Below are 224,274 nucleotides of genomic sequence, written 5' to 3'. Positions count from 1 at the left end.
TCCGTCGCCGGCCTCGGGGACGCGCGCGATGATCGTCTTGACGGCCTCGGCCGCGGTGTCGGTCATAGTAAGCATTGAGTGCTCCTTTCCTTCCTGCGGTCAACGAGGTGGCCACGATTCCGAGAATCCGCGCCGCCCGCAACCCGTACCGCCGTATGGGCGTCGACTCACACCGGATACGGAGGTTCGTCCTCCACAAGCGGATTGCGCCGACGCGGAGAGCGGATGCCGAGCAGCGGCCACGTCAACATCGCTACCGTGCCGACCACGACGAACCCGCCGAATTGTCGCTCATACGGACCCCTCGATGACGGATATCGGGGGAGTGCGCATGCCCTCCACCCTCCTACGTGCCCGCGGTTGTGTTGGGTCGTCGCGACCGCGATCCCGTCCCGGAACGCTCGGCTAAACTTGCCGGGCCAGCCTCTGTAGCTCAATGGAAGAGCAGTTGCGTCCTAAGCAAACGGTTGGGGGTTCGAGTCCCTCCAGGGGCACGATCTTTTTCGCGGTTCGGCGAGCGCACTCCTGTGGTGGTGGCGGCTAAGGGGGGCAAGAACGTGGATCGGTCCAATCGCGAGCGGGCGCTTATCGCCGTCTTCGCCAACCCGGACACCCGTCGCGTCGCCGCGCGCATGATGTTGGGGGAGAGCCTGCAGCTGTGTCTCGCGGATGTCGCGCCGTCAAAGAGTCGGCGAATCACGTCGGCGCTCAGCAATAGCGGCCTCATCGACCGAAGCGACCACGCCTTCCGTCCCGAGGTGTTCCGCGAGGTTCTCGAAGCGACACCGGTCACCAAACGCGTCGGACTCGAGCGTTTCCTCGACGGCACCCGGATCCGGCAGTACCCGGCGAGCCTTGCCGAGCGCGGCGAGCTCTTGAAATGGGTCGCCCGCCGCGCCTTGAATCCAGGCGAGGTGGTGCCCGAGCGCGAAGTCAACGATCGACTGCGCGAGTATTCGGACGACGTCGCCGTGCTGCGGCGATACCTCGTGGACTTCGCGTTCATCGAGCGGCGGACCGACGGTAGTGAGTACGCGCTGAGTTCCAGGCTCGCCCGTGACCCGATCGATTGACCGGCTCGCCGCAATCGGAGTCGACAGCCTCTGCTACTCATCTGCCTTCAAGTTAAGAGGGCGAACGCCCGCCAGCGTCAGTGCGAGCGCCCAAGGTCCGGGTCCGAGCTTGATGATCTCCCGGCGCAACCGCTCCTCATGGCAGAGGAAGAGCTGCATCTGATCTTGGGGCCGTAGGTCCTGTTTCGCACCGATCCAGACCGAGCGGACACCCGCTTCGCGGTATGCGCTGAGTTCGGCTGGGCGAGTGCGAATGCGGCGGTCTCTCGTCAGCACGATGAGGCCTTGTGCGCCTACGACCGGCATCCACTCGAGGTCGGGAGTCCCGAGCGGTACTTGAAGAAGGTGTGGGTGACCGGGGTAAAGGATGTCGTCCCGGCCGCTCCGTTGGAGGAGCTTTCCCAGTCCGAGCGCGTTCTCGTCGGTGAAGTACACCGGCGTGAACCCGGGGGACATCAGGCCACGCGCTCGCTGCTGGCGATCAATTCGAAGCGGATGGCATCGTCGACTTGCTGGGCGCTCAGATTGTAGAGGTCAGCGAGCTCTTCCCTCGAGGTCCCAGCCCGGAACGCTTCAGCCAGCGCTTCGGTGCGAACACTCCGAACCGCCGGCTGGCCGAAAGCGCGCGTGGGGTCCATGAGCACGTTCGGCGCTGCGAGGCCGCTAGGGTTCAAAGTCGCGACGACTCCGCCTTCGTATTGAACCGAGTCGTTGAACCGCTGCGTTGCCTGCGCAAGCATCGTCTGACCGTTTCGGACAACAACGAGTTGAAGTGAGCGATCCACGCCCACTTCGTCTTGAACAGCCCGGACGAGCTCGCGACCTTCGACGTCGAGGAAGGGGCGCGCGTGCGCCAGCGGATAGGCGCCGAACTCTTCGCGCAAGCGCACGATGGCGGGCCGGAGTTTCTGAACGGTGACCTGTTTGCTGCGGAACTCCGCCAGCAATCGAGCCTCAACCATCTCGCCCCAGGTCACGACATCATGCCCGGTCGGCTCTTCACGGAGCACCGGATCATAGAACCGGCCGGATCGGGTGTATCCATCGAGCCACCGCCGGGCCGTGCCGGTGTGAAGGCCGACGAGTCGGTCGACGTCGGCATACGAGTAGATCGCACGATCGAGCAGTGAGGCCGGCACATCGACCATGATCGCACTCCACCTTTCGCTCGACGATCGGACGCGACGACGGATGGAGAACTCGTCACGCGGCTGGTTGGAATCACATCGCGGCGACCCTGGTCCCGCGATGTCACACGAGGGTACGGCGCGGCAGCGACACCGACCAGGCGCGGATCTCAACAGAATCGGCTCTGTCAGGCCGGGAATGTTCTGCATTTATATGCGGTTGAATGGAAACAGTGCGTGAATGACCACTACGACGCCTCGCACCCCACATGACCATCGACGGGAGAACCCCATGAATGTCGCACCCTCGGGACTGCACCACGTCACCGCGCTCGCCGGTGACCCGCAGAAGAACATCGACTTCTACGTCCGCGGGCTCGGCCTGCGGCTGGTGAAGAAGACGGTCAACTTCGACGACCCCGGCACGTATCACCTCTACTACGGCGATGAGTCCGGACGGCCCGGTAGCCTCATGACCTTCTTCCCGTGGCGGAACATCGCCCCGGGACGCATCGGCGCCGGGCAGTCGACCTCGACCGCGTTCAGCGTGCCCGCCGGATCGCTCGGCTGGTGGCACGAGCACTTCACCTCCCTCGGCGCCGAACCGCATATCACCTCGTCCTCCAGCAGCGAGGAGCGCCTCATGGTCGCCGACCCCGACGGGCTCCGCATCGAGCTCGTCGCCACCAACACCGACGACCCGCGCGACCCATGGGACTCCGCGAGCGTTCCTGCCGAGTACGCCGTGCGCGGGCAGCACTCCAGCGTCCTCACGGTGCGTGACCCCGAGGGCACCGTCGGGCTCCTCGTCAACGACCTCGGTATGCGCGTCCTCGAGCAGGCCGGCAACCGCACCCGCCTCGCCGCGGGCGACGGTCTCCCGGGCGCCATCGTCGACGTCGTCAGCTCCGGTCTCACCCCGACGGGTCTCACCGCGGGCGGAACGGTCCATCACATCGCCTTCCGCGTGCCCGACCAGGAGACGCAGCAGCAGTGGCGCGACGAGCTCGTCTCGCGCGGACACCAGGTGACCGAGATCCTCGACCGCCAGTACTTCACGAGCATCTACTTCCGTGAGCCGGGCGGCGTGCTCTTCGAGATCGCCACCGACACCCCCGGCTTCGACATCGACGAGCCGCTCCTCGAACTCGGCCGCGCCCTCAAGCTGCCGCCGTGGCTCGAGCCCTCCCGCGAGGCGATCGAGGCCGCCGTCGTTCCCGTGCATCTTCCGGCCGAGAACAACCCGGGAGCGGCGGCATGAGCGCGGTCTCGATCGAGGCGTGGCCGCACCTCGTCACGCCGGGGGAGGCGGATGCCCCAGTGCTCCTCACGCTGCACGGCACCGGCGGAAACGAACAGGAGATCACCGGCATCGTCTCCCACCTCTGGCCCGGGGCCGGAGTGCTCTCGCCGCGCGGACGCGTGACCGAGAGTGGAATGAACCGCTGGTTCCGGCGGCTCCGGGAGGGTGTGTTCGACGTCGACGACGTGATCCAGCGTGCTGGCGAGCTGGCCGAATTCGTCACCGCCGCGCGCGAGCACTACGACCTCGCGGACCGCCGCGTCATCGCCGTCGGCTTCTCCAACGGAGCGAACATCGGTCTGGCGACGGCGCTCCTGCACCCCGAGGTGCTCGACCGCGTGGTGGCGTTCAGCGGGATGTTCCCGTTCGCCGACCGCGACCCGATCGGCGACGTCTCCGCCGTCGAGGTGGTGCTGCTGAACGGCGTCGCCGACCCCATGGCTCCCTCGGCCTCGGTCGACCGGCTCGAGGAGGTCGCCGCATCCCACGGCGCGAAGGTGACGCGTCACACCCGCCCCGGCGGCCACGGTCTCGCGCAGAGCGACATCGACGCCGCGCGGGAGTGGCTCGCGGGACGCTGAGATCGGCATCCGTGGGGCTGGTCAGTCGCCGGCCTCACGGCCCATCTCACAGCTGGGCGCGAAACAATAGACGGATGCACCCGAACCCGAAGCGTCGATTCGAACCGATCTACTCGATGGCGGTCGGCGCGGGCCGCGTGTTCTTCGGGGGAGTGCTGCAGCTGCGGCCGAAGATCACCGGCGCCGAGGCGATCCCGAAGTCCGGGCCCGCTGTGCTCGCGATCACCCACTTCGGATACATGGACTTCGCCCTCGTCGAGTGGGTCGCGTGGCTGCGGACCCGCCGTCGGGTTCGGTACATGGTGACCAAGCGCGCCGCTGACAAGCCCGTGGTCGGCTGGCTCCTGGGCCAGATGCGACACATTCCAGTCGACATGTCCGCCGGGCGGGACGCCTACACGAACGCGGTCGCGGCGCTGAAGCGCGGCGAGGTGCTCGGTGTCTTCCCGGAGGCGGGCGTGAGCGCGTCGTTCACGGTGCGCGAGCTGAAGACGGGTGCCGTCCGGATGGCGGCTGCCGCCGACGTTCCCGTCATCCCGGTGGTTGTGTGGGGCGGACAGCTCCTTAGGACGAAGAACCATCGTGCGAGCTTCCGCGAGGCGTTCCGGGCTCCGATCCGGGTCTCGATCGGGGAGCCGATGCACGTGAGCGAGTCCGACGATCCGGTTGAGGCCACGGCCGCGTTGCGCACGGAGCTCGAGACTCTGCTCGCAGATGCGCAGGCGACCTACCCGCGGTCCGGCGAGGGGCAGTGGTGGCAGCCGGCGCATCTCGGCGGATCGGCGCCGACCCCCGAGGTTGCGGCCGAGATGGAAGCAGAGCGTCAGCGAAAGAGGGCTGCCGAGAAGCGCTGAATGGGGGAGGATGCTCAGCATGGCCGAGGTGCTGATCTTCCACCACATCCAAGGGCTCACTGACGGGGTGCGGGCGTTCGCCGATGACCTCCGACGCGCGGGGCACGTCGTGCGCACTCCCGACCTGTTCGACGGGCGCACCTTCGCCACCATCGATGACGGGTTCGCGTTCGCGCAGGAGGCCGGATTCGATGCCCTGCGCGAGAGAGGAGTGACGCTCGCCGACGAGTACGGCACCGACCTCGTGTACGCCGGGTTCTCGTTCGGCGTGATGATCGCGCAGCAGCTGGCGCAGACGAGGCCCGGTGCGCGCGGAGCGCTCCTCATGTACTCCTGCATCCCGGTCTCGGAGTTCGGTGAGGCGTGGCCCGCCGGACTCCCCGCGCAGATCCACGGCAAGGAGAACGATGAGTTCTTCCAGGAGGACCTGCCCGCGGCCCGCGCGCTCGCCGACTCGTCGCCGTCGGTCGAGCTGTTCCTCTACCCCGGCGCGCAGCACCTGTTCGCCGACCCGTCTCTCGACGCCTTCGACCCTGAGGCGGCCGCGTTGCTGCTGGAGCGCGTGAAGGGGTTCCTCGCGACGGTCTGAACCGATGCCGGGGGAGCGGCACCGATTCGCGGTGGGGCGGATTGTGAACGTACCCGCTACTCTGCATCCCGCCCGTGGACTGGGGTGGGGCCTCTAGTTGAATTGCGGCAGACGTCCTAGCGGCCGGCACCTTCATCGAAAGGCGGTTAGCGTAGAGCGGTTGCGTGTGCGTCGGGAGGCAATGTGGTCACGGGTGAACTAAAACGTCAGGTCGACAAGGTGTGGGACGCCTTCTGGTCGGGCGGAATCGCGAACCCGGTCGAGGTGATCGAGCAGATCACCTACCTGCTGTTCATCAAGCGCCTCGACGATCTGCAGCTGCTCGCCGAGAAGAAGGCCGCGCGATTCGGCGAAGAGGTCGAGAACCCGGTCTACCCCAACGGCTACGACAGCGACGCGCCCGGACGCCGTCCGTACGCCGACCTGCGCTGGAGTCGGTTCACGAACTTCGCGCCGGCCGAGATGTTCGAGGTCGTCTCCGATCACGTCTTCCCTTGGTTGCGCCGCCTCGGCGCCGAGGGCTCGAGCTACGCCCGCAACATGCGCGACGCCCGGTTCACGATTCCGACCCCGGCGCTGCTGACCAAGGTCGTCGACCTGCTCGCCGAGATTCCGATGGGAGACCGCGACACCAAGGGCGACATCTACGAGTACATGCTCATGAAGCTGTCGACGAGCGGCACGAACGGGCAGTTCCGCACCGCGCGGCACATCATCCAGCTCATGGTCGACCTCACCGAGCCCCGACCCGACGATCGCATCATCGACCCCGCGGTCGGCACGGCCGGCTTCCTCGTGACCGCCGAGGAATATCTTCGCGAGCACCACCCCGAGATCTGGTCGGATGCCGCCACCCGCGCCCATTTCAACGGCCCGATGTTCACGGGCTACGACTCCGATGCGGCGATGGCCCGCATCGCGAGCATGAACATGCTGCTGCACGGCGTCGAGAACCCCACGATCGAGCGGGCCGATTCGCTGACCGAGGGCCACCCCGGCGACGACAGCTACACGCTCGTGCTCGCCAATCCCCCGTTCGCGGGGTCGCTCGACGACGAGACGGTCGCGAAGGATCTGCAGAAGGTCGTCAAGACCCGCAAGACCGAACTGCTCTTCCTCGTTCTCATGATCCGGATGCTGCGCAACGGCGGCCGGGCCGCCGCCATCGTGCCCGAGGGCGTGCTGTTCGGGTCGAGCAACGCCCACAAGGCGGTGCGCAAACTGCTCGTCGAGGATCACAAGCTGGATGCCGTCATCAAGCTGCCGAGTGGAACATTCAAGCCCTACACCGGGGTCTCGACCGCGATTCTGCTGTTCACGAAGACCTCGTCGGGCGGCACCGATCAGGTCTGGTTCTACGACGTGCGCGCCGACGGCATGACCCTCGACGACAAGCGCACCCCGATGGAGGCGAACGACCTCCCAGATGTGCTCTCCCGCTGGCGGAATAGGGACGCCGAGGCAGAGCGTGCCCGCACCGACCAGAGCTTCCTCGTGTCGAAGCAGGAGATCGTCGATAACGGCTACGACCTCAGTTTGAACCGGTACAAGGAGATCGAGATCGAGGAGGTCGAGCACCGCTCGCCGACGGAGATCCTCGACGAGCTCGATGCTCTGGAGGTCGAGATCCAGGACGGCCTGAACCGCCTGCGGGAGATGCTCGCGTGACGTGGGAGACCGTTCCGCTCGGTGAGGTCTCATGGCTAAATCCGCGAGGCGACTCGAGCATCGAACCGGGAACATTCTTGGGGATGGCAGACGTGTCCGAAAACGGCACGACCACGACGGGCACAGGCGTCGAGCCTGGCGATCTCAAGGCGGGTTACACGCCGTTTCGAGACCGCGATCTCCTGGTTGCAAAGATCACCCCCTGCTTCGAGAACGGAAAGATCGCACAGGCCTCTCTGCCTACGAAACTCGGCTGGGGTTCGACTGAGTTCCATGTTGTTCGGCCGAACGCTGAGTTACTCCACGATCGCTACGCCTTGCACTACCTCCGAACCCCGTCGGTCCGAGCCAACGGCACGATCCGCATGACGGGTAGTGCTGGGCAACGGCGCGTGCCCTTGTCCTATCTGCAGTCGCTGGAGATTCCGCTTCCACCCCTCCCCGAGCAGCGCCGGATCGCCGCGATCCTCGACGAGGCCGACGCGCTCCGCGTAAAGCGCGCAGTCTCGCTTGAGAAGCTCGCTGACGCGGCGGACGCTCTATTCGCTATGCAAGCGAGCGAGGAGTGGGCGCTAACAACGGTGGACACGGTCGCTGATCTGCAGGGCGGGTTGACAATCAACGGCCGCCGCCAGCAGCTTGAGCAGCAAGTCGGTTACCTGCGCGTCGCGAACGTGATGCGAGGTCGGGTCGATTTTGACGAAGTGAAGACTCTCGGCGTCACCGCGGCGGAGGTCAACCGCACTGCCCTTAAACCTGACGATGTCGTAGTGGTCGAGGGCCATGGAAATCTCGATGAGGTGGGCAGAGCCGCGCGCATTCCCGACATCGGCACCACCGTGCTCACACACCAAAACCACCTGTTCCGACTGAGGCCCCGGGCAAGCGTCATCACCGGCACATTTCTGGAACGGGCGATGAACTCCGCCACCAGCCGGGAGCACCTTCGCCGAGTAGCGAATACTACTTCAGGGCTAAACACGCTCAACGCCACAAGTGTGCGAAGCACACCAATCCGCGTGCCACCGATCTCCGTTCAAGAGTCGCTTGACCGCGATCTCGGCCGCGTGGACGAGCAATTGGCCCGTGCACAACGCTCACATTCCGGGCTCGAATCGCTTTTCGCATCCCTCCAGCACCGCGCCTTCCGAGGAGAACTATGACCGACTCCGGCCCCCAGGCCCGCGTCTCGACCATGCCGCGCTGGTTCGAGTTCTTCCGCCCCCTCCTCGAGGTTCTCGACGACGGTCGCACGTGGCAGAAGCGCGACATGGAGCGCGCAATCATCAAACGCGTGGGTCTGTCGCAGGCCGAGATCGAGGAGACGCTGGGGTCCGGGCAACCGCGTGCGCTGAATCGGATCGGCTGGGCCACATCCGCCCTTCGCCGCGCCAAGGCGATCGAGTCGCCGGCGAGGGCGCACTTCCGGATCACCGACACGGGCCGGCAGCTGCTCGCTCTGCATCCGGGTCCCATTCCTGAACCGGCGGTCTACGCCATTCCCGCCTACAGCGAATACGTGCCCATCAAGGGTCGTCGGGCCGCGCACGCCGACGTCACGACGCCTGACCTCGACGATGCGGATCCCGATGAGCTGATCAGCTCAGGAGTGCAGCTGGTCGCCCAGGAGACGAGCGCGACCCTCCTCCAGAGACTCAAGGAGAGCGACCCGTACGACTTCGAGCGCGTGGTGCGCACGCTGCTCGTGCGCATGGGCTACGGCAAAGACGGCAAGATGACGCCGCTGACCGGCTCGGGCGACGGCGGCCTCGACGGTGTGATTGATCGCGACGAGCTCGGTCTCAGCAAGATCTACGTGCAGGCCAAGCGCTACGCCGAGGCGACCATCGGGCGCCCGAAGATCCAGGAGTTTGTCGGAGCCCTGGCTACTCGCGGCGCGAACGTCGGCGTGTTTTTCACGACGAGCAGCTTCACCGCCGAGGCCGTCGACGCGGCCACGCGCGTGCCCCAGGAGATCGCGCTCGTCGACGGCGCGCGACTGACCGCCCTCATGATGCGGCACAAAGTCGGCGTGCAGGTCGCGCGCACGATAGAACTCCTCAAGGTCGACGAGGACTTCTTCGCGGGCGAGTGACTGCTACTTGGTTTGGTTTGGGTGGCGGGTATGCACCTGCTCGAGGTGCACGACGCGGTCCTCGACGTAGAACCAAATGCGAGCATTGCCGTGGAGTGTGGGCTTGTGCTGCCATCTCTCGTGCGTCGCTCCATCACGTGTGACGAACTGCAGCTGGCCTCTCAGCGGGTAGTTCGTGGGCGTTTTTTCCAGTGGAGACCGCGTCAGGAAATCCCACGTGTCGGCGAGCGGACCACGAATGGTGGCGACGAGATCGACCCATCCGCGGCGCGCTGAGCCCGAGGCGAAGCGGATCTCGTATTCGCTCTTCTTCGTCGGCCGCTCGACCTTCGAGCCCTTCGCCACGATTACGGCCGCTCGACCTTCTCGTCTTCGTCAAGCCATTCGACGGGCGCCGCGTGTAGGCCCGCGGCGATTGCGGTCGCGGTTTCCTGCCACGCGATCATCTCGGCGACCGCCAGGTGAGCTTCGCCGGTCGCGAAGGAGGCGCGCGCCGATTCGAGCAGATCGCGGGCGCAGGTCTGTCGATCATCCGCGCTGAGCGCAAGCATCCAGGGGAATCGGTCCGCCATACGATCGGCCAATGACCCCCTGTCGTCGGTGGCGACAGCGATCAGCTGGGCTGCGAACTGCATGAGCTGGTCGCGGGATTCTGCCTCGCGCTTCGACATAAGCACCAGGTCTTCTCCGTCGCGCCGAGTCACGTCCACCGGGTGCTCCTCAGCAGCCGCGAAAACTTTAGGCGCGTTGCGGCTGAGCTCAGAGGACCGGAAGCTACGCGCGGGAAGGAGGGAAGCAGACATACACCCCATCGTACTTCAGAATGAGTTCAGAACGGGCGTCGATTGCTCAGCCGCGCGGCGGCCGCCACACGATGTGACGACCGCCCTCCCCGCTCAGTAACCGATTGCAGCGAGGTCGAACTGGATCTCAGCGTCGGTGAAGCCCTCGAACTCGAGCTGCTCGATCGGACCCGTGCGGGAGAACCCGGCGAACAAGAGGTAGGACTTGGCCTTCGCGATCGCGTTCTCCTGTACGAGGGTGTACGCCGGCTTGGGCGCTTCGGCGGTGACGAGCACCTCGGTGCCGGCATCCGCCTGGCGCCCCTCGCTGAGCGTCTGCGTGGCCACGACCCAGTCATCGCCGGTGCCATCAGGCGTCGCGATCACGAACCCGGCCTCCTCGAGGGCCGCCCGCGCCTCGGCGACGGTGAGCCCGACGAGAGCCGGAACCTCTTCGCGGTCATCGATCGGCTCGGGCTCTTCGGCCGGCACCTCCTCCGCGACCTCGGCGACCGTCGCCGGGTCATCCCCTTCGGCATCGTCGGCCGAGCCTCCGCTGATGGCGCTCGCGATCATGCTGATGAGCACGAGCGCGGCCAGCGCGATGAGCGCCCACTGCCACCACTTCAGCTTCCGCAACCCGCGGCGCGGCGCCACGGCGACCGATCCGCCGGCAGCGGACACGGTCGCGGCGGGGGTCGCCGTCGCGGGGGTCGTCGCCGCGGTTGCCGCATCTGCGGATGTCGGCGCAGTGTGCGAGGTCCACTGCGCGCCGTCCCAGTAGCGCTGCGCGCCGGAGTCGTGCGGATCGGGATACCATGCGGCGGGCGGGAGCTGCGGCTCACCGCTCCCGTCGGCGCTCTGGTCGGTGTTGTTGTTGCTGTTGTCGGACATGACGAACCTTCTGGTCGTTCGAGGCGCACACCCCCAGGCGTGCACCACCGGCCGACGGCCAGTCGTTCAGGACACACCAGACCTCCGACATCGCGGTCCGGCGGGCCAACCGGGGACGCGTCGGCGCTTGTGGATAGCATGGCGAAAGGCGGGGGCCGAGCCTGCCGCAGGGAGCCGCGCGTTGGGGAACTTCGACTTCATCCGGGATGGCTGGCCGAAAGTCTGGGAGGCCGCATCCCGCGCTGAGTCGTACCTGCGCAGCGACCCGCGCGCGTCAGCGACGTACGCCCGCCGGGCCGGCGAGATGTTCACGGAGTGGATCTACGCCGCCGAGGCGCTCGCTCGCCCTTATGACGATTCGTTGGCGAACCTCACCGCCCAGAGCGATTTCCGGGCGACCGTTGGGCCCAACGTCGCGGGCAGCCTCCGCATCGTGCGGACGATCGGCAACGACGCCGTCCACAAGGAAGAGGCGATGCCTCTCGGTCGTGCCCGGGGATCGCTCGAACAGCTGCACACGATCTGCCGATGGCTCGACCACGGCTACGGCGATCCGGATGCCCCCGGGCCGCCGCCTTTCGACTTCGCCGAGGTTCCGCCGGCGCCAGCCGCCGTGATCCAGCGCACCCGCGCCGAACTCGAACGCGCCCAGGAAGACTTCGATCAGGCACGCCGCGCTCTCGCCGAAGAGCGCGAGCGCAACGCGGCCCTGCAGCAGGAGCTCGAGCGGCTGCAGGCCGAAGCCGCCGCGGCGAAGGCAGCGAACGAGGCCGTGAACGCCGCCCGCGGCATCCCCGATCCGACGCTCGCCAGCGAAGCCGAAACGCGCCGCGACCTGATCGATCTGCAGCTTCGCGAAGCGGGCTGGCCGCTCGCCGACGCGCGCGATCGTGAGTGGCCGGTCACCGGCATCCCGAGCCCGTCGGGCGCAGGCAACGTCGACTACGTACTGTGGGGCGACGACGGCAAGCCGCTCGCCGTCGTCGAGGCCAAGCGGACGACGAAGAGCGCCAAGGAGGGCAGGCTCCAGGCCGAAATCTACGCCGACGCCCTCCAGCGCGACTTCGGCCAGCGGCCGCTGATCTACTACACGAACGGCTTCGAGACGTGGCTGTGGGACGACCAGCGCTACCCGCCCCGCACCGTCGCCGGCTATATGACGAAGGACCAGCTCGCCCTCGCGATCCAGCGCCGCGCCTCGCTGAAACCGCTCGCCACGACATCCGCCGATCGATCGATTGTCGAGCGCCCGTATCAGCTGCGCGCGATCCGCGCGGTGACAGAAGCGTTCGAGCACCAGCGGCGCCGCGCCCTGCTCGTCATGGCCACCGGCACGGGCAAGACGCGGACGGTGATCGCGCTGGTCGACGTGCTGCAGAAGGCGAACTGGGTCAAGCGGGTGCTGTTCCTGGCCGATCGCACGGCGCTCGTCACCCAGGCCGTCGGCGCGTTCAAGACCCACCTGCCCGACATTGCGCCGGTCAACCTCGTGACCGACCGCGACAGCGACGGGCGCGTGTTCGTCTCGACGTATCAGACCGTGATGGGCCTGATCGATACGGGCGGCGACGAGCTGCGCCCCTTCGGCCCCGGGTACTTCGACCTCATCGTCGTCGACGAAGCACACCGCTCGATCTACAACCGCTACGGCGAGATCTTCTCGTACTTCGACGCTCTCGTCGTCGGTCTCACCGCAACCCCGCGGGCCGACGTCGACCACAACACCTACCGCCTGTTCGAGCTCGACGACGGGGTGCCGACCGATGCGTTCGAGCTCGACGATGCGATCGCGGGCGGCTACCTCGTACCTCCGGTGGCGCGGCCGATCGATCTCGGCTTCATGACGCGCGGCATCCGCTATGCCGACCTGAGCGAGGCCGAACGCGAGCGGTGGGACGAGCTGGAGTGGCAGGACGGCGAGATTCCCGACGCGATCGACGCCGCCGCGATGAACCGCTGGCTCTTCAACGCCGACACCGTCGACAAGGTGCTCGACGTGCTCGTGACCGAAGGACGTCGCGTGAGCGGCGGCGATGTGCTCGGCAAGACGATCGTGTTCGCGAAGAATCAGCGGCACGCGGAGTTCATCGAGTCGCGGTGGGACGCGAACTTCCCCGAGCTTCGGGGCGAGTTCGCGCGTGTGATCACCTACGCGGCGGGACCGTACGCGCAGACGCTCATCGACGCGTTCTCGACCCCGGCGAAGCTTCCGCAGATCGCGGTCTCGGTCGACATGCTCGACACCGGCATCGACGTGCCCGACGTCGTGAATCTCGTCTTCTTCAAGCCGGTAAACTCGCACACCAAGTTCTGGCAGATGGTCGGACGCGGCACGCGCCTGCGCCCCGACCTCTACGGTCCAGGCGACGACAAGCGGGACTTCGTGATCTTCGACGTCTGCGGCAACATCGACTTCTTCAACCAGGAGCTGTCCGAAGCGCCGACGACACGCTCGCTGTCGCTCTCCGAGCGCACGTTCCTCCAGCGCACACGCCTGCTCGCGGCCCTGCGCGATGTCGACGAGACGGATGCCGCCGCCCTCCGCGCGGCGATCGCCGGGCGCCTGCACACCGCGGTCGCCGGCATGAACCGCGATAACTTCCTGGTGCGGCGCCACTTGCGCGCGATGGAGCGGTTCGGGGACCCGCGCGCGTGGGAGACGTTCGACGCCGATGACGTCGAGGCCGCCGCGGAACTCGCGGGCCTGCCCTCGGCGGCCGAGCACGACACCGACGAAGCCGCCAAACGGTTCGACGCGCTCGTGCTCGACGCTCAGGTCGCGGTGGCGAGCGGCGAGCCCGTGCCCGCGGGGGTCGTCTCGCGCATCGTCGGGATCGCTCAGGCGCTCGGCGATCAGCGCAGCATCCCGGCGGTCGCCGCGCAGGCGCAGTTCATCGACGCTCTCGTCGACCCGACCTGGTGGGACAACCTCGACGTCGTGAGGCTCGAGCGGGTGCGGGTCAAGCTCCGCGAGCTCATGCGCCTCATCGGACGCGAGAATCAGGCGATCGTCTACTCGGACTTCGAGGACACCCTCGATCCTGCGCGCGAGGCCGTGCTCACGCGCGTCGTTCCGGGCCTGAATCGCCGCGCGTTCCGCGAGAAGCTCTTCGGCTTCCTCTCGGGCCGGTCGGACGTGGCCCTGCACAAGCTGCGCACCGGGCGACCCCTCACCGCCGTCGACCTCGCTCAGCTCGAGGAGGCGCTCACCTCCGCCGGTGTCGTCGACGGGGCGCAGCTGCACGACGAGGCAACGGGCGCGGGTGGTCTCGGCCGGCTCATCCGCTCGATCGTCGGCATGGAACGCTCCGCGGTCGAGGAGGCACTCGCCGACTTCGTCTCGGCGCCGGGCTTCACTCACCGCCAGCACGCGTTCGTCGACCTCGTCGTGCAGCAGCTCACGATCGCCGGCTATATCGATCCTCGCCGGTTGTACGAGGATCCCTTTGATGGCGTCGCGCCGGGCGGCCCGGACGAACTCTTCAGCGATGCTCAGGTGACGGATTTGATTGCACGGCTGCGGCAGCTTGACGAGTCGGCTGAGCCGAGGGAATCGGCTAGTGCGTAGAAGAGTGAAGGCGTTCCCCGCCACGGTCTGGCGATCGGGTCGGCGGGGACGGTTACGCCCGGGTGCTCTAGAGCCTCGATAAACGCCGCCCGGCGAACGTCGCCGGGTCAGCCGTCCTTCGCGCAGTTCACGCGTCCCCGACGGCGGCCGCGCCGGACGTGCGGCGGCTCATCGCTCGCCCTCGATCACCGCGGCGAGGCGCCGGAAGAGCTGGTCTGCGGGGTGTGCCTTCGGCGTGTAGTCGGACAGGTTGAAGAACACCGCGATGGTCGCCCCGGTCTCGTTGTCGTGGAAGGTCGCGGCGGTGTAGCCGAGCCCCTCGCCGTTGTGCCCCCACCATCCGTCGGTCTCACCCATGCCGAGCGCGTAGATGTCGTAGGGCGGGCCGGCGTCGAGCGGGGCGCCCTGCTGACGCTCGGCCTGGGTCGCGGCATCCAGCAGCGTCCCTTCGGCGAGGATCTCTCCCCACACGCGCGCGTCGTCGAGGGTGGTGACCATCGACCCGGCAGGACCGAGCACCGAGAAGTTCTTGATCTGCTCCTCCCACCCGGTGCCGTCCTCGGCGCGGGAGTAGCCGACCGCGTGCGGCTCGGACCACGTGGAGACATCGAGGAGGTAGCGGGTGCCGGTCTGCCCGAGCGGTTCGAGGATGCGCTCGTTCAACGCCTCGGCGAAGTCCTGCCCGGTGGCGACCTCGACGACCTTGCCGAGGAGGTTGGTGTTCGCGTTCGTGTAGACCCGCTCGGTGCCCGGGGCGAACTGCGCCGGCTGGTCGACGACGTAGCCGTTCAGCTCGTCGAGGGTGAACAGCCGCTCGGGGTCGTCGATGAAGAAGTCCTGGATGAACGCGTCGGTGAGGTAGTCAGAGTTGCCGCTGGACATATCGGCGAGCTGACGCAGGGTGATCTCGTCGCCGTCGGTGATGCCGTCGACGTACTGGTCGATCGTGTCGTCGAGACCGATGACACCCTCGTCGACGAGCTGCAGGATGAGCGTCACCGTGTACGACTTGGTGATGCTGCGGATGGGCCACTGCATGTCGGCCGTCACCGGCTCGTCGGTCTCGACATCCGCGACGCCGGCGACGGCGGTCCACGAGCCTTCGCCCGGAATCCACACGCCCACCGCCCCGCCGGGCACGTCGTACTCGGCCATCGTGTCGTCGAGCGTCTGCTGCAGCGCTGACACCAGCTCGGGGGAGAGCTCGCCCTCGGGTGCAGCGGGTCGCGAGATCGCAGGAGTCGTCTCGGTCGGGGTGATCACGGGCGCGGCGGCCGGTGCGGCGCATGCCGTGAGGACGACGGATGCCGCGGCCGTGAGTGCAAGGGCGAGCGTCGCCCGGTGGGGGCGTGGGGTGCGGGAGGTGCTGTGGGCCGGGTGGGTGCTGTGGGTGCGGCGGGTCATGGTCTGCCTCTCGCGGTGATCGGGCACGGGCGACCCCAGCCTCACGATCGGGTACGTGGGCGGACGGGGGCGAAACGAGCTCGGGTCGCGGTCAGGTCCCCAGGGGTGTCGTCTTGAGGCTATCGGGGTCAAGACGACGCCGTCCGGGAGATGACGGGGGAACCGGGGTGGTCGCCGATGGTGTCGCGGCGGGCGTGGTTCACGCGGGCGGGGATTCGGAGCCGAGTGTTACCGTTCGTGACTGCGTTTCGGGCGGTTTCGCCCTGACCCGGCATCCGCTCCGAATAATCGGAAACACCCGACTCCGCCACGTCTCACCGCCGGCGGACTTCCGAGACAGGAGCCCTCATGACCACCTCGAACACCATCGCCGCTGAGGTTGCCGGCTTCGTCCCCGGCTTCTCGAACGCCGTCGGCCCGACGCTCACCGCCGTCTTCGACGAGGAGCAGAGCGACCTGCGTGCCGGCGGAGTGCCGGACGGGGCTGTGTCGGTGGGTGACACGCTGCCCGCGGCGACCGTCGTCGACGTGCGTGGCGAGTCGCACGACCTCGAGTCGCTCCTCGGTGAGGGCCCGGCGGTGCTGGTGTTCTACCGCGGCGCGTGGTGTCCGTTCTGCAACATCACCCTCGCGCACTACCAGCGCACCCTCGCACCCGAGCTCGACGAGCGCGGTGTGCGCCTGATCGCGATCAGCCCGCAGTCGCCGGACGGCACGGCATCCGCTGTCGAGAAGGGCGAGCTCGGCTACACCGTCGTCTCCGACCCCGGTAACGCGCTCGCCGGCGCGCTCGGGATCGTCACCGCTCCGAGCGGCGCCGCGCAGGACGCGCACACGCAGCTCGGCTTCGCGGTGAAGGACAGCAACGCCGACGACACCCCCGCGATCCCGTTCCCGTCGGTGATCGTCGTCGATGCCGCGCGGACGGTGGCGTTCGCGGACATCAAGGTCGACTACACCCAGCGCACGGAGACGGTGGAGATCCTCGCGGCGGTGGATGCGCTGTAGAGCGGGGCGCAGCTATTCGGCTCAGGAGGCCGAACCCCAGTCAAGGCAGATGCCGATCAGGCGTCTGCCTTGACTGCGTGACCGTTGCTGCGCTTCCGAACCTCCCGGAGCACCATCTGCTCAGGGCAAACAGCGGACAGGAAGTCGCCGACGGACAGGGCCAGGCGTTCACCGACGAGTGAGTACAGGATGCGGTTCGCATCTCGTCGCTCGGTGACGAGACCCGCTTGCCGCAACACCGAGAGGTGCCTGGAGATCGTCGGGCCGGTGGCATTGAAGCGCGCCGCGATTTCCCCGGCTGCGAGCTCGCCGTCCTTGAGGTCTTGGAGGATCTGCCGCCGCGTGGGATGCGCAAGTGCCGCGAAGATGTCTGACACCGAATCTGTCACTGTTGCAATATAGCACTGATGCTAACTAGCATTTAGCTCCATTGCTAATAAGCGAAGGAGCATCGTTATGCGAGTAGCCATCACCGGGGGCACGGGCTTTGTCGGCCGTCACCTCGCGGAGAAGCTCGACCCGACCGACACCGTCGTCATCTCCCGCCGAACCGGCGTCCACGTCGACGATATCGACGCCCTGGCGACAGCGTTCGAGGGGTGCGAGGCGGTCGCGCACTGCGCCGGGATCAACCGTGAACTGGGGGATCAGACCTTCGATCGGGTCCACGTGGAGGGCACCCGTTCCGTGGTCGAAGCCGCTCGTCGGGCTGGTGTGAAGCGCATCGTGATGGTGAGCTTCTTACGGGCTCGACCCAATTGCGGTTCGGGCTACCACGAGACCAAATGGGCGGCCGAGGAGCTAATCCGTGCATCGGGCATCGAGTACACGATCCTCAAGTTCGGAATGATCTACGGCCCCGGAGACCACATGGTCGACCACGTCGCCAAGGCGGTGCGGACGTTGCCCGTCTTCGGCACGGTCGGGTATCGCGAGAAAAGGGTGCGCCCGGTGCCCGTCGAAGACGCGGTGGATGTGTTGGTCGCGGCAGTTGGCGGGCGCGTGCCCAACCAGACGTACGCCGTAATGGGGGTTGAGGAGCTGGAGCTCGGTCAGGCAGTCCGACGGATCGCGGGCGTTGCGGCTCGCCAGCCTGTGTACGTGCGACTTCCGGTGTGGGTGATTCGCGCGATCGCGCAGCTGACCGAGTGGTCGATGGTGACCCCGCTTGTCGCGAAAGCCCAGGCCAGGATGCTTGCCGAAGGGGTCAGTGAAGCCGCTCCGCCGGCACCGGAACTTCCGGCGGATCTTCGTCCTCGCCTGCCGTTCGATGAGGCTCGTATCCGCGCCGCGCTACCGCGCGGGCGGTTCACCTCCGACGATCTACGGGTGGTGCGGTGGATCCGGCGTCGCCGCTCGGGTGCATGACCGGGGCGCTGAAGAATCAGACAGGACTGCTGAGAATGGGAAGCAACCGGCGGTGTCCTACCAGGGGGTTCCACGCAGATCGACGTCGCCTTCCGGCCAGTCTCCGAGCTTGGCGTGTACCGGCCGAATCAATATCGGAGTGTTCGCCGAGATCTCGACAGTCGTCTGATCTTCCCTGGAGATGCAGCGCTCCACGACCTCCACACGGGACCAGCCGACGCTTTCGTAGAAGGGGACCACTTCCTCGCGGCAACCGAGGTAACCGAACCGTGCATCGGTCCCCCCGAGCATGCTTTCATGGCAGGCCCACATGAGCTGGCGGCCGAGACCGCATGAACGGTGCTCGGGGTGCACGAGTACGCCGCCCACTCCGGCGATGAGTATGTTCCCCCGACCGATCCTGATCCAGCGAGTCTGGAACCCGACGTGGCCGATGACGCGCCCTGCGTCGGTCGCGATGACGTGCACGTCGGCGGGTGAGTAACCGTAGGGGCGGTCAGGGTCCCACTCCCCGTGACTCGAGCGGTACTCGCGGTCGAAAAGGTCTCTGAGGGAAGTGAGTTGGGCGCGGGTCAGATCCCGGTGTCGTACGCTCGCGATGCCCTCGGCCACAAGACGACCGTACCCCTGCCGACGGATGAGCTCCTCAGGTCGATCCGACCCTCGGCCAGCCTGCGACGCTAGTGATCCCGCGAGCAACGCTGCGCGTCAGGGACGTGTGATGCTGGGGCGGTGAACCTGGTTCTCCCCGACTCCCTCGTCCCAGTCCTGCTGCGGCTGATGCGTGCGAACCGCACGTTCGTCACCGCGGAGGGGGCGCGCCGGCGGATTCGGGAGCGGGAGTTGCGGCCGGTGCCGTACGGACCTCCGGGACGGCTGCGCAGCGGCATCCGCGTGGACGTGGAACAGGTCGACGGGTGGCCGGTGTACACGATCCTGCCGCCGGAGGTGCGCGGAGCCGTCGTCTACGTTCACGGTGGGGGATGGGTCAACGAGATCGCCGCCCAGCACTGGCATCTCGCCGCCCGAATCGCGGCGGAGGCGTCGGTGGCGGTCGTGGTTCCGATCTATCCGCTGGTGCCGTTCGGCACGGCGCGGGAGGTGCGGGACGGCGTCGTCGCTCTCGTGCGGGGGAGCTTCGAGACGTACGGGGCGACGTGCCTCGCGGGGGACTCTGCGGGCGGTCAGATCGCCCTGTCGGCCGCGCTCGCCCTGCGCGACGGGGGTGTGGTGCTGGCGCGAACGATCCTCATCTCGCCTGCGCTCGACCTGTCGTGGAGCAACCCACGCATCCCGATCGTGCAGCCGACCGACCCGTGGCTCGGCACTCCGGGAGGGCGGGTGCTCGCCGAGCACTGGCGGGGCGAGCTGGACTTGCTCGATCCGGTAGTGAGTCCTCTGTTCGGAGACCTCGCCGGGCTCGGCCCGATCACCGTCTTCACCGGGACGCGGGACGTTCTCAATCCCGACGCGCACGTGCTCGCCCAGAAGGCGCGCGCGGCGGGGGTGTCGTTCGAGCTCCGCGAGGAGGTCGGGCAGGTGCACGTGTATCCGCTGGTGCCGACGCGGGCCGGGCGTGAGGCGCTGGAGCAGATCGTCGAGGCGGTGCGGGTGGGCGTCGCGGGGTAGGCGAGGCTTCGGGTACCGGTGGGTGCGCTTCGAAGTTGAATGAAATGGGCCGGCCGTGCTGACGTCAGGCCGCCCGGCGGGACAGGGTGAGGGATGTGGCGCCCAGGGCGATGCTGGCAACTCCGCCGAGCACACTCATTGTCGGCCATAGCGGAACGATGGAAAGAGCGGTTTCGCCGGTCGACCGGGCTAGGTACGAGCACTGCGCCCCGAAGGGGAACAGGGAGATCATCTCGCCGGTCGCCGTGATGTCCTCTTGGTACCTCGCCGTGAAGTCCGCCGGAGGTTGGATGTTGTAGACGCACGCCGACGCGTCTCGCGTCATCAATGGCGCCAGAGCTCCGATGACGCCGGCCAGGATCAGGATTCCGCCGATGACGAGGCTGGCGATAGCGGCGCGAGACCGCCGTGACGCGACAAGGCGCTTCGCGTCTCGCTCCATCTCAGCAGTATGACGCTGACTTCGGCGCCCCTTGTGGAGCGTCAGCGGGAGGTCGTGCACGGGCGGATCTGAGGCGGATGCCTCAGCGGACGGGGTCCTGCTTGCCGGCGTCGGGGCCGTGCGCGGTCTCGAACGCGATGCGATTGCGTCGGGCGGTGAGGAAAGACGCGGCGCCCGTCGCGATGATCGCCACGGCGCAGAACACGCCGAGTGCCGCGAACCAACTGGCGTGGGTGATCAGCAGGGTGGCGGTGGACACCGTGGACGCACATCCCCAGATCAGCATCCACCGGGCCTGAGTGCGCTGGCGGTCGAGCGCCATGCGTTGTTGGATCAGGGACGGCATCCGGCGCTCTCCTCTTTCCGCGTCGTGGTCTCGTCGACGCTCTCAGCGTTCATGGCAGGTGTCAACGCGCCGCGCCTGACCGGTCGCACCGCCGCGCGTCCGATACGACCAAAACACGACGTGGCCGCGGCATCCCGTCCAGGATCGTGCACACGGCAACCGCCGGTGTAGACGACGAAGCACACCTGGAGGCGACGATGACTCCCGCGACGCAGACCAAACCGCCCGCAGCACTCACCGGGCAGGTGAGTACCAAGAAAGCCAGACCGCCGGCGAAGATCTGGTTCTTCCGCCTCCTCGGGGTGGCGCTCGGCCTCCTGACCTGGCTCCTCCTCGGCACCACGACCGTCAGCGACGACGCGCGGATCGTCGGCGGCCTGGCGATCCTCATGGCGGTGTGGTGGACGACCGAGGCGGTGCCGCTTCCGGTCACGTCGCTGCTCCCGATCGTCATCCTGCCGCTCTTGACGGCACGGACGGTCCCCGAAGCCACCACCCCGTACGCGAACCCGATCGTGTTCCTCTTCGTCGGCGGGTTCCTCATCGCCATCGCAATGCAGAAATGGAACCTCCACCGCCGCATCGCCCTCCTCACCCTCCGCCGCGTCGGAACGCACCCGCGACGCATCGTGCTCGGCATGATGATCGCGACGGCGTTCCTGTCGATGTGGGTGTCGAACACCGCCACGACGCTGATGATGCTGCCCATCGGCCTCAGCGTCCTCGCCCTGGTCGTGGAGAACAGCGACCGCATTGGCGGACGCGAGAGCGCCGGATCGATGACCGAGCAGATCCGCAACGGCACCCCCATCAGTGAGGTCATCCGCGTTCCCGACGTACGCAAGTTCGGCGTCGGCCTCGTTCTCGCCATTGCCTGGTCGGCGACCATCGGCGGCCTCGGCACGCTCCTCGGCAGCCCGCCGAACGCCATCGTCGCCGGCTACATCAGCGACGAACTCGGCCGCAAGATCGGCTTCCTCGAGTGGATGATGCTCGGCGTCCCGATCGTCATCGTCTTCACCTTCCTCGCGTGGGTGCTGATCGTGCGGGTGCTGTTCCGCTTCCAGCTCGACGAGGTTCCGGGCGGCAAGCAGCTGATCAACGACGAGATCGCCAAGCTCGGCCCCACCAGCCAGGGCGAGAAGACCGTGCTCGCGGTGTTCCTCCTCGCTGCGTTCTTCTGGATCGTGCCGGGGCTCCTCTCGGGCATCGGAGACCTCGGAGAGCGGATGCCGTGGCTCGGCATCTTCGACGACACCGTCGTCGCCATCGGCGCCGGCATCCTGCTCTTCCTCCTTCCGGGCGACAAGAAGGGCACCATGACGCTGGAGTGGAAGGACGCCGAAAAGGGCCTCCCGTGGGGTGTGCTCCTCCTCTTCGGCGGTGGTCTCTCGCTCGCCGGCGCGGTCGCCGCCACCGGTCTCGACGCCTGGTTCGGCGAGCAGGTCAGCGGACTCGGAGCGCTGCCGATCGTCCTGCTGATCGGTGTGGTCGTGGTGCTGGTGCTGTTCCTCACCGAGATCACGAGCAACACCGCCACCGCGGCGACGTTCATCCCGATTCTGGGCGGAGTCGCGATCGGGGTCGGCGTCGACCCGATGACGCTGCTGATCCCCGCGGCTCTGGCTGCGACGTGCGCGTTCATGCTCCCCGTCGGCACCCCGCCCAACGCGATCGTCTTCGCGTCGGGACAGGTGAAGATCATCGAGATGGTCCGCGGCGGACTGGTGCTGAACATCGTCGGCGCGATCCTCATCACCATCTTCACGGTGCTCATCGGGCCGTGGGCTCTGGGGTTGGTGATCTAGGGGCGGCGTTACGTGGAGCGGTGCCCGGCGCGGGGAGGTTCGCGCCGGGCACTGCCGCGTGTGCGGGGCGGGTCTTGGTCGGGCGGGTGGCATCCGTCCCGGGGGAGTGCGTGAGCTCTGGGATGCCAGAGGGCGTGGCGAGTAGTCTGCGACGGTGCATGCTCCGCTCGAGCCGTTCGCGACCGGCAGGCTCCGGCGCCCGGGCGGCGTCGAGCTGTACTGGGAGACCTCGGGCAACCGGCAGGGCAAGCCCGCGATCTACCTGCACGGTGGGCCCGGCAGCGGGCTGGGGCAGGGCGGATACCGGCGTCGCTTCGACCCCGCCGCGCACCTCATCGTCGGTCTCGATCAGCGGGGGTGCGGGCGGAGTACCCCGTGGGCGATCGATGATCTCGACGGCCTCGATGAGAACACGACGCAGACGCTGCTGGAGGACCTCGAGGCCCTGCGGGAACACCTCGGCATCGACGCGTGGCTGCTGCACGGGGTGTCGTGGGGGTCGACGCTCGCGCTGGCCTACGCGCTCGCGCACCCCTCGCGGGTGACGGAGATCGTGCTGACCGCCGTGGCCACCGGCGCCCGGTCCGAGATCGACTGGATCACGGAGGGCGTCGGAGCGATCTTCCCCGAGGCGTGGGAGGAGTTCGCGGGCGACGTTCCTCCCGGCATCCGTGTCGTGGAGCACTACGCGCAGCTGATGCGCCGCGCGGATGCCGCCCCCCGCGCCGCCGCGGCGGATCGCTGGGATCGATGGGAGTCCACACACGTTTCGCTCGACCCCGCGTGGCAGCCCGGCCCGCTGCACGAGGATGCCCGCACCCGCGAGAACTTCGCGACCCTCGTCACGCACTACTGGGCGAACGACTGCTTCCTGCGTGGAGCGGATGCCGTGCTCGATCGGGCCGGGGAGCTTACCGGCATCCCGGGGGTGCTCATCCACGGACGTCGCGACGTGAGCGGACCGGCCATCACCCCGTGGCGCCTGCACCGTGCGTGGCCCGGGAGCCGGATCGAGATCGTCGAGAGCGAGGGGCACGGCGGCCCGCTCGAGATGGAGCTCACGCGAGAGGCGATCGACGGGTTCCTGTAGCGCGGCGGTTGTCGGGTTGCGGGTCGGCGCATGAGGGCGCGCTTGCGGGGCGGGTCGGCGGATGGGGGTGCGCTGGTGGCGCGTGCGAGCATGAAGGCATGGCTCTTCATGTAGTGACCGGCGCCGGCTCGGGAATCGGCGCAGCCCTCGCGACGCGGCTGCGCGATCGGGGCGATGACCTCGTTCTCATCGCGCGGAGTGCCGAGCGTGCCCGCGAGCTCGAGGATCAGCATCCGGGATCCGTCGCGGTCGTGGCCGACCTCGCTGACCCGGGTGCGCTCGCCGACGCCGTATCGGGGGTGGTGGCAGACGGACGGATGCCGGAACGCACCGACTCGCTCATCCATGCCGCGGGGGTCGTCGACCTCGGGTCGGTGGGGGAGCTGCCGGTGTCGTCGTGGGAGTGGCAGCTGAACGTCAACCTCGTCGGGCCCGCCGAGCTCACGCGCCTGCTGCTGCCGGCGCTGCGTGCGGCGAAGGGACAGGTGCTGTTCGTGAACTCCGGCGCCGGGCTGCGGGCGTCTCCGGAATGGTCGGCGTACGCGGCATCCAAGCACGGACTCAAGGCGCTCGCCGACGCGCTGCGTCAGGAGGAGGCGGCGCACGGTGTGCGGGTGTCGTCGGTGTTCCCCGGCCGGACCGCGACGCCGATGCAGGAGCGCGTGCACGAGCAGGAGGGTGCGGCGTACGAACCGGAGGCGTTCATCGATCCGGAGTCGGTCGTCACCGCGATGCTGACGGTGCTCGACGTGCCGCGCGATGCGCAGATCCCTGAGCTGATGATCCGCCCGGGGGTGTGAGGTCGAGGGCGCGCGGACGATCGGTGTTTCATGGGGGTCTGACAGACTCGGCGTGTGCTCGACTCTGACGCCGCGGTGCCGGTCGGCCAGCGCGTCGCGATGCGGCGGCAGCGTCGCCAGCTACGCGTCGGACCCGGCATCCGCTGGTCCTTCCTCCGGTATGCCGCGATGTGGGGCGCTCGCCGTTCGGCCTGGGCATTTCCCGGATACGTGGGACTTGGTGCAGCGGGGCTGCTCATGGTGGGCGAGACCGCTTCGTCGTCAGGGCGCCCGGGGCACATCGGGATCGCGGGGCTGTTCGCTGCGCTGTTCGCAGCGAGCATCGTCGCGTTCTGGGTGGTCGCGCTCCTGGTGTCGGTGCGCACGCACCGCATGTGGAGGGCGCTCGCGGCTTCTGCTGCGCAGCTGGGTGCGGATTTCCATCCTTTCGCACGCGGCTGGCAGCCGGGCGAGGTGCTGGCCTCCCGAGGGTCGCGCGGGCGCGCTCGGTCGATGCTCGTGCTCCCCGACGGGTCGCGCATCGGCGAGTGGGAGTACATCCGGCCGTACGCGCCGCTGCGCGCGAACACCGCGCACGTGTGGAGCTTCGTGTCGCTCCCGGCGGCGGTGGAGTTTCCGCACATTGTCCTCGACGCGACGGCCAACCGACGCTGGCATTCGCTCGACGCGGGCGCTTCTCTGAGTCGGGCGCAGCGTGTGCGCCTCGAGGGCGACTTCGATTCGCACTTCCACGCCTATGCGCCCGCCGGGTACGGCACCGATGCCCTCTACTTCCTGACCCCCGATGTCATGGCCGATCTGATCGATTCGGCTGCGGACTGGGATCTGGAGCTCATCGGCACGGATGCCGTCTTCTTCCGCCCCGGACCCATGATGGCGGCGGGGGAGCACGCACTCGAAGAACGCATGGGGTTCCTGCGTCGGTGGCGCACACGGTTCGCGCGCTGGACCCACTGGCGCGATGACCGACTTGGCGTCAGCCCGCGCTTCAGTCCCGACGGGAGCCTGCGGGTGCCGCCGGTCGGCGTGCACCGCGACGGGCAGCGGCTGGACGACACGCGAGGCAGCCGCGCGTTGCTCGCCTACGTCGTTGCCCTCATCGCGCTTCCGTACCTGGTTGTTGTGTGGCACATGCTGCTGGACTGATCGGTCGGGGCGGGCGGAGGATCCGCGGTCGCTCGTTCGCGCGTGATCTGCACGCTCCGGAGGAGGTCTGCCAGACTCGGGCTGTGCAGGACACGGATGCCGTCGGACCGTTGCCGGCCCCGATCGCAACCCGACGCGGTGATCGCCCGCCGAGGTTCGGTCCCGGCATCCGTGGATCGGTCGTCCGTTACGCGTGGGAGTGGGGCATGCGACGAACGGCATGGGTGATCCCGGCCGTGATTCCCGCAGTGCTGCTGGGCCTGCTCCTCGTCTCGATCAACGTGCCTGAGGGGGAGCGGGCGATGATGGGGGCTGCTTTGACGCTCCTCCTCGCCTGGCTGATCGGGTTCTGGCTCGCCGCGGTGGCGGCTTCTCTCGCGCTCCATCGGCGATGGCGCCGACTGCTGCCCCTTGCAGACACCGTCGGGGCAGAGCTGCGCCCCGTCTCCTGGGAGTGGTTCCCGATGGGCGTGCTGGGCTCGCGGGGAACCCGAGGGTGGGCGCCGACGGTGCTGGCGTTCCCGGATGGGACCCGTATCGGCGAGTGGGAGTACGTGCGCACCTTTTCCGGAGCGAGGGCGCATACGGCGCACGTGTGGGGGTTCATCTCCCTGCCCGCTGCAGTGATCTTTCCGCATCTCGTGCTCGATGCGACGGCCAACGTGGGTCTGCATAGTCTGCGCGCCGGCGCGGCACTCGATCAGTCTCAGCGGCTGCGGCTCGAGGGAGACTTCGGCGAGCACTTCCACGCCTACGCGCCCCTCGGGTACGAGACCGCGGCGCTGTACTTCTTGACCCCCGACGTGATGGTCGATCTGCTCGATGGCGCAGCGGGCTGGGACGTTGAGTTCATCGGTTCGCGGGTGCTCTTCTTCCGGCCCGGGCACCTGCTCTCGCTCCGCCCCGGCGTGATCGAGGGGCTCATCTCGTTTCAGCAAGGCTGGGCGTCGAAGATTGCGAGGTGGACGCGGTGGACGTGGTGGCGCGACGATCGGTTGACGACGGGCGTGGTCGTGCATCCGGACGGACGGATCACCGTGCCCCCGGTCGGTGTGGACGTCGGCGGGAGGCGCGTGACGGACGAACGCGGAGGGCGCATCGGTCTCGCGGTGTACGTCGTATGTCTCCTCGCGCCGCCGGTCGCGCTTGTCGTGGTGGCAGGGGTGCTGACGTCGTTCGGGTAGCGAGTCGCCGTTGGGGTGCTGCGCGAGCTGCGGGGCTGTTGGGTCGCGCCGGCCGGCGTGATGCAGTGCAGGAATCGGAGTACCGCGATGTCCCGACCGGATCTTTTTCCACACTGTTGAAAGCTTCGTCTTGAATGTCGGAGGTCGCCGATAGTATTCGAACATGAATACGAGCCGGTTGGTCGAGTTCAGCGAGGAAGAGCTCGCTGAACTGGATGAGGTCGCGTGCGCCGCTGAGCGGATCACCCCGGCGCTCGGTGCGATGGAGGTTGAGAACGTCCGGAACCAGGCTCGGGCGGGTGCGATCGCGGAGCGGGTGGCGCGGCGGCAGTTGGCGTCGGTGCGGTCGCAGGAGATGGTCTACCGCTCGGTCGCAGCGGAGCTTGCCGGGGTGACCTTCACCACCGACCGGTCGATGCAGGTCCAGATCAACCAGGCGGTGGAGTGGGTCGAGTGCTACCCCGCCACGCTTTCGGCGTGGGAGGCGGGGCGGATCACCCGCGGCCACGCCACCGCGGTGTTGCGGTGCGGGACGGTGCTGCCGCGGGATGCGCGGGCGGAGTTCGATGCCCAGGCCGCGGAGATGTGTGTCGGGCAGAGCGTGGGGCGGGTGAAGGATCGCCTCGACCATCTCGCGCAGGAGCTGCACCCGCGGACCCTGGCCGAGCGTCACATCGAGGCCCGGAAGGAGCGTCGGGTCGGGCGACAGTCCATCGGGGACGGGATGTCTGCTCTCATCGCCTGCGTCCCCGAGATCCTCGCCGCGGCGATCGATGACCGGTTGAACGAGCAAGCGTCGACGATCATCGACGCCGACCCCGACGGCAGAACCCGCGACCAGATCCGCGCGGACATCCTCTGCGACATGCTCCTCACCGGCTCACCCCTCGCCGACCCCACCATCGACGGGGACGGCAACGGCACCCTCGGGATGATCCGCGCGAAGGTACAGGTCGTCGTCCCCGCCCTCACATTGCTCGGGAAAGATGACGACCCGGCGAACGACACCACCACCGCCGACCTCGTCGGGTCCGCGCCGATCGACCCGGCCACCGCGCGGGCTTTGGCGGGCGCTGTCGCGTCGTGGGAGCGTCTGGTGGTGCACCCGGTGTCGGGGCAGGTGCTGTGCACCGACTCCTACCGGCGGACGGCGTCGATGGCCAGGTTCTTGAAGGCCCGGGACCGGCACTGCCGGTTCCCCGGCTGCCGCCGGCCCGCGATCCGCTGCGAGCTGGACCACACCTTCGATTTCGCCCTCGGTGGGCGGACGGACATCCGGAATCTCTGCCACCTGTGTCAGAGACACCACTCGATGAAGCAATTCACCTCCTGGGGTGTCCGACAACTCGGCGGCGGGGTCCTCGAATGGACATCCCCCACCGGGCGGATCTACATCGACCACCCACCGGCGCCCCTGGTGACATTCATGCCCTCGGGAGGTGGGGCACCACCCCGGGACGGGAGCGGCGGCGCACCGCCGCCCGACCCCGCACCGTTCTAGGCCGGAATCGGCTTCGAATCTCTTCTTATTCGTACGGCAGGCGTGTTCAGTTCGCGCTCAACCGCGCGGCCGAAACGGACGCGGCATCCGTCGCCACCAACTCGACCTTGAAGCGCTCAGCGTCTTCTATGAACGCGGCGTAGTGACCCTCCCCACCGGCGAAAGGATGCCGGTCCGCATAGAGGTGCGTCCAGCCATGCGACGGAGCCAGCCGCCAGAGCCTCTCGACCGACGCCGTCGAACCCGCGTGGAAGGCCAGATGGCTGAGCCCCGGCATCCGCCGATCATGGGAACCCTCGCGAGGCGCCCGCGCCACCACAATGTACGTGGCGCCCAGTCTCCAGCTGCGCCCGCCCTCCCACCGCCGGAACGGCTCATACCCGAGCTCGCCGAGCAGCCACTCCCACCCGGGGATCGCGCGCTCAAGGTCCGCCACCTGCACCTCGACGTGATGGAGAGCCCCGAACGAGGTCACGTCCGCATCCGGCGGACGTCCACGACCGTCGCCGCTCACGTGTTCTCGGCGAAGTCCGCCTCGGTCCAGATTCGCGCGATACGCATCCCTCCGGGGACGACCGCCTCGGGGAACCGCGCCGCGATCTCCGCCGCCCGCGCCTCATCGACCACGTCCACGAGGTAGTAGCCCGACACGACTTCCGCCACCTCCGGCCGCGGCGCATCCGTCATCACTGCACCGTCCGCGCCGCGCATCACCGCCTTCTGCGCGTCGGTGTCGAGCGCCGACGAATCGACGAGCTCGCCGCTCGCCTGCAGATCGGCCTCGACATCCCAGTAAACCCGAAACGCCGCCGACCGCTCCTCGTCGCTCATCCCGGCGAACAGCTCGATCACCGCGGGACTGTTGTGGATCAGAATCAGATACTTCATCGGAGCTCTCCTCTGCCCGCGCGCTCGACGTGCGCGACCTCACCAGCGTGTCGGAGCAGCCCACGCATTTCGAGATCTCCGTCGCGCGGGGGAGGCGCCGCGCGCCGCGGCATCCGTAACGTGGCCCCTTCAGGAGGTACCGACATGAACGACACGCCCGCACCCCCGCCGCCACCGCACCAGCCGGGTCCGCCGCAGCCGCAGCCGCCCGCAGAACCGCCCCAGCAGCTCGCGGTCTGGTACTTCATCGCCGCGACCTTCATCTTCGCCCTGCCCGGACTCATGTTCCCGGATGCCGCAGCCTGGGTTCGCATCCTGCTCTTCGTGGCCGGCCTTCTCGTGATCGCCGCGGGCGGTATCCAGCTGGGCAAGGAGATCCGCGAACGACGCAACCCGCCCCCGCCGCCGACTTCGCCGCCCTCGCCGCCGACGGCATAGCAGGCGCAAGCCAACGAAAGCAACCCCCAGACGGGTTTCGTTCGAGCGGGGTCATGATGCGACCGTGCCCCTCTCCGCCGCCCGCACGCGGGCAACTTCACGCCTTCCCGCCGCGCTCTTCCCGGGCGACGACGCCGAGCCCTCGGTCGTCGACGCCATCGACGCCGCCCGCCAGACCCCAGGATTCGGCACGGACGTCGTCGCGACCCTCACGTGGGCGCGTGACGCGACGCGCGAGACCGGGGCGGCCACGGCATCCGTCGACGCCGTGTGGCAGCTCCTCGCCTCCACCGCCGCCCTCGACGTGGCGGCCGGACGCATCCTCGAACCGCACCTCGACGCGCAGCGTATTCTCGCCGAGGCATGGGACGACGGCATCGCCCCCGACCTCCGCCCCCTCGCCGCCGACGCCTCCGCGACCTGGGGCGTGTTCGCCGCCGAAGGCCCGGGTGCGCGCCTCACCGCCAGCCGCACCGCCACCCAGACCGCGACGGGCTGGACGCTCACCGGCACCAAACCCTGGTGCTCCCTCGCCGCCCACCTCACCCACGCCCTCGTCACCGCGTGGACCGACGATGAGAGCCGTGGCCTCTTCGCCATCGCCCTTCGCAGCCCCGAGGTGCACGTGCACGACGGACCCTGGCACGCCCGCGGTCTCCCGCACATCGTCAGCGCACCGATCGACCTCGACACCGCCCCGGCGGTTGCCGTCGGCGACCCCGGCTGGTACCTCTCCCGCCCCGGCTTCGCCACCGGCGGTATGGGCGTCGCCGCCACCTGGTGGGGCGGAGCCACCGGCATCCTCGACGCCCTCGCCGACGCCGCCTCCACCGACCGCGCCGACCAACTCGCCCGCGTCCACCTCGGACGAGCGGATGCCGCCCTCTGGGCCGCCCGCGCCACCCTCGCCGACGCCGCCGCCCGCGCGGCCGACGGCGACCCGATCGACCGCGTGATCCTCGCCGCCCGGGTCCGCGCCATCGTCGCCGACGCCGCGGAAGCGGTCCTGCGCACCGCGGATCACGCGCTCGGTCCCGCACCGCTCGTCACCGACGACGCCCACGCCCGCCGCGTCGCCGACCTGCACCTGTACCTCCGCCAGCACCACGCCGAGCGGGACCTCGCTCGCCTCGGCCGCGACCTCGTCAGCCACCGAGCCCAGATCCTCGCGGCATCCGCAGGGGAGTCCGGGTGGTGACCTTCGATCACCGTGACCCCGGAACCCCCGAATCCGCGTGGCGCACCGCCCTCGCCGTGCGCGCCCTGCCGGAGGTCTCCCTCGACATCGACGCGCTCCTCGTCGTCGCCGCCCACCCCGACGATGAGTCCCTCGGTGTGGCCGGTCTCGTGCACACCCTCGCCCAGCGCGGCATCCCGATCCGCGTCATCATCGCCACCGACGGCGAGAACTCCCACCCCGAGTCACTCACCCACACACCGGCAGACCTCGCTGCGCGACGCCAAGCCGAAGTGCGCGATGCCCTGGGTGTCGTCGCGCCCGACGCGACCCTCCGACTGCTCCACCTCCCCGACGGCGCGATCGGCGACCACGAGAACGCACTCGCCGCCGCCGTCCGCGACGAGATCGACTCCCTGATCCGGCAAACGGATGCCGCACCCGACCGCATCCTGCTCGTCGCGCCCTGGACCGGCGACGGCCATCGCGACCACCGGATCGTCGGTGCGCGCGCCGAGCGCGTCGCGACGGAAGCCGGCGTGACCGTGCGCGGCTACCCGATCTGGCTCTGGCACTGGGGCACCCCCGCGGACGTCCCGTGGGAGCGCGCGGAATCCGTCGCGCTCGACGGCGCCGCGCACGACGCGAAACTCCGGGCGCTGGCCGTGCACGACAGCCAGCTGCGGCCCCTCTCGAACGCGCCCGGCGACGCCGCGATCGTCCACGAGCGGATGCAGGAGCACTTCACCCGCGCCCAGGAGATCCTGCTCCGCCCCGAGGTATCCGAACCCGGCAGCGCCGCGTCGACCTCCACCGCCTCCGCGTCCACTCCCACGGCGTCGACGCCGCGCGCGCACTTCGAGCAGTTCTTCGCCACGCACGACGACCCGTGGGGCTTCCGCTCGAGCTGGTACGAGCGGCGCAAGCGCGACCTTCTGCTCGCCACCCTTCCGCGAGCGACCTACGAGGCAGGCCTCGAGCTCGGCTGCGCCACCGGCATCCTCACCGCCCGTCTCGCCGAACGGTGCGCGCATCTCGTCGCGGTCGACTTCGCGGCTGAGGCCCTCGCGGCCGCCGCACGAGAACTCGCCGGTCACGACAACGTGACCCTGCAGACCGCCGCGCTCCCGCAGCGATGGCCGGAGGGGCGGTACGACCTCATCGTGCTCTCCGAGATCGGCTACTTCTGGAACACCGCCGACCTCGACACGGCCGTCGACCGCATCACGCAGAGCCTCACGCCGGCGGGGCACCTGATCGCATGCCACTGGCGGCATCCGATGCCCGAGAATCCGACCGGAGGCGACGACGTCCATGGGCGTCTGCGCGCGAACAGCCGGTGGCAGAGCATCGCGGTGCATTTCGAGAAGGACTTCGTGCTCGAGGTCTTCGGTCCGTATCCCGCCCCGTCGGTGGCGCAAGAGACCGGAATGCTCCCGTGATCGCGACCTCCGTCCACGTCGTCGTCCCCGTCCACAACGAGGAAGACCTCCTGCAGTCGTGCCTGGACGCGATCCAGTGCGCGACCGCCACTGCGCGCGACATCGGCATCGACGTCCGCACCGTCGTCGTCCTCGACGCGTGCACCGATCGCTCGGCGCTCATCGCGCAGCGCTACCCCGTCGAGATCGTCGAGATCGACGCCGGTCGCGTGGGTGTCGCGCGGCGGGTCGGAACGGATGCCGCCCTTCGCCGCCTCGACGACGAGTCGCGCGCGTGGGTCGCCCACACCGATGCCGACTCGATCGTCCCCGGCAACTGGATCACTCACCAGGTGGCCCTCTCGGCCGGGGGATCCGACGTCATGATCGGCACCGTCCGTCCGGACTTCGCCGACCTGACCCTCCGACACGTCCAGCACTGGCATGCGACGCACACGCCGGGACGCCCCAACGGTCACGTCCACGGCGCGAACCTCGGCTTCCGCGCCGGCGTCTACCGCCGCGTCGGCGGCTTCGCCGAGGTGCCCGAGCACGAAGACGTGGCCTTCGCCGCCGCCGCGCAAGCCGCGGGGTTCGTCCTGACCGCCTCCGACGTCGCCGAGGTCATGACATCCGGTCGCTTCATCGGGCGCACGCCCGGCGGCTACGCCGGCTACCTCGCCGCCCAGGAGGCGATGCTCGAGTCCGGCGTCGCCTGACGCGAATCACGACCGGCCCTAGGCTGTGCTCGTGAACGACGCGATCCCCGTCATCGTCTCCTACGCGAGCGACACTCCGCGGCACGACGCCGCGTTCGCCGACGAGCTGCGCGCCCTCGCGGAGGGGGCCGCCACCGTCATCGCCGCAACGGGCCTCGATGCGCGCTGGGTCAATGCGGCCGCGCCTCACGCGGCTGCCCGCGACCTCGTCGCCACCGCGCGGGGCGTGATCGTGCTCGGCGGCGCCGACGTCGATCCGGCCCTGTACGGCGCCACCCCGAACGGCACGTGGATGGAGTCCGCCGATGCCGCGGCGGACGCGTTCGAGGCCGCCCTCATGCGCGCGGCGATCGAGCGGGACCTGCCGCTGTTCACCATCTGCCGCGGCACCCAGCTGCTGAATGTGGTGCGCGGCGGGACCCTCGTCCAAGACCTCGGCGCGGGCATTCACCGCGAGCCGAACCAGGACATGGTGACCCACCCCGTCGAGGTCCATCCCGGCACTCGTCTGGCCGCCGTGCTCGGGCCCGGCATCCGCGACGTGCGCTCGGGTCACCATCAGGCCGTCGACGCACTCGGCGCGGGCCTCGTCGTCAGTGCGACCGCCCCCGACGGCGTCATCGAGGCGATCGAGAGCGAGGATGACCGGTGGATCCTCGGCGTGCAGTGGCATCCCGAGGACGCGGGGAGCGATCCGGCCCAGCTGCAGCGGCTGATCGCCGACTTCGCGACCGCCGCACGCGCCACCCTCCCCGTCGGAGACGACCCGATCACCGCGCCGGCGGCGTAGCGCCCGGACGCGAGCCGAAACCCATCCGGGGACCCGCGCGCTCCGAAGAACTTCCGAAGCCACAAGCCGAAGGAGACCCTCATGGGTGCACGCAGAACCCGACCCCGCTTCCTGCTCTGGGCGGCGCTGGCCGGGCTCGTCTCGGGAGCGGTGTTCCTCGCCGCCGCCGAGCTGGTCGCGCTCCTCGCGGCGCGCTCGGCGAGCCCGATCCTCGCCGTCGGATCCTTCGTCATCGACATCGTGCCGCAGCCCGTGAAGGAGTTCGCGATCGCCGCCTTCGGTGCGGCCGACAAGATCGTGCTCCTCGGCAGCCTCGGGCTCGCCGTCGCCATCGCGTCGGCCATCGCGGGCATCCTGCAGTACGTGCGGCCGCACCTCGGCGTGGCCGCACTCGTGCTCGCCGGCGTGCTGTCCGGCGCCGCCATCGTCACGCGGGCGTCGGCGCAGGCGCTGTCGTTCCTGCCGCCGCTCGCCGGCACCATCGCGGGGTCGGTCATCCTGATCCTGCTCGTCCGCCGACTTCGCGCGTGGCGCGACGAGGTCGCCGGAACGGATGCCGCCGCCTCGGCATCCGGCGGCGAGCCGGCCGAGAAGAAGGGGCTCGACCGTCGCGCCTTCTTCCTCACCAGCGCCATCGCCGGTGCCTCCGCCGTCATCGCCGGCGTCGCCGCCCGTGCGGTCAGCGCCGCGACCTCGTCCGTGGACGCGATCCGCGGCGCCCTTCGCATCCCCGAACCGCGCTCGCGCGTGACGATCCCCGAGGGGGCTGAGCTCGACGTCGACGGCATCTCGTCGCTGTACACGCCGAACGACCAGTTCTACCGCGTCGACACCGCCCTCACCGTCCCGACGATCGATCCCGCGACCTGGCGCCTCGTCGTCGACGGCATGGTCGACCGGCGCATCGAGCTGAGCTTCGACGACCTCATCGCCCGCGGGCTCGACGAGTACTCCATCACCCTCACGTGCGTGTCGAACGAGGTGGGCGGCAACCTCGTCGGCAGCGCCCGCTGGCTCGGGGTGCCGGTGCGCGACATCCTCGCGCTCGCCGGCGTCCAGTCCGGCGCCGACATGGTGCTCTCCCGCAGCGTCGACGGGTACACCGCCAGCACGCCGCTCGCCTCGCTGACCGACGAGGGCACCGACGCGATCCTCGCCGTCGCCATGAACGGCGAGCCCCTGCCCCTCGAGCACGGCTTCCCCGTCCGCATGGTCGTCCCGGGCCTCTACGGCTACGTGTCGGCGACGAAGTGGCTCACCGAGCTGAAGGTCACGACCTTCGCGCAGGACGAGGCCTACTGGACCCCGCGCGGCTACGACGCCGAGGCGCCGATCAAGTTCTCCTCGCGCGTGGACACCCCGAAGGCCGGCGCGCCGGTTGCCGCGGGGACGGTCGCCATCGGCGGCGTCGCGTGGGCCCAGACCGTCGGCATCGACCGCGTCGAGGTGCAGATCGACGACGGTGACTGGCAGGAGGCGACGCTGTCGACCGCCGTCAACGTCGACACCTGGGTGCAGTGGTTCCTCGAGTGGGAGGCCGAGCCCGGCACCCACTACGTCACCGTGCGTGCCGTCAACCGCGACGGCGAGGTGCAGGAGCAGGAGCGCGCCCCGATCGCCCCGAACGGCTCATCGGGCTGGCAGCGCACCCTCGTCACCGTGACGGGCTGATCGCAGCCGCCGCACCCCCAGCCGGAAGGCGGGCTCCCCGGAATTGGTCCTCCTGGAGCCCGCCTTCTCTTCTCGCCGGGTGCCTCTAGCGGGCGCGCCGGTCGTCGGTCTCGAACCCCGGTCGCGTGCGCCGCTGCTCGAGCGACTCGGTCTCCTGGAAGAACGTCACCTGCCACCCCGCGGGGCCCTGCACGCGGGCGTTCACCGTCCGGAACGGGGTCTCCGTCGAGTCGGCGATGATCTCCACGCCGGCCTCACGGCTCGCCGTCACAGCCGCCGGGGTGTCGGCGACTTCGAGCGCCAGCCGCAGGGCCGGGCCCTCGGATGCCGGGACGTTCTCGATGATGTCGATGTTCCGCGCATGGGTGGGCGTGGCGATCTCGATCGTCGCGTCGCCGACTTCGAGGATCGCGACCCGATCGTCACCCTCGGTGGCGAACGCGGGACGCTCGGTCAGGCCGAGGACGTCGCGATAGAACGCCACCGTCCGATCGAAGTCGTCGGTCTCGATGATGAGGCGGAGCTGCGTCGGCGGTGTCGCGAGTGTCATGCGGGCGTCAACCTCCGCGGGGGCCGCCCTGTTCCGGATCAGCGCTGTTCCGGATCAGCGCTCGTGTCGATCAGTGCTGTTCCGCGAGAGCCTCGGCGACCAGGCGCATCGCCTCGTCGTAACGCTCGGGGGAGGGACCGGCGTAGTTGACGCGCACGTAGGGGCCGGGCGTCTCCGCCGGAAACCACTCGCGCCCGTCGGCGATCAGCACATCGCGCGCCGCGGCCGCGCGGACGAGGGCCGCGACATCCGTTCCATCCGGCAGGCGGACCCACAGGTTGAGGCCCCCGGCGGGCACGAGCGCCACGGTGCACTCCGGCAGATGCTCGCGGATGCCGCCGAGCAGCGCATCGCGCCGCGCCCGGAGCGTCGGCCGCTGCGCGCGGAGGTGACGCCGCCATGCGGGCTGGGTGACGACATCCAGCGCCGCCGCCTGCAGGACGCCGCTGACGTACATCGCATCCGCGGTGCGATCCGCCGCGATCCGCTCCCGCGCCGGCCCCCGCGCGACGACGGCCGCGACCCGGAGGGCGGGGGAGACGCTCTTGGTGAGCGACCGGACGTAGATGACATTCCCGTCCTGGTCGAGCCGCGCCACGGGTGCGGGGTCGGTGTCGATCGCGAGATCGTGCGCCCAGTCGTCCTCGATGAGGAACGCGCCGCGCCGGCGCACGACCCCGAGCACCGCGCGCACCCGCTCCTCGCTCCACTGTGCGCCGTGCGGATTGGCGTAGGTGGGCTGAGCGTAGAACGCCCGCGCCCCCGATGCGACCAGGGCTCGATCGACGTCATCGGGATCCGGGCCCTCCGGCCCGGACGCCACCGGAACGAGCGTGACCCCGGCCTGGGCAGCGGCGACCATCGCGCCCCAGTACGTGGGCGACTCCACCACGAGCGGACGGCCCTCGCCGACCACCGCGCGGAAGATCGACGCGAGTCCGCTCTGACTCCCCGGCACGATCACGACGTCCCGCGCCGCCATGGGCGACACCTCCGGAGCGGTCACGGCGGCGAGCTCCGCCGCGAACCACTCCCGGAGCTCCGCGAGGCCGTCCGCGGGAGCGCGCCGGACCGCGGCATCCGATCGCGCCGCCCGGGCGAGGGCCGCGCGCACGAGGCCACCCGGCAGGAGATCCGGCGCCGGGTACCCCGAGTGCAGCGCGATCGCATCCGGCGCACCCGGTCGCTGGGTGACGGACAGATCCGGATGCCGACCCTGCGGTGCGCCGAGCGCCGCCGTCTGCCAGCCGAAGTCCGCGGGCGGACGCGGGCGAGAGCCGCGCACGAACGTCCCGACCCCGGGCTTGGCGTCGATGAGTCCCTGCGCAGTGAGCCGGTGCAGCGCCTTCTGCACCGTCACCGGGCTCGCGCCGTGCTCAGCGCTCAGCCGGCGACTCGACGGCAGCTGCGTCCCCGGGGGTGCGGTCGCGATCCACGCGCGCAGCGCGGCGACGATCCGCTCGGTGCTATCGTGTGCCATGTCAGGGAACAATAGCGCTACTCTCGTCGCGCCGACAGTGCTATCACCGCTCGCGGGCGCGTGGTGGGGACTTCTGGGCGTCGTCGCCTTCTCGTTCACGGTGCCGTTCACCCGCGTGGCCGTCGAGGCGCTCCACCCCGTGTTCATCGGCGCCGGGCGGGCCGTGGTCGCCGCCGCGCTCGCTGCAGCAGCCCTCGCCGTGACCCGACAGCGCCTGCCGCGCGGCACGCAGTGGGGGCGCCTCGTCATCGTCGCGGGCGGCGTCGTCCTCGGGTTCCCGCTGCTCACCTCCTTCGCGATGGCCACCGTCCCCGCCAGTCACGGCGCGGTCGTCATCGGCCTCCTCCCCGCGGCGACGGCGGTCGCGGTCGTGCTGCGCACCCACGAGCGGCCCGCGCGGTCGTTCTGGGTCTTCGCCGCGCTCGGCGCGGTCGCCGCCGTGATCTTCGCCGCGCTGTCCTCCGGCGGGTTCGGGCGCCTGACGTGGGCGGACCTCCTCCTCTTCGGCGCCGTCATCGCCGCCGCGATCGGCTACGCCGAGGGAGGGCTGCTCGCCCGTGAACTCGGCGCGTGGCAGACGGTCTCGTGGGCGCTCGTGGTGGCCGCGCCCGTCACCATCGTGGTCAGCGCGCTCTCGTTCGCGGCGGCGCCGCCCGCGGCATCCGTCGTCCACTGGCTCGCCTTCGCCTATCTCGCCGTCGTCAGCATGTACCTCGGCTTCTTCGCCTGGTACCGCGGGCTCGCGATCGGGCCCATGGCGCAGGTCAGTCAGATCCAGCTCGTCCAGCCGGTCCTGACGATCGCATGGGCGACGCTGCTCCTCGGTGAATCGCTCGGATGGGCCACGATTCTCGGCGCTGTCGCGGTCATCGGCTTCGCCGCGCTTTCCGTGCGCACGCGCCTTCGGGGAACGTTATAGACAGGGAGTCCCATTGCCGCGGGAAAAGAAAAGCGGATTCCCTCGAGGACGAGGGAATCCGCTTTTCGGCGAGGGTCAGTGGGCGGCTTCGTACGCCTCCAGAACGGATGCCGGAACCCGGCCGCGCTCGGAGACCTGGTGGCCGTTCTGCTTGGCCCATTCCCGCACGGCGCTGTAATCCTGCTGTCCGCCGCGGCGGCGCTTGCGCGAGGAGGAACCGCCCGTGGCAGCCGAACGCGATGCGGAGATCGAGCGGGCGGCGGAGACATACGGGTCGAGCGCCGCCCGGAATGCGGCGGCATTGTCGTCGGTCAGGTCGATTTCGTACGCGATGCCGTCGAGGGAGAAAAGAACGGTCTCTCCGGAGCCGACTTCGAGGACGGTGCCGTCGAGGTCATCGACGAGCTGGTGCACAATTCTGCGGGTCATGCGGAAGAGAATACGCGTCTTTCCATTCCCGCGAGACTTTCAGGGCAGAATTCCCGCGCGGCGCGCTTTTGTCACGGCCGCATGACGCGTCGAGGCGTCGAGTTTGCCCATCGCCGTCTGCAAATAGGATTTCACCGTTCCCTCCCGCAATCCGAGGGACGCGGCGATCTCGGCGTTCGTCGAACCGAGCGCCGCGCACGCGAGCACATCGAGTTCGCGGGGCGACAGGTGGATGTCCAGCGGCTCGATAGGCTCCGCGCCGCCGCCGGTGAGTCCCGCCAGCCGCTCTTCGATCGCCGAGAGCCGGGCCCGGAGGCTCGCGTCGTCGACGCTCGCGACGATGCTGCGCAGCTCCGCGTAGCTGGCGCGCAGCTCCTCGCGCTGCACGGCATCCGTCGTCGTCTCGGGGGGCGCGATCGGGATCGGTCCCGTCGCTGGCCGGAGAGCCGCCACGCGCCGCTCGACCTCGTCGCGGATCCGGAGCTCCGTCGCGACCTCCTGCGCGACGCGGAACGCCGGAGCGGCCACGACGTCGCCGACGCTCGACTCGGCCCACGCGCCGCCGTAGAGCACGCCGCGCACGGTGGATCCGACGACGACCGGGACGGCGAGGAGCGTCGACAGGCCCTCGCCGAGCACGTGTCCGTCGTAGTCGTGGGTGATCTGCCGCGACGAGCGGTAGTCGGGCGTCATGCGCGGACGGAGCTCGGTGATCGCCCGTCCGCCGAGGCCGCGCTCGGGCTTGACGACGAGGCCGTCGAGACTGCGGGTGCGGTTGCCGAGCACGGTGTTCACCCGGACGCTGCCGTCCTGGACGTACCCGCCGAACACCACGGGGAAGTGCGTGTGCGCGGCGAGGTCCTTCAGGGCCCGCGTCATCAGCTGCCCGTCTTGTGCGCCCCGCGGCGACTGCTCGTCCCGGGCGCGTCGCTGCATCCGTCCACCTGGGGAGGTCCACTGCGTCGTGGTCACGAAACACTCGCTCTCGCCGCCGAATCGTATCGACGACGGTAACACTACGCCGCGAAGACGTGCAGCCCCAGATCTCGACTGAGCATCTCGCTCGCGAGGTGTCCGCGCACGCTCGTGCCCTGCTCATCCAGCGGCGGGCTGATCACCGCCGCCCCGAGCTTCCCCGGCGCCGAGAGCACGATCGCCCCCGAGACGCTCGACTTCGCCGGGACGCCGACCGCCCGCATCCAGCGCCCTGATCCGTCGTAGACGCCGCAGGTCGCCATGACCGCGACGACATCGCGGGCGACGGATGCCGGCACCACCCGCTGGCCCGTCACCGGGTTCACGCCTCCGAGCGCGAGCGTCGCGCCCATCACCGCGAGCGTCTTCGCGTCGACGAGCACGGCGCACGCCCGCACGTACGCCTCGACGGCGTCGTCGGCGCCGACCGCGAGGGTGCCCTCCGCGCGCATGAGGTGGGCGAGGGCATGGTTGCGGTCACCGAGGAGGTGTTCGTTTCGCGCGACCGATTCGTCGACGTCCAGCTCGCGTCCGGCGAACGCCGACAGGCCGCGGTGCGCGCGTGCGACCCGGGCTGCGACGTCGTCCCCGTCGACGAGGGAGGCCGTGAGGAGCGCGCCGGCGTTCACCATCGGGTTCGGCGGACGCCCCGTGCCGGACTCGAGCTTGATCGCGTCAAATGCCTCGCCCGTGGGCTCGATGCCGATCCGGTCCAGCGCCTCGCCATCGGTGTCGACGAGCGCGAGGGCGAAGAGGAACGGCTTCACCGCCGACTGGATGCTGAAGGAGGCGTCGCTGCCGACACTGCCGCGCACCTCGCCGTCGGGAAGGGCGAGGGCGATGCCGCACAGGCCGGGATCGGCGTCGGCGAGCTCGGGGATGCTGTCGTCGACCTCGCCTTCGGTGTGCGGGAGCACCCGCTCCCGGAGCGCGTCGAGGTCGTACGAGCGGGCGTCGGGGGAGGGAGGCATCCTCCCACCCTGCCAGGGGTACCCACTTTCGGGGGTGACGGGAGACGGATCCGTTTTCGTACCGTCATCCGTACTCGGATCAGGCAAGGAGGCCTCATGACCGAACCACGACCGGATGCCGCATCGGCGCGTGTCATCGACTACATCGCCGTGGAGGACTCTCCTCGGTTCCGTCAGCTCAAGAAGACGCAGCGGAGCTTCGTCTTCCCGCTGTCGCTGGCGTTCCTCGCCTGGTACTTCGCCTACGTGCTGCTGAGCTCGTTCGCCCCGGAGTTCATGGCCCAGCGCGTGTGGGGGGCCATCACCGTCGGGCTCCTCCTCGGGCTCGGACAGTTCGTGACGACCTTCGCGATCACGATGGGCTACGTCGCCTTCGCCAACCGCCGGCTCGACCCCATCTCGGCCGAGATCCGCGAGGACCTCGAGAAGATCGAGCGGGGTGACGCGTGAACCTCTCTGTTCTGGCCTCAGCCTCGACCGCGGAGAACAACCCGGTCCTGAACATCTCGATCTTCGGCGCGTTCGTTGCCGTGACGCTCTTCATCGTCATCCGCGCGAGCCGCAACAACCGCACCGCCGCGGACTACTACGCCGCGGGCCGGTCGTTCACGGGCCCGCAGAACGGCTTCGCGATCGCCGGCGACTACCTCTCGGCGGCATCCTTCCTCGGCATCGTCGGGGCGATCGCGATCAACGGCTACGACGGGTTCCTCTACTCCATCGGCTTCCTCGTCGCGTGGCTCGTGGCCCTCCTCCTCGTCGCCGAGCTCATGCGCAACACCGGCAAGTTCACGATGGCCGACGTGCTGTCCTTCCGGCTGCGGCAGCGGCCGGTCCGGATGGCCGCCGCGATCTCGACCCTCGCGGTCTGCCTGTTCTACCTGCTTGCGCAGATGGCGGGCGCCGGCGGCCTCGTCTCGCTCCTCCTCGGCATCAACGAGCGCATCGGCCAGTCGATCGTCGTCGCCGTCGTCGGCATCCTGATGATCGTGTACGTCCTCATCGGCGGCATGAAGGGAACCACGTGGGTGCAGATCGTCAAGGCGTTCCTCCTCATCGGCGGTGCGGTCCTCATGACGATCTGGGTACTCGCGATCAACGGCTTCAGCCTCGATCGGCTGCTGGAGTCCGCGGTCGCCGCCTCCACCACCACTCCCGCCGACGCGATCCTCGGGCCGGGCCTGCAGTACGGCGCGAACCCGTGGGACTTCATCTCGCTCGCCGTCGCGCTGGTCCTCGGCACCGCGGGGCTCCCGCACGTGCTGATGCGCTTCTACACCGTGCCGACGGCGAAGGAGGCCCGTCGGTCGGTGGTGTGGGCGATCTGGCTGATCGGCCTGTTCTACCTGCTCACCCTCGTGCTCGGCTATGGCGCCGGCGCCCTGGTCGGACCGGAGACGATCCGCAACGCACCGGGCGGCGTGAACTCCGCAGCCCCCCTCCTCGCCCTCGAGCTCGGCGGACCGCTCCTCCTCGGCTTCATCTCCGCGGTCGCGTTCGCGACGATCCTCGCGGTCGTGGCGGGACTCACGATCACCGCCGCGGCCTCCTTCGCCCACGACATCTACGCGAACGTCGTGAAGAAGGGCGAGGTCCCGCCGGACGGCGAGGTCAAGGTCGCCCGCCGCACCGTCGTGGTCATCGGTATCCTCGCCATCGTCGGTGGCATCGGCGTCCAGGGGCAGAACATCGCGTTCCTCGTCGCCCTCGCCTTCGCCGTGGCGGCATCGGCCAACCTCCCGACGATCATCTACTCGCTGTTCTGGCGGCGCTTCACCACCCGCGGCGCGGTATGGAGCATGTACGGCGGGCTCATCGCGGCGGTCGGGCTGATCCTCCTCTCCCCGGTGTTCTGGGGGACCGAGACGAGCGTCTTCCCGAACGTCGGCGTGGCCCTGTGGCCGCTGAACAACCCGGGCATCGTCTCGATCCCCGTCGGGTTCTTCCTCGGCTGGCTGGGCTCCGTCGTCTCCCGCCGGAGCGAGGATCCCGAGAAGGCCGCCGAGATGGAGGTGCGCTCGCTCACCGGGTTCGGCGCCGAGAAGGCCGTCGACCACTGACGACGGCGACGGCTTCGCGACGCGCAGCCGGAACGCCCAGGCGGGCGCGGGGTGGCCTACACACCCCGCGCCCGCCGCGGTGTCACGCTCGGGTCCGCGACACCTCGAGGTCGAGCAGCGCCCGCTTGACCTCGGGTCTTCCCCCGTACTCGCCGATGGATCCGTCGGCGCGCACCACCCGGTGCACCGGGACGAGGATCGAGAACGGCGTCCGCGCGCACGCCGTCCCCACCGCCCGCGCCGCACCCGGGCTCCCGGCGAGCACGGCCACCTCGCCGTAGCTCGCCGTCTCGCCGTAGGGGATCGTGCAGACCGCTTCGAGGGCCGCGCGGGTGAAGCCGTGGACGCCCGTCCAGTCCCACGGCAGGTCGAGCGGATGCCGCGCGCCGGCGCCGCCGTCGTGCTCCGCGTCGTCGAAGTACTCCTCCAGGGCGTCCGCCGCCCGCTCGGCGATCGCCGACGGGGATCCCTCCGGGTGCGGGGCGGACCCGTTCACCGGCGTCGGGATCATCCCGGTCCGCAGCGCCACCCGCTCGAGCGCGATCGAGAGGGGCACCTCGATCGGATGCAGCTCCACGATCCCGCTCACCGCCGCGACGATCAGCACGTCGCCAACGGGGGAGGGCTGGACGAGGAAGCGGGGCGGCTCGTGCGAGGTCATGGCCCGATCCTGCCGCGTCCTGCCCGCACCCGATGCGTCCGAAACGAAACCGGGGACAACCCTCGGCGACGCCAGGCGGCATCCGTCCTGGGGAGGAGGGGACGCGCCGGGCCAATACCGCGAAACCGGGCGTGGATGCAAGCTCTCCGGCGCGCCGCCGCTTAGGGTGTCACTCGTGTGGCGAGCAGAAGGCAACGCCGTGGTCGGCGACAGGGAGAGCATGTCCGGACCCTCGGTGACCCCCGGTGATCTCGGGCTCGCCGAACCCGGGGTGACGGTGGTGCACGTGGCCGAACCCGAACGCGAGCGCATCCGCCGTCAGTCCGCGCGGCTCGGCGGCCGTTCGACGCTGCTGCACTACTCCGACGCGACCGACGCCGCGATCGAGATCACCAAGGCCCACCCGGGAAGCCTGCCGCAGTTCATCACCGGCCGCTCCACCCTGCTGTCGAACCTCTTCCGCGACGAGGTCGCGGTGCGCAACGCCCGCCTCGCCGCCCAGCGGATCACGACGAAGAACGTCGAGCTGCGCACCGCCCGGGGCATCGACGCCGTGCACCTCGCCGTGGGTCTCGCCTCCTGGCGACTCGGCGGTCTGAACTGCACCGCCCCGGTTCTCCTCCGACCGCTCGCGATCCGCCGCCATCACGGCGACTTCGAGCTCAAGCTCCACGGCGCCTTCCAGGTCAACCCCGAGCTCCTGCGGGCCCTGCGCACCCACTTCGGCATCGAGGTCGATGGCCGGGCGCTCTCGGCCCTCGCCTACGACCAGGGCATCTTCAAGCCGCAGCCGGTCATCGACCACCTGCGCGCCCTCGCCCACCGCTTCGACTCGTTCACCGTCACCCCGCGCCTCATCGTCTCGACCTTCGCCGACGTCGGCAGCGCCATGTCGCGCGACGGGGGCGACCTCGACCACCCCGTGCTGAACGCGCTGGCCGGCCACCCCGACGACCGCGCGCGGCTCGTCGCGCGCCGCGAGGGGGGAGCGGCCACCAACCCCGACGAGCGGTCGCCCGCCGCCGACACGCTCCTCCTCGACGCCGACTCCGAGCAGGAGCGCGTCCTGGCCCGCATCCAGGCGGGGCAGTCGATGGTGGTCCACACCCTGCCCGGCACCGGCGGGACGCAGACGATCATCAACGCCCTCGGCGGACTCGTCCGCGACGGCAAGCGCGTCCTCGTCGTCAGCGCCCGCCGCTCCACCCTCGACGGCATCCGTCATCGCCTCGCCGGCATCGCCCTGCCGGGCCTGGCGATCTCGCCCCGCCACCTGCAGCGCGACCTCATCCGCGCGATCGGGCGGAACGAGAAGGCCGAGCAGCCGAAGGTCGCCGACGTCGACGAGGCCCTCGTGCGCCTGCGCCGCGTGCTCCGCGACTACCGCGGCGCCGTCACGACCACCCACGTCGACCTCCGTGTGTCGGTGCTCGAGGTGCTCCGCGAACTCGCGCGCCTGGCGTCCCTCGATCCCGCCCCTTCGACGACCGCGCGCCTCGGCGTCGCCGCGCTCCAGCGCCTCGCCGTCGGCCGCGACGAGGCCGCGCGCGACCTCGCCGCGGCGGCGCGACTGGGCGAATTCCGCTTCGGTCCGTCCGACTCGCCCTGGTACGGCGTGAGCTTCGCCTCACCCGAGGCGGCGGCCTCCGCCCACGCCCTGGCCGGGAAGCTGCACCGGCAGGACGTCCCGGCGCTCCTCGAGCGGGGCTACTCCCTCATCTCGCAGACCGGCATGCGGCCCTTCCAGACCATCGCCGACCTCGGCGAGTACCTCACGCTCATGCGCGGCATCCGCGACTCGCTCGACCGCTTCAGCCTCACCGTCTTCGAGCGCCCGCTCGGCGAGCTCATCGAGGCACACAGCGGGCGCCGGGACTCGACGATGAGCTCGGCCAACCGCCGTCGACTCAAGCGCCTGTCGAAGGAGTACGTCCGTCCGGGCGTCCACGTCCCCGACATGCACGAGGCGCTCGTCCGCGTCCAGCAGCAGCGCACCGAATGGCAGCGCCACGTCGACGCCGGCGTCGCCCCGCAGGTGCCGCTCGGGCTCGGCGACGTCCACGTCGCGTGGCAGCGGGTCGACGCGGAGCTCGCCGAACTGGATGCCGTGCTCGGCCGCTCCGGCGCCGACCGCCTCGCCGCGCTCCCGGTCAAGACGCTCGTCCGCACCCTCGCGCAGCTCGCGGCGGAGTCCGACGTCTTCGACAACCTGCGCGAGCGCGCGGAGCTGCGCGGGAAGCTCGCCTCGTTCGGTCTCGAGCCCCTCCTCGCCGACCTGTCGGTCCGGCACGTTCCCGAGGGCGAGGTCGCCGCCGAGCTCGAGTACGCGTGGTGGCAGTCCGCCCTCGAGCACCTCCTGCGGGTCGACCGCGGGCTCCTCGGCGCCAACACCGCCGTCGTCGATCGGCTCGAGCGCGACTTCCGCCTCGTCGACGAGGCCCACGCCGCGGCATCCGGACCCCTCCTCGCCGCCCACCTGGCCACGCAGTGGCGCATCGGCATCGTCGACCGCGCGGGCGAGGCGCAGCAGCTGCGGCGCGCCTTGAAGGACGGCGGGGCCACCGCCGCGCAGCTGGACGCCGTCGCCCCGCACCTGATGGCGCAGCTCGCGCCGGTGTGGCTCGCGACCCCCTACGACGTCCCCGAGATCCCCGAGTCCACCGCGTTCGACGTCGTGATCATCGCCGACGCGGGCGCGCTGTGCCTCGCCGAGGCGACGCCGGCGCTCCGGCGCGGGGGACAGGTCGTCGCCTTCGGCGACCCCGTCACGCAGAAGCCGACGCCCTTCGAGGTCGTCTCGCGCGTCTCGCCCGAGCGGGAGGAGGACGACGAGGTCGAGCAGGTCCCCTTCGACGGCGTCAGCATCTTCGAGCGCCTCGCCGAGCTCCTCCCCATCGAGACCCTCACCCGCAGCTACCGCGCCGGCGGGGAGGACCTCGCCGAACTCGTCAACGACGCCTTCTACGGCGGCGAGATCGTCTCCCTGCCGTGGGCGGGCTCCTACCTCGGCCGCGGCAGCCTCAGCGTCGACTACGTCGAGGGCGGCACCGGGGCGCCGGATCCGATCTCGGGAGCCGTGGAGAGCCCAGACGCCGAGGTGCGGCGCGTGGTGACCCTCGTCGTCGAGCACGCGGTGAACCGCGGCTCGGAGTCGCTCATGGTCGTCACCGCGAGCGCGAAGCACGCCGAGCGCGTGCGCGCCGCCGTGGAGGCCGCGTTCGCCGGCCGCGCCGACGTCGCCGACTTCCTCTCGCGCGACACCTCCGAGCCCTTCGCGGTGCTCACCCTGGAGGAGTCCGTCGCCGAGAGCCGCGACCGGGTCGTCTTCTCGCTCGGCTTCGGCCTCACCCGGCACGGCCGCGTCCTCAGCGACTTCGGCGACCTGTCGACGCCCGACGGCGAGCGACTGCTGACCGTCGGCATGACCCGCGCGCGCCGCTCGATGGTGATCGTGTCGTCGATCCGCCCGTCGGCCTTCGATGAGGGACGCCTCGAGCACGGCGCCGCCACCATCATGTCGATCCTCGGCAGCGTCGCCGACCGCGCCCGCCAGGCGCGGCTGGAAGACCTCGCCGACCCGCTGACGCTCCGTCTCGCGCGGGAGCTGCGGCGCCTGGGCCTCTCCGTCGACGTGCACTACCGCGGACTCCTGCCGCTCGTCGCGCAGTACGGCGGCAAGGCCGTCGTCGTCGAAAGCGACCCCGAGACGATCGGGGAGTCGCTCCGCGAGTCGTTGCGTCTGCGGCCCCAGATCCTCCGGCGCCTGGGCTGGCACTACGTGCGCGTGCACTCCTTCGACGTCTACAGCGACGCCCCCGCCGTCGCCCAGCGGATCGCGGCGCTCCTCGGGGTGCCGCCCGAGACCCCGCGCGTCGACAACGACACCGAGCCGTTCGACCCCGAGCCGTTCCATGGCGGACGCTGAGCGCCAGCGCGTCGAGCGGGTCCCCGGTGCGCGGCGCGCGCGCCTGACGCCCGCCCCCGACACGACGGCCGAGCCCGTGCCGGGCGACGAGACGACGGATGCCGCCTCCCGGGGGGAAGCGGCATCCGTGGGTGGATCGGGTCCCAACGACGAGCGCCTGCGGCGCGACGTCCCGCCGCACTACTGACGCGCGGACGCGACGTCCGCGACGGGCGGCAGGGCTCAGATCTTCGGCGTCTGCTTCTGCTGCTCGAGCAGGTCGCGGATCTGCATCAGCAGCTCCTGCTCGGTGGGGAGCTTCTCCTCGGCGTTCTCGACGACGCCGAGCTTGGCTGCCTGGCGCTCCTTCCAGCGGTTCATCGGCATCACGAAGATGAAGTAGACGACGATCGCCACGGCGAAGAAGCTGACGATCGCCGTGATGAGGTCGCCGACGGGGAAGGTGACGGTGCCGCCGTAGAGGTCAGGGACCTGGATGCCGGGGACGCCCTCGGCATCGGCCTTCCAGAAGATGGCGATGAGCGGTGTGATGATCGAGGCGACGATCGCGTTGACCACCGCGGTGAACGCGGCGCCGATGACGACGGCGACGGCGAGGTCGATGACGTTGCCGCGCATGATGAATTCTTTGAAGCCTTGGATCACGGCGTCACTTCCTCTGGTCTCGTCGGCTCGCGCCGGTCAGGATCCCGCGGGTGCGGGAGAGCTCTTCTTCGTCTCGGAGGACGATGATGCCGAACTCCCGCCCCCGTCGCCACCGGACGCGCCCGAACCCGACGAACCGGAGCCCGAGCCCGAACCCTTGTTCGCGCCGGCGCGGGAGTCGGTGCGGTAGAAGCCGGAGCCGTTGAAGGTGACGCCGATCGACCCGTACTCCTTGCGGAGTACCCCGCCGCACTCGGGGCACTCGGTCAGCGCGGGGTCGGCGAAGGACTGCACCTGTTCGAAGCGGTGCGCGCACTGCTTGCAGGCATAGGCGTATTTGGGCATGGTGTCTCCGGCGGGTCAGCGCCCGGTGGGCGCGAGGGTGAGGGTCTGCGTGGGCGTGACGATGCCCGTCACGGGCTGGTCGTGGACGTCACGGGGGATGTCGTCGATGATCTCGGAATCGAAGACCACCGCGTACACCGGTGGGCACTTCTCCATCGAGCCGATCGTCTTGTCGTAATGGCCGCGGCCCCAGCCGAGGCGCATCCCGTCGGGATTCACGGCCGCGGCGGGGATCACCAGCACGTCGACGTCGTTCACCGCGATCGGGCCGAGGAGCTCGCCCACCGGCTCGGGCAGACCGAACAGGCCCTCCGCGATCTCTCCGTCCGGGGTGGCCACCGCCCAGTCGAGCAGACCGTCGGCACGGGTGACGGGGAGGAGCACCCGGATGCCGCGGGCTGCGGCATCCGCCACGAAGGCGTGGGTGTCGGGCTCGGTCGTGGTGGAGAGGAAGCAGGCCATCGTCCGGACGCCGTGCGCGGCGACGAGGGCGTTCAGCTGCGCGTGCAGGCCCTCGGCCGCGGCGGCGCGGGCGGCGGGGGACATCGCGTGGCGGCGCTCGCGCAACTCCGCGCGCAGTGCGCGCTTCGCATCGGCGATGGCGTCGGACATGCTCCCGATTGTAGGCGGCGCCTTGAGGTACGACGCGCTCGCCGGTGACGGGCATGACATGCGCCGTTCACATGCCTGGGTAGAGTTGCCGCATGACCCAGAAGCCCTTCAAGGCCGTGATCCCCGCGGCCGGACTCGGCACGCGCTTTCTCCCCGCGACCAAGGCCATGCCCAAAGAGATGCTCCCCGTCGTCGACAAGCCGGCGATCCAGTACGTCGTCGAGGAGGCCACCGCGGCCGGCATCGAGGACGTGCTCATCATCATCGGGCGCAACAAGAACAACCTCTCCAACCACTTCGACTCCGTCCCCGAGCTCGAGAGCAACCTGCTGAAGAAGGGCGACCAGGACAAGCTCGCCAAGGTGCAGCGCTCCAGCGACCTCGCCGACATCCACTTCGTCCGTCAGGGCGAGCCCCGCGGACTCGGGCACGCGGTGCTGCGCGCCCGCGCGCACGTGGGCGACCACCCCTTCGCCGTCCTCCTCGGCGACGACCTCATCGACGAGCGCGATCCGCTGCTGACCACGATGCTCGAGGAGCACCGCCGGACCGGTGCCGCGATCGTCGCCCTCATGGAGGTCGACCCCGACAGCATCCACATGTACGGCGCGGCGGCCGTGGAGGCCACCGGCACCGACGGCGTGGTGAAGGTCACCGGCCTCGTCGAGAAGCCGAAGAAGGAGGACGCCCCCTCCAACCTCGCCATCATCGGCCGCTACGTCCTGAGCCCCGACGTGTTCGAGATCCTCGAGCGCACCGAGCCCGGAAAGGGCGGCGAGATCCAGCTCACCGACGCGCTGCAGGAGATGGCGGCCGACACCGACGGCCCCGGCGTGTTGGGTGTCGTCTTCGGCGGCCGCCGCTACGACACCGGCGATAGGGTGGACTACATCAAGGCCATCGTGCAGCTGGCCGCGGATCGTGACGATCTCGGACCCGAGCTGCGTCCCTGGTTCAAGGACTTCGCGGCGACACTCTGACGCCGCTCGACGGAGGGGGTCCGGGTGGATCTGGGAGCTCCCCGCGGTCACGGTCCGGTGTCGATCCGGCTCGTCAAGCAGCGCGACGCGCGCATCCTGCAGCACGAGCTCGCCGAGAACCGCGAGTGGCTTCAGCCATGGGAGGCGACGAGCCCCGACGGTCCGGTGTCGTTCGACATGCGCCTCGGTGTGCGGCGACTGCTGCAGCAGTACCGCGACGGCGCCGGCGTCCCCTACGTCATGGAGTACGCCGGCGAGGTCGCCGGTCAGCTGAACGTGTGGGGGATCGCGCGCGGCTCGCTCGCCTCGGCGACGATCGGCTACTGGGTCAGCCGGCGTTTCGCGGGGAGGGGGATCACGCCCACTGCGGTGGCGCTGGCGACCGACGCGTGCTTCACCGAATTGCGTCTGCACCGCATGGAGATCTGCATCCGTCCCGAGAACGCCGCGAGCCTGCGGATCGTGCAGAAGCTCGGCTTCCGGTACGAGGGGCTCCGGCGGCGCTACATCCACATCGACGGCGACTGGCGGGATCACTACGCCTTCGCGCTCGTGCGTGAAGAGGTCCCCGAGGGCGTCCTCGCGCGGTGGATCGCGGGCCGCGCGCCGCAGGACGCCGCGGCGATCCCGCCGGCCGACCGCCTGCACGCCTGAGTCTTCGGCCGGGTCTTCGCCGGATCCCCCCCCACGACACGCCACCGGATGCCGCGGTTCGCGGCATCCGGTCCCTAAAGTTGGTGACCATGGGCGGACAGGTGTGGGGCGGCGGGGTGATCGTCCTCGTATCGGTGCTTCTGTGGCTGGTGTACCTGCTGCCGTCGTGGCACAGCCGCCGGCAGTTCGACGCCGCCGAGCGCAACGCCGTCCGCCTGAACCAGGCTCTGCGGGTGCTCGCCGAGACGAGCGAGACGCCTGACGAGGTGCGGGTCGAGCTGAACACCCGTACCGCCCTCGCGCAGCAGAAGCTCGCCCGTCGCGCCCTCGCCGAGCGCGAGTCCGCGGCGCTCGAGCAGGCCCGCATCGACCTCGAGCGCGCGCGGGACGCCCGCGCCGCCGCGCGGCGCTCGCCCGAGGCGCGGCAGGCCCGTGCCCGACGCCGCACCCGTCTCGTCGCCACCGTCCTCACCCTCGCCGGTGCGGGCGTGGCCGTGTGGGGCGGTGTCACCGTCGTGCTGACCGGAGCGCAGCCGCTGCTGTGGACCGGCGTCGGCGTGGCCGTGGCCGGACTCCTGGTGCTGCAGCGGATGTCGCGGGTCGGCGCCCGTGCCGCCGCACGTGCGCAGCGCATCGGTGCGGCCGAGGCTGCCGCGGTCGTCCGCGAGGCCGCGGGCGCCGAGGTGCAGGACGTCGAGCTCGTCACCGCTGAGCGCCGCTGGCAGCCGCGCGATCTGCCGCGTCCGCTCACGGCATCCGCCGGATCCCGCGCCGCGGCGATGCTGGATGCCGAAGCCGCCCGCGAGGAGCTCCGTCGGGCCGCGCGGGAAGAGGCACTGCGTGAGCGCGTCGAGGCCGACGCGCCGCCGTCGATCGGTGCGGCCCGCGCCGCCCGCGAGAGCGAGTTCGCCCGGATGGGGCACGTCGACGACGCCGAGATCGAGGCGCACGTGCGGCGCCTCCTCGAGCGACGCGCATCGGGTCAGTGACGCCCGCGCGGTTCGGTCGGCTCCGGCGGGCGTGATAGTCTTTCGGAGGTTCTTGGGCCTGTGGCGCAGTTGGTAGCGCGCTTCGTTCGCAATGAAGAGGTCAGGGGTTCGAATCCCCTCAGGTCCACCAGAAAAGCCCGGCTCACGCCGGGCTTTTCCCGTTCCCGGGGTGGTTCCGGGGTGGGGTCGCTCGGTGGCGCCGTCGCGCGGGTCGCGGGGCGCGACACCCGCGGGAAGGCGCCACTGAGCGGATGCCGCGGGTGCGGCGGGGGTGCCGCCGGTGGGGCGCGGGACTCAGGGGCGCAGAGGGGAGCCGGCGGAGGTGAAGCGGAACCCGCCGAACTCGCCGGAGAGCATCGGGCGGGCCGTGGCGATCGCCGCCTGCACCTCTGGCAGCTCCAGCGACGCGCGGTGAGCTGCGGCGTCGTCCCACACCTCGACGACGTACACCGTGCCCGGGTCGTCATCGACGACACCGACCTCGTAAACACGGCATCCGATCTCCGCCAGCGCGTCGTTACGGGCGACGAGGATCTCGACCAGTTCATCACGTCGGCCCGGCTCGACCCCGAGGGTCCCTGCGTTCACGAACACCATGGCCCGACCGTACCGTGACGCGCTCGGTTCGGTGGCGCCGTCACGCGGGTCCTGCGGCGCGACACCCGCACGAAGGCGCCACCGAGTCCCGTTCACTTGTCTCCAGATGCGGGTGTGATGCCGCGACACCCGCACGTGGCGACAAGTGAACAGGGGAAGGGCGGGACGAGCCCGGGGGTGCCCCGCGGGTCTACCATCGGGTCATGACGACGACGTCAGGGGCGGACTGGGACGCCTACGCGCGGGATCTCGCCGCGCGGCTGGTCGAAGCGCGCGAACGGGCGGGCCTCACGCAGGATGCCGTGGCCCGTCGCGCCGGCATCGCCACCTTCACGTACCAGAAGCTCGAGAAGGGCGAATCGAACCCCGGCACGCCCGCCAACCCGCGCCTGCAGACCATCGTCGCGCTCGCGCGCGCCCTCGAGGTCGACGTGTGCGCCCTCGTCCCGCGTCAGAGCTGAGTCGTCACGGATTCGCGCGCCGCCGCAGCGGCGGATCGTCGGATGCCGCGGGCACGAAGACCTGGAGGTACTGGCAGAGCGACACCTGACGCGAACCGCGCCACCCGTCGCGCACCCGCGCCATGCTGAAGCCGCGCTCCATGAGGTCGCTGGCGCTCTCGGGAGTGAGCCTCACCCCGCGCTCAGCGGGCACCCACCCGCCGGCTCCGGTGTACAGCGACAGGATGCGCTTGTGGTGGGCGGCGCGGGACGGGTGGCGTGAGGCGGCCATGCAGACTCCGGGTGTGACTGGGATGGACGATGCCCCAGGTATACCACGCAGACATGGCGAACGTGTGTCGCGTGTCGAGACGTCAGGCGGCGGGATCCACTGCCGCGGCCGCCGCGCGCGCGGCGTGCGGGAGAGCCTCCAGGATCTGCGACACCGCGCCGTCGTCGTGGCTCGCCGAGACGAACCACGCCTCGAACACCGACGGCGGCAGCGAGACGCCGTGCTCGAGCATCGCGCGGAAGAACGGCGGGTAGCGGAACCCCTCCTGCGCCTTCACCGTGTCGTAGTCGTACGGTGCCTCCGCGGCGAACTGGAAGGAGAACAGCGACCCCGACCGCTGCAGGACGTGCGTGACGCCCTCGGCGCGGAGCGCGGCCGACGCGGCATCCGCGATCGCCGTCGAGGCCCGCTCGATCCGGGCGTACGCGGCGGCGTCGAGGTTCTCCAGCGTCGCCCGACCCGCAGCGACCGCGACCGGGTTCCCGCTGAGGGTGCCGGCCTGGTAGACCGGCCCGAGCGGCGCGAGGAGGTTCATGATGTCGGTGGACCCGCCGAGGGCCGCGAGCGGCAGGCCGCCGCCGATCACCTTCCCGAACGTCAGGAGGTCGGCCGCGAACGGGACCGGGTCCTCGCCGTACCAGCCGGCGGGACCCACCCGGAAGCCGGTGAGCACCTCGTCGACGATGAGGAGCGCGCCGTGGGAGTGGGCAATGTCGGCGAGGGCGGCGTTGAAGCCGTGCCGGGGCGGGACGATGCCCATGTTGGCGGGGGCGGCCTCGACGATCACCGCGGCGATATCGGCGCCGTGGACGGCGAAGACCTCGCGGACGGCGTCCAGGTCGTTGTAGGCGATGACGAGCGTCTGCGCGGCGATCGGCGCGGGGACGCCGGCCGAGCCGGGCATCGCGAGCGTCGCGACGCCGGATCCCGCCTCGGCGAGCAGCCCGTCGGAGTGCCCGTGGTAGTGCCCGGCGAACTTCACGATCAGGTCGCGCCCGGTCGCGCCGCGCGCGAGACGGATCGCGGTCATGGTCGCCTCGGTGCCGGTGGACACGAGGCGGAGCTTCTCGACCGGCCGCACGCCGTCGCGCACGATGCGCGCCTCGACGTGTTCCGCCAGCGCCGTCTCGCCGGGGGTGGACGCGCCGAACCCGAGCCCGTGCGTGGCGGCCTCCCGGACCGCTTCGACGACGGCGGGGTGGGCGTGCCCGAGGATCGCCGGGCCCCAGGACCCGACGAGGTCGACGTACTCGCGCCCCTCGACGTCGGTGACCCGCGGGCCCTTCGCCGAGACGTAGAACCGCGGGGTGGTGCCCACCGATCCGAAGGCGCGGACGGGGGAGTTCACCCCGCCGGGCATCGCGTGGCGTGCACGCTCGAACTCGCGCGCGTTGGTGGTCGGGGTCATCGTCATCGAATCCATCCTGCGAGCTCGGTCGCCCAATACGTCAGTACCGCGTCGGCGCCGGCTCGGCGGATGCCGAGCACCGACTCCTCGATCGCGCGGCGTCGATCGATCCAGCCGTGGGCGGCGGCGGCCTCGATCATCGCGTACTCGCCCGACACCTGGTACGCCCACACCGGCACGGGGCTGGCCGCGGCGGTGTCGGCGAGGACGTCGAGGTAGCTCATCGCGGGCTTCACCATGACGACGTCGGCGCCCTCGGCGACATCCAGCATCGCCTCGCGGACGCCCTCGCGGCGGTTGGCCGCATCGAGCTGATAGGTGCGGCGATCGCCCTGAAGCGAGGACTGGACGGCCTCGCGGAACGGACCGTAGAACGCCGAGGCGTACTTGCCCGAGTAGGCGAGCAGCGCGACATCCGAGCGTCCCGCGGTGTCGAGCGCGTCGCGGATCGCCGCGACCTGGCCGTCCATCATCCCGGACAGTCCCAGCAGGTGCGATCCGGCATCCGCCTGGGCGAGGGCCATGTCGCGGTAGCGGACGAGCGTCGCGTCGTTGTCGACGGCGCCGGCGGCGTCGAGCACGCCGCAGTGGCCGTGATCGGTGAACTCGTCCAGGCACAGGTCGGTCTGCACCACGAGCGCATCGCCCGCCTCGGCGACCGCGACCCGCGTGGCGAGGTTCAGGATGCCGTCCGGGTCGGTCGCGCCGGATCCTTCGGCGTCCTTGTGCTCGGGAACGCCGAAGAGCATGATCCCGCCGATGCCGGCGGCGGCGGCGTCGGCGACGGCGCCCTTGAGGGTCTCGGTGGTGTGCTGGACGACGCCCGGCATCGACGAGATGGGAACGGGAGCGCCGGCGCCCTCGCGGACGAACACCGGAAGGACGAGCTCGGCGGGGTGCAGCCGCGTCTCGGCGACGAGGCGGCGCAGCGCCGGGGTCGAGCGGAGGCGCCGCGGACGGACGGTGGGGAAACCGCTCACGGGCGTGCTCCCGTCAGGTCGGCGGCGCCGGCGTCGAGGAGCTCGCGGGCGACGCCCTCCGCGACGCGGAGGACGGCATCCTCGTCCGGCCAGTCGATCGCGTGGGCGGAGGAGAGCACGGTCTGGCCGTCGAGGCTGTAGACGCGCGCGGACAGCAGGAGCAGGCCCGCGTCGACGACGGCGTGGGCGCCCACGGGGGCCGAGCAGCCCGCCTCGAGCAGCGCCAGGACGTGGCGCTCGGCCTCGACCGCGGCGCGGGTCTCGGGGTGGTCCAGGCGGGCGACGAGCTCCTCGTCGCCCCGGCGCACCTCGATGGCGAGCGCACCCTGCCCGGGGGCGGTGGGCCACGGACCGAGCTCGAGGTGCTCGGTGATGACGTTCGCGCGCCCGAGGCGGTTCAGGCCCGCGGCGGCGAGGACGACGGCGTCCAGGTCGCCCTCGCGGACGCGCCCCAGGCGGGTGTCGACGTTTCCGCGGATGTCGACCACGTCGAGGTCCGGACGCTTCCGGCGCAACTGCGCCATGCGGCGGGGCGACCCGGTGCCCACCCGCGCCCCCTGCGGGAGCTCGGCGAGGGTCAAGCCGTCCCTGGCGCACAGGGCGTCGCGCGGATCCTCCCGGGCGGGGATCGCGGCGACGACGAGGTCGTCGTGCAGTGCGGTGGGGAGGTCCTTCAGCGAGTGGACGACGACGTCGCAGCGGTCGTCCTGCAGCGCGTCGCGCAGGGCGCCGGTGAACAGTCCCGTCCCGCCCGCGCGCGAGAGCGGCTCGCGCGAACGGTCGCCGTCGGTGGTGATCGTGACGATCTCGGTGGTGACTCCGGTCGCGTCGACGAGGTCGGACTCGACCGTCCCGGTCTGGGTGAGGGCGAGCGCGCTCCCGCGCGTGCCGATGCGGACGTGCGCGGTCACGCCAGGACCTCGTCGATCTCGTCGAGGCCGATGCGGCGCCCGGTGTAGAACGGCACCTCCTCGCGCACGTGGCGACGGGCCTCGGTCTGGCGCAGGTACCGCATGAGGTCGACGAGGTCGACGAGTTCGGGGGCCTCGAGGGCGAGGATCCATTCGTAGTCGCCGAGCGCGAAGGAGGCGACGGTGTTGCTCAGCACCTGCCGGTACTCCGAGCCCTTCCGGCCGTGCTCGGCGAGCATCTGGCGGCGCTCCTCGTCGGGGAGGATGTACCACTCGTACGAGCGGACGAACGGATAGACCGTGAGCCAGGTCTCGGGCGCCTTGCCGCGCATGAAGGCGGGCATGTGGCTGCGCGTGAACTCCGCGTCGCGATGCACGCCCATCGCGTTCCACTCCGGCAGGAGCGAGCGCAGGGGCTCGGCGCGGCGGAGGGTGCGCAGGGCCGCCTGGAGCGCCTCGGGGTCCTCCCCGTGCAGCCACAGCATGAGGTCGGCGTCGGCGCGGAGCCCCGAGACGTCGTAGACGCCGCGGAGGGTCACCCCGGCATCCTCGACCTCCGCCACCGCGGCGGCGAGGGCATCGGTTCCGGCGGGGGCAGGTCGGGCCGGATCACGGCGCAGCACCGCCCAGAGGGTGTAGCCGAGAACCTCGTTCTGGTCGGGGGTGGGGACCTGGTCGGGGGTGGGGACCGAGGAATCGCTCATGGATTCCATCCTTTCACCCCGGGCGGGGGTGGGGTTCACTTCGCCGCGAGAGCGGATGCCGCGGCCTCGGCGTGCGCGATGATGCCGGCGAGGCCCGACCCCGCCGCGGTCTCGCCGACGACGGTGACCCCCGGTGGCGCGACCGCGGCCGCGGGGCGGAACCACGTGACGTGCGCGGCGCCCTCGGGGTCGGGGAGCGCCACCCCGAGGAGGGCGGCGGCGTCCGCGCGGGCGGCGGCGACCGGGTCCGCCGGGAGGTCGTCGAACGACAGCCGGAGGACGTGGCGTCCGGCGGCGGCGTCGGCGAGCCACGCCCACTTCGCCGTGGCGTGGGTGAGGGCGCGGGCGGTCACCGGCGCTCCCGCGGCGACGAGGAGACCGCTTCCCCGCGGCGCGGCATCCAGCTCCGGCTGATCCACGACGAGGGTCACGAGGTCGATGCGGCGCGGCGGCGCGGCGGCGGGGAGGACGTCGGGCGCGGCGACCACCACAATGCCGCCGAGCCGCTCCAGCGCGGTGACGTCCACCGACGAGCGCAGACGGATGTCGCCCCCGTGCGCCGCGAGATCGTCGGCGAGGGCGGACACGAGGCGGTGGACGCCGCCCCGGAGCCCCGCGACGACCGATCCCGGGGGCGCGGCCGCGCGGAGGGCGCTCATCGCCCCCGACAGCGACCCGGTCTCGGCGAGGGCGGCGCGCAGCCGCGGGTGTACGCGCTCGAGGATGACGCCGTCGGGGTGGAGCGAGTGCACGCCGTGCACGACCGGTGCGACGAGGAGGTCGAGGACGGCATCGCCGTGGCGGGCGCGCACGAGCGGGCCGAGCCGGGCGCCGGCGGCGAGGAGCGGATCGTCGGCGGTCATCGGCGACGCATCGCGCGCGACCGCCTCCTCCGCGCCGGCGCGACCCACGATCGCGACGACATCGTCGGCGAGCGGGTCGCCCGGGATGCCGAGGAGCGCCGTCGCCGGGAGAGGGGCGGCCTCTCCGCGCGCCGGCTGCAGCCAGGCCGACACCGGCTCGGGGCGCACGAGGTCGCCCGCGAGTCCGAGCTCCTCGATCAGTGCGGTGACGGTCCCTCCGCGCGTGGCGAAGCTCTCCGCCCCGGCATCCATCACGATGCCCGCGATCTCGTGCGCGGCGACGGTGCCCCCGAGGCGATCGGATGCCTCGTGCACCACCACGTCCGCGCCGCCGCGCGCCAGACGCCGCGCGACGACGAGGCCGGCGACTCCGCCGCCGACGACGTGGACGTCAGGCATGGGTGTGGACGAACTCCACCAGGCGGGTCAGGACGTCGGGGTCGGTGGTCGGAGGCACGCCGTGCCCGAGGTTCAGCACGTGGGCGGGGGCGGCCTTGCCGCGGGCGAGGACGTCGCGCACGTGCGCCTCCAGCACCGGCCACGGGGCGGCGAGGAGCGCCGGGTCGACGTTGCCCTGGAGGGGCACGGCGTCGCCGAGTCGCCGCGACGCCTCATCGAGCGGCAGGCGCCAGTCGACGCCCATGACGTCGACGCCGATGCCGTGCATGGCGGCGAGGAGCTCGCCCGTGCCCACCCCGAAGTGCACGAGCGGCACCCCGAGCGCCCGGGCGGGCGCGATCGCGCGCTCGGAGAACGGCGCCACGTGCGCGGTGTAGTCGGCGAGACTCAGCGATCCCGCCCACGAGTCGAACAGCTGCCCGGCCGAGGCGCCCGCCTCGATCTGCGCGGCGACGAAGGCCCCGGTGATCTCGGCGCACCACGACAGCAGAGCCGCCCACGCGTCGGGATCGGAGTGCATCATCGCCCGCGTGAGCATCTGCTCCTTCGACGGCCCGCCCTCGACGAGGTACGACGCGAGGGTGTACGGGGCGCCGGCGAACCCGATGAGCGGGGTCGCGCCGAGCGCGTCCACGGTGAGCCCCACAGCCTCACGGATCGGGGCGAGGGCGTCGGGGTCGAGCGGGGGGAGGGCGGCGACATCCGCCGCCGAGCGCACGGGGTTCTCCAGCACCGGGCCGCGACCCGGGACGATGCGGACGTCCACGCCCGCCAGGCGCACCGGGATCACGATGTCGCTGAAGAAGATCGCGGCATCCACCCCGTGCCGGCGCACCGGCTGCAGCGTGATCTCGCTCGCCATCCCGGGGTTCAGGCACGCGTCGAGCATGTCGGTGCCCACGCGCAGCTCCCGGTACTCCGGAAGAGATCGCCCGGCCTGCCGCATGAACCACACGGGCGTGTTCTCACCGCGCTCGCCGCGGTAGGCGCGGACGAGCGCCGACGACGCGTTCCGGTCGATGAACGGCGGACGGGCTGAAGAGGTGCTCACACGGTTAACATTAGATACGTGCTCCTGTGCTTCACCGCGAATCATCGAAACGCCGACCTCGACCTCCTCGAGAAGCTCTCCGTCGGCGCACCCGCGGCCACCCGCACCCTCGTGGACGACGAGCTGTTCGTCGCCGGAGCCGTCGTCCTCGCCACCTGCAACCGGTTCGAGGCCTACCTCGACATCGATGAGCCGCTCACGGGCGGCGAGGTCGTCGCGGTCGAGTCCGTCGTCGAGACGATGGCCGAAGCCAGCGGCATCCCGGTCGATCGTCTTCGCGAGAGCGTCGCGGTGCACCGCGGGGAGGACGCCGCGGCCCACCTGTTCGCCGTGACGAGCGGCCTGGAGTCGATCGTCGTCGGCGAGGACGAGATCTCCGGCCAGGTCCGCCGAGCCCTCGACACCGCCCGCGTGGAGGGGACGACGAGCCGTGAGCTCGAGCGCCTCTTCCAGAAGGCCGCGCACACCAGTCGCGGCATCCGCAGCCGCACCTCCCTCGGCGGCAGCCACCGCTCGCTGGTCCGCTTCGCCCTCGAACTCGCCTCCAGTCGCATCGCGGACTGGTCGGATGTCGAGGTCCTCGTCGTCGGCACCGGCCGCTACGCGGCCACCACCGTCACGGCCCTGCGTGCCCGCGGCGCCGTCGACCTCCGCGTGTTCTCGCCCTCGGGCCGCGCCGCCGCCTTCGCCGCGCGCCACGGTCTCGAGGCCGAGCCGTCGTTCGCCGCGGCCGCCGCGCGCGCGGACGTGGTCATCACCTGCACCGCGGATGCCGTCGTGCACGAGGACGCCTTCACCCCCGGCCACCGGGTGATCGTGATCGACCTGGGTCTTCCCCGGAACGTCGACCCCGCCGTGGGAGCGGTCGACGGCGTCGAGCTGCTGGACCTGGAGACCATCCGCCTGCACGCGCCGCTGGAGGAGTTCAGCGCCCACGCCGACGCGCGCGCCCTCGTCGGCGACGCCGCGGCGGAGTTCGCGGCCGACCGTGCGGCCGGGCCTGCGATCACGAAGCTCCGCGGCGAGGTGCTCGGCCTCGTGGAGGCCGAGGTCGCGCGGGCGCGGGCGCGCGGCGCGGGCCCCGAGGTCGAGGAGGCCCTCCGCCACCTCGCCGGCGTGCTGCTGCACAAGCCGTCCGTCCGCATCCGCGAGCTCGCCGTGGAAGGACGTCTCGACGAGGCGCACCAGGCGCTGGAGACCCTGCACGGACTCGCGGTCGAGCCGTCGCTCCCCGCGATCGCTCGAGATGCGATCGTCGGCGGCCCGGTCCTCGGCGACACCACCGCGGGCTGCCCCCGGGGCGCGGCGAGCGCCTGACGCCCGCGCGCACCCCGGAGCACCGCGCGCGGGTCAGCTCGCCAGCGCGTGCTGCCGACCGCCGGCGAGACGTTCGGCGGCGAGCCCCTCGGCGGCGGCGAGCGGGGTGACCCCGCGCGTCTCGGCCTCGTCGTAGATGCGCCGCAGCGTGTCGCCGATGGCGCTCACCCGGGACATGATCTCGGGCCGGGTGCCGATCTTCTTCGCCTCCAGGTCGAGGTAGATGACCCCGCCCGCGTTGACGACGAAATCCGGAGCGTAGAGGATGCCGCGCTCGGCGAGGCGCTCGGCTCCGGCCCGCGCCGCGAGGGGGTTGTTGGCCGGTCCGCACACCGCACGGGCGTCGAGGGCGTCGATCACCTCGTCGGTGAGCACCCCGCCGATCCCCGCCGGGACGAAGACGTCGGCGGCGGTCAGGTGCTCTTCACCCGGCGGGCACCAGCGTGCGCCGAGCTCGGCGGCGAGGTGCTGCTTCGCCGGGTTCACGTCGGTGACGGTGAGCTCGGCGCCCTCGGCCGCGAGGCGCACGGCGAGGCGCGAGCCGACCTGGCCGAGCCCCGAGATCGTGATGCGCCGGTGGGCGATCTCGTCGGACCCGGTGACGCGCTCCAGCGTCGCCCGCAGGGACTCGTACACCCCGAGGCTCGTCGGCCCCGCGGGTTCGCCCGATCCGCCGACGGCATCGGGGAGGCCCACCACGTGATCGGTGCGCTCGCTCACGACGAGCATGTCCTCGGTGGTGGAGCCGACGTCTTCCGCCGTCCGGTACAGGCCGTGGAGCGACTCGACGGCGTCGCCGAGGTCGAGGAACGCCGCGCGCCGGCGCTCGGCATCCAGCACGGCGCCCTCCGGCAGCGCGATGACGGACTTGCCGCCGCCGGCGTCGAGGCCCGCGGCGGCGTTCTTCAGCGTCATCGCCGCCGACAGCCGCAGGGCGTCGCCGAGGGCGTCGCTCCAGTGCGGGTACGACCAGAGACGGGCGCCGCCCAGGGCGGAGCCGAGCACGGAGGAGTGCAGGGCGACCGCGAGGAACAGGCCGCTCCGCCGCCCCGTGATCACCTCCACACGTTCGTGGGTGAAATCGGGAAGGGGCAGGGTGTGCGTCATCGCGTTCCTCTTTCGGCCGGCCTTGTGGGCTCTGCGCTGCGGATGCTGCGGCTGTGCGGCATCCGCTCTCCATTGTGCCCGACCGGCTCGTCGGCGTCACGGGATCGACGCGCGGCGCCGGGCAGGGCGGCGGCGAGATCCCGCTGCGGGTCGCGACCGGTGAGAGCGCGAAGGGCGTACAGGATCGTGGCGAGGTCGACGAGCTCCTGCACGAGCGCCCCCGCCACGGCCGGGATGAGGCCGGTCGTCGCCACGAGCATGAGCCCGATGCTGAGCGCGATGCCGATGCCGATCGCGGAGAGCGCGACGCGCAGCGTGTCGCGGCCGATCGCGACGGCATCCACCACTCCGGCGAGGGAGTCCTTCAGGATCACCACGGATGCCGCCTCGCCCGCCGCCGTCGCCCCCTTCGCCCCCATCGCGATCCCGACGTCCGCGGCGGCGAGGACCGGGGCGTCGTTGACTCCGTCCCCGACCATGAGCACCGGCCGGGGCTGCAGCCCGGCCGCCAGCGCGACCTTGTCGGCGGGGAGGAGCTCGGCCCGCACCTCGTCGATCCCGATCGCCGCGGCGACGGCTCGGGCGGTCGGTTCGGCATCGCCGGTGAGCATGACCGCGCGCTCGACGCCGTGCGCGCGGAGCCACGCGACGACGGCCGCCGATTCCGCGCGCGGATCGTCGGCGAGGATCAGCGCGCCGGCGAAGGAGCCGTCGACCGCGACGTAGGCGGCGGCCTGTCCGGAGGCGATGTCCGCCGTCCGGGTGTCGGGAGCGAGCGAACGGACGTACCGGGGCTTGCCGACCACCACCGTCCGCCCGCCGATATCGGCGCGGACGCCGTTGGTCGCCGTCTCCCCGGCCGCCGTCGCCGTCGCGAGGGGGAGGCCCCGCTCCTCCGCCGCGCGGCGGATGCCGTCCGCCAGGACGTGGGTCGAGTACTGCTCCGCGGAGGCGGCCAGACGCAGGACCTCGTCGGCAGCCCACCCGTCCGCGGCGCGCACCTCGACGACGGTGGGCCGGCCGCGCGTCAGCGTGCCGGTCTTGTCGAACGCGGCCGTCCGCACGCGCGCAAGCTGCTCGATGACGGCGCCGCCCTTGATGATGACGCCCGCCCGTGCCGCCCGGGAGAGCCCGCCGAGGAACGCCACGGGGGCGGCGATGAGGAGCGGACAGGGCGTGGCGAGCACGAGGACCTCGGCGAAGCGCGTGGGATCTCCGGAGATCCCCCAGGCGGCGCCGGCGATCACGAGCGACACCGCGGTGAAGGGGATCGCGAAGCGGTCGGCGAGACGCACCACGGGCGCCCGCGACTCCTGCGCCTCCCGCACCAGCGCGACGATCTGCTGGTACTGGCTGTCGGCGCTGCGGCGCGCGGCGCGAAGCCGGATCGCCGCCGAGCCGTTCACCGACCCCGACAGCACCTCGTCGCCCTCGGCGCGCGGGACCGGCATGCTCTCCCCGGTGAGGGAGGACTCGTCGATGCTCGCGGCGGGGGAGAGGAGGATCCCGTCGACGGGCACGATCTCGGCGGGGCGGATGAGCAGCACGTCGCCGATCTCGATCTCGTCGGCGGGGACGTCGGTCACGGCATCCGTTCCGTCCGGCGCGGAGCGCACGCGGTGCGCGGTGCGGGGCGCGCGCTCCAGGAGCGCCGTGAGCTCGCGGTTCGCGCGGCGTCCGGCGACGTCCTCCAGCGCCTGACCGCCCGAGAGCATCAGCACGATGATCAGAGAGGCGGCGTATTCGCCGATGGCGAGGGTCGCCACCATCGCCACGACCGCGAGGATGTCCAGACCCACGTGCCCGCGGACGACGTCGCGGATCATCCCGATCAGGGTGAACGCGATGAACCCCGAGACGGAGAGGATGCTGACCCACTGCGCGGCATGCGGTCGCCCGATGAGGGCGAGGACGAGTGCGAGCGTGCCGACGACGACGGTCGCCGTGATGATCGGGTAGCGGGTGAGGGGACGCAGGTACCGGGGCACGGGGCCAGTCTCCGCCGCCGCGGCGGGGTGCGCCAGGGTCGTTGGGCCCGCGGGACTCTCCGTCGTCACACGGACCGCGGGCGCCGAGCGGGGAGGTTACGGTTTTCTCCATGAGCGTCGTCGACCCCTACACCCACGGGCATCACGGCAGCGTGCTGCGCGTGCACGAATGGCGTACCGCGGAGAACTCCGCCGCCTACCTCCTGCCGGAGCTCCGCCCCGGCATGTCTGTGCTGGACATCGGCTCGGGACCGGGGACGATCACCGCCGACCTCGCCGAGATCGTGGCACCGGGCCCCGTCCGCGGCCTCGACGTCTCCGCCGAGGTCGTCTCCCGCGCGGAGGAGCTCGCCGCCGCGCGGGGGCTGTCGAACCTCACCTTCGCGGTCGGAAACGCCTACGAGATCGATGCGCCGGACGGGAGCGCCGACGTCGTCCACGCCCACCAGGTGCTGCAGCACCTGTCTCGCCCGGTCGAGGCGCTCCGCGAGTTCGGGCGTGTTGCGGGTCCCGACGGCCTCGTCGCCGCGCGCGACGTCGACTACGAGGGTGCGTCGTGGTTCCCGCGGCTGCCGGCGCTGGACGAGTGGTTCACCGTGTACCTCGCCGTCCACCGAGCGGTCAGCGGAGCTCCCGACGCCGGGCGGCGCCTGAAGGCCTGGGCGCGGGAGGCCGGGTTCGCCGACATCCGCTCCTCGGCGGAGCTGTGGCTCTTCGAGTCCCCCGAAGACCGCGCGTGGTGGGGCGGTGCGTGGGCCGAGCGGGCGGTGCACTCCGACTTCGCCGATCACGCACGCCGGGTCGGGGCCGCCGACGACGCCGCGCTCCAGCGCATCGCCGACGGGTGGCACGAGTGGAGCACGCACCCCGACGGATGGCTGCTCATGCCGCACGGGACGCTCCTCGCGCGCGGCGCGGGGCCGGCCGGGATCGTAGGCTGAGCGCCGTGACCGAGACCCTCCACCCGCGCAGTCAGATCGTCGCCGACCGCCTCGCCGAGGCCGGCATCCCCGGGAGGATCGTCGTCCTTCCCGATGCCGCCTCCACCGCCGCGCTCGCGGCCGCCGCCCTCGGAATCGAGGTCGGCGCCATCGCCAACAGTCTGGTGTTCCTCGCCGACGGAAAGCCCCTCCTCGTCATGACGAGCGGCGCGCATCGCGTGGACACCGCCGCCCTCGCCGCCCGGATCGGGCGCGAGCGGATCGCCCGCGCGAGCGCCGACGACGTCCGCGCGGCGACCGGTCAGGCGATCGGCGGAGTCGCGCCCACCGGCCACCCCGCGCCGCTGGAGACCCTCGTGGACCGGGATCTGGCGGACTACGACGAGATCTGGGCCGCCGGCGGCACGCCGCACACCGTGTTCCCGCTGACCTTCGATCAGCTCGTCGCCCTCACCGGCGGAACGGTCGTCCAGGTCGACTGACGTCCGCGGGCAGGACTCCCGGGGCTGTCGCGTCAAGAACGCGTGAGATCGGCGGCTGTCGCCCCCGGGAGGGCGTCACGGCGCCGAGATCCCACGCGTTCTCGACGTGTTCGGATGCTGTCGCGGCTCAGGCGCCGAGGGGGAAGCGGAACGTCGCCGCCACCGGAGAATCGCCCACGAGGTCCTCGCGGCGGACGGCGCGCACACGCCCGCCGGTGCGGAGCACCCGGGCCGCGATCTCGTCGACCAGCGCGTACGTCGCGGCCCCGGCATCCGGTGCCGGCGTGATCGTGCCGAACTCGTCGATGTGGCCCTCGGCGGTGTCGTCCATGTCGAAGATCAGCTCGGCCACCGCCGCCGACGTGGCGGCACGGGCGACCTCGGCGAGGTCGGAGGAGCCGAGGCCCTCGGCCCGCTGGGTGCCGAGGTGCTCCCGCCACTCGGCGAGTTCGCGCGCGTGCTGCGCGTCGAGGATCCCGCGGACGGCCGCGGACAGCGTCTCGTCGTCGAGCGACTCGGGGTGGGCCGAGACGCCGTCCTCGAGGAGCAGGGGGTGGGTGTTCACCGCGCGGTAGGCGGGGACGAGGTCGGTGGCCGCCGCGAGGATCACGGGGACGTCATCCGGGACGATCGGGCGCACGAGCACCTCGACGGCCCGGGCGTAGCGCTCGCGCTCGATGCGATCGCCGGTGGCGCCGTCGGCGCGCGGCATGTCGGCTTGCCCGTCGGTCGCGGTCTTCTCGAGCATCGTCGCGTGGTCGTCGGGGAGGGCGAGCGCGTGCTCGCGCGGACGATGGTCGGGACCGATCTCGACCAGACGCGCCGATCCCTGAGAGAGCAGGACGACGAAGGCGCGGTTCGGGAACGCGACCGAGCGCAGGAGCGCGCCGGTGTCGAACCGATCGCCGACGGCGACATGATCGGTGACCGTGTTGGCGAGGCGATGCGCCCGCAGCCGTCCGGGGGACGCGAGGACCACGAGGGAGCGCGACTGCTGCTCCCAGAACTCCGGGTCGTCCAGCAGGCCGCGGAGATCCTCGACGACCCGCGCGGCCTCGATCGCCTCGGAGCGGGACAGCTCCAGGGTGGCGATCTGACGCTCGGCCTCGTCGATCGCATTGCGCAGGCCCAGGACGACGCGTTCGTGATCGCTCGGCAGCGGCGAGGACTCGAGCGTCAGGGTCACACTCACGGGGTGACGGTGGTCGATCAGCTCGAGGAGGTCGGCAGGGGTCGGGATGTCGGCGGTGAGCATGCCCCCACGGTAGGCACGCCACCGGGGGCTCTGCAGGGGGTTGCCGACCGCCGCCGGATCGTCTATCCGCGCGCGGCGCGTCGAGAGGTGGGCGCCGCGCGCGGCCGACGCGCGTGAAACCGTGGGGAGTTTCCGGCGGTTCGGGGGTCTTGCGGGGGTCAACCCGTCGAAATCTCCCCAGGGTTTCACGCGACGGACGACGACGAAGGCGGCGTCCGTCGCGTGCGCGGTGCCGTGGCCGTCACGCCGTCGCGCGCAGCACCTCGATCGTCGTGACGGCGGCCGCGGCCGACCAGGCCTGCGGGCGGCACGCGGCGGGATACGGCACCGGGATCTCCCCGGCGGCACCGGCGAAGCCCGCGTGCAGCTCGGGCACCCGATAGCCGAAGCCCTCGGCCGCGGCGAGCAGGTCGGAGGCGACGAGCGCCGCCTCCTCGGTCAGGCCCGCGCGCAGCATCCCGCGGGCGATGATGGCGGTGTCGTGGATCCAGACGCTGCCGCCGTGGTAGCTCAGCGGCCAGTATCCGCCGGCGTCGGAGGACATCGTGCGGATGCCGAATCCCGAGCGCATCGTCGGGCCCACGAGCAGGCGCGCGACGTCGCGCTCCTCGTCCGGATCGAGGATGCCGGTTCCCAGCAGGTGGCCGATGTTGCTGGTCAGCGTGTCGACCGCGCGGCCGTGCGTGTCCAGGGCGATCGCGGGATAGCGCCCCTCCGGGGTGGTCACCCAGAAGTGCGCGCGGAACCGGGTGCGGAGCGCATCGCCCCACGCGCGGAGATCGGCCGCGCCGGGTTCGCCGAACGCGTCCAGCAGGCGCGCGCCGGCGTGTGCGGCCTCGTACGCGTAGCCCTGCACCTCGGAGAGCGCGATCGGCCCCTCCGCGAGCGAGCCGTCCCGCCACTGGATCGAGTCTCCCGAGTCCTTCCAGCCCTGGTTGGCCAGGCCGTGCCCGGACCGGTCCAGGTACGACAGGAACGACTCGCCGTGACGGGTCAGCCACCCGAGCGCCTCCCGGAGGGACGGCAGCAGATCGCGGAGCTCCTCGACCGCGATGCCGTCCTCGAGCAGATCGCCGAACAGACACACCCACAGGGCGGTCGCGTCCACGGTGCCGAAGTATGCCGGGGGAAGCGAGACCTGTTCGCCGGGCACGTGGAAGGTGTCGGCGCGGAGTTCGTGGAGGATCTTCCCCGGCTCCTCGGCGGAGTCCACGTCGTCGGTGCGTCCCTGGAGGCGCGCGAGCACGCGCAGCGTGCTGACGGCGATCGCGGGATCGGCCGCCCGCGCGAGCCGCGCCGCCCACAGCGAGTCGCGACCGAACAGGGTGAAGAACCACGGTGCGCCGGCGGCGTAGAACTCGTCTTCCGAGCCGGGCAGGCGCAGCCGAAGCCGGTCGAGGTCGTCGAGCGCGACGCGCGCCCAGCGCTTTGCACGCGGGTCGAGGCCGGCGGTGTCGGGGGAGCGCAGACGCCGCGGACCGGTCGCCGGTCCGACGACCATGGCCTCGTCCGTGAGCGCCGCCGTCCACCGCGCCTCGACGATCCCGCGGGCGGGGACCTCGAGGTCCCACGCGAGCCGCACGCCCCCGGCATCCGTCGTCAGGGTGCCGTCGCCGGAGAGGAGAGCGGATGCCGCGCCCGCGCGCACCACCAGGCCGTCGGGCGCCTCCGCCGCCTCCCACGCCGCGGCGTCCGGGGCGCCGGCCTTGACCGTGTGCATCGTGGCGAACTCCGGCTCGAGGTCCACGTGCACGCGCACCCGCTGGGGGGCGTCGAGGTGCGCGCGCAGCCGGATGACCTCGGTCATCCCCGTTCCCGACACCTCCCGCTCCCGCTCGAGGACGAGCTTCGGGTCGGCCGCGTCGTCGTCGAGGTCGCGGACGAGCGCCGTGAAGCGCACGTGCGCCGCCGAGTCGGCGGACGTCGCGATCGGCTCGGTCCGCGCGCTGTCGACGGAGAGTCCGACGCGACGGAAGAACCGCGTGTCGCCGAGGTACACGCCGTCGATCGCGCCGCCGCCGACGTCGCCGTCGGGGCGCCCCCAGACCTGGGTCGGGGCGTGGATCACCACCGCGGCGTCGTGCAGCAGGGGCTGGCGGGCGGGGGAGGGGGAGGTGTCGTTCACTCTTTGACGGCTCCTTCGCTGGCGTTCATGATGCGCCGCTGGAAGATGAAGAACATCACGGCGACGGGGATCGTCATGATCGCCGCCGCGGCGAGCTTCAGCGGATACTGGGTGCCCTGACTGAGCTGACCGGAGGCGAGGGAGGCCACGCCCTTGGTCAGGGTGGTCAGTTCGGGGGATTGGGTGGCCACGATGAAGTGGGACAGCTCGTTCCACGACCCCTGGAAGGACAGGATCACGATCGTGATGAGCGCCGGCCGGGCCATCGGGAGGACGACCGACCAGAAGATGCGGAACGTACCCGCGCCGTCGATGCGCGCCTGCTCCTCCACCGAGGCGGGGATGGACTCGAAGAAGTTCTTCATGATGAAGACCCCGGCCGCGTCCACGAGGAGCGGCAGGATCATGCCGGCGTACGAGTCGTACAGGCCGAGCTGGTTCAGCACGAGGAACTTCGGGATGAGCAGCACGACGCTCGGGACGGCCATCACCGCGATCAGCGCAGCGAAGACCACGGTGCGCCCGCGGAACTGCAGTCGCGCCAGGGCGTAGCCGGCGAGCGAGACGAAGAAGACCCGGCCAAGGGTCACCATCACCGTCACAATGGCGGAGTTGGTGAACCACAGTGGGAAGTCGCTGCGCAGGAACAGACGCTCGTACGCCGCGAACGACCACACCTGCGGCACGAGCGACATCGGATCGGTCGCCGCTTCGGCATCCGTCTTGAACGAGGTCGACACCTGCACGAGGAACGGGAAGATGTAGATCGTCGCGAGCGCGATCAGCAGGGCGTACAGCGCGATCTTGCCGAGTCCGCGGCGCCCGATGCGGGGCGTCGAGCGCGGGCGCGAGTCACGGCCGACGGATGCCGGGGCGCCGACGACGGGGGTGGTCGTGGTCATCGTGAGCTCCTCTCCGCGGTCGCGGACGATCCGGTTGAAGACGTTCCCGTCGCCGACGACGGAGCCGCGGACGGCTGGTACGCGCGCGCCCGCCGCTTCGACACGGGGCGCTCACGGAGCACCCAGCGCTGGAGGAGCGTGAAGGCGACGATGATGACGAACAGCACGAAGGCGATGGCGGCGCCCTCGCCCCACCGCTGCCCGAGGAAGGCGGCGTCGTAGGAGAGGTAGGCCGGGGTGAGCGTCGTCTTCCCGGGACCGCCCTGGGTGCCGGTGTAAATCTGGTCGAAGACCTGCCAGCATCCGATGAGTCCGAGGGTGAGGACGGTGAAGAGGGCCGTGCGCAGCTGGGGGAGGGTCACCCGCCAGAAGCGCTGCCACGCGTTCGTTCCGTCCATCAGCGCAGCCTCATAGGTCTCGCCGCCGATGTTCTGCAGGGCGGCGAGGAAGATGAGCATGAACGTGCCGCTGGTGGTGAACACCGCCATCAGGACGAACGCGCTCATCGCCACCGAGGGTCCGCCGAGCCATTCCCACCAGGTGACGCCGAGCATCGATCCGTCGGCGAGGGCCGGAGGTGGCTGGGTGATCCCCACCGCCGCGAGGGCGTTGTGGACGACGCCGCTCGGATCGTTGAACCAGTTCGGTCCCGACAGGCCCACCCAGGACAGGACCGTGTTGACCACGCCGGTGGAGGAGAAGAGGAACAGCCACAGGATCGTGATCGCCACGGAGCTGGTGACGGAGGGGAAGTAGAAGGCGGTGCGGAAGAATCCGCGCCCGCGCAGCACCGCGCGGTTGACGAGGACGGCGAGGAAGAGCGACAGCGCCGTCTGCAGCGGGACGACCAGCAGCACGTACCAGGCGTTGTTGCGCAGGGCCAGGCCGAAGTCGCGGCGCGGGAGACCCTGCTCGGCGGTGATGGAGGCGTAGTTCTCCAGCCCGACGAAGTTCACGTCGGCGCCGAAGGGGCTGCCGCGTCCGCGCCAGTCCGAGAAGCTCACCCACAGCGCCATCAGCACCGGGACGAAGAGGAACAGCCCGAGGATGATGAGCATCGGCAGGGTGAAGGTCCACCCGGCCGCCGTCTCGTTCCGACGCAGACCCCGGCCCCGCCGGGCCCCGCCACGCGGCGGGGCTCCGGTCGGGGTCGTCGTCCCGTCGACCACGGAGGTTCCGACAGGGGACGCGGTCATGTCAGCCGACGATCGCTTGCAGGTTCGTCTGGACCGACGACAGGATGCCGGCGGGGTCGCCGGTCTCGAGCGACTCGAGCTGGGCGTTGAAGTCGCTGATCACCTGCGAGATCCCGGCATTGGTGGGGATGCCCACCGCGTAGGCCGACCCGTCGAGGAACGCGGCGAGGTCGGGGTTGGCGGCGGTCCAGTCCGCGGCGGCGGACTCGATGGACGGCATCGGGCCGAAGGCCTCCGAGAAGGCCAGCTGTGCGTCGGTGCTGGTCAGCGACTCGACGAGCTGGAGGGCGGCCTCCTGGTTCGGGCTGTCCGCGGCAATGCCCCAGCAGTTCGTGAACTGCATGGTCCCCTGCCCTGCGGGACCCGCGGGAAGCTCCGCCACGAGGTACTCCACGTCGGGGTAGTCGGCGTTCATCGCGCCGGTGATCCAGTTGCCTTCGATGGTCATCGCGGCCAGCTCCCGACCGAACGCCTCGCCGCCCCACCCGGCGCCGATGTCGGCGACATAGGCGAAGGACCCGGCCTGCAGCTGCTCCTGCGCGTAGGTGAGGCCGTCGACGTTCTCGGGGCTGTCGGCGACGGCCTCGGTGCCGTCGTCGGTGACGAGCGCTCCACCGGCCTGGGCCATGAAGACGCCGAGACGCTGGTACTCCGCACCGAACGCGAGCCCCACCCGGCCGTCCTGGGTCAGGGTGGCGGCGACGTCGGCGAGCTCCTCCCACGACGTGGGGACGTCGGCCTCGGTGAGTCCGGCATCCGCCCACAGTCCCTCGTTGATGATGAGGGCGAGCGTGGAGAAATCCTTGGGGGCGCAGTAGAACTCGTCCTCGTAGGTGAAGTTCTGCACGAGGCTCGGGTAGAAGTCGTCGGCGTTGCTGAGCTGCTCGCCGTAGGGGAGGAGCGCACCGCTGTCGGCGTAGCCGGCGAGGGCGTCGGTGGAGAGGTAGAAGACGTCCGGCGGGCTGCCGGCGGCGAACCCCTGAGCGAGCTGCTGGTTGAGGTCATTGGCCACCTGGACCGAGGCGTCGATGCCGGACTCGTCCGACCAAGCGGCGACGGCCTCCTCGACGGCGGCGGTCTCGGCCTCGCCGCTCGAGCCGATGAGGATCGTCAGGCCGTCGTCGGACGAGGTGAGTCCGCCGTCGCCGCCGTCCGCGGTGTCGTCGAATCCCGAGCCGCACCCGGCCAGGGCCAGGGCGGCGACGGCGATGAGTGCCGGCGCTGCGGTGCGGCGGATGAGGGGGCGCTGTGTCATGGGTCTCTCTCCTTCGATGAGTCCGTCGAGAACGCGGGTTCTAGATCGTTCAAACGTGCTGACGCGGAAACTTGATCGTTCAAAATCCCGTGTTCTCACACGTTAGGGATGACGAGCGGGTCGTGTCAAGATCGGCGAGGGCGCCCTAGGATAACGATTTGAACGTTCCGACCAGGGAGGGGATCGCCATGGCGAAAGCACCGACCGTCGAGGACGTCGCACGGGTGGCAGGGGTGTCCCGTCAGACGGTGTCCAACGTCCTGAACACCCCCGCGATCGTGCGGGACGGCACGCGCGAGCGCGTGGAACAGGCGATCCGCGACCTCGGCTATCGACCGCACACCGCCGCGCGGGCGCTGCGCACCCGGCGGAGCTCCACCATCGGCATCCATCTCGATCCCTACGCCGGAGGCATCTCGGGGGTCGTGCTGGACCGCTTCGTGCACGCCCTCACCGAGCGGGCGACCGACCGCGGCATGCGCGTGCTGCTGTACGCCGCGCGCACCGCCGACCAGGAGATCGCGCGCATGGGCGATCTCGTCGACGGCGGCGAGATCGACGCGGTCGTCATCACCGGCACCTTCCACGGAGACCCCCGCACCCGCTGGCTCACGTCGCGATCGGTGCCGTTCGTGGCGTTCGGCCGGCCGTGGGGCGTCGACGACGTCGAAGACCCCGCCCACCTCTGGGTGGATGTCGACGGGGCGGCGGGGACGGCGGCCGCCACGCGATTCGCGCTCGACGCCGGCGACCGTGTCGCCTTCCTCGGCTGGCCGACCGGTTCGGGCACCGGAGACGAGCGCGAGCGCGGCTGGCGCGAGACGATGCAGGCCGCGGGGCGCACGGGCCTCCGGCTCACCGTCCGCGACGACGTCGCCCTGGCCCGCGCGGCCGTGGCCGGGGCGCTCGAGCGCGGGGAGCCCATCGACGCCCTCGTCTGCGCGAGCGACTCCCTCGCGATCGGCGCGCACCTCGCGGCGGCGGATGCCGGGATGCCGCGTCTGCCGGTGATCGGCTTCGACAACACCCCGTCCGCCGAGGCTCTCGGGCTGTCGAGCATCGAGCAGCTTCCCGAGAAGGTCGCCGCCGGCGCCCTCGACCTCCTCATGGGGCCGTCGGGGAACGTCGTCGCGCCCCGCCCGACCACCGCGGGGGCCGCGCACGTCCTCGTCGAGCCGGAGCTCGTCGTCCGCACGCCCGCCGGCTGAGCGGTCGGCATCCGCTGCCCGCGTGAAACGCCGGGGAGATTCCGGCTGTCCGGACCCCCGGAGAGGGCCGAAGTGCCGAAATCGCCCCAGGCTTTGACGGTGGCGTTGACGGTGGTGTCGGTCGGGGCAGGGGCGTGACGGGGCGCGGGGGTCAGGGTGCGCCGTAGAGGCGCCGGGAGAGCTCCCGGGCGGCGCCTTCGACCTCGATCGCGAGGGCGGCGGGATCGCGGGGAAGGTCCTCGGGCCACGTCACCGCCACGGCCGCCGCGGGCCAGCCCGCGTGGTCGAGGACGGCGACGCCGACGGATCGGAGGCCGAGCGTCACTTCGCCGTCCTCGGTCGCGTATCCGCGGGTGCGGACCTCGCGCAGCACCTCGCGGAGCTCCGCGGGTCGCGCCGGGCCCCGCCCGGTCCGGTCCGCGAACGCCGCCGCATCCGGGAACTGCGCCCGCACCTGCGCGCGGGGGAGCGCGGCGAGCATCGCGCGCCCGCTCGCGGTGAGGTGCGCGGGAAGGCGGACGCCGACCTCGGTGACGAGCGCCGGCCGACGTGGCGCGCGCTCCTCCACCAGGTACAGCACGTCGCGTCCGGTCATGACGGCCAGGTGCGCGCTCTCGCCCGTCCGGTCGGCGAGGGCGGCGACCAGGGGGCGCCCGAGGTGGGCGAGGGGCTCCTGCCGGGCGAAGCCGCCGGCGAGCTCGAACGCGGCGGTGCCGAGCCCCCATCGACGCTCGGCGACCAGGTGCACCACGAACCCGTGTCCTTCGAGCGCCTTGAGCAGGTGGTAGACGCTCGACCGGGGGATGCCGAGGTGCGCGGCGATCGTCTGCGCCGCGATCGGTCCGCGCTGGCGCGCGAGCAGCGACAGGATCCGCAGCGTCTGATCGGCGGCCGGGACCTGCGGACGCCGCGTCGCGGGGCCGGGTGGGTCGGAGGACGTCATGGCGACACAGCTTGCCAGAAACTTCGCTGAGACCGTTGCGTGTCTATATAAAGCGCTATAAAGTATGTGCAGCCCACCCGAAGGGCGACGCGCCACCCGAAGGCGCCATCTCAGAAGGAGATCGTCATGCACCTCACCGTCAGCAGGGAACCGGACCTCATCGCCGTCACCGTCAGCGGACGATTCGACGCCCACCGCGTCGACGAGTTCGACCGACGGGTCGTCGGCCTCGTCGACGCGGACCGCCCTCACGTCTACCTCGACCTGTCCGAGGTCGAGTTCATGGACTCCAGCGCTCTGGCGGCGCTGGTCCGCACGCTCAAGGCGACCCTCGCCCACGCGGGGTCCATGACGATCGTGGAGGTGTCCGACGCCGTGCGGATCATCCTCGAACTCACGAGGCTGGACGAGGTGTTCCGCGTCGCCGGCGCGTCGCAGGCGGCACGCGGACGCGTCGCGGCACGAGTCTGACCATGTCCCTGGTCGTCGATCAGCGCCCCGCCCCGTCGGGTCGCGACGCGTTGTCGCACGCCGAGCGCGTGCAGCGCGCGCTCTCCACATCGTTCGGACTCGCGGTGGGCGGCGTGTCGGCGGCATGCGATGTCCGTGAGGCGCTCGGGATCGGTGGCGACATCGTCGATCTGCTGGAGATCGACGGGCACCTCCTCGCGGTCCTCGCCGACGTGTCCGGCAAAGGCAGCGCCGCATCGCTCGTGGCCGCCATGCTGCTGGCGAGTGTGCAGCACCACGCGCCGCAGGTCGGTGCTCGACCCGGTGCGCTCCTTCGTGCCGTGGACACCTCGATGCGCGGAGTGCTCGATCGCACCGGCACCCTCGTGACCCTCGCGATCGCCGCGGTCGACCCGCGTGCGCGCGTCGTCCGTCTCGCCTCCGCGGGCCACCACCCGGTGGTCCTGCACGCCGCGGGCCGAGCCACCTGCCTGATCCCGACGTGCCCGCCGATGGGCTCCGTCGCGGTGAGCTCGTCCGAGCGCGAGGTGGCCTTCCCGCCCGGTGCGGCGCTGACCCTCGCGAGCGACGGTGTGACCGATCAGCAGGACTGGCGCGGCCGCGAGTTCGGCATCGCGGGCCTGCAGCGCATCGTCGCGTCGGGCCCTCGGGAGCCGCGTCCGGCCGTCGACGCGATCCTGTCCGCGGTCGACCGTCACGCCGGCCTCGGCCCCGTCCTCGACGACCGCGCCGTCGTCGTCATCCGATCCGGAGATCCGCTGTGAGGACCCACGACTTCCTGGTCGGCGACGGCGTCGACTTCTCCCGCGTCGACGAGCGCATGAGCGGACTGCTCGACCGATCGGCCCGATGGCTCGGACACGAGGACGCCCATCGGGCCAGGCTGGGTCTTCACGAGCTCCTGGTCAACATCCGTCGCCACTCCTACCGGGGCGGAACCGGTCCCATCAGCGTGGCCATGACCGCCTCGCCCGCGGCGGTGACCGTGCTCGTCACCGATTGGGGGGGGAACGCTGCCCGACGGCGCGCTGCCCGACACCTCCGAGGCCGCGACACCACGCCTGGCGAGCGACGGCGGGTACGGTCTCGGGATCATCGACCAGGTGTTCAGCGACGTCGAGTATCGGCGGGCGTGCGGACGGAACGAGTGGGTGCTCTCCGTCGACGCCGCCGACGTCCCGGAACGGTGACGCTCCACGCACTCGCGCCCGATGCCCGGCGTGAGGATCAGCTGCGCGCCGCGCGTCGCATCACGTGGATCGTCTCCCTCGTCTACGTCGCGATCTCCTTCGTCGTGTTCCGCGACGTCCTCCTCGGCATCCCCGACGTCCTGGCGGGGCGGTCGGTGATCGTGGGCGATGAGCTGGTCCCCTTCTTCAACGTCGACAGCCAGCTGCTGGAACAGGCGGCCGGACAGTTCAACGAGCTGACGCACGGCTACGAGTTCCGCGTGCGATACGCCTTCCTCACCACCTGGGTGCGTCACTTCCAGGTGCTGCCGTTCGCCATCCTGCTCGTCATCCCGGGCATCGTCATCGTCGCCTACCGGGCGGTGGTCTGGTTCCTCACCGACGTCTTCCGCACGCTGTCGCCGGTCACCATCGCCCTGTCCGCCGCCCTTCCCGTGGCCCTCGTGTACGCGATCATGATCTACGCGAAGGTGACGCACTTCTACACGCTCGCTCTCGGGCTCGCGATGGTCACCGTCTCGATCCTGCTGATGCTGCACGCGCTGCTCTTCGCTCAGCGCCGCTGGATGCTGCGCGCCACGCTCGCCTCGGTCGTCGTCCTGCTGAACCCCGCGGTGCACTACCTCGTGCTCTTCGTCGTCTTCGTGGCCGTCGCCGGGACGACGCTTCTCCTCGGCGAGCTCGCGCGATGGATCCGCACCGGTGGTGTCCGACGGCTCCCCGGCCTGCCGGCGCGGATCGTCGCGGCCTTGCGGCCGCGCGGCGGGCCACGCCGCATCCGTCTCGCCGTGCGCCGATGGAGCCGGACGACGATCGGGCGCGGGGTGATCGTGGTGGCGATCTTCATCGTGGTGACGCTCATCCCCTACATGCTGTTCGTGAAGTTCGTCGCCCTGCGGGGAGTGGAGAACCTGTCCGAGACGGTGCCGGGCGACTACTACTTCATCCGCGACGCCTCCGTCTCGTGGCTGCACGTGCTCAGCTGGGATCTCGCGGGGATCATGGACAAGATCCTCTACGGCGACTACCTCGCGAAGGTGCCGCGCGTGAGCAACCTCGTGTACTCGGTGGTCTTCCTCGTGCCGTTCCTGGTCCCGCAGGTGCGTCGCGCCCTGCTCACGACCCGCGCGCACCGGCAGCTGTTCGGAGTTCTGGCCGTCGTCTCCGCGTTCGCGTTCTGGGCGACGATCGGGTACGCCGAGCCGCAGTGGTTCCCGAGCTTCCACCGCACGCTCTCCGCCGTCACGCGCACGCTCGCGGGCAACGACGGGCCGGTCGGCTCGATCAGCCTCTCGATCTCGTCCACGATCGTGCAGGTCCTGCGCTTCCCCCATCGATTCCAGCTCCTGCTGTTCGTCGTCGCGCCGCTGGTGATGTCCCTTGCGATCGCCTGGGCCGTCGATGCGGTCGTCCGTCGCTCGATGCGGCGAGCCCGGGCGGGGGATGCGTCCCTCCTCCGTGCCGCGGCTCTCGTGGCCATCGGCGCCGTGTTCTTCGCGCCGCTGTTCTCCAACGCCAACTACCGGTCGGTGTTCGGATCGGGGAACTTCGGCACCTTCCTCTCGCCCTACCCGGTGCACGACCTGAAGGAGCTGAAGGCCGAACTCCTCGATCTGGACGAGGGGAAGACCGTCGTCCTCCCACCGACCGAGACGGCCAAACTCGTCACCGACGACAACGGGATCGACCACAAGTTCATCGACAAGTTCTTCATCTACTACCTCGACCTGCCGAGCTACTACTACGGGCTGACCGGCGACAGCGAGAACAAGTTCGAGTTCTTCCTCCTCCTGCGCGGCCTCTACTACCAGCAGGACTGGTGGATCAACATCGCCCGCGACATCGATCTGCGCTACATGATCGTCAACAAGAAGCTGCGCGACAACCGCGGCGTCGGTGCGGAGTACCTCCCCGACGTGGAGACGTACATCGGTCCCGCCCTGCAGCGCCAGGAGGCGATGGGGTTCGTCGAGAACCGCTTCGAGAACGACACATTCATCCTCTACGAGCTCGTCGATCCTCCCGCGGACGACCGGCCGACGCTTCTGGTCGACACGAGCTGGAGCGAGTACCTCGCACTGCTGTGGAACCGGCTCGATCTCACCCGGTGCTACGACCTGGAGTACCTCCCGTACGCCGAGGAGACCGCGGATGCGCTCGTCTACACCGGTGCGTCCTCGGGCACGACCGCGGTCGATCTGTGGGTGCAGCGGCATCCGGAGGCGTTCGCCTCACCGTCCCCGAAGATCTTCCCGTTCAACTCCGACATCGTCGCGTCGAGCTACTACCTCTCGCCGATGTTCCGGGCGTTCCTTATGTTCTCGACGACGAAGTGGAACCGCACAGAGATGATCACCCCCGGCGTGTTCGGCACCCTCCGGGGCTCGTTCATCGCGGTACCCCGCGCCACCGGCTTCACCATCACCGCGACGGTGGACGCCCCCGGTCGCTATCGCATCCTTCTGCGGGGCGCCGCGACCGCCAACGCACTGACCGTCGATTCCGGAACCGTCGACCTCGACCGCGCGCTGGAGCTGCGCCCCGCCCCCGGCGCGGTGGACTTCTACACAGCAGAGACGGTGTACTCGTCCGATCGCTCACCGGTCGACACCGACGGCATCGCGGTCGGCGAGATGCAGGCGCGCCTGGACGACGGACTCGTCGCGGTCAATTCGCGATACGAGTACCACGACCTCGGGACGGCGGAGATGGATGCCGGGGCGCACACGCTGCGGATCGACAAGCTCGACGGCAACCCGCTCCTCGTCGAGGGCGTCGTCCTCGTCCCCGAGACGACCTATCGCGGGCTCACCCTCGCGGAGCCCGCGGGTCTGGTCACCTCTCCGGCCCAGCTGGACTGCACCGACACCTACGACGTCTTCGGCCCGGACAGCGAGGGCTACGTCGACGCCGCCGCCAACGACGCACACGCCGACCTCACGGAACAGGAGCTGCTCGACCTCGCGGCCGCGGGGGTCTCCTCGCTCGAGCCCGAAGACTCGGGCGGACTCGGCGCCGACGGTCTGGTTCTGCTCCTGGCCTCGCTCCTCGTCCTCGGAGCGGTTCTCACGATCCGCGCCCGCACGCGCCCCCGACCCGATGAGGCGACCACCCCCGACGATCACGGAGACCTCCATGACTGACACGCCGTTGCGCATCCTCCTGCTGGGCACCCACGGACAGCACAACATCGGAGACGAGCTCCTTCTCGAAACCTTCCTGAGTCAGCTCGGCGGCGAGCACTCCTATGCGATCAACACCTACGACCTCGCCGACACCACCGCCCGACTGGGCGCGCGGTACACGTACGAGCTCATCGACACGGCTCGGGACCGCGTGGCGCTGCTCGGCCACCTGCGGCGCGCCGACGTGCTCGTCTTCGCGGGCGGCAGCATCCTGAAAGAGCTGTCCCGCGCCACCGGGCGGGGCCGCTATGCGACGCTCCTGATGATCCTGGCGCTGGTGGTCGCGGCGCGGTGGTTCGGTGCGAAGCCGGTGGCGATGCTCAACATCGGAGTGGGGCCGATCCGGACTGCTCGGGGCCGGCGCCTCGCACGCCGCATCCTCGACCGAGCCGACCTCGTCACGGTGCGCGACGCGGCGTCCCGGCGTCTGTGCGATGACATCGGCACCTCGACGAGGGTGATCGCCTCGACCGACGCGGTCTTCGCGACGACTCCCGCCTGGCTCCGCGGCGACGAGGCCGCTGCGCCGCGTGACACGTCCGGCCCGCTGCGTATCGCGCTCAGCCTGAATCACGACATCGCCGTACCCGAGAACTGGAGCCACGTCCTCGAGACCGTCGGTGCGGCCCTGCGGACGGTGGGACGCGCGCGGGCGCTGGAGATCCACGCCCTGCCGATGCAGTCCCGCGGCAAGGATCACCATGACGCGGCCGTGCTCGATGAGTTCGCGGCTGGGAACCCCGGTCTGACCGTCATCGCGCATCGTCCGACGACCCACCGGGACGTCGCGCGGATCGTCGAGTCGTGCGACCTCGTCCTCGGCGAGCGCCTGCACGCCCTCATCACCGCGGCGAAGCTCGGGACCCCGGTCATCCCCCTCGTCTACGACGTCAAGGTCGCTGAGCTCGCCGAGGCCCTCGGGGTGTCGCACCTCGCCGTGGACCTCGGAGCGCCCTTCACCCGGGAGGACGTCGTCGGCGCGATCACCGAGGTCGCGGATGAGCCCGTCGCGACCCGGCGGGCTCTCGGCCGACACGTGGCCGATCTCACCGATCGCGCGCGCGTCGGATTCGACGGCGCCCGCTCGTGGATCCGGGAGCAGACGCGATGAGCGCCCCCGCTCCCGGCGCGCGCCGGATCCGCGTCTTCCTGACGGGAGCCGCCGTGCTGTCGCTCACCATGCTGCTGGTGAGCGGCGCGAACTACCTCCTGAACTTCGCGCTCGCGCGGATGCTCGATCCCGCCGGGTTCGGCGACGCCACCCTGGCGATCACCCTCGTGCTCTCGGCGGCGATCATCGCCGCCACCCTGCAGATGGTCGCGGCGCGGTCGGCGGCGGCGCAACCCGAGATCGGACCGGCACTGCGACGATCGCTCGTCCGAGCGGCGATCGTCATCGGGTTGGTCTCTGCCGTTCTTCTCGGCGGAGGAGCGTGGACCCTCGCCGCGGCGCTGCACACGACCACCCCCTGGATGTTCGTCATCATCGGGGTCGGCCTCCCCGTCTACTTCGCCCAGGCCGTGCACCGCGGACTCCTCCAGGGCGCGCTGCGTTTCCCTCGGCTCGCGGCGACGTACCTCGCCGAGGCGATCGTGCGGGTCGGCGTCGTCCTGGTGCTGGTGGCCGCGGGATGGGGCGTCATCGGGGCCTCGCTCGGCATCCTCCTGTCCTTCCTCGCCGCCGGCGCCGTCGCCTGGACACGCCCTGTTCGTCAGCGTCCGCGCGCGAAGATCCCCCGGCGGACCCTTCGCGCGACGATGGCGGGTGCGGTGGTCATGCTGATGGCGCAGACACTGCTGAACAACGCCGACCTCGTGCTCGCGAAGGCCGCCTTCGAGCCCGCCGCCGCCGGGGTCTACGCGGCGGCGGCGGTCCTGTGCCGATCCCTGTACTTCGTGTCCTGGTCGATCGTGCAAGCGGTCGTCCCCGTGCTCGCCGGAGAATCGACGACAGCGACGGAGCGCCGTCGGGCAGGGGTCCTCGCCTTCTCCCTGATCAGCGCCCTCGGAGCGGTCGCGATCCTGCTCGCGGCGACCGTCGGCGGCGCGGCGGTGGATCTCCTCTTCGGCCGCGAGTACGCCGCCGCCGTCCCCCTCCTCGTGCCGTACACCGCGGCGACGGCGCTGCTGTCGCTGTCGACGCTCCTCGCGGCGACGGACGTGGCCCGCGGACGACGGGTCGGTCCGCTCATCCTGATGGGCGGCGCGCTAGTCCAGGTCCTCGTCCTGCTCGCCGCCGGCCACACGCCCCCGTCGATGGCGTGGCTCCAGGTCGCCGCGACGGCCCTGACCCTCGCGGCGCTCGTGATCGTGTTCCTCGTCCGCGCGCCGCGTCTGCGTCCGACCCCCGTCCTCGTCCGCGCGCACCCCGAAACGACCCCCATCCCGACGGCCGTACCCGCCAGAGCAGAGCAGAGGAGCTCATGAACACCACCGCAGACACCTACGAGGCCTACGCCTCCTGGCGCGACATCCGCAACACCCGCCCCGTCGACCTCAGCGTCGTCGTGCCCGCGTACAACGAACAGGCCCGGATCGTCCCGACCATCGGAGCGTTCGCCGCACACCTCGCGCGCACGAACCTGACCTGGGAGCTGATCGTCTCCGACGACGGTTCGCGGGACGCCACACGGACGCTCATCGATCTGATCGACCACGCGAACGTCCGCGTCGTGCACGCACCGCGCAACGCCGGGAAGGGCGCAGCGGTGCGCCGGGGGTTCCAGCACGCCGAGGGGCGGATGGTCCTCTTCTCCGACGCCGACAACGCGACCCCCGCCCAAGAGGTGGCACGTCTCATCGCGGAGCTCGAGGCGGGTGCGGACGTCGCGATCGGATCGCGCGCCGCCGTGGGCGCGGACGTCGTGAACAGATCGCTGCTGCGTCGCGTGATGACGGCCGGACTCCGCGGCGTCGTGCGGGTGGGGCTCGGCATCGGCGTGGCGGACACCCAGTGCGGCTTCAAGCTGTTCACCGCGGAGGCGGCGGCGCGCATCGCCGCCGCGCAGACGGTGGACGGGTTCTCCTTCGACCTGGAGATGCTGCACCTGGCGCAGCGCTTCGGCTACCGGATCGCAGAGGTTCCGGTGCGCTGGTTCGATGCGCCCGGCTCGACCGTGCGCCCGGGGCGGGAGGCGCTGCGCTTCGTCTGGTCGATCGCGCGAATCCGGCGGAACGGCCTCACGGGGGTGTACCGGAATGCGTGAGACGACGATCGCCGTGGTCACGGCGCTCAGCCCCAGCCCCACCACGCTCGCCGAGTACGGCCTGCACTTCCTCTCCGCGCTCGGCCGGAAGAGCGGCATCCGGGTCGTCGCTCTGGTCGAGGACATCGCGGTCGAGTATCCGGTGATCGAGGGCGTCGCCATCCGCCGGACGTGGCGGTTCGGCTCGATCGGGAATCCGTGGCGGATCGCGCGCGCGGTCCGCGCAGAAGGGGCGGATGCCGTCATCATCAACGCCCACTTCACCAGCTTCGGCTCGTCGAAGGCCTCCGCCGCGCTGGGTCTGCTCACGCCGCTCGTTCTGCGCATGCTCGGGGTTCCGGTCATCACCCTGATGCACAACATCGTCGAAACGGTCGACCTGAGCACGGCCGGATTCCGCGCCGGCCGGGTCGCGGAGATCCTGCTGCGCGCGATCGGCACCGCCGTCACGTGGCTGGTGCTGCGCTCGCACATCGTCACCACCACGATGCCGAGGTACGTCGACGTCCTGCGCCGGAAGTACCGCGCGGGAAACGTCGCGCTGACTCCGCACGGTTCGTTCGGCAGCGTCCCCGCCGCGTCCCCGTCCGCTGCGGCACGGGGCGGAGCGACGGTGCTGACCTTCGGCAAGTTCGGCACCTACAAGCGGCTCGAAGTGCTCATCGACGCGGTTCGCTCGCTCGGCCGGCCCGACGTGCACGTGGTCATCGCGGGGACCGACAGTCCCAACTCGCCCGGATACCTGGCGAGCATGGAGGAACGCTACGGCGGCGCCGACCTGCACTTCCGGGGGTACGTCCCCGAGGACGAGGTGGAGGCGCTCTTCCGGTCGGCCACGGTGACGGTGTTCCCGTACGCGGGGACGACCGGCAGCTCCGGGGTCCTCCACCAGGCCGGGGCGTTCGGCTGCCCGCCGATCATGCCCCGCATCGGCGACCTCCAGGACCTGGTCGCCGAGGAGGGGTTCGCCGGTGCGTATTTCGAACCCGACGACGCCTCCGACCTCGCCCGTGCCATCGCGGAGCTCCTCGACGACGCCGACGCCCGCGCGCACATCGCCCGCGTGAACCACGCCGCCGCGACGGGGCTCTCCCTCGACGAGATCGCCGACTGGTACCTCGTCCACGTCGGGGCGCTGGTCCACCGCGATCCGGTCGCTCTGCTCTCGCGTCAGACACTCAAGACTTCATGAAGTTTTGTAAGATCAGCTCATGATCACCAGCGCGGACCTCGTCGCCCGCATCCGACAGGCCAACGGCGACACCCAGGAGGGCCTGGCGCGCCGTCTGGCCGTGTCGTATCCGACGATCAACGCGTGGGAGCGCGGGCGGAGCGAACCCACGCCGAAGCACCGCGCGACCCTGGAGGCCCTGGCGGCGGAGCTCGACATCGTCCACGAGTTCGTCGTGATGGTCATCGACGACGATCCCGTCACCGCCGCCCTCGTCGAGGCGGCGGCCACCGAGTTCGGCGGCGTGGTGTCGGTCCACTCGGCGCTCAACGGCTGGGAGGGGCTCGTGACCTGCGGGGCGGTCAGGCCGCGCCTGCTGTTCCTCGACATCATGATGCCGGGGATCGACGGTCTCGAAGTCGCTCGTCGCCTGCCCGCGATCCCCGGTCTCGACGACATGCGGGTGGTCTTCGTCACGGCCTCCCAGAGCCCGGAGATCCTCGACCGAGCGGCGGCGCTGGGCAACGCGGTCCTCGGGAAGCCGGTCGAACTCGACGCCCTGACCGACGTGATCCGCACGACGATGGAAGACGCGTCGCCGCGATGACGGGACAGCGGCCCGACGTCCTCGGCGACATCGTCTCCCGCCTGCCGGTGGCGATGTACCGGACGACGATCGAGGGCCGCTTCGTCGCCGGCAACGACGCCCTCGTGCGTCTTCTCGGGGCCGAGTCCTTCGCGGCGTTGACGTCGGTCCACGCGCGGGAGATCTACGCCGACCCGGATCGACGCGAGTGGCTCATCCGTCGTGCGCAGGCGGGGGAGCCGATCCCCGTGGAGGACCTCCAGATCCGAAGATTCGACGGAGGTCTTCGCTGGGTGCGCGTGAGCTCGCATCCGGTGCGAGGCGAGGACGGCGCGATTGCCTACTTCGAGGGGATGATCGAGGACGTCACCACCCTCCACGCCGTCGACGCGCAGCTGCAGCGGTCGAACGAGCTCCTCGACGCCCTCACCCGCATGCAGGGGCAGTACATGGCCGGCGGCGACGTGGGGGAGCTCTTCGACGGACTGCTCGAGGACCTGCTGGCGGTCACGGGCAGCGCGTACGGCTTCATCGCCCAGGTCCTGCACGACGCCGAGGGCCCCTTCCTGCGCAGCTGGGCGATGACGGACATCTCCTGGAACGACACCACGCGGGAGATGTACGCCCGATTCGGGCCTCGCGGCATGGAGTTCCACAACCTCGACACCCTCTTCGGCCGTGTGGTCACCGACGACGGGCCGGTGATCTCCAACGCCCCGCTCAGCGATCCGCGGGCATCGGGGCGGCCCGACGGGCACCCGCCGCTCGACTCGTTCCTCGGTGTGCCCATCCGACGGGGGGATGCCGTGGTCGGCGTCGTCGCGCTGGCCAACCGAGAGGGGGGCTTCGACGAGGAGTTCGTCCACTTCCTCGCCCCGCTCGCGGCCACGGTCGGCAGCCTCATGGAAGCCGCGACCGTCGACCGCGAGCGCATGGAGGCCGAGCGTCGACAGGCGCATCACAAGGAGCTGCATCGGCTGATCGTCGAGGAGGCCGCAGACGCCATCGTGACGTTCCGGACCGACGGGCGGATCGTGCTGGCCAACCGCGCCGCGCGCGAACTCGTCGGGGCTGGCGGCGGGGACCTCATCGGCACGCGCGCCTGGACGTACCTTCCCCCCGCGCAGGTCCGCTCCTACATCCGCCGCGCCGCCGATGCCCTGCAGACGGGATCGAGCATGGAGATGGAGGTCCGCGGACTCGACGGGGTCCTCCGGCCCGCGGAGGGCACGTTCGTACGCGGCCGGTACGACGGCGAGCCCGTGACGACGGTCATCGTCCGCGACATCGCCGCGCACAAGCAGACCGAAGAAGCCCTGCGACAGGCTCGGGACACGGCCGAGAGCGCCGCTCGCGCGAAGGACGAACTCCTCGCGGGTGTCAGCCACGAGCTGCGCTCCCCGCTGAACGCCGTCATCGGACTCAGCACCGTGCTGCAGCGCGAGATCTACGGACCGCTCACCGACCGGCAGCGGGCGTTCGTCGATCAGATCGGCGACAGCGGTCGCCACCTGCTCGAGGTCATCACCACCATCCTCGACTTCGCCAAGGCCGACGCGGGCAAGGTCGAGCCGGTGCTGTCGGACTGCGATGTCGCCGCCGTCATCGCGGAGGCGCGCGGGGTGATTAAGGATCTCGCGGTCCGTCAGGGCCTGGACATCCTCATCGACGCGCCCGCCGACCTTCCCCGCATCCCGCTGGATGCCGTGCGCTTCCGGGCCGCCCTGATCAACCTGCTCGCCAACGCGGTGAAGTTCACGCCCGCCGGGGGGTCCATCGGCGTGCGGGTCGATGACACCGGCGGGGCCGTGCGGATCGTGGTGTGGGACACCGGTGTGGGGATCGCCGCGAAGGACCTCGAGCGCATCTTCGAGCCGTTCGAGCAGGGGGACTCCTCCCTCTCCCGGCAGTACGAGGGCACGGGGCTCGGCCTCACCCTCAGCAGGCGACTGATCGAGGCGATGGGCGGCAGCCTCACTGCCACCAGCGAGGTGGGGCGCGGCTCCGAATTCACCATCGCCTTCGCACGCTAGTTCAGCGACGGGTGCCCGTGTCTGTCATCTCAGACACCGGCTGACCCGCAACGTCCCCGGAGGCGGGTCGCGTGCGGTGGGATCGACCCATGAGCACCGCCCTCGCCTCCCCGTCCGCGCGCACCGTCGAGGTCGGCGACGCGCCGCTCCGCCCCGCGGACGTCGTCGACGTCGCGCGCCACGGAGCCCCGGCCGCCCTCAGCGAGGCGGCGCGGTCGCGGATGACCGCCTCGCGCGCGGTCGTCGACGCGCTCGCCGAGGACACCCGCGCGCACTACGGCATCTCGACGGGATTCGGGGCTCTCGCGACGACCTTCATCCCCGCCGAGCGTCGCGTGGCCCTGCAGGCGAGCCTCATCCGCTCTCACGCCGCGGGCACGGGCCCCGAGGTCGAGCGCGAGGTCGTCCGTGCCCTGCAGCTCCTGCGCCTCCAGACCCTTGCGACCGGTCACACCGGTGTCCGCCCGGTCGTCGCGGAGACCTACGCGGCGATGCTCAACGCCGGCATCACCCCGATCGTCCGCGAGTACGGCTCGCTCGGCTGCTCGGGCGACCTCGCTCCGCTCTCGCACGTCGCGCTCGCCGCGACCGGAGAGGGCGAGGTCCGCGACGCCTCCGGCGCGCGGACGGATGCCGCGTCCGCCCTGGCCGCGGCCGGCATCCGTCCGCTGATCCTGGCGGAGAAGGAGGGGCTCGCGCTCATCAACGGCACCGACGGAATGCTCGGGATGCTGCTCCTCGCCCTCGCCGACCTCGAGGTGCTCCTGGACACGGCGGACATCGCCGCGGCGATGTCGGTGGAGAGTCAGCTCGGCACCGACGCGGTCTTCGCCGCCGACCTCATGGCCCTGCGGCCTCAGGACGGTCAGGCCCGATCGGCGGCGAACCTCCGCCTGCTCCTCGCGGAGTCCGCGATCGTCCGCTCGCATCGCGACCCGGCCGCGTGCACGCGCGTGCAGGACGCCTACTCCCTCCGCTGCGCGCCCCAGGTGCACGGGGCCGCGCGCGACACCGTCGACCACGCGCGCCGTGTCGCCGAGCGTGAGCTCGCCTCAGCCGTCGACAACCCGGTCCTCACCGATGACGGCCAGGTCCGCTCGAACGGCAACTTCCACGGCGCACCCGTCGCGTACGTGCTGGACTTCCTCGCCATCGCCGTCGCCGATCTCGCCTCGATCTCCGAGCGACGGACCGACCGCGCTCTCGACCCCGCCCGCAGCCACGGGCTCCCGCCGTTCCTCGCCCACGAGGCGGGCGTGGATTCGGGCCTCATGATCGCCCAGTACGCCGCGGCCGGGATCGTCTCCGAGCTGAAGCGTCTCGCGGTGCCGGCATCCGTGGACTCCATCCCCTCCTCGGCGATGCAGGAGGACCACGTGTCGATGGGGTGGGCGGCCGCCCGGAAGCTCCGCCGGGGGATCGACGGGCTCGCCCGGGTGCTGGGCATCGAGGTGCTCACCGCGGCCCGTGCGCTCGACCTGCGTTCTCCGCTCGCCCCCGCGCCGCGCACGGGGAGCGTCCGGGATCTGCTGCGGGATGCCGGCATCGACGGCCCGGGCACGGACCGGTTCCTCTCGCCCGACCTCGAACGGGTCGCCGCGCTCGCCGCCGACGGGGCGATCGCCCGCGCCGGTCTCCCCGAACCCACGAAGGAGTGAGATGACCATCGCATCCGAGACCGCTTCCCCCGAGGCGACCGCCCGCGTGATCCGCGCCCCGCGCGGGCCGGAGCGCACCGCGAAGAGCTGGGGCGCCGAGGCCGCCAAGCGCATGCTCATGAACAACCTCGACCCCGAGGTCGCCGAGCATCCCGAAGACCTGGTCGTCTACGGCGGGACGGGGCGTGCCGCGCGGTCCTGGGCCGCGTACGACGCGATCGTCCGGACCCTCGACGACCTCGAGCCCGACGAGACGCTGCTCGTGCAGTCCGGGAAGCCGGTGGGGGTCTTCCGCACCCACACGTGGGCGCCGCGGGTGCTGATCGCGAACGCGAACCTCGTCGGCGACTGGGCGACATGGCCGGAGTTCCGCCGCCTGGAGCAGCTGGGACTGACGATGTACGGGCAGATGACGGCCGGGTCCTGGATCTACATCGGCACGCAGGGGATCCTCCAGGGCACCTACGAGACCTTCGCCGCCGTCGCGCGCAGCCTCGGGCGGGAGGACCTCTCGGGCACCCTCACCCTCACCGGCGGATGCGGCGGCATGGGCGGCGCGCAGCCGCTCGCGGTCACGCTGAACGGCGGCGCCGTCCTCATCGTCGACGTCGACGAGTCCCGCCTCGCGCGCCGCGTGGAGCACGGCTACCTCCACGAGTACACCACCGACCTCGACGCCGCCGTCGCCCGCGTGCTCGCCGCGAAGGCCGCCGGCAACGCGCTGTCGGTGGGCGTCGTGGGGAACGCCGCGGAGGTCTTCCCGGCCCTGCTCGAGCGCGGCGTGGCGGTCGACGTCGTCACCGATCAGACGAGCGCCCACGACCCGCTCGCGTACCTCCCGGTGGGTGTGCCCGTCGCCGACTGGCGCGCGGAGGCCACCGCCGACCCGGACGGCTTCACCGCCCGCGCGCGCCGGTCCATGGCGGCGCAGGTGGCGGCCATGGTCGGATTCCAGGATGCCGGCGCCGCCGTGTTCGACTACGGCAACTCCCTCCGCGCCGAGGCCGAGCTCGGCGGGTGCGACCGCGCATTCGCCTTCCCCGGTTTCGTGCCCGCGTACATCCGTCCGCAGTTCGCCGAGGGCCGCGGGCCGTTCCGGTGGGTGGCGCTGTCGGGCGATCCCGACGACATCCGGAGGACCGACGCGGCCGTGAAGGCGCTGTTCCCCGAGAACGCCGCCCTCGTGCGCTGGTTGGAGAAGGCGGGTGAGACCGTGCACTTCGAGGGCCTTCCCGCGCGGATCTGCTGGCTCGGCTACCAGGAGCGGCACCTGGCGGGGCTGAGGTTCAACGAGATGGTGGCCTCGGGCGAGCTGTCCGCGCCGATCGTCATCGGACGCGACCACCTCGATGCGGGGTCGGTGGCGTCGCCGTATCGCGAGACGGAGGCGATGGCCGACGGCTCCGACGCCATCGCCGACTGGCCGCTGCTGAACGCGCTGCTGAACACCGCCTCCGGCGCCTCATGGGTGTCGATCCACCACGGCGGCGGCGTCGGCATCGGCCGCAGCATCCACGCGGGGCAGGTCGTCGTCGCCGATGGGACACCGGAGGCGGCCGAGAAGCTCGCGCGGGTGCTCGTGAACGATCCCGGTACGGGCGTCATGCGTCACGTGGATGCCGGCTATCCGCGCGCGGCGGAGGTGGCGCGTGAGCGCGGCCTCCGGGTGCCGATGTGGTGAGCGCCGATGTGGTGAGTGCCGATATGGTGCGTGCTGCGCCGGAGGCCGCCGACCTCCTCGTGACCGGTATCGGCGAGCTGACGACGAACGTCCCGGCGTCCGATGACCTCTGCGGCACGGTCCGCGACGCGGCCGTCCTCCTCCGTGCGGGCCGGATCGTCTGGACCGGACCCGCCGCCGAGATCCCCGATGCCGCCTCCGCGGTGCCGCGCCACGACGTCCGCGGCGCCGCCGTCATCCCGGGGTTCGTGGACAGCCATACCCACCTCGTCTTCGGCGGTGATCGGAGCGCGGAGTTCACCGCGCGGATGGCGGGGCGACCGTATGCGGCCGGCGGCATACGGTCCACGGTCGCGGCGACCCGCGCCGCCACCGACGACGCGTTGCGCGCGCGCCTCAGCGCGCTCGTCGCCGAACTCCACGCACAGGGGACCACGACGGTCGAGGTCAAGACCGGCTACGGGCTCACGGTCGCCGACGAGGAGCGCCTCGCCCGCCTCGCGCGGGAGGTGACGGAGGAGGTCACGTTCCTCGGCGCGCACGTCGTCCCCGCGGAGTTCCAGGACGACCCCGACGCGTACGTCGACCTCGTCGCCGGGCCCATGCTCGCGGCGGCCGCCCCGCACTGCCGGTGGGTCGACGTGTTCTGCGAGCGCGGCGCCTTCACCCCCGCGCAGGCGGAACGGGTGCTCGCGGCGGGAGCGGCCCGCGGGCTCGGGGTGCGCGTGCACGGCAACCAGCTCGGCCCCGGTGGGGGCGTGGGCCTCGCCGTCGCGCTCGGCGCGGCATCCGTCGACCACGGCACATACCTCGACGACCGCGACATCGCCGCCCTGGCTGCCGGTGACACCGTGCTGACGCTCCTACCGGGCGTGGAGTTCTCGACGCGCCAGCCCTACCCGGATGCCCGCGCGCTGTGGGATGCGGGCGTGCGCATCGCCCTGGCGAGCGACTGCAACCCCGGCTCGAGCTTCACGAGTTCGATGCCGCTGATGATCGCGCTCGCGGTCCGGGAGATGGGTCTCACGCCCGACGAGGCGGTCTGGGCCGCGACCGCGGGCGGCGCGGCGGCGCTGCGGCGCGAGGACGTGGGCGTCCTCCGGCCCGGGGCCCGGGCCGACCTCGTGGTGCTGCGCGCGCCGACGCGCGCGTACCTCGCCTACCGCCCCGGTGTCCCGCTCATCGAGAGCGTCCTCATCGGCGGGCGCGGCGTCGCCGGGAGCGCGCTCAGCGCGGCGCGTCGAAGCTGAACGACACCGGGTCCACGGCGTCCACGACATCCCAGGAGGTCTCCGCCCACGTGAAGACCGCGACGGCGCACGTCGGCATCCGGTCGATCCGATCGCGGGACAGGCGCGCGGCGAGCACCGTCAGGCCCGGGTCGTGGGCGACGAGGGCGACGCGCTGCAGCCCGCTCGCGGCCGCGACCGCGAGCAGTGTGGATGCCGATGCCGCATACAGCCGTTCCTCGAGGCGGAGCGGTGCGTCCAGCGCGTACGAGAACGCCTCGGCGGTCGTGCGGGCCCGCAGCGCCGTGCTGGAGATGACCGCCTCGGGCCAGAACCCGGTCTCGGCCAGCCGACGTGCCATGCGCGGGGCGTCGCGCTCACCGCGGTCGTTCAGCGGCCGGTCGTGATCGTCGAGGTCCGGATCCCCCCAGTCCGACTTCGCGTGTCGGACGAGGGCGAGCTGGATGCCGGGTGCAGGGGTCATGCGGATCCTCTCGGTCGCCGGGCGAGGCCCGCGAGCAGGTCGAGCACGCAGAGCGCGGCCAGCCGCACCGTCCGCGCATCGGGGGTGTCGGCTGCCGCGTCGACCTCGACGACGTCGGCGGAGCGGAGGCGCGGGTCGCGCGCGAAAGCGCGCACGAGCCGACGGAGGGCGTCGGCGGAGAGCCCCCCGGGGAGGGAGGCCGGGCACCCCGGGGCCACCGAGCGGTCGCAGACGTCGACGTCGATGTCGAGGTGGATGCGCCCGAGGTCGGCGTCCGCATCCGTGCCGCCGCCGGCGATCGACAGGGCTTCGGCGACGACGTCCGTCTCGGGTCGGGAGCGCAGCTCGTCCAGAGTGATGACGGTGATGCCGAGATCGGCGGCGCGCCGGGCGTAGGCCGCGGAGTTGGCGAAGTCGGCGATGCCGACCTGCACCACGCGGGTGGGGTCGAGCCCGCCCTCGATGAGGCGACGGACGGGGGAGCCGTTGGAGACGCCGTCGCGGAGGTCGAAGTGGGCGTCCAGCGTGATGAGGCCTCGCGCCCCGGCGCCTCGGGCGACCGGGACGGTCGCGGCGTTGTCGCCGCCGAGGGCGATGACGAGGTCGGCCGCGGAGGCGAGGTCGCCCACGCGCGCCGTGGCCGCCTCTTCGCCGACGGGGCCGTCGGGATCCGCGACGTCCCCGGCGTCGAGGATCCGCAGCGCCGCCGTGAGGTCCACCGGCGGCGGTCCGAGGAGCGTCGGACTGTAGCGTCGGAGCGCCTCGCGCACGGCGGCGGGGGTCGTGTGCGCTGACGTCGGCGAGAGCGAGGTGCGCCACGTGGGGACGCCGATGATCACCGCGGTCGCGGCATCCGTTCGCTCGTCCGCGCGCTCGGACCACGCCGGCCAGTCGCCGGCGCGCGGCCACAGCGGGTCGACGGCGAGCGCGCTCATCCCGCCACGATAGCCCCCCGGGGTACCCCGGCGTCAGTGGGCCACGTACGCCCAGGCGTGTCGGCCGCTGCGGAGCGTCACCCGGACGCGGCGGTAGAGCGGCGCCTGGTACTCGTCGCAGGCGTCGAGCTCGTCGGCGTCGACGGCGAGGACGGTGCCGGTGACGTTGTCCAGGTGCTGCCCCGTCTCGCGCAGCGCCGGCTGCACGGTGCGCGCGGACGCGGCCTCCGCGCGCGGATCGACGATCTCGACGTAGTCGACGGTGAACCCGCCCAGGACGTCGTCGCTGCCGGTGAGGCGCCGGCCGACCACGTCGAGCTGCACCTGCGGATCCTGCAGCGACCCGTACGTGAAGAGGAGGTGATCGGCGCCCACGAGGTCACCGTAGCCTGCGGAGCGGCCGTTGTCAGCGGGACGATCGCTGCGCCGTCACACGGCGCCGCGGAGGCGTCCGCGTGCGCTCAGCCGCCGAAGAGGGCGTGGGCGATCGTGTAGATGGTGAGGCCCGCGAGCGAGCCGATGATCGTGCCGTTCAGGCGGATGTACTGCAGGTCGCGTCCGACCATCAGCTCGATCTTGCGCGTGGTCTCCTTCGCGTCCCACTTCTCCACCGTGTCGGTGATGATCGAGGCGATGTCGTGGCGATAGCGGTCGACGAGGAAGACCGCGGCGTCGGTCACCCACGTGTCGACGCGGCGCTGCAGTGCGGCATCCGTCGTCAGTCGTGCACCGATCTCGGTGACCGCCGACAGCGCGCGCCGGCGCAGGCCGCTGTCGGGGGCGGCGAGCGCGGCGACCAGGCCCGTCTTCGCCGTCTCCCACGCCTGGGCGGCCAGCTCGCGGACGCGGGGGCTGTCGAACACCGTGACCTTCGCGTCCTCGAGGCGGCCGATCGTGGCGGGGTCGTGCTGCAGGTTGTCGGCCAGGCGCGCGAGGTAGCCGTCGATGGCCAGACGCGCCGGATGCTGCGGGTCGGCCTGGACGGCCGCAACGAACTTCAGCGCCTCGTTGTACACGGTGTCGTCCACGAGGCGCTGGGCGATGCTGGGAACCCAGGAGGGCAGGCGGCGCGAGACCAGGCCGGTGAAGGCGGCATGGTTCTCGGACAGCCACGTGCCGATGTTGTCCACGCCGAGGTCGACTACGCCGTGGTGCGCGCCCGCGTCGAGCACGCGGGACAGCCACGCGCCGACGCCCGGGCCCCACTCCGGAGAGATCAGGTGCTCCCGAGCCAGGGATTCGATGACGTCGCCCACCTCGTCGTCGCTCAGCGCCTGGAGGATTCCGGAGGCCATCGTGGAGGCCTCCGCGACCACCCGCTCGGCGTTCGCGGGGGCGGCCAGCCACTCGCCGAGGCGCGCGGCGATGGCCGTCGACTCCAGCTTCTGCCGCACCACGTCGCCACGGAGGAACTCGGTCTCGACGAACTCGCCGAGGGTGCGTCCGATCTCGTCCTTCCGTCTCGGGATGATCGCGGTGTGCGGAATGGGGATGCCCATCGGATGCCGGAACAGCGCCGTCACGGCGAACCAGTCCGCCAGCGCCCCCACCATGCCGCCCTCGGCCGCAGCGCGCACGTAGGCGAGCGCGGGGACGTCCTGCTGGAGGGGGAAGGAGACGAGGAAGACGACCGCCATGAACAGCAGGGCCCCGAGGGCCACGGCCTTCATGCGCCGGAGGCCCCGGCGGCGCTCCTCGTCGGCGGGGCTGAGGGCGACGACGCCGGTCGTCGCGGTGCCGGCGGTCGCGGAGCCGGTCGCTCCGGCCCGCGTCATCTCTCCACCGGACCGAGCCAGGCCGTCGCCGAGGTCGCGTGGGCGGACTCGGGGTCGGAGGGGTGGAACATCCCGGCCAGCACGTCGCGGTAGAGGCGTCCGAGCTCGCTCTGAGAGAAGTAGGACGAGCCTCCGGCGACGAGGATCGCCTCGTCGACGATCTGCTTCGCGGCGGTGACGGCGCGGTGCTTGAGCCCCGACAGTAGCGCGAACCAGCGCGCGCCATGGTCGGTCTGCGCGTCGATGTCGTGCGCGATCGCGGCCAGCTGCGGGGGCAGCGCGTCGTAGGCGATCCCCATTCCCGCCACCCGCCAGCGGATGTCGGGATCCTGGCTGTAGGTCGTACCGGTCTTCTTCGAGGTCCGGCGGTGGGCGGTCGCCACGGCGACCTCGATCGCGCGGCGGGCGATGCCGGTGTAGACGGAGGCGATCAGGAGCTCGAACACCGCGAAGATCCCGAACACCAGCGGGTCCGGCTGAGGGCCGGGCTCCAGGCGGCGGACGACCCGGTCGGCGGCGGCCCGAGCGGCGTGCAGCTCGGTGGTGCGCGACTGGGTGCCGCGCATCCCCACGGTGTCCCAGTCGTCGCGGATGCGGACCCGACCGGCATCCGCTTCGTCCCGCGCGAGGAAGGCGAAGACCATGCGCGGCGCATCCGGCGAGGTGGTGTCCAGGCCGTGCAGCCCGAGGTGCGTCCACACCGGGGAGAGGGTGGTGAAGATCTTCGTGCCGGTGAAGGTGTACCCGCCGTCGCCGGTGGGGACGGCATCGGTGTCGCTGCCGAAGAGCACGAGGTCGTTGCCGGCCTCGCTGATCCCGAAGGCGAACACCTCGCCCGCGGCGGCTCCGGTCTGCACGAACCGCAGGTCGTCGATCCCGCGGTCGGCGAGGAGCTTGGCGACCCCCGTCCAGATCAGGTGCATGTTGATCGCGAGCGCCGTGGCGGGCGCGGCGGTGGCCAGGCGCTGCTGCAGGACGGATGCCGCGGCCAGGTCGAGCCCCCCTCCGCCGAGGTCGGTCGGCACGAGGATCGCGAGGTATCCCCGCTCGCGGAGCTCGGCGAGGTCCGCCTCGGGGAAGGTGTTGTCGCGATCGTGGACGGCGGCCCGCGCGCGGAAGCGCTCCAGCAGGTCGTCGGGGAGGATCGCCGCGGGCTCGAAGGGCGCGGCGGTCGTGGCCGCTGTCGTGGGGGCGGTGGTCGGCGCGGTCATGAGAGGACCTCCAGAAGGGCCCGCACGCTGTCCTCGGGCCTGTCGCGGTGGGGGGAGTGGCCGGCGCCCGCGACGATCGTCATCGTCAGGCGCGGGTTCGCGCCGACGACGGCCTCGGCGGGCTTCCCGGCGAAGATCGAGTAGACCTCCGGGTCGGACGCGATGACGTGGGTGGGCACGGTGAGCGCGGTCGCGGCATCCGTCACGTCCCAATCCGGGTTCTGCGCGCTGGTCTGCTCGACGGCCCACCGGCTCGCCTGCTGGGCCGACAGGGCCTTCAGCTCGATGTCGTGCGGGTGCCAGGTCGGGTGGGCGGCGCGGACGGCGGCCGCGGACGGATCGGCGAAGGACTCCTCCTGGCTCGCGCGGACGATGCCGCGATCCCGCGGGGTGAGCGAGATCGCCGGATCGATGAGGACGAGGCGTCGCGCCCAGGTCGCGTCGGCGGCGGCGGTGAGGGTGGCGGCGGCACCGCCCAGGGAGTGGGCGACGACGAGGTCCCACGGGCCGCCCTCCTCGGGGCGGGTGTGCGCGAGATCGGCGGCGTAGGCGCCGAGGGTGTAGTCCAGCGCGCGGGGCGCGGTGCCGTGGCCGCGGAGGTCGACGGCATCGGCTCGCCACCCGGCATCGGCGAGGGCGACGCCGTACCGCCACATCAGCGCGCCGTTCGAGCCGAGGCCGTGGACGAGGAGTGCGCGGTGGGCGAGGCCCGGCGCGCCCCAGGAGCGGCGGGGGAGGACCACGGGGGAAACCATGCGATCAGCCTACGAGCGGCCCCGGCCGCCGGCATCCACGGGAAGATGGTTCGCATGATCTCGACAGAACGGGCGATCGACCTCCGCCAGGCGGGCCTGGTGTGGCATCCGCGCTCGGGCGACCGCTTCCAGCTGGACGAGCCGGAGTTCGAGGCGGACGTCTTCACGGTCAGCGAGATGACGGTCGAGCCGCGGGACTACCCGACGGGGAGCATCCTCGCCTTCAACGGCACGACGGAGTGGGCGCTGGATTCGGTCGCGCTCGAGGATGCGCTTTGGCTGCCGCACGAGCATCAGCTGCGCGAGATGCTGCGCGGGACCTTCCGGTCGCTCCGGCGCCTGGCCGACACGCACGAGGTCGAGATCGTCGTCGGCGAGGAGCGGCTGGTGTTCGAGCACCCCGAGCCCGCGGACGCCTACGCGCTCGCCGTGCGCGAGATGCTCCGCCGCATCGGCTGAGCGCCGCCTCCGCGGGGCCGATCGCGCCGACGTCAGGGGAGCTCGGCCGGACGCGGAGCGATGATGCGCGCGGCGGTGAGCGAGGCGAACGCGTCCAGGTAAAGCTCCGGTGCGCGCGGTGGAGGTTCGGCCAGCCACGCCTCGAGCAGGCCCACCGCGCCGCCCGCGATGAATCGGGCGGTGGCCTCCAGGCCGAAGGTGCCGTCGTGGCCGGTCGCGGTGACGGGGGAGGCGACGCGACCGGCGTCCTCGAGCATGCGGAGGCTGTCGCGGAAGTGGGTCGACAGCAGGGCGCGCACACTCCCCTCCGGCGAGCGGAGACCGCGCTGGTAGATCGGCTCGAACCGCTCGATGTGCGCGAGGACTGCGCGCGTGGTGGCGACGACGGCGTCGTCCAGGTCGACGGTGGGATCGTCGAGGTACCGGCGACGGATGCCGTCCAGGTCGGCGCGGAGCGCATCGACGAGCAGACCCGCGGGGGTCTCTGCGTGCTCGTAGAACGTCGATCGATGCACCCCCGCATGGCGCGCGATCTCGGTGGCGGTGAGCTGCTCGGGCGGGCGTTCGCGGGCCAGATCGAGGATCGCCGTGTGCAGGCGGGCGGGGGACCGCAGGGGAGCGGGCATGCGTCCACCTTCCTCGATCCGGAGCGTGCGGGGAAGAGTATCGTAACGAAAGCCGACAGATGTCGGATTATTCGGAAGGAGACCATCATGGCCACGTACGACGTTCAGGGGCGCTCGGCGCTCATCACGGGAGCCGGTTCCGGCATCGGCCGCGCGACCGCCCTCACCCTCGCCGCGAGCGGCGCGGCGATCCTGGTGTCCGACATCTCCGCCGACGCCGCCCATGCCGTCGTCAACGAGATCACCGCCGCCGGCGGGAGCGCGGCGGCGTTCGTCGCGGACGTCGCGGATCCGGATGCCGCGGTCGAGGCCGTCGCCAAGGCCGGCGAGCTCGCCCCGCTGCGCATCGCCGTGAACAACGCCGGCATCGGCGGCGCGGCCGCCCCCATCGCGGAGTACCCGATCGACAGCTGGCAGAAGGTCATCGAGGTCGACCTCAACGCCGTGTTCTACGGTCTGCGCGCGCAGATCCCCGCGATGGTCGCAGCCGGCGGTGGATCGATCATCAACATGGCCTCGGTGCTCGGCTCGGTCGGCATCCCGATGTCGTCCGCGTACGTGACGGCCAAGCACGGGCTCATCGGCCTGACCCGCAACGCCGCCCTCGAGTACGGCGCGGACAAGGTGCGCGTCAACGCTGTCGGACCGGGCTTCATCCGTACGCCGCTCGTGGACGCCAACCTCGACGCCGACGCCCAGGCGGGCCTCGCCGCGCAGCACGCACTCGGCCGGCTCGGCACCTCCGAGGAGGTCGCGGGTCTCGTCGCCTTCCTCGCGTCGGACGCGGCATCCTTCGTCACGGGCAGCTACCACCTGGTCGACGGCGGATACGCCGCCCGCTGATCGCGTCGTCCCCGGTGCGGGGTCGGCGGGCGCGACGCGTCCGCTCAGGTGATCGTCGCCACGGGCGCGGTGTCGGGCATGGGGCTCGCGTCGCGCCCGCGGAGGTCCGGGAAGCCGCGGACGAACACGACCGAGACGACCAGGCCCGCGGCCGCGAAGATCGTCGCCGCGAGGTACGCGCCGGTGGGCCCGACGCCGTCGATGAGGAAGCCGGCGACGGCGGACCCCGCGGCCGCGCCGATGAGCTGGCCGGTGCCGACCCAGCCGAAGGCCTCCGCGGTGTCGCTGAACTTGACGCTCGCGGACGTCATGGCGAACAGCACCGCCAGCGCCGGCGCGACGCCGAGGCCCGCGAGGACGAGCGTGCCGCCGAGCCACCAGACGTTCAGCGACACCATGGTGAGGGCGAGCCCCGCCGTGACGATGCCGAGGCGTCGGGCCATCGCCCAGCGCCCGATCGGGATGTGCCCGAATCCGAGACCGCCGGCGAGGCTGCCGACGGCGAAGACGGCCAGCACCAGGCCCGCCTCCAGCCCGTCGTGCCCGAACGTGGCGACGACTCCGGCTTCGACGGCCGCGCACGCGCCGATCAGGAGGAAGCCGACGACGGTGGCGAGGATGATCGGCGGCTTCGTCATGACCTTGCCGATGCTGCGCCGGCTCCGGGGGATCCGCACGCGTCCGACCTCGGGGGAGAGGATGAACCACGCCCCGCCCAGGATCAGGATCGCCACGATGAGCAGGAGGGCGGGAACGGTGCCGACCTGGGTGGCCACGACCGTGATGACCACGGGCGCGAGGATCCAGATGATCTCCTGCAACGAGGCGTCGAGCGAGAACAGCGGCGTCAGCTGTCGGCCGGTGACCATCTTCGGATAGATCGTGCGGACGGCCGGCTGCACCGGCGGCGTCGACAGGCCCGCGATGAGGCCGAGCGCCATGTAGGCGGGCAGGACCATGTCGACCAGCGCGATCGTGGTGATCGCCGTCGCGCAGATGATCAGGGTCAGGGTGAGGACCTTGCGCATGCCCCAGATGCCCATCCACCGGCTGGTGACGGGGCCGGCGATCGCCTGGCCGATCGACGTGGCGGCCAGGACGAGGCCGGCCGCGCCGTACGATCCCGTCTCCCGCTCGATGTAGAGCAGCAGTGCCAGGCTCGTCATCCCGTTGGGGAAGCGTGCGGTCAGCTGCGCCGCCATGATGCGCCCCACGCCCGGAGTGCGCAGAAGATCCCGATAGCCCGCCACCAGGACACGCTAGCGCGACACGCCCCGACACGCCGTCGGCGTCCATCCACAGGGAATCGGATGTCGGTGGCCCGGCGTAGCGTCCGATCTGTGGACAACGTCGGAGGCGTCGAAGGAAACCCGCGTCATCCGGCCGTTTTCCTCGTGTCCGACGGAGCGGTCGGTTGTGGATGAAACGGTGGACAACCTGTGTTGTACATGGGGATGACGGTGGAAAATCACACGGATGTAACTACTACCCCTTGTGGTGCTACCTGATGTCCGTACCCATATGTAGTATTGGACTCCCGGCGGGGGGCCAGCCCGAGAACTGACCGGAATCACCCGGACGACAACGACAGAAATGGATCGACATGGCGATCACGGTGTACACGAAGCCTTCCTGCGTGCAGTGCACGGCGACCTACCGCGCTCTGGACTCGAAGGGCATCGACTACGAGATCCTCGACCTCTCCGAGGACCCCTCGGCCCTCGAGCAGGTGAAGGCGCTCGGTTACATGCAGGCCCCCGTCGTCATCACCGACGAGGACCACTGGTCGGGCTTCCGTCCCGACAAGATCGACGAGCTCGCCTCGCGTCTGGCCTGATCCCATGGCAACCGCGATCGCGCAGCGACCCGCGGTTGCCGACTCGGCGACCGCGGGGCCGCTGCTGGTGTTCTTCTCCAGCATCTCGGGCAACACCGCCCGCTTCGTCGAGAAGGTCGTCGCCACCGGAGGCGTCCGGTCCCTCCGGATCCCTCTGCACGCGAACGAACCGCCCCTCGTCGTGGACGAGCCCTACATCTTGGTCACCCCGACGTACGGAGGCGGTCAGGGACGGGGCGTCGAGAAGGGCGCGGTTCCCAAGCAGGTCATCCGCTTCCTCAACGACGAGCGGAATCGGAACCTCATCCGCGGGGTCATCTCCGCGGGCAACACCAACTTCGGCGAGCACTTCTGCTTCGCCGGGGAGGTCATCAGCCGCAAGTGCCGTGTGCCGCACTTGTATCGGCTCGAAGTTTTCGGCACGCCGGAAGACGTGGATCGCGTGAGCGACGGATTGGAACGATGGTGGAAGCAGCAGTGAAGGATCAGGCGCCGTTCAAGATGGACGCGCGGTTCGAGGGTCTCGATTACCACGCGCTGAACGCGATGCTGAACCTGTACGACGCGGACGGGAAGATCCAGTTCGACGCCGACAAGCGTGCGGCGCGGGAGTACTTCCTGCAGCACGTGAACCAGAACACCGTCTTCTTCCACTCCCTCAAGGAGCGCCTGGACTACCTGGTCGAGAAGGAGTACTACGAGGGGTCCGTCCTCGAGAAGTACCCGTTCGAGTTCATCCAGGAGCTCAACGACCTCGCCTACTCGAAGAAGTTCCGCTTCGAGACCTTCCTCGGCGCGTTCAAGTACTACACCAGCTACACGCTGAAGACCTTCGACGGCAAGCGCTACCTCGAGCGCTTCGAGGACCGCGTGGTCATGACCGCCCTCGGCCTCGCCGACGGCGACCAGAAGCTCGCGACCGCTCTGGTCGAGGAGATCATCTCCGGCCGCTTCCAGCCGGCGACCCCGACGTTCCTCAACTCCGGCAAGGCCCAGCGCGGCGAGCTCGTCTCATGCTTCCTCCTGCGCATCGAAGACAACATGGAGTCGATCTCGCGCGGGATCAACTCCTCGCTCCAGCTGTCCAAGCGCGGCGGCGGCGTGGCGCTCCTGCTGTCGAACATCCGCGAGTCGGGTGCGCCGATCAAGCAGATCGAGAACCAGTCCTCCGGGATCATCCCGGTGATGAAGCTCCTCGAAGACAGCTTCAGCTACGCCAACCAGCTCGGGGCCCGTCAGGGTGCCGGCGCCGTGTACCTCAGCGCCCACCACCCCGACATCATGCGGTTCCTCGACACCAAGCGTGAGAACGCCGACGAGAAGATCCGCATCAAGACCCTCTCGCTCGGTGTCGTGGTGCCCGACATCACCTTCGAGCTCGCGAAGAACGGCGAGGACATGTACCTGTTCTCCCCGTACGACGTCGAGCGCGTGTACGGCGTGCCCTTCGGCGACATCTCCGTCACCGAGAAGTACCGCGAGATGGTCGACGACGCCCGCATCAAGAAGACCAAGATCAACGCGCGCGAGTTCTTCCAGACGATCGCCGAGATCCAGTTCGAGTCGGGCTACCCGTACATCATGTTCGAGGACACGGTGAACCGGGCCAACCCCATCAAGGGCCGGATCAACATGTCGAACCTCTGCAGCGAGATCCTGCAGGTGAACACCCCGACGACCTACAGCGAGGACCTCTCCTACGCCGAGATCGGCAAGGACATCTCCTGCAACCTCGGCTCGATGAACATCGCGCTGTCGATGGATGCCGACGACCTCGGTCAGACCGTCGAGACCGCCATCCGGGCCCTCACCGCGGTGAGCGACCAGAGCCACATCGCCTCGGTCCGCTCGATCGAGGACGGCAACGACCGCTCCCACGCGATCGGCCTCGGCCAGATGAACCTGCACGGCTACCTCGCCCGCGAGCACGTGCACTACGGCTCGGTCGAGGGTCTCGACTTCACGAACATCTACTTCTACACGGTGCTGTTCCACGCGCTGCGCGCGTCGAACAACCTCGCCATCGAGCGCGGGCGTGCGTTCGACGGCTTCGAGGACTCCACCTACGCCACCGGCGAGTTCTTCGACAAGTACATCGAGCGGGCGTGGGTTCCCGAGACCGACAAGGTCAAGGAGCTCTTCGCGGGCAAGCACATCCCCACGCAGGACGACTGGATCCAGCTGAAGGCGTCGATCCAGAAGCACGGCATCTACAACCAGAACCTGCAGGCGGTGCCCCCGACCGGATCGATCTCGTACATCAACAACTCCACCAGCTCGATCCACCCGATCGCGTCGAAGATCGAGATCCGCAAGGAAGGCAAGCTCGGTCGCGTCTACTACCCGGCGCCGTTCATGACGAACGACAACCTGGAGTACTACCAGGACGCGTACGAGATCGGCTACGAGAAGGTCATCGACACGTACGCCGCGGCGACGCAGCACGTGGACCAGGGCCTGTCGCTGACGCTGTTCTTCAAGGACACCGCCACCACGCGCGACATCAACAAGGCCCAGATCTACGCCTGGCGCAAGGGCATCAAGACGATCTACTACATCCGCCTGCGGCAGCTGGCGCTGGAGGGCACCGACATGACCGAGTGCGTCTCCTGCATGCTGTGACCCGCTGAGATCCGCTGAGCACCGAGAGAGAACCCCATGGCTGAGAAGCTGCAACTGCTGAACCACGTGCAGGCCATCAACTGGAACCGCATCGAGGACGACAAGGACCTCGAGGTCTGGAACCGCCTCGTCAACAACTTCTGGCTGCCCGAGAAGGTGCCGCTGTCCAACGACATCCAGTCGTGGAACACGCTCACGCCCGAAGAGCAGCTGGTGACGATGCGGGTCTTCACGGGCCTGACGCTGCTGGACACCATCCAGGGCACCGTCGGCGCCGTGTCGCTGATCCCCGATGCGATCACCCCGCACGAAGAGGCGGTGTACACCAACATCGCCTTCATGGAGTCGGTGCACGCCAAGAGCTACTCGTCGATCTTCTCGACGCTGTGCTCGACGAAGGAGATCGACGAGGCGTTCCGCTGGTCGGTGGAGAACCCGAATCTGCAGAAGAAGGCGCAGATCGTCATGGAGTACTACCGTGGCGACTCGCCGCTCAAGCGCAAGGTCGCCTCGACCCTGCTGGAGAGCTTCCTGTTCTACTCGGGCTTCTACCTGCCGATGCACTGGTCGTCGCGCGCGAAGCTCACCAACACCGCCGACCTCATCCGCCTCATCATCCGCGACGAGGCCGTACACGGCTACTACGTCGGGTACAAGTTCCAGAAGGGGCTCGAGAAGGTCGACGAGGCCACGCGTCAGGACATCAAGGACTACACCTTCTCGCTCCTGTACGAGCTCTACGACAACGAGGTGCAGTACGCGCAGGACCTCTACGACAGCATCGGTCTGACCGAGGACGTCAAGAAGTTCCTGCACTACAACGCCAACAAGGCGCTGATGAACCTCGGCTACGAGGCGATGTTCCCGGCGACCACGACCAACGTGAACCCGGCGATCCTCTCGGCCCTCTCGCCGAACGCGGACGAGAACCACGACTTCTTCAGCGGGTCGGGTTCGTCCTACGTCATCGGCAAGGCCGAGGCCACCGAGGACGAGGACTGGGACTTCTGACTCCCGCGTAACTCCGCGGATCTTGCGTGACGGAGGCCCTCGGCCGACTTCTCCTTACGAAGTCGCGCCGAGGGCCTTCCGGCGTCCTGCCCCTTGATGTGTCCACACGCTCGCCGCGCCGCAGACCGTCGGGACCGCCCGCGACCGTGTGTGATTGCGGGTTGCGCGCCTTCCGGTCCCGCGCGAATGTTGAGAGGTGTCCGAGAACAACCTGCCGGCGGAAGAGCGGGATCGTCTGAGCTCGGAGCTCGCGCAGATACAAGAGCAACTGCATGACTCGATCGGGAGCGCGTTGCGCGTCCCGGGGGGAGCGCTGGCCCAGCACGAGCACCAGGCCGGTCTTCTCGCGCGCGCCAACGAGATTCGCGACAGGCTCGGTATCCCCTCGGTCGCAGAGGGGGATGCTTCGCCCCGGACGCGTGCCTGGCATGGCTGGCTGCTGTGGGCGTCCGCGGGGACGCTTCTCGCCGTGGTTCTCTTCGCGCTGCTCGGACGGTGAGCCCGGCGTCCCCGGGCTCGGGTCCGTGCGCGACGCCTCGACGTGACTCAGCGGAGGGCGCGGAGGTAGCGGCGTCTGGCGACGACCTGGGCGACCCGCAGCAGCGGGAAGGCCCACCTCCACCCTCCGCTCGGTGCGGGCGCCGTGAGCGACCGCACCGAGAAGAAGACCTCGTCGCCGTCGCGGTGCACGACGAACGCCTCCTCACCGCGCACCGGGTGGCCGGGAAGGGTGCGATAGGCGAATCCGACGCGGGTCGCCGCGTCGATCACCGCCACGACGCGGACCGGTTCGTGGATGCGGATGCCGAGCACCCGCGCAGTGACCGTCCGGCGCATCCCCGCCCGGACGGGGGAGTCGTCATCGACGGCGAAGCCGCTCCGCGTCTTCACGGTCCAGCGCAGCACATCCCGCGATGTCCGGCGCCACACGTCGTCGCCGGCTCCGATCCACGCGGTGGCTTCGGCGCGGCGGAAGCCCGGGAGCGGCTCGGCCGGCCAGCGCGCAGTGTCGGGGCGCGTGGCCGCGTCGGCGCCGAGTTCGCCGGCGCGGATCATTCCTCGTCCTCGTCCCGCTGTGACGCCGGGTTCACGTCGGGGTGCGTCACGACGACGAGGGAGTATGGGTCACCGTCGGCATCCGGTCCGCGTTCCGCGAACTCCGTGAGGAGGTCGTAGACGCGCTGGTCGAGTTCGGCCTTGTTCGCGGCGTTGAGTTTCAGCCCGAGCCAGGAGAACTGGATGTCGTCGGGGTCGAGGCCCTCGATCTGCTGCAGGAAGGTCTCGACGAGCACGAGGCTTCCCCCGGGGACCGGGGTCCGCCACGACAGCCCCGTCGCGCGATAGGGGATCTCCCGCGCGCCGCGTGTGCCGGACCGGGGCTCCTCCGCGGCGAGGAAGCCCGTCTGGGTGAGCGTCCGCACGTGGTGGAGCATCGTGCCGGGATTCACGTCGAGCAGCGCGGCGAGCTCCTTGTTCGTCCGGCTCTCGAAGCGGCAGAGGCGGAGGATCCGCATGCGGAGCGGGGAGCTCAGCGCGCGCGAGCGGGCGAGGGCCTCGGCATCCGCGTCGTCGAAGGCGTCGTCGGTCACGCCGCCAGACTACCCGGCAGCGATTGACAAAACTCAATCACTCGCGCACACTGGCCACCGTGACCGAGACCTCCCGCGCCGACGAGCCCGACGCGACCACCATCCAGCCCCGGCGGGGCGGGCTCTGGCGCGACCGCAACTTCCTCACGTTCTGGAGCGGGCAGTCCCTCGCCCAATTCGGCTCGCAGATCACCGAGCTCGCACTCCCCGTGCTCGCGGTGCTGGTGCTCGGCGCGACGGAGTGGGAGGTGGGCGTGCTCAACGCCGCGGGCGTCGCGGCGTTCCTCGTCATCGGTCTGCCCGCCGGCGCGTGGATCGATCGCATGCGCAAGCGTCACGTCATGATCTGGGCGGATGCCGTCCGGGTCGGTGCGCTCGCGACCATTCCGGTCCTGTGGGCGATGGGGGTCCTTCAGATGTGGCACCTCGTGATCGTCGCGCTCGTGATCGGCATCGCCACCGTGTTCTTCGATGTGTCGTACCAGTCGATCGTGCCGTCCCTCGTGCGTCCGACGGCGATCCCCGAGGCCAACGGCAAGCTCGAGGCCACTCACCAGCTCGCCGGGATCGCCGGCCCCGCGCTCGGCGGCTGGCTCGTGGGTGTGCTGACCGCGCCGTTCGCCGTCCTCGCCACGGCCGGCACCTACGTGGCTTCCCTCGTCGCCCTGCTGTTCACGAGGGATGACGAGGTCGTCGCGCCCCGCCACGAGCACGAACCGATCCTCCGCGCGATCGGCGTCGGCGTGCGCTGGGTGTTCGCCAACCCCTACCTCCGCCGGATCGTCGGGACCACCGCGGTGTCGAACTTCTTCAGCGTCATCACCTACACGATGCTGCCGATCTTCCTCCTCCGAGAACTCGGGCTCAGCCCGGCGAGCATGGGCGTCGTCTTCTCGTTCGGCGCGGTGGGCGGGCTTCTCGGTGCGATGGCGACACCACACCTCGTCCGGTGGCTCGGCGAAGCCCGCGCCATTCCGATCAGCTCGATCGGATTCTCCGTGGCCGGGCTGTTCCTCCCGGCCGCGGCCCTCGTCCCCCAGATCGCCTTCGGCGTGCTCGTGGTCCAGTCCGCGGTCGGGATGTTCACCGTCCTCGTCTACAACATCGTCCAGGTGTCATTCCGTCAGAGGATCACGCCGAAGCCGCTCCTCGGTCGGATGAATGCTTCGATCCGCTTCTTCGTGTGGGGCGTGATGCCCATCGGCGCGCTGCTCGCCGGCATTCTCGGCACCGCGTACGGCGCGGTGACGACGATGTGGATCGGGGCGATCGGCGGGCTGCTCTCGGTGCTGTTCGTCGTGATCGGGCCCTTCTGGGCTCTGCGCGAGCTCCCCGATGTGACCGCCGCGGATGAAGCGAAAGCCGCGTCCTTGATCAAAGACTGAGGGAACTCTCATGCGGAGGAATGGACCCTGCCGGGTTCGCCGACTACCGTGGCCGATAGATCCGCATCACGACAGCGCAGCCAGGCCTGCGCACCCGTCGAGGCGGCCTACCCGACTCCGGGCCGAGATGACGGGTCGAGGTGCCCTCCGGGATTCCGCCGGTCCAGCCCCCCAGGACCGTCGAGACCCGGAGGGCACCGCTTCGTGCGAGCGGTGTGGCGCGGGTCTTCGCGGATGCGGCCGCGTCGTCGCGGCATCCGCTCAGCGAAGCGACTCGAACACCGCGCGTTCCTCGGCGGCGGTGAGTCCCGAACGGCGTTCGCGGTCGACTCCGCGGCGGCGTTCGTCGGCCAGGGTGCGTTCGATCGTCTCGGTGAGCGGGCGGACGCGCCCGCCCGTCTCGAGGAACCGGCGTCCGGCCCGCTGTGCCAAGGCGGTGTCTGCGCGGGGGAGCCACAGGGGGAGGGACCGGGGCCCCGCCCAGTACCGCACGTCCTGGGCGAGAAGAGTGTCGTCGTCCACTTCGACGCGGTCGCCGGCGAAACGTGCGGCGTCCGCCATGCTCTCGAGTGCATCCTTCATCGGGTGGATGCCGCCGACCGCGTTCACGGTGCCCGTGACGCCGACGGTCGCGGCGCGGGCGAGCCAGGCGGCCAGGTCGGCCACGTCGACGACCTGCACGAACCGCCCGGCGGACGACGGGAGGAGAGCGGGCCCGGGCCGGGTGAATCGTGCCGGCCAGTACCCGAAGCGGTCGCTCGGGTCGCCCGGGCCGACGATCAGTCCGGGGCGGGCGATGAGCAGACGCCCCTCCAGGCGTCGGTGGCTCGCGAGCTCGGCGGCGACCTTCGCGTCCGGGTACTCCTCCAGGTGAGCGGGGGAGACGAGGGCGGCGGACTCGTCGGCGCCGGGTTCGTCGTTGTGCGCGTAGACCGAGATCGTGGAGACGAGCGTCCAGTGGGCCGCCCGATCGGCGAGCGCGCCGAGGGCAGGTCCGACCAGGTCGGGGGAGTAGGAGAACTCGATGACCTCGTCCCACTCGCCATGGAGGTCGTCGTAGGCGCCGGCGACGGTGCGGTCGGCCCGGACGAAGCGGGCGCCGTGGGGGACGTCGCCGGAGGTGCCGCGGGCGAGGCAGGTCACATCGGCCCCGTCGTCGAGTAGGTGACGGACGGTCTCCCGGCCCACCCACCCCGTGCCGCCGAGGACGAGAACGCGCTGCATGGACTCAGTGTCGGCGCTGTCGCGCCGCTGCTCCAGCATTTACGCTCTCAGCATGACCACCCATCGCGTGCCTGCGCCGCCTGCACCCGCCGCCGGCGAGACCGTCAAGGGCCCCGCGTCCTACTTCCCGAGCATCGAGAAGACCTATGGTCGTCCCGTCCAGGAGTGGCTGGACATCGCCGCCGACGGACTCGACACGCAGTCGCACATGGCGGTGGTTCAGACGCTCAAGACCGAGCACGGCCTCGGCCACGGGCACGCGAACGCGATCGTCGCCTACGTCAAGGCGAAGCTCGCATGATCCGCACCGCCGCCCGGTGGGCGCTCGCCTCCGCGCTCGTCTTCGCGGGCATCAGTCACCTCACCTGGGCCCGGAAGGAGTTCCGCGCGCAGGTGCCCGAGTTCGCGAGCGAGCTGATGGACGAAGACGGCGTCGTCGTGGCGTCGGGAGTGGTCGAGGTGATGCTCGGAGCCTCGCTCGTCGTGCTGCCGGGTTCACGCAGACGGGTGGGTGCGATCCTCGCTGCATTCTTCGTCGCGATCTTTCCCGGCAACATCGAGCAATGGCTGCGCCGCCGCAACGGATTCGGTCTCGACACCGACCGCAAGCGCTTCTTCCGCCTGTTCTTCCAGCCCGTGCTCGTCGCATGGGCGCTCTGGTCGACGCGGCGCTGACGCGGTCAGCGACGGATTCGACTACCTTCGCGACGACGCCGGTTGGGCGCCGCGCAATGTCGTAGATACGTTCTAGTCTGTGATCACCTGGAACTGATCGAGACGGGAAGCCATGGACGAGACTGCGGAGCCGGTGGACGAGACTGCGGAGCCTGTGGACGAGTGCGATGGTCGTGATGCGGTGGCGCGGAAGACGGCGGCGTTCGTGGACGAGATTCTCGAGTCGCGGCGGTTGGTGGCAGAGGGGCAGGCGCGTGAGGCCGCGGCGATGGCGGAGGCATACGCGTTCACGCAGGAGCAGACCGCCCTGCTGGGGTCTGCGACGGTGAAGGCGCGGGAGATGCCGCTGCGGGCGATGGCGGCCGAGATCGGTGCGGCCACGCGGGTGAACGACAGCACGGTGCAGAACCGATTGTTCGAGTGCCACCGACTTGTGACGGAGTACGCCCCGACGTTCGAGGCGTGGCGGGCGGGGAAGGTGTCGCAGGCGCACACGAAGGTGATCGTGGAGTTCGGGGCGGATCTGCCGGACCCGGACGCGCGCGCGGCGTATGAGAAGGACGTGCTGGATTATGCGGTGAAGACCGCGACGGGCCGGTTGCGTCCGTACGCGCAGCAGGTCGCCGACAAACTGAACCCGCGGACGGTGCAGGAGCGGCATGATGTCGCGGCGTGCACGCGTCGGGTCTGGATGGAGGATCATCGGGATGGGATGTCGACTCTCGGGGTCGAGGGTCCCGCGGCGGAGATCCACGGGATCTACGACCGGCTCACCCAGCAGGGCCGGGAGATCAAAGCCACCGAACTGCGGGCGCGGAGAGAGGCCGCCGAGCAAGGGACATGCGGTGTCGGTTCAGGCGGCAGTGTGGGTGGCGACGATGTGGGTGCCGACGAGCGCGAGTGGTTCGACGACCGGACGCTGAATGAGATCCGCGCCGACGTCCTCATGGACATGCTCCTCACCGCTGCACCGACGATCGACTCCACCGGCGGTGGACTCGCAGCCATTCGCGCGAGCGTGCAGGTCAGCATCCCGGCGACCACCCTGGCGGGGACGACGTCGGGTGGGGCGGAGCTGAACGGGAAGTGCGCCATCGACCCGGCCACGGTGCGGATCCTGACGGGGAACGCTCCGGGGTTCGACCGGGTGTTCCTTCACCCCGTCACCGCCGAAGTGTTGACCACGGATCGGTACACCCCGACCGCCGGGTTGAAGCGGTTTCTGCAGGCCCGGTACGTCAGGTGCGCGTTCCCGGGATGCCGGCGACCGGCGATGCGATCCGAGATCGACCACCACCACGAGTATGCGAACGGCGGGAAGACCGACGGAGACAACCTCGGACCCTGCTGCACCCGACATCACGTCACGAGGCACGCGGCGGGGTGGACGGTTGAGCAACTCCCGGGCGGACGGCTCAGATTCACCGCCCCCTCCGGAAAGGTCTACATCGAGGACCCGCCACCCCGAGTGATGTTCATCGCCGATCCCGAACCCGAACCCGAACCCGCTGCCGAGCGAGCGGTCGGGTACCCGCCGTTCTGAGAGTGCACGGCGCCCTCGGTGATGTCCTCAGCGCGCGACCGAGACCGTCACCGTGAACTTCGCGTTGCGCGCGACCTGACGGGTGGGGCCGACCGTGCGCTCGAGCGCGCCACGATACTGCAGCGGCGAGTTCCACACCGTCCATAGTTCGCCGCCGGGGCGCAGCACCCGCCGCGCCTCGCGGAAGAAGCGCGGCGCGAGCGCCGACGTCACCGCGGCGTCGCTGTGGAACGGGGGATTGAGGGCGATCATCCCGGCGCTCCCGTCCGGCTGGGCCGAGAGCAGATCGTCCCGCACCACGTGGACGCGGGCGCTCACGCCGTTCGCCTCCACCGTCGCGCGGGCGGACGCCACCGCCACCGCGGACTGGTCGGTGGCGATCACCGAGAGCTCCGGATGCCTGCGCGCGAGCTCGGCGGCGACGACACCCGTGCCGCACGCGAAGTCGATGACGGCGCCGTCGGTCGGCATCCGTCCGGGAAGATGCGCGAGCAGCAGCCGCGTCCCGATGTCGATGGACGCGCCGGCGAACGCGCCCCCGAACGCACAGACCACGAGATCGTCGATCTCCGCCCGCGCGGGTACGGGATCGGCGCCCGCGCGCGGCTCGGATGCCCGCAGCACCCGCGATTTCTGCCGCGCGAGCGACGCCTCGACCACGCCGAACCGCCGTCCAAGCACCTCGTTCATCGATCTCGACATGTGCTTCAGACGTCCACCGGCGAACACCCGCACCCCCGGCGTCGCGTAGCGGGCGATGAGTCCCGCCTGATCGGCGAGGGCGTCCAGCGACCGGGGGAGTCGCAACAGGACGACCTCGGCGTCGCGCACCAGCTCCGGCGACAGAGGCAGGCTCGTGAACGACCCCGTGAGGCCCGACCTCCCCGCATTCCGCGCGAGCGCCCGCTCACCGCTCAGAGCATCCTGATGGACGCGGATGCCGTCGGCCCCGGCATCGGCCGCGCCGAGCGTGAGCGCGCCGTACGCGTCACCGATGACCACGACGGCCCCCGGCTGCGCCGAGCCTCGCGCGCCGGCGGATTCGTCGAGGATCAGCCGGTCCGCGGCATCCGCCGCGACGAGCCCTGGACCCTCGACATCGGGCGCGCGACGCAGGGCGTCGAAGGAGAAGGTCACCGCTCCACGCTAATGCGCCCGGCCTGACGGCGTGCACGGCCGACATAGGCTGGACGGGCACCCGAGTGGAGGAGACCCGTGTTCCGCGCGCCCCTGAACCTGTTCCGCGTCCTCGCCATCGCCGAGGCGATCTCCTGGACCCTGCTGATCGCCGGCCTCATCCTCCGGGCCACCGCCGACCTCGCGATCGCCGTGACGATCGGCGGCGGCATCCACGGCTTCGTGTTCCTCTCCTACGGCGCCACGGCGATCCTCGTCGCGAAGAACCAGCGGTGGGGTGCGGGGCCGACGATCGTCGCCGTCGCCAGCGCCGTGATCCCCTACGCCACGATCCCCACCGAGATCTGGCTGCACCGCAGTGGCCGCCTGAACGGTCCCTGGCGGCTGGAGCGCACCGACGACCCGCGCGACGGCGCGTGGCACGACCGGCTGATGCGCTGGTTCCTCGCGCGCCCGTGGGTGCTCGCCCTGCTCATCGCCGCGGCGGTCATCGGCCTCTACGTGACGCTTCTCATCGTCGGTCCCCCCGGCGGGCGCGACTGACCACTCGTGCCCGGACGCATCGACGAAGAGAAACACGGCGACACGGAATTTCCGAGCGTCGCGCGGCATTTGATTACCTGTGATGGTGAGTGACACGACGACCCAGGCGGCCCACGAGAAGTGGACCCGCGACCGCCGACGGACGGTGACCGGGCCCACGGGCGCGCTCTCGCTGGTGCTCACCCACTGGTCTCCCGCCGGTGAACCGCCGGTCGAGGAGCGCATCGCGCGCGCCGGACACCCCGTCGATGCCGTCTTCACGCGGCTGCGCCGCACCGACCTCGACACCGGCGCCCCGCAGGAGGGGTACCGCATCTGGCGGCAGGACTCTCCGGCACAGCAGGCGTTCGAGGAGATCGTGACCGCCCCCTACGACCCGGCCTGGGTCCTGGAGGGTCGCTTCGAGCTCGTCGACGAGGACCGCGTCGTCCCGTTCGAGCACATCAAGGACGCCGGGGCCACCCGCACCCTCCCCGTCTCCGGCGATCTGATCTTCACCGTGGACGGTACCGAGTATCGGCTCGCCGCCTTCGACACCACGCACGACGGCCATGCGACGCTCCAACTCGTCTTCGGCGACACCACGAACGGCGCCGAGTCCTACGGGGCGGGACGTTTCCTGTTCCTGGACCACCCCGGCGCGGATGCGCCGCTGCGCCCCGGAGACAGCATCCCGATCACGGTCGACTTCAACCGCACCACCGTGCCCCCGTGCGGATTCTCCAATCAGATGAACTGTCCGCTCCCGCCGCTGCAGAACCGCCTTCCGTTCGCGGTGCGCGCCGGAGAGCTGCGCGTCCGCTACGCCGACGGCTTCACCCTCTGACTTCTCCCTTTCCCCTCCACCCCCCACAGAAGGACCCTGACGTGACCGCACGCCATCGTCGCATCCCGCTGCTCGCCTCCGCCGCCACGCTCGCCGTCGGCGCCCTCGTCCTCGCCGGCTGCGCCGGTGGCGCCCCCGCGCCGTCCTCGGCGGCCGGGGAGGCCGACCCGCAGGCCGAAGTGATCGTCGGCTCGCAGAACGAGCCCACGAACCTCGACCAGATCTTCGGCGGCAGCTCCGGCGTCACCGAGGTCTTCACCGGCAACGTCTACGAGGGTCTGTTCAGGATCACCGACGACGCCACCGTCGAGCCGCTCCTGGCCACGGAGACCGAGGTGTCCGAGGACGGCCTGGTGTACACCTTCACCCTGCAGCCCGACGCGACCTTCCACTCCGGCGACCCGGTGGACGCCGAAGCGGTCAAGTACAGCCTCGAGCGCTTCGTCAGCGAAGAGTCGATCGCGGCGCGCAAACGTCAGCTCAGCGTCATCGACAGCGTCGAGGTGGTCGACGAGCGCACCGTCGCCGTCACCCTCAGCCAGCCCTCCATCAGCTTCACCTACAACCTCGGATACGTCTGGATCGTGAACCCGGCTGCCGGAGACCTCACCTCCAGCGCCGACGGCAGCGGCCCCTACGCGCTCGCCGACTACCGCAAGGGCGACTCGATCGCCCTCGAGGTGAACGAGGACTACTGGGGCGACGCGCCCGCCAACGGCGGCGTGGTCTATCAGTACTACGCCGACCCCACGGCTCTGAACAACGCGCTGCTGACCAACGCGGTCGATCTGGTGACCAGCCAGTCGAACCCCGACAGCCTCGCGGAGTTCGAGGCGGCGGGCTTCGAGATCATCGAAGGCACCTCCACGACCAAGGAGCTCCTCGCGTTCAACGACCGGATCGCCCCGTTCGACGACGTCCAGGTCCGGAAGGCGATCTACTCCGCGATCAACCGCGAGCAGCTCCTCGACGCGATCTGGGACGGCCGCGGTCAGCTCATCGGCTCGATGGTGCCGCCGTCGGAGCCGTGGTACCTCGACCTCGCCGACAACAACCCCTACGACCCGGCCCTGAGCGAAGAGCTGCTGGCGGATGCCGGCTACGCCGACGGCTTCTCCTTCACGATCGACACGCCCGACTCCGGCGTCCACTCCACCGTGGCGGAGTTCGTCAAGACGGAGCTGGCGAAGGTCGGCATCACGGTCGACATCAACATCATCACCGATGACGAGTGGTACCAGAAGGTGTACACCGACACCGATTTCGAAGCGACGCTCCAGGGGCACGTCAACGACCGCGACATCAACTTCTACGGCAACCCCGACTTCTACTGGGGCTACGACAACGCCGACGTGCAGACCTGGCTCGCCGACTCGGAGGCGGCCTCCACGGTCGAGGAGCAGACGGAGCTCGTGAAGCTGGCGAACCAGCAGATCTCCGACGATGCTGCGAGCATCTGGCTCTACCTCAACCCGCAGCTGCGCGTCGCGGCCCCGGGCATCAGCGGGGTGCCCGAGAACGGCCTCAACTCCCTGTTCTACGTCTACGACATCGAGAAGGCGGCGTCATAGGCGCGTATCTGATCCGACGGACAGGATTGTTGCTGCTGGCCTTCGCGCTGGCGGCGACGATCCTGTTCGTCGTGCTGCGCGTGCTCGGCAATCCCGTGTTCGCGCTGATCTCCGTCGGCGCCACCGAGGCCGACATCGCCGCGGCGGCGGCCCGCCTGGGAGTGGATCGCCCGCTCTACGTGCAGTTCGCCGACTACCTCGCGCAGCTGGCGACGCTCGACCTCGGCCAGTCGTTCACCAACCGTCTCGACGTCGGTGACGAGATCGCCCGCCGGCTGAACGTCACCCTGCCGCTGACACTCATCTCGTTCGCCCTCGCGGTCGTCATCGCCGTCCCCGTGGGCTTCTTCGCCGCGTGGAAGTCGCGCACCTGGTACGGGGCGACCTTCTCCGCGCTGTCGCAGCTGGGCGGTGCGATCCCGGCCTTCTGGGTCGGCATCCTGCTGGTCTCCGTCCTCTCGCTCGGATGGCGGGTCTTCCCGGCGGGTGGATTCCCTCGGACGGACTGGGAGGATCCGGGGGCGGCTCTGTACTCGCTCACCCTCCCGGTGCTGGCCATTGCCATCGTGGCCGGCAGCGACCTCGCACGGTACGTCCGCAGCGCGACGCTCGACATCCTCGGCCAGCAGTACATGCGCGCGGCCCGCGCGAGCGGCCAGAGCTTCGCCACCGCGCTCTGGCGGCACGGGGTGCGCAACGCGGTGGTCCCGGTGATCTCGATCCTCGCGATCATGCTCTCGACGACATTCGTCGGTGCCGTCGTCATCGAGCGGGTCTTCGCGCTCCCCGGCCTCGGCGACATGCTGCTGGTGGCGATCCGCGAGCAGGACTTCCCGAGCATCCAGGGCATCCTCCTCTTCTCCACCGCGCTCGTGCTGCTGTTCGGCTTCGCCGCCGACATCCTCCAGCGCATCATCGACCCGCGCCTGCGCGACACCCTCTCCGGCAACCGGCGCGCGAGGGCCGCCGCATGAGCGCGACCGAGCTGACCGCCGCCCCCGTCACGCCGCGCGGGCGCCGTTCGTCGCGCCGTCGGTCCGTGAACCTCCTCGTGGGCGCGGTCCTGTTCGGCGCGATCCTCGTGATCGCGCTGGTGTCCCTGGTGTGGACGCCGTTCCCGCTGGAGGACACCACCGGCGGGCGTCTGTCGCCGCCGTCGCTGCAGAACTGGGCCGGAACCGACCGGCTCGGACGCGACCTCTTCTCCCAGCTGATGGTGGGGGCGCGCCTGGCGATGCTCGTCGGATTCGGGTCGGTGCTCATCGCCGCGCTCCTCGGAATCACGCTGGGCCTCGCCGCCGCGACCGCGGGCCGGTGGGTCGACGATGCCCTGTCGAGCCTCCTCGACATCGCGATCGCCTTTCCCACTCTGCTGCTGGCGATGCTCATCGTCGCGTGGCGGGGGGCGTCGCTCGAATCCGCGACCCTGGCGATCGGTCTGGCGGGATCGGCGGTGATCGCCCGGCTCACCCGGGTCACGGCCACGCGCGTCCTCGCGCAGGACTTCATCACCGCATCACGCACCTCGGGAACCGGGAGTGTGCGCATCCTCTTCCTCCACGTGCTCCCCAACGTCTGGCCCACGCTCGTCGTCCCGCTCGCGCTGCAGTTCGGCGGAGCCGTCGTCGCGGAGGCGTCGCTGTCCTACCTCGGGCTCGGGTCTCCACCGCCCAACGCCTCGTGGGGGCGCATGCTGCAGGAGGCGCAGAGCACCGTCCTCGTCGCCCCCACCGCGGCGATCCTCCCCGGCATCCTGCTCGTGGCCACGATCATCGGCATGAACCTCCTGGCCGACGGCCTGCGGGACATCGCGGATCCGACGACGCGGAGCATCCGATGACCGCGCTGCTGCAGGTCCGACATCTCGGGATCGCGCTCACCGAACCGGAGCCGCGCGATCTCGTGACGGACGTGTCCTTCGACGTCGCCGCCGGGGAGCGCCTCGGCATCATCGGGGAATCGGGGTCCGGCAAGTCGCTGACAGCGCTGGCGATCCTCGGTCTGCTCGCGCACCCCCTGACGGCGCGGGGAGAGATCGTCCTGGCGACGCCCGAGGGACCCGTGGGTGCCGTGACCGCCCGCTCCCGGCGGATGGACGCCGTCCGGGGCAGTGTCGTCAGTGCGGTGTTCCAGGAGCCGCTGGCGGCCCTCGACCCGCTCATGCGAGTGGGCGCCCAGATCGCGTGGCCGCTCCGCCGCCATCGGGGGCTCCGCGGAGAGCGCCTGCGCACGGCGGTGCTCGATGCCCTCGCCGACGTCGCCCTGCCGAACCCGGAGCGGATCGCGCGGTCGTACATCCACGAGATCTCCGGCGGGCAGCGCCAGCGCGTCGCGATCGCCCTCGCCCTCGCCGGCGACCCCGACCTCCTCATCGCCGACGAGCCGACCACCGCGCTGGACGTGACGGTGCAGGCCGGGGTGCTCGACCTCCTCCAGCGCGAGGTCACCGAGCGGGGGATGTCGCTCATCTTCATCAGTCACGACCTTCCGGTCGTCTCCGAGATCTCCGACCGCGTCCTCGTGCTCCGGCACGGCCGGCAGGTCGAGCTGGCGCCGACGCGGCAGCTGCTGACGGCCCCGGCGGCGGAGTACACCCGCAGTCTCGTGGCGGCCTCGCGGGATCTGGACGCGTTCCTCCCCGGGGAGACCGGGCGCCACCGATCCCGAGGAGACCAGTCGTGAGCGCGCTGCTGCAGGCCCGGGACGTGTCGTTCTCGTATCGCCGGGGATCGCCGGTTCTGGAGGGGGTCGACCTCGCCCTCGCGCCGGGGGAGACCGTCGGTCTCGTCGGAGAGTCCGGCGCCGGCAAGACCACCCTGCTGCGGCTGCTCCTCGGACTCGACGCGCCCAGCCGGGGCGACGTGCTGTTCGATGGCGCCCCGCTCGTGCGGCGGGACCGCGCCACGATGCGCCGGTTCCGACGCGCCGTCCAGCCGGTCTACCAGGATCCGTTCTCCTCCCTGGATCCGCGGATGACCGTCGGCGCGTCGCTCGCCGAACCTCTGCGCTCCCTCGGCGTCCCCGGCGGTGCGTCGGCGCGTGCGGCTCGGATCGCCGAGCTCCTGGCGGCGGTGGATCTTCCCGCGGACGCCGCGTCGCGGCATCCGGAGGCCTTCTCCGGCGGGCAGCGGCAGCGCATCGCGATCGCCCGGGCTCTCGCACCCGAGCCGCGCCTGCTTCTCGCCGACGAGCCGGTCAGCGCCCTCGACACGTCGGTGCGGATGCGTGTCATCGAGCTGCTGCGCGGCCTCGTCGCCGAGCGGGGGATCGGACTGCTCATCGTCTCGCACGACCTCACGATCATCGCGGCGCTGTGCCGGCGGATGATCGTGCTCGAGGGCGGCCGCATCGTGGAGGCGGGCGAGACCGCGTCGGTGCTCACCTCCCCGCAGCATCCGTACACGCGGAGGCTGCTCTCGGCCGTGCCGCGCCTGCCGGTCTGAGCAGGGTCCGTCCCGCGCGCCCGGGCGTCCCCGGCCGATGCGACAATGCGGGGATGCTGTTCCACGAGGTCCGCGAGAGCGTCGACGAAGCCACCGCCACCGCATCGCGCACGGCGAAGATCGACGCCGTCGCTCGCCTCCTCGCCCGCGCGGATCCCGACGAGCTCGCGGTCGTCGTCGGCTTCCTCCTCGCCCGTCCGCGGCAGGGGCGCATCGGCGTCGGATGGCGGACGCTGTCGGACGTCGCCGTCGTTCCCGCGCCGGCGCCCACGGCGACGGTCGCCGACGTCGACGCGGCGTTGGATTCCCTCGCTCGCGCCGGCGGTGACGGCGTGAGCGCCCGGCGGTCGGAGATCCTGGGCGCTCTCGCCGCCCGCACGACGGCCGAGGAGTGGGACCTCATCCAGCGCATCATCATCGGCGAGCTCCGCTCGGGCGCGCTGGAGGGTGTCGTCCTGGACGCGATCGCCCGCGCGAGCGGGCACCCGACGGCGTCGGTCCGTCGCGCCGCGATGCTGAGCGGCGACCTGGGCGCGACCGCGCGCCTGGCGATGACGGGAACGACCGATGACCTCGGCGCGGTCGGGCTCGTCGTGGGGCGAGGCGTCCTGCCGATGCTCGCCTCGACCGCTCCGTCGGTCACCGACGCCCTCGCGGGGTTCGACGGGCCGGCGGCGGTGGAGTACAAGCTCGACGGCGCGCGCGTGCAGGTGCACCGCGACGGGGAGGACGTCCGCGTCTTCACCCGGTCGCTCGCCGACATCACCGACCGGGTTCCGGAGATCGTGGCGGCCGCCCGCGCGCTTCCCGCCGAGCGCGTGATCCTCGACGGCGAGACGCTCGCGCTCGACGAGGACGGCGGACCCCGTCCGTTCCAGGACACGATGGCGCGATTCGGCTCGGCCGCGAACGCGGAGACGCTGCTGCGGCCGTGGTTCTTCGACCTCCTCCACCTCGACGGCGCGGATCTGCTCGACGCGCCCCTGGCCGACCGCCGCGCCGCCCTCGCCGCGCTCGTGGGTGACCAGATCATCCCGGCCCTCCACACCGCCGACGCGGAGGCGGGGGAGCGGTTCGCCCGCGAGGCCCTCGCCGCCGGTCACGAGGGGGTCATGGTGAAGGCGCTCGACGCCCCCTACGCGGCCGGGCGTCGGGGGAAGGCGTGGCTGAAGGTCAAGCCGGTCCTCACATTCGACCTCGTCGTCCTCGCCGCCGAGTGGGGGTCGGGCCGGCGGACCGGCCTCCTGTCGAATCTGCATCTGGCCGCCCGCGACCCGGACGGGGAGTACGGGGAGCCGGGCGGGTTCGTCATGGTCGGGAAGACCTTCAAGGGGCTCACCGACGAGACCCTCCGGTGGCAGAGCGCGCACTTCCCGACGATCGAGACGCGGCGGACGGCCGGCGCAGTGCACGTGCGCCCCGAGACGGTGGTGGAGATCGCGATCGACGGCGTGCAGCGCTCGAGCCGGTACCCGGGCGGCGTCGCGCTCCGCTTCGCTCGGGTGAAGGGCTACCGGCCGGACAAGGACGCCGGCGGCGCCGACACGATCGGCGCCCTCCGCGCCCTTCTCCGCCCCTGACCCGCCGGTTCACTTGTCGCTTCGTGCGGGTGGAACCGCGCGGAACCCGCAAGACGCGACAAGTGAACACAGCGGGCCCCGGCGTCGGAAAGACGCCGGGGCCCGCTTCGTGATACCGGGGCTACAGCCTCATCGCGCCGCCCGACCGCAGACGCGAGAGGGCGTCGACGGTGGCGGCCAGGATCAGCACGCCACCGGTGACCAGGAGGTTCACGCCGGCGGGGAGGCCGAGAAGGCCCAGACCGTTGGTGATCACCGCGATCACGAGGGCGCCGATCGCGGCGTGGACCAGGCGTCCGCGACCGCCGAAGAGGCTCACCCCGCCGACGACGGCGGCGGCGACGCCCGACAGGACGATGTCGCGTCCGACCGCGGCATCCACGGATCCGACCCGGGTGACGCTGAACAGCGCCGAGACGACGGCGAGGCTCGAGCAGATGACGAACGCCCACCACTTCACCCAGCGGACCTTCACACCGGAGCGGCGCGCGGCCTCGGCGTTCCCGCCGACGGCGTAGATGTAGCGGCCGAACTTCGTGCGGTCCAGCACGAACGTGCCCGCCCAGAGGATCACCAGCACCACGGGGACGATGTTCGGCACCCCCTGCACCGCCACGGCCCCTTGGCCGCGGTCGACGTTGAGGACGTACACCACGACACCGCCGATGACGGCGATCGTGGCGAGCTTGATCCACACGAGGGAGATCGCCCGGTTCGGGACGCCCGCGCGGGTGCGCCGGGCGCGGTCCCAGAAGGCGGTGCCGCCCGAGACGGCGATCATGATCGCGAGCATGAGCCAGCCGCCCCAGACGGGCAGATTGCCGTTCTGCAGCGCGATGAGCTCGGGAACCTCGACGCGGTACAGGCCACCGGGTCCGATGATGACCAGCGCGAGTCCCTGGAGGCCCAGGAACAGGCCCAGTGTCACCACGAACGACGGTATGCCCACCCTCGCGACGAAGAACCCTATGAACGCCCCGGCGAGGAGCCCGAACCCGAACCCGACCAGCAGGGCCAGTGGCCAGGCGATGCCGAACTGGGCGTTGAGGACGACGAACAGCGCCATCGCGACACCGCCGGTGACACCGGCGGACAGGTCGATCTCGCCGAGGAGCAGGACGAACACCAGCGCCATCCCGAGCATGACCAGGGTCGCGGCCTGGTTGAGCAGGTTGGCGAAGTTCCGCTCCGTGAGGAAGAACGGACTCAGGGTGGTGAACAGGATGCCGAGGACGACGAGGCCGCCGACGGCGGGCAGCGCCCCCATGTCGCCGCCGCGGACCCGCTGCCACCAGGCGCGCACCTGGTCGGCGAGTCCGCCTTCGACGCCGCTGCCGATGAGGTCTCCCGCGATGGGGTCCACGGAGGCTTCCGTGCGGGCGGTGCTGCTGCTCATCACGAGTCTCCTTCGGTGCGGATGGTCGCGGTGTCCTGCACGACGAATCCGGTGGGTGTCTTGGTGCCGGTGATGTACCCGACGACGTCGTCGCGGGTGGTCTCGGCGGTGGGGATCTGGGCGACCATCTGCCCGAGGTACAGCACGGCGATGTCGTCGGCGACGGCGAAGACGTCGGCGAGGTTGTGGCTGATGAGGACCACCGCCACACCCTGGTCCGACAGGCGCCGGACGAGGTTCAGCACCTGCTCGGTCTGGGCGACGCCGAGAGCCGCGGTCGGCTCGTCGAGGATCACCACGCGCGCCTTCTTCAGCACCGCGCGGGCGATCGCGACGGTCTGACGCTGACCGCCGGAGAGGCTGGAGACCTTCTGTCGCACCGACTTGACGGTGCGGACCGAGAGGGAGCGCAGCGTGTCGGAGGCCTCCTTCTCCATGCGCCCCTCGTCGAAGGTGCCGCCCGCGGTCTCCTCGCGACCGAGGAACATGTTCTGGACGATGTCGAGGTTGTCGCACAGCGCGAGGTCCTGGTAGACGACCTCGATGCCCAGGCCCGAGGCGTCGCGGGGGGCGTGGAGATCGCGGTGGACGCCGTCGATGAGCACGTCGCCTTCGTCGTAGGGCTGCACTCCCGCGAGCCCCTTGATGAGGGTGGATTTGCCGGCGCCGTTGTCGCCCACGAGGGCGGTGACGCGTCCCGGGTGGACGCTCAGATCGACGCCCTTGAGGACGCTGACGGGGCCGAAGGACTTCTTCACGCCGACCAGCTTGATGATCGGGTCCGTGGCGGTGGAGGGGTGGGAAATCGTGTCTGTCATGATCGCTTCCTTGCCAGCGGGATGCCGGACATCCCGCGTGCGGATAGGGAAGGGGCGCCGCGCCCCGGAGGACGCGGCGCCCCGTGCGGCGGGGTTACGGCGTGACGCCGAACTCCTCGCACGCGGCCATGACCTCGGGGGTGCAGACGTCGTCGTAGGCGGCGTCGCCGGCGGCGATGACGTCCTTGACCTCGTCGGGGCCGACCAGGACCGGGGTCACCTGGATGTAGGGCGTCCCGTCCTCGAGCTCGGCATCGGTGGAGACCGACTCGCCGTTGAGGAGCGCGATGGCGACCTCCACGGCCGCGGCGGCCTCGTCGGCGACCGGCTTGTAGACCGTGGCGGTCTGCCAGCCGAGGAGGATGTTCTGCAGGCCCGCGATGTTGGCGTCCTGGCCGGAGACCGCGACGCCCTCGAGGTTGTTGGTCTGCAGCACCTGGATGACACCGGCGGCGTTGGTGTCGTTCGCGGCCCAGACGCCGTCGACCTGCCCGCCGAGCGAGGTCAGCGCCTGCTCGAAGTTGGTCTGCGAGACGGCCTGGTCCCACGCTCCCGGGGGCTCGGCGGCCGGGGTGATGCCCGCCTCGGAGAGCACCTCGTCGGCACCGTCGTGGAACATCGCCGCGTTGCCGTCGGTGGGGTCACCGCCGATGTAGACCACGGTGGCCTCTGCGGGGTCGACGCCCGCGGCCTCGAGGCCGTTGAGCACCGTCTGGCCCTGGAGGCGTCCGACCTCCATGTTGTCGAACGAGACGTAGTAGTCCGCGCCGGCGAAGGGGCGGTCGTAGGCGATGACCGGGATCCCCTGCGCGGTCGCCTTCTCGGCGACGGCTTCGGCCGCGCCCTGGTAGTCGACGAGGAGCATCACGCCGCAGCCCTGCGTGAGCTGCTGGTCGGCGATGGTGGAGTACTGGTTGACGTCGCCCTGGGCGTTCTGGATGTCGACCTGGAAGCCGGCGCCCTCGAGGCCCTCCTGCAGGTACTTGCGGTCGAAGTTCTCCCAGCGGGGCGAGGACGCCGCGTCCGGGAGGATGACGCACGCGCGCCCGGCGTCACCGGCGGCGTCGCCGCCGTCGGTCGCGCCGCCGCCGTCGGTGCTGCCACCGGCACAGCCGGTCAGTGCGACAGCCACGGCGCCGGAGAAGGCCGCGAGCGTCAGGAGTGAAGACTTCTTCATCTTTCGCCTTTCGTCTTTGAAGGTGCGAGGCCCGAGCCCGAGCCACATCGCTTGCACTGATCTTGACGAGTGAACGCATTGGCGTCAAGACTTGAAGATAACGCCTCGATAACGCGACGGACGTCTTCGCCCCCTGAAGTCAAGGGGTGGTCGTCGTGCGCGCTCAGGCGCGACCGGTGGCGGCGCGGGTGCGGCGGGAGATCGAGTCCACGATGACCGCGAGAACGAGCACGGCGCCGGTGATCATGAACTGAACGGATGAATCGAGGTTCAGCAGTGTCAGCCCGGAGGCGATCGAGCCGATCACCAGGATGCCGAGGAGAGCGGAGAAGGCGCTCCCTCGACCGCCGAACAGGCTCGCCCCGCCGATGACGGCCGCGGCGATGGCCGTGAGGTTGGTGTCGCCCGCGCCGGAACTCTGGTTGGCGGCGGCCAGGCGTGCCGCAGCGAGCAGCCCGCCGACCGCGGCGAGGGTCGAGCACATCGCGAACACCGAGAGGTAGATCCGATCGACGCGGATGCCGGCGCGACGGGCACCCTCCACCGACCCGCCCACGGCGTACACGGCGCGACCCCAGCGTGTGCGGGTGAGGGCGATGTGCATCGCGACGACGAGGGCGAGGAAGAACACGAACATGACCCCGACGCCGCGCGAGAGGTTCAGGTACCACGCCGAGGCGGCCAGCACGACGGCGAGCACCGTGGTGCGCGCGGCGATCTCCATCGGACGCTGGTGGACGAGGTCTGCGGCGGCGCGGCGCCGCGCTCGGCGGACCAGGCTCGCCGCGTACAGCCCGACGGCGACGGCGACGGCGACGTAGGACGCCCACGCGGGGAGGAACATCTGCTGTGCGAACTGCACGATCCACGAGTCGAACGGCAGGTTGATCGAGCCGGACGGCCCGAGCACCCACAGCTGCACGCCCAGGAAGGCCAGGAGTCCGGCGAGGGTCACCACGAAGCTCGGCAGCCCGAAACGGGTCACCAGGAACCCGTACACGAGGCCGATGAGGGCACCCACCCCCGCTGCGGCGAGCAGCGCGACCGCGAGGGGCCACTCCAGCTGGACGAAGCCGACGGCCAGCACCGCGGCCGCGAGCCCCGATACCGAGCCCACCGAGAGGTCGATCTCGCCGATGAGCAGCACCAGGACGATTCCCAGCGCGATGGTGCCGATCGCCGCGCTCTGCATCGTCAGGTTCACGAGGTTCGTGCTGGAGAGGAAGACCGGGTTCAGCGTCTGGAAGACGATCCAGATGACGATGAGGCCGGCAATGACGGGGGCGGCGCCCAGATCGCCGCCGCGGATCCGCGCGACGAACAGGTCGAGACTCTGCCGGATGCCCCCCGTCGGCGGGAGTGCGCCCACGGCCGCTCGGTCGTCGGCGGCGGTCACGCGTCGTCTCCGTGCCGCGGGCGGGGGGCGCGGGCGCTCCGAGGACGGAGCGGGATCACGGGGACGGCCGCCTGCGCGGGCTCGGTCTGTTCGGCCGGGGGCGCGGGCTCCGGTGGTGCCGGACGGGGGCGGGGCGCACCGAAGTCGCCGGCGCCGGTGATCGCCGCGATGAGGGTCTCGCTCGTGACGTCGGCCACGCGGTACTCGCCGTTGTTGCGTCCGAGGCGCAGCACGACCACGCGGTCGGCGACGGCGAGGACGTCGGCCATGTTGTGGCTGATGAGGATCACCCCGTGCCCGCGCTCGCGCAGCCGCTCGATGAGGTTCAGCACCTCCGCGGTCTGGGCGACGCCGAGGGCCGCCGTCGGCTCGTCGAGGATCACCACGCGGGGTTCGCCGACGAGGGAGCGCGCGATGGCGACGGTCTGGCGCTGGCCGCCCGACAGCGAGGCCACGGGCACGCGGACGGAGGGGATCTTCGCCGACAGCTCGCGCAGGAGGCTCCATGTCCGCTGCTCCATGTCGACCTCGTCCAGGAGCATGCCGTCGCGGCGCTCCCGTCCGAGCCACAGATTCGCCACGACGTCGAGGTTGTCGCACAGGGCGAGGTCCTGGAAGACGGTCGCGATCCCCAGATCCTGCGCGTCGGCGGGGCTGGCGATCTGCACGCTCCGCCCGTCGAAGACGATCTCCCCGGCATCCGGCGGGTGGACTCCCGCGAGCACCTTCACCAGGGTGGACTTGCCCGCGCCGTTGTCGCCGACGAGCGCGACGACCTCGCCCTCGTTGACCCAGAAATCCACATCCGACAGCGCCTTGACCGCGCCGAACCGCTTGCGGATGCCGGTCATCGTCAGCACCCGCTCCCGGGTGCGCCGAGATCGGGGATGCGCCGTCGCCATGTCCGCTGCCACCTGGCTACCGTAGACCGGCGGCGGCGCAGGCGGCCGCATAGGCCGGCGTGCAGATGTCCTCCACGCTCCAGAATCCATCGGCGATCACCGTCTCGGCGATGGTGTCCGCCGTCACCGCGATCGGGTCGAGGAGCGTCGTGGGGACCCCGTCGATCTCCGCAGGCGCGGTGACCTCGTCTCCGCGGACGAGGGCGACGGCGACCTCCGCGGCGAGGCGCGCCTGCGGCTTGATGGCCTTGTACACGGTCATGTACTGGTCTCCCGTGAGGATCCGCTGGAGCGCGGTGAGCTCGGCGTCCTGACCGGTGACCAGCGGATACGGCGCGACGTTCGCGGCCTTCAGCGCCGACACCGCCCCCGAGGCGGTGCCGTCGTTGGCGGCGTACACCGCGGCGATGCGGTCGCCGAACTGGGAGATCTGCGCCGCGGTCCACTCCTGCGCCTTGTCGGGGCTCCAGTCGGGCGTGCTGTACTCGGCCAGCACCCGCACCCCCGCGGCATCCAAGACCTCCCGCGCCCCCGCGCGGAAGAGTGCGGCGTTGCTGTCGGTCGGCGAGCCGTTGATCATCAGGATGCCGGCGTCCGACCGATCGGCCGCATCGAGCCCCGCCACGAGCGTCTCGGCCTGCAGCTGTCCGACCTTCTCGTTGTCGAACGAGACGTGATAGGCCAGCTCCCCGCCGGAGATCATCCGGTCGTAGGCGATCACGGGCACGCCCTGCGCGTTGGCGGCGGTGACGATCGTGACCGCCGCGTTGCCGTCGACGGGGTCGAGGACGAGGACGTCCGTGCCGGCGGCGAGGGCCGATTCCGCCTGCTGCTGCTGCTTGGCGGCATCCTGGTCGGCGTTCGAGTACAGCACCCGGAAGTCGCCGAGTTCGGCGACGCGCTCCTCGAACACCGGGCGGTCGAACGTCTCGTACCGCGCCGTCTTGGCGTCGGGGAGGAGGAGGGCGATGGTCCCCTCGTCGTCAGGGGCGGCGGGGGAACAGGCGGCGAGCAGGCCCGCCGTCAGCACGGTCGCGACGAGCGCGGCCGCCGATCGGAGGCGGGAGGGGCGCACGGGTCAGGCCGTGATCGGGAGGGTCTGGGCGTCGACGGCGACCTGGTCGAGCGCCGTCGCGATCGCACCGCGGGTCTCGGCCCATTCGCCGAAGGAGGCTTCGACGATCTCGGGGAGACCGTCCGCGGAGGTGAGTGCCGTCCGCTCGAGGGAGTGGCGCATCGGAGCCATGAGGAGTTCGCCCGCGAGTCCCAGTTCGCCGCCGACGATGATGAGCTCGGGATCGAACAGGTTGCACAGGCTCGCCGCGGCCACACCGATGTGTCGGCCGGCGTCGGCGATGACACGTCGGGAGCTGCCGTCGCCGGATTCGGCCGCCTGGAGGAGGTCGCCCAGGCGCTGCATGCCCTCCCCGGGAGGGAAGAGGGAGAGGAGGGCGGGCCCTGCCGCGTACGTCTCGAGACACCCGCGGTTGCTGCATCGGCAGATCGGGCCGTTCTCGTCGAGCGTGACGTGGCCGATCTGCCCGGCCTTGCCGTTCACGCCGCGGAAGAGATCTCCGTCGACGATGATGCCGGCGCTGATGGTGTGGCCGATGCGGATGAACACCGACGAGCGGGACGCGCGACCGGATCCCTCCCGCGCCTCGGCGAGACCGCCCAGGTTCGCCTCGCTGTCCACGTGGACGGGACGGCCGATGCGGGAGGTCAGGCTTTCGGCGACGTCGATGCCCTCCCAGCCGCGGAGGAGACCGGGCGTGGAGACCATGCCCGTGCGCGGATCGATCGGCGCGGGGAGGGCGAGGCCCACGGCGAGGAGATCCGACACGGAGCCGCCGAGGGACTCCATCATGTCTCCGAGCAGGAGACTCAGCCGGTCGAGCTCCGCGTCATGGCGGTGATCCAGCGGAAGCGGGAGCGTCGTCTGGGTCACCGTGGTGCGGGTGGCGTCCGCGATCGCGATCCGCAGGTGGCGGGAGCTGAAGTGGACCCCGGCGACGAGACCCACCTGACGCGCCAGCGAGACCAGCGTCGCGCGCCGCCCGCTGCGCGATGTGAACGAGGTGTGCAGCAGCCCCGACGCCGTGAGCTCCTTGACGATGTTCGACACCGTGGCGGGTGACAGGCCCGTGATCCCCGCCAGCTCCACCTGAGTGAGACGCCCGTGACGTTTGAGCGATTCGATCACGCGGGCACGGTTCGCCTCTCGCAGGGAGGTCTGCGAGCCCGGCGGTGGGGTACGGCGTGCCACGGGACACACTGTACCGGTAGCCGGCGCGGGCGTCAGCGGCGGTCCGCCGCGAGCCGCACCAGCACGATGTTCTCGGCCTCGTCGGTCTCGGCGACGGCGGGGTGGGCCTTGAGGAACTCCGAGAAGCTCTTGTGGCCGAGCGCCTTCTCGCTGAAGGAGGGGTCGAGCCGCTTGATGAGGCTCTTCACCGCCGAGGCGTGCTGCCACTCCGCATCCTCTTTGTCGCTCTCCAGCCGCAGGGCGCGCTCCAGCAGGTCGGCGGTGGGATCGGATGCCGGCTTCCGTCCGCGTCGGCGGGTGGGGGTGGAATCCTTCTCGGCGCTCGGGGGCGCGGCGACACCGGGGAGGGCGTCGTAGGAGTCGAACTGGTCGCACGCGGCGGCGAGCGACTTCGCGGTGGAACCGGCCACCCCGACGCCGACGACGAAGCGTCCGAGGCGCTTGCACCGCTGCGCGAGCGGGACGTAGTCCGAGTCTCCCGCGACGATCACGACGTGCGTGAGGTCCGGAAGGCGGAACATGTCCTCCACGGCATCCACCGCGAGACGGATGTCCGCGCCGTTCTTGGCGTAGGCGGCGGCCGGGAAGAGCTGGACGAGGTCGACCGCGCGCGCCACGAGCTGCGAGCGGTACTCCGCGTTCACAGGAGCGGACCAGTCGGCGTACGCACGCGTGGTCACCAGCGTCCCGAAGGACGTGGCGTAGTCGATGATGGCGCCGACGTCGATGGTCGCCGCGGTGAGCCGCTCGGCGATCTCCGGATCGGCGGCGTCCGCGGCGATCTTCTGCCGATCGCGCGAGTAGGCGTTCCGCCCGTGGACCCGGTCGTACCAGGACATCACGATGTTGTCGAAGTCCAGGTACACCGCCACCCGGGCGCCGGGTGCGGGGGCCATCAGTCCTCCTCCGAGGGGTAGCGCACGCCGATCAGGCCGCGGATCTCGTCCAAAGTCTCCATGATCGCGACCGTCTCGTCGATGGGGAGCAGATCGCTGTCCCGCGTGCCGTCGGCGACGTACTTCTCGGCCGCAAGGGCCTGGAACTGCATCCCGCGCCCGGAGATCTCCGAGCGGTACTCCTCCAGGACGGTGCCGTCGGGGCCGATGACGCGGAACGAGGTGGCGTTGTACCAGACGCGGTCGATGTCGATCCGGCCCTCGGTGCCGATGATGTGCGCGACGTTCGGTCCCGATGCGCGGGAGGCCGACAGCGACGTCGACACGGCCCCCGAGGGATGCACCATGATCGTGGCGACCTCGGTGTCGGCCCCGGTCTCGCCCAAGCGCCCGGAGGCGGCGATCGAGATCGGCTCGCCGAGGATGTCCCACGCGAAGGACACCGGGTACACCCCGAGATCCAGCAGCGCGCCGCCGCCGAGTTCCAGTGCGTTGAGGCGGTGGGTGGGATCCGACGGAAGCAGCTGGGTGTGGTCGGCCATGACCGCGCGCACTTCGCCCAGTGTGCCGGCGGCGATGATCTCGCGGATCCGCGCCATGTGGGGGAGGTAGCGGGTCCACATCGCCTCCATCGCCAGCAGTCCGCGCTCCGCGGCGACGTCGCGCACCTCTGCGGCCTCGGCGGCGGTCAGGGTGAAGGGCTTCTCCACCAGGACGTGCTTGCCGGCGTTCAGGGCGAGGAGGGCCTGGGAGTGGTGGAAGGGGTGCGGCGTGGCGATGTAGACGATGTCGACTTCGGGGTCGGCCACGAGCTCCTCGTAGCTGCCGTGCACGCGGGGGATCGCATACTGCTCGGCGAAGGCCGCGGCCTTGTCCCGATCGCGCGATCCGACGGCGACGACCTCCCGGCCGGCGAGACGGATGTCGCGGGTGAAGGCGTGCGCGATGCCGCCGGGGCCGAGGATGCCCCAGCGAAGACTCGGAGATGCGGATGCGGTCATCCTCCGAGGGTAGCGGGCGAGGCGTCGCGAATTAGGCTTCGCAGGGTGAGCACTCCGATCGACCGCTTCCGAGAGATCCTGCGGATCCCGACCGTCTCGCACGTCGACGTCTCGCTCGTGGACACCGCCGCGTTCGACCTCCTGCACGACACGATCGCGCGGCTCTATCCGCGCGTGCACGGCGTGCTGGAGCGTGAGGTCGTCGCCGGTCACGCGCTGCTGTACCGCTGGCGCGGTGCATCGCCCGATCGGCCGCTCGTGCTCATGGCCCACCAGGACGTCGTCCCGGTCGATCCGGTCGAGTGGCGGCATCCGCCGTTCGCGGCCGAGATCGTGGGAGAGGGGACGGATGCCGAGATCCACGCCCGCGGCGCGATCGACGACAAGGGCGCGCTCGTGGCGATCCTCGAGGCGGCGGAGGAGGCGCTCGCCGAGGGCGTCGTCCCCGCTCACGACGTCTACCTGGCCTTCGGTCACAACGAGGAGACCGCGGGCGACGGCGCCCGCGCGATCGCCGCCGTGCTCGAGGCGCGCGGCATCCGGCCCGCCCTGGTGCTGGACGAGGGCGGCGCGGTCGTCGAGGGCGTCCTCCCCGGCGTCGACGTCCCGACGGCCATGGTCGGGGTCGCCGAGCGCGGCGTGATGACGCTGACCCTCACCGTCCACGAGGCGGGCGGCCATGCCTCGACGCCGCCGTCGTTCCCCGCACCCGCGCGGCTCGCCAGGGCGATCGGTCGTCTGCACCGGCATCCGTTCCCCGTCCGCCTGGCCCCGCCCGTGCGCGCGATGCTGGCGACCCTGGCCCCGCACGCGCGGGGGCCGCTCGGACCGCTCCTCGCCCACCTCACCGTGACGGCGCCGCTGCTCGCGCGCGCCCTGCCTCTGGCGGGTCCGGAGACCAACGCGATCGTCCGGACGACCGCGGTCGTGACCGAGCTCGACGGCGCGGTGGGGGAGAACGTGCTCGCCACGCGCGCGCGGGCGACCGTGAACGTCCGGCTGCTCACCGGCGACACGGTGGAGGGCGCGATCGCGCGCGTGCGTCGCGTGATCGGCGATGCCGCGGTGGAGGTCGAGCTGCGCCAGGGAAGCGACCCGTCGCCCGTGTCCCCGTGGCGCGGGGAACCCTGGCGGCGGATCGCGACGGCGGTCGCGGGCACCCTCGGAACGGATGTCGTCACCACGCCCTACCTGCAGCTCGGCGCGAGCGACAGCCGGTGGTTCACGGGGATCAGCGATCACGTCTACCGCTTCACCCCGTTCCACCTCACCCGCGCCGAGCGCGACGCGCTGCACGCGCCGAACGAGCGCATCCGCGTGGCGGTCTGGCTGCGCGGCATCGCGTTCTATGGGGCGCTGATCCGCGCGTCCTGAGGCCGACGCCGGAACGCCGGCGGGTGTCGGCATGTTACGACCCGGTTTCGGCGGTCGAGACGGCCTGCCTACTCTGCCTGAGGCACCGCGATGAGGCGAGCGGGTGAGATCCACCCGCCTCGGCGGTCGTCCGGCCGCCCGCGTGGTGCCCCACAACCACGAGGAGCACCATGTCCGTCATCAAGCCGCTGTCCATCTCCGCACTCGCCCTCGTCGTCGCGCTCGGGGTCGCCGGGTGCGCATCGCCCGCCTCCGACTCCACCGACGGCGCCGCGAGCGAGGGTCCCGTCCGCATCGGCGTGGTCGGTGCGGGGGACCCGTACTGGGCGACCTATGTCGAGGCCGCGGCAGCCGAGGGGATCGAGGTCGAGCTGGTCGACTTCACCGAGTACACCCAGCCGAACCCGGCGCTGTCCGCCGACGAGCTGGACCTGAACCAGTTCCAGCACATCATCTATCTCGCGACCTACAACGTGAACAGCGCCGACGACCTGCAGCCGATCGGGGCCACCGCGATCTATCCGCTCGGGCTGTACTCCAGCCAGTACGACGCGGTCGAGGACATTCCCGAGGGTGCGACCGTCGCCGTCCCCAACGACGAGTCGAACCAGGCGCGGGGACTCCTCGTCCTGCAGTCCGCGGGTCTGATCGAGCTCGAGGACGGCGGGTCGATCTTCTCCACGGTCGCCGACGTCCTCCCGGGATCGAAGGTGACGGTCGAGGCCCTCGACGCCGCGTTCACCGCGACCTCGCTCCCCGACGTCGCCGCCGCGATCATCAACAACGACTTCGTCGAGGACGCCGGTCTGAGCTTCGACGACGCCATCGCGACCGATGACCCCTCGGACCCGAGCGCCTTCCCGTACATCAACATCTTCGCGGCCAAGGCGGCGGATGCCGACAACCCCACCTACCAGCGTCTGGTGGAGATCTTCCAGACCGACCAGGCGGTTCTCGACGGGCTTCAGGAGGCATCCGGCGGTACCGCGGTGTTCGTGACGACGCCCGCGTCCGAACTCGTCGCGTCGCTCACCGACGTCGAGGACGACATCCGCGCGAACCAGTGACCGCGTCGCTCATCCGCCTCACGGGCGTCACCAAGTCCTACCCCCCGACCGAGAAGGGTGCCCCGCGCACCCTCGCGGTCGATGACGTGTCCCTCACCATCGCCGCGGGCGAGGTCTGCGGGATCATCGGCTACTCGGGGGCAGGCAAGAGCACGGTGCTCCGCCTGGTCAATGCCCTGGAGAAGCCCACATCCGGGGTGATCCAGATCGACGGGCGCGACATCACGGGACTTCGCGAGAAGGACCTGCGTGCGCTCCGAGGCGACATCGGCATGATCTTCCAGCAGTTCAATCTGTTCGGTTCCCGGACGGTGGCGGGGAACGTCGCCTACCCGCTGGAGGTCGCCGGTCGTCCGCGCGCCGCCATCCGCGAGCGCGTGGCGGAGCTGCTGGACTTCGTCGGTCTCTCGGCGAAGTCCGGCTCGTACCCCGAGCAGCTCTCCGGCGGTCAGAAGCAGCGCGTCGGGATCGCCCGCGCGCTCGCCACCACCCCGCGGATCCTGCTCGCCGACGAAGCCACCAGCGCCCTCGACCCGGACACCACCCAGGAGGTCCTGGACCTCCTCCAGCGGGTCAACCGCGAACTCGGCATCACCATCCTGGTGATCACGCACGAGATGGACGTCATCCGGCGCCTCGCCGACCGCGTGGTGGTGATGGAGGACGGCCGCATCATCGAGAGCGGCGACGTCTTCGACATCCTCTCCGCCCCGCAGCACGGGGCGACGCGGCGGTTCGTCTCGAGCATCATCGAGGACGTCCCGCGCGGGGAGCAGCTGGAGACACTGCGACGTCGGCACCCGGGGCGGATCGTCACCTTCACGATCCGAGACGGCGATGTGACGCAGGGCGATGTGTTCGGGGCGTTCGCCGCCGAGAGGGTGCGCTTCGAGCTCATCCACGGCGGCATCAACGACATCCGCGGGCGTGTCTTCGGACACCTGACCCTCGCCGTGGACGGTGATGCCGACGCCGTCGACCGTGCGATCGCGCACGCGTCCCGCTTCGCCCCGCTGATCGAGGAGGGCCGCCGTGGATAGGCTCGTCACCCTGCTGCCGGAGCTGTGGGCGGCGACGTTCGAGACGCTCTACGTCGTCTCGATCGCGCTCCTGTTCGGTGGGCTCGCCGGGCTGCTGCTCGGTCTCGCCCTCTACGCCACGCGCCCCGGAAGCCTCTTCCCGCAGCGTGTCGTGTTCGGCGTGCTCAACGTGGTCGTGAACTTCTTCCGGCCGATCCCGTTCGTGATCCTCCTCGCCGCCGTCCAGCCGCTCGCCCGCGGCATCGGCATCCCCGGGATCGGACCCGAGTTCGGCATCTTCGCGATCAGTCTCGCGTCGATGTTCGCCATCAGCCGGATCGTCGAGCAGAACCTCCTGACGGTCGACCGCGGCGTCATCGAGGCGGCACGCGCCGCCGGCGCGAGCCGGTCGCGGATCCTCTTCCGGCTGGTCCCGCGCGAGGCTCTGGGCCCGCTCATCCTCGGGTACACGTTCATCCTCGTCGCCCTGGTGGACATGACCGCCATCGCGGGCGCGGTCGCCGCCGGCGGCCTCGGGGAGTTCGCGATCGTCTACGGTTTCCGCCAGTTCAATCCCGCCGTGACCTGGGCGGCGGTCCTCGTCATCATCGTCATCGTCCAGGCGGTGCAGTTCCTGGGCAACGCGCTGGCGCGGAAGGTCCTGCGCCGGTGATCGTCGCCGGGATGTCGAACTGTTGCGCCCGGTGCTGCGCACGGGACCGGTCGGGGAGGACGATGACGCCATGGGCCTGTTGATCTCACCCGCCGACCTGTCCGCGCTCCTCGACGAGGGTGCCCCCGTTCGCCTGCTGGACGTGCGGTGGCGCCTGGACCGGCCCGAGGGCCGGCCCGACTACGTCGCCGGCCACCTGCCCGCGGCGGTGTACGTCGACCTGGAGCGGGAGCTCTCCCGACGTGGCGAACCGGAGGAGGGCCGGCATCCGCTGCCCGCGACGGCCGACCTCCAGCGCGCCGCCCGCCGCTGGGGCATCTCGCACGGCGATGTGGTCGTGGTCTACGACGACATCCATTCCGTGGCCGCGTCCCGTGCGTGGTGGCTGCTCACCCGCAGCGGCGTCGCCGACGTGCGCGTGCTCGACGGGGGCCTCCGGGCCTGGACCGACGCCGGTCACGCGCTCGAGACCGGCGACGTGCTGCCGGTGCCGGGCGACATCGACCTTGCCCCGATCGCCGGCGGCACGATCACCATCGACGAGGCCGCGCGGTGGCCGTCGCACGGTGTCCTCCTCGACGTGCGTGCACCCGAGCGATACCGGGGCGAGAGCGAGCCGATGGATCCCGTGGCCGGTCACATCCCGGGCGCGGTGAACCTCCCCACGACGGCACTGATCGACAGCGGGCGCTTCGCCGACCCCGCGCGACTGCGCACATTCTTCGCCGCGGCCGGAGCCGACGGCACGGTCCCGGTGGCGGCGTCGTGCGGATCGGGGATCGCCGCCAGCCACGCCGTCCTCGCCGGGGAGCTCGCCGGGATCGACGTCGTGCTCTTCCCCGGATCGTGGAGCGCATGGTCGCGGACGCCCGGGCGCCTCGTGGCGACCGGGCCCACGCCGGAGGGTGTGGTCGCACCGGCGTGAGGCGCGTCAGCGGGACGCGGCGTCCGGCCGCAGCGCTTTCTGGATGCGGGGCAGCGACACCGGCTCGGCGGTCCCGAGCGCCTGGGCGAAGAGGCTGACCCGGTACTCCTCGAGCAGCCACCGTGCGTTCGCGAGTTCGCGCGACGTGTTCTCCGGGAGGGGGACCGCACCGCCCGCGTCGGCGTAGAGCGCCGCGGCCCGCTGGAACTCGGTCTGGCGCTGCCGGTCGCGGCCCGGGTTGTCCGCCATCCCGTCCAGACGCTCCCGCGCCGCACGCAGGTAGCGCGGGAGGTGCGTGAGCCGGGCGGTGCCGGTGCGCGAGACGAAACCGGGGAAGACGAGCCCCGCCAGCTGGGCCTTCACATCGCCGAGGGCGGAAAGGAGTGTGAGGGAGTTGCGCTCGCGGATGCCGCGTTCGACGTCGCGGGCGGCGACGAGGATCTTCGCCGTCAGCGAGACCACCCGGAACGTCTCATCGACGACGACCGCCGACAGGGCGTCCCGCACGCGGTCGAACTCCGCGCGGGTGCGGACCACGCCGTCCGGAGCCGCGGTCCGCAGCACGGTGTCGGCGACGGCGACACGGCAGTCCTCCACGAGGGCTTTCGCCGAGGGGTAGGGGGAGGCGGCGAGCGCCAGCTTCTCGGCCGACGTCAGGTGGTCCAGCACGTACGTGGCGGGCGAGGGCACCGCGAGCAGCAGCAGTCGACGGATGCCGCGGTGCGTGGCCTCCCGCGCGCGGTCGGGCGTCGACTCCACCCGCAGGGACACCGTCGCTCCGTCGTCGACGATCGCGGGGTAGCCACGGACGACGCCCCCGGCGACGCGGGTGTCCACGACCTCCGGGAGGGTGTCCATCGGCCAGGAGGTGAGGCCGGACTGCTCGGCGAACGCCGGCCCATCGGTCGGCGCGTCGGCGGCGCGTCCGCCGGGGCCGCGCGCGCCGCCCCGGGCGAACGGCGTGGCCGGGACGGGGCGGGAGAGGGAGCGGGAGACCTCTTCGCGGGCCCGGGCGGAGAGCGAGGACTGCAGTGCGCTCAGATCCGTGTCGCGTCCGAGCACGCGCCCGCGGCCGTCGACGACCCGGAAAGTGACCTGCAGGTGCGTGGGCACGCGATCGGACTCGAAATCGTCGGCGGTCACGGGCTGATGCGCCACGCGTCGGATCCGCTGCGCGAGGGCCGCGCGCAGCGGATCCGGCGGGAGCCCGTCGTAATCCTCGGGTCCCTGTCCGCGCAACTCCGCGGCGAACGTCGACGCCCAGTCCCCGGCGGGGACGACATGACGCCGGATCGCCTTGGGGAGAGCCCGCAGGAGTGCGGTGATCAGCTCGTCCCGCATGCCCGGGACCTGCCAGTCGAATCCGTCGGGGCGGAGGGTGGCCAGGAGGGCGATCGGGACGACGACGGTGACGCCGTCGTCCTCTGCACCCGGCTCGAAGCGGTAGGCGAGGCTCAGCACCTGATCACCCTGCGTCCATCGCCCGGGGAAGTCGCGCTCGTCACCCCGCGAGGCCTCGTCGACGAGATCGGCCTCGCTCATGTCGAGCAGGCGCGGCGCGCGGACCGAGTGCTCCTTCCACCACGCCTCGAACGAGCGGACGTCGAACACGTCGCGCGGGATCCGGGCGTCGTAGAAGCGGAACACCGCCTCGTCGCCGACCAGGATGTCGCGTCGTCGCTGGCGTTCCTCGAGACGTTCGAGGCGGCGGCGGAGCTCATGATTGCGGCGGTGGAACGCGCTCGCGCGCTTGTCGAGGCCGCTCGGATCCCACTCGTCGTCGACGAGGGCGTGCCGCAGGAACATCTCGCGTGCCAGAGGTCGGTCGAATCGCGCGAGCTGCACGCGCCGACGCGCGATGATCTCGACGCCGAAGAGGGTCACCTTCTCGTAGACCGACGCCGCGCCCGCGGTCTGCGACCAATGCGGCTCGCTCAGCTGGCGGCGGACGAGGTCGCCCGCGAGCGACTCGGCCCACGCCGGATCGATCACGGCGACCGTGCGGGCGTACAGCCGCGAGGTCTCGACGAGCTCGGCGGCCATGAGCGCGGCGGGGCGCTTCTTCTTCAGCCCCGACCCCGGGAAGATCGCGAACCGCGCCCCGCGCGCGCCGAGGTACTCCGCCCCCGGCGGCTTGCCGCGGCCGGCTCCGGCGCCGCGGGCGGGGGCGCCCTTGGGGCCCGAGCGCTCGTCGAGCACGCCGATGTGCGAGAGGAGGCCAGCCAGGATCGCGCGGTGCACGGCATCCGGATCCGCCGGTGCGACGCGCGGCTCGCGGCGCTCGTCACCGGTGGGGCGGAGGAGCTGGGTGAGCTGGCGATGGACGTCGGACCACTCCCGCACCCGCACGTAGTTGAGGTGCTCGGAGCGGCAGAGGCGCCGGAACGCGCTCGATCCCAGCTCGTCCTGCTTCTCGCGCAGGTGGTTCCAGAGGTTCAGGAGCGACAGGAAGTCGCTGGTCGGATCGGCGAAGCGCGCGTGCAGTCGATCCGCTTCCTCGCGCCGCTCCTCCGGGCGCTCGCGGACGTCCTGGATCGACATGCCGGAGACGATCGCCAGCACCGCCGGGAGCACCCCGTCCTTTCTGGCCTGCAGCAGCATGCGTGCGAACCGCGGATCGATCGGGAGCCGCGCGATCTCGCGACCGATGTCGGTGAGGCGGTTCTCGCCGCGTGTCCCCGACGTCACCGCGCCGAGTTCGCGAAGGAGGTCGAACGCCGCCTTCACCCCGCGCGAGTCGGGGGGCGTGAGGAAGGGGAACCGCTCGATGTCGCCGAACCCGAGGGCGAGCATCTGCAGGATGACGGCTGCCAGCGACGTGCGGAGGATCTCGGGATCGGTGAATTCGTCGCGCGTGACGAAGTCGTCCTCGCCGTACAGGCGGATGGCGACGCCCGGGCTCGTGCGTCCGGCGCGCCCGGAGCGCTGCTGCGCGGAGGCCTGCGAGATCGGTTCGATCGGGAGTCGCTGGATCTTGCTGCGAGCCGAGTACCGCGAGATGCGCGCCGTGCCCGTGTCGATGACGTAGCGGATCCCCGGCACCGTCAGGCTCGTCTCGGCGACGTTCGTGGCCAGGATCACGCGGCGGCGGACGCCCGCGACGCCCGATCGCTCGAAGACCCGGTGCTGATCGGCGGCGCTGAGACGTCCGTAGAGAGGGAGGACCTCGGTGGGCGCGGCATCCTTCGCGTACATGCCGCGGACGGCATCCACCGCGTCGCGGATCTCCGCCTCGCCCGGAAGGAACACCAGGACATCCCCCGCGGGTTCGCGATCGAGCTCGCGGAGGGCGCGGAGGATACCGTCCACGTCGTCGCCGGAGTCGCCCTCGCTTTCGCCCGGGGCCGGAGCCTCCCGGGGGCGGTAGCGGATCTCGACCGGGTGCGTGCGCCCCGAGACCTCGATGATCGGCGCGGGGGTGCCGTCGGCCGCGGCGAAGTGCGCGGCGAAGCTCTCCGGGTCGATCGTCGCGCTGGTGATGATGACCTTCAGGTCGGGGCGGCGGGGGAGCAGTCGATGGAGGTAGCCGAGGAGGAAGTCGACGTTCAGCGAGCGCTCGTGCGCCTCGTCGACGATGATCGTGTCGTATCGGGAGAGCAGCCGATCGCGATGGATCTCGTTGAGCAGGATCCCGTCGGTCATCAGCGCGATCGAGGTGTCGGCGGAGACGTTGTCGGTGAAGCGCACCTTGTAGCCGACGGTCGTCCCGAGCGGAACGGCGAGCTCCTCCGCGATGCGCTCCGCGATCGTGCGTGCCGCGATCCGGCGCGGCTGGGTGTGCGCGATCTTCTGCCGTCCGAGGTCGAGGCAGATCTTCGGCAGCTGCGTCGTCTTGCCCGATCCGGTCGCCCCGGCGACGATGACGACCTGATGCCGCGCGACGGCGTCGGCGATCTCGTCCCGTGCGGCGCTGACGGGGAGCTCCGGCGGATAGGAGATCACGGGCGCGGGCGAAGACATAGCCTTCGATCGTATCGTGCGGACGGGGGCGATGTCTCCGCCCGTCGAGGTCGACGGCCCCGTCCTAGGGTGTCGTCATGACCGATTCGATTCCCACGGTGACCCTCAACGACGGTCACCGCATCCCCCAGCTCGGCTACGGCGTGTTCAAGGTCCCGGCCGACGACGCGGAGCGCGCCGTCACGGAGGCCCTCGAGCTCGGCTACCGCCACATCGACACCGCCGCCATCTACGGCAACGAGGAGGGCGTGGGCGCGGCGATCGCGAAGAGCGGCATCGCCCGCGACGAGCTCTACGTCACGACGAAGCTCTGGAACGACCGCCATCACGGCGACGAACCGCAGCACGCCATCGCCGAGAGCCTCGGCCGACTCGGCCTCGAGTTCGTCGACCTGTATCTCGTGCACTGGCCGACGCCCGCGAAGGACGACTACGTCCACGCGTGGGAGCAGATGGTGACCCTCCGCGAGGCAGGCCTCACCCGCAGCATCGGCGTGTCCAACCACCTCGTCCCGCACCTGGAGCGCATCGTGGCGGCGACCGGGGTCGTCCCCGCCGTGAACCAGATCGAGCTGCACCCGGCCTATCAGCAGCGCGAGATCACCGACTGGGCTGCCGACCACGGCGTCGCGATCGAGTCCTGGGGCCCGCTCGGCCAGGGCAAGTACGACCTGTTCGGCGCCGAGCCCGTTGCCGCCGCGGCCGCCGCGCACGGCAAGACCCCGGCGCAGGCGGTGCTGCGGTGGCACCTGCAGAAGGGCTTCATCGTCTTCCCGAAGTCGGTCCGTCGCGAGCGCCTCGCCGAGAACCTCGACGTGCTCGATTTCGCGCTGAGCGCCGACGAGGTCGCCGCGATCGACGCGATGGACCCGGGCGACGGCTCCGGTCGCGTCAGCGCCCACCCGGACGAGGTCAACTGACCCTCGCGCGACGGGGACCCACTACTGGTCGGTCGGCGCGTCAGATCGCGCCGACCGACCAGTAGTGGATCCGCCAGAAGTCGTAGGGCACGGTGACGGCGGTGAGGATGGGGTACCAGAACGCCGACATCGCCACGGCGGCCACGAGGAAGACCGCCACGAGCCCGAACCCGGTCGTGCGCCGATGCGCGCCGGCGTCGGGGGGACCGAGGATGTCGCGCAGGGCGTAGGTCAGCGCCAGGATCAGGAACGGCAGCATCGCCACCGCGTAGAACTGGAAGATCGTCCGCTCGGGATAGAGCAGCCACGGCACGAACGTCGCCGCGACACCCAGGATCACAAGGGCGGGTCCCGGCGTCGGGCGCCGCACCAGGCGGATGAGGAGATACCCCACGGCGATGACGCCGGCGAACCAGATGACCGGGTTGGGCATGCTCGAGACCGTGGCGATGCAGTCGCCGGGTCCGGGGCAGCCGGCATCCCCCGCAGCCGAGCTGAAGGTGTACATCGCCGTCGGCCGCAGCAGGAGCAGCCAGGCCCATGCCGGACTCTGGTAGCTGTGCGGCGTCGACAGATCCACGTGGAAGCCGTAGATGCCCTGGTGGTAGGTCCACAGGTTCGCGAGGGCACCGAAGAGATCCCCGGGAGGTGCGGGGACGGCGGTCGACGTGCGGCCGTAGCCGCCCGCGGTCAGGAGCCACCCGCTCCACGACATGAGGTACACCAGGCCCGCGATCGGCACGAGCAGGAGGAAGGTCACCGGACCCTGGCGGAAGACCGCGTCGCTCGGCCAGAAGGTCACGCCCGCGCGTCGGCGCGCGAGGGCGTCCATGACGACCAGGTACAGCCCCACCGCGGCGAGCACGTACAGTCCCGACCACTTCACCGCGCTCGCCGCGCCCAGCGCCGCGCCCGCCGCGAGCACCCAGGGGCGGTCGACGCTGAGCCGTCCCCACGCCGGGGGATCGGCATCCGCGTCGAGGAGCCGCCGCGCGGCGGCCCTCCGGTCCTGCTGCGCGCGGTCGAGCGCCACGAACCAGAACGCCAGGACGAGGAAGAAGGTCAGGATGCCGTCGAGGAGCGCCACGCGGCTCATCACGATCGCCATGCCGTCGATCGCCATCAGGAGACCGGCGACCGACGCGAAGACGACGGACCCGGTGAGCGAGCGCGCCAGGAGGTAGACCGCGAGGACGGTGAGGGTCCCCACGACCGCCACGCCGATCCGCCAGCCGACGGAGGATTCCGCGCCGAACAGCGCCATGCCGGCGCCGATGATCCACTTCCCGAGCGGGGGATGCACCACGAAGCTGCCGTCGGATCCGAACAGCCCCGTCTCGCCGGCGACGAAGCGATCGTCGACGTCGTCCGGCCAGGTCGCCGAGTAGCCGAGGTTCCACTGGCTCCACGAGTCCTTGACGTAGTAGGTCTCGTCGAACACCAGCGCGTGCGGGTGCCCGAGATTCCACAGCCGGAGGATGCCGGCGAGGACGGTGAGCGCGAGCGGGGCGGCCCACTCCGCGACACGGAGGACCCGGGGCTCCCCGAGACGGATGCGCCACCGGTCGTAGACGCTCGGTCGCGCCGTCCCCGCGTGCGTCTCGAGCCCGGCGTGCGTCACCCGCCAAGTCTAGGCTGGACCGGTGATCATCCTCGCGGCGACCCCCATCGGCAATCTGGGGGACGCCTCGGCGCGGCTCGTGGAGGCCCTCGGCGCGGTCCCCGTCATCGCCGCCGAGGACACCCGGACCACCCAGCGCCTCCTCGCCGCCCTCGGGGTGACCCACCGGCCGCGTCTGGTCGCCCTGCACGACCACAACGAGAAGGAGCGCGCGGCCGAGATCGTCGAACTCGCGCGCGACGCGGACGTGCTGCTCCTGAGCGACGCGGGGATGCCGACCGTCAGCGATCCCGGCTACGGCGTGGTCGCCTCGGCGATCGCGGCGGGCGTGGGGGTGACGGCCCTCCCCGGCCCGAGCGCCGTCCTCACCGCGCTCGCGCTGTCGGGACTCCCCACCGACCGGTTCGCGTTCGAAGGCTTCCTGCCGCGGAAATCCGCGGAGCGGAGCACCGTGCTCCGCCGACTGGCCGCCGAGGCGAGGACGATGGTCTTCTTCGACTCGCCGTCGCGCGTCGCGGCGTCGCTCGCCGACATCGCCGAGGTGTTCGGATCCGATCGCCGGGTGGCGCTCGCCCGCGAGCTGACGAAGATGTACGAGCAGGTCCTGCGGGGGACGGCCGCCGAAATCGCCGAGCGTGCGCGCGAGGGGGTGCGCGGGGAGGTCGTCCTCGTGATCGAGGGTGCGCCGGCGCGCGAGGTCACCTTCGCCGACGCCGTGGCCCAGGTGCGGGCCCAGGTCGCATCCGGCATCCGCCTGAAGGAGGCGGCGGTCGACGTCGCCGCGCACACCGGCCACACGCGCCGCGATCTGTACCAGGCGGCCCTGACGGCGCCGGATCGTCACGACGACGGGGCGCCCGCGGGACCGAACTAGAATTCCCTGGTGAGCACCGGCCGATCCTTCTACATCACGACGCCGATCTACTACCCGAGCGATGTCCCGCACATCGGGCACGGGTACACCACGGTCGCCGTCGACACCCTGGCGCGCTGGCACCGTCAGGCCGGTGACGACACCTGGATGCTCACCGGCACCGACGAGCACGGCCAGAAGATGATGCGCGCCGCCTCCGCGAACGGCGTGCAGCCCCAGGAGTGGGTCGACAAGCTCGTCTCGGAGTCGTGGTTCCCGTTGCTGGAGACCCTCGACGTGGCCAACGACGACTTCATCCGCACGACGCAGGAGCGTCACGAGGAGCGGGTGAAGAAGTTCGTGCAGGCGATCCACGACCGCGGCTACATCTACGCGGGCGAGTTCGAGGCGCTGTACTGCGTAGGCTGCGAGGAGTTCAAGACCGAATCCGAGATCGTCGACGGCACCGGACCGTTCGACGGGCTGAAGGTGTGCGCGATCCACTCCAAGCCCCTCGAGCTCCTCCAGGAGAAGAACTACTTCTTCAAGCTGAGCGAGTTCGGAGACCGTCTGCTGGAGCTTTACGCGAGCCGCCGCGACTTCATCCGGCCCGAGTCCGCCCGCAACGAGGTCGTCTCCTTCGTGAAGAACGGTCTGAAGGACCTCTCGATCTCGCGGTCCACGTTCGACTGGGGCATCACCGTCCCGTGGGACGAGTCCCACGTCATCTACGTGTGGGTGGACGCGCTGCTGAACTACGCGACCGCCGTCGGGTACGGCGCCGAGCCGGACGAGTTCGATCGTCGCTGGCCGGCCTATCACGTCGTGGGGAAGGACATCCTGCGCTTCCACGCCGTGATCTGGCCCGCGATGCTGATGGCCGCCGGTGTCGAGGTGCCCCGCGGGGTCTTCGCCCACGGCTGGCTGCTGGTGGGCGGCGAGAAGATGTCCAAGTCGAAGCTGACCGGTATCGCGCCCACCGAGATCACCGACGTCTTCGGCTCCGACGCCTACCGGTTCTACTTCCTCTCGGCGATCGCGTTCGGACAGGACGGATCGTTCTCGTGGGAGGACCTCTCGGCCCGGTACCAGGCGGAGCTCGCCAACGGGTTCGGCAACCTCGCGTCGCGCACCACGGCGATGATCGAGCGCTACTTCGAGGGCGTGATCCCGCCCGCGGCCTCCTACGAGGAGGGCGATCTGCGCATCCAGCGGATCGTCGCCGAGGCGGCGGCTGCCGCGGATGCCGCGATCGAGCGATTCCGGGTCGACGAGGCGATCGCGGCGATCTGGACGATCGTGGACGCGTTGAACCTCTACATCACCGAGAACGAGCCGTGGGCGCTCGCCAAGGATCCCGAGCGTCGGCCGCGCCTGGAGACGGTGCTCTATACGGCCGCCGAGGGCCTGCGCGCGCTGGCGGTGCTGCTGTCGCCGGTGATGCCGGAGTCCACCGAGAAGCTCTGGATCGCGCTCGGCGCCGCCGAGACGATCGGACGCCTGCAGGATCAGCCGATCCGCGAGGCCGGCGCGTGGGGCGTGCTCCGGCCCGGAACGAGCGTCAACGGTCTCGCACCGCTCTTCCCCCGCGTGGAGCAGTCCGTCTGACGATGACCGATCCGAGCGGGTACGTGCGAGAGCGCACGCAGGAGGGGCGTCGCGACGTCCGGTGGCCGTCGGCGCCCGAGCCGCTCCCGGTGCCGGTGTACGACAATCACGCGCACCTCGAGATCGTCGACGGCGACGAGCCCTTGGATCTCGAGGCGCAGCTCGCCCGTGCGGACGAGGTCGGCGTCATCGGCGTCGTGCAGGCCGGCGGCGACATCGACTCCAGCCGGTGGTCGGCGTGGGCCGCGGCATCCCACCCGAGGGTGCTCGCCGCCGTGGCTATCCACCCCAACGAGGCGCCCGCGTACAAGGCCGCGGGACGCCTCGACGAGGCGATCGCCGTCATCGACGCGCTCGCGTCGGAGCCTCGCGTGCGCGCGATCGGCGAGACGGGGCTGGACTTCTTCCGCACCGACGAGGACGGCCTCCCCGCCCAGTACGAGAGCTTCGAGGCGCACATCGCCCTCGCCACGGCCCACGGCATCGCGATGCAGATCCACGATCGAGACGCGCACGACGAGGTGCTCGCCACCCTGGAGCGCGTCGGCGCGCCTGAACGCACGGTCTTCCACTGCTTCTCCGGCGACGCCGCCATGGCGCGCATCGCGGCCGACCGCGGCTACTACCTCTCCTTCGCCGGGAACGTGACGTTCAAGAACGCGCAGAACCTCCGCGACGCGCTCGCCGTCACCCCGCGCGAGAGGATCCTGGTCGAGACGGACGCGCCGTTCCTGACACCGACCCCGCACCGCGGACGCCCGAACGCGCCCTACCTCATCCCGGTCACGGTCCGCTTCCTCGCCGCCGAGCTCGGGGTCGATCTGGACGAGCTGTGCGCGCAGATCGCCGCGAACACGCTCGCGGTCTACGGCGACTTCGACTGACGGACGAACAGCGTCTCGGTCTGCTCCAGCTCCATCCCCTTGGTCTCGGGGATCCGCACCAGCACGTAGAAGAACGACAGGGCCGCGAACGCGGCGTACATCCCGTAGGTGACCGGCAGCGACCACGACGACATCGCGGGGAAGCTGACGGTGATGAGGAAGTTCGCGATCCACTGCGCGCCCGCCGCGACCCCGAGGGCCTTCCCGCGGATGCGGCTCGGGAAGATCTCGCCGAGGAGCACCCACACCAGCGGCCCCCACGACGCGCCGAAGCCGATGACGAACAGGTTCGCCGCGACGAGGGCGATGGGGCCCCACGGTGCGGGGAGCGACACGGCTCCCTCGGCATCCGTCGTCGCGAACGCGAAGCACAGGGCCATCGTGCCGAGCGAGAGCGCCATGAGGAGTGAGCCGCTGAGGAGGATGGGCTTGCGGCCCACACGGTCGACGAGGAAGATCGCCACGAGCGTCACCAGCACGTTGATCACCGAGGTGAACACGCTGATGCCGAACGAGGACGACTCGTCGAAGCCGACCGACTGCCACAGCGTCGTGGAGTAGTAGAAGATCACGTTGATGCCGACGAACTGCTGGAACACCGACAGGATGATGCCGACCCAGACGATGGGCTGGAGACCGAAGCGGGGGCCGCGCAGCGACACCCCCGAGTTCTTGCGGTCGGTCACGATCCGCTGCTGGAGCTCCCGCATCGTCTGATCGAGGTCGACCTCCGGCACGAGCTTGGCGAAGATCGCGCGGGCCTCCTCGGGCTTGCCCTGGGCGATGAGGAACCGCGGGGACTCCGGCATCTTCAGGGCCAGCAGCCCGTAGACGAGCGCGGGGACCGCCTCGACCAGCAGCATCCAACGCCAGGCCTCCAGCCCCAGCCACAGCGTGTCGGAGGCGCCGCCGGCGACCCCGGCGAGGACCGCGTTGGAGAGCAGGGCGGCGAAGATGCCGAGGGTGATCGCGAGCTGCTGGAGGGACCCCAGCGTTCCGCGGATCTGGCGCGGTGCGACCTCGGCGATGTAGGCGGGTGCGACCACCGAGGCGATGCCGATGCCGATGCCGCCGACGAGGCGCCAGAAGGTCAGATCGATCGCGGTGAAGGCGAGCCCCGAGCCGAGCGCGCTGACGAAGAACATCACGGCGCCGATGAGCATCACCCGCAGGCGCCCCCACCGGTCGCTCAGGATGCCGGCGAGCACCGCGCCGAATGCGCAGCCGAGGAGGGCCACGGCGACCACGAACCCGGTGGTGATCGAGGTCAGACCGAACTGGGACTCGATCGAGTTCACCGCACCGTTGATGACGGACGAATCGAAGCCGAACAGGAACCCGCCCACTGCGGCGGCGATGGACAGGGCCACCGCCCGCCGACCGAAGGGACTCTTCAACGAGAACGCCGACGTGGGCAGGGGAGAAGTCATATCCGGAACCGTAGTCCTTCCCCGGGCGCGGGGGGAGCTTCGGCGCGCAACTAGGGTGGAGACCATGCCCGTCCAGCTTCTCGGCGCCGGTGAGATCCGCGCGCTCGCGGCCGAACTCGAGGTCACCCCCACCAAGAAGCTGGGGCAGAACTTCGTCGTCGACGCCAACACCGTCCGCAAGATCGTGCAGGTCGCGGGCGTGCGCACGGGCGAGCGGGTGGTGGAGGTGGGACCCGGTCTCGGGTCGCTCACCCTGGCGATCCTCGAGGTCGGAGCATCGGTCACCGCGGTCGAGATCGACCATCGCCTCGCCGCACGGCTCCCCGAGACGGCCGCCGCGCACGGCGTCGCCCCCGATGCCCTGACCGTGGTGGACGCGGATGCGCTGCGCGTGCGAGAGCTCCCGGGCGACCCCACGGTGCTCGTGGCGAACCTCCCGTACAACGTCTCGGTGCCGGTCCTCCTGCACTTCCTCGAGACGTTCCCGCACCTGGAGCGCGGGGTGGTCATGGTGCAGGCGGAGGTGGGGGAGCGTCTCGCGGCGCCTCCCGGGTCGAAGACCTACGGCGCGCCGAGCGTGAAGGCCGCCTGGTACGGCGCGTGGCGGCTCGCGGGCACGGTCTCCCGGCAGGTGTTCTGGCCGGTCCCGAACGTTGACAGCGTGCTGGTGGCGTTCCGTCGCGATCCGCAGGCGCGCGGCTCCGAGGACCTCCGTCGACGGACGTTCGCCCTGGTGGACGCCGCCTTCCAGCAGCGCCGGAAGATGCTCCGCCAGGCGCTGTCCGGTGTCCTCGGCGGAACAGCGGCCGCGGCATCGGCTCGGCTGGAAGCCGCCGGGGTCGCCGCCACCGCACGCGGCGAGGAGCTCTCCGTCGAGGACTTCGTCCGCATCGCGGAGGTCGCCGGCTCCGCGTGAGCTGAGCCCTTACGCAACGTTCGCCGAACGTTCACGCTGTCCGGCCTGTCTGCTCGCCGGCGCGACGAAACATGCCGGTAACATTCCGGCCATGCGCACCGCAGAGCACCCGGCGCCCGAACGCGTCCTCCTGCACATCAGCGACACCCACCTGCGCGCCGCCGGCGTGCGCCTGTTCGACTCCGTCGACGCGACCGCCCGGCTGGAGCGCGCCTTCCGCGTCATCTCCTCCTCCGGAGTGCGGCCCGACGCCGTCGTCTTCACGGGTGATCTCGCCGATCTCGGCGAGCCCGCGGCGTACGCGGAGCTGCGGCGCATGGTCGAACCCCTCGCGGCGTCGTTGTCGGCGCGCGTGTTCTGGGTGATGGGCAACCACGACGACCGCGGTGCCTTCCGTGCGCAGCTCCTCGACGGCGATGCGTCGGACACGGGCGTGTACGACCGGGTCGACGAGCTCGACGGGCTGCGCCTGATCACCCTGGATTCGACCGTCCCCGGCAGCCACCACGGCGAGGTCTCGGCCGCGCAGCTCGCGTGGCTCGCCGAGGTTCTGTCGACTCCCGCGCCGCTGGGGACCATCATCGCGATGCACCACCCGCCCGTGCCGAGCGTGCTGCCGCTCGCCTCCAGCGTGGAGCTCCGCGACCAGCGCGCGTTCGCGCGCGTGGTGCGCGGCACGGACGTCCGGGCGATCATCGCCGGGCACCTGCACTACTCGACGTTCGCGACGGTCGCCGGCATCCCGGTCTCAGTGGCGTCATCCACTTGCTACGCGCAGGACCTCACGGTCCCCACCGGCGGCACGCGTCCGCAGGACGGGGCGCAGGCGTTCAACCTGGTGCACGTCTACGACGACACCGTGGTCCACTCGGTCGTCCCCGTCGATGCGCCGCGGACCCTGGAGTTCATCGACCCCGGCGAGGCCCAGCGTCGTCTCCGGGAGGCGGGGGTGGGTCCGGTCAGCGCTGCGCGGCGGGGTGCGCCGAGCGGGCGGACGACGGTGCTGCGCTGAGCTCCTGACGCTCCCACGGTGCACGCACGGGGAACATCCGCTCCAGCGCCGCGCGCAGCGTCTGCACCCGGACCTCCTCGGGGACCTCGGCGTTGCCGCCGTCGTTGAGGCAGAACATGTCCACGTCCGCCCCCTCGGCGAGACGGTCCATCTGGCGGAGCCCCCGCGCGAGGGTCGTCTGCACGTAGCGGACACGCGGTGCGCGGGTGGACACCGCACGCCCCGTCATCATCGCGTAGTAGTGGTACAGGCTGTTGGTGACCGAGATGTCGGTGGCCGAGCGGAAGCGGGAGGCCGCCGTCCGGGCGAAGTCGTCGGGGAACGCCGCCTCGAGCTCGGACATCACGCTGCGACGCAGCGGCGTCGCGCAGTGCTCCAAATCCCGCACGATCGTCCGCCCGAAGCGCTCCGCCAGCAGCGCACGGTTCACCCGCAGTCCGTTGTCGTGGCCGCTGCGGTGCACCGCGGTCGGTCCTGCGCCGATGCGCACGTCGCACTCGACGAACTTCGTCACGCCGCCCGGGGTGAAGAACATCTCCGGTTCGACGAGGCGGCCGAAGAACATGTCGTCGTTGGAGTACAGGAAGTGCTCCGCGAGGCCCGGGATGCGGTGCAGCTGTGCCTCGACGGCGTGCGAGTTGTGAGTGGGGAGGACGTCGGGGTCGGCGAAGAACTCCTCGCTCCGCACGACCGTGACCTTCGGGTGCTCGTCGAGCCATGCCGGGACCGGCGAATCGGTGGCGATGAAGATGCGCCGCACCCAGGGGGCGTACATGTGGACGCTGCGCAGTGCGTAGCGCAGCTCGTCCACGTGCCGGTAGCGCGCGGGCCCGTCATCCCCCTCGCCGACGACGTACTCCGCCATCTGCGCGGCGCGCTGGCGCTGGAAGTCGGAGGCCGAGCCGTCGACCCACGAGAAGACGATGTCCACGTCCTCGGTGACCTCCTGCGGCTGCGGGTCGAACATCCCCGCGATCGTCCGCCAGGCGCGCCCGTACCGCTCGACCTCGACGAAGGACACGTCGGCGGCCGCCGTGGTGCGGCGCGTGAGGGTGTTGTCGCGCGGCGCGTCGATCCAGTCCTCGCCGAAGCGCCAGAACTCCAGGTGCGCCGCGAGGGAGGCGCCGTAGCGGAGGCTGCCGGACGGGGTGATGCGCGGTCGGTACAGGCGCACCGTCGCGGGGTTCTGCGGGAACGGAGCACCGTCGGCGACCAGGGTCGGCGGCGTCCCCTTCGTCTTGGCGTACAGGGGTTCGCGCCCGCAGGCGCCGGCGAGCGCCGTGAAGGCCGCTTCCGCGTCGGCGACGTCGACGACGAGGGCGGGCAGGAAACGGGAGTGCCGGATGAGCAGGACGTCGATCCCGGCAGCCTCGAGCACCTCGGTGACGAACAGCAGATCGGCCAGACGCGCGTCGTGCGGGGCGAGATCGTCGTGGACGAGATGCAGGACCCCGGCGTCGACGACGATGTCGGGACGCGCCAGGAGCGTCGTCCAGGTGTGGGTCCGCGCGGGGAGAGCCGACAGTGTGGTCACGAATCCTCCTTCTCGAGACGCCGCCGTGTGCGGGTCCGACTGAGCAACGATACGTGGCGGTCGTTACGCGCAGGTTTCCGCACGCCCCGTGCCCGCCGCACGCTGCAGTGGATAGCCTGGGGCGGTGACCGAATCACCGCGACCGCGCTCGCGCGGAGGAGACCTGCACCGGCCCTGGACGGCGGCGGAGGACCGCTACGACCGCGTCGTCCCCCGGCGCGTGGGATCGTCGGGCCTCACCCTTCCGCCGATCTCGCTGGGGCTGTGGTGGAACTTCGGCGACAACATCCCCTTCGCCGACCAGCGGACGCTCCTGCGTCACGCCTTCGACCGCGGGATCTTCCACTTCGACCTCGCCAACAACTACGGCCCGCCCTTCGGCAGCGCGGAGACGAACTTCGGGCGGATGATGCGGGAGGACTTCGCGCCGTACCGGGACGAGCTGATCCTGTCGTCCAAAGCCGGGTACGAGATGTGGGAGGGGCCCTACGGCGAGGGCGGTTCGCGCAAGTACATCCTCGCCAGTGCTGAGCAGTCGCTCCGCCGCATGAGCGTGGACTACGTCGATGTCTTCTATTCGCACCGCGTCGACGACACGGTGCCGATCGAGGAGACCGTGGGAGCGCTCGACACCCTCGTCCGGCAGGGGAAGGCGCTGTACGTCGGTATCTCGTCCTACAGCGCCGAGCGCACCGTCGAGGCGAGGGCCGTGGCCCGCTCCCTCGGCACGCCGCTGGTGATCCATCAGCCGGCGTATTCCATCCTCAACCGCTGGATCGAGGACTCCCTGACGGGCGTCCTGCGGCAGGAGGGCATGGGGGCGATCGCCTTCACCCCGCTCGCGCAGGGACTCCTGACGGACAAGTACCTCGGAAGCGGTACGGCCGAGCGCGCGCAGGATCGCTCGTCGATGCGCGGCATCGCCCTCACCGACGATCAGCGCGGCCAGCTGAAGAGCCTGGATCTGATCGCGCGCGAGCGCGGGCAGACCCTCGCGCAGATGGCGATCCAGTGGGTGCTCCGCGACCCGGTGGTCGCCTCGGCGCTCATCGGAGCCTCGCGACCCGCGCAGCTCGACGAGAACCTCGCGGCGCTGGACGGACCCGCCTTCACCGTCGAGGAGATCGAGCGGATCGACGCACTCTCGGACGGCATCGACGTCGACCTGTGGTCGGATTCGGCCACGCGATGAGCGAGGCGGCGAGCCTGTCTGCCGTGCGCGTGCGCGCCCCCGGCAAGCTCAACGTCTTCTTCCAGGTCGGCGAGGTCCAGCCCGACGGCTATCACGACGTGGCGTCGGTGTATCAGGCGGTCTCCCTGTGCGAGGAGATCCGGGCCGTGGAGGCTCCGGGCTTCTCGATGAGCGTGCGCGGCTCGGTCGACGTCTCGGGCGTCCCGGTCGATGATCGGAACCTCGCGCTGCGCGCGGCGCGCATCCTCGCCGCGGAGATCGGCTACGGCGGCGGTGTGCATCTCGAGGTCGTGAAGGACGTCCCCGTCGCCGGGGGGATGGGGGGAGGGTCCGCGGATGCCGCCGCCGCGCTGGTCGCGTGCGACGCGCTGTGGGGCGCCGGCCTCCCGCACGCGACGCTGCACGCGCTCGCGGCCCGGCTCGGCGCGGACGTCCCGTTCGCCCTCATGGGGGGCACGGCGGTGGGGACGGGGCGCGGCGACGAGCTGAGCCCGGCCCTGGCCACCGGTCGCCTCGACTGGGTGATCGTGCCGGCCGAGGGGGGACTGTCGACCCCCGCGGTCTACGGACACCTCGATGCCCTGCGCGCGAGCGGCGGTGCCGAGGTCTCCGGCGCGCCCGCCGTCGCGCCGGAGGTGCTCCAGGCTCTGCGGACCGGGGATGCGCACGTGCTGGCGCCGCATCTGCGCAACGACCTGCAGGAGGCGGCGCTGTCGCTGCGCCCCGACCTCGCCCGTGTCCTCGATCTCGGCGCGGAGGCGGGGGCGCTCGCCGGAATGGTGTCGGGGTCCGGCCCGACCCTGGCGTTCCTCGCCGACTCGCCCGAGGCGGCGCTCGAGGTGCAGATCGTGCTGTCGGCCGCGGGCCTGACCGCGCTCCACGTCCACGGACCGGTGGCCGGCGCGCGCCTCCTCACCCCCTGACGCGGCACTGTCGGGGGGGGGGTGTGCGTAGCATCGAGGGGTGATCGACGACGCCCTCTCCCGTGCCCTGCACGCCGCCGCCGTCTCCGCGCCCTCCGCCGCGAAGCTCGACGCGGCGGGGCTGGAGCTCCGCCGCGTCTCCACGACCGACGATGCCTTCGCCGCGTGGCTGCAGGTCGTCGCGCGCGGCTTCCTCGACGGCAGCCGCTCCTCGGAACAGATCGAGGCGGTGCGCGAGCGATCCGGCTATCGCCGGGCGACCGGCGTCTACGACCCCGCCGCGCCGGATCCCGACGCTCCGGTCGCCACGCTCGCGTCGTGGCGGGGCGCCCTCTCGGTCCCCGGGGGTGCGGCGCTCGCGGCGTGCGCGATCTCGTCGGTGACGGTCTCGCCGACCCACCGCCGGCGCGGCGTGGCCCGGGCGCTCCTCGAAGGGGAACTCGACGTCGCGGATTCCACCGGCTTCCCGCTGGCGATGCTCACAGTCAGCGAATCGCCGCTCTACGGCCGCTACGGATTCGCCCCGGCGGCGTTCAGCGCCTCCTGGCGGATCGACGCGCGTCGCGCGGGCTGGATCGGTCCGGTCCCCTCCGGGCGGGTCGACTTCATCTCGCGGGAGCGCGTGCGGGAGCGGATCGCACCGCTGCACGAGCGCATCCGCCTCGCGGTTCCGGGCGAGGTGGACGTGCCGGACGGCCACTGGGATTCGATCGTGGGCACGCGTCCCGATGCCGAGAAGGCCGAGCAGCGGCGTGCCGTGCAGTACACCGACCGCCACGGCGAGGTCCGCGGCGTGCTGGTGTATGCGGTGTCGGAGAACCACGAGGACTTCGCCGCCTCGCGCGCCCATGTGCACTATCTGCTCGCCGAGACCCCCGACGCCTACGCGGCGCTGTGGCGATTCGTGCTGTCCCTGGACCTCGTCGCCGAGGTCACCGCGGAACAGCTGGCCGTCGACGAGCCTCTCCGCTGGATGCTCGCCGACCAGCGCGCGGCGACGGTGACCGTCCGAGACCACCAGTACGTGCGCATCCTGGACGTCGCGGCCTGCCTCTCGGCCCGCCGCTACGGCGCGTCCGGTGTGGTCGTGCTGGACGTGACCGATCCGCTCGGATACGCCGCGGGGCGCTGGGTGCTGCGGGTGGCGGAGGACGGTGCGGCCACCGTGGCGCCGCTCGAGGGGAGCGACGTCCCCGCGGGCGCAGCGGACCTCACCCTCGGTGTGCAGGAGCTCTCGGCGCTGTTCCTCGGCGGGGTGTCGGCGACCACCCTCGCATACGCCGGTCGGATCCGGTCCACGGATGCCGAAGCCGCCGGCCGCATCTTATCCTGGCCGACGGCTCCGCGTCTGTCGATCTGGTACTGACCCCGCGGCGGCGTCAGGCGAGCGCCAGGAAGAGCTTCTCCAGCTCTTCCTGCGTGAGGCCCTCGGCCTCCTGGGTGGCTTCGGGGTCGGCGACGCAGTCGCGCATCGCGGCAGAGACGATGGCGAAGCCCGCGCGATCCAGGGCGCTGCCGACCGCGGCGAGCTGGGTCACGACGTCGCGGCAGGCGCCGCCGTTCTCCACAGCGGAGATCACGCCCGCAAGCTGTCCCTGGGCGCGCTTGAGCCGGTTGACGATGCGCTTTCGGGTGGCGGCCTGCTCCTCGGGGGTGCCGGTGATCATCATGCGCGTGCTCCTTCGGTGACGGTCTGGTCAGGGGTGAGGATCCGGTCGATCTCGGCACCGTACCAGTGCCGGAGTGTCTGGATCCCGCCCGACAGGGACGCCGAGTCCAGCCCGTGCCCGACGAGGATCCGGTGGGCGATGTTGGCGCGCACCCCGGCCGCGCAGAGGACCCGCACGGGCCGTCCGGATGCGGCGGACCGCACCTCGTCGATGCGCGAACGCAGTTCGGTGTGCGGGATGTTCAGGGCGCCGGGGATGTGGCCGGACGCGAACTCCGCCGGGGTGCGGACGTCGAGGATCAGGCTCGACGCAGCGACGGCGTCGAGGTCCTCGGCGTACCAGAGCCGCAGTCGACCCTCGGCGACGTTCTCGGCGACCATGCCGGTGAGGTTCACCGGATCCTTGGCCTGACCGTAGGGCGGTGAGTACGCGAGATCGAGGTCGATGAGATCCGTCGCGGGGATCCCTGCCCGGATCGCGGTGGCGAGGACGTCGATGCGCTTGTCGACGCCCTCGACGCCCACCGCCTGCGCACCGAGGAGGAGGCCGTCCTTCTTCGCCACGTGCACCATCAGGTGGATCGGAGCCGCACCGGGGAAGTAGCCCGCGTGCTGATTAGGGTGCAGGTGCAGCGTGTGGTGGGCGATGCCGGCGCTCTCCAGCGCGGTGCGGTTGGCGCCGGTCATCGCCGCGGTGAGCGTGCCCACCCGGACGATCGCGGTGCCGAGCCCGGCGGGGATGGTGCGCCCCGTATCGCGTCCGAAGATGTCGTCGGCGATGAGACGGCCGGCGCGGTTCGCCGGGCCCGCCAGGGCGATCGGACGACGCGCGCCCGTGACCGCGTCGACGCTCACGGTCGCGTCTCCCGCCGCCCAGATTCCCGGGACGTCGGTGCGACCGCGGTCGTCCACGACGATGGCGCCGCGTTCGTGCGCCACGCCCGCCTCGACCGCGAAGGCGGTATCGGGGCGGACCCCGACCGACAGAACGATGACGTCGGCGGGCACCCGCGTGCCGTCGCCGAGGACGACGACGTCCTCGCCGACGCCGGGTTCGACGCGCTCGGCGGCCACCCCCGCGTGGACCCGGATGCCGAGACGGCGCAGCTCCTCGTCGAGGAGGTGGGCGAGCTCGCGTTCCAGCGGGGGCAGGACGTGCGGCGCCATCTCGACGACGGCGACGTCGATGCCCGCGTGACGGAACGCCTCCGCCGCCTCCAGCCCGATGTAGCCGGCGCCGAGGACCACCGCGCGCCGCGCCCCGTCATCGACCCGGGCGCGCAGGCCCACGGCATCCGCGACGGTGCGCAGCGTGCTCACGCGGGGCGAGTCCAGCCCCGGGAGAGGAGGTCGCACGGCGCTCGCGCCGGGGGTGAGGACGAGGGCGTCGTAGGCGAGGGTGTCGACGCCCGCCGAAGAGACCACCGTGACGGTCTTCTCCTCCGGGTCGATCTTCGTCACCTCGTGTCCGCACCGCACGTCGAGGTTGAGGGTGGCCCGCAGAGACGCCGGGGTGTGCAGCAGGAGCGAATCGGCGTCGGCGATCTCCCCGCTGACGTGGTACGGCAGGCCGCAGTTGGCGAAGGACACCTCCGGCCCGCGTTCGAGAACGATGATCTCGGCCGTCTCGTCGTGGCGCCTCGCTCGCGCCGCGGCGCTCATCCCGGCGGCCACGCCGCCCACGATCACGATGCGCATGGTCTTCTCCTCACGTCGGGTTCCGTCGTCCCGACCTCATCCGAGCATACCCCGGGGGGTATTGTTCGTGCAACGGGACGGCCGCGCGGCGGGGACTCGCCTACGCTGGGGAGGTCATGGCACATCTGCTGGGGGCCGAGGCCCTGCACCTGGAATTCCCGACCAAGGTCGTCTTCGACGCCGTCTCCCTCGGCGTCGACGAAGGGGACCGCATCGGCATCGTCGGCCGCAACGGCGACGGCAAGAGCTCGCTGCTGGCGATGCTCGCCGGCCGACTCGAGCCTGATGCCGGCCGTGTCACGGTCCGCGGCGGAGTCCGCGTCGGGGTCCTCGACCAGGGTGACACCCTCGACGACACCCACACCATCGCCCACGCGGTCGTCGGCGACACCCCCGAGCACGAGTGGGCGGGCGACGCCCGCACGCGCGAGGTGATCGCGGGTCTCCTCGGCGATCTGGACTGGGACGCGCCGGTCGTCGACCTCTCCGGCGGTCAGCGGCGCCGTGTGGCGCTCGCGGCGCTCCTCGTCGGCGATCACGATGCGATCTTCCTCGACGAGCCCACCAACCATCTCGACGTCGAGGCCATCGCGTGGCTCGCCGACCATCTGCGGCGCCGGTGGCCCGCCGGGGCCGGTGCGATGCTCGTCGTCACCCACGACCGGTGGTTCCTCGACGAGGTCTGCACGCGGACGTGGGAGGTGCACGACCGCATCGTCGAGCCCTTCGACGGCGGCTACGCGGCGTACATCCTGCAGCGCGTCGAGCGCGACCGGCAAGCAGCCGCCATCGAGGCGCGTCGCCAGAACCTCGCCCGCAAGGAGCTCGCGTGGCTGCGCCGCGGAGCCCCCGCGCGCACTTCGAAGCCGAAGTTCCGCATCGACGCCGCCAACGCACTCATCGCCGACGAGCCGGAGATCCGCGACGCCACCCAGCTGCGCGCGCTCGCCGTCTCCCGCCTCGGCAAGGACGTCGTGGACCTCCTCGACACCGGCGTCTCCTACGACGACCGCGCGGTGCTGCACCCGTTCGAGTGGCGGATCGCGCCGGGGGAGCGCACCGGCATCCTCGGCGTCAACGGCGCCGGGAAGTCGACGCTGCTGGGCCTGGTCTCGGGCGAGGTCGAGCCGACCACCGGGCGGGTCAAGCGGGGCAAGACCGTGCGGGTGGCGACCCTCACCCAGCGGCTGGACGAGCTCGAGCAGCATCTCGACGATCCGGTGCGTGTGGTGATCGCCGGACTCCGCACGACCTACAGCTTCGGGAGCGGCTCCAAGGAGCAGGAGCTGACGCCCGGGCAGCTGCTGGAGCGCATGGGCTTCTCCAGCGCCCAGCTGTCCACCCCGGTGAAGGACCTCTCGGGTGGGCAGAAGCGGCGTCTGCAGCTCCTGCTGATCCTCCTCGAGCAGCCGAACGTCCTGATCCTGGACGAGCCGACCAACGACCTCGACACCGACATGCTCGCCGCGATGGAGGACCTGCTCGACTCGTGGCCGGGGACGCTCCTGGTCGTCTCGCACGACCGGTACTTCCTCGAGCGCGTAACCGACCAGCAGTACGCGATCCTCGGGGGACGGGTACGTCACCTTCCGGGCGGGGTGGACGAGTACCTCCGGCTCCGGCAGCGGCAGCGCGACGAGCCGGCAGACGCCCGGTCGAGCGCAACGCCGATCGCCGACGCCCCCGGCCTGACGGGCGCGGACCTGCGCGCGGCGCAGAAGGAGAGTGCCGCGCTCGAACGGCGGCTGGAGAAGCTGGAGAGGCAGATCGCGGAGGCGAAGGCGGGCCTCGCCGAGCACGACCAGGCCGACTACGTCGGTCTCGGACGCGAGATGGAGCGCATCGGCGCGTGGGAGACCGAGCGTGACGAGGTCGAAGAGCGCTGGTTCGCGCTCTCCGAGCAGATCGGCTGATCCGCGGCGGAACGCCGCCGGACGCCGAGGCGCTCAGCCGTCGAAGCCGAGACTCAGCTTCCGCAGCAGGCCCGCCAGGCGTTCCCGATCCCCGCGGGAGAGCGCGGCGAGGAGCAGCGCCTCGGCGTCGACCAGTCGGGTGATGGCGGCATCCACCCGCGTCCGTCCGTCGTCGGTGAGGGTGACCAGGACGCTGCGGCCGTCGTCCGGGTCCGCCTCGCGGCGCACCAGTCGGCGGCCGACGAGCCGGTCGATGCGATTGGTCATCGTCCCCGAGGACACCAGCGTCTGCTGGAGCAGCTGCTTGGGGCTGAGCTGGAACGGCTCGCCCGCGCGGCGGAGGGCGGACAGCACGTCCCACTCCCACGGTTCCAGTTCGCTGCGCCGGAAGGCCTCCCGGCGCGCGCGGTCGAGGTGCCGGGAGAGCCGGTCCACCCGGGAGAGGACCTCGAGGGGGGAGAAATCCAGATCCGGTCGCTGGGTGCTCCACGCACCGACGATCCGGTCCACCTCGTCGGTCTGGCTGGCCATCCCTCCATTATGGGCGCGCCGGGTCTGGCAGACTTGACGGGCGGCCCGCGGGGTCGCGGTCCGCCGTAGTGTAACGGCAGCACGACAGCCTTTGGAGCTGTGAGGACCAGGTTCGAATCCTGGCGGCGGAGCATGACCCACCACCCTTCCTCCGACGCGCCTCTGGCCGTCATCGTCCTCGCCGCCGGCCAGGGCACGCGCATGAAGTCGTCCCTGCCGAAGGTCCTGCACCGCATCGGCGGGCGGACGCTCGTCGGCCACGTCCTCGCGACGGCGGCGGAGCTCGAACCCGACGCCGTGGTGACCGTGGTCCGCCACGAGCGCGACCTCGTGGCAGCCGCCGTGCGGGACGACCTGCCCGGCGTCCGCATCGTCGATCAGGACGAGGTCCCGGGCACCGGCCGTGCCGTCGAGCTCGCCCTCGGCGCGCTCGAGGACTTCGAGGGCGACATCCTCGTCCTCTCCGGTGATGTGCCGCTGCTGCAGGAACGCACGCTCCGATCGATCATCGACGCGCACCGGGCGGAGGGTGCCGCCGCCACGCTCCTGACCGCGGTCCTGGACGACGCCACCGGGTACGGCCGCGTGCTGCGCGCGTCGGACGGCACGGTCTCGCGCATCGTCGAGCAGAAGGACGCCACGGCGGACGAAGCCGCGGTGACGGAGATCAACGCCGGCGTCTACGTCTTCGCCGCCGCACGCCTGCGCAGCGAGCTGACCCGGGTGGGCACCGCGAACGCGCAGGGCGAGAAGTACCTCACCGACGTCGTGGCGCTCCTCCGCGCGGCGGACGACGCGGTGGCCGCCGTCGCCGCGCCCGATGCCGACAGCGCTCTCGGGGTGAACGACCGCGTCCAGCTGAGCGACGCCGCCCGGCTTCTCAACGCGCGCACGGTGCGGCACTGGCAGCGGGAGGGAGTGAGCATCCTCGACCCCGCCACCACATGGATCGACGTCACCGCCACCCTCGCCCCCGACGTGACGGTGCTGCCCGGATCGCACATCCTCCGCGCGACGGTCGTCGACGAGGGCGCGACGATCGGTCCCGACACGTCGCTGGTGGACTGCGAGGTCGGCGCGAACGCGGTCGTGACCCGCACCGACGCGACCCTGGCCGTGATCGGCGCGAACGCCACCGTCGGTCCGTTCGCCTATCTGCGGCCCGGGACCGAGCTCGGCGACGGCGGGAAGATCGGCACCTTCGTGGAGACGAAGAACTCCACCATCGGCGCACGCAGCAAGGTGCCGCACCTGTCGTACATCGGCGACACCACCATCGGACGCGGGGTCAACCTCGGCGCGGGCGCGATCACGGCGAACTACGACGACGTCACGAAGCACCGTACCGAGATCGGGGACGAGGTCCACTCGGGCTCGCACAACGTCTTCGTCGCGCCCGTTAGGATCGGAGACGGCGCCAAGACCGGAGCGGGAGCCGTCATCCGCAAGGATGTCCCGCCGGGGGCACTCGCCCTGAGCGTCGCCCCCCAGCGCAACATCGACGGCTGGGTCGAGAAGAACCGACCGGGTACCGGTGCCGCGCAGGCCGCGGCCACGGCTCGGTCCGCACAGAAAGCGGACGATGGGTCGCAAGAACAGAACGGTTGAGCTCGATCGGGACAACGAGATCGCCCCGGGGCTGATCGCGAAGACGAAGAAGCGCCTGGTCGTGGCGCGGGGGTCCTCGCACCCCGCTCTCGCCGCGGACGTCGCGCAGTCCCTCGGGACCGAGCTCGTCCCCACCGAGTACCGCACGTTCGCGTCGGGCGAGATGCTCACGCGATTCCAGGTGTCGATCCGCGGATGCGACCTGTTCCTCATCCAGAGCTTCGGACCGCCCGTGAACGAGTGGCTGATGGAGACTCTGATCATGCTGGATGCCGCCAAGCGCGCGTCCGCGAAGCGCATCACGGTCGTCGCTCCGTATTACCCCTACTCGCGCCAGGACAAGAAGGGCCGCGGGCGCGAGCCGATCAGCGCCCGCCTCGTCGCGGACCTGCTCAAGACCGCCGGCGCCGACCGCGTGATGAGCGTCGACCTGCACGCGGCCCAGATCCAGGGCTTCTTCGACGGCCCGGTCGATCACCTCTTCGCCAAGCCCGTCCTCCTCGAGTACTTCCAGCGCACGCTCAGCGCGGACGACCGCGCGCAGCTGACCGTGGTCTCGCCCGACACCGGGCGCGTCCGCGTGGCCGACACGTGGTCGGACAGCCTCGGTGCGCCGCTGGCGATCATCCACAAGCGCCGCGACCCGAACGTGGCGAACCAGGTGACCGTCAACGAGATCGTCGGAGACGTCTCGGGACGCGTCTGCCTCCTCGTGGACGACATGATCGACACCGGCGGCACGATCGTGAAGGCGGCGGAGGCGCTCAAGGCCAACGGCGCGACGCGTGTGATCGTCGCGGCCACCCACGCGATCTTCAGCGACCCGGCGGCCGAGCGTCTGCAGAGCCCCGCGATCGACGAGGTCGTCGTCACCGACACGGTCCCGATCCCCGACGCCAAGCGCTTCCCGAGCCTCACGATCCTGCCGATCGCCCCGCTGCTCGCGCGGGCGATCCACGAGGTCTTCGAGGACGGCTCGGTCACGAGCATGTTCGACGGCGCCGCCTGAGACGACACCGCGAGGTCGGGCTCTCCGAGCCCGCGCATAGAGTCCGATGTGAGGATGGAAGCCTGAGCTTCCGTCGCCCGGCGGAGGCCCCGCCGTGGAAGGACCGCACGATGATCCGCACCGCCCTCGCTCCCCGTCCCGTCCGCGTCTCCGCCGCCCTCGCGGCGGTCGCAGGCGTCGCTCTCCTGTCGGGATGCTCTTCCGCGACCACGGACGCCGGCACCGACGGCGGAACCTCCGCGGAGGGTGGAGCGGGCTCGGCATCCGGTCCCTACGCCGACGGCACCTACACGGCGGAGGGCTCGTACGCGACGCCGGAGTCGGTCGAGACCATCGAGGTGACCGTGACCCTCGCCGACGACGTCATCACGGCCGTCGAGGTCACCGGCGACCCGCAGAAGGCGGAGTCCCAGCGCTACCAGGACCAGTTCATCGGCGGCATCGCCGACGAGGTCGTCGGTCAGAACATCGACGACGTGCAGGTCTCGCGCGTCGCGGGCTCGTCCCTCACCAGCGGGGGCTTCACCCAGGCGCTCGAGACCATCAAGTCCGACGCCGCGGGCTGACCCGAGCGTGACCGGGGTCTGGCGTTTCGACGCGATCGGCACGCGGTGGCGGATCGACACCCCGCAGCATCTCCCGGCTGACCTGCGTGCGCGTGTGGAGGGTGCCGTTGAGCTCTTCGACCGCACGTGGTCGCGCTTCCGCTCCGACTCCCTGGTCTCCGTCCTCGCGGCGGCGGGTGGTTCGGCGCCCGCCCCGACGGACGCCGCGCCCATGCTCGCACTGTACGAGGAGCTCTCGGACGCGACGGCGGGTGCGGTCAACCCCCTCGTGGCGGCCTCCCTGTCGGCCCTCGGATACGATCCCGCCTACCGGCTCACCCCGTCGGGGGCGCCCGTCCCGGCCGCGTCCGCGTGGACGACCGCCGTGGCCCTCGCGGCGGGCGAGCTCGTCGTGGCTCCCGGAGCCCTGCTCGACGTCGGCGCCCTGGGCAAGGGGCGCCTGGTCGACATCGTGGGGGAGATGGTGACCGCTGCCACAGGAGCCCCGGTGACCGTCGATGCAGGCGGCGATATCCGCGTGTGGTCGGCGACGGAGCGCGTCGGACTGGAGCACCCGTTCGACCCCGCCCGAGTCATCGGAATCTGGGAGATCGCGGATGCCGCGCTGTGCGCGTCCGCCATCAACCGGCGGGCGTGGGGGCCGGGGCTCCACCATGTCCTGGATGCCCGGACGGGCGTCCCCGTCGACACCGTCGCGGCGACGTGGGCGGTATCCGACAGCGCCATGCGGGCGGACGCGGCCAGCACCGCCCTGTTCTTCGACGGCGGCGCCGAGCGTGCGGCACGCTGGGGCGTGGAGTGGGTCCGCATGTTCACCGACGGCCGGGCGGACTTCTCGCCCGGCTGCGGCGCCGAGCTCTTCACCCGCCGCAGTACCGTAGAGACGTGACCCGAGGAGCCCCCGCCGCATGCTCACCGCACTGACCTCCGCCGGAAACCGGGTCTTCGCCGTCCTCGGACGCATCTCGATGTACCGGACGGTGTTCCTCGCCCTCGCCGCGCTCGGCCTCATCTCCCTCGCCCTGTCGCTGTGGGGACTCGTCTCGCCGACCGCGGTCGAGATCGTGGTCTCCGCGCTGGTGCTCTCCCTCGTCTGCGTCGGGGTCGACGCCGCCGCCCAGCGGCTGCTCGGCCGGGCCTCGCGCGTCGAGTCCTCTCTGATCACCGCCCTCATCCTCCTCTTCGTGCTCCGCCCGACCCTCGACCCCGCCGCTCTCGGGGGCCTCGCGATCGCCGCGGCGATCGCCTCCGCGTCGAAGTACGCCCTGGCCTGGCGCGGGAGGCACGTCTTCAATCCCGCTGCCGTCGGGGCCACGGCGATCACGCTCCTCGCCGTCGCGTGGCCGGAGCTCGGCGCGTCGTCGTGGTGGGTGGGAACCCCCGCCCTCGCCGCCCCGGTGATCGTCCTCGGGCTGGCGGTCCTGTGGCGGACCGAGAAGGTTCGCGTCGTCGCGGTCTTCCTCGTGGTCGCGGTGGCCGTGGCGCTCGTGCGCACCGCTGCCGCCTACCAGGCGGTCGGTCAGACCGTCGAGGTCGCGGACATCTTCTGGCCGATCCTCTGGTCCTCCCCGTTCCTGTTCCTCGGCGCGTTCATGCTCTCCGAGCCGCTCACGACGCCGCCGCGCCGCTGGCAGCAGTTCCTCGTCGCCGGCGTCGTGGGGCTCCTCGCCGGGTGGCCGATCGATGTCGGGGCGATCAGCCTCGGCCAGGAGCGGGCTCTCCTCATCGGCAACGCGCTCGCCTTCGTCCTGGCCTCCCGCACCGCCGTGCGCCTGACGCTCCAGGCCCGGGCGGCGCGGACGCCGACGGTGCGGGAGCTCACGTTCCGCGTCGCCGACCGGGTGTCGTTCGTGTCCGGCCAGTATCTCGAGCTCGAGGTGCCGCATCGGCGCCCCGACCTACGCGGCACACGGCGGGAGTTCAGCATCGCTTCGGCGCCGGAGGATCTGCCGGTGCTGCGCGTGGCGTTCAAGGAGCCGCAGAAGGGCGCGCCGCAGAGCTCGTTCAAGAAGGCGCTCGCGGAGGTCGAGCCCGGATCCGCTCTGGCGATCACCGGAGTCTGGGGTGATTTCGTCCTGCCGCGTCGACCCGCCGCGCCGGTCCTTCTCGTCGCGGCGGGGATCGGTGTCACCCCGTTCGTGTCGCAGCTGCGGCACCTCCGTCTGGCGGGCGAGGAGCGGGACATCGTCCTCGTTTACGTGGCGTCGGATGCCGCGGAGCTCGCCTACCGGGACGAGATCGAGGCCGCCGGCGTTCCGGTCATCGTGTTCACCCGCGATCGCCCCGCCGACCTCCCCGCCCACTGGACCTGGGCGCGGGGCGTGCGTCTGGATGCCGAGGGTCTGGTCTCCGTGGTGCCCGACATCGCGGGCCGCCACGCATACGTGTCGGGGCCGGCGGGACTCATCGCCGATCTCGCTCCTGCGCTGGAGCGCGCGCGCTCCCTGACCACCGACGCGTTCAGCGGGTATTGAGCACCCCGCGTTCAGCGGGTACTGAGCGCCCCGCGCTCAGCGGTTACGGAGCGGGATCCGCAGGCCGCGCGGGCAGGCGCAGTTCGAACGTCGTGTCACCGGGTGTGCTCCGGACGGAGAGGGTGCCGCCGTGCGCCTCGGCGATCGCCCGTGCGATGGAGAGCCCGAGACCCGTGCCCCCCGTTTGGCGTGCCCGTGAGCGATCCGCACGGGAGAACCGCTCGAAGAGCTCCTCGGCGACGGCAGGTTCGATCCCCGGACCGTCGTCGTGGACGAGGAGGAGCGCATCGCCTGCGTCGCGCGTCACGCTCACCGTCACCGTCGTTCCGGCGGGGGCGTGCGTGCGCGCGTTGGCGAGGAGGTTCGCCGCCACCTGGTGCAGGCGGCCGGCGTCACCGGCGACCACGACGGGGTCGGGCCCGGTGGCGAGGATCCAGCGGTGCTCGGGCCCCGTCGGGCGGGCGTCGTCGACGGCCTCGACGGCGAGTTTCGTGAGGTCGACCGATCCGACGACCAGCTCCTGGCCCTCGTCGAGGCGTGCGAGGAGGAGGAGGTCCTCGACCAGGGTGGTCATGCGCAGCGACTGGGCGTGGATCCGTTCGAGGGAGGCCTGCGTGGTCTCCCCGGCGGCGTCTGGGTGCTGGTGCATCGCGCGCAGGGACAGCTCGGAGTAGCCGCGGATGGAGGCCAGGGGCGTCCTCAGCTCGTGACTGGCGTCGGCGACGAAGGCCCGCATCCGCTCCTCGTTGCGCTGTCGTGCGCTCAGGGACTGCGAGACGTGCTCGAGGAGGGTGTTGAGGGCGTGGCCCACGCGCCCGATCTCGGTGTGCTCGTCGACCTGATCCGCGGGAACGCGTGCGGTGAGGGTGACCTGTCCTTCAGACAGCGGCATCGCGGCGACGCGGGACGCGGTGTCGGCGACCGTCCGCAGGGGGCGCAGGCCCGCGCGGATGACGACCGCGATCGCCACCCCGAGCAGCAGCAGGCCGCCGGTGGTCACCAGCGCCACCGTGGTGAGGATCTGGCCGAGGGTGGCCGTGACCGGAGCGGTCGGGAGCCCCGCGAGGAAGAAGAGACCGCCGGGCTGGGCGCTGAGGAACACCCGGTGATTCCCGACGCCCGGGACGTCGACGGTGGAGAGGCCGGAGCTGTCGATCTGCGACAGGACGTCCTCGATGTCGGCGGCACTCAGCTCGGTCACCTGCTGAGGACCCGATACGTAGGCGCCGGACAGTCCCGACGGGCCCTGGAGGACGAAGACGAAGCCCTCGGGCTGGCGTCCGCTGGCGAGGACGTCGGCGGCGGTCGCGCCGGGATCCAGACGCACAGTGACGGTGCTCACGGCGTTCGCGAGCTGAGCGTTGAGGTTGGTGTCCAGGATCCGTCCGAGGATCGCGCCGGTGGCGATCCCGACGAGGGTCAGGATGAGGGCGACCATCCCGATCACCGTCACCATGAGCCGGGTCTGCAGAGTCCAGCGCGCTCGGGGCCGCGCGGCCGGGCGGGCCGACGCCGCGGGGGCGGATGCGGTCACTGGGGCGCCTTGATCATGTAGCCGACGCCTCGGACGGTGTGGATGAGCGGCTCGCGGCCCGCGTCGATCTTCTTCCGCAGGTAGGAGATGTACAGCTCGACGACGCTCGACCGTCCACCGAAGTCGTAGTTCCAGACGCGGTCCAGGATCTGGGCCTTCGACACGACGCGGCGAGGATTGCGCATGAGGTAGCGCAGGAGCTCGAACTCCGTCGCCGTCAGCTCGATCTCGACGCCGCCGCGCTCGACCTCGTGGCTGTCCTCGTTGAGGGTCAGGTCCGCCACGCGCAGGATCGGCTCCGCTCCGCTGGTGAGTGCGGTGCCCGCCCGCCGCATGAGCGCCCGCAGGCGCGCCACGACCTCCTCGAGGCTGAACGGCTTGGTCACGTAGTCGTCGCCGCCCGCGGTGAGACCGGCGATGCGGTCGCCGACTCCGTCCTTTGCGGTCAGGAACAGGACCGGCACGTCGTCGCCCGACTGGCGCAGTCGCTGAAGGACCGCCATGCCGTCGAGGTCCGGCATCATCACGTCGAGCACCATGGCGTCGGGCTGGAAGTCGCGTGCCCCCTGCAGCGCTTCGAACCCACTGCCGGCCGTGCGCACGTCCCACCCCTCCATCCGCAGCGCCATCGACAGAAGGTCGGTGAGCATCTGCTCGTCGTCGACGACGAGGATGCGCAGTGCGGTTCCGTCGGGGCGGGTGAGGGCGGGGGCGGGGGCGGATGCGGTCATGGAACTCAGTGTGGCGACCGATCTATGGGATTCCTATGGGCGCGCCTATGCCTCTGCTGTGAGTCCTGCGCCGGTTCATAGCGATCGCATCAGCGGCGCCATGACCGCTCATCAGCCGCGATCCTACGGTCGACCCGACGGACGGGTGAGCACCCGCCGGAAGGAGAACCATGTACGGCACGTATCTTCGGCGCGAGCTCGCCGGACGGAGGAAGCAGACGGCGATCGTGGCGGCCGGTATGGCGGTCGCGATCGCTCTCGTCATCGTCGTAGGCGCCCTCGCGGCGGGGGTGCGGGACGCGCAGGACGCGGCTCTCGCCTCCGTCTACGGAATCGGAACCGACCTGACGGTCGCGGGCGCAACCGTCGAGCCCGGCGAGCGCGGCGGCATGTTCGAGTTCGATCAGGATGCCGGCGCGACCGACGCGGACGGGGGGACCACCCTCAGCCAGTCGCGACTGACCACCGAGCCCGGTCGGGGGACCCTGGACGCCGCGGACGTGGACACCGTTGCGGGCGTGAGCGGCGTCTCCGGCGCGACCGGCGCGCTGAGCCTGGTCAACATGAGCTTCTCGGGCGAGCTGCCCGCGCGTCCGGAGGAGGGAGGCGGCGAGAACACGGGGACGCCGCCGGGCGGCGCCGAGGGTGACGCGCCCGCGGGAGGAGGAGGCTTCGGCGGCGGCGCGTTCGGTGTCGACTCCTTCACCGTCCTCGGGATCGACCCTGCCGTCGTCGCGGCCGGGCCCCTGTCGGCCGTCGCGGTCGACGCGGGGCGGGCGCTGGAAGCGACGGACGCCGGAAGCGCGGTCGCGCTGGTCGACGCCACGTACGCGGCATCCGCGGAGGTCGCCGTGGGCGATGACATCGAGATCGGCGGCACGGCGTTCGAGGTCATCGGCGTGGTAGCCTCGACGTCCTCCGCCGCGGACACCGCCTCGGACGTCTACATCCCGCTCGATGTCGCTCAGGAACTCGCCGGAGTCGGGGCTGTGGTGTCCACGGTCTACGTCCAAACGGACTCGGTGGACGACATCGGCGCGGTGCAGGCGCAGTTGGAGGAGGCGCTGCCGGAGGCCGCGGTCAGTGCACCCTCGGACCTCGCCGCGGGGGTGTCGGGGTCGCTTTCGAGCGCCTCGGCTCTCATCGCCTCGCTCGGGACGTGGCTCTCGGCGATCACCCTCGCCGTGGCGCTCATCCTCGCCGTGCTCCTCACCGTGTCGGGGGTGACCCGGCGCACGCGGGAGTTCGGCACGCTGAAGGCGCTCGGCTGGTCCGACCGCCGGGTCGTCGGTCAGGTGGCGGGGGAGTCCCTCGTGCAGGGCCTGCTCGGCGGTCTTGCCGGTCTCGCGCTCGGCCTCGCGGCGATCGCCGTCATCACGCTGGCGGCGCCCACCGTCACCACCGCCGCGGAGTCGCCCGCTGCCGGACCCGGCGGTCAGGGCGGCCCCGGGGGATTCGCCGACGCGATCGCCGCGCAGACCGAGATCGTCCTCACCGCGCCGATCACGCCGGCGGTCGTCGGGGCGGCCGTCGGCATCGCGGTGCTCGGCGGTCTGCTCGCCGGCGCCGCCGGCGGATGGCGTGCGGCGCGGCTGCGCCCCGCCGAAGCCCTGCGGTCCGCGGCATGACCGTGCCCTCCGGCCACTCGACCCGACACCCTCGACCAGGAGACCTCACGATGTCCGACACCTTGAAGCCCGACCTGACCGTATCCGACGCACGCGACCACGAGACCGCCCCGGTGTACCGGCTGGAAGGAGTGACCCGCGTCTACACCGGTCGTGACCGTTCGGTCACCGCCCTCGACGCCGTGGACCTGACGATCGTCGCGGGCGAGTTCGTCACGGTCCAGGGGCCGACCGGCGGCGGGAAGTCGACCCTCCTCCAGATCCTCGGCGCTCTCGACTCCCCGACATCGGGCCAGGTCCTCCTCGGAGAGCTGGACCTGGCGCGCGAGTCCCCGACCGCGCTCGCGCGCATCCGGGCGCGGGAGATCGGGTTCGTCTTCCAAGCGTTCAACCTCATCCCCACCCTCACCGCGGCGGAGAACGTCGATGTCGGACTCGAGCCGCTGGGGCTCGCGAGGGCGGAGCGGGCAGGCAGGGTCCGCGCGGCCCTGGCCCAGGTCGGCCTCGCCGAGCGCGCGGACCATCGACCCGGCGAGCTCTCCGGCGGTCAGCAGCAGCGCGTGGCGATCGCCCGTGCGCTGGTGAAGGAGCCGAGGGTCCTCCTCGCCGACGAGCCGACGGGGAACCTCGACGAGCGCACTCGGGACGAGATCCTCCACCTCCTGGAAGGCCTGTGTGCCGAGGGGCTCACGATGGTCGTCGTCACGCACGACTCCGCCGTGGCCCGTCGCGCACACCGACGTCTGAGGCTCGAACGAGGAGTGGTGCGGGAGCAGGTCTCCTGAGTCGGGCCCGGGCGCGGGCGCGGGCGCAGGTCGGGCCCGGGCCCGCCGCGTCAGAGTGCGGCGCGGGCGTGCGAGGCGAGGCGGTCCGATAGGGCGTCGTGGTCGGCGTCCCGCTCCTGCGCCTCCGGATGCGCGTCGAAATAGGCGAGGATGCGGCGCGCGCCCTCGTCGAACGTGACGGTCGTGCGGAACCCCGGCACGAGCGCCTCCACCTTCGACACGTCGAAGACCATCGAGTACGCCTTGTCCCCGAGGAGCGTCGGGCCGATCTCGGGCGCCGCCGCCGCGATCGTGTCCGACGCCACGTGGACGAGGTCGGGGCGCGCGACGCCCGCGGCATCGGCGAGCCAGCCGTAGATGGCGTTCCACGTCGGCGCATGGGTGCCGGTGATCGTGAACGCCTCGCCGACGGCGGAGGGATGGTGGAGCAGCCCCGTGAAGGCGACCGCGAAGTCCGCCGAGTGGGTGATGGTCCACAGGCTCGTGCCGTCTCCGTGGACGAGGACGGGCCGGCCCTCCCGCATCCGCGCGATGTCGGTCCAGCCCCCGAGAGTCGGCAGCGCCCGCTCGTCGTAGGTGTGCGAAGGGCGGACGACGGTCACGGGGAAGCCCCGTCGCCGGTAGGCCGCGACGAGCAGGTCCTCGCAGGCGATCTTGTCGCGGGAGTACTGCCAGAAGGGGTTCCGAAGCGGTGTCGACTCGGTGACCGGCAGCCGCGAGGGCGGAGTCTGGTACGCGGAGGCGGAGCTGATGAAGATGTACTGGTCGCATCGACCCTCGAAGAGGTCCACGTCGGCACCCACCTGGTCCGGGGTGAAGGCCAGGAACTGCGCGACGACGTCGAAGCGGCGGTCGCCCACCGCCGCACGGACAGCCTCGCGGTCACGGACTTCCGCGTCCAGACGTTCGACCTCGTCCGGGATCGCGCGACTGCCACGGCCGCGATTGAGCACCGTCACGCGGTGCCCTGCGGCGACGGCATCCCGTACGCACGCCGCGCTGATGATTCCCGTGCCGCCGATGAAGAGGATGCTCGCCATCGTCCGACCCTAGCGCGACGCCCGCCTCGCGCAGGGCGGAGGCGGGCGTCGACGGGGCCGCAGAAGGCGGCTCAGTGGGTGTCTTCGGCCTCGATCTCGGTGCGGTCACCGGACCACAGAGTGTGGAAGGTGCCCTCCTTGTCGATGCGCTTGTAGGTGTGCGCGCCGAAGAAGTCGCGCTGACCCTGGATGAGCGCCGCGGGCAGACGCTCGGCGCGCAGTCCGTCGTAGTAGGCGAGCGACGACGAGAAGGCCGGAGCGGGGATGCCGGCTCCCGCCGCGGTCTGCACGATGCGGCGCCACGCGTCCTGACCGCGACCGAGGGCCTCGACGAAGTACGGCGCCGTGAGCAGCACCGGCAGGTCGGGGGTTGCGGCGTAGGCGTCGGCGATGCGGTTGAGGAACTGCGCGCGGATGATGCAGCCGCCGCGCCAGATCTTCGACACCGCCCCGAGATCGATGTTCCAGCCGTACTCGGCGGCACCGGCACGGATCTCGTCGAAGCCCTGGCTGTAGGCCACGATCTTCGAGGCGTACAGCGCCAGGCGGACCTCCTCGATGAAGGCGTCCACGTCGGCCACGTCCAGCGCGTCGGCGGGGCCGGGGAGCTCCCGCGAAACGGCGCGCTGCTCGGGGTGGCTGGAGAGGGATCGGGCGAAGGTGGCCTCGGCGATGCCGGAGACCGGGACGCCGAGGGACAGCGCGGTCTGCACGGTCCACGCCCCGGTGCCCTTGGCTCCGGCCTGGTCGAGGATGACGTCCACGAGCGGCTTCTGCGTGTCGGCGTCGACCTGACGCAGCACCTCGGCGGTGATCTCGATGAGGTACGACTCCAGCTCGCCGCGGTTCCACTCGGCGAAGACGTCGGCGATCTCGGCGGGGGTCTTGCCGGTGCCCCGGCGGATGAGATCGTAGGCCTCGGCGATCAGCTGCATGTCGGCGTACTCGATGCCGTTGTGCACCATCTTCACGAAATGGCCCGCGCCGTCGTGCCCGATGTGGGTCACGCACGGCTCGCCCTCGGCGACCGCGGCGATCGAGCGGAGGATCGGGCCGAGCGTGATCCAGGACTCGTCCGAGCCGCCGGGCATGAGGGACGGGCCGAGCAGCGCCCCCTCCTCGCCGCCGGAGACGCCCATGCCGACGAAGTTGATGCCGGTGTCGCGGACGGCCTTCTCGCGGCGGATGGTGTCGCTGAACAGGGCGTTGCCGCCGTCGACGATGATGTCGCCCGGCTCGAAGACCTCCACGAGCGCGTCGATGACGGCATCGGTGGGCCCGCCGGCCTTCACCATGATCACCGCGGTGCGGGGCCGGACGAGGCTCGCGGCGAACTCGTCGTACGAGAAGGCGGGCACGAACCCGGCCTCCGGGTGATCGCCGACGAGCTCGTCGGTCTTGGCGCGGGAGCGGTTGTAGACCGCGACGACGTTCCCCTCGCGCGAGGCGAGGTTGCGGGCGAGGTTCGATCCCATGACGGCCAGGCCCACGACGCCGATGTTCGCGCGCGCCTCGGCGGGGTGATCGGTCCCGGTCGGCTCGGGCGCGGGGCGGGGAACGTCCTCCGGCGCCGGCGCGCCCTCGTGGAGATCGGCCGAACCCGGCGCCTCGTCGTGGTCGTTGCTCGTGCTGGTGGTGTTCATACCTCTCCTCGTGCGTGCCGACCGGGCATCCGCAGCGTCTGGGGCTGCTCCCGGGACCGGTCCTAGCGTAGTGGGGTGTCCTCGGGGCTCCGGGTGCGTGTGACGGCCCGGCGGGTGAGGTCTTCGATGCGCGCCCAGTCCCCGGCGTCGATCGCGTCGGCGGGCAGCATCCAGGATCCGCCCACGGCGAGGACCGAGGGGGCCGCGAGGTACTCGCGCGCGGTCGCATCGTCGATGCCGCCGGTGGGGACGAACCCGAGGCCCGGGAACGGGGCGCTGAGGGCACGGAGCGCGGGCACCCCGCCGGATGTCGCTGCGGGGAAGAACTTCACCGCATCGACGCCGAGGGCCAGCGCCGCCTGGACCTCGGTGGCGGTCACGGCTCCGGGGAGGACCGGGATCCCGTGGTGACGGCACCGCTCGACGACGTCCGGGCTCGTTCCGGGCGAGACGATGAAGCGGGCACCGGCGTCCACGGCCGCATCGACCTGCGCGGCGCGCAGGACGGTCCCGGCGCCGACGAGGATGCCGCTCTCGCGGGCGACCGCGGCGATCGCGGCCGCGGCGGCGGGCGTCCGGAAGGTGATCTCCGCGACCGGCAGGCCTCCCGCGGCGAGGGCGCCGGCGATGCGGCGTCCTTCTTCGGCGGTGCGGGCGGTGACCACGGGGACGACGCGGTGACGGGCCAGGTCGGCGAACACGGGGGACAACATCATCTCCTTCGTCCGCGCGAGTGGTCTCGCGCGGAGAACGAAATGATCATATCATTGAGCGCGCGGCGACGATGCGCCGCCACTGCCCTCCCGACGACGGACCAGGACACCATGCTCATACTCGCTCTCGAAGCCAGCACGACGTCGGCCAAGACGATGCTGTTCGACACGGACAGCGGGGAGACCTCCGTCCGCAGCCGCCGGTTCGAAGTCGACGGTCCCGACAGCGCGGTCCGTGACGGCGACGCGATCTACACCCAGCTGATGGCATTGGGGCGGCAGGCGGCCTCCGGTCGCGCGGTGGACCTCATCGTCCTCAGCGGCACGTGGCACGGCCTGACCCTGCGAGAGTCCGATCTGTCGGCCGTCACGCCGGTGATGGAGTGGCCTTACACCGGAGCGCAGGACCTCTGCGCGCGGCTGCGCGCGGACGCCGACTTCACCTGGTGGTTCCACGAGCGCACCGGCTGCATGGTCAACGCCGTCTATCCCGCATTCAAGCTCCGTCACCTCGCCGAGACCGGGGTGGACCTCGCCGGTCGCCGGATGCTGGATCAGCCGACGCTGGTGTTCGCCCGCCTGACAGGAGAGGTGCGCATGAACGCCTCTCTGGCCTCGGGCACCGGACTGCTGAACGCCCACACCGTCGACTGGGATCCCGAGGTCATCGAGCGGCTGGGCCTCGCGGGCGTGGAGCTTCCACCGCTCTGCCACCCCGACGAGTCCCTGCCGCTGACCGCGGAGGCGGCGGTCCTCCTCGGGCTGCGGCCCGGGATCCCCGTCCTCACGCCGGGGCCGGACGGTGGCCTCAGTCAGATCGGCGATCTCGCCACCGAGCCCGGGGACATGACGTTCTCGATGGGCACGAGCGGGGCGCTGCGGTTCTCCACGCGGCATCCGTCCGTGTCGCCGACCCTCAGCACCTGGTCGTACCGCTCACCCCTCGGCGCGCTGAGCGGTGCCGCCACCTCCGGATGCGGCAACTGTGTCGACTGGGCGCGCGAGCGGCTCTTCGGGGCGTCGACGGACTACGCGGAGATCGAGCCGCAGCTCTCTCCGGACCGCGAGGACCTCCCCGTCTTCCTCCCCTTCCTCTTCGGCGAGCGGAGCCCCGGCTGGCAGGATCAGCGCCGCGGCGGGCTCGTGGAGCTGCGGCCGCAGCATTCGCGGGTCGACATGTATCAGGGGGTCCTGGAGGGCATCGTCTTCTCCCTCTACCACTGCTTCAAGGAGCTCACCGCGCTCAACGGCGCTCCGCGGCGGATCGTGCTGTCCGGCGGCGTGCTCTCGTCCCCGTTCTGGACCCGCCTGACCGTGGACGTCTTCGGCGTGCCGATGGAGGTCTCGCCGCGCCAGCACAGCTCGATCACGGGCGCGATCCGGATGGGGCTGCGCGCGGCGGGTCTCCCGCAGACGCATCCCGCCCTGGACGCCGTCGAGCCGGAGGTCCTCCGTCCCGATCCGGCGAGGCGCGCCCAGTACGACGCCGGATTCGCCCGCTACCTCGAGCAGTACACGCGGAGCCTCCCCGGCGCGGAGGATCGCGCATGAGGGTCCTCGTGACACCGACCTCCCTGAGCGCGGACCGCGACCACGCAGCCCTCGTGCCGCTGCGGGACCTCGGCGCCGAGCTGATCTTCAACGACACCGGTCGGCCGCTCACCTCGGGGGAGGTCGCCCGGGCGCTCCGGGGCGTGGACGCGGTGATCGCGGGCCTCGACGACTTCGACGCCGACGCCCTCGCGGCAGCCGACCGCCTCCGCCTCATCGCGCGCTACGGCGCGGGTGTGGACAACGTCGATCTGGACGCCGCCCGCGTCCGCGGCGTCGCGGTCACGCGCACCGCGGGCGCGAACGCCGCCGCCGTGGCCGAGATGGCGATCGCCCTCGCCTTCGCGGCGGCGCGCGGCATCCCGGTCCTCGATGCCGGGGTGCGCGCGGGGGAGTGGCCCCGCGGGCGGGGGATCGAGCTGGGCGGGCGAACGTTCGGCGTCCTGGGCTTCGGCGCGATCGGGCGGCATGTCGCCGCGCTGGCGCGCGGGCTCGGGATGCGCGTGTCGGCATGGGACCCCCTCGTCTCCGACGCGGAGATCGACTCCGCCGGGGTCCTGCCTCGCACGCTCGACGACCTCTGCGCGACCAGTGCGGTCGTGAGCGTCCACGTGCCGCTCGTCCCCGAGACGCGGCACCTGCTCGACACGGCGAGGCTCGCGCTGCTCCCGCGCGGGGCCATCGTGATCAACACCGCGCGCGGCGGAATCCTCGACGAGGCCGCCGCCCGCGACGCGCTCGATGCCGGTGCTCTGCACGCCGTCGCGGTCGACGTGTACGAGAGCGAGCCGCCGTCCGCCTCGCCCCTCGTCGGGCACCCGCGCGTCGTGTCCACGCCCCACAGCGCGGGTCACACGGTCGAGGCCGTCACCCGCATGGCCGAGGGCAGCGTGGCCGCCGTCGTGGCGCTCGCCCGGGGCGAGGAGCCGGCGGGCCTGGTCACCGTGCTCCCCGCACCTCGCTGAGGACCGCCTCGACGTAGCGACGCGTGTGCAGCTCGGCGCCGTCGGCATCGCCGCGGGCGATCGCGTCGGCGGTCGCCACGTGGTTGTGCAGTGCTTCGGAGTAGGGGATTCCGGGGGTGAGGCCCAGGTGCGAACGTCCGGCGATCACCGCCCCGATGGGGGCCTTGGTCGCGGCGAGCATGAGATTGCCGCTCGCCTCCAGGATGAGGTCGTGGAAGGCGATGTCGACGGCGAGGTACTCCTCCGACGCGCCCTCCCCGGCGTGTCCGAGCTCTTCCAGTCGCGCGGCGAGTCGCACGATCTCGGCGCGCTGCACATCGGTCGCGCGCTGAGCGCTCAACCGGGCGGCGATGGGTTCGATCGCGGCGCGCAGCTCCGTGACGACGATGAGCTGCTGATCGCGGCGCGGCCCGCGCAGCTGCCAGTCGATCAGGCGGGTGTCCAGCGCGCTCCACTCGGCCACCGGGCGCACCGTGATCCCCACGCGGCGACGGGAGGACAGCATTCCCATGGCCTCGAGCACGCGCACGGTCTCGCGGATCACCGTGCGCGAGACGCCGTACTCGGTCTCCAGGCCCGCGAGCGTGAGGACGGCACCGGGGGCGAGATCGCCGGAGGCGATGCGGACGCCGAGCGCATCGAGCACCGGTCCATGGGATGCCTGGGCCACGCCATTCCTTCCGAAAGATATGACGACATGTTGCCAAAAATACGATCTTTATGTGAGGATGCTCACTGTCGTCGCCGCGCCCTGGCGGTTCGCGCCGACACCGCTCGAATCCTAACGCGGGAGCACGGACCCTCCGGGGGCGCTCCCATTCCTCTCATCAACGGAGATCTCGATGGAAGATTGGACCCAGACCCTGGGGACCCTGCCGCTGCTCGGCATCGCGGCCGGCGCGATCGCGCTCATCCTCGTGATGATCATCGTCTTCAAGGTGCACGCCTTCCTGACGCTGATCATCGTGTCCCTGCTCACCGCGCTCGTCGCGGGCGTCCCGATCGCTGCGATCGCCACGACGCTCACGGGAGGCTTCGGTGCCACGCTCGGCACGGTGGCGCTCCTGGTCGCCCTCGGTGCGATGCTCGGCAGGCTCATCGAGCACTCGGGAGGCGCCAAGGCCCTCGCCGACAAGTTCGTCGAGGTCTTCGGCGAGAAGCGCGCGCCGTTCGCCCTCGGCATCGCCTCGCTCATCCTCGGCTTCCCGATGTTCTTCGACGCCGGCCTGGTCATGATGCTGCCGATCATCTTCGCCATCGCCCGTCGCGTGTCCAAGAACAACGTCCTGCTGTTCGGCATCCCCGCCGCCGCCGCGTTCTCGGTCATGCACGTGTTCCTTCCGCCCCACCCGGGCCCGGTCACGGCGTCGGAGCTGTACGGCGCGAATCTGGGCGTGGTCCTCCTCATCGGTCTCGTCATCGCCTTCCCCGTCTGGTACGTATCGGGTTACCTGTGGGGGAAGTTCATCGCGGCGCGCATCCCGCTTCCCGTGCCCAACCTCTTCGGTGAGCTCGACGAGGACCAGCCGACCAACCCGCCCAAGCCGCGGACGATCATCCTGCTGCTTCTGCTGCCGATGTTCCTGATCTTCCTCAACACCGGTCTCACCACCCTCGCCTCGGCGGGCTTCGTCTCGATCGACAGCACGTGGGTGCAGGTGCTCGTGCTGCTCGGCAACTCGGCCGTGGCGCTGCTCATCACCGTTCTGGTGGCGATCGTGGTCCTCGGGCGTCGCCGCGGCGAGAACGGCACCGCCCTGGAGAAGATCGTCGACTCCGCTCTCGGCCCGGTGGCCTCGGTGATCCTCATCACCGGTGCCGGCGGCATGTTCGGTGCGGTCCTGCGCGCATCCGGCATCGGTGACGCCCTCGCCGACTCCCTCGCCGACCTCGGCCTCCCGATCATCGTGGCGGCGTACATCATCGCCGTGGTCATCCGTCTGGCCCAGGGGTCCGCCACCGTCGCCCTGGTGACGGCGGCGGGTCTGGCCGCGCCGGCCGTCATCGCCGGCGACTTCAACCCCGTGCAGATCGCGGCCATCACCCTGGCCACCGCCGCCGGGTCCGTCTTCGCCGGCCACGTCAACGACTCCGGCTTCTGGCTGGTGGGCCGCCTCATGGGGATGGACGTCAAGACGACGCTGAAGACGTGGACCGTGCAGCAGGCGATCGAATCCGTCTTCGCATTCGGTCTCGTGCTGATCGTCTTCGCCCTCGGCTCGATGCTCTGACACCACACCGTCGCGTTCCTCACCCTCGACCCCGGGAGAACCCATGTCCTCGCTCTTCGATGTCTCCGACCGGCTGGCGCTGGTCACCGGATCCTCCCGGGGTCTCGGACGTTCCCTGGCGCTGGCGCTCGCCCGCGCCGGGGCCCGCGTGGTCGTCCACGGCCGGGACGCGGCCGCGGTCGAGCGGACCCGCGCCGACGCGGCGGCGCTCTCCGGCAGGGCCGCGCACGCGGTGGCGTTCGATGTGACGGATGCCGCAGCGGTCGAGCGCGGCATCGGCGCGCTGATCGAGGAGGTCGGCACGCCCGACATCCTGGTCAACAACGCCGGCGTTCAGCGGCGCGCGCCGATCCAGGACTTCGCGGTGTCGGATTGGGACGACGTGATCGCCGCGAACCTGTCGGGGGTCTTCTACGTCTCCCGCTTCGTCGCCCCGGCGATGATCGCGCGCGGTTCGGGCAAGATCGTCAACGTCGCATCGGTGCAGTCCCACCTCGCCCGTCAGACGATCGCTCCGTACTCCGCCTCCAAAGGCGGGGTGGCCCAGCTCACCAAGGGCATGGCCGCGGACCTCGCCCGCCACGGCATCCAGGTCAACGCGCTCTCACCCGGCTACTTCGCCACCGAGATGAACGCCGCCCTCGTCGAGGACGAGGCCTTCACCGCCTGGCTCACCGAGCGCACCCCCGCGCGGCGCTGGGGCGACTTCGCCGAGCTCGACGGTGCCCTTCTCTTCCTCACCTCCGACGCCTCGAGCTTCGTTTCGGGGCAGAACCTCTTCGTCGACGGCGGGATGACCGCGGTCGTCTGACCCGCGAAAGGACCCCCATGCGCGCCGCCTTCATCGACGCCCGGCAGACCCTCGTCGTCCGCGAGGTCGACACCCCCGAACCCGGCCCCGACCAGGTGCGCGTCCGCATCGACTACGTCGGCATCTGCGGATCCGATCTGCACTACTACTTCCACGGCGCCAACGGGGCCTACGTCGTCCGCGAGCCCCTGATCCCAGGTCACGAGGTGGCGGGGCGCATCGACGCGGATCCGTCCGGCGGATGGCCCGCCGGCACGCCGGTCACCATTCATCCGGCGACGTTCGGCGACCCGGCACCGGAACTCGCGGACGCCCCGCACCTGTGGGCGAACGGCGCCTATCTCGGAAGCGCATCGACCTGGCCGCACACCCAGGGGGGCCTCGCCGAGTACCTCCTGGTGGATCGTGCGATGGTCCGCGTCCTTCCCGACTCCCTGCCCGTGCGGCGCGCGGTCCTCGCCGAGCCGCTCGCGGTCGCGCTCCACGCGCTGACCCGGGCGGGGGGCGTGAAGGGCGCGCGCGTCCTGGTCACCGGCTCCGGGCCGATCGGACTCCTCGCCGTCGCCGCTGCGATCGATGCGGGTGCCGCCACGGTCACCGCGACCGATGTGCTTCCCGGGCCGCTCGCCCGAGCTGCCGCGCTGGGTGCCGATCGGGTCGTCGACGTATCGACCGAGCGGCTGGACGCCGCCGCCTACGACGTGGTCCTCGAATGCTCAGGGGTGACGGCCTCCATCACCGCCGCGCTCGGGGCGGTGCGGCCCCGTGGCGTCGTCGTGCAGGTGGGGATGGTGCCGGACGAGGCGCGTCCGGTCAACCTGTCCGCCTTCATCTCGAAGGAGGTCACCTACCTCGGGACCTTCCGCTTCGCGGATGAGATCGACGCCGCGGTGGAGCTGCTGGACCGGCGCCCGGAGATCGAGCGGGTGATCACGCACGTCATCTCCGCAGACGACGCGGTCGCCGCGTTCGACGTGGCGAAGGATTCCGAACGCTCCGGAAAAGTCGTCGTGGCGGTCTGGCCCGAGGCCGACGAGGCCGCTCCGGCTCAGTCCTTGTAGGCCGCGCCCTTCACCATCGCCCAGGTCGCTCCGAGGGTGGCCACGAGTCCCACCGCGCTGAGCGCGACGATCGACCACAGGACGAGGTGCGAGGCGAATCCGTATTCCATGAGCGTTCCTCCGGGGCTAGGGTGCGTTCTCCATGCTACCGGCGGCGCTGGTAGAGTATCCCCTTGGATCCTCGGCGAGGGAGGCCGCCCCGGAATGTCGGGCGCGGTCACCGTGATCGACGCGGGTGACGCAGGCCCTCGGCGTGCCTCACGTGTGCGAAGAGCGCCGAGAGATCCCCGCAGACCCCTGGGCCGGCCGCACGCGCGGGCCCTCGATCAAGACGGGCCACGCCCGTGAGGAGAGAACATGTCGACTGAGACCGACACCAAGGTCCACGCCGAGCTTCGCGAGAACTTCGGCAAGGGCTTCGCCCGCCGCCTCCGCGCCGCCGGCAAGATCCCCGCCGTCATCTACGGACACGGCACCGACCCCGTCCACGTCGCCCTCCCGGGCCACCAGGTGTCGCTGCTGATCCGCCGCGCGAACGCGCTGCTCGAGCTGGACGTCAACGGCACCCAGCACCTCACCCTGGTGAAGGACGTGCAGAAGGACCCGGTCCACCAGATCATCGAGCACATCGATCTTCTCGTGGTCAAGAAGGGCGAGAAGGTCCAGGTCGACGTCCCGGTCGTCGTCGTCGGCGAGCCCTTCCCGGGCACCATCGCCAACCTCGACGCCGCGACGATCGCGCTCGAGGTCGAGGCCACCCACATCCCGCAGAACGTCGAGGTCGACGTCGAGGGGCTCGAGGACGGCACGCACATCACCGCCGCCGACCTGACTCTTCCGAAGGGCGCGAGCCTCGCCGTCGACGGCGAGACCCTGATCGTCGCCGTGTCGGTCCCGGTGGACACCCTCGCCGCCGAAGAGGAGATCGCCGAGGCGGATGCCGAGGTCGCGGCCGAGCAGGCCGAAGAGGCCGAGGCCGAGAGCGCGTCCGAGTAACGACATCGCAGCACGCGTCGACCCGCCCGACATCGTCGCGGCGGGTCGACGCGTCAGGGGGGCGTGATGGCAGAGACCTGGTTGATCATCGGACTGGGCAACCCCGGTGCGCGGTACGAGGCGACCCGGCACAACATCGGCCAGATGGTGCTGGACGAGCTCGCCGCCCGGCGCGGCGTCGCGTTCCGCACGCACAAGGCGGGAGCCCGCGTCGCGGAGACCTGGGTGCGGCCGGGCGCGGCCAAACTCGTCCTCGGCAAGCCGAACAGCTTCATGAACGTCTCCGGTGGTCCGGTGGCCGGCCTCGCCCGCTTCTACGGCGTGGACCCCGGCCGCACGATCGTCGTCCATGACGAGCTCGACATCCCGTTCGACACCCTCAAGCTCAAGACCGGCGGAGGGCACGGCGGCCACAACGGGGTCCGCGACGTCGCGAAAGCGCTCGGCAGTCCCGATTTCGTCCGTGTGCGGGTCGGGATCGGGAGGCCGCCCGGCCGCCAGGACCCCGCCGACTGGGTCCTGGATCCGTTCTCCGCCGCCGAGCGCGTGAACCTGCCGCTGCACATCTCCGAAGCCGCGGACGCGGTGGAGGACGTCGTCGATTCCGGTCTCGTGGCCGCGCAGCAGAAGCACCACGCGCCGCGCGCCTGACGGATGTGACGCCGCGGGCCGATCAGCCCGTCAGGCCTGTGCCCGCCGCCAGTCCCGCGGTCAGAAGACCCTGCACCACGAGGCCGAAGACCACCGGACCGAGGCAGGCGATGACGACGGCGGCGATGCCGAAGCCGCGTCCGCGCCGCTGCACGATGGCGATGATCCCCTGCACGAGCGCCCAGATCCCGAGGGCCGTGCCGGTCCAGAAGGCGATCTCCGCCCAGAGCACGTCGCCGCGCACCGGGGTGAGGAACGACCAGTCGAAGGTGCCGAGCATGGCATCCTCGAACAGGCGGCGACCGGCCCCGACGCCCACGCGATACGCGGCGACGGCCGCCACGACCGAGGTGCCGACCGCGGCGACGAGGGAGAGCACGAAGGCGATGACGCCGAGGGCTCCGGAGGCCGCGGACGCCGGTCCGGCGGCCGCAGGCCCGACGGGTGCGCCGTCGACCGGGCGCAGCGGGTTGCCGTAGGGGGCGACCGGCGCCGGAGCGAGTGCGTATCCGGACGGGGGAGCGTACCGTCCGCCACCGGAGGCGGCGGACGGGGGCGTCGTGCCGGGCGGGGGAGAGGGGATCTGGTCGCTCACGGCTCTCATCCTAGGCGTGGCCCCGTAGACTTCTCCGGTGACAGTTCCCGGGATCCTCCGCGCCCTCGAACAGGCCGAATCGTTCCGGGACGCCGTCGCGGCGGCATCCGTCGACGCCGACTTCTCCCTCGTCGAAGGGCTGGACGCCCCGCTCGTCGCGGCTCTCCTCGAGCGCCGACGCGCAGCGGGACATCCGCCCGTCGTCCTCGTCGTCGCACCGACCGGACGCCGTGCGGAATCGTTCGGTCCGGCGCTGCGCTCGCTCGTGCCCGGAGCGGAGATCCTGCACTTCCCCGCGTGGGAGACCCTCCCGCACGAGCGGCTGAGCCCGAGCGCCGAGATCGTCGGCCGCCGGCTGGAGGCGCTCGGCCGGATCGCAGACTGGTCCGGGTCGACGCCGCTGGTGATCACCGCGTCCGTCCGGGCGGCCGTCCAGCCGCTGGCCGCCGGACTCACCGACACGCGACCGATCGTGCTGACCGCCGGAAGCCGTTCGCACGATCTCGCGGACGTCGCCCGGGAGCTCGTGACCCTGGCCTACCACCGCGTCGACATGGTGTCCCGCCGGGGTGAGTTCGCGGTCCGCGGCGGTATCCTCGATGTCTTCCCGCCGACGGCGGCGCACCCCTTCCGCGTGGAGTTCTTCGGCGACGAGGTCGAGCAGATCCGCGCGTTCTCCGTCGCCGACCAGCGCTCACTGCCCGGCGAGGTCGACGAGATCGCCCTCATCGCCAGTCGTGAGCTGCTGCTGACCGAGGCGGTGCGCGAGCGCGCGGCCGGCCTCACCGAGTCGTTCCCGGGGCTGCGGTCGATGCTGGAGAAGATGTCCGAGGGCATCCCGGTGGAGGGTATGGAATCGCTCCTGCCCGCCGTCGCGGACCGTCTGGTGAGCCTGGCGGACTACCTGCCCGAGCGCGCGGCGATCGTCCTCGTCGAGCCGGAGCGCGCCATCACACGGGCGATCACGCTGAGCGAGACGAACCGCGAGTTCCTCGACGCGGCGTGGAGCGCGGCGACGGCCGGCGCTCAGACGCCGGTCGACCTCGGAGCGGGGGACTTCCTCTCGCTCCCGGCTCTGCGCGCCGCCGCGGCGGACCGCGGGGACGTGTGGTGGACCCTCAGCACCTTCGACTCGGGAGCGGCGGACGCCCTCGCCGAGGGCCTCATCGACATCGACGTCGCGCTGGAGCGATCGGCGACCATCCGCGTGCCGGGCGCTCCCGTGCCCTCCTTCCACGGCCACGTCGAGGGAGCGACGGACCACGTCGCCGGACTCCTCGCCGACGGATGGCGGGTCGTCGTGGCCGCGTCCGGGGCGGGGCTCGTCGAGCGCGCCCGCGACGTCCTCGCCGACCGCGGCACGGCGGCGCGGGTGGTGGCCGAACTCACCGGGCTTCCCGAGGCGGGCGTCGTCCACGCGGTCGTGACCGAGCTGGAGCGCGGTTTCGAGATCGCCGACGCGCGCCTCGCGGTCCTCACGGAGTCGGAGTTCTACGGCCGGACCATCGGCGGCGACCAGCGGGTGGTGAAGAAGCTCGCGTCACGACGGAAGAACGTCGTCGACCCGCTGCAGCTGAAGCCCGGGGACATCGTCGTGCACGCCACCCACGGCATCGGACGCTTCATCGAGCTCACGCAGCGGGAGGTCTCCTCCGGCGGCCGCAACGCAGTGAAGACCATGCGCGAATACCTCGTCCTCGAGTACGCGCCGTCCAAACGCGGCTATCCCGGGGATCGCCTCTTCGTCCCGACCGACCAGCTGGACCTCCTGTCGCGCTACGTCGGCGGTGAAGCGCCGACGCTGTCCAAGATGGGCGGCAGCGATTGGGCCGCAGCGAAGGGCAAGGCGCGCCGAGCCGTCCGCGACATCGCGGTCGAGCTGGTGAAGCTCTACTCGGCGCGGATGTCGGCCAGGGGGCACGCCTTCGGACCCGACACGCCCTGGCAGCGGGAGCTCGAGGAGGCCTTCCCGTTCGCGGAGACCCCCGACCAGCTGCAGACGATCGATGAGATCAAGGCCGACATGGAGAAGCCCGTCCCGATGGACCGGCTGCTCTCCGGCGACGTGGGCTTCGGCAAGACGGAGGTCGCCGTCCGGGCGGCGTTCAAAGCCATCCAGGACGGCAAACAGGTCGCGATGCTCGTCCCGACGACGCTTCTGGTGAAGCAGCACACCGAGACCTTCACGGAGCGCTTCGCCGGCTTCCCGGTCAAGGTCCGCGCGCTCTCGCGCTTCCAGACCGACACGCAGGCGAAGGAGATCGTCGCGGGCCTCGCCGACGGAACCATCGACATGGTCATCGGCACGCATCGGATCCTCACCGAGCGGGTCGTCTTCAAGGACCTGGGGCTCATGATCATCGACGAGGAGCAGCGGTTCGGCGTCGAGCACAAGGACGCCCTGAAGAAGCTGAAGACGAACGTCGACATCCTCGCCATGAGCGCGACGCCCATCCCGAGGACGCTCGAGATGGCCGTGACCGGCATCCGCGAGATGTCGACGCTCGCGACGCCGCCGGAGGACCGGCATCCGATCCTGTCCTATGTCGGCGCGCGCAACGACAAGCAGATCGCCGCGGCGATCCGCCGCGAACTCCTCCGTGAGGGCCAGGTCTTCTACGTGCACAATCGTGTGCAGTCGATCCAGCGGGTCGCCGCCGATCTCGCCGAGCTCGTGCCCGAGGCGCGGATCGCGGTCGCACACGGGCAGATGGGCGAACACCAGCTCGAGCAGGTGGTGGACGACTTCTGGGAGCGCAAGGCCGACGTCCTGGTCTCGACCACCATCATCGAGACGGGTCTGGACATCGCCAACGCGAACACGATCATCATCGACCGCGCCGACAAGTACGGGCTCAGTCAGCTCCACCAGCTGCGCGGCCGCGTCGGGCGGGCGCGTGAACGCGCGTACGCGTACTTCCTGTACGACGATCAGAAGCCGCTGTCCGAGACGGCTGCCGACCGGCTGGAGACGATCGCGGTCAACAACGACCTCGGGTCCGGAATGCAGGTCGCGCTGAAGGACCTGGAGATCCGCGGTGCGGGCAACCTCCTCGGCGCCGAGCAGGCCGGCCACATCGCCGGCGTCGGCTTCGACCTCTACCTGCGCATGATCGGCGAGGCGGTGGCGACCTTCCGCGGCGAGGAGACCGAGGGGCCGACGGAGCTCCGCCTGGAGCTGCCGGTGGAGGCGCGGATCCCCGACTCATACATCGACAGCGAGCGTCTGCGGCTCGAGGCGTACCAGAAGCTCTCCGCCGCGGCATCCGCCACCGCGAAAGAGGGCGCGATCGCCCTGGTGCGCGAGGAGCTCGCCGACCGCTACGGCACCCCGCCGGAGGAGGTCGAGGGTCTCTTCGCGATCGCACACCTGCGTCGGCGCGCCGCACGCGCCCAGCTCGCCGATGTCGTGGCCATGGGCCCGAACCTGCGCATCGCCCCGGCGAACCTCCCGGATTCGATGCGGGTGCGCTTGCAGCGTCTGTACCCCAAGGCCAAGCTGCTCGCCGGCGGCGACGCGCTGGTCGTCCCCCTTCCGACGGCCGACGGCGCGATCCTCACCGATGCGGCGCTCGTGGCCTGGGTCGCCCAGCTCCTGGATCAGCTGTGGCCCGAGGCGGAGCCGGCCGCGGGGTAGGCGTACGCTGGCGGGGAACGAGGAGGGACGATGCAGTTCGCACACCTCGGGGCCGAGCCCCGCATCCATCCCGACGCGGTCGTGGCGCCGTCGGCCGTGATCAGCGGCGACGTCGTGATCGGGCCGGACTGCCAGATCCTGCACGGCGCGGTGATCACGGCGGAGGGGGGAGCGCTCACTCTCGGCTCCCATGTCATCGTGATGGAGAACGCGCTCGTCCGCTCGACGGCGACCAACCCGGTGCACATCGGAGACCACGTCCTCGTCGGGCCGCTCGCGAGCGTCTCCGGGGCGACGATCGAGGACGAGGTCTTCCTCGCCACCGGCACGCGCGTGTTCAACGGCGCCCGCGTCGGCGCGCGCAGCGAGGTGCGCATCGGCGGCGTCGTCCACCTCCGGACGAGTCTTCCGCCCGACACGGTCGTTCCGATCGGCTGGGTCGCCGTGGGCGAGCCGCTGCGGATCCTCCCCGCCGAACGCCACGAGGAGATCGAGGCGGCCCAGCGGGAGCTCGACTTCCCCGGCTACGTCTTCGGCCTGGACCGGCAGACACCGGATCTCATGGTCCAGCTGACCGAGCGGTACGGGCGGAGCCTCGCCCGCCACGCCGAGGATCGCCCGGTCGACTGAACCGTGCGACCGGTCAGCCGGTGTTCTGCAGACCCGCCGCGACTCCCGAGACCGACAGCAGCAGCAGGCGCTGCTGCTCCGGATCCACCGGGGCCCCCTCGTCGGCGGCGCGGAGTGCGCGCAGGGCGCGCAGCTGCAGCAGCGACAGGGCGTCGACGTAGGGGCTGCGCATCTTGACGGCGCGCTGGAGGACGGGCTTGCCCGCGAGCAGCTCCGTCCCGCCGGTCACACGGATCACCCAGTCCCGCGTGAGCGCCATCTCCGCGCGCACGAGGTCCGCGAGGTCGTCGCGGTCTCCGAGGTCCAGGTACTGCCGCGCGATGCGGTCGTCGGTCTTGGCCAGGCTCATCGCGACGTTGTCGACCATGGTGCGGAACAGCGGCCACTCGGCGTAGGCGCGCTGCAGGATCGTCTCGTCTCCCACCGCGTCGAGGGCCGAGCCCAGGCCGAACCAGCCGGCCAGGTTGATCCGCGCCTGCGTCCACGCGAAGACCCACGGGATCGCCCGGAGGTCTGCGAGCGACTCGACCGACAGGCCGCGTCGGGCCGGGCGCGAGCCGAGCGCGAGGAGACCGATCTCCTCCATGGGCGTCACCCGCGCGAACCACGGGGCGAAGCCCGGAGCCTTGACGAGGGAGAAGAACCGGTCGCGCGAGGCGACGTCCATGGTCGCGGCGACGTCGGCGTACTTCTCCGCCGCGGCACGATTGCGCTCCTCGTTCGACGGTGCGGAGGCGGTCAGGATCGCCGCGGCGACCTGATCGATGTGGCGCATCGCGATGGCCGGGTCGCCGTACCGGGCGAAGATGACCTCGCCCTGCTCCGTGAGCTTGAAACGCCCGTCCACGGAGTGCGGGGGCTGCGCGAGGATCGCGGAGTTGGCGGGTCCGCCGCCCCGGCCCAGAGCACCGCCGCGGCCGTGGAAGAGCGTCAGTTCGATGCGGCTCTCGCGGGCCCACGCCGAGATCGCGGCCTGCGCCTGGTAGAGCGCGAGGTTGGCGGCGACGGGGCCGACGTCCTTCGAGGAGTCCGAGTAGCCGAGCATGACCTCCAGGCGCCGGCCCGTCGCGTCCAGACGCGAAGCGAACTCCGGATGCTCGACGATCTCGGCGAGGATCCCCGGAGCCGCCTGGAGGTCGGCGAACGTCTCGAACAGGGGGATGACATCGAGAACGGGGGGCGTCCCCTCCGGTCCCACGGCATGCCGCGCGAGGCGGTAGACGTTCGCCAGGTCCTCGGCGGACTGGGTGAAGGACACGATGTACCGTCCGGCCGCGCGGGGCCCGTAGCGCTCCTGCAGGAAGGCCACCGACCGGAAGACGTCGAGCACCTCGTCGGTGATCTCGCTGCGCTCGCCCCCGGCCTCGAGCTCGGCGAGCACGCGCGCGTGCACGGCGGAGTGCTGGCGCACCTCCAGCTCGGCCAGGTGGAAGCCGTAGGTCTCGACCTGCCACAGGAGCTGCTGGAGGTGGCCGTAGGCCTGTCGGGCTGCGCCCGCCTCCACCAGCGAGTCCTGCACAACTCGGAGATCGGCGACGAGGTGCTCCGGATCGCGGTAGGCGAGATCGGCGTCGCGAGCCCGCGTGGCGGCGAGCTTGCGCGCGATCAGGAGCAGGATGCGGCGGTAGGGCTCATTCGGCGAGCGCTGAGCGATCTCGCTCGCGGCTTCCTCATCCGCCGCGGCGAGCCGCCGTCCGAGCGCGAGCAGGGCGTCGCTCGGGGGCGTGGAGGCGGCGTCCAGGGTGAGGCCCCGCCCGATCCGCTCGGCGGTGCGCTCGAGGCCGATCAGGACGTGCTCGCTGGCGATCTTCGCGGCCTTACGCGTGACCGACGCCGTCACAAACGGGTTGCCGTCGCGATCCCCGCCCACCCAGGACCCGATGCGGACGAAGGGCTTCACGACGGGCGCACGGTTCCCCGCGCCGGGGCCCTGCAGCGCGTCGTCGACGCGCCGATAGACGTGCGGCACGGCGGTGTAGAGCGTCTCGTCGAAGACCGCCATCACGGCGCGCACCTCGTCCGTCGGCGACGGCTTCTCCGGACGGAGCGGCGCGGTGCGCCACAGCGTGTCGACCTCTTCGAGCATGCGACGCTCGGCGCGGCGCTCGTCCGCGCCGTTGCGCCGCGAGGTCTCGTGCTCGTCCAGCAGGGTCGCCAGGCGCCGGATGCTGGAGGACACCGCGCGGCGGCGGGCCTCGGTCGGGTGCGCGGTGAACACGGGGTGGAAGCGCAGGGCCTGGAGCCGCTCCAGCGCCGTCTCATCCCCGACCTCCGCGGACAGGCGGACGAAGGCGGCCGCGACCGAGTCGGACGCGTTCTCGCGTTCGGGGCGGCCGTCGCGCTCGCGCAGGACGCGCACCCGCTGGTGCTCCTCGGCGAGGTTGACCAGGTGGAAGTAGCAGGTGAACGCCCGCGCCACCTCGTCCGCACGCGCGACACTGAACGAATCCGCGATCGCCGCGGCGCGGGCGAACGCCTCCGGGGTCTCGTCGGTATAGGCCTGGATGGTCGCCGCCCGCAGACGCTCGACGTCTTCGAACAGTCCGGGGGAGCCGCTCTCGCGCAGCACCTTGCCCAGGAGCGACCCCAGCATCCGCACGTCGGCGCGCATGCGTTCGGGTGTCTCCTGACCGGCTTCGAAGCGCCCCACGAGATCGATCGCCTCGGTATTGGTCAGTTCACGCATGGGTTCCACGCTAGCGCCGCCGCGTTACGCGTTCGTCACGACGGGCGCTGTGTGACGACGGGGCTACACTCGCACTCGATGTCGCTCCTGCGTTCGGCGCGTTTCCCCGCCGTCATGCTGCTGTCCGCAGCCCTTCTCGGTCTGATCGTGGCGAATTCGCCGATCGGAACCGCGGTCGATGCCGCGAAGCACACCACCCTCGGCATCCCCGGCGTCTTCGAGATGTCGCTCGGCCACTGGGTGCAGGACGGACTCCTGGCGGTCTTCTTCTTCGTCGTCGCCGTCGAGCTGCAGTTCGAGCTCACGGCCGGGGAGCTGAACTCCGCGCGCAAGGCGCTGCAGCCGGCGATCGCCGCGGCGGGCGGGGTCGTGACCCCGATCGCGGTGTTCCTGTTCGTCGCCGGATCCTCGGACGCGTCCGGCGGCTGGCCGATCCCGACGGCGACCGACATCGCCTTCGCCCTGGGCGTGCTCGCGGTGTTCGGACGCGGACTCCCCTCCGGCATCCGCATCTTCCTCCTCGCGCTGGCGATCCTCGACGACATCGTGGGCATCGTCTTCATCGCCGTGCTCTTCACCACGGACCTCAACCTGGGGCTCCTCGCCCTCGGGGCGCTCGCGGTGGTCGTCTTCGGCGTGCTCAGTCGGCGGCTGGACTCCCCGGCGCGCCCGTTCCTCATCGGAGTGCTCGTGGCTCTCGGCATCGTGACCTGGGTGCTGACCTACCTCTCCGGTGTGCACGCGACTCTGGCCGGTGTCGCCCTCGGCCTTGCGATGGCCCAGCAGCCGGCGCTGCGCGCACGGCATGCGCTCGAACCGTGGGTGAACGGGATCATCCTGCCGCTGTTTGCCTTCTCGGCGGCGCTCGTGGTGATCCCGCAGGTGTCGCCGACGCAGCTGTCGCCCGCGTTCTGGGGGATTCTCCTGGCGCTCCCGGTGGGCAAACTCCTCGGGATCAGCGTCGCCGGCTGGCTGTCGCTGCGTGTCGGGAACCGCGGCGTCGCGCCGCACCTGTCGTTCGCCGATCTGCTGGCAGCCGGGGCTCTCGGCGGGATCGGCTTCACGGTGTCGCTGCTGCTGTCGGAGCTGGCCTTCGCGGACGAGCCGCTTCTCCGCGACGAGGCGACGCTCGGGGTCCTCGGCGGGTCCCTGATCTCCCTGTGCCTCGCGGGGGTCCTGGTCTCCCTCCGCGCCCGGCACCACCGCCGCCGATCCATCGAGGTGCCCGCGTGACAGAGCCGACGGATGCCGTGCGCGACGCGGTGGAGACGATGCGCCTCGTGCGGGAGCGGTGCGCGTGGAGTCGCCGGATCACCCACCGCGACCTCGTCCCGTACCTCATCGAGGAGAGCGCGGAGTTCATCGACGCGATCGAGGCGGGCGATGTCGCGGACATGCGCGAGGAGCTCGGCGACCTGCTGTGGCAGGTGCTCTTCCACGCCGAGATCGCCGCGGGCGAGCAGGGCGAGGCGTTCGACATCGACGACGTCGCGCGCGGACTGTCGGAGAAGATGATCCGGCGGCATCCGCACGTCTTCGCCGACGCGGTCGCGACGACGCCCGAGGAGGTCCTCGTGCACTGGAACGCCGCCAAGGCGGCGGAGAAGCGCGCACGCACGAGCGTCCTGGACGGGGTCAGCGAGCGGATGCCGTCCCTCGCGCTCGCGCAGAAGCTCCTCGGCAAGGCGGAGGCGGTGCCCGGCACTGCGGTGCCCGCGCGGACCGCGGAGCCTCCCGCGACCGAGGAGGAACTGGGGGAGGCCCTGCTCGCCCTGGTCGCCGTCGCCCGTGCCGAGGGGTGGGACGCGGAGCGGGCGCTGCGCACCCGGCTGCGATCGCTCACGGACGACATCCGCTCACGCGAAGGGCGACCGGGCGCGATCTGACGCGCGGACCGGCCCGCACCTGGAAAGATGGTCCGGTGCCCTCCGTGAACGCCCCGCGCGGCATGCGCGACTTCCTCCCCGCTGACAAGGCCCGGCGCGAGCGCGTGCTCGCCACGATCCGCGATCGGTACCGCGCGCACGGGTTCGACGAGATCGAGACCCCCGTCATGGAGGAGTACGCGCGCCTGCACGCGGGGATCGGCGGCGACAACGAGAAGCTCGCCTACAACGTCCTGCGCCGCGGTCTCGACGCCGACGCGGTGCGCGCCGCGGCCGAGGACCCGGCGTCCCTCACCGATCTGGGGCTCCGCTACGACCTGACCGTGCCGCTGGCTCGTTTCTACGCCACGCATCGCGGCGCGCTGCCGACCGTGTTCCGGGCCGTGCAGATCGCCCCCGTCTGGCGGGCCGAGCGTCCGCAGAAGGGGCGCTACCGCCAGTTCGTCCAATGCGACATCGACATCATCGGTGACCCTTCGGCGCGGGCCGAGGCGGAACTCGCGGTGGCGACCCTGGACACCCTCGACGCGCTCGGGCTCGCGGGGGCGACGATCCGCATCAACGACCGACGGATCCTCGACGCCATGCTCGCGGGATTCGGCTTCACCGAGGCGGAACGTCCCGGCGTCCTCATCACGATCGACAAACTCGACAAGATCGGGGCCGACGGCGTCGAGCGGGAGCTGCGCGAGCGCGGGGCGGGCAGCGACGCGGTGGCGGCCTTCGCCGCCTTCCTCGCCCGCCCGGCGGTGGACGAGGATCCCTCGTTCGGGCCGGGGGCCATCCGCGCGGCGCTCCCCGACGGCATCGACGGGGAGGTCATCGCGCACCTCGCCGGCATCGGCGATGCGGTCGCGGCCGCCCGGGGGACCGCGACCGCGCCCCTGGTCTTCGACCCGTTCCTCGTCCGCGGGATGGGCTACTACACCGGCACGATCTTCGAGCTGGCGCACCCCGCCGTGCCCTACTCCCTCGGCGGCGGAGGTCGGTACGACGGGATGATCGGTCGCTTCCTCGGGCAGGACGTCCCGGCCGTGGGGTTCTCGATCGGGTTCGAGCGGATCGTGGACCTGCTCGAGGGACTGACCGAGGATGATGCGCCCGCGGTCGTGCTGATCCACGACAGGGACGTCCCCCTCGCCCGCCTGCTGGCCGCCAAGACGAGACTGCTCGAGGAGGGGGCGCGCGTGCGGGTGGAACAGCGCCCGAAGAACCTCAAGGCCCTCCTGGAACGCGCAGCGGGCGACGGCTACCGCTCCTTCGTCACCCTCTCGACGGACGGGGACCTCGAGGCGCTCGAGCAGCGGCCGTTGAGCTGAGCTCGGCCGGCCCGAAGACGTCCGGTCGTCTCCCGTTCACCCGCGCGATGCCCGCGTGAGGTCCACTTCGGACATGAGGGGCGCCGGTACGCTCTTTCGGGTATCCGGGGGAGCGGTCATCGTGGGTGTCGTCCTGCGCGCGCTGCTGGCCCGTCAGGCAGCCGTCGCGCGCCGGCGCATCGGGAAGCCGCTGGGGGAGGACTCGATCGACGCGGACCGCGAATGGGGATCGCGGCGCGGCGGCGCGCCCCTGCACCTGGTCCTCCTCGGCGATTCCATCGCCGCGGGGCTCGGTGCATCCCGGCCCAAGGAGACCCTCGGCGGTCGACTCGCGAAAGGCATCTCGCGCGCGATGGACCGACCGGTCCGGCTGCACACCCTCGCCCGGGTCGGATCGGAGTCCTCGGCGCTCGTTGATCAGCTCGCGCGCCTGCCGCGGGAGATCCGACCGGATGTCGCGGTGATCGTCGTCGGCGGCAACGACGTCACCCACCGAAGGCCGGTCGCGCAGTCCGCCGCGCACCTCGCCGAGGCGGTCCGTCGTCTGCGGGGCGACGGCGTCCCGGTGATCGTGGGCACGTGTCCCGATCTCGCGGCGCTGCGTCCGGTGCCTCAGCCGCTCCGCACCCTCGCGGGCCGGATGTCGCGGCGCCTCGCGCGCGCGCAGACACGGGAAGCGGCACGCGCCGGGGGCGTGCCGGTGTCGTTGCGCGCGACGGTCGGACCCGTCTTCCTCGCCCACCCCGAGGAGATGTTCGCGATGGACCGGTTCCACCCGTCGGCGGCAGGGTACCGGCGTACCGCGGAGGCGATGGTCCCGGCGGTGATCGAGGCCCTCCGCGACGCACGGGTTGACGAGAGGCGACCGGTGCCGGTTGGCTGAGGCGATGGGCTCCGATCTCGACTCCTCGACCTGGCTCCGCGTCGACGCCTACCTGTCGGCACTGCTCGTGGGGGTGGATCCGGCCTTGGAGGCCGCCGTCGCCGCGCAGCGGGCGGCGGGCCTGCCGGCCATCGAGGTCGCCCCGGTCAACGGGAAGTTCCTGCACCTGATGGCCCGGATCGCCGGAGCGCGACGCATCCTCGAGATCGGCACCCTCGGCGGCTACTCGACGATCTGGCTGGCCCGGGCGGTCCCGCCCGATGGCCTCGTGATCTCTCTCGAAGCAGAGCCCGCCAACGCGCGACTGGCCCGGGCGAACCTCGAGCGGGCCGGTGTCGGCGCGCGGGTGGAGATCCGCGAGGGGCGAGCGCTCGATGTGCTGCCGACACTGTCCGGAGAGGACCCGTTCGATCTCGTCTTCATCGACGCCGACAAGGAGTCCAACGCCGCCTACCTCGACTGGGCCGCGCGTCTGGGCAGGCCGGGCACCGTGGTGATCGTCGACAACATCGGGCGCGGAGGAGCGATCGCGGATCCCACGGTGTCGCGATCGGACGTCGTGGGCACACGGCAGGGGCTGGAGGTCCTCGCGCGCGATCCCCGTTTCGACGCCACCGCGCTGCAGACGCTCGACGGCAAGGGATACGACGGCATCGCCGTCGCCCTGGTGGTCTGACCCTGCGACGGGGGCTCCGCGCCTCTAGAGTGGAATCGGACCGATGACGTTCCGGCTACCACCCACCCCACGACATCACCCCTCCACGACACAAGGAGTCACCCAGTGGCATTGATCGAGGCTGTAGGCGCACGCGAGATCCTCGACTCGCGCGGAAACCCGACCGTCGAAGTGGAGGTGCTCCTCGATGACGGTGTCGTCCAGCGCGCCGCGGTGCCCTCGGGCGCATCCACGGGCGCCTTCGAGGCGTACGAACTCCGAGACGGAGACAAGAGCCGCTACTCGGGCAAGGGCGTCCTCAAGGCCGTCGCCGCCGTCATCGACGAGCTCGGTCCCGCCATCGAGGGCGTCGAGGCCAGCGAGCAGCGCGTCGTCGACGAGATCCTCATCGAGACCGACGGCACCGACAACAAGTCCCGCTGCGGGGCGAACGCCATCCTCGGCGTGTCGCTCGCCGTCGCCAAGGCCGCGGCGGATGCCGCCGACCTGCCGCTGTTCCGCTACCTCGGCGGACCGAATGCGCACGTGCTCCCCGTTCCGCTGTTCAACGTCATCAACGGCGGCGAGCACGCGGACAACGGCATCGACTTCCAGGAGTACTTCCTCGCTCCCATCGGCGCTGAGACCTACTCCGAGTCGCTGCGCTGGGGCACCGAGATCTACCACGTGCTCAAGGGCGAACTGAAGGCTGCCGGCTTCAACACCGCGCTCGGGGACGAGGGCGGCTTCGCCCCCGACCTGCCCAGCAACCGCGAAGGCCTGGACTTCCTGATGAAGGCGATCGAGAAGGCCGGCTTCACCCCCGGTCGCGACATCGCCGTCGGCCTCGACGTCGCCGCCACCGAGTTCTTCTCGGACGGCGTCTACACCGTCGAGGGCAAGGCCTGGTCGGCCGACACGCTCACCGACTACTTTGCCGATCTCGTCGCGAACTATCCGATCGTCACAATCGAGGACGCCCTCGCCGAGGACGACTGGGATGCCTGGAAGTCTCTCACCGAGGCCATCGGCTCCAAGGTCCAGCTGGTGGGCGACGATCTGTTCGTGACCAACCCCGAGCGCCTGCAGCGCGGCATCGACCTGGGCGTCGCGAATGCGCTGCTGGTGAAGGTCAACCAGATCGGCACGCTGTCCGAGACCCTGGACGCCATCTTCCTGGCCACCCAGAACGGCTACCGCTCCATGCTGTCGCACCGTTCCGGCGAGACCGAGGACACCACGATCGCGGACCTCGCCGTGGCGGTGAACTGCGGACAGATCAAGACCGGTGCGCCTGCGCGCAGCGAGCGGGTCGCGAAATACAATCAGCTTCTGCGCATCGAAGAGGAGCTCGGCGACGCGGCGGTCTTCGCCGGTCGCGGAGCGTTCCCCCGGTTCACGGGCTGACGCGCGCCGACAGTCGTCTGAGAGGGGGAGCCGTGGTGGACACGACGGCTCCCCCTTCTCGTTCCCCCCGGTCGCCGCGCCGCGGCGGGCGACCCCGACCGGACGTCCGCGCCTGGCTGACCGGCATCCGCACGTCCGGATTCGCCGCGATCATGCTCGGACTCGTGGTCCTCGCGGCCTTCGTCCTCGTCCCCACCATCGGCACCTATCTCGACCAGCGTCAGCGCGTCGCCGCCCTCGAGGCGGCCGTGGAGCTCGGCGAGGAGCGTGTGGCGGACCTCGAAGCGCAACGGGAGCGCTGGACCGACCCCGCCTACATCACCACCCAGGCGCGCGAGCGGCTGTACTTCGTCGCCCCCGGCGAAGTGGTCTACCTCATCGACAACGACCTGCCTCCGCAGGACGTCCCGCGGGAGCCGGATGCCGTCAGCGACGAGGTGCAGACGACCGAGACCGAGTGGATGGGGCAGATGATGAGATCGCTCACCGAGGCCGGGCTCTCGCGCACGGTGAGCGGGGCACCTTCACCGTGAGCCGCGGCGGGGTTCGTCCTTCCCGGAACCCCCGGCTACCCTCGAAGGCGTGACCACGCCCCCCTTCGCGCCCCTGAGCGACCGCGACCTCGTCGTCCTCCGTGCACAGCTCGGCCGGCCCGCGCGCGGTGCCGTCGGCGTCGCCGCGCGCTGCGTGTGCGGCAACCCCACCGTCGTGGCCACGTCGCCCCGCCTGCCGGACGGCACCCCGTTCCCCACGTTCTACTACCTCACCCATCCGGCCGCGACCGCGGCCATGTCGACCCTCGAGGCGACGCAGGTGATGCCCGAGCTCGCCGATCTGCTCCGGGACGACGATGTCGCCGAGGCGTACCGCGCGGCGCACCGGGCCTACCTCGCTGACCGGACCCTGTTCGGCGACGTGCCGGAGATCGACGGCGTGTCGGCCGGAGGCATGCCCACGCGGGTGAAATGTCTGCACGCGCTCGCGGGGCACGCCCTCGCCGCCGGTCCCGGGGTCAATCCCATCGGCGACCTCGCCCTCGCGCGCTCCAGCTGGTCGCCGACGGTCTGCGTGTGCGCGGAACCGGGGCCGGGCGGATGAGGGCCGTGTGGCGCGGGATCGCGGGCGGCGTGGTCGCCGCCGCACTCGCTGCCACGCTCGCCGTCGCCCCGGCACACGCTGCCACCGACCCCACCCCGTCTCCCACGCCGACCTCGGTGGACCCCGTGCGGGACGCGCAGTACTGGCTCGCCGACTACGGCATCGAGGACGCGTGGCGGACCACTCGCGGCGCCGGGGTGCGCATCGCCGTCATCGACACCGGCATCGGTCGCGGGCCGGTGGAGTTCCAGGGAGCCGTGGTGGCCGGGACGGACGTGTCCGGGATCGGCTCCGCCGACGGTCGCACGCCGATCGGCGCCGTCGACGGCAACCACGGCAGCTGGGTCGCCTCCCTGGCGGCGGCGCGGGGGACCGGACCGGGCACGGGCATGATCGGCGTCGCCCCCGAGGCCGAGCTCCTGGCGGTGTCGGTCGGCTTCGGCTCGGCGGCGACCGTGCCCTTCGTGGAGCAGATCGCCGAGGCGATCCGGTGGTCGGTGGACAACGGGGCCGACGTGATCAACATGTCCCTCACCACGAACACCCCCGACTGGGATCCGAGCTGGGACGACGCCTTTCTCTACGCCTTCGAGAACGACGTGGTGGTCGTGGTCGCCGCCGGCAACCGCGGCAGCGGCACGACGGCGGTCGGCGCGCCCGCGACCATCCCCGGCGTGCTGACCGTCGGCGGTGTCGACCCACGGGGTCGGGCGAGCGTGGAAGCGTCCACGCAGGGCATCACGATCGGGGTGGCGGCCCCCAGCGAGCGCCTCCTCGGCGTCTCCGCCGACGGCCGCGTGGTCGTCTGGGACGGCACGAGCGGTGCGGCGCCGATCGTGGCGGGGGTGGCGGCGCTCGTGCGCGCCGCCCACCCCGAGCTCGACGCCGCCAATGTCATCAATCGCATCGTGTCGACCGCCCGCGCGGTCCCCGGCGCGGAGCAGCCCGTCGACCCGCTCTACGGTCGCGGACTGGTCGACGCGGCCGCCGCCGTCCGCGCGGAGGTGCCGGCGGTCACCGCGAACCCCATGGGAAGCCTGTCCGAGTGGATCCGGCTGTACCGTCGCGCCGACAGCGGCCCGGCCCCGAGCGTGCCCAGCGAGCCGGTGGAGATCGAGCCCCTTCCCCCGGCGGATGCTGCGGAGCGCCCGGTGTCCCCCCTCCTGCCGACCGGGGAGACGGTGCTCTACGGGACCCTTCCGCTGACGCTCCTCACCACCACCGCTATACTGTTCACGCTCGGCGTCACTGCAGCTGTCCGACGCATCCGATTGGCGTCCCGGACGCCGAGCCGCTGACACCCGAGGAGTACTTCCCACCGTGACGAACACCGTGCCCAAGATCCTGATCGTCGGCGGCGGATATGCGGGCTTCTACACGGCGTGGAAGCTCGAGAAGCATCTGCGCAAGGGCGAAGCCGAGGTCACCGTCGTCGACCCGCTGCCCTACATGACCTACCAGCCGTTCCTTCCCGAAGTGGCGGCCGGCTCCATCGAGGCGCGACACTCGGTCGTGGCGCTTCGTCGACACCTGTCGAAGACGAAGGTCGTCGCGGGCAAGGTCACCGGCATCACCCATGCCGACAAGACCGCCACGATCACCCCCGCGGTCGGTGAGCCGTACCAGGTCAGCTACGACCAGATCGTCGTCACGGCCGGTGCGGTCTCGCGGACCTTCCCCATCCCGGGCATCGCCGACAACGCGATCGGGCTGAAGACGATCGAGGAGGCGGTCGCCATCCGCGATCGTCTGACGGCGAACTTCGACAAGGCCGCGCTGGTGCCCGCGGGTCCTGAGCGCGACCGCCTTCTGACGGTCGTCGTCGTCGGCGGCGGCTTCGCCGGTATCGAAGTCTTCGCCGAGCTGCGCTCCTACGCCTCGGCGCTTCTGAAGAAGTACCCCGAGCTGCGCTTCGAGGACACCCACTTCCACCTGGTCGAGGCGATGGGGCGGATCATGCCCGAGGTCTCGCTGAAGACGAGCGAGTGGGTGCTCAAGAACCTCGCCGAGCGCGGCGCTCTGGTGCACCTCGACACCCAGGTGAAGGGGGCCGTCGACGGCAACGTCGAGCTCTCGACCGGCGAGACGATCCCGAGCGATCTGATCATCTGGACCGCCGGCGTGATGGCGAACCCCACCGTCGTCCGCGGCGGAGACCTGCCCGTCGAGGAGCGCGGTCGCATCAGCGCCCGCGCCGACCTGCGGGTGGGCACCGCCGAGGCGCCCGTCGAGGGCGCCTGGGCCGCCGGTGACGTCGCGGCCGTCCCCGACCTCTCCGGCGGCGGCGTGGGGGGCTTCTGCGTGCCCAACGCCCAGCACGCGGTGCGGCAGGCGAAGCTGCTCGCGAAGAACCTGGTGGCAGTCCTGCGCGGCGAGGAGCCGAAGGAGTACGTCCACAAGAACCTCGGAGCGGTGGCGGGTCTCGGCATCGGCATCGGCGTCTTCCAGTCCGGCAAGATCGCGATCAAGGGGCTTCCGGCGTGGTTCGCCCACCGCGGCTACCACGGTCTCGCGATGCCCTCGTGGGAGCGGAAGTTCCGCGTGCTCTGGGGCTGGTGGAACAACTTCTGGCTCGGCCGCGACATCGTCAACCTCTCCACGGTGCAGAACCCCCGGTACGTGTTCGAAGAGTTCGCCGCGCGGCCCCGTCCGGCCCAGCCCGCGGTGACGCCCCCGGCCGAGCCCCGCGACCAGGGCAAGATCGCGGACCAGCCCGAGAAAGTCGACGCCGACAAGGCCGCCGCCGCCGGACGCTGAGGATGGCGTGACCGCGTCGGACGACCGGCGCCCCCGTAGCCCAATCGGCAGAGGCGGGCGACTTAAAATCGCCGCAGTGTGGGTTCGAGTCCCACCGGGGGCACGCACGGAGCCGCTGCGGCTCTAGGGTGGGTCCGATGAGACTCGACCTCACCACCGGGGAGCCCTCGGATCCCGTGTGGGACGACGCCCCGCGGTATTGGGCGGCATTCTCGCGCGCCGTCGCGGACCTGCCGGCCCCGGTGGCGGCCGTGCACCGTGAGGCGCTCCGCCACAACGCGCTGGACCTCGTCGTCCGCGCGGCGGGGGTGCCCATCCGGATCGCGACGAAGTCGGTGCGCTCCCGCGACGTCCTCGCCGCGGTCCTGGCGATCCCGGGGTACCGCGGGCTGCTCGCCTACTCCCTCTCCGAGGCGCTGTGGCTCGCGGCCGATCACGACGATGTCGTGGTCGGATACCCGACCGTCGACCGGGCTGCCCTCGCACAGCTCGCCGTCGATCCGGTCGCCGCCGACCGGATCACCCTCATGGTCGACGACGTGGCTCAGCTGGATCTCATCGATGCGGTGGTCGCGCCGACCTCTCGGGAGCAGATCCGTCTCGCCGTCGACGTCGATGCGTCCTGGCGTCATCCCGTCCTCGGGCACATCGGTGTCCGGCGTTCGCCCGTCCACGAGCCCACCGAAGCGGAGCGGTTGGCGCGGATGATCGTCGACCGACCCGGGTTCCGGCTCGCGGGTCTGATGATGTACGAGGCTCAGGTGGCCGGGGTCGCGGATGCCGGATCGGCGGCGATCCGGTGGATGCAGCGCCGGAGCGTCGCGGAGCTCCGGGACAGGCGGGCCGAGGTCGTGGCCCGCGTCGCCGCGGTGGCACCGGTGGAGTTCGTCAACGGCGGCGGCACCGGGTCGTTGGAGTCGACGGCGGCCGACTCCGCGGTCACCGAGGTCACCGCGGGCAGCGGTCTGCTCGCCGGTCACCTCTTCGACGGCTACCGTGGCTTCCGCCCCGCCCCGGCGTCCGCCTTCGCCGTGGACGTCGTGCGGGCGCCGACGCACGGGGTCGTCACCGCCCTCGGCGGCGGGTGGACGGCATCGGGTCCGGCCGGTCTCTCTCGACTGCCGATTCCGGTGTGGCCGGAGGATCTGCATCTCCTCCCACATGAGGGTGCCGGGGAGGTGCAGACCCCGGTCGCCGGTGACGGGACCGCCTCCCTCCGCGTCGGATCGAGGGTGTGGTTCCGCCACGCCAAGAGCGGCGAGCTCTGTGAGCGCACCGACCGTCTTCACGTCGTGTCGGCGGGGCGTGTCGTGGCCGAGGTACCGACGTACCGGGGCGAGGGACGGTCGTTCGCATGACGCGTCCGGGCGGCCGGTGGCAGAACTGGGGCCGGACCGAACAGGTGCGTCCGCGCCGCGTCGAGCGGCCCTCCTCTGTCGGCGCGGTGCAGCGGGCTGTCCAGTCCGCGGCGCGACGAGGACTGCGGGTCAAGGCGGTCGGCGCCGGACACAGCTTCTCGGCGATCGCCGTCGCGCCCGACGTGCTCCTCGATCTGGACGACCTCGCCGGGCTCGTGTCCGTCGACCCCGAGCGGGGGCTCGCGACTTTCGCGGCGGGCACGCGTCTGCACCGGGTCCCCGCGCTCCTCGCGCCCTATGGCCTGGCGATGGAGAACCTCGGTGACATCGATCGTCAGAGCATCGCCGGCGCCATCAGCACCGGCACGCACGGCACCGGCATCCGGTTCGGGGGGCTCGGCAGTCAGGTCGCCTCCCTCGCCCTGATCACTGCGGATGGGGAGCGCATGACCGTGGGGGAGGGCGACGGAGATCTCCTCGACGCGGTCGCGGTCTCGCTCGGTGCCCTCGGGATCATCGTCGAGGTGACCCTGCGGTGCGTCCCCGCGTTCGTGCTGGCAGCCCGGGAGAGCCCGGAGCCCCTGCACGAGGTGAGCGAGGATCTCCTCGCACGGAGCGCGGCTTCCGATCACTTCGAGTTCTACTGGTTCCCCGGCACGGATCTCGCACTGACGAAGACCCAGCAGCGGCGCTCGGCCGACACCCCCACCCGTCCGCTGTCGCCCGGCGCGCGCGTGTGGGAGGACGTCGTCGTCGGGGGCGTCCTCCACCGCATCGCCTGCGCCACGGGGGCACTGGTTCCGGCGAGCGTGCCCGTCCTGAACCGCGTCTCGACGCGGGTGTGGGGAGGCCGGGAGTTCTCCGATGCGTCCGCGGCCGTCTTCGCGACGCGACGCTCGGTGCGCTTCGCGGAGATGGAGTACGCGCTGCCGCTGCACCGGCTCATGCCGGCGTTCGCCGCCGTGCGCGAAGAGATCCGGCGGCGCGGGTGGCGGATCTCCTTCCCGATCGAGGTGCGCACGGCGGCAGCGGACGCCGCGTGGATGTCGACGTCGCACGGCCGCGAGACCGGCTACCTCGCCGTCCATCGCTACTGGCGCGAGGATCCCGTCCCCTACTTCGCCGCGGTCGAGGAGATCCTCCTCGCCGAGGGCGGCCGGCCGCACTGGGGGAAGATGCACTCGCTGGATGCGGCGGGGCTGGCACCGCGCTATCCCCGGTTCGCGGACTTCGTCGCGGTGCGGGACCGGTGGGATCCGCGCCGGACGTTCTCGAACCCCCACCTCGAGCGGATCCTCGGTGGGTAACGGCTGGGAGTCGCAGCGCGCACTTCGGCGCCGAGGGGCGCCTGGCTAGGATGAAGGGAAACCTCGAACGGAGTCTCGCGCTATGTGGGAATGGCTGATCCCTGTGCTGGTCGTGGTGGCGCTGGTCGTCATCGCCGGCATCTACCTGTGGGCGACCTACAACTCGCTGGTCCAGCTCAACGTGCGCGTCGATGAGGCCTGGAGCGACATCACCGTTCAGCTGAAGCGCCGGGCCGACCTTCTTCCCAACCTCATCGAGGCGGTCAAAGGCTACGCCGCCCATGAGAAGGCCGTCTTCGAGAACGTGACCCGTGCACGCGCCGAGACGCTCACGGCGTCCGGGCCCGCGGACGCCGGTGTCGCCGAGGGGCACATGCAGCAGGCACTGAAGTCCCTCTTCGCGGTCGCGGAGGCGTATCCGCAGCTGCAGGCGAGCCAGAACTTCCTCCAGCTGCAGCAGGCGATCGTCGACACGGAAGACAAGATCCAGGCGTCACGGCGCTTCTACAACGGCGGCGTGCGCGAGCTGAACACCAAGATCAAGGTCTTCCCCAACAACCTCTTCGCCCGCAACCTCGGCTTCCACGAGCGGGAGTTCTTCGAGGTCGTCGACGGCGCGGCGATCTCCGAGCCGCCTCGCGTGCAGTTCTGAGCCTCGTCACCACACCGTCAGCGCGACGCCGTCCGCGGTGACCTCCGCCGTCCCGCGCAGCGACCACGTATCCGACCGGTAGGTGACCGTGCGGGGAGCCCCGGCGGCATCGGCGCCCTCCGCGGTCACCACCAGGATGCCTCCCGACGCGAGGAAGGTCTCGCCCGCGAGATCCTCGAGCTGCGGCATCCGCTCGATCCGGAACCGCAGCTCCTCGAGCTCCGCCATGTCGGCGGGCCAGGGGATCCGCATCCCGCAGTTCTCGGGCGAGCTCGTCGCGGGTGCCGTGCAGCGCCCGGCGTACTCCTCGACCGCCCGCTGCGCCGCTGCGAGAGCCGCGTCGTTCGGAGCGGCGTCGACGGTGACGTCCTGATCGGTCCCCGGGAACACCGTCGCCTCCACCGCCCCGTCCAGGAGCTCGGAGGGTTCCGCAGTGACGGTGTACCGAGCGGGGAAGAGGAGCACGTCGGCGTCCGACGCCACCGGCGCGCCGCCGACCCGGGCGCCGTCGCCGCGCGTCGTCTGCACGCGGAGCGTCCCCCATATGCCCGCGGCCACGCGCCACCCGTCCGCGCCTTCGATGACCTCCAGATGCCCGGTCTCGGTGCGCTGTCCCAGCCGGATGGTCAGGTCGAACGACGCTCGCGTCCCCGCCCGATCGACGAGGACGACCTCGGCGCTGTCGGGGACCTGGTCGGCGCCGGTCAGGGCCTCGGCTGCGGCGTGCGCGGCCTCCGGCACCGCATCGACGAGGGCGAGCGCCGCGGGCCCGTCTCCCGCTGTCAGCGCATCGGCGAAGGCGCGTGCGACGTCCTCGGGTGATTCGGTCCGGGGCGTGAGCACCGCGACGAGCACCGCCCCCACGAGCGCCAGCGCGACGACGCCGGTCGCGGCGAGGACGACGATCGATCTGCGCTGCACGGGTTCACGCTAGCAACCGGGTGAGGGCGGGGGAGAGTCCATGTCCGATCCGGCATGCGGCGCGCCTAGACTGGCGGGATGGACGGCTCCGAGGACCCGCGACGCGGTTCGCTGTTCGACGCCTTCCGGGATCGACGTCGCATCGTCTCGACGGACCTGACGGACTCGATCCCGCGCGGGCTCCGCATCGCGACCGCGTACTCGTGGCGCTTCCTGCTGATCGCGGCCGCCATCGGCGTCGGAATCTGGCTCGTCATCCAGCTGAAGCTCCTGGTCATCCCGCTCCTCGTCGCGATCCTGCTCAGCGCGCTGCTGTGGCCGTTCTTCACGCTCATGCTCCGCCACCGCTTCCCGCGCTGGCTCGCGATCGTGATCTCGCTCCTCACCACGATCGCCGTCGTCTCCGCCCTCGTCTGGCTCGTGGTGTGGCAGATCAGTCGTGAGCTGCCGCGCGTGCAGGTGCGCACCGTAGAGGCCTTCGAGAGGTTCCGCCAGTACCTCATCGACGGACCCCTGCACCTCACCTCCCAGCAGATCGACGACCTGCTGGGGGAGGGATGGCAGTTCCTTCAGGACCAGGCGTCCGTCGTGTGGTCGGGAGCACTGGCGTTCGGGACGACGGTCGGCCACGTCGGCGCGGGGGCGCTCCTGGCCGCCTTCATCCTCATCACGCTCCTCGCCGACGGCGGCGGGATCTGGAAGTGGACGCTCCGCCTGTTCCCGCGGCGCGCGCGCGTCCCCGTGGACGGGGCCGGACGCGCGGGCTGGCGGACCGTGGTGATGTACGCGCGCACTCAGCTTCTCGTCGCCACCATCGACGCGGTCGGCATCGGTCTCGGAGCGTTCCTCCTCGGGGTGCCTCTGGCGATCCCGATCGCCGTGCTGGTCTTCCTCGGCGCCTTCGTGCCCTTCGTCGGTGCGATCGTCACCGGTGCCATCGCCGTGTTCATCGCGCTCGTCTACAACGGGCCGTGGATCGCGTTGTGGATGCTCGTCGTCGTGCTGTTCGTCCAGCAGGTCGAGAGCCACATCCTCCAGCCGATCCTGATGGGCGCTGCGGTCAAGGTCCACCCGCTCGCGGTCGTGCTCGTCGTCGCCGGCGGCGCCATGATCGCGGGGATCCCCGGAGCGCTGTTCGCCGTGCCCCTCGCCGCCTTCGTCAACGTCGTCGCGGTCTACCTCGGATCGCGCGCCTGGGAGTCGGGCCACGCCCCGCAGGGCGATCTCATCTGGAGCACCGTCCCCCGAGCCAGGAAGGGCCGTTCGTGAACGCCACGATCCCCGTGCTCGCCGACTTCGCGGATGCCGCGCGCGTCCTCGACGGCGTCATCGCCCGCACGCCCCTCGACGAGTCGCTCCACCTGAGCGATCTGCTGGGGGTGCCGGTCCACCTGAAGCTCGAGAACCTGCAGCGCACGGGGTCCTTCAAGATCCGCGGAGCCACCTACCGGCTCTCGCGCCTGACCGAGGAAGAGCGCGCTCGCGGCGTGGTCGCGGCATCCGCGGGCAACCACGCACAGGGGGTGGCTCTGGCCGCCAAAGCGCTCGGCATCCCCGCGACGATCTTCATGCCGCTCGGCGTCCCGGTGCCGAAGCTGCTGGCGACCCGGGGCTACGGTGCGGACGTCATCCTGGAGGGGGCGACGGTGGAGACGCCGTTGCGCCTTGCCGCAGACTTCGCCGAGCGCACGGGCGCGGTCTTCATCCACCCCTTCGACCACCCGGACGTCATCGCCGGCCAGGGGACGCTCGGACTCGAGCTGATGGACGATCTGCCCGACCTTGACACGATCGTCATGAGCATCGGCGGAGGCGGTCTCGTGGCCGGAGTCGCCGCGGCCGTGAAGGCGCGTGCGGCGGCGGAGGGGCGACGCATCCGCATCGTCGGCGTGCAGGCGGAGAACTCCGCCGCCTATCCGACGTCGTTGACCGCGGGACACCCGGTCGAGGTGCAGACGCGCCCCACGATCGCCGACGGGATCGCGGTGGCGCGTCCGGGAGACCTGCCCTTCTCGATCATCCGCGACCACGTGGACGAGGTCGTCACCGTATCCGAGGACGACATCGCGCGGGCGCTGCTGGTGCTCCTGGAGCGCGCCAAGCAGGTGGTGGAGCCCGCGGGCGCGGCCGGCGTCGCGGCGATCCTGGCCGGGAAGATCCGCGCGGAGGGGCCGACCGCCGTCGTCCTCTCGGGCGGCAACATCGACCCGCTGCTGCTGCAGCGGGTGGTGGCCCACGGTCTCGCGGCGTCGGGACGGTACATGACCCTCCGCATCCCGCTGCCGGACCGCCCCGGGCAGCTGGCGCGGGTGTCGGAACTCCTCGCCCTCGCGGGAGCGAACGTCACCGAAGTGCTGCACACCCGCCACGGCCAAGGGCTTCAGATCAGCGAGGTGATCCTGCAGCTGAGCGTGGAGACGCGGGGCGAGGAGCACCGCGCGCACGTCATGGACGTCCTGCGCCAGGCGGGCTTCGATCCGATCGTCGTCCCGGACTGACCGGTCGGCGCCTCAGCGATGCGCGCCCGGGGTCACTGGCCGGCGTAGGTCTCCACCTTGACGACCTCGACGGCGATCTCGCGACCGTTGGGCGCGGTGTAGGAGGTCGAGTCGCCCTCCTTCAGGCCGAGGATCGCCGCGCCCAGCGGCGATGCCTCGCTGTACACGTCCAGGTCCGAGCCGGATGCGATCTCGCGGTTCCCGAGGAGGAAGACCTCTTCGCCGCCGGCGACGATGGCCGTCACCACGGTGCCGGGCTCGACGGTTCCGTTGCTCTCCGGCGCGTCGCCGACCTTGGCGGACTTCAGCAGGCCCTGGAGCGTGCGGATGCGCGCCTCCTGCTTGCCCTGCTCGTCCTTCGCGGCGTGATAGCCGCCGTTCTCCTTGAGGTCGCCCTCCTCACGAGCGGCCTCGATGCGCTTGGCGATCTCCTCGCGGCCGGTCGTCGAGAGGTGTTCGAGCTCGGCGACGAGACGGTCGTAGGCGTCCTGCGTGAGGAAGGTCACGGGGGCATCGCTGGACACGTCTGACTCCTTCGATAGGCGGCTGCTGCGCGATATGTCAAACGCCCCGGACCGGCCGGGGCGTGGGATCGAGCGCAGTGCCGTCAGACTACGTCACCCAGCAGTCGTTGACAAAACCCGTCGTCGCCTCGGACACCGTCCGCACGCTCTCCCGGAAGGCCCGCGCGTGCTGCTCGGTGGCCCCGTACTCCACGATGCGCCAGCCGACGACCCCGTGCTCCTCGTCCTGCGCCTCGAGCGCGCACGCGATGGATCGACCCGGCGGTGCGGTGAGCTGGAAGTCGATGGTGACCCGACCGTCGTCCTCGACGACGAATCCGGTGGAGCGGACGTCGATCGCGTCGATGCTGCCGGCCACCACGGTCCATCCGAGGAGGCCCGCGAGGACGGCGCCGACGGCGACGGCGCCGCCGATCGCCCACCGGGACGATGCCGTGCGGCGGCGCCCGTAACGCTGATCGAGCTGTTCCTGAGTGGTCATGGTGGTCCGTCGGGAGAATAGGCTGGGAGTTCCAGATTAGGCGCTTTCGCGCACCCGGGTCCGCGGCACAGCATCTGCCCCGGACGGAAACGGACTCCCATGCATCTCGCGCTCGCCCTCCTTGCGGGCACCTCCGTGACCCCGATCCCCGTGCCGACGGTCGACCCCGAGCTGGTGACGCCGGGCCCGTGGGGCTTCGGCATCATCGTGTTCGTCACCGTCGCCGTGGTCCTTCTCGCCGCGGACATGACCCGCCGGATCCGCCGCGGCCGCGTGCGCGCCGACATCCAGGAGGAACTGGACGCGGAGGAGGCGGAGCGGAAGACGCGCGCGGACCGCGACGATCAGGCGTTGTAGGCCGGCTGGAGCGCGATCAGCAGGCACGCCGTCCAGTGGCAGAGGAATGCCAGGACGGTGCACACGTGGAAGATCTCGTGGAAGCCGAAATGCCCGGGCCACGGGTTCGGGCGCTTCAGGGCGTAGACGACCGCACCGGCCGTGTACAGCAGACCGCCGACGGCGACGAGGATCATCATCGCGGGGTTGGCGCGGAAGAGGTCGCCGAGATACATCACGGCTGCCCACCCGAGCAGCAGGTAGAGCGCGACGTAGAGCCATCGCGGAGCGTGGAGCCAGAAGACCCGGAACAGGATGCCGAGCAGCGCGCCGCCCCACACGAGCGACAGCAGCAGGATGCCCTGCTCGGGCGGCAGTGCGAGCACCGCGATGGGGGTGTACGTCCCGGCGATGAGCAAGAGGATGTTCGCGTGGTCGATCCGCTTGAGGGTCGCCCGGGTCCTCGGGCCCCAGGAGAAGCGGTGGTACAGGGCGGAGTTGCCGAAGAGCAGCAGGGACGTGGCCATGAAGACGGCCGACGACCACTTGGCCGCCGGACCCTGCGCCAGCGCGATCAGCACGATTCCCGCGGCGATCGCGACGGGGAACGTGCCGGCATGGATCCAGCCGCGCCAACTGGGCTTGGTCTCGGATGCCGCGTCGACGGCGGCGGCGTCCATGAGGGGGAGCACCGGAACCTCGGGCGCGGCGGGGACGCGCGGTCGTCGACTCATGACGCCAGAGTACGGCGCGCTCCATTCCGCCCGCGGTACATACTGAGTCCCGGAGTCGACGGCATTCGGTTCCACCCTGCGGATGCGCTCCCGGCGGGGTAGCGTAGGGGGGTGACGCGTACTCCGTCTAACGAGGGCAGAGGGCCCCTCTACCGGCTGTACATCAACCGTCTGCGACGCCGCCTCGACCCGGCATCCGTTCCCCATCATCTGGCGATGATGATCGACGGCAACCGGCGCTGGGCGCGCCAGCTGGGCTACGACTCGGCCGCGCACGGACACCGCGCCGGCGCCGCGAAGATGCGGGAGTTCCTGGAGTGGTGCGACGACGTCGGCATCCGGGTCGTCTCCCTGTACCTGCTGTCGACCGACAACCTGCGCAAGCGCGACTCGCGCGAACTGACGGACCTGATCGACATCATCGCCGAGCTCGCCGAAGCGCTCTCCCGTGAGCGCGACTGGCGGGTGCAGCACGTCGGACGCGCGGAGGGCCTTCCGCCGGATCTCGCGCGGGTGCTCGCCGACGCGTCCGAGCGCACGCGCGGCCACACCGGTCTCCACGTCAACCTCGCCGTGGGGTACGGCGGACGGGGCGAGATCGTCGACGCCGTCCGCAGCATCATCGCCCAGCACGGGACGACCGGGGGCTCCCTCGAGGACCTCGCGGAGAGCCTCACTCCCGAGCAGATCGGGGAGCACCTCTACACCGGCGGCCAGCCGGATCCCGACCTCGTCATCCGGACGTCGGGAGAGCAGCGCCTGAGCGATTTCCTGTTGTGGCAGAGCGCGCACTCGGAGTTCTACTTCGTGGAGGCGCTCGGACCGGATCTGCGCGAGGTCGACTTCCTCCGCGCCATCCGCGACTACGCCACCCGCGACCGCCGATACGGCAGCTGAGACGACCCGCGCCGCCGCGCGCAGCACCGTCGCGCCCGGTGATGCAGAGTTCATCTCCGCGTAACGATTCGCCCGCGTGTCGGATTCGGCGCCGCGGGTCCGCGCGTCGTACGTTCATCGCATCGGGCAAGGCGCCCGGTCGGGTCGGCCCTCCGGATCGCGACTCGTGACCTCCGGTCGACTCGTGAAGAAACCGGGTGGGGACCCACCCGGGGCAGGAGTCGGTTGTGACCACACGAGCACCACACAGGCAGCACGAAAGCGCACACGAGATCGACGAGGCGCTGGACCTGCGCACCTATGTCCTCGACACCTCCGTGCTGCTGAGCGATCCGCGGGCCTTCTTCCGCTTCGCCGAGCACAGCGTCGTCATCCCCGTCGTCGTGATCACGGAGCTGGAGGGCAAGCGCCACGACCCCGAGATCGGGTACTTCGCGCGGCAGGCGCTTCGTCATCTCGACGAGCTGCGCATCGAGCACGGGCGCCTCGACTTCCCCGTTCCCGTGGGCGAGGGCGGCACGCTCCGCGTCGAGCTCGGCAACACCGACCCCTCGGTCCTTCCCGCCGGCATGCGCCTGGGCGACAACGACTCGCGGATCCTCGCGATCGCGCTCCATCTGGCCGCGGACGGCCAGGAGGTCACGGTGGTGTCCAAGGACCTCCCGATGCGCGTGAAGGCGGCCTCCCTCGGCATCAGCGCCGAGGAGTACCTCGCCGAACAGGCGGTCGACTCGGGCTGGACCGGCATCACGACCGTCGACGTCTCCGGCGACGAGATCAGCGATCTCTACGAGAGCGAGGTGGCCACCGGCGAGGACGTGCGAGGACTGCCGGTCAACACCGGCCTCATCATCCACTCCGAGCGCGGATCGGCTCTCGGCCGGGTGAGCGGTCCGGGCGAGTACCGCCTGGTCCGCGGGGACCGCGAGGTCTTCGGGCTCCACGGTCGCTCGGCGGAGCAGCGGATCGCGATCGACCTGCTCCTCGATCCGGACGTCGGCATCGTCTCCCTCGGGGGACGTGCCGGGACCGGCAAGTCCGCGCTGGCACTGTGCGCCGGGCTCGAGGCGGTCCTCGAGCGGCAGCAGCAGCGCAAGATCATCGTCTTCCGCCCTCTCTACGCCGTCGGCGGACAGGACCTCGGATACCTCCCGGGTGACGCGCAGGAGAAGATGAACCCGTGGGGACAGGCGGTGTTCGACACGCTGGGCTCCGTGGTGTCCTCCAACGTGCTCGAAGAGGTGGTCGAGCGGGGCCTGCTCGAGGTGATGCCGCTGACGCACATCCGTGGGCGGTCGCTCCACGACGCGTTCGTCATCGTGGACGAGGCGCAGTCGCTCGAACGGAACGTCCTCCTCACGGTCCTCAGCCGCATCGGGCAGAACTCCCGCGTCGTGCTCACGCACGACGTCGGGCAGCGGGACAACCTGCGCGTCGGGCGACACGACGGCATCGCCTCGGTCATCGAGACGCTCAAGGGACACGCGCTGTTCGGTCACGTCACGCTGACGCGATCCGAGCGTTCGGCGATCGCCGCCCTCGTGACCGACCTCCTCGAGGCGGGCGAGCTGGCCTGACCCCGTCACCGGCGGGGGTGCGGGCCGATCCGGCCGCACCCCCGCCCATGGGCGGCCTGCGCGCGCTCACTCCCAGCGGTAGCCCGCGCCGCGCACCGTGACGATGTGGGCGCTGCCGAGCTTGCCGCGGAGATATCGCACGTACACATCGACGACGTTGGAACCCGGGTCGAAGTCGAGACCCCAGACGCTGCGGAGGAGCTGCTCCCGGGTGAGGACACGCCCGGGATTGCGCAGGAACTGCTCTGCGAGGGCGAACTCGCGGGCGGACAGGTCCACCTCCCGTCCCGCGACCATCGCGCGGCGGGCGAGGATGTCGAGCTGGACGTCACCGTGACCCACAGACACCCCTGTCGTCGGCGTCGCCTCTCGAAGGCGGGAGCGCACCCGCGCGAGGAGCTCCTCGAAGGTGAAGGGCTTGGCGACGTAGTCGTTCGCGCCGGCGTCCAGTCCGTCCACGGTGTCTCTGGTGCTCGAGCGCGCCGTCAGCATGATGACGGGGACGAGGGAGCCCCGCGCGCGCAGTTCGCGCAGCACGTCGAAGCCGTCGATCCCCGGAAGGCCGACATCCAGGAGAACGAGGTCTCCATCGCCGCGGAGGGCCGCGGCGAGACCTTCCACGCCGTCGTCGACGATCGCGGTCTCGTACCCGGCGCTGATGAGGCCGCGGCTGACGAATGCCGCGATCCGGGGCTCGTCCTCGATGATCAGGATCCTCGTCATGCGGTGGCCTCTCGCTGCAACACGACGTCCTCCGCGCGCACGGGCGCGGGCACGTCGACGGCGGTCTGCGGCAGGGAGATGGTGAAGGTGGCCCCGCCGCCGGGGGTGTCCGTCACGGTGCAGGTGCCGCCGTGACCCTTCGCGATGGCGTCGACGATCGCCAAGCCGAGCCCTGATCCGCCGACGGCGCGCTTGACGTCCGCGCGGTCGAAGCGACGGAAGATGCGGTGGCGGGCGGCGCGGGGGATGCCCGGCCCGTGGTCGCGCACCCACAGACGTGCGCCCCGCTCGTCCAGGGCGCTCCCCACCTCGATGAGAGAGCCGGAGGGGGTGTACTTGGCGGCGTTGTCGGCCAGCTGCAGCCAGGCCTGGAGGAGACGGTCCGCGTCGCCGACGATGCGCCCCCGCGAGACGTGCGCGAGGCGCCACTCGTGGTCCGGGATCACCGCGACCAGCTCGCCGAGCCGAGCGGTGAGCTGATCCAACCGCACCGGGGCCATCGCGTACTGCTCGCCTTCCGCCGCGGCGAGCAGATCGATGTCCTCCACCAGCCGCGCCAGTCGGTCGAGCTCGGCCATGCCGATCTCCCGCGCGGACGCGGCATCCGCCGGGTCCCGCGGGTCCATCAGCTCGAGGTGTCCGCGGACGATCGTGATGGGCGTCTTGAGCTCGTGCCGCACGTCGTCGAGGAGCCGTCTCTGTGTGTCGACCGAGCCCTCGAGCCTGTCGAGCATGGAGTTGACGGTGCGGGAGAGGTCGGAGATGTCGTCGTTGCCGGCGGTGGGCAGTCGCGCGGAGAGATCCGCGAGGGAGATCGCCGCCGCCGTCTCGCGAAGATGACGGATGGGGGAGAGCAGCCGGCCGGTGACGAACCAGCCCACGATGCCGACCGCCCCGAGGACGGCTATCCCCGCCACGACGTAGGTCGACATCGCGGCGGCGACCGGCTCGAGGGAAGCGTCCAGGTGGACCGCGCGCACGTACACCCCGGACGGCTGATCTCCCTCCACCGACACCGGGATGGCGATGTAGCGGAGGGTCCCGGCGGCGGTGTCGGCGGTGCCGCGTCGGATGTCGCCGGCCGCGGTCTCCTCCCGCACCCGCGAGACGAACACGTCATCGCCGGAGACATCGAAACCCGACAGCGTGGTCGGGACGGTCGGCGTGCTCCCCTCGATCACGGCGAACGACGCCTCGTTCCGCGCCGGCACCAGACGGGCGACCACATCGCTGAGGAAGGCGTCGACGTCCGCGTAGCGCTCGACGGTCAGGGTGACGGGCGCCCACGACCCGGCGGGCTCGCCGTCGGCGGCGATCGTGTGCAGCCGCTCGACCTGACTGTCGAGTCGGTCGTCGATCTCCGCGAGGACCTGCTGCCGCTGGACGAGGAACGTCACACCGCCCGCGAGCGCGAGCCCGATACCGGCCACGGTCAGGATCGCGGTGAGGATCCGGACGCGGGCCGATACCGGGCGTCGTGAACGGGGCATGTCCCGATTATGGGCGGCTCACCCGGGGTGCGTCATCGACAGCAGATCGAGCTTCTCGTCGAGCTGTTCGACGGTCAGCTCCCCGCGCTCGATGTAGCCGAGGTCGATCACGGCCTCCCGCACGGTGATGCCGCGCGCGACGGAGTGCTTGGCGATGGCGGCGGCGGCCTCGTACCCGATGAGCTTGTTCAGCGGCGTGACGATCGAGGGCGACATGCCGGCGAAGGCGGCCGCACGCTCGAGGTTCGCCTCGAGGCCGCGGATCGTCTTGTCGGCGAGGACGCGCACCGTGTTGGACAGGAGGCGGATGGACTCCAGGAGCGCCGTTCCCATCACCGGGATCGCGACATTGAGCTCGAAAGCGCCGGACGCCCCGGCCCAGGCGATGGTCGCGTCGTTGCCGATGACGCGGGCGCACACCATGAGGGTGGCTTCGGGCACGACCGGGTTGACCTTGCCCGGCATGATCGACGAGCCCGGCTGCAGGTCGGGGATGTGCAGCTCACCCAGACCGGTGTTCGGGCCCGACCCCATCCAGCGCAGGTCGTTGTTGATCTTCGTCAGCGAGACCGCGATGGTGCGGAGCGCCCCGGATGCCTCGACGAGGGCGTCGCGGTTGGCCTGGGCTTCGAAGTGGTCCTTCGCCTCGGTGATGGGAAGCTCGGTCTCGGCGACGAGGATCTCCAGGACCTTCTGCGGGAAGCCGAGCGGAGTGTTGATGCCGGTTCCCACGGCGGTGCCACCGAGGGGGACCTCGGCGACCCGGGGGATGACGGACTGCACGCGCTCGATGCCGAGGCGCATCTGACGTGCGTACCCCCCGAACTCCTGCCCGAGCGTGACGGGGGTGGCGTCCATGAGGTGGGTGCGGCCCGCCTTGACGGCCCCCTTCCACAGCTCCGCCTTCTCTTCGAGGGCGACCGCGAGGTGATCGAGCGACGGGATCAGGTCGTCGATGAGCTCCTGCGTCACGGCGACGTGCACCGACGTGGGGAAGACGTCGTTGGAGGACTGCGAGGCGTTGACGTGGTCATTCGGGTGCACACGGGCACCCAGACGGGACGACGCGAGGGTCGCGAGCACCTCGTTCATGTTCATGTTCGAGGACGTGCCGGAGCCGGTCTGGTAGACGTCGATCGGGAACTGGTCGGCGTGCACGCCGCTGACGACCTCGTCGGCGGCGGCCGCGATCGCGTCGGCGATGCCGGCATCCAAGGTCCCGAGGTCCTTGTTCGCCAGGGCGGCGGCCTTCTTGATGCGGGCCAGCGCGCTGATCTGAGCGGGGTCGAGGCTGTCCCCGGAGATCGGGAAGTTCTCCACGGCACGCTGGGTCTGCGCCGCGTACAGCGCGTTCTTGGGCACGCGCACTTCGCCCATGGTGTCGTGCTCGATGCGGTACTCGAGGTCGGTCACGTCATTGTTCCTGTCGTCGTCGGTGGGTGGTCTGATGTCATTCGTCGTCGCCGGCGTCGCCGACGATCACCGAGGGGACGGCGGTGCCTTCCCCCAGTCGGTAGTTCGCGCCGACGATCGCGAGCCGGCCCTCGGCGACGGCGAGACTGATCAGCTCGGAGGAGTGCAGGAGCTCGCCGATCGTGTCCTTCAGATGCTCGCGCCCCACCTCCTCGGCGTCGATCCCCGACGCTGCCTGCGGGTCGGCGGCGCTGTTGCGGATGACGCGGCGGACGGCCGGGACGATGGGAGCGATCTGACGCCAGATGTGGGCGGGAAGAGCGGGGGCGTCCGCCGCGGTCGATTCGATCGCGGCGTTCACCGCGCCGCAGGCATCGTGCCCGAGCACCACGATGAGGGGGACCTCGAGCACCGCGACCGCGTACTCGAGACTGCCCACGACCGAGTCGGAGATGACCTGACCGGCGTTGCGGACGACGAACAGGTCGCCGAGCCCCTTGTCGAAGATGATCTCCGCGGCCAGGCGCGAGTCGGAGCAGCCGAAGAGCGCTGCGCGCGGCCGCTGGCCGCCCTCCAGCTCATGACGACGGTCGACGTCCTGGCGCGGGTGCCGGGGCTCGCCGGCGACGAACCGGGCGTTTCCGCGCGTCATCTCGCGCCACACCTGACGCGGGGTCGGGGACTCGTCCACCTGGGTCACTGCGCCTCCTCGGCGAGGGTGAGGATCTCGGGGGCGACCGCTTCGGCCGCGATGCGGATCGTATCGTCGTCGGCGGCTCCGAACACCATCACGATGTCGTCGCCCACGGTCGTGGAGATCGCGGTGGTGATGTTTCCGGCGCGCTCGGGGTTGCGGATGAGGTAGCGGTCCCAGGTGATGCCGCCGATCTCCACGGTGCCGTCGACGGCAGACCCCGCCAGCTCGCGGGAGGGCCACGCCGGGTCGGCGTCGAATCCCTGCTCGACGCGGACGAAACCGGTCTCGGTCGCGTACACGATCGTCCACGCGCGGGGGAGGCTGCCCTCCACCGCTGCGACGTTCACGCGCCACCCCTCGGGGGTGGTCGGGGCGACGACGGCGCGCTCCTCCGCGGCGGCTGCGCTCGCGGCGGCCGCCGGCACGTCGATCGGCGGACGCTCGGGAACCTGGCCGCGGGGAACGATGAAGATGATGACCGCCACGACGGCGAGTGTGACCAGCAGTGCGGCGATCAGATTGCGCGTGGTCTGACTGGCGCGGTACGTGCGGGATGCCGCCGCCTTCCGATCCGCCGTCTCCTGCGGTGTCTCGGGCCGGCCGATCTCCGCGACCACCCGGTGGGGACGCGCGGCCATCAGGGGGTGCCCGCCGCGTCCACGCCGTCTCTCGCCGCGTCCAGGCGGCGCTTCGCGCCGATCAGCCACTCCTCGCACCGGGCCGCGAGAGCCTCCCCGCGTTCCCACAGGGCGAGGGACTTCTCGAGGGTGGGCGCGCCCTGCTCGAGCTCCGCCACCACACGCACCAGTTCGTCGCGGGCCTGCTCGAACGAGAGCCCGGCCACGTCGTCGACGGCGGTCTCGGTCATGGTCTCCATCCTAAATCCGCTCCTGATCGCTCGTGTCCGCGGAGGGACCCTCGGGAATCTCGCCCTCCGATCGGGTGCGCAGGGTGCCCCGCGCCACGGTCACGGCGATCGTCGATCCCTTCGGCGCCTGTGCCGCGTCCCGGATGATCGCTCCGTCGTCGCGATGCGCGATGGCATAGCCCCGGGCCAACGTGGCCGCGGGCGAGAGGGCGCGCAGCGTCGCGCGCAGCTCCGCAACCCTGCGCGCGTGCACCTCGATGCCGCGCTGGACCCGCTCGCGGCCGCGCGCGACCTGGAGCTCGATGTCGTGCGCGCGGCCGGCGAGCATGCCGGCGGGGTCGCGGAGGACCGGGCGCGACCGGAGCTGCTCGAGCTGGGCGATGTCGTGTCCGACACGGTGCGTCAGGCGCGTCGTCATCCGGCTGCGCAGCTGGCGCACGAGCGCCCGCTGCTCGGTGACGTCGGGGACCACCCGCTTGGCGGCGTCGGTGGGCGTCGAGGCGCGGAGATCGGCGACCTCGTCGAGGAGCGGGCGGTCGTTCTCGTGACCGATGGCGCTGACCACGGGCGTCGTCGCGGCCGCGACCGCCCGGAGCAGGCGCTCGTCGCTGAAGCCGAGCAGGGTCTGCGGGTCGCCGCCTCCGCGCGCGATGATGATCACGTCGACCTCGGGATCGGCGTCCAGCGCCTTCAGCGCCGCGATGGTCTCGGGGACGCACCGATCGCCCTGAACGGCCGCATGGCGGGTACGGAAGCGCACCTGGGGCCAGCGGAGCTCCGCGTTCCGGTGCACGTCCTTCTCGGCATCCGACCGCTCGCCCGTGATGAGACCGATGAGGTGGGGAAGGAACGGAAGCGTCTTCTTCCGTGCGGCGTCGAACAGGCCTTCGGCCCGCAGTGCGGCGCGCAGCCGCTCGAGACGTTCCAGCTGATCACCGAGCCCCATGTGGCGCATCGCCGACACGCTGAAGGAGAGGTCGCCGCCCTTGGGGTAGTAGTCCGCCTTCACACAGGCCACCACGTGGTCGCCCGGCTTCAGGTCGGCCGGCAGGCGAGCGCGTGTGGAGGACCAGATGCGGAAGGAGATCTGCGCATCGCCGGCGAGATCCTTGAGGCGGCCGAAGACCGCGCCGCCGCGGACGTTCCACGCCGTGATCTCGCCCTCCACCCACACCGACCCCCACGAGGCGATGAAGTCCCGGATGGTGTCGTTCAGACGGGCGACGGAGGTCGGGGTGTCGGCGGAGGAATCGCGGGGGCGCACCGCATCGGCGGCCTGGAAGCTCGTCATGGGGTCCTTCCGCCGGTGTGCGGCATCCGTTCGGGGTCCGTGCAGACGCGGTCCCCGTAGAATCGTGGGGTGAGCACCAGCACCGTCGGCCGCAGCCCCGTGAGCATGCCCGTCCCACGCGTACCGCGGAGGCGGGAACCGCTCCAGGATATCGCCGTACCCGGGCGCAAACGCGTCGTCCTGGCCGCTCCCCGGGGATATTGCGCCGGGGTCGACCGCGCGGTGATCGCTGTGGAGAAGGCGCTGGAGCGCTACGGGGCCCCCGTGTACGTCCGCAAGCAGATCGTGCACAACATCCACGTCGTGACCGAGCTGGAGCAGGCCGGTGCGATCTTCGTCGAAGAGGTCGACGAGGTCCCGGAGGGCGCGCATGTGGTCTTCAGCGCCCACGGCGTCTCGCCCGCGGTGGTGCAGGGTGCGGCTGACCGGAACCTGCAGGCGATCGACGCGACGTGCCCGTTGGTGACGAAAGTGCACCGCGAGGCGGTGCGCTTCGCCCGCGACGACTTCGAGATCCTGCTGGTCGGCCACGAGGGCCACGAGGAGGTCGAGGGGACGGCCGGTGAGGCTCCCGACCACGTCACCGTGGTGAACTCGCCCGCGGAGGCGGACACCGTCGAGGTGCGCGACCCCTCCCGTGTCGTCTGGCTGTCGCAGACCACGCTGTCCGTCGACGAGACGATGGAGACGGTCCGCCGGCTCCGCGAACGCTTCCCCCAGCTGCAGGATCCGCCGTCGGACGACATCTGCTACGCCACGCAGAACCGCCAGGTGGCGATCAAGAAGGTCGCCAAGGATGCCGATCTCGTGATCGTCGTCGGTTCGGCGAACTCGTCCAACAGCGTCCGCCTGGTCGAGGTCGCCCTCGAGTACGGGGCGAAGGCCGCGTATCGCATCGACTACGCCGACGAGATCGAGCAGTCGTGGCTCGACGGGGTCGAAACGGTCGGAGTGACCAGCGGGGCATCCGTCCCGGAGGTCCTCGTCCAGGAGGTCCTGCGCGATCTCGCGCTCGCCGGTTACGGCGACGTCGAAGAGGTGCGCACCGCCGAGGAGGATCTCATGTTCTCCCTCCCGAAGGAGCTCCGCACCCCGCTGAAGGGGGAGCGCGAGGCGCGCGCCCTGGGCGGCCGGACGCGCGCGTGAGCGACGAGCGTCCTCGGCCGCAGTTCGGGGAGTACGCCTCGGATGAGGAGCAGCGGGCGCGGATTCAGCAGCCCGAGGTGACCGAGCGGCTCGCTGCCGGCGTCGCCCCCGCCGACGCCACCCCGACGCCCGCGCCCGCAAGCAGGGTCACATCTCCGGCGGGGCGGGGGCGCCTCGTCGATCGGATCGTGGCGTTCGCGCTTCTCGCCTACGGCCTGGTCAACGTCGTCTCGGCCGCGCCTGCCCTCGTCGACTACGCGGCCTACATGACGTCGGTGTTCGAACTGATGGGGGTGAGCGCGGAGGTGGCCGATCCGGAGGCGGGGAGGCCCTGGGGTGTCGCCGCGGCGATCGTCCTCGTCGGCGGGTGGCTGCTGACCGCGTTCCTCACCTGGCGGAACATGCGCCGAGGTCGGCTGTCGTGGTGGATCCCGCTCGTCGGCGGAGTGGCGTTCAGCCTCACCGCCGGAGTACTGGTCATGGTCCCCCTGATGTCGGATGCCGCGCTCTGGTCGTCTCTGGTCGGAACCGGGGTCCCCGGCTCGTAGGCTGGGCGCATGCCGCGTCTTCTCGCCGTCTGCGCCGTCCGTGAACTCCGCGAAGATGCGGGAACGATGGGGATCACCGCCATCGACAAGGTCGCCCGCTCCGGCGCGGTGAAGATCGGCGCATACGGGGCTCGAGGCGACGTCCAGGTGAATCGCAAGCATCACGGCGGTCTCGACAAGGCCCTGTACGCGTATGCGACGGAGGACGCCGCGTACTGGTCGGATCAGCTCGGGCGCGACGTCCCGCCGGGCTTCTTCGGCGAGAACCTGCGGACGGAGGGCGTCGACGTCAATCGCAGTGTGGTCGGGGAGCGTTGGCGGATCGGCGATCGGGTCGAGGTGGAGGTGACCTCGCCTCGCACGCCGTGCCAGACCTTCGCACGCTGGGTCGGCGGCGCCGAGGAGAAGGGATGGGTCCGGCGCTTCTCCGACGCGCGCCGTCTGGGCGTCTACCTGCGGGTGCTGCGCACCGGTTCGATCCGCGCCGGCGACGAGATCGCCGTGGTGAGCCGGCCCGCCGGAGCGCCGACGGTCCTCGACATCTACCGCGCGCCGTGAGGGCCGTCGTCGTCGACGGTGTCGGGGTGGCACCGTCCGTTCGCGTCGTGGACGATCCGGTGGCCCCGGTGGGCGGGGTGGTCGTCGACGTGCATGCCACAGGTCTGTGCCGCAGCGACTGGCACGGGTGGGCCGGCCACGACGACATCCGGTTCCCCCACGTTCCCGGGCACGAGCTGGCCGGTGTCGTCAGTGCGGTCGGCGAAGGAGTCCGTTCGTGGACCGTGGGTGACCGCGTCACGGTCCCGTTCGTCTGCGGCTGCGGGCGGTGCCGGTGGTGCCTCACGGGTGAGGCCCAGGTGTGTCCCGACCAAGAGCAGCCCGGCTTCACCCACTGGGGGTCGTTCGCCGAGCGCGTCGCGCTGCACGCCGCCGACACCAACCTCGTATCCGTCCCCGACGAGGTCTCCATGCCGGCCGCCGCGGCACTTGGCTGCCGCTTCGCCACGGCCTACCGCGCGCTGACCGCTCGGGCCGCCGTCGCCGAGGGGGAGTGGGTGGTCGTGGTCGGGGCCGGCGGCGTCGGTCTCAGCGCGGTGATGATCGCGGCGGCCCTCGGGGCGCACGTGATCGCGGTGGATCGGACCGAGGAGGCCCTGGCGGCCGCGGTCCGCCTCGGTGCTCGGCAGACGGTGCGTGCCGACGGACGCGATGTCCCGGATGCGGTGCGCGCCCTCGTCCCCGAGGGGGCGGACGTGTCGATCGACGCGGTCGGAAGCGAGCGGACGTGCGCGGATGCGGTCCTCAGCCTGCGCCGGCGAGGTCGGCACGTGCAGATCGGCCTCCTGCCCTCGGCATCCGGGCTGTCGGCGGTGCCCATGGCACGCGCGATCGCGTGGGAGCTCGACCTGCGGGGGAGTCACGGGATGGCCGCGGCCGACTATCCCGGGATGCTCGCGCTCATCCGCGACGGGCGCCTGCACCCGGGGGCGCTCGTCGAGCGCACGGTCGGTCTCGAAGAGGCGGCGATCCTCCTTCCGCGGATGCCGGAAGCCCGACCGGCGGGCCTGACGATGATCGACCCGCGGCGCTGAGGCGCGCCGCGGGTCGATTCGGGGTCGTCTGCGCTCAGGCGGCCAGGCTCTTGCCGGCCGAACCGAGCTGCTGCGTGGCCTCCGCGACGCGCGCGGCCATGGCGGACTCGGCGAGCTTGCCCCATGCGCGCGGGTCGTAGGCCTTCTTGTTCCCGACCTCGCCGTCGACCTTGAGGACGCCGTCGTAGTTCTGGAACATGAAGCCGGCCACCGAACGCGTGAAGGCGTACTGCGTGTCGGTGTCGATGTTCATCTTCACCACGCCGTTGGCCACGGCCAGCGCGATCTCGTCATCGGTCGAGCCGGATCCGCCGTGGAAGACGAGGTCGAGGGGCTTCGGGCCGGTCCCGAACTTCGCGGCGATGCCCTCCTGGATCTCGCCGAGCAGCTCGGGGCGGAGCTTGACGTTACCGGGCTTGTACACGCCGTGGACGTTGCCGAAGGTCAGAGCGGCGATCCAGCGACCCTGATCGCCGAGCCCGAGGGCGTCGACCGCCTTCTCGACGTCGGCCGTTGTGGTGTACAGGGCGTCGTTCGATCCCTCGTGCTTGACGCCGTCCTCCTCGCCGCCGACGACGCCGATCTCGACCTCGAGGATGGCGTTGATGGCCTTCAAGCGGGGAAGGAGCTCCTTGGCGATCTCGATGTTCTCGTCGAGGGGCACTGCCGATCCGTCCCACATGTGCGACTGGAAGATGGGGTTGCCGCCGTCGGCGACGACGGACTCGGAGGCCTTGATCAGCGGGAGCACGAAGTCCTCGAGCGCGGGCTTCGGGCAGTGGTCGGTGTGCAGCGCCACGGTGATGGGGTAGCTCTTTGCGACCTCGTGCACGTAGGCGGCGAAGGCCAGCGCGCCGGTGGCGCGGGCCTTGACGGTGTGTCCGGCGAAGTAGTCGGCACCGCCGGTCGTCACCTGCAGGATGCCGTCGGAGCCCGCCTCGGTCAGGCCCTGGAGGACGGCGTTGACGGACTGGGAGCTCGCGGCGTTGATGGCCGGGTAGGCGAAGCCACCGGACTTCGCGCGATCGAGCATCTCGGCGTACTGCTCCGGGGTGGCGACGGGCATGGCGGCTCCTTCAAGGGTGCGGCAGGGTGTGGGTACGGTCCCGAGTGTAGCGATCCCGGCCGCGCGACCGCGGCGGGCGGAGCGCGGGCAGTAGGCTACGACGACCGGATCGGGCGAGAGGAGACACCGGATGGCGCGGAAGTCGCTCGTGGCCGAAGTGGCTGATGCGCTGCTGGATCGGATCGTCTCCGGCGACCTCGAGGTCGGCGGGGCGCTGCCCAGCGAGGCGGAGATCGGCGAGACCTACGACGTCAGTCGCGTCACCGTCCGCGAGGCCTTGCGGGTCCTCACCACCCAGGGGATCGTCCGCGTCACATCCGGGATCGGCTCGATCGTCACCCCGCTCGAACAGTGGCAGTCTCTCCCGGCGATCCTGCGATACCGCTCGGCGCGCGGGGACGACGGCGAGGTCGCCACACAGCTGGTGTCGGTGCGGCGGATGTTCGAGACGGAGGCCGCCGCGTTGGCGGCGGGACGCCTTTCCGCGGTCGCTCTGGATGAGCTGGCGGAGTGCATCGAGCGGATGCGGGACGGACACGACCGGGCCGACGTGGACGTGTTCGTCGCCGCGGACCTCCGGTTCCACGACATCATCCTGCGAGGCTCCGGCAACGTCTTCCTCGCGGCGCTGTTCGATCCGCTCACGCGGGTCCTGGCCGAGCGGCGCGCCCAGACTTCGCGAGTGCCGGAGATCCAGCGCCACGCGATCGCAGAGCACGCGGCGATCCTCGACGCGCTCCGCGCGGAGGACCCCGACCGCGCCCGATCGGCGATGGACCATCACATGCAGCAGACGATGGACGACCTGCACGCCTTCGTGCTCACCGGCTGAGCGTCCGCCGCATCGCGCGGATGGTTGACAACCGGTGCCGTGCTCTCTAGCCTGTATGACACCTGGTACCTGATGCCCTGAACGGCGTGGGCCGGGCCGATCTCGCCACCGACAACGGAGTTGCCATGGATTTCGCGACGATGCTCAGCCGACACCCGGACGCGCGTCCCGCCGATCCCGCCGCGATCGCCGAAGCCGTGCGGCTGTCGGGCCGGATCCTTGTCGTCCTGGACGACGATCCGACCGGAACGCAGTCCGTCGCCGATCTCCCGGTCCTGTCGCGGTGGGGTGTCGACGATCTCGGGTGGGCGCTGGACACCGGAGCGGCTGCCGTCTACGTCCTCACCAACACCCGCAGCCACGACGCCGAGACGGCGGCCCGCATCAACCGCGAGGTCGTCGAGGCCGCCGCCGCCGCCGCGGACGCGCGCGGCATCCCCCTCGCCTTCGTGAGCCGCGGTGACTCGACCCTGCGCGGCCACTTCCCGCTCGAGCCGGACGTCATCTCCGCCACGCTGCGCTCCCTCGGGCGCGCGGCGCCGTCGGCCACGATCGTCGTGCCCGCATTCCCGGACGCGGGCCGTGTGACCGTCGGCGGTATCCATGGGATGGTCGCCGACGGCACCTTCACCCCGATCGGCGAGACCGAGTTCGCCCGGGACTCGACCTTCGGCTACCGGGAATCCCGGCTCGCCGACTGGGTGCACGAGAAGACCGCAGGCGAGGTCTCGTCGGAATCCGTCGTGGAGATCACCCTCGACACGCTGCGGGCCGGAGGGATCGTCGTCGCCGACGCACTCCTGGCCGCACCCGAGGGTGCCGTCGTCGTCGTCGACGCCGTCGAGGAGGACGACCTCCGCCAGCTCGCCCTCGGCCTCGAGATCGCCGAGTCCGACGGGCGAAGCTACGTGTACCGCGTGGGGCCGCCCTTCGTCCGTGCGCGGATCGGCCTCCCCCCGCGACCGGCGCTCGCGACCGCGCCCGAAGCCACTCGCACCGATCTCGCCGTCGGTGGTCTCGTCGTCGTCGGGTCGCACGTGGGCCTCACCAGTCGACAGCTGGACGACCTCACCGTCCGGCGTCCGGACGCCGTGGTGGTCGAGCTCGACGTGCCCTCGATCCTCGATCCCGCGCAGGCGGATGCGGTCCTCGACGACGCCGTGTCGCGCATCGTCGGCGCGCTCGGCGCGACCGACGTCGTCGTCCACTCCAGTCGCACCCTCATCCGCACCGACGATCCGGACGAGAGCCTGGCGATCTCGCGCGCCGTGTCGGACGCGCTCGTACAGGTCGTCCAGCGGACGGTCCAGTCGCGTCCGCCGCGCTACGTCATCGCGAAGGGCGGGATCACCTCCAGCGACATCGCGACGCGGGGCCTGGGGATCGACCGTGCCATGGTGCGCGGGTCGCTCTTCCCGGGCATCGTCTCGCTGTGGGAGCCCGTCGCCGGCCCCGCCGCCGGCATTCCGTACGTCGTCTTCGCCGGAAACGTCGGCGGCGACACCACCCTCACCGACGCCGTGGCCAAGCTCTCGGCACGAAAGGCATGCTGATGACATCCACCACTCCCACCGTCGCCGTCCTGGGGCTGGGCGCCATGGGGCTGCCCATGGCGCAGCGCCTCGCCGAGACGCTGCCTGTCCGAGGCTTCGACATCGCCGAGGCGCGTGTGGACCTCGCCGCGCAGTCCGGCATCGTCCGGTGCGCGTCCGGGAGGGATGCCGCGGTATCCGCGGACGCCGTCCTCCTCGCCGTCCGCGATGCGGCGCAGCTCAACGACGTGCTCTTCGGCGAGGCGGGAATCGCGCCCGTCCTCCGACCCGGCGCCATCGTCGTCCTCACCAGCACGGTCGGCGTGGACGGCATCGGCGAGGTGGCCGCGCGTCTGGCGGAGTCGGATGTCGAGTTGGTCGACGCGCCGCTGTCCGGTGGACCGGCCCGTGCCGGCGCGGGAGATCTGCTGATCGTCGTCGGTGCCTCGCCGACGGCGCGCGAGAAGGCCCAGCCGATCCTCGAGCGCCTGGCGTCCACACTCACCGTCGTCGGCGACCGCCCCGGAGACGGTCAGGCCCTAAAGACCGTGAACCAGCTGCTGTGCGGGGTCCACATCGCGGCCGCTGCCGAGGCGCTGGCCCTCGCCGACGCGCTGGGACTGGACGCCGAGCGGACGCTGAACGCACTCGGTGCCGGCGCCGCCGCGTCGTTCATGCTCGCCAACAGAGGCCCTCGGGCCCTGCAGGCCTACGACGAGGAGGGGGCCGAGGTGCTCAGCCGTCTCGACATCTTCGTCAAGGACATGGGGATCGTGGCCAAGGCGGCGCGCGCCGCTCATCTGGCCACTCCCGTCGCCGCCGCGGCGGAGCAGCTCTACCTTCTCGGCGAGGCCCAGGGGCTCGGCGCCCAGGACGACTCGGCCGTCATCCGGGTTGTCGCCCCCCGTCGCCGAACCGCCTGACTCCTCCCTTCCCCCCGTTCGACGTCAAAGGAGACCGCATCATGTCCACCCCTGTCCTGCTCGCGATCGGCATCGGAGGAATCCTCCTCCTGCTGCTGCTGATCGTGCGATTCAAGGTGAACGCCTTCCTCGCTCTGCTGATCACCAGCATCCTCGTCGGCCTCGCCGCGGGAATCCCCCTGGCCACCATCCCCGCCACCGATGACAGCCCCGAGCGCCTCGGGATCATCCCCGCGATCATCGCGGGGATGGGCGGAACGCTCGGCTCGGTCGCGATCCTGGTCGCGCTCGGTGCGATGCTCGGGCGGATCATCGAGCTGTCGGGAGGTGCATCGTCGCTGGCCGGCCGCTTCACGAAGATCCTCGGCCCGCGCCGCGTGTCCGGAGCGCTCACCGCGGCCGCGCTCGTGCTCGCGATCCCGGTCTTCTTCGACGTCGGCTTCATCATCCTCGTGCCGATCATCTACGGGTTCAGCCACGCGGCCGGCCTGAACCCGGTCAAGTTCGGCCTCCCCATCGCCGGCATCATGCTCGCCGTCCATGTGGCGGTCCCGCCGCACCCCGGCGTGGTGGGAGGTGCCGCTCTTCTCGGGGCGGACGTCGGCTGGCTGACGCTCCTGGGCATCCTCATCGCCCTGCCGCTCGGCGTCATCTCGCATTTCTTCTCGAAGTGGCTCAACCGTCGCGAATTCCCGATGCTGGCCTCGACGAAGGAGATGTTCGACTCCTTCGGCGGTGCGGACGCTCCCGTGACCACGATGACCGGCACGTCCACGCGGACGGTGGCGCCTCCTTCGGCGGCGATGGTGCTCACCCTCATCATCACGCCTCTGGTGATGATCGGCCTCGGGACGACGGCCGCCACGATCCTGCCGGCGGGCGACCCGATCCGGAACGTGCTCGGCTTCATCGGCGCGCCGATCTTCGCGCTGCTGGTCACGGTGCTGCTCGCCGGCTACTTCCTCGGAGTGCGCAAGGGCTGGTCGCGTGCTCACCTCTCCGAGGTCTTCGAGTCGGCCCTCCCGCCCGCCGCGATCGTCATCCTGGTGACCGGAGCCGGTGGTGCCTTCGCGCGGATCCTCACGGAGTCGGGGATCGGCACGGCGCTGGCGGACACGCTGCTGGCCACGGGCCTGCCCATCATGCTGCTGGCCTTCCTGGTGGCGCTGGCCCTCCGTGCCGCCCAGGGCTCAGCCACGGTCGCGATCCTGACGACCGCGGGGCTGCTCTCCGAGGCGGTCCTCGCCGGCGGGTACTCGTCGCTCCAGATCGTCGCCATCACTCTGGCGATCGCGTTCGGCGCACTCGGCCTGTCGCACGTCAACGACTCCGGCTTCTGGGTGGTGACCCGCTACCTCGGCCTGAGCGTCGCCGACGGGCTGCGCAGCTGGACGGTGCTGACCACGGTGCTGGGCCTCGCAGGGTTCGCCGGCGCGAGCATCGTGTGGGCCATCGTCTCTGCGACGAGCTGACGTCGAACGGCCGCGGAAGCGCGAGAGAATCCGCGATGGCGAAAGAATCGTCGATCCTTCGTGATTCCGCGGCCGGTCCGCCCCCGAATCCGCACACCGCGCTGACTAAGGTGAACCCATGGTGAGTCTGACCGCTGACATGAGCCCGCTGCATCCCGACCGCAACCTCGCACTGGAACTGGTGCGCGCGACCGAGGCGGCGGCCATCCGTGCGGTCCCGTTCATCGGCCGGGGCGCGAAGGAAGCCGCCGACGAGGCCGCGGTCGACGCGATGCGCGTCTTCTTCACCACCGTCAACTTCGACGGTCGGATCGTCATAGGCGAGGGTGAGAAGGACGAGGCTCCGATGCTCTACAACGGCGAGCGGGTCGGAAACGGCACGGGGCCGCGTGCGGACGTCGCCGTCGACCCCATCGACGGAACCACCCTCACCGCCGAGGGACGCAACAATGCCCTGTCGGTGATCGCCGTCTCCGAGCACGGCACGATGCTCGACGCCTCCACCGTGTTCTACATGGACAAGCTCGTGACCGGTCCGGCCGGTGTGGGGGTCGTCGACATCCGACTCCCCATCGGCGAGAACATCCGTCGTCTGGCGGCCGCTCTGGGCAAGCCCGTCGACGAGCTCGTCGTCTCGGTGCTGAACCGCCCCCGCCACGCGCAGCTCATCCAGGACATCCGCGATGCGGGCGCCGGCACGCGCCTGATGAGCGACGGCGACGTCGCCGGCGGTATCAACGCCGCCCGCCACAATGCGCGCACCGACATGTGCGTCGGAATCGGCGGCAGTCCCGAGGGAATCGTGACCGCGTGCGCGATCAAGGCGCTCGGCGGCCACATGCAGGGCCGCCTGTGGGCGCGCGACGACGAAGAGAAGCAGAAGGGAATCGAGGCCGGGCTGAAGCTGGACGACCACGTCTACGAGGCAGACGAGCTTGTGACCGGCAGCAACACCATCTTCGTCGCCACGGGCGTCACCAACGGCGAACTGGTCAAGGGGGTGCGTCGCGAGGGCGGGTACGTCTACACCGAGAGCGTGGTGCTCCGCGGGACGTCCGGAACCCTTCGGCGCATCTCCTCCGAGCATCTCGTGTCCAAGTGGCTGTGACCGGGGATCTCGCAGTCGTGACTGTTTCGTAACGGCCACGCCCAGACTCGTCTGGAACAATGGGGACCGGTGTCAACGGAGACGCAACGATCTTTCACAGTCCAGAGGGAGTTGCCGATGTCTATCCAGACCGGGAGTACTGCGCCGCAGACCGGCGCGCACGCGGTCATCGCCGACGCCGTCGATCCGGCGCGCCGCCCCGATGTCCTGCTGCGGGTGCGCCGCGCTGAGGGGCACGAGGTCAGCCCTTGGTGGATGGTGGGTGCCTTCGTCGGCGTGTCCCTCGCCGTCGTGGCCCTGCTCAGCTTCGTCCCGGGCGGCGCCTGACCGGTCAGCGGGGGGCGGAGTCTCGCACCGGGTCGCCGTCCTGGGCGAGTCGGGCGCGAAGATCTCCGACATCCGCCGCCGTCGGCGCCGCGGAGAAGTCGTCTCCGAGGAGCTCGGGGGCCGTCAGCCGCCGGGGCGTCGCGTCGATCGCAGGAGGCGCATGCAGAGCGTCGATCTTCGTCTCGTCGATCCCGGGGAACTTCCGGGCGGTCACCAGCACTCGCGATTCCAGCGATCCGACGAACCGGTTGTAGCTGTCGACGGTGCGCTCGATGGCACGACGCAGATCGTTGCTGTGCCCGGCGAGGGCGCCGAGACGCTCGTGGAGCTGCATGCCGAGGTCGAACAGCTCGCGGGCCTCGGTCGAGATGTCCTGCTGCGTCCAGGTGTACGCGACGGTCTTGAGCACGGCCCAGAGATTCACCGGCGA

215 protein-coding genes, 4 tRNA genes and 1 pseudogene (2 of these 220 only partly in view) are annotated in these 224,274 nt (G+C 71.1%); 132 read left to right on the top strand and 88 right to left on the bottom strand.

The window, feature by feature from the left end; all coding sequences use genetic code 11:
* Positions 1-66, bottom strand: the start of a protein-coding gene (locus ABXJ56_RS01380) for a Fe-S cluster assembly protein HesB (RefSeq protein ID WP_236967648.1). 207 nt of this gene lie to the left of the window's left edge; only the first 66 of its 273 coding nucleotides appear in the window; its start codon is at positions 64-66; its stop codon lies beyond the left edge, outside the window.
* Between the two features lie 356 nt (positions 67-422).
* On the opposite strand from ABXJ56_RS01380, the gene ABXJ56_RS01375 reads away from it, so the two are divergent.
* Positions 423-494, top strand: a tRNA-Arg gene (locus ABXJ56_RS01375).
* Positions 495-527: 33 nt separating this feature from the next.
* Positions 528-1,073: a DUF2087 domain-containing protein gene (locus tag ABXJ56_RS01370; protein WP_353997955.1), complete on the top strand. Its 546-nt coding sequence runs from the start codon at positions 528-530 to the stop codon at positions 1,071-1,073.
* Positions 1,074-1,106: 33 nt separating this feature from the next.
* Here the strand turns inward: ABXJ56_RS01370 and ABXJ56_RS01365 are convergent, their stop codons facing one another.
* Complete coding sequence (locus ABXJ56_RS01365) at positions 1,107-1,529, bottom strand: hypothetical protein (RefSeq protein WP_353997954.1); 423 nt, start codon at positions 1,527-1,529, stop codon at positions 1,107-1,109.
* Complete coding sequence (locus ABXJ56_RS01360; protein ID WP_353997953.1) at positions 1,529-2,221, bottom strand: DUF433 domain-containing protein; 693 nt, start codon at positions 2,219-2,221, stop codon at positions 1,529-1,531. Before ABXJ56_RS01360 ends, ABXJ56_RS01365 begins: the two co-directional genes overlap by 1 nt.
* Before the next feature lie 271 nt (positions 2,222-2,492).
* Between ABXJ56_RS01360 and ABXJ56_RS01355 the strand changes: the two genes are divergently transcribed.
* From ABXJ56_RS01355 to ABXJ56_RS01325, 7 genes are all read left to right on the top strand, one after another.
* A complete protein-coding gene (locus ABXJ56_RS01355; protein WP_353997952.1) occupies positions 2,493-3,461 on the top strand; it encodes a ring-cleaving dioxygenase in 969 nt (322 codons plus the stop codon).
* Positions 3,458-4,084: an alpha/beta hydrolase gene (locus ABXJ56_RS01350; protein ID WP_353997951.1), complete on the top strand. Its 627-nt coding sequence runs from the start codon at positions 3,458-3,460 to the stop codon at positions 4,082-4,084. The genes ABXJ56_RS01355 and ABXJ56_RS01350 overlap by 4 nt, the downstream gene beginning before the upstream one ends.
* 74 nt (positions 4,085-4,158) lie before the next feature.
* Positions 4,159-4,938 carry a lysophospholipid acyltransferase family protein gene (locus tag ABXJ56_RS01345; protein ID WP_353997950.1) on the top strand — a complete coding sequence of 260 codons (780 nt, stop codon included), beginning with the start codon at positions 4,159-4,161 and terminating at the stop codon, positions 4,936-4,938.
* Positions 4,939-4,957: 19 nt separating this feature from the next.
* Positions 4,958-5,527 (top strand): dienelactone hydrolase family protein, encoded by a 570-nt coding sequence (locus ABXJ56_RS01340; protein WP_353997949.1) that lies wholly within the window; start codon positions 4,958-4,960, stop codon positions 5,525-5,527.
* A 183-nt stretch (positions 5,528-5,710) separates the two neighbouring features.
* Positions 5,711-7,195, top strand: a complete 1,485-nt coding sequence (locus ABXJ56_RS01335) for a type I restriction-modification system subunit M (protein ID WP_353997948.1) — start codon at positions 5,711-5,713, stop codon at positions 7,193-7,195.
* Positions 7,192-8,358: a restriction endonuclease subunit S gene (locus tag ABXJ56_RS01330; protein ID WP_353997947.1), complete on the top strand. Its 1,167-nt coding sequence runs from the start codon at positions 7,192-7,194 to the stop codon at positions 8,356-8,358. Before ABXJ56_RS01335 ends, ABXJ56_RS01330 begins: the two co-directional genes overlap by 4 nt.
* The gene (locus ABXJ56_RS01325; RefSeq protein ID WP_353997946.1) at positions 8,355-9,290 is read left to right on the top strand and encodes a restriction endonuclease; all 936 of its coding nucleotides are present in this window, start codon (positions 8,355-8,357) and stop codon (positions 9,288-9,290) included. The genes ABXJ56_RS01330 and ABXJ56_RS01325 overlap by 4 nt, the downstream gene beginning before the upstream one ends.
* Before the next feature lie 3 nt (positions 9,291-9,293).
* Here ABXJ56_RS01325 and ABXJ56_RS01320 read toward each other — a convergent pair whose 3' ends face one another.
* The 3 genes from ABXJ56_RS01320 to ABXJ56_RS01310 form a co-directional block, all read right to left on the bottom strand.
* Positions 9,294-9,635: a hypothetical protein gene (locus ABXJ56_RS01320; RefSeq protein WP_353997945.1), complete on the bottom strand. Its 342-nt coding sequence runs from the start codon at positions 9,633-9,635 to the stop codon at positions 9,294-9,296.
* A 2-nt stretch (positions 9,636-9,637) separates the two neighbouring features.
* On the bottom strand, positions 9,638-10,093 hold the full coding sequence (locus tag ABXJ56_RS01315) for a prevent-host-death protein (protein ID WP_353997944.1): 456 nt from the start codon (positions 10,091-10,093) through the stop codon (positions 9,638-9,640).
* A gap of 93 nt (positions 10,094-10,186) precedes the next feature.
* Positions 10,187-10,966 (bottom strand): DUF2510 domain-containing protein, encoded by a 780-nt coding sequence (locus ABXJ56_RS01310; protein ID WP_353997943.1) that lies wholly within the window; start codon positions 10,964-10,966, stop codon positions 10,187-10,189.
* A gap of 181 nt (positions 10,967-11,147) precedes the next feature.
* Between ABXJ56_RS01310 and ABXJ56_RS01305 the strand changes: the two genes are divergently transcribed.
* Positions 11,148-14,534 carry a DEAD/DEAH box helicase family protein gene (locus tag ABXJ56_RS01305; RefSeq protein ID WP_353997942.1) on the top strand — a complete coding sequence of 1,129 codons (3,387 nt, stop codon included), beginning with the start codon at positions 11,148-11,150 and terminating at the stop codon, positions 14,532-14,534.
* A 168-nt stretch (positions 14,535-14,702) separates the two neighbouring features.
* Here the strand turns inward: ABXJ56_RS01305 and ABXJ56_RS01300 are convergent, their stop codons facing one another.
* Complete coding sequence (locus tag ABXJ56_RS01300) at positions 14,703-15,938, bottom strand: serine hydrolase domain-containing protein (protein WP_353997941.1); 1,236 nt, start codon at positions 15,936-15,938, stop codon at positions 14,703-14,705.
* A gap of 348 nt (positions 15,939-16,286) precedes the next feature.
* Between ABXJ56_RS01300 and ABXJ56_RS01295 the strand changes: the two genes are divergently transcribed.
* A complete protein-coding gene (locus ABXJ56_RS01295) occupies positions 16,287-16,946 on the top strand; it encodes a peroxiredoxin-like family protein (RefSeq protein WP_353997940.1) in 660 nt (219 codons plus the stop codon).
* A 56-nt stretch (positions 16,947-17,002) separates the two neighbouring features.
* Here the strand turns inward: ABXJ56_RS01295 and ABXJ56_RS01290 are convergent, their stop codons facing one another.
* Positions 17,003-17,335, bottom strand: a complete 333-nt coding sequence (locus ABXJ56_RS01290; RefSeq protein ID WP_353997939.1) for a metalloregulator ArsR/SmtB family transcription factor — start codon at positions 17,333-17,335, stop codon at positions 17,003-17,005.
* 67 nt (positions 17,336-17,402) lie between these two features.
* Between ABXJ56_RS01290 and ABXJ56_RS01285 the strand changes: the two genes are divergently transcribed.
* A complete protein-coding gene (locus ABXJ56_RS01285; RefSeq protein ID WP_353997938.1) occupies positions 17,403-18,314 on the top strand; it encodes an NAD(P)H-binding protein in 912 nt (303 codons plus the stop codon).
* Between the two features lie 57 nt (positions 18,315-18,371).
* On the opposite strand, the gene ABXJ56_RS01280 is transcribed toward ABXJ56_RS01285, so the two are convergent.
* Entirely contained in the window at positions 18,372-18,926 is a 555-nt protein-coding gene (locus tag ABXJ56_RS01280) for a GNAT family N-acetyltransferase (protein WP_353997937.1), read from the bottom strand.
* A gap of 120 nt (positions 18,927-19,046) precedes the next feature.
* Between ABXJ56_RS01280 and ABXJ56_RS01275 the strand changes: the two genes are divergently transcribed.
* On the top strand, positions 19,047-19,943 hold the full coding sequence (locus ABXJ56_RS01275) for an alpha/beta hydrolase (RefSeq protein ID WP_353997936.1): 897 nt from the start codon (positions 19,047-19,049) through the stop codon (positions 19,941-19,943).
* Positions 19,944-20,007: 64 nt separating this feature from the next.
* On the opposite strand, the gene ABXJ56_RS01270 is transcribed toward ABXJ56_RS01275, so the two are convergent.
* Both ABXJ56_RS01270 and ABXJ56_RS01265 read right to left on the bottom strand, forming a co-directional pair.
* The gene (locus tag ABXJ56_RS01270; protein WP_353997935.1) at positions 20,008-20,385 is read right to left on the bottom strand and encodes a hypothetical protein; all 378 of its coding nucleotides are present in this window, start codon (positions 20,383-20,385) and stop codon (positions 20,008-20,010) included.
* An 82-nt stretch (positions 20,386-20,467) separates the two neighbouring features.
* Positions 20,468-20,731 (bottom strand): hypothetical protein, encoded by a 264-nt coding sequence (locus ABXJ56_RS01265; RefSeq protein ID WP_353997934.1) that lies wholly within the window; start codon positions 20,729-20,731, stop codon positions 20,468-20,470.
* A gap of 146 nt (positions 20,732-20,877) precedes the next feature.
* On the opposite strand from ABXJ56_RS01265, the gene ABXJ56_RS01260 reads away from it, so the two are divergent.
* From ABXJ56_RS01260 to ABXJ56_RS01235, 6 genes are all read left to right on the top strand, one after another.
* Positions 20,878-22,539, top strand: a complete 1,662-nt coding sequence (locus tag ABXJ56_RS01260) for an SLC13 family permease (RefSeq protein WP_353997933.1) — start codon at positions 20,878-20,880, stop codon at positions 22,537-22,539.
* Between the two features lie 154 nt (positions 22,540-22,693).
* Positions 22,694-23,629: a prolyl aminopeptidase gene (pip, locus tag ABXJ56_RS01255; protein ID WP_353997932.1), complete on the top strand. Its 936-nt coding sequence runs from the start codon at positions 22,694-22,696 to the stop codon at positions 23,627-23,629.
* 98 nt (positions 23,630-23,727) lie between these two features.
* On the top strand, positions 23,728-24,429 hold the full coding sequence (locus ABXJ56_RS01250; protein WP_353997931.1) for an SDR family oxidoreductase: 702 nt from the start codon (positions 23,728-23,730) through the stop codon (positions 24,427-24,429).
* 54 nt (positions 24,430-24,483) lie between these two features.
* The gene (locus ABXJ56_RS01245; RefSeq protein ID WP_353997930.1) at positions 24,484-25,575 is read left to right on the top strand and encodes a hypothetical protein; all 1,092 of its coding nucleotides are present in this window, start codon (positions 24,484-24,486) and stop codon (positions 25,573-25,575) included.
* 206 nt (positions 25,576-25,781) lie between these two features.
* Positions 25,782-26,759 (top strand): hypothetical protein, encoded by a 978-nt coding sequence (locus tag ABXJ56_RS01240; RefSeq protein ID WP_353997929.1) that lies wholly within the window; start codon positions 25,782-25,784, stop codon positions 26,757-26,759.
* Between the two features lie 163 nt (positions 26,760-26,922).
* Positions 26,923-28,260: an HNH endonuclease gene (locus tag ABXJ56_RS01235; protein ID WP_353997928.1), complete on the top strand. Its 1,338-nt coding sequence runs from the start codon at positions 26,923-26,925 to the stop codon at positions 28,258-28,260.
* A 46-nt stretch (positions 28,261-28,306) separates the two neighbouring features.
* Here ABXJ56_RS01235 and ABXJ56_RS01230 read toward each other — a convergent pair whose 3' ends face one another.
* Together ABXJ56_RS01230 and ABXJ56_RS01225 are read right to left on the bottom strand one after the other, a co-directional pair.
* A complete protein-coding gene (locus ABXJ56_RS01230; RefSeq protein ID WP_353997927.1) occupies positions 28,307-28,735 on the bottom strand; it encodes a VOC family protein in 429 nt (142 codons plus the stop codon).
* Between the two features lie 35 nt (positions 28,736-28,770).
* Positions 28,771-29,148, bottom strand: coding sequence for a YciI family protein (locus tag ABXJ56_RS01225; protein ID WP_353997926.1), 378 nt, complete (start codon positions 29,146-29,148; stop codon positions 28,771-28,773).
* 144 nt (positions 29,149-29,292) lie between these two features.
* On the opposite strand from ABXJ56_RS01225, the gene ABXJ56_RS01220 reads away from it, so the two are divergent.
* The 6 genes from ABXJ56_RS01220 (at position 29,293) to ABXJ56_RS01195 (ending at position 35,364) form a co-directional block, all read left to right on the top strand.
* Positions 29,293-29,586 (top strand): hypothetical protein, encoded by a 294-nt coding sequence (locus tag ABXJ56_RS01220; protein ID WP_353997925.1) that lies wholly within the window; start codon positions 29,293-29,295, stop codon positions 29,584-29,586.
* A 64-nt stretch (positions 29,587-29,650) separates the two neighbouring features.
* A complete protein-coding gene (locus tag ABXJ56_RS01215; protein WP_353997924.1) occupies positions 29,651-30,784 on the top strand; it encodes an acyl-CoA dehydrogenase family protein in 1,134 nt (377 codons plus the stop codon).
* Positions 30,778-32,205, top strand: coding sequence for a bifunctional PIG-L family deacetylase/class I SAM-dependent methyltransferase (locus tag ABXJ56_RS01210; protein WP_353997923.1), 1,428 nt, complete (start codon positions 30,778-30,780; stop codon positions 32,203-32,205). The genes ABXJ56_RS01215 and ABXJ56_RS01210 overlap by 7 nt, the downstream gene beginning before the upstream one ends.
* Entirely contained in the window at positions 32,202-32,903 is a 702-nt protein-coding gene (locus tag ABXJ56_RS01205) for a glycosyltransferase (RefSeq protein ID WP_353997922.1), read from the top strand. The genes ABXJ56_RS01210 and ABXJ56_RS01205 overlap by 4 nt, the downstream gene beginning before the upstream one ends.
* Positions 32,904-32,934: 31 nt before the next feature.
* Positions 32,935-33,693 carry a gamma-glutamyl-gamma-aminobutyrate hydrolase family protein gene (locus ABXJ56_RS01200; RefSeq protein WP_353997921.1) on the top strand — a complete coding sequence of 253 codons (759 nt, stop codon included), beginning with the start codon at positions 32,935-32,937 and terminating at the stop codon, positions 33,691-33,693.
* An 81-nt stretch (positions 33,694-33,774) separates the two neighbouring features.
* Complete coding sequence (locus ABXJ56_RS01195) at positions 33,775-35,364, top strand: molybdopterin-dependent oxidoreductase (protein ID WP_353997920.1); 1,590 nt, start codon at positions 33,775-33,777, stop codon at positions 35,362-35,364.
* 85 nt (positions 35,365-35,449) lie between these two features.
* Here the strand turns inward: ABXJ56_RS01195 and ABXJ56_RS01190 are convergent, their stop codons facing one another.
* Both ABXJ56_RS01190 and ABXJ56_RS01185 read right to left on the bottom strand, forming a co-directional pair.
* On the bottom strand, positions 35,450-35,914 hold the full coding sequence (locus ABXJ56_RS01190) for a VOC family protein (RefSeq protein WP_353997919.1): 465 nt from the start codon (positions 35,912-35,914) through the stop codon (positions 35,450-35,452).
* Positions 35,915-35,984: 70 nt separating this feature from the next.
* Positions 35,985-37,394, bottom strand: a complete 1,410-nt coding sequence (locus ABXJ56_RS01185; protein WP_353997918.1) for a PLP-dependent aminotransferase family protein — start codon at positions 37,392-37,394, stop codon at positions 35,985-35,987.
* Between ABXJ56_RS01185 and ABXJ56_RS01180 the strand changes: the two genes are divergently transcribed.
* Complete coding sequence (locus ABXJ56_RS01180; RefSeq protein ID WP_353997917.1) at positions 37,393-38,313, top strand: DMT family transporter; 921 nt, start codon at positions 37,393-37,395, stop codon at positions 38,311-38,313. The two genes, ABXJ56_RS01185 and ABXJ56_RS01180, sit on opposite strands and share 2 nt — an antisense overlap.
* A gap of 75 nt (positions 38,314-38,388) precedes the next feature.
* Here ABXJ56_RS01180 and ABXJ56_RS01175 read toward each other — a convergent pair whose 3' ends face one another.
* The 3 genes from ABXJ56_RS01175 to glsA form a co-directional block, all read right to left on the bottom strand.
* Positions 38,389-38,742 (bottom strand): histone-like nucleoid-structuring protein Lsr2, encoded by a 354-nt coding sequence (locus ABXJ56_RS01175; RefSeq protein ID WP_353997916.1) that lies wholly within the window; start codon positions 38,740-38,742, stop codon positions 38,389-38,391.
* 39 nt (positions 38,743-38,781) lie between these two features.
* Positions 38,782-39,621 (bottom strand): helix-turn-helix transcriptional regulator, encoded by an 840-nt coding sequence (locus ABXJ56_RS01170; protein WP_353997915.1) that lies wholly within the window; start codon positions 39,619-39,621, stop codon positions 38,782-38,784.
* A gap of 137 nt (positions 39,622-39,758) precedes the next feature.
* Positions 39,759-40,688 (bottom strand): glutaminase A, encoded by a 930-nt coding sequence (glsA, locus tag ABXJ56_RS01165; RefSeq protein WP_353997914.1) that lies wholly within the window; start codon positions 40,686-40,688, stop codon positions 39,759-39,761.
* A 96-nt stretch (positions 40,689-40,784) separates the two neighbouring features.
* Between glsA and ABXJ56_RS01160 the strand changes: the two genes are divergently transcribed.
* Together ABXJ56_RS01160 and ABXJ56_RS01155 are read left to right on the top strand one after the other, a co-directional pair.
* Positions 40,785-41,138: a DUF485 domain-containing protein gene (locus ABXJ56_RS01160; RefSeq protein ID WP_353997913.1), complete on the top strand. Its 354-nt coding sequence runs from the start codon at positions 40,785-40,787 to the stop codon at positions 41,136-41,138.
* Positions 41,135-42,748 (top strand): solute symporter family protein, encoded by a 1,614-nt coding sequence (locus ABXJ56_RS01155; protein WP_353997912.1) that lies wholly within the window; start codon positions 41,135-41,137, stop codon positions 42,746-42,748. The genes ABXJ56_RS01160 and ABXJ56_RS01155 overlap by 4 nt, the downstream gene beginning before the upstream one ends.
* Positions 42,749-42,830: 82 nt before the next feature.
* Here ABXJ56_RS01155 and ABXJ56_RS01150 read toward each other — a convergent pair whose 3' ends face one another.
* Entirely contained in the window at positions 42,831-43,409 is a 579-nt protein-coding gene (locus tag ABXJ56_RS01150) for a methylated-DNA--[protein]-cysteine S-methyltransferase (RefSeq protein ID WP_353997911.1), read from the bottom strand.
* A 220-nt stretch (positions 43,410-43,629) separates the two neighbouring features.
* On the opposite strand from ABXJ56_RS01150, the gene ABXJ56_RS01145 reads away from it, so the two are divergent.
* A complete protein-coding gene (locus tag ABXJ56_RS01145; RefSeq protein ID WP_353999939.1) occupies positions 43,630-47,334 on the top strand; it encodes an AAA family ATPase in 3,705 nt (1,234 codons plus the stop codon).
* Positions 47,321-47,521, top strand: a complete 201-nt coding sequence (locus tag ABXJ56_RS01140) for a hypothetical protein (protein WP_353997910.1) — start codon at positions 47,321-47,323, stop codon at positions 47,519-47,521. Before ABXJ56_RS01145 ends, ABXJ56_RS01140 begins: the two co-directional genes overlap by 14 nt.
* Before the next feature lie 35 nt (positions 47,522-47,556).
* Here the strand turns inward: ABXJ56_RS01140 and mscL are convergent, their stop codons facing one another.
* From mscL to ABXJ56_RS01125, 3 genes are read right to left on the bottom strand one after another with little or no spacing between them, the layout of a single operon-like run.
* A complete protein-coding gene (mscL, locus tag ABXJ56_RS01135) occupies positions 47,557-47,979 on the bottom strand; it encodes a large conductance mechanosensitive channel protein MscL (protein WP_353997909.1) in 423 nt (140 codons plus the stop codon).
* A gap of 36 nt (positions 47,980-48,015) precedes the next feature.
* Positions 48,016-48,324, bottom strand: coding sequence for an FmdB family zinc ribbon protein (locus tag ABXJ56_RS01130; protein WP_353997908.1), 309 nt, complete (start codon positions 48,322-48,324; stop codon positions 48,016-48,018).
* 15 nt (positions 48,325-48,339) lie between these two features.
* The gene (locus tag ABXJ56_RS01125) at positions 48,340-48,936 is read right to left on the bottom strand and encodes a 5-formyltetrahydrofolate cyclo-ligase (protein ID WP_353997907.1); all 597 of its coding nucleotides are present in this window, start codon (positions 48,934-48,936) and stop codon (positions 48,340-48,342) included.
* A gap of 92 nt (positions 48,937-49,028) precedes the next feature.
* Here ABXJ56_RS01125 and galU point away from each other — a divergent pair, with 92 nt between their 5' ends.
* The 4 genes from galU to ABXJ56_RS01105 all read left to right on the top strand — a co-directional run bounded on the left by galU (position 49,029) and on the right by ABXJ56_RS01105 (position 51,689).
* Positions 49,029-49,916, top strand: coding sequence for a UTP--glucose-1-phosphate uridylyltransferase GalU (gene galU / locus ABXJ56_RS01120; protein WP_353997906.1), 888 nt, complete (start codon positions 49,029-49,031; stop codon positions 49,914-49,916).
* Between the two features lie 24 nt (positions 49,917-49,940).
* A complete protein-coding gene (locus ABXJ56_RS01115; protein ID WP_353997905.1) occupies positions 49,941-50,570 on the top strand; it encodes a GNAT family N-acetyltransferase in 630 nt (209 codons plus the stop codon).
* A gap of 89 nt (positions 50,571-50,659) precedes the next feature.
* Entirely contained in the window at positions 50,660-51,559 is a 900-nt protein-coding gene (locus tag ABXJ56_RS01110; protein ID WP_353997904.1) for a large exoprotein, read from the top strand.
* Positions 51,560-51,613: 54 nt separating this feature from the next.
* Positions 51,614-51,689, top strand: a tRNA-Ala gene (locus tag ABXJ56_RS01105).
* A gap of 164 nt (positions 51,690-51,853) precedes the next feature.
* Here ABXJ56_RS01105 and ABXJ56_RS01100 read toward each other — a convergent pair.
* A complete protein-coding gene (locus tag ABXJ56_RS01100) occupies positions 51,854-52,156 on the bottom strand; it encodes a putative quinol monooxygenase (RefSeq protein ID WP_353997903.1) in 303 nt (100 codons plus the stop codon).
* 203 nt (positions 52,157-52,359) lie between these two features.
* Between ABXJ56_RS01100 and ABXJ56_RS01095 the strand changes: the two genes are divergently transcribed.
* A complete protein-coding gene (locus ABXJ56_RS01095) occupies positions 52,360-52,617 on the top strand; it encodes a helix-turn-helix domain-containing protein (RefSeq protein WP_353997902.1) in 258 nt (85 codons plus the stop codon).
* 4 nt (positions 52,618-52,621) lie between these two features.
* Here ABXJ56_RS01095 and ABXJ56_RS01090 read toward each other — a convergent pair whose 3' ends face one another.
* The 7 genes from ABXJ56_RS01090 to hemE all read right to left on the bottom strand — a co-directional run bounded on the left by ABXJ56_RS01090 (position 52,622) and on the right by hemE (position 59,249).
* Positions 52,622-52,888 (bottom strand): hypothetical protein, encoded by a 267-nt coding sequence (locus ABXJ56_RS01090; RefSeq protein ID WP_353997901.1) that lies wholly within the window; start codon positions 52,886-52,888, stop codon positions 52,622-52,624.
* 82 nt (positions 52,889-52,970) lie between these two features.
* Entirely contained in the window at positions 52,971-54,302 is a 1,332-nt protein-coding gene (hemL, locus tag ABXJ56_RS01085; protein ID WP_435404929.1) for a glutamate-1-semialdehyde 2,1-aminomutase, read from the bottom strand.
* Positions 54,299-55,276 carry a porphobilinogen synthase gene (gene hemB / locus ABXJ56_RS01080; RefSeq protein WP_353997899.1) on the bottom strand — a complete coding sequence of 326 codons (978 nt, stop codon included), beginning with the start codon at positions 55,274-55,276 and terminating at the stop codon, positions 54,299-54,301. Before hemB ends, hemL begins: the two co-directional genes overlap by 4 nt.
* Positions 55,273-56,187: a hydroxymethylbilane synthase gene (gene hemC, locus ABXJ56_RS01075; protein WP_353997898.1), complete on the bottom strand. Its 915-nt coding sequence runs from the start codon at positions 56,185-56,187 to the stop codon at positions 55,273-55,275. The genes hemB and hemC overlap by 4 nt, the downstream gene beginning before the upstream one ends.
* The gene (gene hemQ, locus ABXJ56_RS01070; RefSeq protein WP_353997897.1) at positions 56,184-56,891 is read right to left on the bottom strand and encodes a hydrogen peroxide-dependent heme synthase; all 708 of its coding nucleotides are present in this window, start codon (positions 56,889-56,891) and stop codon (positions 56,184-56,186) included. Before hemQ ends, hemC begins: the two co-directional genes overlap by 4 nt.
* 35 nt (positions 56,892-56,926) lie before the next feature.
* Entirely contained in the window at positions 56,927-58,153 is a 1,227-nt protein-coding gene (locus ABXJ56_RS01065) for a protoporphyrinogen/coproporphyrinogen oxidase (protein WP_353997896.1), read from the bottom strand.
* The gene (gene hemE / locus ABXJ56_RS01060) at positions 58,146-59,249 is read right to left on the bottom strand and encodes a uroporphyrinogen decarboxylase (RefSeq protein WP_435404927.1); all 1,104 of its coding nucleotides are present in this window, start codon (positions 59,247-59,249) and stop codon (positions 58,146-58,148) included. The genes ABXJ56_RS01065 and hemE overlap by 8 nt, the downstream gene beginning before the upstream one ends.
* Here hemE and ABXJ56_RS01055 point away from each other — a divergent pair.
* Positions 59,223-60,521 carry a glutamyl-tRNA reductase gene (locus tag ABXJ56_RS01055; RefSeq protein WP_353997894.1) on the top strand — a complete coding sequence of 433 codons (1,299 nt, stop codon included), beginning with the start codon at positions 59,223-59,225 and terminating at the stop codon, positions 60,519-60,521. The two genes, hemE and ABXJ56_RS01055, sit on opposite strands and share 27 nt — an antisense overlap.
* A gap of 33 nt (positions 60,522-60,554) precedes the next feature.
* On the opposite strand, the gene ABXJ56_RS01050 is transcribed toward ABXJ56_RS01055, so the two are convergent.
* The gene (locus tag ABXJ56_RS01050) at positions 60,555-61,628 is read right to left on the bottom strand and encodes a Glu/Leu/Phe/Val dehydrogenase family protein (RefSeq protein ID WP_353997893.1); all 1,074 of its coding nucleotides are present in this window, start codon (positions 61,626-61,628) and stop codon (positions 60,555-60,557) included.
* Positions 61,625-63,616, bottom strand: coding sequence for a heavy metal translocating P-type ATPase (locus ABXJ56_RS01045; RefSeq protein ID WP_353997892.1), 1,992 nt, complete (start codon positions 63,614-63,616; stop codon positions 61,625-61,627). Before ABXJ56_RS01045 ends, ABXJ56_RS01050 begins: the two co-directional genes overlap by 4 nt.
* Positions 63,617-63,726: 110 nt before the next feature.
* Between ABXJ56_RS01045 and ABXJ56_RS01040 the strand changes: the two genes are divergently transcribed.
* On the top strand, positions 63,727-64,557 hold the full coding sequence (locus ABXJ56_RS01040; protein WP_353997891.1) for a class I SAM-dependent methyltransferase: 831 nt from the start codon (positions 63,727-63,729) through the stop codon (positions 64,555-64,557).
* 5 nt (positions 64,558-64,562) lie between these two features.
* On the top strand, positions 64,563-65,039 hold the full coding sequence (locus ABXJ56_RS01035; RefSeq protein ID WP_353997890.1) for a YbaK/EbsC family protein: 477 nt from the start codon (positions 64,563-64,565) through the stop codon (positions 65,037-65,039).
* A gap of 127 nt (positions 65,040-65,166) precedes the next feature.
* On the opposite strand, the gene ABXJ56_RS01030 is transcribed toward ABXJ56_RS01035, so the two are convergent.
* The 5 genes from ABXJ56_RS01030 to ABXJ56_RS01010 all read right to left on the bottom strand — a co-directional run bounded on the left by ABXJ56_RS01030 (position 65,167) and on the right by ABXJ56_RS01010 (position 71,772).
* Positions 65,167-66,294 (bottom strand): hypothetical protein, encoded by a 1,128-nt coding sequence (locus ABXJ56_RS01030; RefSeq protein ID WP_353997889.1) that lies wholly within the window; start codon positions 66,292-66,294, stop codon positions 65,167-65,169.
* A gap of 241 nt (positions 66,295-66,535) precedes the next feature.
* On the bottom strand, positions 66,536-68,419 hold the full coding sequence (locus tag ABXJ56_RS01025) for a glycogen debranching N-terminal domain-containing protein (protein WP_353997888.1): 1,884 nt from the start codon (positions 68,417-68,419) through the stop codon (positions 66,536-66,538).
* Entirely contained in the window at positions 68,416-69,321 is a 906-nt protein-coding gene (locus ABXJ56_RS01020) for a carbohydrate ABC transporter permease (RefSeq protein ID WP_353997887.1), read from the bottom strand. The genes ABXJ56_RS01025 and ABXJ56_RS01020 overlap by 4 nt, the downstream gene beginning before the upstream one ends.
* Positions 69,318-70,517 (bottom strand): carbohydrate ABC transporter permease, encoded by a 1,200-nt coding sequence (locus ABXJ56_RS01015; RefSeq protein ID WP_435404926.1) that lies wholly within the window; start codon positions 70,515-70,517, stop codon positions 69,318-69,320. Before ABXJ56_RS01015 ends, ABXJ56_RS01020 begins: the two co-directional genes overlap by 4 nt.
* 1 nt (position 70,518) lies before the next feature.
* Positions 70,519-71,772, bottom strand: coding sequence for a sugar ABC transporter substrate-binding protein (locus tag ABXJ56_RS01010; RefSeq protein ID WP_353997886.1), 1,254 nt, complete (start codon positions 71,770-71,772; stop codon positions 70,519-70,521).
* Between the two features lie 188 nt (positions 71,773-71,960).
* Between ABXJ56_RS01010 and ABXJ56_RS01005 the strand changes: the two genes are divergently transcribed.
* Positions 71,961-72,980, top strand: coding sequence for a LacI family DNA-binding transcriptional regulator (locus tag ABXJ56_RS01005; RefSeq protein WP_353997885.1), 1,020 nt, complete (start codon positions 71,961-71,963; stop codon positions 72,978-72,980).
* 151 nt (positions 72,981-73,131) lie between these two features.
* On the opposite strand, the gene ABXJ56_RS01000 is transcribed toward ABXJ56_RS01005, so the two are convergent.
* Positions 73,132-73,923 carry an IclR family transcriptional regulator gene (locus tag ABXJ56_RS01000; RefSeq protein ID WP_353997884.1) on the bottom strand — a complete coding sequence of 264 codons (792 nt, stop codon included), beginning with the start codon at positions 73,921-73,923 and terminating at the stop codon, positions 73,132-73,134.
* A gap of 126 nt (positions 73,924-74,049) precedes the next feature.
* On the opposite strand from ABXJ56_RS01000, the gene ABXJ56_RS00995 reads away from it, so the two are divergent.
* From ABXJ56_RS00995 to hutI, 13 genes and pseudogenes are all read left to right on the top strand, one after another.
* Positions 74,050-74,394: an STAS domain-containing protein gene (locus tag ABXJ56_RS00995; protein WP_353997883.1), complete on the top strand. Its 345-nt coding sequence runs from the start codon at positions 74,050-74,052 to the stop codon at positions 74,392-74,394.
* A gap of 2 nt (positions 74,395-74,396) precedes the next feature.
* Entirely contained in the window at positions 74,397-75,158 is a 762-nt protein-coding gene (locus tag ABXJ56_RS00990; RefSeq protein WP_353997882.1) for a PP2C family protein-serine/threonine phosphatase, read from the top strand.
* Positions 75,159-75,214: 56 nt separating this feature from the next.
* Positions 75,215-75,415 (top strand): annotated as a pseudogene (locus tag ABXJ56_RS00985) (ATP-binding protein); the annotation flags it as partial.
* Positions 75,416-75,526: 111 nt separating this feature from the next.
* Complete coding sequence (locus ABXJ56_RS00980) at positions 75,527-78,727, top strand: hypothetical protein (RefSeq protein ID WP_354000021.1); 3,201 nt, start codon at positions 75,527-75,529, stop codon at positions 78,725-78,727.
* Positions 78,720-79,880: a polysaccharide pyruvyl transferase family protein gene (locus tag ABXJ56_RS00975; RefSeq protein ID WP_353997881.1), complete on the top strand. Its 1,161-nt coding sequence runs from the start codon at positions 78,720-78,722 to the stop codon at positions 79,878-79,880. Before ABXJ56_RS00980 ends, ABXJ56_RS00975 begins: the two co-directional genes overlap by 8 nt.
* The gene (locus tag ABXJ56_RS00970; protein ID WP_353997880.1) at positions 79,877-81,196 is read left to right on the top strand and encodes an oligosaccharide flippase family protein; all 1,320 of its coding nucleotides are present in this window, start codon (positions 79,877-79,879) and stop codon (positions 81,194-81,196) included. Before ABXJ56_RS00975 ends, ABXJ56_RS00970 begins: the two co-directional genes overlap by 4 nt.
* The gene (locus tag ABXJ56_RS00965) at positions 81,193-81,975 is read left to right on the top strand and encodes a dolichyl-phosphate beta-glucosyltransferase (RefSeq protein ID WP_353997879.1); all 783 of its coding nucleotides are present in this window, start codon (positions 81,193-81,195) and stop codon (positions 81,973-81,975) included. The genes ABXJ56_RS00970 and ABXJ56_RS00965 overlap by 4 nt, the downstream gene beginning before the upstream one ends.
* The gene (locus ABXJ56_RS00960; protein ID WP_353997878.1) at positions 81,968-83,167 is read left to right on the top strand and encodes a glycosyltransferase; all 1,200 of its coding nucleotides are present in this window, start codon (positions 81,968-81,970) and stop codon (positions 83,165-83,167) included. The genes ABXJ56_RS00965 and ABXJ56_RS00960 overlap by 8 nt, the downstream gene beginning before the upstream one ends.
* Before the next feature lie 19 nt (positions 83,168-83,186).
* On the top strand, positions 83,187-83,753 hold the full coding sequence (locus ABXJ56_RS00955) for a response regulator (RefSeq protein ID WP_353997877.1): 567 nt from the start codon (positions 83,187-83,189) through the stop codon (positions 83,751-83,753).
* Positions 83,750-85,765 carry a PAS domain-containing sensor histidine kinase gene (locus ABXJ56_RS00950; protein WP_353997876.1) on the top strand — a complete coding sequence of 672 codons (2,016 nt, stop codon included), beginning with the start codon at positions 83,750-83,752 and terminating at the stop codon, positions 85,763-85,765. The genes ABXJ56_RS00955 and ABXJ56_RS00950 overlap by 4 nt, the downstream gene beginning before the upstream one ends.
* 89 nt (positions 85,766-85,854) lie before the next feature.
* Complete coding sequence (gene hutH, locus ABXJ56_RS00945; RefSeq protein ID WP_353997875.1) at positions 85,855-87,423, top strand: histidine ammonia-lyase; 1,569 nt, start codon at positions 85,855-85,857, stop codon at positions 87,421-87,423.
* 1 nt (position 87,424) lies between these two features.
* The gene (gene hutU / locus ABXJ56_RS00940; RefSeq protein WP_353997874.1) at positions 87,425-89,104 is read left to right on the top strand and encodes a urocanate hydratase; all 1,680 of its coding nucleotides are present in this window, start codon (positions 87,425-87,427) and stop codon (positions 89,102-89,104) included.
* 23 nt (positions 89,105-89,127) lie between these two features.
* The gene (gene hutI, locus ABXJ56_RS00935) at positions 89,128-90,354 is read left to right on the top strand and encodes an imidazolonepropionase (RefSeq protein WP_353997873.1); all 1,227 of its coding nucleotides are present in this window, start codon (positions 89,128-89,130) and stop codon (positions 90,352-90,354) included.
* Here hutI and ABXJ56_RS00930 read toward each other — a convergent pair.
* From ABXJ56_RS00930 to ABXJ56_RS00905, 6 genes are all read right to left on the bottom strand, one after another.
* On the bottom strand, positions 90,332-90,817 hold the full coding sequence (locus ABXJ56_RS00930) for a SixA phosphatase family protein (RefSeq protein WP_353997872.1): 486 nt from the start codon (positions 90,815-90,817) through the stop codon (positions 90,332-90,334). The two genes, hutI and ABXJ56_RS00930, sit on opposite strands and share 23 nt — an antisense overlap.
* The gene (locus ABXJ56_RS00925) at positions 90,814-91,752 is read right to left on the bottom strand and encodes an arginase family protein (RefSeq protein WP_353997871.1); all 939 of its coding nucleotides are present in this window, start codon (positions 91,750-91,752) and stop codon (positions 90,814-90,816) included. Before ABXJ56_RS00925 ends, ABXJ56_RS00930 begins: the two co-directional genes overlap by 4 nt.
* Positions 91,753-91,785: 33 nt before the next feature.
* A complete protein-coding gene (locus tag ABXJ56_RS00920; protein WP_353997870.1) occupies positions 91,786-92,127 on the bottom strand; it encodes a gamma-glutamylcyclotransferase family protein in 342 nt (113 codons plus the stop codon).
* Between the two features lie 86 nt (positions 92,128-92,213).
* Positions 92,214-93,527 carry a DUF445 domain-containing protein gene (locus ABXJ56_RS00915; protein ID WP_435404923.1) on the bottom strand — a complete coding sequence of 438 codons (1,314 nt, stop codon included), beginning with the start codon at positions 93,525-93,527 and terminating at the stop codon, positions 92,214-92,216.
* Positions 93,524-94,738: an acyl-CoA dehydrogenase family protein gene (locus ABXJ56_RS00910; RefSeq protein ID WP_353997869.1), complete on the bottom strand. Its 1,215-nt coding sequence runs from the start codon at positions 94,736-94,738 to the stop codon at positions 93,524-93,526. The genes ABXJ56_RS00915 and ABXJ56_RS00910 overlap by 4 nt, the downstream gene beginning before the upstream one ends.
* Positions 94,735-95,493, bottom strand: coding sequence for an alpha/beta fold hydrolase (locus tag ABXJ56_RS00905; RefSeq protein WP_353997868.1), 759 nt, complete (start codon positions 95,491-95,493; stop codon positions 94,735-94,737). Before ABXJ56_RS00905 ends, ABXJ56_RS00910 begins: the two co-directional genes overlap by 4 nt.
* Before the next feature lie 54 nt (positions 95,494-95,547).
* Between ABXJ56_RS00905 and ABXJ56_RS00900 the strand changes: the two genes are divergently transcribed.
* Positions 95,548-95,952, top strand: a complete 405-nt coding sequence (locus tag ABXJ56_RS00900) for a pilus assembly protein CpaE (RefSeq protein ID WP_236968944.1) — start codon at positions 95,548-95,550, stop codon at positions 95,950-95,952.
* A 32-nt stretch (positions 95,953-95,984) separates the two neighbouring features.
* On the opposite strand, the gene ABXJ56_RS00895 is transcribed toward ABXJ56_RS00900, so the two are convergent.
* Positions 95,985-96,578 carry a TetR/AcrR family transcriptional regulator gene (locus tag ABXJ56_RS00895; protein ID WP_353997867.1) on the bottom strand — a complete coding sequence of 198 codons (594 nt, stop codon included), beginning with the start codon at positions 96,576-96,578 and terminating at the stop codon, positions 95,985-95,987.
* An 87-nt stretch (positions 96,579-96,665) separates the two neighbouring features.
* On the opposite strand from ABXJ56_RS00895, the gene ABXJ56_RS00890 reads away from it, so the two are divergent.
* Entirely contained in the window at positions 96,666-97,421 is a 756-nt protein-coding gene (locus ABXJ56_RS00890) for an SDR family NAD(P)-dependent oxidoreductase (protein WP_353997866.1), read from the top strand.
* A 44-nt stretch (positions 97,422-97,465) separates the two neighbouring features.
* Here the strand turns inward: ABXJ56_RS00890 and ABXJ56_RS00885 are convergent, their stop codons facing one another.
* A complete protein-coding gene (locus ABXJ56_RS00885; protein ID WP_353997865.1) occupies positions 97,466-98,671 on the bottom strand; it encodes an MFS transporter in 1,206 nt (401 codons plus the stop codon).
* A 353-nt stretch (positions 98,672-99,024) separates the two neighbouring features.
* Between ABXJ56_RS00885 and nrdH the strand changes: the two genes are divergently transcribed.
* The 5 genes from nrdH (at position 99,025) to ABXJ56_RS00860 (ending at position 103,390) form a co-directional block, all read left to right on the top strand.
* Positions 99,025-99,258, top strand: a complete 234-nt coding sequence (gene nrdH, locus ABXJ56_RS00880; RefSeq protein WP_053548782.1) for a glutaredoxin-like protein NrdH — start codon at positions 99,025-99,027, stop codon at positions 99,256-99,258.
* Between the two features lie 4 nt (positions 99,259-99,262).
* On the top strand, positions 99,263-99,739 hold the full coding sequence (gene nrdI, locus ABXJ56_RS00875) for a class Ib ribonucleoside-diphosphate reductase assembly flavoprotein NrdI (protein WP_353997864.1): 477 nt from the start codon (positions 99,263-99,265) through the stop codon (positions 99,737-99,739).
* Positions 99,721-101,880, top strand: coding sequence for a class 1b ribonucleoside-diphosphate reductase subunit alpha (gene nrdE / locus ABXJ56_RS00870; protein ID WP_353997863.1), 2,160 nt, complete (start codon positions 99,721-99,723; stop codon positions 101,878-101,880). Before nrdI ends, nrdE begins: the two co-directional genes overlap by 19 nt.
* A gap of 36 nt (positions 101,881-101,916) precedes the next feature.
* Positions 101,917-102,891, top strand: coding sequence for a class 1b ribonucleoside-diphosphate reductase subunit beta (nrdF, locus tag ABXJ56_RS00865; RefSeq protein ID WP_353997862.1), 975 nt, complete (start codon positions 101,917-101,919; stop codon positions 102,889-102,891).
* Between the two features lie 196 nt (positions 102,892-103,087).
* On the top strand, positions 103,088-103,390 hold the full coding sequence (locus ABXJ56_RS00860; protein WP_353997861.1) for a hypothetical protein: 303 nt from the start codon (positions 103,088-103,090) through the stop codon (positions 103,388-103,390).
* A gap of 47 nt (positions 103,391-103,437) precedes the next feature.
* Here the strand turns inward: ABXJ56_RS00860 and ABXJ56_RS00855 are convergent, their stop codons facing one another.
* Together ABXJ56_RS00855 and ABXJ56_RS00850 are read right to left on the bottom strand one after the other, a co-directional pair.
* The gene (locus ABXJ56_RS00855) at positions 103,438-103,947 is read right to left on the bottom strand and encodes a DUF1990 family protein (RefSeq protein WP_353997860.1); all 510 of its coding nucleotides are present in this window, start codon (positions 103,945-103,947) and stop codon (positions 103,438-103,440) included.
* Complete coding sequence (locus ABXJ56_RS00850; protein WP_353997859.1) at positions 103,944-104,480, bottom strand: ArsR/SmtB family transcription factor; 537 nt, start codon at positions 104,478-104,480, stop codon at positions 103,944-103,946. The genes ABXJ56_RS00855 and ABXJ56_RS00850 overlap by 4 nt, the downstream gene beginning before the upstream one ends.
* Before the next feature lie 59 nt (positions 104,481-104,539).
* Here ABXJ56_RS00850 and ABXJ56_RS00845 point away from each other — a divergent pair, with 59 nt between their 5' ends.
* Positions 104,540-105,865 (top strand): MFS transporter, encoded by a 1,326-nt coding sequence (locus ABXJ56_RS00845; protein WP_353997858.1) that lies wholly within the window; start codon positions 104,540-104,542, stop codon positions 105,863-105,865.
* A 261-nt stretch (positions 105,866-106,126) separates the two neighbouring features.
* Here ABXJ56_RS00845 and ABXJ56_RS00840 read toward each other — a convergent pair whose 3' ends face one another.
* On the bottom strand, positions 106,127-107,089 hold the full coding sequence (locus ABXJ56_RS00840) for an NAD-dependent epimerase/dehydratase family protein (RefSeq protein ID WP_353997857.1): 963 nt from the start codon (positions 107,087-107,089) through the stop codon (positions 106,127-106,129).
* Between the two features lie 52 nt (positions 107,090-107,141).
* Here ABXJ56_RS00840 and ABXJ56_RS00835 point away from each other — a divergent pair, with 52 nt between their 5' ends.
* The 3 genes from ABXJ56_RS00835 (at position 107,142) to ABXJ56_RS00825 (ending at position 109,307) form a co-directional block, all read left to right on the top strand.
* Positions 107,142-107,390: a DUF4287 domain-containing protein gene (locus ABXJ56_RS00835; protein WP_353997856.1), complete on the top strand. Its 249-nt coding sequence runs from the start codon at positions 107,142-107,144 to the stop codon at positions 107,388-107,390.
* Positions 107,390-107,764: a DoxX family protein gene (locus ABXJ56_RS00830; RefSeq protein WP_353999936.1), complete on the top strand. Its 375-nt coding sequence runs from the start codon at positions 107,390-107,392 to the stop codon at positions 107,762-107,764. Before ABXJ56_RS00835 ends, ABXJ56_RS00830 begins: the two co-directional genes overlap by 1 nt.
* A gap of 112 nt (positions 107,765-107,876) precedes the next feature.
* Entirely contained in the window at positions 107,877-109,307 is a 1,431-nt protein-coding gene (locus tag ABXJ56_RS00825) for an HNH endonuclease signature motif containing protein (protein ID WP_353997855.1), read from the top strand.
* Positions 109,308-109,334: 27 nt separating this feature from the next.
* Here ABXJ56_RS00825 and ABXJ56_RS00820 read toward each other — a convergent pair whose 3' ends face one another.
* On the bottom strand, positions 109,335-110,444 hold the full coding sequence (locus ABXJ56_RS00820) for a class I SAM-dependent methyltransferase (protein ID WP_353997854.1): 1,110 nt from the start codon (positions 110,442-110,444) through the stop codon (positions 109,335-109,337).
* Positions 110,445-110,522: 78 nt separating this feature from the next.
* Between ABXJ56_RS00820 and ABXJ56_RS00815 the strand changes: the two genes are divergently transcribed.
* From ABXJ56_RS00815 to ABXJ56_RS00780, 8 genes are all read left to right on the top strand, one after another.
* Entirely contained in the window at positions 110,523-110,987 is a 465-nt protein-coding gene (locus ABXJ56_RS00815) for a DUF3817 domain-containing protein (protein ID WP_353997853.1), read from the top strand.
* A gap of 82 nt (positions 110,988-111,069) precedes the next feature.
* Complete coding sequence (locus ABXJ56_RS00810) at positions 111,070-111,813, top strand: DUF1684 domain-containing protein (protein ID WP_353997852.1); 744 nt, start codon at positions 111,070-111,072, stop codon at positions 111,811-111,813.
* Positions 111,814-111,854: 41 nt separating this feature from the next.
* Positions 111,855-113,384: an ABC transporter substrate-binding protein gene (locus tag ABXJ56_RS00805; protein ID WP_353997851.1), complete on the top strand. Its 1,530-nt coding sequence runs from the start codon at positions 111,855-111,857 to the stop codon at positions 113,382-113,384.
* A 29-nt stretch (positions 113,385-113,413) separates the two neighbouring features.
* Positions 113,414-114,358, top strand: coding sequence for an ABC transporter permease (locus ABXJ56_RS00800; protein WP_353997850.1), 945 nt, complete (start codon positions 113,414-113,416; stop codon positions 114,356-114,358).
* On the top strand, positions 114,355-115,224 hold the full coding sequence (locus ABXJ56_RS00795; protein ID WP_353997849.1) for an ABC transporter permease: 870 nt from the start codon (positions 114,355-114,357) through the stop codon (positions 115,222-115,224). Before ABXJ56_RS00800 ends, ABXJ56_RS00795 begins: the two co-directional genes overlap by 4 nt.
* Complete coding sequence (locus ABXJ56_RS00790; RefSeq protein ID WP_353997848.1) at positions 115,221-116,066, top strand: ABC transporter ATP-binding protein; 846 nt, start codon at positions 115,221-115,223, stop codon at positions 116,064-116,066. Before ABXJ56_RS00795 ends, ABXJ56_RS00790 begins: the two co-directional genes overlap by 4 nt.
* A complete protein-coding gene (locus tag ABXJ56_RS00785) occupies positions 116,063-116,827 on the top strand; it encodes an ABC transporter ATP-binding protein (RefSeq protein WP_353997847.1) in 765 nt (254 codons plus the stop codon). The genes ABXJ56_RS00790 and ABXJ56_RS00785 overlap by 4 nt, the downstream gene beginning before the upstream one ends.
* Positions 116,828-116,880: 53 nt before the next feature.
* Positions 116,881-118,407, top strand: coding sequence for an ATP-dependent DNA ligase (locus ABXJ56_RS00780; RefSeq protein WP_353997846.1), 1,527 nt, complete (start codon positions 116,881-116,883; stop codon positions 118,405-118,407).
* Between the two features lie 121 nt (positions 118,408-118,528).
* Here ABXJ56_RS00780 and ABXJ56_RS00775 read toward each other — a convergent pair whose 3' ends face one another.
* From ABXJ56_RS00775 to ABXJ56_RS00735, 9 genes are all read right to left on the bottom strand, one after another.
* Positions 118,529-119,803, bottom strand: a complete 1,275-nt coding sequence (locus ABXJ56_RS00775) for a sugar ABC transporter permease (RefSeq protein ID WP_353997845.1) — start codon at positions 119,801-119,803, stop codon at positions 118,529-118,531.
* A complete protein-coding gene (locus tag ABXJ56_RS00770) occupies positions 119,803-120,621 on the bottom strand; it encodes an ATP-binding cassette domain-containing protein (protein WP_353997844.1) in 819 nt (272 codons plus the stop codon). Before ABXJ56_RS00770 ends, ABXJ56_RS00775 begins: the two co-directional genes overlap by 1 nt.
* A gap of 94 nt (positions 120,622-120,715) precedes the next feature.
* Positions 120,716-121,798, bottom strand: coding sequence for a sugar ABC transporter substrate-binding protein (locus ABXJ56_RS00765; RefSeq protein ID WP_053548762.1), 1,083 nt, complete (start codon positions 121,796-121,798; stop codon positions 120,716-120,718).
* 163 nt (positions 121,799-121,961) lie between these two features.
* Positions 121,962-123,194, bottom strand: coding sequence for a sugar ABC transporter permease (locus tag ABXJ56_RS00760; protein ID WP_435404918.1), 1,233 nt, complete (start codon positions 123,192-123,194; stop codon positions 121,962-121,964).
* On the bottom strand, positions 123,191-124,096 hold the full coding sequence (locus ABXJ56_RS00755; protein ID WP_353999934.1) for an ATP-binding cassette domain-containing protein: 906 nt from the start codon (positions 124,094-124,096) through the stop codon (positions 123,191-123,193). The genes ABXJ56_RS00760 and ABXJ56_RS00755 overlap by 4 nt, the downstream gene beginning before the upstream one ends.
* A gap of 16 nt (positions 124,097-124,112) precedes the next feature.
* Positions 124,113-125,171 carry a sugar ABC transporter substrate-binding protein gene (locus tag ABXJ56_RS00750; protein WP_353997843.1) on the bottom strand — a complete coding sequence of 353 codons (1,059 nt, stop codon included), beginning with the start codon at positions 125,169-125,171 and terminating at the stop codon, positions 124,113-124,115.
* A 3-nt stretch (positions 125,172-125,174) separates the two neighbouring features.
* Positions 125,175-126,362: an ROK family transcriptional regulator gene (locus tag ABXJ56_RS00745; RefSeq protein ID WP_353997842.1), complete on the bottom strand. Its 1,188-nt coding sequence runs from the start codon at positions 126,360-126,362 to the stop codon at positions 125,175-125,177.
* Positions 126,363-126,394: 32 nt separating this feature from the next.
* Positions 126,395-127,258: an NYN domain-containing protein gene (locus ABXJ56_RS00740; RefSeq protein WP_353997841.1), complete on the bottom strand. Its 864-nt coding sequence runs from the start codon at positions 127,256-127,258 to the stop codon at positions 126,395-126,397.
* The gene (locus tag ABXJ56_RS00735) at positions 127,258-128,259 is read right to left on the bottom strand and encodes a Gfo/Idh/MocA family protein (protein WP_353997840.1); all 1,002 of its coding nucleotides are present in this window, start codon (positions 128,257-128,259) and stop codon (positions 127,258-127,260) included. Before ABXJ56_RS00735 ends, ABXJ56_RS00740 begins: the two co-directional genes overlap by 1 nt.
* Positions 128,260-128,304: 45 nt before the next feature.
* Here ABXJ56_RS00735 and ABXJ56_RS00730 point away from each other — a divergent pair, with 45 nt between their 5' ends.
* From ABXJ56_RS00730 to ABXJ56_RS00710, 5 genes are all read left to right on the top strand, one after another.
* The gene (locus tag ABXJ56_RS00730; RefSeq protein ID WP_353997839.1) at positions 128,305-129,633 is read left to right on the top strand and encodes a M20/M25/M40 family metallo-hydrolase; all 1,329 of its coding nucleotides are present in this window, start codon (positions 128,305-128,307) and stop codon (positions 129,631-129,633) included.
* A 170-nt stretch (positions 129,634-129,803) separates the two neighbouring features.
* Positions 129,804-130,700, top strand: coding sequence for a MetQ/NlpA family ABC transporter substrate-binding protein (locus ABXJ56_RS00725; protein WP_353997838.1), 897 nt, complete (start codon positions 129,804-129,806; stop codon positions 130,698-130,700).
* Positions 130,697-131,740, top strand: coding sequence for a methionine ABC transporter ATP-binding protein (locus ABXJ56_RS00720; protein ID WP_353997837.1), 1,044 nt, complete (start codon positions 130,697-130,699; stop codon positions 131,738-131,740). Before ABXJ56_RS00725 ends, ABXJ56_RS00720 begins: the two co-directional genes overlap by 4 nt.
* Entirely contained in the window at positions 131,733-132,392 is a 660-nt protein-coding gene (locus ABXJ56_RS00715; protein ID WP_353997836.1) for an ABC transporter permease subunit, read from the top strand. The genes ABXJ56_RS00720 and ABXJ56_RS00715 overlap by 8 nt, the downstream gene beginning before the upstream one ends.
* Positions 132,393-132,462: 70 nt before the next feature.
* Complete coding sequence (locus ABXJ56_RS00710; RefSeq protein ID WP_353997835.1) at positions 132,463-133,317, top strand: sulfurtransferase; 855 nt, start codon at positions 132,463-132,465, stop codon at positions 133,315-133,317.
* A gap of 6 nt (positions 133,318-133,323) precedes the next feature.
* Here the strand turns inward: ABXJ56_RS00710 and hrpA are convergent, their stop codons facing one another.
* Positions 133,324-137,277 (bottom strand): ATP-dependent RNA helicase HrpA, encoded by a 3,954-nt coding sequence (hrpA, locus tag ABXJ56_RS00705; protein ID WP_353997834.1) that lies wholly within the window; start codon positions 137,275-137,277, stop codon positions 133,324-133,326.
* 77 nt (positions 137,278-137,354) lie between these two features.
* Between hrpA and ABXJ56_RS00700 the strand changes: the two genes are divergently transcribed.
* Positions 137,355-138,197 carry an aldo/keto reductase gene (locus ABXJ56_RS00700; protein WP_353997833.1) on the top strand — a complete coding sequence of 281 codons (843 nt, stop codon included), beginning with the start codon at positions 137,355-137,357 and terminating at the stop codon, positions 138,195-138,197.
* A gap of 40 nt (positions 138,198-138,237) precedes the next feature.
* Here the strand turns inward: ABXJ56_RS00700 and ABXJ56_RS00695 are convergent, their stop codons facing one another.
* The gene (locus ABXJ56_RS00695; protein WP_353997832.1) at positions 138,238-139,818 is read right to left on the bottom strand and encodes a dolichyl-phosphate-mannose--protein mannosyltransferase; all 1,581 of its coding nucleotides are present in this window, start codon (positions 139,816-139,818) and stop codon (positions 138,238-138,240) included.
* 22 nt (positions 139,819-139,840) lie between these two features.
* On the opposite strand from ABXJ56_RS00695, the gene rsmI reads away from it, so the two are divergent.
* The 3 genes from rsmI to ABXJ56_RS00680 are packed head-to-tail and all read left to right on the top strand — an operon-like array spanning position 139,841 to position 143,163.
* A complete protein-coding gene (gene rsmI / locus ABXJ56_RS00690) occupies positions 139,841-140,692 on the top strand; it encodes a 16S rRNA (cytidine(1402)-2'-O)-methyltransferase (protein ID WP_353997831.1) in 852 nt (283 codons plus the stop codon).
* 9 nt (positions 140,693-140,701) lie between these two features.
* Positions 140,702-142,279, top strand: a complete 1,578-nt coding sequence (gene metG / locus ABXJ56_RS00685) for a methionine--tRNA ligase (RefSeq protein ID WP_353997830.1) — start codon at positions 140,702-140,704, stop codon at positions 142,277-142,279.
* A gap of 2 nt (positions 142,280-142,281) precedes the next feature.
* Complete coding sequence (locus ABXJ56_RS00680; protein ID WP_353997829.1) at positions 142,282-143,163, top strand: TatD family hydrolase; 882 nt, start codon at positions 142,282-142,284, stop codon at positions 143,161-143,163.
* Here the strand turns inward: ABXJ56_RS00680 and ABXJ56_RS00675 are convergent.
* On the bottom strand, positions 143,145-144,593 hold the full coding sequence (locus ABXJ56_RS00675) for a sugar porter family MFS transporter (RefSeq protein WP_353997828.1): 1,449 nt from the start codon (positions 144,591-144,593) through the stop codon (positions 143,145-143,147). The genes ABXJ56_RS00680 and ABXJ56_RS00675 overlap by 19 nt on opposite strands.
* Before the next feature lie 64 nt (positions 144,594-144,657).
* On the opposite strand from ABXJ56_RS00675, the gene rsmA reads away from it, so the two are divergent.
* Both rsmA and ABXJ56_RS00665 read left to right on the top strand, forming a co-directional pair.
* Positions 144,658-145,509: a 16S rRNA (adenine(1518)-N(6)/adenine(1519)-N(6))-dimethyltransferase RsmA gene (gene rsmA, locus ABXJ56_RS00670; protein WP_353997827.1), complete on the top strand. Its 852-nt coding sequence runs from the start codon at positions 144,658-144,660 to the stop codon at positions 145,507-145,509.
* A 91-nt stretch (positions 145,510-145,600) separates the two neighbouring features.
* Complete coding sequence (locus tag ABXJ56_RS00665) at positions 145,601-146,521, top strand: phosphodiesterase (RefSeq protein ID WP_353997826.1); 921 nt, start codon at positions 145,601-145,603, stop codon at positions 146,519-146,521.
* On the opposite strand, the gene ABXJ56_RS00660 is transcribed toward ABXJ56_RS00665, so the two are convergent.
* Complete coding sequence (locus ABXJ56_RS00660) at positions 146,469-148,055, bottom strand: stealth conserved region 3 domain-containing protein (protein WP_353997825.1); 1,587 nt, start codon at positions 148,053-148,055, stop codon at positions 146,469-146,471. The genes ABXJ56_RS00665 and ABXJ56_RS00660 overlap by 53 nt on opposite strands.
* A gap of 124 nt (positions 148,056-148,179) precedes the next feature.
* On the opposite strand from ABXJ56_RS00660, the gene ABXJ56_RS00655 reads away from it, so the two are divergent.
* From ABXJ56_RS00655 to ABXJ56_RS00645, 3 genes are read left to right on the top strand one after another with little or no spacing between them, the layout of a single operon-like run.
* The gene (locus ABXJ56_RS00655; protein ID WP_353997824.1) at positions 148,180-149,247 is read left to right on the top strand and encodes an aldo/keto reductase; all 1,068 of its coding nucleotides are present in this window, start codon (positions 148,180-148,182) and stop codon (positions 149,245-149,247) included.
* Positions 149,244-150,170 (top strand): 4-(cytidine 5'-diphospho)-2-C-methyl-D-erythritol kinase, encoded by a 927-nt coding sequence (locus ABXJ56_RS00650; protein WP_353997823.1) that lies wholly within the window; start codon positions 149,244-149,246, stop codon positions 150,168-150,170. Before ABXJ56_RS00655 ends, ABXJ56_RS00650 begins: the two co-directional genes overlap by 4 nt.
* A gap of 40 nt (positions 150,171-150,210) precedes the next feature.
* Positions 150,211-151,536, top strand: a complete 1,326-nt coding sequence (locus tag ABXJ56_RS00645) for a GNAT family N-acetyltransferase (protein WP_353997822.1) — start codon at positions 150,211-150,213, stop codon at positions 151,534-151,536.
* A 13-nt stretch (positions 151,537-151,549) separates the two neighbouring features.
* Here the strand turns inward: ABXJ56_RS00645 and ABXJ56_RS00640 are convergent, their stop codons facing one another.
* Both ABXJ56_RS00640 and ABXJ56_RS00635 read right to left on the bottom strand, forming a co-directional pair.
* Complete coding sequence (locus tag ABXJ56_RS00640; RefSeq protein WP_435404982.1) at positions 151,550-151,837, bottom strand: metal-sensitive transcriptional regulator; 288 nt, start codon at positions 151,835-151,837, stop codon at positions 151,550-151,552.
* Positions 151,837-153,537 (bottom strand): FAD-dependent oxidoreductase, encoded by a 1,701-nt coding sequence (locus ABXJ56_RS00635; RefSeq protein WP_353997820.1) that lies wholly within the window; start codon positions 153,535-153,537, stop codon positions 151,837-151,839. Before ABXJ56_RS00635 ends, ABXJ56_RS00640 begins: the two co-directional genes overlap by 1 nt.
* A 116-nt stretch (positions 153,538-153,653) precedes the next feature.
* Between ABXJ56_RS00635 and ABXJ56_RS00630 the strand changes: the two genes are divergently transcribed.
* A complete protein-coding gene (locus tag ABXJ56_RS00630; RefSeq protein WP_353997819.1) occupies positions 153,654-155,450 on the top strand; it encodes an ABC-F family ATP-binding cassette domain-containing protein in 1,797 nt (598 codons plus the stop codon).
* Positions 155,451-155,483: 33 nt separating this feature from the next.
* Here ABXJ56_RS00630 and ABXJ56_RS00625 read toward each other — a convergent pair whose 3' ends face one another.
* Positions 155,484-155,981 carry a MarR family winged helix-turn-helix transcriptional regulator gene (locus ABXJ56_RS00625; RefSeq protein WP_353997818.1) on the bottom strand — a complete coding sequence of 166 codons (498 nt, stop codon included), beginning with the start codon at positions 155,979-155,981 and terminating at the stop codon, positions 155,484-155,486.
* 59 nt (positions 155,982-156,040) lie between these two features.
* Between ABXJ56_RS00625 and ABXJ56_RS00620 the strand changes: the two genes are divergently transcribed.
* The 6 genes from ABXJ56_RS00620 to ABXJ56_RS00595 all read left to right on the top strand — a co-directional run bounded on the left by ABXJ56_RS00620 (position 156,041) and on the right by ABXJ56_RS00595 (position 161,638).
* Positions 156,041-156,112 (top strand) — tRNA-Gln (locus ABXJ56_RS00620).
* A gap of 1 nt (position 156,113) precedes the next feature.
* Positions 156,114-157,589 carry a bifunctional UDP-N-acetylglucosamine diphosphorylase/glucosamine-1-phosphate N-acetyltransferase GlmU gene (gene glmU, locus ABXJ56_RS00615; RefSeq protein ID WP_353997817.1) on the top strand — a complete coding sequence of 492 codons (1,476 nt, stop codon included), beginning with the start codon at positions 156,114-156,116 and terminating at the stop codon, positions 157,587-157,589.
* On the top strand, positions 157,564-158,598 hold the full coding sequence (locus ABXJ56_RS00610; protein WP_053548739.1) for a ribose-phosphate diphosphokinase: 1,035 nt from the start codon (positions 157,564-157,566) through the stop codon (positions 158,596-158,598). The genes glmU and ABXJ56_RS00610 overlap by 26 nt, the downstream gene beginning before the upstream one ends.
* 110 nt (positions 158,599-158,708) lie before the next feature.
* On the top strand, positions 158,709-159,164 hold the full coding sequence (locus ABXJ56_RS00605) for an FMN-binding protein (protein ID WP_353997816.1): 456 nt from the start codon (positions 158,709-158,711) through the stop codon (positions 159,162-159,164).
* 7 nt (positions 159,165-159,171) lie between these two features.
* Complete coding sequence (locus ABXJ56_RS00600; RefSeq protein WP_353997815.1) at positions 159,172-160,053, top strand: FAD:protein FMN transferase; 882 nt, start codon at positions 159,172-159,174, stop codon at positions 160,051-160,053.
* 19 nt (positions 160,054-160,072) lie between these two features.
* Positions 160,073-161,638, top strand: coding sequence for an FAD-dependent oxidoreductase (locus tag ABXJ56_RS00595; protein WP_353997814.1), 1,566 nt, complete (start codon positions 160,073-160,075; stop codon positions 161,636-161,638).
* A gap of 43 nt (positions 161,639-161,681) precedes the next feature.
* Here the strand turns inward: ABXJ56_RS00595 and ABXJ56_RS00590 are convergent, their stop codons facing one another.
* Positions 161,682-163,172, bottom strand: coding sequence for a sensor histidine kinase (locus ABXJ56_RS00590; RefSeq protein ID WP_353997813.1), 1,491 nt, complete (start codon positions 163,170-163,172; stop codon positions 161,682-161,684).
* Complete coding sequence (locus ABXJ56_RS00585) at positions 163,169-163,903, bottom strand: response regulator transcription factor (protein ID WP_353997812.1); 735 nt, start codon at positions 163,901-163,903, stop codon at positions 163,169-163,171. Before ABXJ56_RS00585 ends, ABXJ56_RS00590 begins: the two co-directional genes overlap by 4 nt.
* A gap of 170 nt (positions 163,904-164,073) precedes the next feature.
* Between ABXJ56_RS00585 and ABXJ56_RS00580 the strand changes: the two genes are divergently transcribed.
* Both ABXJ56_RS00580 and ABXJ56_RS00575 read left to right on the top strand, forming a co-directional pair.
* Entirely contained in the window at positions 164,074-165,531 is a 1,458-nt protein-coding gene (locus ABXJ56_RS00580; protein ID WP_353997811.1) for an ABC transporter permease, read from the top strand.
* Positions 165,532-165,644: 113 nt separating this feature from the next.
* A complete protein-coding gene (locus ABXJ56_RS00575; protein ID WP_435404981.1) occupies positions 165,645-166,316 on the top strand; it encodes an ABC transporter ATP-binding protein in 672 nt (223 codons plus the stop codon).
* 50 nt (positions 166,317-166,366) lie between these two features.
* Here ABXJ56_RS00575 and ABXJ56_RS00570 read toward each other — a convergent pair whose 3' ends face one another.
* From ABXJ56_RS00570 to eda, 3 genes are all read right to left on the bottom strand, one after another.
* Positions 166,367-167,356, bottom strand: coding sequence for an NAD-dependent epimerase/dehydratase family protein (locus ABXJ56_RS00570; protein WP_353997809.1), 990 nt, complete (start codon positions 167,354-167,356; stop codon positions 166,367-166,369).
* Between the two features lie 71 nt (positions 167,357-167,427).
* Positions 167,428-168,999: an NADP-dependent phosphogluconate dehydrogenase gene (gene gndA, locus ABXJ56_RS00565; protein ID WP_353997808.1), complete on the bottom strand. Its 1,572-nt coding sequence runs from the start codon at positions 168,997-168,999 to the stop codon at positions 167,428-167,430.
* A gap of 62 nt (positions 169,000-169,061) precedes the next feature.
* Positions 169,062-169,715 carry a bifunctional 4-hydroxy-2-oxoglutarate aldolase/2-dehydro-3-deoxy-phosphogluconate aldolase gene (eda, locus tag ABXJ56_RS00560; RefSeq protein WP_353997807.1) on the bottom strand — a complete coding sequence of 218 codons (654 nt, stop codon included), beginning with the start codon at positions 169,713-169,715 and terminating at the stop codon, positions 169,062-169,064.
* Between the two features lie 108 nt (positions 169,716-169,823).
* Between eda and ABXJ56_RS00555 the strand changes: the two genes are divergently transcribed.
* Positions 169,824-171,263 (top strand): gluconokinase, encoded by a 1,440-nt coding sequence (locus ABXJ56_RS00555; RefSeq protein ID WP_353997806.1) that lies wholly within the window; start codon positions 169,824-169,826, stop codon positions 171,261-171,263.
* A complete protein-coding gene (locus tag ABXJ56_RS00550) occupies positions 171,260-172,228 on the top strand; it encodes an NAD(P)-dependent oxidoreductase (protein ID WP_353997805.1) in 969 nt (322 codons plus the stop codon). Before ABXJ56_RS00555 ends, ABXJ56_RS00550 begins: the two co-directional genes overlap by 4 nt.
* Here ABXJ56_RS00550 and ABXJ56_RS00545 read toward each other — a convergent pair.
* Positions 172,203-172,898, bottom strand: a complete 696-nt coding sequence (locus ABXJ56_RS00545) for a FadR/GntR family transcriptional regulator (protein WP_353997804.1) — start codon at positions 172,896-172,898, stop codon at positions 172,203-172,205. The two genes, ABXJ56_RS00550 and ABXJ56_RS00545, sit on opposite strands and share 26 nt — an antisense overlap.
* A gap of 172 nt (positions 172,899-173,070) precedes the next feature.
* Between ABXJ56_RS00545 and ABXJ56_RS00540 the strand changes: the two genes are divergently transcribed.
* Genes ABXJ56_RS00540 through ABXJ56_RS00530 form a run of 3 tightly spaced genes read left to right on the top strand, consistent with a single transcriptional unit; the run spans position 173,071 to position 176,331 of the window.
* Complete coding sequence (locus ABXJ56_RS00540) at positions 173,071-174,459, top strand: GntP family permease (RefSeq protein ID WP_353997803.1); 1,389 nt, start codon at positions 173,071-173,073, stop codon at positions 174,457-174,459.
* A 43-nt stretch (positions 174,460-174,502) separates the two neighbouring features.
* Positions 174,503-175,270: an SDR family oxidoreductase gene (locus tag ABXJ56_RS00535; RefSeq protein WP_353997802.1), complete on the top strand. Its 768-nt coding sequence runs from the start codon at positions 174,503-174,505 to the stop codon at positions 175,268-175,270.
* A gap of 17 nt (positions 175,271-175,287) precedes the next feature.
* Complete coding sequence (locus ABXJ56_RS00530) at positions 175,288-176,331, top strand: L-idonate 5-dehydrogenase (RefSeq protein WP_353997801.1); 1,044 nt, start codon at positions 175,288-175,290, stop codon at positions 176,329-176,331.
* Here ABXJ56_RS00530 and ABXJ56_RS00525 read toward each other — a convergent pair.
* Positions 176,319-176,441: a hypothetical protein gene (locus ABXJ56_RS00525; protein ID WP_353997800.1), complete on the bottom strand. Its 123-nt coding sequence runs from the start codon at positions 176,439-176,441 to the stop codon at positions 176,319-176,321. The genes ABXJ56_RS00530 and ABXJ56_RS00525 overlap by 13 nt on opposite strands.
* Positions 176,442-176,688: 247 nt before the next feature.
* Here ABXJ56_RS00525 and ABXJ56_RS00520 point away from each other — a divergent pair, with 247 nt between their 5' ends.
* Both ABXJ56_RS00520 and pth read left to right on the top strand, forming a co-directional pair.
* Positions 176,689-177,327 (top strand): 50S ribosomal protein L25/general stress protein Ctc, encoded by a 639-nt coding sequence (locus ABXJ56_RS00520; protein WP_353997799.1) that lies wholly within the window; start codon positions 176,689-176,691, stop codon positions 177,325-177,327.
* 66 nt (positions 177,328-177,393) lie between these two features.
* Positions 177,394-177,978, top strand: coding sequence for an aminoacyl-tRNA hydrolase (gene pth, locus ABXJ56_RS00515; protein ID WP_353997798.1), 585 nt, complete (start codon positions 177,394-177,396; stop codon positions 177,976-177,978).
* 22 nt (positions 177,979-178,000) lie between these two features.
* On the opposite strand, the gene ABXJ56_RS00510 is transcribed toward pth, so the two are convergent.
* Complete coding sequence (locus ABXJ56_RS00510; protein ID WP_353997797.1) at positions 178,001-178,573, bottom strand: hypothetical protein; 573 nt, start codon at positions 178,571-178,573, stop codon at positions 178,001-178,003.
* A 37-nt stretch (positions 178,574-178,610) separates the two neighbouring features.
* Here ABXJ56_RS00510 and mfd point away from each other — a divergent pair, with 37 nt between their 5' ends.
* Both mfd and ABXJ56_RS00500 read left to right on the top strand, forming a co-directional pair.
* Positions 178,611-182,210, top strand: coding sequence for a transcription-repair coupling factor (gene mfd, locus ABXJ56_RS00505; RefSeq protein WP_353997796.1), 3,600 nt, complete (start codon positions 178,611-178,613; stop codon positions 182,208-182,210).
* Positions 182,211-182,240: 30 nt separating this feature from the next.
* Positions 182,241-182,840 (top strand): gamma carbonic anhydrase family protein, encoded by a 600-nt coding sequence (locus tag ABXJ56_RS00500; RefSeq protein WP_353997795.1) that lies wholly within the window; start codon positions 182,241-182,243, stop codon positions 182,838-182,840.
* 13 nt (positions 182,841-182,853) lie between these two features.
* On the opposite strand, the gene ABXJ56_RS00495 is transcribed toward ABXJ56_RS00500, so the two are convergent.
* Positions 182,854-185,526: a phosphoenolpyruvate carboxylase gene (locus tag ABXJ56_RS00495; RefSeq protein WP_353997794.1), complete on the bottom strand. Its 2,673-nt coding sequence runs from the start codon at positions 185,524-185,526 to the stop codon at positions 182,854-182,856.
* Positions 185,527-185,604: 78 nt separating this feature from the next.
* On the opposite strand from ABXJ56_RS00495, the gene ABXJ56_RS00490 reads away from it, so the two are divergent.
* The 14 genes from ABXJ56_RS00490 (at position 185,605) to ABXJ56_RS00425 (ending at position 198,848) form a co-directional block, all read left to right on the top strand.
* Positions 185,605-186,759: a Na+/H+ antiporter NhaA gene (locus ABXJ56_RS00490; RefSeq protein WP_353997793.1), complete on the top strand. Its 1,155-nt coding sequence runs from the start codon at positions 185,605-185,607 to the stop codon at positions 186,757-186,759.
* A gap of 38 nt (positions 186,760-186,797) precedes the next feature.
* Positions 186,798-187,412: a MazG family protein gene (locus ABXJ56_RS00485; protein ID WP_353999933.1), complete on the top strand. Its 615-nt coding sequence runs from the start codon at positions 186,798-186,800 to the stop codon at positions 187,410-187,412.
* Between the two features lie 62 nt (positions 187,413-187,474).
* On the top strand, positions 187,475-188,731 hold the full coding sequence (hisS, locus tag ABXJ56_RS00480) for a histidine--tRNA ligase (protein ID WP_353999932.1): 1,257 nt from the start codon (positions 187,475-187,477) through the stop codon (positions 188,729-188,731).
* A 121-nt stretch (positions 188,732-188,852) separates the two neighbouring features.
* On the top strand, positions 188,853-189,614 hold the full coding sequence (locus tag ABXJ56_RS00475; protein ID WP_353997792.1) for an SGNH/GDSL hydrolase family protein: 762 nt from the start codon (positions 188,853-188,855) through the stop codon (positions 189,612-189,614).
* A 4-nt stretch (positions 189,615-189,618) separates the two neighbouring features.
* Complete coding sequence (locus ABXJ56_RS00470) at positions 189,619-190,290, top strand: O-methyltransferase (RefSeq protein ID WP_353997791.1); 672 nt, start codon at positions 189,619-189,621, stop codon at positions 190,288-190,290.
* 105 nt (positions 190,291-190,395) lie between these two features.
* Entirely contained in the window at positions 190,396-191,676 is a 1,281-nt protein-coding gene (gene eno / locus ABXJ56_RS00465; protein ID WP_353997790.1) for a phosphopyruvate hydratase, read from the top strand.
* A gap of 32 nt (positions 191,677-191,708) precedes the next feature.
* Positions 191,709-192,209: an FtsB family cell division protein gene (locus ABXJ56_RS00460; RefSeq protein ID WP_353997789.1), complete on the top strand. Its 501-nt coding sequence runs from the start codon at positions 191,709-191,711 to the stop codon at positions 192,207-192,209.
* A 49-nt stretch (positions 192,210-192,258) separates the two neighbouring features.
* Positions 192,259-192,774, top strand: a complete 516-nt coding sequence (locus ABXJ56_RS00455) for a DUF501 domain-containing protein (protein ID WP_353997788.1) — start codon at positions 192,259-192,261, stop codon at positions 192,772-192,774.
* Positions 192,771-194,072, top strand: coding sequence for a S8 family serine peptidase (locus tag ABXJ56_RS00450; RefSeq protein WP_353999931.1), 1,302 nt, complete (start codon positions 192,771-192,773; stop codon positions 194,070-194,072). Before ABXJ56_RS00455 ends, ABXJ56_RS00450 begins: the two co-directional genes overlap by 4 nt.
* 34 nt (positions 194,073-194,106) lie before the next feature.
* Positions 194,107-195,531: an NAD(P)/FAD-dependent oxidoreductase gene (locus ABXJ56_RS00445; protein ID WP_353997787.1), complete on the top strand. Its 1,425-nt coding sequence runs from the start codon at positions 194,107-194,109 to the stop codon at positions 195,529-195,531.
* A 29-nt stretch (positions 195,532-195,560) separates the two neighbouring features.
* A tRNA-Leu gene (locus tag ABXJ56_RS00440) sits at positions 195,561-195,634 on the top strand.
* Positions 195,635-195,668: 34 nt separating this feature from the next.
* The gene (locus tag ABXJ56_RS00435) at positions 195,669-196,889 is read left to right on the top strand and encodes an alanine racemase (protein ID WP_353997786.1); all 1,221 of its coding nucleotides are present in this window, start codon (positions 195,669-195,671) and stop codon (positions 196,887-196,889) included.
* Positions 196,886-198,196, top strand: coding sequence for a D-arabinono-1,4-lactone oxidase (locus ABXJ56_RS00430; RefSeq protein ID WP_353997785.1), 1,311 nt, complete (start codon positions 196,886-196,888; stop codon positions 198,194-198,196). The genes ABXJ56_RS00435 and ABXJ56_RS00430 overlap by 4 nt, the downstream gene beginning before the upstream one ends.
* 82 nt (positions 198,197-198,278) lie before the next feature.
* Positions 198,279-198,848 (top strand): LemA family protein, encoded by a 570-nt coding sequence (locus ABXJ56_RS00425; RefSeq protein WP_353997784.1) that lies wholly within the window; start codon positions 198,279-198,281, stop codon positions 198,846-198,848.
* 6 nt (positions 198,849-198,854) lie between these two features.
* Here ABXJ56_RS00425 and ABXJ56_RS00420 read toward each other — a convergent pair whose 3' ends face one another.
* Positions 198,855-199,769: a hypothetical protein gene (locus ABXJ56_RS00420; protein WP_353997783.1), complete on the bottom strand. Its 915-nt coding sequence runs from the start codon at positions 199,767-199,769 to the stop codon at positions 198,855-198,857.
* A gap of 78 nt (positions 199,770-199,847) precedes the next feature.
* On the opposite strand from ABXJ56_RS00420, the gene ABXJ56_RS00415 reads away from it, so the two are divergent.
* Together ABXJ56_RS00415 and ilvA are read left to right on the top strand one after the other, a co-directional pair.
* Positions 199,848-201,038: an AI-2E family transporter gene (locus ABXJ56_RS00415; protein ID WP_353997782.1), complete on the top strand. Its 1,191-nt coding sequence runs from the start codon at positions 199,848-199,850 to the stop codon at positions 201,036-201,038.
* A complete protein-coding gene (ilvA, locus tag ABXJ56_RS00410; RefSeq protein WP_353997781.1) occupies positions 201,035-202,267 on the top strand; it encodes a threonine ammonia-lyase in 1,233 nt (410 codons plus the stop codon). The genes ABXJ56_RS00415 and ilvA overlap by 4 nt, the downstream gene beginning before the upstream one ends.
* Before the next feature lie 32 nt (positions 202,268-202,299).
* Here the strand turns inward: ilvA and greA are convergent, their stop codons facing one another.
* Positions 202,300-202,791, bottom strand: coding sequence for a transcription elongation factor GreA (gene greA, locus ABXJ56_RS00405; RefSeq protein WP_353997780.1), 492 nt, complete (start codon positions 202,789-202,791; stop codon positions 202,300-202,302).
* A gap of 88 nt (positions 202,792-202,879) precedes the next feature.
* The gene (locus ABXJ56_RS00400) at positions 202,880-203,272 is read right to left on the bottom strand and encodes a DUF4307 domain-containing protein (protein WP_353997779.1); all 393 of its coding nucleotides are present in this window, start codon (positions 203,270-203,272) and stop codon (positions 202,880-202,882) included.
* Between the two features lie 99 nt (positions 203,273-203,371).
* Between ABXJ56_RS00400 and ABXJ56_RS00395 the strand changes: the two genes are divergently transcribed.
* A complete protein-coding gene (locus ABXJ56_RS00395) occupies positions 203,372-203,629 on the top strand; it encodes a hypothetical protein (RefSeq protein WP_353997778.1) in 258 nt (85 codons plus the stop codon).
* Here the strand turns inward: ABXJ56_RS00395 and trhA are convergent.
* A complete protein-coding gene (gene trhA / locus ABXJ56_RS00390) occupies positions 203,617-204,342 on the bottom strand; it encodes a PAQR family membrane homeostasis protein TrhA (RefSeq protein WP_353997777.1) in 726 nt (241 codons plus the stop codon). The two genes, ABXJ56_RS00395 and trhA, sit on opposite strands and share 13 nt — an antisense overlap.
* A 111-nt stretch (positions 204,343-204,453) precedes the next feature.
* Between trhA and ABXJ56_RS00385 the strand changes: the two genes are divergently transcribed.
* Both ABXJ56_RS00385 and ABXJ56_RS00380 read left to right on the top strand, forming a co-directional pair.
* Positions 204,454-205,239, top strand: coding sequence for an isoprenyl transferase (locus ABXJ56_RS00385; RefSeq protein ID WP_353997776.1), 786 nt, complete (start codon positions 204,454-204,456; stop codon positions 205,237-205,239).
* Positions 205,240-205,466: 227 nt separating this feature from the next.
* Positions 205,467-206,816 (top strand): PhoH family protein, encoded by a 1,350-nt coding sequence (locus ABXJ56_RS00380; RefSeq protein WP_353997775.1) that lies wholly within the window; start codon positions 205,467-205,469, stop codon positions 206,814-206,816.
* 66 nt (positions 206,817-206,882) lie between these two features.
* Here ABXJ56_RS00380 and ABXJ56_RS00375 read toward each other — a convergent pair whose 3' ends face one another.
* From ABXJ56_RS00375 to xseA, 7 genes are read right to left on the bottom strand one after another with little or no spacing between them, the layout of a single operon-like run.
* A complete protein-coding gene (locus ABXJ56_RS00375; protein WP_353997774.1) occupies positions 206,883-207,539 on the bottom strand; it encodes a response regulator transcription factor in 657 nt (218 codons plus the stop codon).
* A complete protein-coding gene (locus tag ABXJ56_RS00370) occupies positions 207,536-209,029 on the bottom strand; it encodes a sensor histidine kinase (RefSeq protein ID WP_353997773.1) in 1,494 nt (497 codons plus the stop codon). The genes ABXJ56_RS00375 and ABXJ56_RS00370 overlap by 4 nt, the downstream gene beginning before the upstream one ends.
* 18 nt (positions 209,030-209,047) lie before the next feature.
* On the bottom strand, positions 209,048-210,442 hold the full coding sequence (locus ABXJ56_RS00365; RefSeq protein WP_353997772.1) for a class II fumarate hydratase: 1,395 nt from the start codon (positions 210,440-210,442) through the stop codon (positions 209,048-209,050).
* A gap of 37 nt (positions 210,443-210,479) precedes the next feature.
* Positions 210,480-211,094, bottom strand: coding sequence for a carbonic anhydrase (locus tag ABXJ56_RS00360; protein WP_353999930.1), 615 nt, complete (start codon positions 211,092-211,094; stop codon positions 210,480-210,482).
* Between the two features lie 44 nt (positions 211,095-211,138).
* Positions 211,139-211,777: a DUF4245 family protein gene (locus ABXJ56_RS00355; RefSeq protein WP_353997771.1), complete on the bottom strand. Its 639-nt coding sequence runs from the start codon at positions 211,775-211,777 to the stop codon at positions 211,139-211,141.
* A complete protein-coding gene (locus tag ABXJ56_RS00350; RefSeq protein WP_353997770.1) occupies positions 211,777-212,007 on the bottom strand; it encodes an exodeoxyribonuclease VII small subunit in 231 nt (76 codons plus the stop codon). Before ABXJ56_RS00350 ends, ABXJ56_RS00355 begins: the two co-directional genes overlap by 1 nt.
* 10 nt (positions 212,008-212,017) lie before the next feature.
* Complete coding sequence (gene xseA, locus ABXJ56_RS00345; protein WP_353997769.1) at positions 212,018-213,298, bottom strand: exodeoxyribonuclease VII large subunit; 1,281 nt, start codon at positions 213,296-213,298, stop codon at positions 212,018-212,020.
* Between the two features lie 105 nt (positions 213,299-213,403).
* On the opposite strand from xseA, the gene ABXJ56_RS00340 reads away from it, so the two are divergent.
* From ABXJ56_RS00340 to ABXJ56_RS00325, 4 genes are read left to right on the top strand one after another with little or no spacing between them, the layout of a single operon-like run.
* The gene (locus tag ABXJ56_RS00340; protein WP_353999929.1) at positions 213,404-214,444 is read left to right on the top strand and encodes a 4-hydroxy-3-methylbut-2-enyl diphosphate reductase; all 1,041 of its coding nucleotides are present in this window, start codon (positions 213,404-213,406) and stop codon (positions 214,442-214,444) included.
* Positions 214,441-214,992: a DUF6264 family protein gene (locus tag ABXJ56_RS00335; RefSeq protein ID WP_353997768.1), complete on the top strand. Its 552-nt coding sequence runs from the start codon at positions 214,441-214,443 to the stop codon at positions 214,990-214,992. The genes ABXJ56_RS00340 and ABXJ56_RS00335 overlap by 4 nt, the downstream gene beginning before the upstream one ends.
* Before the next feature lie 9 nt (positions 214,993-215,001).
* Entirely contained in the window at positions 215,002-215,550 is a 549-nt protein-coding gene (locus ABXJ56_RS00330; protein WP_353997767.1) for an MOSC domain-containing protein, read from the top strand.
* Positions 215,547-216,584: a zinc-binding dehydrogenase gene (locus tag ABXJ56_RS00325; protein WP_353997766.1), complete on the top strand. Its 1,038-nt coding sequence runs from the start codon at positions 215,547-215,549 to the stop codon at positions 216,582-216,584. Before ABXJ56_RS00330 ends, ABXJ56_RS00325 begins: the two co-directional genes overlap by 4 nt.
* 34 nt (positions 216,585-216,618) lie before the next feature.
* On the opposite strand, the gene fbaA is transcribed toward ABXJ56_RS00325, so the two are convergent.
* Positions 216,619-217,650, bottom strand: coding sequence for a class II fructose-bisphosphate aldolase (fbaA, locus tag ABXJ56_RS00320; RefSeq protein WP_353997765.1), 1,032 nt, complete (start codon positions 217,648-217,650; stop codon positions 216,619-216,621).
* Between the two features lie 130 nt (positions 217,651-217,780).
* Here fbaA and ABXJ56_RS00315 point away from each other — a divergent pair, with 130 nt between their 5' ends.
* The 6 genes from ABXJ56_RS00315 (at position 217,781) to ABXJ56_RS00290 (ending at position 223,844) form a co-directional block, all read left to right on the top strand.
* Entirely contained in the window at positions 217,781-218,482 is a 702-nt protein-coding gene (locus ABXJ56_RS00315; protein ID WP_353997764.1) for a FadR/GntR family transcriptional regulator, read from the top strand.
* Positions 218,483-218,607: 125 nt separating this feature from the next.
* Entirely contained in the window at positions 218,608-220,035 is a 1,428-nt protein-coding gene (locus tag ABXJ56_RS00310; RefSeq protein WP_353997763.1) for a four-carbon acid sugar kinase family protein, read from the top strand.
* Complete coding sequence (locus tag ABXJ56_RS00305) at positions 220,035-220,937, top strand: NAD(P)-dependent oxidoreductase (RefSeq protein ID WP_353997762.1); 903 nt, start codon at positions 220,035-220,037, stop codon at positions 220,935-220,937. Before ABXJ56_RS00310 ends, ABXJ56_RS00305 begins: the two co-directional genes overlap by 1 nt.
* Before the next feature lie 41 nt (positions 220,938-220,978).
* Entirely contained in the window at positions 220,979-222,409 is a 1,431-nt protein-coding gene (locus tag ABXJ56_RS00300; RefSeq protein ID WP_353997761.1) for a GntP family transporter, read from the top strand.
* Positions 222,410-222,527: 118 nt separating this feature from the next.
* Complete coding sequence (glpX, locus tag ABXJ56_RS00295) at positions 222,528-223,517, top strand: class II fructose-bisphosphatase (RefSeq protein ID WP_353997760.1); 990 nt, start codon at positions 222,528-222,530, stop codon at positions 223,515-223,517.
* A gap of 117 nt (positions 223,518-223,634) precedes the next feature.
* A complete protein-coding gene (locus ABXJ56_RS00290; protein WP_353997759.1) occupies positions 223,635-223,844 on the top strand; it encodes a UDP-N-acetylmuramyl pentapeptide phosphotransferase in 210 nt (69 codons plus the stop codon).
* 4 nt (positions 223,845-223,848) lie between these two features.
* Here ABXJ56_RS00290 and ABXJ56_RS00285 read toward each other — a convergent pair whose 3' ends face one another.
* Positions 223,849-224,274 carry the 3' end of a DNA recombination protein RmuC gene (locus tag ABXJ56_RS00285; protein WP_353997758.1) on the bottom strand. It continues 870 nt past the right edge of the window, so the window shows 426 of its 1,296 coding nt (coding positions 871-1,296); its start codon lies beyond the right edge, outside the window; the stop codon is at positions 223,849-223,851.

Source organism: Microbacterium aurantiacum, assembly GCF_040532595.1.
Classification (GTDB): Bacteria; Actinomycetota; Actinomycetes; order Actinomycetales; family Microbacteriaceae; genus Microbacterium; species Microbacterium chocolatum_B.
The sequence above is the reverse complement of the archived record's forward strand: the minus strand, read 5'-3'. Positions and strand labels throughout refer to the sequence as shown.

Bases quoted from the DNA above. Each gene is read 5' to 3' on its own strand.
- hrpA (WP_353997834.1), bottom strand. From the start codon at position 137,277: ATGTCTTCGCCCGCGCCCGTGATCTCCTATCCGCCGGAGCTCCCCGTC.
- nrdI (WP_353997864.1), top strand. From the start codon at position 99,263: ATGGCAACCGCGATCGCGCAGCGACCCGCGGTTGCCGACTCGGCGACC.
- ABXJ56_RS00570 (WP_353997809.1), bottom strand. From the start codon at position 167,356: ATGGCGAGCATCCTCTTCATCGGCGGCACGGGAATCATCAGCGCGGCG.
- ABXJ56_RS00520 (WP_353997799.1), top strand. From the start codon at position 176,689: ATGTCGACTGAGACCGACACCAAGGTCCACGCCGAGCTTCGCGAGAAC.
- ABXJ56_RS00930 (WP_353997872.1), bottom strand. From the start codon at position 90,817: ATGACCCCTGCACCCGGCATCCAGCTCGCCCTCGTCCGACACGCGAAG.
- ABXJ56_RS00360 (WP_353999930.1), bottom strand. From the start codon at position 211,094: ATGACGCGCGGAAACGCCCGGTTCGTCGCCGGCGAGCCCCGGCACCCG.
- ABXJ56_RS01010 (WP_353997886.1), bottom strand. From the start codon at position 71,772: ATGACACAGCGCCCCCTCATCCGCCGCACCGCAGCGCCGGCACTCATC.
- gndA (WP_353997808.1), bottom strand. From the start codon at position 168,999: ATGAACACCACCAGCACGAGCAACGACCACGACGAGGCGCCGGGTTCG.
- ABXJ56_RS01170 (WP_353997915.1), bottom strand. From the start codon at position 39,621: ATGACGCGGGCCCTGAAGGACCTCGCCGCGCACACGCACTTCCCCGTG.
- ABXJ56_RS01050 (WP_353997893.1), bottom strand. From the start codon at position 61,628: ATGACGCACACCCTGCCCCTTCCCGATTTCACCCACGAACGTGTGGAG.
- ABXJ56_RS01020 (WP_353997887.1), bottom strand. From the start codon at position 69,321: ATGACCACGACCACCCCCGTCGTCGGCGCCCCGGCATCCGTCGGCCGT.
- galU (WP_353997906.1), top strand. From the start codon at position 49,029: ATGACCCAGAAGCCCTTCAAGGCCGTGATCCCCGCGGCCGGACTCGGC.
- ABXJ56_RS00925 (WP_353997871.1), bottom strand. From the start codon at position 91,752: ATGAGCGCGCTCGCCGTCGACCCGCTGTGGCCGCGCGCCGGCGACTGG.
- ABXJ56_RS01090 (WP_353997901.1), bottom strand. From the start codon at position 52,888: ATGGCCGCCTCACGCCACCCGTCCCGCGCCGCCCACCACAAGCGCATC.
- ABXJ56_RS01140 (WP_353997910.1), top strand. From the start codon at position 47,321: ATGGCGGACGCTGAGCGCCAGCGCGTCGAGCGGGTCCCCGGTGCGCGG.
- ABXJ56_RS00790 (WP_353997848.1), top strand. From the start codon at position 115,221: ATGACCGCGCTGCTGCAGGTCCGACATCTCGGGATCGCGCTCACCGAA.
- ABXJ56_RS00585 (WP_353997812.1), bottom strand. From the start codon at position 163,903: ATGACCGCATCCGCCCCCGCCCCCGCCCTCACCCGCCCCGACGGAACC.
- ABXJ56_RS00290 (WP_353997759.1), top strand. From the start codon at position 223,635: ATGTCTATCCAGACCGGGAGTACTGCGCCGCAGACCGGCGCGCACGCG.
- hutU (WP_353997874.1), top strand. From the start codon at position 87,425: ATGACCATCGCATCCGAGACCGCTTCCCCCGAGGCGACCGCCCGCGTG.
- ABXJ56_RS00890 (WP_353997866.1), top strand. From the start codon at position 96,666: ATGGCCACGTACGACGTTCAGGGGCGCTCGGCGCTCATCACGGGAGCC.
- ABXJ56_RS01325 (WP_353997946.1), top strand. From the start codon at position 8,355: ATGACCGACTCCGGCCCCCAGGCCCGCGTCTCGACCATGCCGCGCTGG.
- ABXJ56_RS01015 (WP_435404926.1), bottom strand. From the start codon at position 70,517: ATGACCGCGTCCCCTGTCGGAACCTCCGTGGTCGACGGGACGACGACC.
- ABXJ56_RS00775 (WP_353997845.1), bottom strand. From the start codon at position 119,803: ATGAGCAGCAGCACCGCCCGCACGGAAGCCTCCGTGGACCCCATCGCG.
- ABXJ56_RS01270 (WP_353997935.1), bottom strand. From the start codon at position 20,385: ATGGAGCGAGACGCGAAGCGCCTTGTCGCGTCACGGCGGTCTCGCGCC.
- ABXJ56_RS00540 (WP_353997803.1), top strand. From the start codon at position 173,071: ATGGAAGATTGGACCCAGACCCTGGGGACCCTGCCGCTGCTCGGCATC.
- ABXJ56_RS00550 (WP_353997805.1), top strand. From the start codon at position 171,260: ATGAGGGTCCTCGTGACACCGACCTCCCTGAGCGCGGACCGCGACCAC.
- ABXJ56_RS00975 (WP_353997881.1), top strand. From the start codon at position 78,720: ATGACTGACACGCCGTTGCGCATCCTCCTGCTGGGCACCCACGGACAG.
- ABXJ56_RS00950 (WP_353997876.1), top strand. From the start codon at position 83,750: ATGACGGGACAGCGGCCCGACGTCCTCGGCGACATCGTCTCCCGCCTG.
- ABXJ56_RS00835 (WP_353997856.1), top strand. From the start codon at position 107,142: ATGACCACCCATCGCGTGCCTGCGCCGCCTGCACCCGCCGCCGGCGAG.
- ABXJ56_RS01340 (WP_353997949.1), top strand. From the start codon at position 4,958: ATGGCCGAGGTGCTGATCTTCCACCACATCCAAGGGCTCACTGACGGG.
- ABXJ56_RS01355 (WP_353997952.1), top strand. From the start codon at position 2,493: ATGAATGTCGCACCCTCGGGACTGCACCACGTCACCGCGCTCGCCGGT.
- ABXJ56_RS01265 (WP_353997934.1), bottom strand. From the start codon at position 20,731: ATGCCGTCCCTGATCCAACAACGCATGGCGCTCGACCGCCAGCGCACT.
- trhA (WP_353997777.1), bottom strand. From the start codon at position 204,342: ATGAGTCGACGACCGCGCGTCCCCGCCGCGCCCGAGGTTCCGGTGCTC.
- ABXJ56_RS00905 (WP_353997868.1), bottom strand. From the start codon at position 95,493: ATGGTTTCCCCCGTGGTCCTCCCCCGCCGCTCCTGGGGCGCGCCGGGC.
- ABXJ56_RS00740 (WP_353997841.1), bottom strand. From the start codon at position 127,258: ATGGCCCCCGCACCCGGCGCCCGGGTGGCGGTGTACCTGGACTTCGAC.
- ABXJ56_RS01315 (WP_353997944.1), bottom strand. From the start codon at position 10,093: ATGTCTGCTTCCCTCCTTCCCGCGCGTAGCTTCCGGTCCTCTGAGCTC.
- hemE (WP_435404927.1), bottom strand. From the start codon at position 59,249: ATGATTCGCGGTGAAGCACAGGAGCACGTATCTAATGTTAACCGTGTG.
- ABXJ56_RS00635 (WP_353997820.1), bottom strand. From the start codon at position 153,537: ATGCGCATCGTGATCGTGGGCGGCGTGGCCGCCGGGATGAGCGCCGCG.
- ABXJ56_RS00450 (WP_353999931.1), top strand. From the start codon at position 192,771: ATGAGGGCCGTGTGGCGCGGGATCGCGGGCGGCGTGGTCGCCGCCGCA.
- eda (WP_353997807.1), bottom strand. From the start codon at position 169,715: ATGATGTTGTCCCCCGTGTTCGCCGACCTGGCCCGTCACCGCGTCGTC.
- ABXJ56_RS00765 (WP_053548762.1), bottom strand. From the start codon at position 121,798: ATGAAGAAGTCTTCACTCCTGACGCTCGCGGCCTTCTCCGGCGCCGTG.
- ABXJ56_RS01130 (WP_353997908.1), bottom strand. From the start codon at position 48,324: ATGCCCAAATACGCCTATGCCTGCAAGCAGTGCGCGCACCGCTTCGAA.
- ABXJ56_RS00700 (WP_353997833.1), top strand. From the start codon at position 137,355: ATGACCGATTCGATTCCCACGGTGACCCTCAACGACGGTCACCGCATC.
- ABXJ56_RS00395 (WP_353997778.1), top strand. From the start codon at position 203,372: ATGCATCTCGCGCTCGCCCTCCTTGCGGGCACCTCCGTGACCCCGATC.
- ABXJ56_RS00470 (WP_353997791.1), top strand. From the start codon at position 189,619: ATGGGCTCCGATCTCGACTCCTCGACCTGGCTCCGCGTCGACGCCTAC.
- fbaA (WP_353997765.1), bottom strand. From the start codon at position 217,650: ATGCCCGTCGCCACCCCGGAGCAGTACGCCGAGATGCTCGATCGCGCG.
- hemQ (WP_353997897.1), bottom strand. From the start codon at position 56,891: ATGAGCGATTCCTCGGTCCCCACCCCCGACCAGGTCCCCACCCCCGAC.
- ABXJ56_RS00580 (WP_353997811.1), top strand. From the start codon at position 164,074: ATGTACGGCACGTATCTTCGGCGCGAGCTCGCCGGACGGAGGAAGCAG.
- ABXJ56_RS01240 (WP_353997929.1), top strand. From the start codon at position 25,782: ATGCGACGAACGGCATGGGTGATCCCGGCCGTGATTCCCGCAGTGCTG.
- ABXJ56_RS01145 (WP_353999939.1), top strand. From the start codon at position 43,630: ATGTCCGGACCCTCGGTGACCCCCGGTGATCTCGGGCTCGCCGAACCC.
- ABXJ56_RS00300 (WP_353997761.1), top strand. From the start codon at position 220,979: ATGTCCACCCCTGTCCTGCTCGCGATCGGCATCGGAGGAATCCTCCTC.
- ABXJ56_RS00725 (WP_353997838.1), top strand. From the start codon at position 129,804: ATGTCCGTCATCAAGCCGCTGTCCATCTCCGCACTCGCCCTCGTCGTC.
- rsmA (WP_353997827.1), top strand. From the start codon at position 144,658: ATGCCCGTCCAGCTTCTCGGCGCCGGTGAGATCCGCGCGCTCGCGGCC.
- ABXJ56_RS00995 (WP_353997883.1), top strand. From the start codon at position 74,050: ATGCACCTCACCGTCAGCAGGGAACCGGACCTCATCGCCGTCACCGTC.
- ABXJ56_RS01125 (WP_353997907.1), bottom strand. From the start codon at position 48,936: ATGTCCGACGCCATCGCCGATGCGAAGCGCGCACTGCGCGCGGAGTTG.
- ABXJ56_RS01365 (WP_353997954.1), bottom strand. From the start codon at position 1,529: ATGTCCCCCGGGTTCACGCCGGTGTACTTCACCGACGAGAACGCGCTC.
- ABXJ56_RS00500 (WP_353997795.1), top strand. From the start codon at position 182,241: ATGCAGTTCGCACACCTCGGGGCCGAGCCCCGCATCCATCCCGACGCG.
- ABXJ56_RS00650 (WP_353997823.1), top strand. From the start codon at position 149,244: ATGAGCGAGGCGGCGAGCCTGTCTGCCGTGCGCGTGCGCGCCCCCGGC.
- ABXJ56_RS01345 (WP_353997950.1), top strand. From the start codon at position 4,159: ATGCACCCGAACCCGAAGCGTCGATTCGAACCGATCTACTCGATGGCG.
- ABXJ56_RS00955 (WP_353997877.1), top strand. From the start codon at position 83,187: ATGATCACCAGCGCGGACCTCGTCGCCCGCATCCGACAGGCCAACGGC.
- ABXJ56_RS00605 (WP_353997816.1), top strand. From the start codon at position 158,709: ATGATCCGCACCGCCCTCGCTCCCCGTCCCGTCCGCGTCTCCGCCGCC.
- ABXJ56_RS00735 (WP_353997840.1), bottom strand. From the start codon at position 128,259: ATGACCGCATCCGCATCTCCGAGTCTTCGCTGGGGCATCCTCGGCCCC.
- ABXJ56_RS00895 (WP_353997867.1), bottom strand. From the start codon at position 96,578: ATGCCCGCTCCCCTGCGGTCCCCCGCCCGCCTGCACACGGCGATCCTC.
- ABXJ56_RS00965 (WP_353997879.1), top strand. From the start codon at position 81,193: ATGAACACCACCGCAGACACCTACGAGGCCTACGCCTCCTGGCGCGAC.
- ABXJ56_RS00770 (WP_353997844.1), bottom strand. From the start codon at position 120,621: ATGACAGACACGATTTCCCACCCCTCCACCGCCACGGACCCGATCATC.
- ABXJ56_RS01310 (WP_353997943.1), bottom strand. From the start codon at position 10,966: ATGTCCGACAACAGCAACAACAACACCGACCAGAGCGCCGACGGGAGC.
- glmU (WP_353997817.1), top strand. From the start codon at position 156,114: ATGACCCACCACCCTTCCTCCGACGCGCCTCTGGCCGTCATCGTCCTC.
- ABXJ56_RS01065 (WP_353997896.1), bottom strand. From the start codon at position 58,153: ATGCCTGACGTCCACGTCGTCGGCGGCGGAGTCGCCGGCCTCGTCGTC.
- ABXJ56_RS01030 (WP_353997889.1), bottom strand. From the start codon at position 66,294: ATGCTCACCGCCGACATCCCGACCCCTGCCGACCTCCTCGAGCTGATC.
- ABXJ56_RS01160 (WP_353997913.1), top strand. From the start codon at position 40,785: ATGACCGAACCACGACCGGATGCCGCATCGGCGCGTGTCATCGACTAC.
- ABXJ56_RS00610 (WP_053548739.1), top strand. From the start codon at position 157,564: ATGGGTCGCAAGAACAGAACGGTTGAGCTCGATCGGGACAACGAGATC.
- ABXJ56_RS01350 (WP_353997951.1), top strand. From the start codon at position 3,458: ATGAGCGCGGTCTCGATCGAGGCGTGGCCGCACCTCGTCACGCCGGGG.
- ABXJ56_RS01250 (WP_353997931.1), top strand. From the start codon at position 23,728: ATGGCTCTTCATGTAGTGACCGGCGCCGGCTCGGGAATCGGCGCAGCC.
- ABXJ56_RS01300 (WP_353997941.1), bottom strand. From the start codon at position 15,938: ATGACCCGCCGCACCCACAGCACCCACCCGGCCCACAGCACCTCCCGC.
- ABXJ56_RS00435 (WP_353997786.1), top strand. From the start codon at position 195,669: ATGAGACTCGACCTCACCACCGGGGAGCCCTCGGATCCCGTGTGGGAC.
- ABXJ56_RS00990 (WP_353997882.1), top strand. From the start codon at position 74,397: ATGTCCCTGGTCGTCGATCAGCGCCCCGCCCCGTCGGGTCGCGACGCG.
- ABXJ56_RS00755 (WP_353999934.1), bottom strand. From the start codon at position 124,096: ATGGCGACGGCGCATCCCCGATCTCGGCGCACCCGGGAGCGGGTGCTG.
- ABXJ56_RS00825 (WP_353997855.1), top strand. From the start codon at position 107,877: ATGGACGAGACTGCGGAGCCGGTGGACGAGACTGCGGAGCCTGTGGAC.
- ABXJ56_RS00350 (WP_353997770.1), bottom strand. From the start codon at position 212,007: ATGACCGAGACCGCCGTCGACGACGTGGCCGGGCTCTCGTTCGAGCAG.
- ABXJ56_RS00315 (WP_353997764.1), top strand. From the start codon at position 217,781: ATGGCGCGGAAGTCGCTCGTGGCCGAAGTGGCTGATGCGCTGCTGGAT.
- ABXJ56_RS00495 (WP_353997794.1), bottom strand. From the start codon at position 185,526: ATGCGTGAACTGACCAATACCGAGGCGATCGATCTCGTGGGGCGCTTC.
- ABXJ56_RS01195 (WP_353997920.1), top strand. From the start codon at position 33,775: ATGGGTGCACGCAGAACCCGACCCCGCTTCCTGCTCTGGGCGGCGCTG.
- ABXJ56_RS01225 (WP_353997926.1), bottom strand. From the start codon at position 29,148: ATGAAGTATCTGATTCTGATCCACAACAGTCCCGCGGTGATCGAGCTG.
- glpX (WP_353997760.1), top strand. From the start codon at position 222,528: ATGGTGAGTCTGACCGCTGACATGAGCCCGCTGCATCCCGACCGCAAC.
- ABXJ56_RS00400 (WP_353997779.1), bottom strand. From the start codon at position 203,272: ATGACCACTCAGGAACAGCTCGATCAGCGTTACGGGCGCCGCCGCACG.
- ABXJ56_RS01110 (WP_353997904.1), top strand. From the start codon at position 50,660: ATGGGCGGACAGGTGTGGGGCGGCGGGGTGATCGTCCTCGTATCGGTG.
- ABXJ56_RS01235 (WP_353997928.1), top strand. From the start codon at position 26,923: ATGAATACGAGCCGGTTGGTCGAGTTCAGCGAGGAAGAGCTCGCTGAA.
- ABXJ56_RS00710 (WP_353997835.1), top strand. From the start codon at position 132,463: ATGGGCCTGTTGATCTCACCCGCCGACCTGTCCGCGCTCCTCGACGAG.
- ABXJ56_RS01150 (WP_353997911.1), bottom strand. From the start codon at position 43,409: ATGACCTCGCACGAGCCGCCCCGCTTCCTCGTCCAGCCCTCCCCCGTT.
- ABXJ56_RS00485 (WP_353999933.1), top strand. From the start codon at position 186,798: ATGCGCCTCGTGCGGGAGCGGTGCGCGTGGAGTCGCCGGATCACCCAC.
- ABXJ56_RS00340 (WP_353999929.1), top strand. From the start codon at position 213,404: ATGCCCGTCCCACGCGTACCGCGGAGGCGGGAACCGCTCCAGGATATC.
- hemL (WP_435404929.1), bottom strand. From the start codon at position 54,302: ATGACGATGACCCCGACCACCAACGCGCGCGAGTTCGAGCGTGCACGC.
- ABXJ56_RS00430 (WP_353997785.1), top strand. From the start codon at position 196,886: ATGACGCGTCCGGGCGGCCGGTGGCAGAACTGGGGCCGGACCGAACAG.
- ABXJ56_RS00375 (WP_353997774.1), bottom strand. From the start codon at position 207,539: ATGACGAGGATCCTGATCATCGAGGACGAGCCCCGGATCGCGGCATTC.
- nrdE (WP_353997863.1), top strand. From the start codon at position 99,721: ATGGTGGAAGCAGCAGTGAAGGATCAGGCGCCGTTCAAGATGGACGCG.
- ABXJ56_RS00795 (WP_353997849.1), top strand. From the start codon at position 114,355: ATGAGCGCGACCGAGCTGACCGCCGCCCCCGTCACGCCGCGCGGGCGC.
- ABXJ56_RS00840 (WP_353997857.1), bottom strand. From the start codon at position 107,089: ATGCAGCGCGTTCTCGTCCTCGGCGGCACGGGGTGGGTGGGCCGGGAG.
- nrdF (WP_353997862.1), top strand. From the start codon at position 101,917: ATGGCTGAGAAGCTGCAACTGCTGAACCACGTGCAGGCCATCAACTGG.
- ABXJ56_RS01190 (WP_353997919.1), bottom strand. From the start codon at position 35,914: ATGACACTCGCGACACCGCCGACGCAGCTCCGCCTCATCATCGAGACC.
- ABXJ56_RS00310 (WP_353997763.1), top strand. From the start codon at position 218,608: ATGGATTTCGCGACGATGCTCAGCCGACACCCGGACGCGCGTCCCGCC.
- hisS (WP_353999932.1), top strand. From the start codon at position 187,475: ATGCGCGACTTCCTCCCCGCTGACAAGGCCCGGCGCGAGCGCGTGCTC.
- ABXJ56_RS00595 (WP_353997814.1), top strand. From the start codon at position 160,073: ATGCTCACCGCACTGACCTCCGCCGGAAACCGGGTCTTCGCCGTCCTC.
- ABXJ56_RS01175 (WP_353997916.1), bottom strand. From the start codon at position 38,742: ATGACCCGCAGAATTGTGCACCAGCTCGTCGATGACCTCGACGGCACC.
- ABXJ56_RS01285 (WP_353997938.1), top strand. From the start codon at position 17,403: ATGCGAGTAGCCATCACCGGGGGCACGGGCTTTGTCGGCCGTCACCTC.
- ABXJ56_RS01100 (WP_353997903.1), bottom strand. From the start codon at position 52,156: ATGGTGTTCGTGAACGCAGGGACCCTCGGGGTCGAGCCGGGCCGACGT.
- xseA (WP_353997769.1), bottom strand. From the start codon at position 213,298: ATGACGAGCTTCCAGGCCGCCGATGCGGTGCGCCCCCGCGATTCCTCC.
- pth (WP_353997798.1), top strand. From the start codon at position 177,394: ATGGCAGAGACCTGGTTGATCATCGGACTGGGCAACCCCGGTGCGCGG.
- ABXJ56_RS00370 (WP_353997773.1), bottom strand. From the start codon at position 209,029: ATGCCCCGTTCACGACGCCCGGTATCGGCCCGCGTCCGGATCCTCACC.
- ABXJ56_RS00665 (WP_353997826.1), top strand. From the start codon at position 145,601: ATGCGCACCGCAGAGCACCCGGCGCCCGAACGCGTCCTCCTGCACATC.
- ABXJ56_RS00680 (WP_353997829.1), top strand. From the start codon at position 142,282: ATGACCGATCCGAGCGGGTACGTGCGAGAGCGCACGCAGGAGGGGCGT.
- glsA (WP_353997914.1), bottom strand. From the start codon at position 40,688: ATGCCTCCCTCCCCCGACGCCCGCTCGTACGACCTCGACGCGCTCCGG.
- ABXJ56_RS00555 (WP_353997806.1), top strand. From the start codon at position 169,824: ATGCTCATACTCGCTCTCGAAGCCAGCACGACGTCGGCCAAGACGATG.
- ABXJ56_RS00640 (WP_435404982.1), bottom strand. From the start codon at position 151,837: ATGATCACCGGCACCCCCGAGGAGCAGGCCGCCACCCGAAAGCGCATC.
- ABXJ56_RS00330 (WP_353997767.1), top strand. From the start codon at position 215,002: ATGCCGCGTCTTCTCGCCGTCTGCGCCGTCCGTGAACTCCGCGAAGAT.
- ABXJ56_RS00780 (WP_353997846.1), top strand. From the start codon at position 116,881: ATGCTGTTCCACGAGGTCCGCGAGAGCGTCGACGAAGCCACCGCCACC.
- ABXJ56_RS01360 (WP_353997953.1), bottom strand. From the start codon at position 2,221: ATGGTCGATGTGCCGGCCTCACTGCTCGATCGTGCGATCTACTCGTAT.
- ABXJ56_RS00530 (WP_353997801.1), top strand. From the start codon at position 175,288: ATGCGCGCCGCCTTCATCGACGCCCGGCAGACCCTCGTCGTCCGCGAG.
- ABXJ56_RS00355 (WP_353997771.1), bottom strand. From the start codon at position 211,777: ATGGCCGCGCGTCCCCACCGGGTGGTCGCGGAGATCGGCCGGCCCGAG.
- ABXJ56_RS00535 (WP_353997802.1), top strand. From the start codon at position 174,503: ATGTCCTCGCTCTTCGATGTCTCCGACCGGCTGGCGCTGGTCACCGGA.
- ABXJ56_RS00490 (WP_353997793.1), top strand. From the start codon at position 185,605: ATGTCGCTCCTGCGTTCGGCGCGTTTCCCCGCCGTCATGCTGCTGTCC.
- ABXJ56_RS01005 (WP_353997885.1), top strand. From the start codon at position 71,961: ATGGCGAAAGCACCGACCGTCGAGGACGTCGCACGGGTGGCAGGGGTG.
- ABXJ56_RS00305 (WP_353997762.1), top strand. From the start codon at position 220,035: ATGACATCCACCACTCCCACCGTCGCCGTCCTGGGGCTGGGCGCCATG.
- ABXJ56_RS00960 (WP_353997878.1), top strand. From the start codon at position 81,968: ATGCGTGAGACGACGATCGCCGTGGTCACGGCGCTCAGCCCCAGCCCC.
- ABXJ56_RS01295 (WP_353997940.1), top strand. From the start codon at position 16,287: ATGACCACCTCGAACACCATCGCCGCTGAGGTTGCCGGCTTCGTCCCC.
- ABXJ56_RS01180 (WP_353997917.1), top strand. From the start codon at position 37,393: ATGTCAGGGAACAATAGCGCTACTCTCGTCGCGCCGACAGTGCTATCA.
- hutI (WP_353997873.1), top strand. From the start codon at position 89,128: ATGGTGCGTGCTGCGCCGGAGGCCGCCGACCTCCTCGTGACCGGTATC.
- ABXJ56_RS00810 (WP_353997852.1), top strand. From the start codon at position 111,070: ATGGTGAGTGACACGACGACCCAGGCGGCCCACGAGAAGTGGACCCGC.
- ABXJ56_RS00970 (WP_353997880.1), top strand. From the start codon at position 79,877: ATGAGCGCCCCCGCTCCCGGCGCGCGCCGGATCCGCGTCTTCCTGACG.
- ABXJ56_RS00915 (WP_435404923.1), bottom strand. From the start codon at position 93,527: ATGACGCGGGCCGGAGCGACCGGCTCCGCGACCGCCGGCACCGCGACG.
- ABXJ56_RS00630 (WP_353997819.1), top strand. From the start codon at position 153,654: ATGGCACATCTGCTGGGGGCCGAGGCCCTGCACCTGGAATTCCCGACC.
- hutH (WP_353997875.1), top strand. From the start codon at position 85,855: ATGAGCACCGCCCTCGCCTCCCCGTCCGCGCGCACCGTCGAGGTCGGC.
- ABXJ56_RS00910 (WP_353997869.1), bottom strand. From the start codon at position 94,738: ATGACCGCGCCGACCACCGCCCCCACGACAGCGGCCACGACCGCCGCG.
- ABXJ56_RS00675 (WP_353997828.1), bottom strand. From the start codon at position 144,593: ATGACTTCTCCCCTGCCCACGTCGGCGTTCTCGTTGAAGAGTCCCTTC.
- ABXJ56_RS01185 (WP_353997918.1), bottom strand. From the start codon at position 37,394: ATGGCACACGATAGCACCGAGCGGATCGTCGCCGCGCTGCGCGCGTGG.
- nrdH (WP_053548782.1), top strand. From the start codon at position 99,025: ATGGCGATCACGGTGTACACGAAGCCTTCCTGCGTGCAGTGCACGGCG.
- ABXJ56_RS00900 (WP_236968944.1), top strand. From the start codon at position 95,548: ATGATCTCGACAGAACGGGCGATCGACCTCCGCCAGGCGGGCCTGGTG.
- ABXJ56_RS01000 (WP_353997884.1), bottom strand. From the start codon at position 73,923: ATGACGTCCTCCGACCCACCCGGCCCCGCGACGCGGCGTCCGCAGGTC.
- ABXJ56_RS00855 (WP_353997860.1), bottom strand. From the start codon at position 103,947: ATGATCCGCGCCGGCGAACTCGGCGCCGACGCGGCCACGCGCCCCGAC.
- ABXJ56_RS00415 (WP_353997782.1), top strand. From the start codon at position 199,848: ATGGACGGCTCCGAGGACCCGCGACGCGGTTCGCTGTTCGACGCCTTC.
- ABXJ56_RS00425 (WP_353997784.1), top strand. From the start codon at position 198,279: ATGTGGGAATGGCTGATCCCTGTGCTGGTCGTGGTGGCGCTGGTCGTC.
- ABXJ56_RS01040 (WP_353997891.1), top strand. From the start codon at position 63,727: ATGAGCGTCGTCGACCCCTACACCCACGGGCATCACGGCAGCGTGCTG.
- ABXJ56_RS00525 (WP_353997800.1), bottom strand. From the start codon at position 176,441: ATGGAATACGGATTCGCCTCGCACCTCGTCCTGTGGTCGATCGTCGCG.
- ABXJ56_RS01095 (WP_353997902.1), top strand. From the start codon at position 52,360: ATGACGACGACGTCAGGGGCGGACTGGGACGCCTACGCGCGGGATCTC.
- ABXJ56_RS00625 (WP_353997818.1), bottom strand. From the start codon at position 155,981: ATGGCCAGCCAGACCGACGAGGTGGACCGGATCGTCGGTGCGTGGAGC.
- ABXJ56_RS01220 (WP_353997925.1), top strand. From the start codon at position 29,293: ATGAACGACACGCCCGCACCCCCGCCGCCACCGCACCAGCCGGGTCCG.